This window comes from Mucilaginibacter sp. A5337, assembly GCF_059690695.1.
The window spans coordinates 449,614-680,299 of the sequence record NZ_JCAWEC010000005.1; the positions used below are offsets into that span (position 1 = coordinate 449,614).

The 230,686-nt window shown below is 42.1% G+C and carries 194 protein-coding genes, 1 tRNA gene and 1 other RNA gene (1 of these 196 cut by a window edge); 94 read left to right on the forward strand and 102 right to left on the reverse strand.

Annotation, left to right across the window (positions count from 1 at the left end):
- On the forward strand, window positions 1-780 hold the 3' portion of the coding sequence (gene accC, locus AC59JO_RS19085) for an acetyl-CoA carboxylase biotin carboxylase subunit (protein WP_497307214.1). The gene continues 705 nt to the left of window position 1, outside the view; only the last 780 of its 1,485 coding nucleotides appear in the window; its start codon lies off the left edge, out of view; it ends in the stop codon at window positions 778-780.
- Here the strand turns inward: accC and AC59JO_RS19090 are convergent.
- A complete protein-coding gene (locus tag AC59JO_RS19090) occupies window positions 777-1,238 on the reverse strand; it encodes an NUDIX hydrolase (RefSeq protein WP_497307215.1) in 462 nt (153 codons plus the stop codon). The genes accC and AC59JO_RS19090 overlap by 4 nt on opposite strands.
- A gap of 89 nt (window positions 1,239-1,327) precedes the next feature.
- On the opposite strand from AC59JO_RS19090, the gene AC59JO_RS19095 reads away from it, so the two are divergent.
- Both AC59JO_RS19095 and AC59JO_RS19100 read left to right on the forward strand, forming a co-directional pair.
- Window positions 1,328-1,825: an SRPBCC family protein gene (locus tag AC59JO_RS19095; RefSeq protein ID WP_497307217.1), complete on the forward strand. Its 498-nt coding sequence runs from the start codon at window positions 1,328-1,330 to the stop codon at window positions 1,823-1,825.
- 85 nt (window positions 1,826-1,910) lie between these two features.
- Window positions 1,911-2,495, forward strand: a complete 585-nt coding sequence (locus tag AC59JO_RS19100) for a riboflavin synthase (protein WP_413667485.1) — start codon at window positions 1,911-1,913, stop codon at window positions 2,493-2,495.
- Here the strand turns inward: AC59JO_RS19100 and AC59JO_RS19105 are convergent.
- Window positions 2,492-3,634, reverse strand: a complete 1,143-nt coding sequence (locus tag AC59JO_RS19105; RefSeq protein ID WP_497307219.1) for a tetratricopeptide repeat protein — start codon at window positions 3,632-3,634, stop codon at window positions 2,492-2,494. The two genes, AC59JO_RS19100 and AC59JO_RS19105, sit on opposite strands and share 4 nt — an antisense overlap.
- Before the next feature lie 110 nt (window positions 3,635-3,744).
- Between AC59JO_RS19105 and AC59JO_RS19110 the strand changes: the two genes are divergently transcribed.
- Entirely contained in the window at window positions 3,745-4,032 is a 288-nt protein-coding gene (locus AC59JO_RS19110; protein WP_497307221.1) for a hypothetical protein, read from the forward strand.
- A 60-nt stretch (window positions 4,033-4,092) separates the two neighbouring features.
- Here AC59JO_RS19110 and AC59JO_RS19115 read toward each other — a convergent pair whose 3' ends face one another.
- From AC59JO_RS19115 to hscA, 3 genes are read right to left on the reverse strand one after another with little or no spacing between them, the layout of a single operon-like run.
- Window positions 4,093-4,224: a hypothetical protein gene (locus AC59JO_RS19115; RefSeq protein ID WP_497307223.1), complete on the reverse strand. Its 132-nt coding sequence runs from the start codon at window positions 4,222-4,224 to the stop codon at window positions 4,093-4,095.
- A 29-nt stretch (window positions 4,225-4,253) separates the two neighbouring features.
- The gene (locus tag AC59JO_RS19120) at window positions 4,254-5,246 is read right to left on the reverse strand and encodes a hypothetical protein (RefSeq protein ID WP_497307225.1); all 993 of its coding nucleotides are present in this window, start codon (window positions 5,244-5,246) and stop codon (window positions 4,254-4,256) included.
- A 37-nt stretch (window positions 5,247-5,283) separates the two neighbouring features.
- Window positions 5,284-7,140, reverse strand: coding sequence for a Fe-S protein assembly chaperone HscA (gene hscA, locus AC59JO_RS19125; RefSeq protein ID WP_497307227.1), 1,857 nt, complete (start codon window positions 7,138-7,140; stop codon window positions 5,284-5,286).
- Window positions 7,141-7,291: 151 nt separating this feature from the next.
- Here hscA and AC59JO_RS19130 point away from each other — a divergent pair, with 151 nt between their 5' ends.
- The 5 genes from AC59JO_RS19130 (at window position 7,292) to AC59JO_RS19150 (ending at window position 11,973) form a co-directional block, all read left to right on the forward strand.
- Window positions 7,292-8,242, forward strand: coding sequence for an aldo/keto reductase (locus AC59JO_RS19130; protein ID WP_497307229.1), 951 nt, complete (start codon window positions 7,292-7,294; stop codon window positions 8,240-8,242).
- Between the two features lie 266 nt (window positions 8,243-8,508).
- Window positions 8,509-10,266 (forward strand): ATP-binding protein, encoded by a 1,758-nt coding sequence (locus AC59JO_RS19135; protein ID WP_413667491.1) that lies wholly within the window; start codon window positions 8,509-8,511, stop codon window positions 10,264-10,266.
- A 92-nt stretch (window positions 10,267-10,358) separates the two neighbouring features.
- Window positions 10,359-11,243 (forward strand): helix-turn-helix domain-containing protein, encoded by an 885-nt coding sequence (locus AC59JO_RS19140; RefSeq protein WP_497307231.1) that lies wholly within the window; start codon window positions 10,359-10,361, stop codon window positions 11,241-11,243.
- A 4-nt stretch (window positions 11,244-11,247) separates the two neighbouring features.
- Window positions 11,248-11,655 carry a DUF983 domain-containing protein gene (locus AC59JO_RS19145; protein WP_413667493.1) on the forward strand — a complete coding sequence of 136 codons (408 nt, stop codon included), beginning with the start codon at window positions 11,248-11,250 and terminating at the stop codon, window positions 11,653-11,655.
- A gap of 165 nt (window positions 11,656-11,820) precedes the next feature.
- Entirely contained in the window at window positions 11,821-11,973 is a 153-nt protein-coding gene (locus AC59JO_RS19150) for a hypothetical protein (RefSeq protein ID WP_158603985.1), read from the forward strand.
- 79 nt (window positions 11,974-12,052) lie between these two features.
- Here AC59JO_RS19150 and AC59JO_RS19155 read toward each other — a convergent pair whose 3' ends face one another.
- A complete protein-coding gene (locus AC59JO_RS19155) occupies window positions 12,053-12,361 on the reverse strand; it encodes a hypothetical protein (RefSeq protein WP_413667494.1) in 309 nt (102 codons plus the stop codon).
- Between the two features lie 386 nt (window positions 12,362-12,747).
- On the opposite strand from AC59JO_RS19155, the gene AC59JO_RS19160 reads away from it, so the two are divergent.
- The 7 genes from AC59JO_RS19160 to AC59JO_RS19190 all read left to right on the forward strand — a co-directional run bounded on the left by AC59JO_RS19160 (window position 12,748) and on the right by AC59JO_RS19190 (window position 18,424).
- On the forward strand, window positions 12,748-13,818 hold the full coding sequence (locus AC59JO_RS19160; RefSeq protein WP_497307234.1) for an NHL repeat-containing protein: 1,071 nt from the start codon (window positions 12,748-12,750) through the stop codon (window positions 13,816-13,818).
- A gap of 73 nt (window positions 13,819-13,891) precedes the next feature.
- A complete protein-coding gene (locus tag AC59JO_RS19165; RefSeq protein WP_091211607.1) occupies window positions 13,892-14,536 on the forward strand; it encodes an HAD family hydrolase in 645 nt (214 codons plus the stop codon).
- 155 nt (window positions 14,537-14,691) lie between these two features.
- A complete protein-coding gene (locus AC59JO_RS19170) occupies window positions 14,692-15,666 on the forward strand; it encodes an ABC transporter substrate-binding protein (RefSeq protein ID WP_497307236.1) in 975 nt (324 codons plus the stop codon).
- A complete protein-coding gene (locus AC59JO_RS19175; protein ID WP_413667497.1) occupies window positions 15,667-16,536 on the forward strand; it encodes an ABC transporter permease in 870 nt (289 codons plus the stop codon). It abuts the gene before it with no gap.
- Window positions 16,533-17,282, forward strand: a complete 750-nt coding sequence (locus AC59JO_RS19180; RefSeq protein ID WP_497307238.1) for an ABC transporter ATP-binding protein — start codon at window positions 16,533-16,535, stop codon at window positions 17,280-17,282. The genes AC59JO_RS19175 and AC59JO_RS19180 overlap by 4 nt, the downstream gene beginning before the upstream one ends.
- 33 nt (window positions 17,283-17,315) lie before the next feature.
- On the forward strand, window positions 17,316-17,561 hold the full coding sequence (locus tag AC59JO_RS19185; protein ID WP_413667499.1) for a hypothetical protein: 246 nt from the start codon (window positions 17,316-17,318) through the stop codon (window positions 17,559-17,561).
- Between the two features lie 341 nt (window positions 17,562-17,902).
- Window positions 17,903-18,424, forward strand: coding sequence for a tetratricopeptide repeat protein (locus AC59JO_RS19190; RefSeq protein ID WP_497307240.1), 522 nt, complete (start codon window positions 17,903-17,905; stop codon window positions 18,422-18,424).
- Window positions 18,425-18,598: 174 nt separating this feature from the next.
- Here the strand turns inward: AC59JO_RS19190 and AC59JO_RS19195 are convergent, their stop codons facing one another.
- From AC59JO_RS19195 to AC59JO_RS19215, 5 genes are all read right to left on the reverse strand, one after another.
- Entirely contained in the window at window positions 18,599-19,495 is an 897-nt protein-coding gene (locus AC59JO_RS19195) for a Fic family protein (protein ID WP_413667501.1), read from the reverse strand.
- A gap of 145 nt (window positions 19,496-19,640) precedes the next feature.
- Window positions 19,641-20,531 (reverse strand): citrulline utilization hydrolase CtlX, encoded by an 891-nt coding sequence (gene ctlX / locus AC59JO_RS19200; RefSeq protein ID WP_413667502.1) that lies wholly within the window; start codon window positions 20,529-20,531, stop codon window positions 19,641-19,643.
- A gap of 125 nt (window positions 20,532-20,656) precedes the next feature.
- Complete coding sequence (locus AC59JO_RS19205; protein ID WP_413667503.1) at window positions 20,657-22,102, reverse strand: arginine deiminase family protein; 1,446 nt, start codon at window positions 22,100-22,102, stop codon at window positions 20,657-20,659.
- A 136-nt stretch (window positions 22,103-22,238) separates the two neighbouring features.
- A complete protein-coding gene (locus tag AC59JO_RS19210; protein WP_413667504.1) occupies window positions 22,239-22,553 on the reverse strand; it encodes a hypothetical protein in 315 nt (104 codons plus the stop codon).
- A 66-nt stretch (window positions 22,554-22,619) separates the two neighbouring features.
- Window positions 22,620-23,393: a helix-turn-helix domain-containing protein gene (locus tag AC59JO_RS19215; protein WP_497307243.1), complete on the reverse strand. Its 774-nt coding sequence runs from the start codon at window positions 23,391-23,393 to the stop codon at window positions 22,620-22,622.
- A 162-nt stretch (window positions 23,394-23,555) separates the two neighbouring features.
- On the opposite strand from AC59JO_RS19215, the gene AC59JO_RS19220 reads away from it, so the two are divergent.
- The 6 genes from AC59JO_RS19220 (at window position 23,556) to AC59JO_RS19245 (ending at window position 36,392) form a co-directional block, all read left to right on the forward strand.
- On the forward strand, window positions 23,556-25,700 hold the full coding sequence (locus AC59JO_RS19220) for a DUF5703 domain-containing protein (RefSeq protein WP_497307245.1): 2,145 nt from the start codon (window positions 23,556-23,558) through the stop codon (window positions 25,698-25,700).
- 3 nt (window positions 25,701-25,703) lie between these two features.
- Complete coding sequence (locus tag AC59JO_RS19225) at window positions 25,704-27,098, forward strand: GDSL-type esterase/lipase family protein (RefSeq protein ID WP_497307247.1); 1,395 nt, start codon at window positions 25,704-25,706, stop codon at window positions 27,096-27,098.
- A 215-nt stretch (window positions 27,099-27,313) separates the two neighbouring features.
- Window positions 27,314-29,878 carry a Kelch repeat-containing protein gene (locus AC59JO_RS19230; protein ID WP_413667508.1) on the forward strand — a complete coding sequence of 855 codons (2,565 nt, stop codon included), beginning with the start codon at window positions 27,314-27,316 and terminating at the stop codon, window positions 29,876-29,878.
- A gap of 371 nt (window positions 29,879-30,249) precedes the next feature.
- Window positions 30,250-32,508: a GH92 family glycosyl hydrolase gene (locus AC59JO_RS19235; RefSeq protein ID WP_413667509.1), complete on the forward strand. Its 2,259-nt coding sequence runs from the start codon at window positions 30,250-30,252 to the stop codon at window positions 32,506-32,508.
- Window positions 32,509-32,681: 173 nt separating this feature from the next.
- Window positions 32,682-33,941, forward strand: coding sequence for a glycoside hydrolase family 99 protein (locus AC59JO_RS19240; protein WP_497307250.1), 1,260 nt, complete (start codon window positions 32,682-32,684; stop codon window positions 33,939-33,941).
- A gap of 189 nt (window positions 33,942-34,130) precedes the next feature.
- Window positions 34,131-36,392, forward strand: coding sequence for a glycoside hydrolase family 3 N-terminal domain-containing protein (locus AC59JO_RS19245; RefSeq protein WP_497307252.1), 2,262 nt, complete (start codon window positions 34,131-34,133; stop codon window positions 36,390-36,392).
- A 358-nt stretch (window positions 36,393-36,750) separates the two neighbouring features.
- On the opposite strand, the gene AC59JO_RS19250 is transcribed toward AC59JO_RS19245, so the two are convergent.
- On the reverse strand, window positions 36,751-37,467 hold the full coding sequence (locus AC59JO_RS19250; protein ID WP_497307254.1) for a ZIP family metal transporter: 717 nt from the start codon (window positions 37,465-37,467) through the stop codon (window positions 36,751-36,753).
- Window positions 37,467-38,030: a phosphatase PAP2 family protein gene (locus tag AC59JO_RS19255; protein WP_497307256.1), complete on the reverse strand. Its 564-nt coding sequence runs from the start codon at window positions 38,028-38,030 to the stop codon at window positions 37,467-37,469. Before AC59JO_RS19255 ends, AC59JO_RS19250 begins: the two co-directional genes overlap by 1 nt.
- A 264-nt stretch (window positions 38,031-38,294) precedes the next feature.
- Here AC59JO_RS19255 and glmM point away from each other — a divergent pair, with 264 nt between their 5' ends.
- A complete protein-coding gene (gene glmM / locus AC59JO_RS19260) occupies window positions 38,295-39,686 on the forward strand; it encodes a phosphoglucosamine mutase (RefSeq protein WP_497307258.1) in 1,392 nt (463 codons plus the stop codon).
- A gap of 123 nt (window positions 39,687-39,809) precedes the next feature.
- Complete coding sequence (locus tag AC59JO_RS19265; protein WP_413667515.1) at window positions 39,810-40,946, forward strand: cysteine desulfurase family protein; 1,137 nt, start codon at window positions 39,810-39,812, stop codon at window positions 40,944-40,946.
- Window positions 40,947-41,057: 111 nt separating this feature from the next.
- Here AC59JO_RS19265 and rpoN read toward each other — a convergent pair whose 3' ends face one another.
- The gene (gene rpoN, locus AC59JO_RS19270) at window positions 41,058-42,533 is read right to left on the reverse strand and encodes an RNA polymerase factor sigma-54 (protein WP_413667516.1); all 1,476 of its coding nucleotides are present in this window, start codon (window positions 42,531-42,533) and stop codon (window positions 41,058-41,060) included.
- Between the two features lie 176 nt (window positions 42,534-42,709).
- Between rpoN and mscL the strand changes: the two genes are divergently transcribed.
- Window positions 42,710-43,114, forward strand: coding sequence for a large-conductance mechanosensitive channel protein MscL (gene mscL / locus AC59JO_RS19275; protein ID WP_413667517.1), 405 nt, complete (start codon window positions 42,710-42,712; stop codon window positions 43,112-43,114).
- A 77-nt stretch (window positions 43,115-43,191) separates the two neighbouring features.
- Here the strand turns inward: mscL and AC59JO_RS19280 are convergent, their stop codons facing one another.
- Window positions 43,192-44,070, reverse strand: a complete 879-nt coding sequence (locus AC59JO_RS19280; RefSeq protein ID WP_497307261.1) for a ChaN family lipoprotein — start codon at window positions 44,068-44,070, stop codon at window positions 43,192-43,194.
- Window positions 44,071-44,439: 369 nt separating this feature from the next.
- Between AC59JO_RS19280 and AC59JO_RS19285 the strand changes: the two genes are divergently transcribed.
- From AC59JO_RS19285 to tsaB, 5 genes are all read left to right on the forward strand, one after another.
- Window positions 44,440-45,012 (forward strand): ankyrin repeat domain-containing protein, encoded by a 573-nt coding sequence (locus AC59JO_RS19285; protein WP_497307263.1) that lies wholly within the window; start codon window positions 44,440-44,442, stop codon window positions 45,010-45,012.
- A gap of 407 nt (window positions 45,013-45,419) precedes the next feature.
- Window positions 45,420-45,578 carry a 50S ribosomal protein L34 gene (gene rpmH / locus AC59JO_RS19290; protein WP_083878950.1) on the forward strand — a complete coding sequence of 53 codons (159 nt, stop codon included), beginning with the start codon at window positions 45,420-45,422 and terminating at the stop codon, window positions 45,576-45,578.
- 77 nt (window positions 45,579-45,655) lie between these two features.
- On the forward strand, window positions 45,656-46,063 hold the full coding sequence (locus AC59JO_RS19295) for a ribonuclease P protein component (RefSeq protein WP_413667520.1): 408 nt from the start codon (window positions 45,656-45,658) through the stop codon (window positions 46,061-46,063).
- Between the two features lie 12 nt (window positions 46,064-46,075).
- The gene (yidD, locus tag AC59JO_RS19300) at window positions 46,076-46,318 is read left to right on the forward strand and encodes a membrane protein insertion efficiency factor YidD (RefSeq protein ID WP_091211634.1); all 243 of its coding nucleotides are present in this window, start codon (window positions 46,076-46,078) and stop codon (window positions 46,316-46,318) included.
- Window positions 46,319-46,327: 9 nt separating this feature from the next.
- Entirely contained in the window at window positions 46,328-47,020 is a 693-nt protein-coding gene (tsaB, locus tag AC59JO_RS19305) for a tRNA (adenosine(37)-N6)-threonylcarbamoyltransferase complex dimerization subunit type 1 TsaB (protein WP_413667521.1), read from the forward strand.
- On the opposite strand, the gene AC59JO_RS19310 is transcribed toward tsaB, so the two are convergent.
- Both AC59JO_RS19310 and AC59JO_RS19315 read right to left on the reverse strand, forming a co-directional pair.
- Entirely contained in the window at window positions 47,017-48,468 is a 1,452-nt protein-coding gene (locus AC59JO_RS19310) for a DUF5723 family protein (protein WP_413667522.1), read from the reverse strand. The genes tsaB and AC59JO_RS19310 overlap by 4 nt on opposite strands.
- Before the next feature lie 133 nt (window positions 48,469-48,601).
- Complete coding sequence (locus tag AC59JO_RS19315) at window positions 48,602-50,191, reverse strand: hypothetical protein (protein WP_413667523.1); 1,590 nt, start codon at window positions 50,189-50,191, stop codon at window positions 48,602-48,604.
- A gap of 86 nt (window positions 50,192-50,277) precedes the next feature.
- On the opposite strand from AC59JO_RS19315, the gene AC59JO_RS19320 reads away from it, so the two are divergent.
- Both AC59JO_RS19320 and priA read left to right on the forward strand, forming a co-directional pair.
- On the forward strand, window positions 50,278-50,667 hold the full coding sequence (locus AC59JO_RS19320; RefSeq protein WP_497307266.1) for a DUF423 domain-containing protein: 390 nt from the start codon (window positions 50,278-50,280) through the stop codon (window positions 50,665-50,667).
- A gap of 6 nt (window positions 50,668-50,673) precedes the next feature.
- A complete protein-coding gene (gene priA / locus AC59JO_RS19325; protein ID WP_497307268.1) occupies window positions 50,674-53,163 on the forward strand; it encodes a replication restart helicase PriA in 2,490 nt (829 codons plus the stop codon).
- A 141-nt stretch (window positions 53,164-53,304) separates the two neighbouring features.
- Here the strand turns inward: priA and AC59JO_RS19330 are convergent, their stop codons facing one another.
- From AC59JO_RS19330 to argB, 4 genes are all read right to left on the reverse strand, one after another.
- Entirely contained in the window at window positions 53,305-56,115 is a 2,811-nt protein-coding gene (locus tag AC59JO_RS19330) for a S9 family peptidase (protein WP_497307270.1), read from the reverse strand.
- Between the two features lie 147 nt (window positions 56,116-56,262).
- Window positions 56,263-57,639 (reverse strand): aspartate kinase, encoded by a 1,377-nt coding sequence (locus AC59JO_RS19335; RefSeq protein ID WP_497307272.1) that lies wholly within the window; start codon window positions 57,637-57,639, stop codon window positions 56,263-56,265.
- A 196-nt stretch (window positions 57,640-57,835) separates the two neighbouring features.
- Window positions 57,836-58,654, reverse strand: a complete 819-nt coding sequence (gene proC / locus AC59JO_RS19340; RefSeq protein WP_413667528.1) for a pyrroline-5-carboxylate reductase — start codon at window positions 58,652-58,654, stop codon at window positions 57,836-57,838.
- Entirely contained in the window at window positions 58,651-59,496 is an 846-nt protein-coding gene (argB, locus tag AC59JO_RS19345) for an acetylglutamate kinase (RefSeq protein WP_413667529.1), read from the reverse strand. Before argB ends, proC begins: the two co-directional genes overlap by 4 nt.
- Before the next feature lie 204 nt (window positions 59,497-59,700).
- On the opposite strand from argB, the gene AC59JO_RS19350 reads away from it, so the two are divergent.
- Together AC59JO_RS19350 and AC59JO_RS19355 are read left to right on the forward strand one after the other, a co-directional pair.
- The gene (locus AC59JO_RS19350; RefSeq protein WP_413667530.1) at window positions 59,701-60,999 is read left to right on the forward strand and encodes an NAD(P)/FAD-dependent oxidoreductase; all 1,299 of its coding nucleotides are present in this window, start codon (window positions 59,701-59,703) and stop codon (window positions 60,997-60,999) included.
- Window positions 61,000-61,041: 42 nt separating this feature from the next.
- The gene (locus AC59JO_RS19355; RefSeq protein ID WP_413667531.1) at window positions 61,042-62,289 is read left to right on the forward strand and encodes a cation:proton antiporter; all 1,248 of its coding nucleotides are present in this window, start codon (window positions 61,042-61,044) and stop codon (window positions 62,287-62,289) included.
- 141 nt (window positions 62,290-62,430) lie between these two features.
- Here AC59JO_RS19355 and AC59JO_RS19360 read toward each other — a convergent pair whose 3' ends face one another.
- The 11 genes from AC59JO_RS19360 to AC59JO_RS19410 all read right to left on the reverse strand — a co-directional run bounded on the left by AC59JO_RS19360 (window position 62,431) and on the right by AC59JO_RS19410 (window position 71,680).
- Window positions 62,431-63,042 (reverse strand): FMN-binding negative transcriptional regulator, encoded by a 612-nt coding sequence (locus tag AC59JO_RS19360; protein WP_497307275.1) that lies wholly within the window; start codon window positions 63,040-63,042, stop codon window positions 62,431-62,433.
- A gap of 81 nt (window positions 63,043-63,123) precedes the next feature.
- Window positions 63,124-64,071 (reverse strand): N-acetylornithine carbamoyltransferase, encoded by a 948-nt coding sequence (locus tag AC59JO_RS19365; RefSeq protein WP_497307277.1) that lies wholly within the window; start codon window positions 64,069-64,071, stop codon window positions 63,124-63,126.
- Between the two features lie 83 nt (window positions 64,072-64,154).
- Window positions 64,155-65,282: an aspartate aminotransferase family protein gene (locus AC59JO_RS19370; RefSeq protein WP_497307279.1), complete on the reverse strand. Its 1,128-nt coding sequence runs from the start codon at window positions 65,280-65,282 to the stop codon at window positions 64,155-64,157.
- A gap of 66 nt (window positions 65,283-65,348) precedes the next feature.
- A complete protein-coding gene (argC, locus tag AC59JO_RS19375; RefSeq protein WP_497307558.1) occupies window positions 65,349-66,278 on the reverse strand; it encodes an N-acetyl-gamma-glutamyl-phosphate reductase in 930 nt (309 codons plus the stop codon).
- A gap of 138 nt (window positions 66,279-66,416) precedes the next feature.
- On the reverse strand, window positions 66,417-66,842 hold the full coding sequence (locus AC59JO_RS19380) for a cupin domain-containing protein (protein ID WP_497307282.1): 426 nt from the start codon (window positions 66,840-66,842) through the stop codon (window positions 66,417-66,419).
- The gene (argG, locus tag AC59JO_RS19385) at window positions 66,832-68,055 is read right to left on the reverse strand and encodes an argininosuccinate synthase (RefSeq protein ID WP_413667536.1); all 1,224 of its coding nucleotides are present in this window, start codon (window positions 68,053-68,055) and stop codon (window positions 66,832-66,834) included. The genes AC59JO_RS19380 and argG overlap by 11 nt, the downstream gene beginning before the upstream one ends.
- Before the next feature lie 94 nt (window positions 68,056-68,149).
- Window positions 68,150-68,797 (reverse strand): GNAT family N-acetyltransferase, encoded by a 648-nt coding sequence (locus AC59JO_RS19390; RefSeq protein WP_413667537.1) that lies wholly within the window; start codon window positions 68,795-68,797, stop codon window positions 68,150-68,152.
- 434 nt (window positions 68,798-69,231) lie between these two features.
- The gene (locus AC59JO_RS19395) at window positions 69,232-70,188 is read right to left on the reverse strand and encodes a YpdA family putative bacillithiol disulfide reductase (RefSeq protein WP_497307285.1); all 957 of its coding nucleotides are present in this window, start codon (window positions 70,186-70,188) and stop codon (window positions 69,232-69,234) included.
- An 86-nt stretch (window positions 70,189-70,274) separates the two neighbouring features.
- An RNA gene (gene ffs, locus AC59JO_RS19400) (signal recognition particle sRNA small type) lies at window positions 70,275-70,373 on the reverse strand.
- Between the two features lie 44 nt (window positions 70,374-70,417).
- Complete coding sequence (locus tag AC59JO_RS19405; RefSeq protein ID WP_497307287.1) at window positions 70,418-71,047, reverse strand: 2'-5' RNA ligase family protein; 630 nt, start codon at window positions 71,045-71,047, stop codon at window positions 70,418-70,420.
- 12 nt (window positions 71,048-71,059) lie between these two features.
- Window positions 71,060-71,680 carry a 2'-5' RNA ligase family protein gene (locus AC59JO_RS19410; protein ID WP_497307289.1) on the reverse strand — a complete coding sequence of 207 codons (621 nt, stop codon included), beginning with the start codon at window positions 71,678-71,680 and terminating at the stop codon, window positions 71,060-71,062.
- Window positions 71,681-71,756: 76 nt separating this feature from the next.
- Here AC59JO_RS19410 and dinB point away from each other — a divergent pair, with 76 nt between their 5' ends.
- The 8 genes from dinB to AC59JO_RS19450 all read left to right on the forward strand — a co-directional run bounded on the left by dinB (window position 71,757) and on the right by AC59JO_RS19450 (window position 82,387).
- A complete protein-coding gene (gene dinB / locus AC59JO_RS19415) occupies window positions 71,757-72,941 on the forward strand; it encodes a DNA polymerase IV (RefSeq protein WP_413667543.1) in 1,185 nt (394 codons plus the stop codon).
- Window positions 72,942-73,435: 494 nt separating this feature from the next.
- A complete protein-coding gene (locus AC59JO_RS19420; protein ID WP_497307291.1) occupies window positions 73,436-74,650 on the forward strand; it encodes an acyltransferase family protein in 1,215 nt (404 codons plus the stop codon).
- 18 nt (window positions 74,651-74,668) lie between these two features.
- Window positions 74,669-75,712 carry a sensor histidine kinase gene (locus tag AC59JO_RS19425; protein WP_497307293.1) on the forward strand — a complete coding sequence of 348 codons (1,044 nt, stop codon included), beginning with the start codon at window positions 74,669-74,671 and terminating at the stop codon, window positions 75,710-75,712.
- A gap of 3 nt (window positions 75,713-75,715) precedes the next feature.
- Entirely contained in the window at window positions 75,716-76,414 is a 699-nt protein-coding gene (locus AC59JO_RS19430) for a LytR/AlgR family response regulator transcription factor (protein WP_497307295.1), read from the forward strand.
- Between the two features lie 104 nt (window positions 76,415-76,518).
- Complete coding sequence (locus AC59JO_RS19435; RefSeq protein WP_497307297.1) at window positions 76,519-79,125, forward strand: BamA/TamA family outer membrane protein; 2,607 nt, start codon at window positions 76,519-76,521, stop codon at window positions 79,123-79,125.
- Between the two features lie 287 nt (window positions 79,126-79,412).
- Window positions 79,413-80,063, forward strand: coding sequence for a ribulose-phosphate 3-epimerase (rpe, locus tag AC59JO_RS19440; RefSeq protein WP_497307299.1), 651 nt, complete (start codon window positions 79,413-79,415; stop codon window positions 80,061-80,063).
- A 203-nt stretch (window positions 80,064-80,266) separates the two neighbouring features.
- Window positions 80,267-81,334: a 3-phosphoserine/phosphohydroxythreonine transaminase gene (gene serC, locus AC59JO_RS19445; protein ID WP_497307301.1), complete on the forward strand. Its 1,068-nt coding sequence runs from the start codon at window positions 80,267-80,269 to the stop codon at window positions 81,332-81,334.
- 99 nt (window positions 81,335-81,433) lie between these two features.
- Window positions 81,434-82,387: a D-2-hydroxyacid dehydrogenase gene (locus tag AC59JO_RS19450; RefSeq protein ID WP_208864729.1), complete on the forward strand. Its 954-nt coding sequence runs from the start codon at window positions 81,434-81,436 to the stop codon at window positions 82,385-82,387.
- Window positions 82,388-82,591: 204 nt separating this feature from the next.
- Here the strand turns inward: AC59JO_RS19450 and AC59JO_RS19455 are convergent, their stop codons facing one another.
- From AC59JO_RS19455 to AC59JO_RS19470, 4 genes are all read right to left on the reverse strand, one after another.
- Window positions 82,592-83,992 carry an MBL fold metallo-hydrolase gene (locus AC59JO_RS19455; RefSeq protein WP_413667550.1) on the reverse strand — a complete coding sequence of 467 codons (1,401 nt, stop codon included), beginning with the start codon at window positions 83,990-83,992 and terminating at the stop codon, window positions 82,592-82,594.
- 164 nt (window positions 83,993-84,156) lie between these two features.
- On the reverse strand, window positions 84,157-85,989 hold the full coding sequence (locus AC59JO_RS19460; protein WP_497307304.1) for an ABC transporter ATP-binding protein: 1,833 nt from the start codon (window positions 85,987-85,989) through the stop codon (window positions 84,157-84,159).
- A 30-nt stretch (window positions 85,990-86,019) separates the two neighbouring features.
- Window positions 86,020-86,547, reverse strand: coding sequence for a hypothetical protein (locus tag AC59JO_RS19465; protein WP_413667552.1), 528 nt, complete (start codon window positions 86,545-86,547; stop codon window positions 86,020-86,022).
- A gap of 12 nt (window positions 86,548-86,559) precedes the next feature.
- Window positions 86,560-87,336, reverse strand: a complete 777-nt coding sequence (locus AC59JO_RS19470) for an SAM hydrolase/SAM-dependent halogenase family protein (protein ID WP_091211666.1) — start codon at window positions 87,334-87,336, stop codon at window positions 86,560-86,562.
- A 101-nt stretch (window positions 87,337-87,437) separates the two neighbouring features.
- Between AC59JO_RS19470 and AC59JO_RS19475 the strand changes: the two genes are divergently transcribed.
- The 4 genes from AC59JO_RS19475 to AC59JO_RS19490 all read left to right on the forward strand — a co-directional run bounded on the left by AC59JO_RS19475 (window position 87,438) and on the right by AC59JO_RS19490 (window position 90,804).
- Window positions 87,438-88,403: a PhoH family protein gene (locus AC59JO_RS19475; RefSeq protein ID WP_413667553.1), complete on the forward strand. Its 966-nt coding sequence runs from the start codon at window positions 87,438-87,440 to the stop codon at window positions 88,401-88,403.
- Between the two features lie 91 nt (window positions 88,404-88,494).
- Window positions 88,495-89,439, forward strand: coding sequence for a phosphoribosylaminoimidazolesuccinocarboxamide synthase (locus AC59JO_RS19480; protein WP_413667554.1), 945 nt, complete (start codon window positions 88,495-88,497; stop codon window positions 89,437-89,439).
- Between the two features lie 50 nt (window positions 89,440-89,489).
- Window positions 89,490-89,867, forward strand: coding sequence for an STAS domain-containing protein (locus AC59JO_RS19485; protein ID WP_091211669.1), 378 nt, complete (start codon window positions 89,490-89,492; stop codon window positions 89,865-89,867).
- 22 nt (window positions 89,868-89,889) lie between these two features.
- A complete protein-coding gene (locus tag AC59JO_RS19490; protein WP_413667555.1) occupies window positions 89,890-90,804 on the forward strand; it encodes a ribonuclease Z in 915 nt (304 codons plus the stop codon).
- A gap of 101 nt (window positions 90,805-90,905) precedes the next feature.
- On the opposite strand, the gene AC59JO_RS19495 is transcribed toward AC59JO_RS19490, so the two are convergent.
- Both AC59JO_RS19495 and AC59JO_RS19500 read right to left on the reverse strand, forming a co-directional pair.
- Window positions 90,906-91,850, reverse strand: a complete 945-nt coding sequence (locus AC59JO_RS19495; protein WP_091211671.1) for an MlaD family protein — start codon at window positions 91,848-91,850, stop codon at window positions 90,906-90,908.
- A 112-nt stretch (window positions 91,851-91,962) separates the two neighbouring features.
- Window positions 91,963-92,895: an N-acetylmuramoyl-L-alanine amidase family protein gene (locus AC59JO_RS19500; protein WP_413667556.1), complete on the reverse strand. Its 933-nt coding sequence runs from the start codon at window positions 92,893-92,895 to the stop codon at window positions 91,963-91,965.
- Between the two features lie 52 nt (window positions 92,896-92,947).
- On the opposite strand from AC59JO_RS19500, the gene AC59JO_RS19505 reads away from it, so the two are divergent.
- From AC59JO_RS19505 to AC59JO_RS19520, 4 genes are all read left to right on the forward strand, one after another.
- Window positions 92,948-95,686: a putative LPS assembly protein LptD gene (locus AC59JO_RS19505; RefSeq protein ID WP_497307308.1), complete on the forward strand. Its 2,739-nt coding sequence runs from the start codon at window positions 92,948-92,950 to the stop codon at window positions 95,684-95,686.
- 7 nt (window positions 95,687-95,693) lie between these two features.
- Window positions 95,694-96,941 (forward strand): competence/damage-inducible protein A, encoded by a 1,248-nt coding sequence (locus tag AC59JO_RS19510; RefSeq protein WP_497307310.1) that lies wholly within the window; start codon window positions 95,694-95,696, stop codon window positions 96,939-96,941.
- Window positions 96,942-96,984: 43 nt separating this feature from the next.
- Window positions 96,985-98,553 carry a dihydrolipoamide acetyltransferase family protein gene (locus AC59JO_RS19515; protein WP_497307312.1) on the forward strand — a complete coding sequence of 523 codons (1,569 nt, stop codon included), beginning with the start codon at window positions 96,985-96,987 and terminating at the stop codon, window positions 98,551-98,553.
- A gap of 182 nt (window positions 98,554-98,735) precedes the next feature.
- On the forward strand, window positions 98,736-99,395 hold the full coding sequence (locus tag AC59JO_RS19520; protein WP_413667560.1) for a protein-L-isoaspartate(D-aspartate) O-methyltransferase: 660 nt from the start codon (window positions 98,736-98,738) through the stop codon (window positions 99,393-99,395).
- A gap of 137 nt (window positions 99,396-99,532) precedes the next feature.
- On the opposite strand, the gene smpB is transcribed toward AC59JO_RS19520, so the two are convergent.
- The 3 genes from smpB to AC59JO_RS19535 are packed head-to-tail and all read right to left on the reverse strand — an operon-like array spanning window position 99,533 to window position 102,560.
- Entirely contained in the window at window positions 99,533-99,985 is a 453-nt protein-coding gene (gene smpB / locus AC59JO_RS19525; protein ID WP_090527145.1) for an SsrA-binding protein SmpB, read from the reverse strand.
- Between the two features lie 26 nt (window positions 99,986-100,011).
- Complete coding sequence (locus AC59JO_RS19530; protein WP_497307315.1) at window positions 100,012-101,913, reverse strand: Nramp family divalent metal transporter; 1,902 nt, start codon at window positions 101,911-101,913, stop codon at window positions 100,012-100,014.
- Window positions 101,910-102,560 (reverse strand): metal-dependent transcriptional regulator, encoded by a 651-nt coding sequence (locus AC59JO_RS19535; protein ID WP_497307317.1) that lies wholly within the window; start codon window positions 102,558-102,560, stop codon window positions 101,910-101,912. Before AC59JO_RS19535 ends, AC59JO_RS19530 begins: the two co-directional genes overlap by 4 nt.
- 130 nt (window positions 102,561-102,690) lie before the next feature.
- Between AC59JO_RS19535 and AC59JO_RS19540 the strand changes: the two genes are divergently transcribed.
- On the forward strand, window positions 102,691-103,161 hold the full coding sequence (locus AC59JO_RS19540; protein ID WP_022832833.1) for an Lrp/AsnC family transcriptional regulator: 471 nt from the start codon (window positions 102,691-102,693) through the stop codon (window positions 103,159-103,161).
- A gap of 113 nt (window positions 103,162-103,274) precedes the next feature.
- On the opposite strand, the gene ung is transcribed toward AC59JO_RS19540, so the two are convergent.
- Window positions 103,275-103,952 (reverse strand): uracil-DNA glycosylase, encoded by a 678-nt coding sequence (ung, locus tag AC59JO_RS19545; RefSeq protein ID WP_497307319.1) that lies wholly within the window; start codon window positions 103,950-103,952, stop codon window positions 103,275-103,277.
- 72 nt (window positions 103,953-104,024) lie between these two features.
- Between ung and AC59JO_RS19550 the strand changes: the two genes are divergently transcribed.
- Window positions 104,025-104,573, forward strand: a complete 549-nt coding sequence (locus tag AC59JO_RS19550) for a DUF2892 domain-containing protein (protein WP_413667564.1) — start codon at window positions 104,025-104,027, stop codon at window positions 104,571-104,573.
- A 61-nt stretch (window positions 104,574-104,634) separates the two neighbouring features.
- Here AC59JO_RS19550 and AC59JO_RS19555 read toward each other — a convergent pair whose 3' ends face one another.
- From AC59JO_RS19555 to lysS, 4 genes are all read right to left on the reverse strand, one after another.
- The gene (locus AC59JO_RS19555) at window positions 104,635-104,853 is read right to left on the reverse strand and encodes a hypothetical protein (protein ID WP_090527160.1); all 219 of its coding nucleotides are present in this window, start codon (window positions 104,851-104,853) and stop codon (window positions 104,635-104,637) included.
- Window positions 104,854-104,968: 115 nt separating this feature from the next.
- Entirely contained in the window at window positions 104,969-105,493 is a 525-nt protein-coding gene (locus tag AC59JO_RS19560) for a hypothetical protein (protein WP_413667565.1), read from the reverse strand.
- Between the two features lie 2 nt (window positions 105,494-105,495).
- Window positions 105,496-106,431: a hypothetical protein gene (locus AC59JO_RS19565; protein ID WP_413667566.1), complete on the reverse strand. Its 936-nt coding sequence runs from the start codon at window positions 106,429-106,431 to the stop codon at window positions 105,496-105,498.
- 115 nt (window positions 106,432-106,546) lie between these two features.
- Complete coding sequence (gene lysS, locus AC59JO_RS19570; RefSeq protein ID WP_413667567.1) at window positions 106,547-108,268, reverse strand: lysine--tRNA ligase; 1,722 nt, start codon at window positions 108,266-108,268, stop codon at window positions 106,547-106,549.
- A gap of 205 nt (window positions 108,269-108,473) precedes the next feature.
- Between lysS and AC59JO_RS19575 the strand changes: the two genes are divergently transcribed.
- Window positions 108,474-109,367, forward strand: coding sequence for an SMP-30/gluconolactonase/LRE family protein (locus AC59JO_RS19575; RefSeq protein ID WP_497307323.1), 894 nt, complete (start codon window positions 108,474-108,476; stop codon window positions 109,365-109,367).
- 299 nt (window positions 109,368-109,666) lie between these two features.
- Here AC59JO_RS19575 and AC59JO_RS19580 read toward each other — a convergent pair whose 3' ends face one another.
- The 10 genes from AC59JO_RS19580 to AC59JO_RS19625 all read right to left on the reverse strand — a co-directional run bounded on the left by AC59JO_RS19580 (window position 109,667) and on the right by AC59JO_RS19625 (window position 127,522).
- Window positions 109,667-111,112, reverse strand: a complete 1,446-nt coding sequence (locus AC59JO_RS19580; protein ID WP_497307325.1) for a DNA/RNA non-specific endonuclease — start codon at window positions 111,110-111,112, stop codon at window positions 109,667-109,669.
- A 132-nt stretch (window positions 111,113-111,244) separates the two neighbouring features.
- Entirely contained in the window at window positions 111,245-112,393 is a 1,149-nt protein-coding gene (locus AC59JO_RS19585; RefSeq protein WP_413667570.1) for a hypothetical protein, read from the reverse strand.
- Window positions 112,394-112,414: 21 nt separating this feature from the next.
- Window positions 112,415-115,363: a TonB-dependent receptor domain-containing protein gene (locus tag AC59JO_RS19590; RefSeq protein ID WP_413667571.1), complete on the reverse strand. Its 2,949-nt coding sequence runs from the start codon at window positions 115,361-115,363 to the stop codon at window positions 112,415-112,417.
- A 159-nt stretch (window positions 115,364-115,522) separates the two neighbouring features.
- Window positions 115,523-116,713, reverse strand: coding sequence for a FecR family protein (locus tag AC59JO_RS19595; protein ID WP_497307327.1), 1,191 nt, complete (start codon window positions 116,711-116,713; stop codon window positions 115,523-115,525).
- A 365-nt stretch (window positions 116,714-117,078) separates the two neighbouring features.
- The gene (locus AC59JO_RS19600) at window positions 117,079-117,672 is read right to left on the reverse strand and encodes an RNA polymerase sigma-70 factor (protein WP_497307329.1); all 594 of its coding nucleotides are present in this window, start codon (window positions 117,670-117,672) and stop codon (window positions 117,079-117,081) included.
- Between the two features lie 272 nt (window positions 117,673-117,944).
- The gene (locus AC59JO_RS19605; protein ID WP_497307331.1) at window positions 117,945-120,803 is read right to left on the reverse strand and encodes a M16 family metallopeptidase; all 2,859 of its coding nucleotides are present in this window, start codon (window positions 120,801-120,803) and stop codon (window positions 117,945-117,947) included.
- A 359-nt stretch (window positions 120,804-121,162) separates the two neighbouring features.
- Window positions 121,163-122,608 (reverse strand): TolC family protein, encoded by a 1,446-nt coding sequence (locus AC59JO_RS19610; protein WP_497307333.1) that lies wholly within the window; start codon window positions 122,606-122,608, stop codon window positions 121,163-121,165.
- Window positions 122,609-122,620: 12 nt separating this feature from the next.
- A complete protein-coding gene (locus tag AC59JO_RS19615) occupies window positions 122,621-125,785 on the reverse strand; it encodes an efflux RND transporter permease subunit (RefSeq protein WP_497307335.1) in 3,165 nt (1,054 codons plus the stop codon).
- Between the two features lie 75 nt (window positions 125,786-125,860).
- On the reverse strand, window positions 125,861-127,003 hold the full coding sequence (locus tag AC59JO_RS19620; RefSeq protein ID WP_413667577.1) for an efflux RND transporter periplasmic adaptor subunit: 1,143 nt from the start codon (window positions 127,001-127,003) through the stop codon (window positions 125,861-125,863).
- A 117-nt stretch (window positions 127,004-127,120) separates the two neighbouring features.
- Window positions 127,121-127,522 (reverse strand): hypothetical protein, encoded by a 402-nt coding sequence (locus AC59JO_RS19625; protein ID WP_413667578.1) that lies wholly within the window; start codon window positions 127,520-127,522, stop codon window positions 127,121-127,123.
- Window positions 127,523-127,770: 248 nt separating this feature from the next.
- On the opposite strand from AC59JO_RS19625, the gene AC59JO_RS19630 reads away from it, so the two are divergent.
- The 10 genes from AC59JO_RS19630 (at window position 127,771) to AC59JO_RS19675 (ending at window position 141,540) form a co-directional block, all read left to right on the forward strand.
- Window positions 127,771-129,384 carry a Na+/H+ antiporter gene (locus AC59JO_RS19630; protein WP_497307338.1) on the forward strand — a complete coding sequence of 538 codons (1,614 nt, stop codon included), beginning with the start codon at window positions 127,771-127,773 and terminating at the stop codon, window positions 129,382-129,384.
- An 81-nt stretch (window positions 129,385-129,465) separates the two neighbouring features.
- Complete coding sequence (locus AC59JO_RS19635) at window positions 129,466-130,632, forward strand: peroxiredoxin family protein (protein ID WP_497307340.1); 1,167 nt, start codon at window positions 129,466-129,468, stop codon at window positions 130,630-130,632.
- 115 nt (window positions 130,633-130,747) lie between these two features.
- Window positions 130,748-132,091, forward strand: a complete 1,344-nt coding sequence (locus tag AC59JO_RS19640; RefSeq protein ID WP_497307342.1) for a deoxyguanosinetriphosphate triphosphohydrolase — start codon at window positions 130,748-130,750, stop codon at window positions 132,089-132,091.
- Between the two features lie 127 nt (window positions 132,092-132,218).
- Window positions 132,219-133,121, forward strand: coding sequence for a helix-turn-helix domain-containing protein (locus AC59JO_RS19645; RefSeq protein WP_413667583.1), 903 nt, complete (start codon window positions 132,219-132,221; stop codon window positions 133,119-133,121).
- 455 nt (window positions 133,122-133,576) lie between these two features.
- Complete coding sequence (locus AC59JO_RS19650; RefSeq protein WP_413667584.1) at window positions 133,577-134,164, forward strand: TetR/AcrR family transcriptional regulator; 588 nt, start codon at window positions 133,577-133,579, stop codon at window positions 134,162-134,164.
- A 101-nt stretch (window positions 134,165-134,265) separates the two neighbouring features.
- Window positions 134,266-135,438 carry an efflux RND transporter periplasmic adaptor subunit gene (locus AC59JO_RS19655; protein WP_497307345.1) on the forward strand — a complete coding sequence of 391 codons (1,173 nt, stop codon included), beginning with the start codon at window positions 134,266-134,268 and terminating at the stop codon, window positions 135,436-135,438.
- Window positions 135,439-135,486: 48 nt separating this feature from the next.
- The gene (locus tag AC59JO_RS19660) at window positions 135,487-138,642 is read left to right on the forward strand and encodes an efflux RND transporter permease subunit (protein ID WP_497307347.1); all 3,156 of its coding nucleotides are present in this window, start codon (window positions 135,487-135,489) and stop codon (window positions 138,640-138,642) included.
- 36 nt (window positions 138,643-138,678) lie between these two features.
- Window positions 138,679-140,088 carry an efflux transporter outer membrane subunit gene (locus AC59JO_RS19665; RefSeq protein WP_413667587.1) on the forward strand — a complete coding sequence of 470 codons (1,410 nt, stop codon included), beginning with the start codon at window positions 138,679-138,681 and terminating at the stop codon, window positions 140,086-140,088.
- Between the two features lie 251 nt (window positions 140,089-140,339).
- Window positions 140,340-140,939, forward strand: a complete 600-nt coding sequence (locus tag AC59JO_RS19670; RefSeq protein WP_413667588.1) for a TetR/AcrR family transcriptional regulator — start codon at window positions 140,340-140,342, stop codon at window positions 140,937-140,939.
- Window positions 140,940-140,943: 4 nt separating this feature from the next.
- Window positions 140,944-141,540: a TetR/AcrR family transcriptional regulator gene (locus AC59JO_RS19675; protein WP_497307350.1), complete on the forward strand. Its 597-nt coding sequence runs from the start codon at window positions 140,944-140,946 to the stop codon at window positions 141,538-141,540.
- On the opposite strand, the gene rpiA is transcribed toward AC59JO_RS19675, so the two are convergent.
- The 5 genes from rpiA to AC59JO_RS19700 all read right to left on the reverse strand — a co-directional run bounded on the left by rpiA (window position 141,537) and on the right by AC59JO_RS19700 (window position 150,210).
- Window positions 141,537-142,232 (reverse strand): ribose 5-phosphate isomerase A, encoded by a 696-nt coding sequence (gene rpiA / locus AC59JO_RS19680; protein WP_413667590.1) that lies wholly within the window; start codon window positions 142,230-142,232, stop codon window positions 141,537-141,539. The genes AC59JO_RS19675 and rpiA overlap by 4 nt on opposite strands.
- 225 nt (window positions 142,233-142,457) lie before the next feature.
- Window positions 142,458-145,679 carry an error-prone DNA polymerase gene (locus AC59JO_RS19685; protein WP_497307352.1) on the reverse strand — a complete coding sequence of 1,074 codons (3,222 nt, stop codon included), beginning with the start codon at window positions 145,677-145,679 and terminating at the stop codon, window positions 142,458-142,460.
- A gap of 6 nt (window positions 145,680-145,685) precedes the next feature.
- Window positions 145,686-147,191, reverse strand: a complete 1,506-nt coding sequence (locus AC59JO_RS19690; protein ID WP_497307354.1) for a Y-family DNA polymerase — start codon at window positions 147,189-147,191, stop codon at window positions 145,686-145,688.
- A gap of 12 nt (window positions 147,192-147,203) precedes the next feature.
- Complete coding sequence (locus tag AC59JO_RS19695; protein WP_413667593.1) at window positions 147,204-147,938, reverse strand: ImuA family protein; 735 nt, start codon at window positions 147,936-147,938, stop codon at window positions 147,204-147,206.
- A gap of 523 nt (window positions 147,939-148,461) precedes the next feature.
- Window positions 148,462-150,210 (reverse strand): tetratricopeptide repeat protein, encoded by a 1,749-nt coding sequence (locus AC59JO_RS19700; protein ID WP_497307357.1) that lies wholly within the window; start codon window positions 150,208-150,210, stop codon window positions 148,462-148,464.
- 97 nt (window positions 150,211-150,307) lie between these two features.
- On the opposite strand from AC59JO_RS19700, the gene AC59JO_RS19705 reads away from it, so the two are divergent.
- The gene (locus AC59JO_RS19705) at window positions 150,308-150,799 is read left to right on the forward strand and encodes a cupin domain-containing protein (protein ID WP_413667595.1); all 492 of its coding nucleotides are present in this window, start codon (window positions 150,308-150,310) and stop codon (window positions 150,797-150,799) included.
- A gap of 37 nt (window positions 150,800-150,836) precedes the next feature.
- Here AC59JO_RS19705 and AC59JO_RS19710 read toward each other — a convergent pair whose 3' ends face one another.
- Together AC59JO_RS19710 and AC59JO_RS19715 are read right to left on the reverse strand one after the other, a co-directional pair.
- Window positions 150,837-152,960, reverse strand: a complete 2,124-nt coding sequence (locus tag AC59JO_RS19710; RefSeq protein ID WP_497307360.1) for a tetratricopeptide repeat-containing sensor histidine kinase — start codon at window positions 152,958-152,960, stop codon at window positions 150,837-150,839.
- A gap of 354 nt (window positions 152,961-153,314) precedes the next feature.
- On the reverse strand, window positions 153,315-155,681 hold the full coding sequence (locus AC59JO_RS19715; protein ID WP_497307362.1) for a PAS domain S-box protein: 2,367 nt from the start codon (window positions 155,679-155,681) through the stop codon (window positions 153,315-153,317).
- A 216-nt stretch (window positions 155,682-155,897) separates the two neighbouring features.
- Between AC59JO_RS19715 and AC59JO_RS19720 the strand changes: the two genes are divergently transcribed.
- A complete protein-coding gene (locus AC59JO_RS19720) occupies window positions 155,898-158,216 on the forward strand; it encodes a PAS domain-containing protein (protein WP_497307364.1) in 2,319 nt (772 codons plus the stop codon).
- Between the two features lie 90 nt (window positions 158,217-158,306).
- On the opposite strand, the gene AC59JO_RS19725 is transcribed toward AC59JO_RS19720, so the two are convergent.
- Window positions 158,307-160,688, reverse strand: a complete 2,382-nt coding sequence (locus AC59JO_RS19725) for an ABC transporter permease (protein WP_497307366.1) — start codon at window positions 160,686-160,688, stop codon at window positions 158,307-158,309.
- A 661-nt stretch (window positions 160,689-161,349) separates the two neighbouring features.
- On the opposite strand from AC59JO_RS19725, the gene AC59JO_RS19730 reads away from it, so the two are divergent.
- From AC59JO_RS19730 to AC59JO_RS19745, 4 genes are all read left to right on the forward strand, one after another.
- Window positions 161,350-163,365: a tetratricopeptide repeat-containing sensor histidine kinase gene (locus AC59JO_RS19730; RefSeq protein WP_497307368.1), complete on the forward strand. Its 2,016-nt coding sequence runs from the start codon at window positions 161,350-161,352 to the stop codon at window positions 163,363-163,365.
- A gap of 137 nt (window positions 163,366-163,502) precedes the next feature.
- A complete protein-coding gene (locus AC59JO_RS19735; RefSeq protein WP_497307370.1) occupies window positions 163,503-163,886 on the forward strand; it encodes a TraR/DksA family transcriptional regulator in 384 nt (127 codons plus the stop codon).
- On the forward strand, window positions 163,883-164,110 hold the full coding sequence (locus tag AC59JO_RS19740; RefSeq protein WP_413667602.1) for a hypothetical protein: 228 nt from the start codon (window positions 163,883-163,885) through the stop codon (window positions 164,108-164,110). Before AC59JO_RS19735 ends, AC59JO_RS19740 begins: the two co-directional genes overlap by 4 nt.
- Window positions 164,107-164,838, forward strand: a complete 732-nt coding sequence (locus AC59JO_RS19745) for a DUF72 domain-containing protein (protein ID WP_497307372.1) — start codon at window positions 164,107-164,109, stop codon at window positions 164,836-164,838. Before AC59JO_RS19740 ends, AC59JO_RS19745 begins: the two co-directional genes overlap by 4 nt.
- A 21-nt stretch (window positions 164,839-164,859) precedes the next feature.
- On the opposite strand, the gene AC59JO_RS19750 is transcribed toward AC59JO_RS19745, so the two are convergent.
- Entirely contained in the window at window positions 164,860-165,630 is a 771-nt protein-coding gene (locus tag AC59JO_RS19750; protein WP_497307374.1) for a DNA-formamidopyrimidine glycosylase family protein, read from the reverse strand.
- A 46-nt stretch (window positions 165,631-165,676) separates the two neighbouring features.
- A complete protein-coding gene (locus tag AC59JO_RS19755; protein ID WP_413667605.1) occupies window positions 165,677-166,732 on the reverse strand; it encodes a winged helix DNA-binding domain-containing protein in 1,056 nt (351 codons plus the stop codon).
- Window positions 166,733-166,837: 105 nt separating this feature from the next.
- On the opposite strand from AC59JO_RS19755, the gene AC59JO_RS19760 reads away from it, so the two are divergent.
- Both AC59JO_RS19760 and AC59JO_RS19765 read left to right on the forward strand, forming a co-directional pair.
- The gene (locus AC59JO_RS19760) at window positions 166,838-167,158 is read left to right on the forward strand and encodes a hypothetical protein (protein ID WP_413667606.1); all 321 of its coding nucleotides are present in this window, start codon (window positions 166,838-166,840) and stop codon (window positions 167,156-167,158) included.
- 18 nt (window positions 167,159-167,176) lie between these two features.
- The gene (locus tag AC59JO_RS19765) at window positions 167,177-167,323 is read left to right on the forward strand and encodes a hypothetical protein (RefSeq protein ID WP_413667607.1); all 147 of its coding nucleotides are present in this window, start codon (window positions 167,177-167,179) and stop codon (window positions 167,321-167,323) included.
- Between the two features lie 61 nt (window positions 167,324-167,384).
- On the opposite strand, the gene AC59JO_RS19770 is transcribed toward AC59JO_RS19765, so the two are convergent.
- Window positions 167,385-169,013: a gliding motility protein RemB gene (locus AC59JO_RS19770; protein ID WP_497307377.1), complete on the reverse strand. Its 1,629-nt coding sequence runs from the start codon at window positions 169,011-169,013 to the stop codon at window positions 167,385-167,387.
- Window positions 169,014-169,257: 244 nt separating this feature from the next.
- Between AC59JO_RS19770 and AC59JO_RS19775 the strand changes: the two genes are divergently transcribed.
- The 7 genes from AC59JO_RS19775 (at window position 169,258) to AC59JO_RS19805 (ending at window position 185,561) form a co-directional block, all read left to right on the forward strand.
- Window positions 169,258-172,281 (forward strand): DUF2723 domain-containing protein, encoded by a 3,024-nt coding sequence (locus AC59JO_RS19775; RefSeq protein WP_497307379.1) that lies wholly within the window; start codon window positions 169,258-169,260, stop codon window positions 172,279-172,281.
- A 183-nt stretch (window positions 172,282-172,464) separates the two neighbouring features.
- The gene (locus tag AC59JO_RS19780; protein ID WP_497307381.1) at window positions 172,465-175,026 is read left to right on the forward strand and encodes a DUF3857 domain-containing protein; all 2,562 of its coding nucleotides are present in this window, start codon (window positions 172,465-172,467) and stop codon (window positions 175,024-175,026) included.
- A gap of 284 nt (window positions 175,027-175,310) precedes the next feature.
- Window positions 175,311-176,558, forward strand: a complete 1,248-nt coding sequence (locus tag AC59JO_RS19785) for a Pycsar system effector family protein (RefSeq protein ID WP_497307383.1) — start codon at window positions 175,311-175,313, stop codon at window positions 176,556-176,558.
- A 36-nt stretch (window positions 176,559-176,594) separates the two neighbouring features.
- On the forward strand, window positions 176,595-178,640 hold the full coding sequence (ppk1, locus tag AC59JO_RS19790) for a polyphosphate kinase 1 (RefSeq protein WP_497307385.1): 2,046 nt from the start codon (window positions 176,595-176,597) through the stop codon (window positions 178,638-178,640).
- Window positions 178,627-179,523 carry an SdiA-regulated domain-containing protein gene (locus tag AC59JO_RS19795; protein WP_497307387.1) on the forward strand — a complete coding sequence of 299 codons (897 nt, stop codon included), beginning with the start codon at window positions 178,627-178,629 and terminating at the stop codon, window positions 179,521-179,523. Before ppk1 ends, AC59JO_RS19795 begins: the two co-directional genes overlap by 14 nt.
- Window positions 179,524-179,572: 49 nt before the next feature.
- On the forward strand, window positions 179,573-183,178 hold the full coding sequence (locus AC59JO_RS19800; RefSeq protein ID WP_497307389.1) for a BamA/TamA family outer membrane protein: 3,606 nt from the start codon (window positions 179,573-179,575) through the stop codon (window positions 183,176-183,178).
- A gap of 25 nt (window positions 183,179-183,203) precedes the next feature.
- Window positions 183,204-185,561, forward strand: coding sequence for a GAF domain-containing protein (locus tag AC59JO_RS19805; protein WP_497307391.1), 2,358 nt, complete (start codon window positions 183,204-183,206; stop codon window positions 185,559-185,561).
- 84 nt (window positions 185,562-185,645) lie between these two features.
- Here AC59JO_RS19805 and AC59JO_RS19810 read toward each other — a convergent pair whose 3' ends face one another.
- Genes AC59JO_RS19810 through AC59JO_RS19825 form a run of 4 tightly spaced genes read right to left on the reverse strand, consistent with a single transcriptional unit; the run spans window position 185,646 to window position 187,848 of the window.
- Window positions 185,646-186,179 (reverse strand): GNAT family N-acetyltransferase, encoded by a 534-nt coding sequence (locus AC59JO_RS19810; RefSeq protein ID WP_497307393.1) that lies wholly within the window; start codon window positions 186,177-186,179, stop codon window positions 185,646-185,648.
- Between the two features lie 25 nt (window positions 186,180-186,204).
- Window positions 186,205-186,795 carry a hypothetical protein gene (locus AC59JO_RS19815; protein ID WP_413667617.1) on the reverse strand — a complete coding sequence of 197 codons (591 nt, stop codon included), beginning with the start codon at window positions 186,793-186,795 and terminating at the stop codon, window positions 186,205-186,207.
- Window positions 186,782-187,279: an RNA polymerase sigma factor gene (locus AC59JO_RS19820; RefSeq protein WP_090525007.1), complete on the reverse strand. Its 498-nt coding sequence runs from the start codon at window positions 187,277-187,279 to the stop codon at window positions 186,782-186,784. The genes AC59JO_RS19815 and AC59JO_RS19820 overlap by 14 nt, the downstream gene beginning before the upstream one ends.
- Window positions 187,280-187,320: 41 nt before the next feature.
- Window positions 187,321-187,848, reverse strand: coding sequence for a hypothetical protein (locus AC59JO_RS19825; protein ID WP_497307396.1), 528 nt, complete (start codon window positions 187,846-187,848; stop codon window positions 187,321-187,323).
- Between the two features lie 272 nt (window positions 187,849-188,120).
- Here AC59JO_RS19825 and AC59JO_RS19830 point away from each other — a divergent pair, with 272 nt between their 5' ends.
- The 5 genes from AC59JO_RS19830 to rpmA all read left to right on the forward strand — a co-directional run bounded on the left by AC59JO_RS19830 (window position 188,121) and on the right by rpmA (window position 191,363).
- On the forward strand, window positions 188,121-189,494 hold the full coding sequence (locus AC59JO_RS19830) for a dicarboxylate/amino acid:cation symporter (RefSeq protein WP_413667618.1): 1,374 nt from the start codon (window positions 188,121-188,123) through the stop codon (window positions 189,492-189,494).
- 82 nt (window positions 189,495-189,576) lie between these two features.
- On the forward strand, window positions 189,577-189,942 hold the full coding sequence (locus tag AC59JO_RS19835; protein WP_413667619.1) for a four helix bundle protein: 366 nt from the start codon (window positions 189,577-189,579) through the stop codon (window positions 189,940-189,942).
- 61 nt (window positions 189,943-190,003) lie between these two features.
- On the forward strand, window positions 190,004-190,510 hold the full coding sequence (locus AC59JO_RS19840) for a hypothetical protein (protein WP_497307398.1): 507 nt from the start codon (window positions 190,004-190,006) through the stop codon (window positions 190,508-190,510).
- 75 nt (window positions 190,511-190,585) lie between these two features.
- Window positions 190,586-190,894, forward strand: coding sequence for a 50S ribosomal protein L21 (gene rplU, locus AC59JO_RS19845; protein WP_090467954.1), 309 nt, complete (start codon window positions 190,586-190,588; stop codon window positions 190,892-190,894).
- Window positions 190,895-190,943: 49 nt separating this feature from the next.
- Window positions 190,944-191,363, forward strand: a complete 420-nt coding sequence (gene rpmA / locus AC59JO_RS19850) for a 50S ribosomal protein L27 (RefSeq protein WP_413667621.1) — start codon at window positions 190,944-190,946, stop codon at window positions 191,361-191,363.
- A 66-nt stretch (window positions 191,364-191,429) separates the two neighbouring features.
- Here the strand turns inward: rpmA and AC59JO_RS19855 are convergent, their stop codons facing one another.
- The 10 genes from AC59JO_RS19855 to pbpC form a co-directional block, all read right to left on the reverse strand.
- The gene (locus AC59JO_RS19855; RefSeq protein WP_497307401.1) at window positions 191,430-191,843 is read right to left on the reverse strand and encodes an energy transducer TonB; all 414 of its coding nucleotides are present in this window, start codon (window positions 191,841-191,843) and stop codon (window positions 191,430-191,432) included.
- Window positions 191,844-192,043: 200 nt separating this feature from the next.
- A complete protein-coding gene (locus tag AC59JO_RS19860; protein WP_497307403.1) occupies window positions 192,044-192,436 on the reverse strand; it encodes an energy transducer TonB in 393 nt (130 codons plus the stop codon).
- A 58-nt stretch (window positions 192,437-192,494) separates the two neighbouring features.
- Complete coding sequence (locus AC59JO_RS19865; protein ID WP_497307405.1) at window positions 192,495-194,087, reverse strand: M1 family metallopeptidase; 1,593 nt, start codon at window positions 194,085-194,087, stop codon at window positions 192,495-192,497.
- Between the two features lie 6 nt (window positions 194,088-194,093).
- Window positions 194,094-194,489: an energy transducer TonB gene (locus tag AC59JO_RS19870; protein WP_413667625.1), complete on the reverse strand. Its 396-nt coding sequence runs from the start codon at window positions 194,487-194,489 to the stop codon at window positions 194,094-194,096.
- 33 nt (window positions 194,490-194,522) lie between these two features.
- Window positions 194,523-194,912 (reverse strand): energy transducer TonB, encoded by a 390-nt coding sequence (locus AC59JO_RS19875; RefSeq protein WP_413667626.1) that lies wholly within the window; start codon window positions 194,910-194,912, stop codon window positions 194,523-194,525.
- A gap of 13 nt (window positions 194,913-194,925) precedes the next feature.
- Window positions 194,926-195,900 carry a polyprenyl synthetase family protein gene (locus AC59JO_RS19880; RefSeq protein ID WP_497307408.1) on the reverse strand — a complete coding sequence of 325 codons (975 nt, stop codon included), beginning with the start codon at window positions 195,898-195,900 and terminating at the stop codon, window positions 194,926-194,928.
- Window positions 195,901-196,001: 101 nt separating this feature from the next.
- Window positions 196,002-198,140: a ribonuclease R gene (gene rnr / locus AC59JO_RS19885; protein ID WP_413667628.1), complete on the reverse strand. Its 2,139-nt coding sequence runs from the start codon at window positions 198,138-198,140 to the stop codon at window positions 196,002-196,004.
- Between the two features lie 76 nt (window positions 198,141-198,216).
- The gene (locus AC59JO_RS19890) at window positions 198,217-199,914 is read right to left on the reverse strand and encodes an ABC transporter ATP-binding protein (protein ID WP_497307410.1); all 1,698 of its coding nucleotides are present in this window, start codon (window positions 199,912-199,914) and stop codon (window positions 198,217-198,219) included.
- Entirely contained in the window at window positions 199,914-200,621 is a 708-nt protein-coding gene (locus AC59JO_RS19895) for a 3'-5' exonuclease (protein ID WP_497307412.1), read from the reverse strand. The genes AC59JO_RS19890 and AC59JO_RS19895 overlap by 1 nt, the downstream gene beginning before the upstream one ends.
- 98 nt (window positions 200,622-200,719) lie before the next feature.
- Window positions 200,720-203,008, reverse strand: a complete 2,289-nt coding sequence (gene pbpC, locus AC59JO_RS19900; protein WP_497307414.1) for a penicillin-binding protein 1C — start codon at window positions 203,006-203,008, stop codon at window positions 200,720-200,722.
- Window positions 203,009-203,192: 184 nt separating this feature from the next.
- On the opposite strand from pbpC, the gene AC59JO_RS19905 reads away from it, so the two are divergent.
- The gene (locus AC59JO_RS19905; RefSeq protein ID WP_497307416.1) at window positions 203,193-203,918 is read left to right on the forward strand and encodes a glycosyltransferase family 2 protein; all 726 of its coding nucleotides are present in this window, start codon (window positions 203,193-203,195) and stop codon (window positions 203,916-203,918) included.
- On the opposite strand, the gene AC59JO_RS19910 is transcribed toward AC59JO_RS19905, so the two are convergent.
- The 3 genes from AC59JO_RS19910 to AC59JO_RS19920 form a co-directional block, all read right to left on the reverse strand.
- Window positions 203,910-204,656 carry a 4'-phosphopantetheinyl transferase family protein gene (locus tag AC59JO_RS19910; RefSeq protein ID WP_497307418.1) on the reverse strand — a complete coding sequence of 249 codons (747 nt, stop codon included), beginning with the start codon at window positions 204,654-204,656 and terminating at the stop codon, window positions 203,910-203,912. The two genes, AC59JO_RS19905 and AC59JO_RS19910, sit on opposite strands and share 9 nt — an antisense overlap.
- A gap of 194 nt (window positions 204,657-204,850) precedes the next feature.
- Window positions 204,851-206,026, reverse strand: coding sequence for a glycosyltransferase family 2 protein (locus AC59JO_RS19915; protein ID WP_497307420.1), 1,176 nt, complete (start codon window positions 206,024-206,026; stop codon window positions 204,851-204,853).
- Window positions 206,023-206,946 carry a glycosyltransferase family 2 protein gene (locus tag AC59JO_RS19920; RefSeq protein WP_497307421.1) on the reverse strand — a complete coding sequence of 308 codons (924 nt, stop codon included), beginning with the start codon at window positions 206,944-206,946 and terminating at the stop codon, window positions 206,023-206,025. Before AC59JO_RS19920 ends, AC59JO_RS19915 begins: the two co-directional genes overlap by 4 nt.
- Before the next feature lie 78 nt (window positions 206,947-207,024).
- On the opposite strand from AC59JO_RS19920, the gene AC59JO_RS19925 reads away from it, so the two are divergent.
- The 4 genes from AC59JO_RS19925 to AC59JO_RS19940 are packed head-to-tail and all read left to right on the forward strand — an operon-like array spanning window position 207,025 to window position 209,578.
- Window positions 207,025-207,525 (forward strand): hypothetical protein, encoded by a 501-nt coding sequence (locus AC59JO_RS19925; RefSeq protein ID WP_497307423.1) that lies wholly within the window; start codon window positions 207,025-207,027, stop codon window positions 207,523-207,525.
- Between the two features lie 11 nt (window positions 207,526-207,536).
- Window positions 207,537-208,676, forward strand: coding sequence for a PP2C family protein-serine/threonine phosphatase (locus tag AC59JO_RS19930; RefSeq protein ID WP_497307425.1), 1,140 nt, complete (start codon window positions 207,537-207,539; stop codon window positions 208,674-208,676).
- On the forward strand, window positions 208,677-209,012 hold the full coding sequence (locus AC59JO_RS19935) for an STAS domain-containing protein (RefSeq protein WP_497307427.1): 336 nt from the start codon (window positions 208,677-208,679) through the stop codon (window positions 209,010-209,012).
- A gap of 14 nt (window positions 209,013-209,026) precedes the next feature.
- Window positions 209,027-209,578 carry a hypothetical protein gene (locus AC59JO_RS19940; RefSeq protein WP_497307429.1) on the forward strand — a complete coding sequence of 184 codons (552 nt, stop codon included), beginning with the start codon at window positions 209,027-209,029 and terminating at the stop codon, window positions 209,576-209,578.
- A gap of 3 nt (window positions 209,579-209,581) precedes the next feature.
- On the opposite strand, the gene AC59JO_RS19945 is transcribed toward AC59JO_RS19940, so the two are convergent.
- From AC59JO_RS19945 to AC59JO_RS20025, 17 genes are all read right to left on the reverse strand, one after another.
- Window positions 209,582-210,190, reverse strand: coding sequence for an acyltransferase family protein (locus AC59JO_RS19945; RefSeq protein ID WP_497307431.1), 609 nt, complete (start codon window positions 210,188-210,190; stop codon window positions 209,582-209,584).
- Entirely contained in the window at window positions 210,187-210,723 is a 537-nt protein-coding gene (locus tag AC59JO_RS19950) for an acyltransferase family protein (protein WP_497307433.1), read from the reverse strand. The genes AC59JO_RS19945 and AC59JO_RS19950 overlap by 4 nt, the downstream gene beginning before the upstream one ends.
- A 78-nt stretch (window positions 210,724-210,801) precedes the next feature.
- Entirely contained in the window at window positions 210,802-213,453 is a 2,652-nt protein-coding gene (locus AC59JO_RS19955) for a non-ribosomal peptide synthetase (RefSeq protein ID WP_497307434.1), read from the reverse strand.
- 58 nt (window positions 213,454-213,511) lie between these two features.
- Window positions 213,512-214,729, reverse strand: coding sequence for a glycosyltransferase family 2 protein (locus tag AC59JO_RS19960; protein WP_497307436.1), 1,218 nt, complete (start codon window positions 214,727-214,729; stop codon window positions 213,512-213,514).
- 64 nt (window positions 214,730-214,793) lie between these two features.
- Window positions 214,794-216,011: a glycosyltransferase gene (locus AC59JO_RS19965; protein ID WP_497307438.1), complete on the reverse strand. Its 1,218-nt coding sequence runs from the start codon at window positions 216,009-216,011 to the stop codon at window positions 214,794-214,796.
- Between the two features lie 13 nt (window positions 216,012-216,024).
- A complete protein-coding gene (locus AC59JO_RS19970; RefSeq protein ID WP_413667644.1) occupies window positions 216,025-217,368 on the reverse strand; it encodes an oligosaccharide flippase family protein in 1,344 nt (447 codons plus the stop codon).
- A gap of 10 nt (window positions 217,369-217,378) precedes the next feature.
- Window positions 217,379-217,993: an acyltransferase gene (locus AC59JO_RS19975; RefSeq protein ID WP_413667645.1), complete on the reverse strand. Its 615-nt coding sequence runs from the start codon at window positions 217,991-217,993 to the stop codon at window positions 217,379-217,381.
- A 12-nt stretch (window positions 217,994-218,005) separates the two neighbouring features.
- Complete coding sequence (locus tag AC59JO_RS19980) at window positions 218,006-219,508, reverse strand: O-antigen ligase family protein (RefSeq protein ID WP_497307441.1); 1,503 nt, start codon at window positions 219,506-219,508, stop codon at window positions 218,006-218,008.
- A 28-nt stretch (window positions 219,509-219,536) separates the two neighbouring features.
- Window positions 219,537-219,674 carry a hypothetical protein gene (locus AC59JO_RS19985; protein ID WP_167667979.1) on the reverse strand — a complete coding sequence of 46 codons (138 nt, stop codon included), beginning with the start codon at window positions 219,672-219,674 and terminating at the stop codon, window positions 219,537-219,539.
- A 45-nt stretch (window positions 219,675-219,719) separates the two neighbouring features.
- Window positions 219,720-221,885, reverse strand: a complete 2,166-nt coding sequence (locus tag AC59JO_RS19990) for an exopolysaccharide transport family protein (RefSeq protein ID WP_497307443.1) — start codon at window positions 221,883-221,885, stop codon at window positions 219,720-219,722.
- Window positions 221,886-221,888: 3 nt separating this feature from the next.
- A complete protein-coding gene (locus tag AC59JO_RS19995; protein WP_413667648.1) occupies window positions 221,889-222,572 on the reverse strand; it encodes a TolC family protein in 684 nt (227 codons plus the stop codon).
- A 4-nt stretch (window positions 222,573-222,576) separates the two neighbouring features.
- Window positions 222,577-223,665 (reverse strand): sugar transferase, encoded by a 1,089-nt coding sequence (locus AC59JO_RS20000; protein ID WP_497307445.1) that lies wholly within the window; start codon window positions 223,663-223,665, stop codon window positions 222,577-222,579.
- Complete coding sequence (locus tag AC59JO_RS20005) at window positions 223,646-224,032, reverse strand: response regulator (RefSeq protein WP_413667650.1); 387 nt, start codon at window positions 224,030-224,032, stop codon at window positions 223,646-223,648. Before AC59JO_RS20005 ends, AC59JO_RS20000 begins: the two co-directional genes overlap by 20 nt.
- Before the next feature lie 438 nt (window positions 224,033-224,470).
- Window positions 224,471-224,854, reverse strand: coding sequence for a VOC family protein (locus AC59JO_RS20010; RefSeq protein WP_413667651.1), 384 nt, complete (start codon window positions 224,852-224,854; stop codon window positions 224,471-224,473).
- Window positions 224,855-224,915: 61 nt separating this feature from the next.
- Window positions 224,916-225,137, reverse strand: a complete 222-nt coding sequence (locus AC59JO_RS20015) for a hypothetical protein (RefSeq protein WP_413667652.1) — start codon at window positions 225,135-225,137, stop codon at window positions 224,916-224,918.
- An 88-nt stretch (window positions 225,138-225,225) separates the two neighbouring features.
- On the reverse strand, window positions 225,226-225,666 hold the full coding sequence (locus AC59JO_RS20020) for a VOC family protein (protein ID WP_413667653.1): 441 nt from the start codon (window positions 225,664-225,666) through the stop codon (window positions 225,226-225,228).
- Window positions 225,667-225,830: 164 nt separating this feature from the next.
- A complete protein-coding gene (locus AC59JO_RS20025; protein WP_413667654.1) occupies window positions 225,831-226,577 on the reverse strand; it encodes an NUDIX hydrolase in 747 nt (248 codons plus the stop codon).
- A 145-nt stretch (window positions 226,578-226,722) separates the two neighbouring features.
- On the opposite strand from AC59JO_RS20025, the gene AC59JO_RS20030 reads away from it, so the two are divergent.
- From AC59JO_RS20030 to AC59JO_RS20055, 6 genes are all read left to right on the forward strand, one after another.
- On the forward strand, window positions 226,723-228,354 hold the full coding sequence (locus tag AC59JO_RS20030; RefSeq protein ID WP_497307449.1) for a carboxylesterase/lipase family protein: 1,632 nt from the start codon (window positions 226,723-226,725) through the stop codon (window positions 228,352-228,354).
- 83 nt (window positions 228,355-228,437) lie between these two features.
- Complete coding sequence (locus AC59JO_RS20035) at window positions 228,438-228,824, forward strand: hypothetical protein (protein WP_497307451.1); 387 nt, start codon at window positions 228,438-228,440, stop codon at window positions 228,822-228,824.
- Between the two features lie 101 nt (window positions 228,825-228,925).
- Window positions 228,926-229,114: a hypothetical protein gene (locus AC59JO_RS20040; RefSeq protein ID WP_497307453.1), complete on the forward strand. Its 189-nt coding sequence runs from the start codon at window positions 228,926-228,928 to the stop codon at window positions 229,112-229,114.
- Between the two features lie 68 nt (window positions 229,115-229,182).
- Window positions 229,183-229,707: a Fe-S protein assembly co-chaperone HscB gene (gene hscB / locus AC59JO_RS20045; protein WP_497307455.1), complete on the forward strand. Its 525-nt coding sequence runs from the start codon at window positions 229,183-229,185 to the stop codon at window positions 229,705-229,707.
- Window positions 229,708-229,726: 19 nt separating this feature from the next.
- Window positions 229,727-229,806, forward strand: a tRNA-Leu gene (locus tag AC59JO_RS20050).
- Between the two features lie 249 nt (window positions 229,807-230,055).
- Window positions 230,056-230,193, forward strand: coding sequence for a hypothetical protein (locus AC59JO_RS20055; protein WP_497307457.1), 138 nt, complete (start codon window positions 230,056-230,058; stop codon window positions 230,191-230,193).
- Between the two features lie 47 nt (window positions 230,194-230,240).
- Here the strand turns inward: AC59JO_RS20055 and AC59JO_RS20060 are convergent, their stop codons facing one another.
- Entirely contained in the window at window positions 230,241-230,591 is a 351-nt protein-coding gene (locus AC59JO_RS20060; protein ID WP_497307459.1) for a TIGR03067 domain-containing protein, read from the reverse strand.
- Window positions 230,592-230,686 lie beyond the last annotated feature (95 nt).

Below are 230,686 nucleotides of genomic sequence, written 5' to 3' on the forward strand. Positions count from 1 at the left end.
AAAGTAATTGAAGAGGCGCCGTCATCAATATTAACGCCCGAAATAAGAGAAAAGATGGGGCGTTGTGCGGTTGATGTGGCCCGCTCTGTTAACTATACCGGTGCCGGTACGGTTGAGTTTATCATGGATGAGGCGCTGAATTTTTATTTCCTGGAGATGAACACGCGGTTGCAGGTTGAACACCCGGTAACTGAAATGATAACCGGTATTGACCTGGTGAAAGAGCAAATTAAAATAGCGAGAGGCGAGGCTATCAGCTTTAAGCAGGAGGATTTAGCGATTCGCGGTCACGCGGTCGAACTTCGTGTTTATGCCGAAGACCCTGCTAATAATTTTTTGCCGGATATCGGCACGCTGCAAACATACATCACACCCAAGGGCCCCGGTGTGAGGGTCGACGATGGCTTTGAGCAAGGTATGGAAATTCCAATTTATTACGACCCGATGATAGCCAAACTCATAACTTATGCCGATACACGTGCCGAAGCCATTGACCGCATGATAAGGGCTATTGACGAATATCAAATCACCGGTATTACAACTACGCTTGGTTTCGGGCGTTTTGTGATGGAACATGAGGCCTTTACTTCGGGCAATTTTGATACGCACTTTGTAAAAAAATATTTTGCCCCCGAAGAACTGCAGGAAAGCCACGAGGATGAGGCAATAATAGCTGCAATGGTAATGGAACAGCTCTTGAGCAAAAAGAAGGTTTCCATTGCCGTACAGTCGGAGATTGTTGAAGCCAGCAACTGGATTAAAAACAGGAAGCAGGTTTAATAATTATTCATCGCAGCCAGTTCGTCTATAAAAGTTACCTGCGCCGGGTTAATCTTTCTTTTTGCTGTCGCGATATCAAACCATTCGCCGCGGTCAATTTCATCAAAAGTTTGTTTTTTGCCTGAACGCGGCGGCCATTCCATTTCAAATGTATTGCTTTTGATGGCTTTCGGATCGATATTGCCCTCTACTGCCCAGGCCAATACTGTTTTACCTCCTTTTTGTTTGACAGATCTCAATGCTGTAAAACTCCCTGTTATTTCATGTCCGGTTTCTTCCTGAAACTCACGTTTGGCTGCTGCGAGCGGGTCTTCATCCGCTTCGTATTCACCTTTGGGTACCGACCAAGAGGCATCGTCTTTGTTTTTAAAGAAAGGGCCGCCCGGATGTACAAGAAATAACTGTAAACCCTGAGATGTCTTACGGTATAATAAGATCCCGGCACTTTGCTTTGGCATGTTTAAGATTTAAAGGCAAGTTAATGAAAGCCTTAATTATAATTGTTATTTTTGGTTACAAACACCCAAAACCGATATACAATTTTATTATGGCAGACGACAGATGGAGCAAATTTAAAGTAACAGCTGATGTTGACACAGATGTGCGCAGTATGTATGAAGCCTGGGCTACTCCCGAAGGCCTGGAAACCTGGTTTTTGCGTAAGGCCGATTTCTTTGCCATAGCCGGCCGTCAGCGCGAACAGCAGGAATTTATTAAGAAGGAGGATACTTATACCTGGTATTGGCATGGATATGACGATACTACGGTTGAGAACGGGCAGGTATTAGAGGCCAACGGAAGTGATTTTGTTAAGTTTACATTTACCGGCGGCAGTATTGTAGGTGTTTCCATAACCTGCAAATTAGGTGTTGTTATTGTTGAACTGGTACAGGAAAATATCCCTGAAGAAGCCGATCCTGAAAAAAACCTTTATGTACAATGCCAGCTTGGCTGGACATTTTATCTGGCTAACCTGAAATCAATATTGGAAGGTGGCAAAGATCTCCGCAATAAGCGTAAGGATCTGTTCTCAAGTTTCAAATAATTTCATTTACTGCTGACAAACCGTAGTATAAAATGTTATAGCTTTGGTGCCAATCAAAGTAGCCCTTTAACGGGCCAGGAGGCATATGTTTACAGGAATTATAGAAACTTTAGGTAAGATCACCGATCTGCAACAGGAAAAAGGCAACCTCAATATCACTGTTGAATCAGCTATATCGCATGAGCTTAAGATTGACCAATCGGTAGCGCACAATGGCGTTTGCCTTACCGTAGTAGCTTTGGCTGATGGTTTGCATGTAGTGACCGCTATTGAAGAAACCCTGAATAAAACCAATTTATCCCAGCTCAAAGTTGGCGACCCGGTAAACCTGGAGCGTTGTATGCAAATGAATGCCCGGCTTGACGGCCATATTGTGCAGGGGCATGTTGACCAGGTCGCCATTTGTACCGCTTTTAAAGAACTCGACGGTAGCTGGGAGTATACCTTTGAATATGACGCCTCAAGCGGTAATGTAACGGTAGAAAAAGGATCGATCTGCGTAAATGGTATCAGTCTTACTGTAGTTAATTCGCACGCCAACAGCTTTTCTGTAGCTATTATCCCGTATACATTTGAGCATACCAACCTGCACAATGTGCAAGTTGGCAGCCTGGTTAACCTTGAGTTCGATATCATAGGCAAATACGTTGCCCGCTTAATGCAACGCTAAATCCCTAACGACTTAATGCGTTCTTTAGAGTAGGCGATATAAGTTTTTTGTGAATCCTTTGGTTTGCTCGCCAGGTATTTTTTATAGTACTTAATAGCTATTGACTTATTCTTCAGTTCGGTATCATACAGCGTGGCCAGCGCGTAATAAGTGATAGCATCGGGCTTATATAGCAAGCTTTTCTGATATGCTTCAACAGCACTTTTAAGCTGGTGCAGGCGGTCGTACGAATCACCTTTTTCGCTGTAATAGGAGCTTACCCCAGTAGATACGGCCTCCTCAATGGCCTTATTTAAATATACAATAGCTTTAGCATTATTATGTAAAGCTTTGTAGCTCATTGCTGTATAGTAATATGAAGCTTCGGTGCCTGTATTACCATCCTCCAATATTTTGAAGGTTTTGATACAATCCGCATACTGGGTGGTCATGTAATAGGAGGTAGCGAGCATAGATACGATACTGCCGGCCTGTTCACCTGCATCAATTAGTTTTTTGGTAATGGCAACGGCTACCGGGTATCTTTTTAAAGCATACGAAGCCTGGGCTTTCCCCTTCAGCAAAAGCAGGTTTGCTGTATCGGCAACTAAAGCTTTATCAATTATATTTTCGGCATTACCATATAGTTTAAGGTTTATATAAAAAGACGACAGATCATATGCAACATCCGGGTTAAGCGGATTGATTTTGTTGGCTTTTTGCAGGTACACGATACTTCCCTCTATATCGCCTATATTTTGTGATAGGTCTGCCAATTGTTTATATACGTCAAAGTTAGTAGTGTCCTTCAGCAGGATCTTCTTTACATACTGAATCGCTTTTTTGTTATTGCCACGCCTTTTAATGATCTCGCTCATATTGTATAGGTTGGTGAGGCTGGTGGTATCAGTATCGTAAATCCGTTGATAGTAGTTTTCGGCATCAGGCAGGCGTGAGGCCATTTTTGATGTATAGGCCAGTTTCGCCAATACCTTAAGATCCGTAATAGGTTCAGGATATGTTTTTTGGAGATAATCGGCTGCATCGGCAAAACGCTGATTTTGATAATAATCAAGCAAGAGCGAATCATTAGCGGGCTGTTGAGCGTGTAATTGTAATACTGATAAGATAAGGAATAGGCTTATAAATAGATTTTTCATAACTAAATATTAGTTAAACTAAGTTATTAGTTATAGGTAGCAATTCCAAATCTGAAACAATTTTTTATTAAGGTGGTTAGATTTATAATTAATCATTAAAACCACCTATTATGGATAAGTTAAAGAAGTTTGGACTGATGGAAAAAATTGTCCATGAACTGGAAGACCTGAAGAATAGCCAACAGGCTATCATTGCTAAGTTAACTAAAATTGAAGTTGATAATATTGAGCTTGGAGACAAACGTCTTGAAAAAGATCTGCCCGATATGCACCAGCGTGTATCAGAAAACCTGGATACCATTACAGCCATCCTCGAAGATTTTGCTAATCAAACTGCAAACTACAGCAATAGTAATAATATAGCAGCACTGAAAGAACAGGAAGCACTAGGGAAATAAAAAAGAAAACTCCCCAGGAACCGGGGAGTTTTCTTTTTTAAGTTATTTTCAAAATTTAAATCAACGATTTTCTTTTCTCAGCTGAAATAGATTTTCGACGTCTTCGTGTTTAATGAAATCTGCCATCGCAATCTCTTGGTCGGCAGTGGTTAATTGCTCATCATAATCTATTTCCTCCATTTCATCTTTCATAATACTAATATAGTGAATGAAAGATTTCTTTACTGGTACTGAATATAAATAGGAGCAGGCTTCAGGCTTAACACTTCTTTGGGTGTAAGCATCCGGTGCGGCTCATTCTTAATGTCGTTTTTATAAAATAATTTAAAGCCGGTAAACTGAACAGGCTCTTCGGAAATGAAATATTTGTAAGTGCCTTTTTTAAGCTCCGGGCCGCCCCAGCCGTCCATGTCCATTACTACCTGAACTTCAAGCCTTAGTTTAATGTCTTTATAATTGGTCACCATGCGTTTGGTAAAGCGATGAACCACGAATATTTTAGGCGGCAGGTCGTTCTTTTTCACCAGCTTGGCTAAATAACCTGTTACGTAGTTAATATCATCGGCATCAAAAGTGCCTATGCGCTTGCCGGGTACACTGCCTTCTTTCATAGAAAATTCCGGGTCGATGCCTAAATGAACGTTTGGCATCTTCATGTATTTCTCCAGCAAAGGCAATTCCGTTTGTACCGTGCTGAAACCGACCTGTATGTCTAAAAATACAAGGGCATTAATACTCTTTGCCCAGTTGATCACGGTATCTATCTGGCTAAAGGGCATGCGCAGGTTATGTAAACCATTACGCCCTGCATCTGCCTGGGCGGTTACGCAGATGTAATGCAGGGCCGGCACTACATTGGTAGCCGTATCGGCTTTCTCCCAGTTTTTTACTTCTTCCTTTAATTTATTAAGCATGGTTTTGCGTGGGTATTGACCAAGCACGCCCATGTTTTTAGAATAAAGATTGCCGTAAAACGCTACAATGCGGTTAAATGGTAAGATAGCACCGGGCAGGGGATACTCCTTGGTTTTTACCGGCCAGCGTCCGCTTTTATCGCCGTTGGCCAGTTTTTTCATCAATGAATCGTACGTTAAAGTATCCAGCATTGACGATTTTGCAGACGTATCACGGAGGTGTTTACGGGTTGAAGCACAGGCCGTATTAGTTACGGCAATATAAATAAACAGGGCTAAAGCAGAAATTGTCCTTTTCAAATTTTAAGATTTTTGACTTGATCAGCAATATCTGTGCCTATTCTATACTCTTGCCCTTCATAGCTGTACTTATAGCCTGATCCATCAAGCGTTCCGCAAAAGGCCTTGTAAACTCGTTAACCTCATCAATCGTTTTTAAAATCAGGTCTTTATCACCGCTTGTCAGAGCCTCTTTCAGTTTCTGAACAAGTTTGGTAGTATCAGCAATTTCTGTAACGGAAACATAGTCGGCATTCTTTTGCAGAAAGCGTTCAACAGTATAAACCATTTGCTCGCCTTCTGTACGTGCCTCAATAAGCATACGCTGGCTCACATCATCTTTTGCGTGGGTGATGCTATCCATCAGCATTTGCTCCACCTGCTCGTCGGTAATGCCGTAAGTTGGTTTTACTTCAACCTCCTGCTTTACGCCCGAACGTAGCTCGATGGCCTGTATAGTAAGGATGCCATCGGCATTCAATAAAAAGTTAATATCAACCTTAGGGAAACCGGCAGGCATAGAAGGGATGCCTTTCAAATCAAACTCGGCCAGTTTACGGTTTTCTTTGATCAGGTCGCGCTCTCCCTGGTAAACAGCAATTTTCATGTTTACCTGCCCATCTATTGAGGTGGTATACTGTCTGCCGCCTTTAGTTGGTACTTTAGAATTTCGGGGGATGATCACGTCCATCAGGCCGCCCATAGTTTCAATCCCTAAGGATAGGGGGGTAACATCCAGCAATAAAATATCTTTACGGTTACCGGCCAAAATATCGGCCTGTATAGCAGCACCTAAGGCAACTACTTCATCTGGGTTTACATCATCATGCACCGGGCGACCGAAAAACTCGGCAACCATACGCTTAACTAATGCCGTGCGGGTTGAACCGCCAACCATAACTACTTCATCAATCTGATCGATGGTTAGTTTGGCATCATTAAGGGCATTCTGGCAGCTGGCGATGGTTTGTTGCACTTTAGGCAATATCAGTTCTTCAAAAGTTGTACGATCAAGCGTACACCAGATCTCGCCAATTTTATCGTTAACCAGGCTTTGATGGGCAAAGGCTTTCTTGGCTTCTTCGGCTTTTAGGCGCAGTTGTTGCGCCAGTTCGGTATTGGCAAATACTTCGGCTTTGTTAAGCTGGTTTTTCTCAATCCAGTAATCAACAATAATGCGGTCAAAATCGTCGCCACCTAAAAAGGTATCGCCATTGGTTGACAGCACTTCGAAAATGCCATTCTGGATCTGCAGTATGGATACATCAAAAGTACCACCACCAAGGTCATAAACAGCAATGGTTTTTGTTTCTTCAGGGTTTAAGCCTATACCATACGCCAAGCTTGCAGCGGTAGGTTCGTTTACTATCCGCAAAACATCAAGTCCGGCAAGTTTACCTGCGTCGCGGGTGGCCTGGCGTTGCGAATCGTTGAAATAAGCAGGTACTGTAATTACCGCACGGTTAACCGGGGTTTTAAGGGCATGTTCGGCGCGGGCCTTAAGCTCTTTCAATATCTGGGCCGATAGCTCGATGGGCGTATAAAATTTATCGCCTACTTTGATCTTAACCAGGCTTTCAGTATCGTCGTCAATTACTTTATAGCTAAAAAAGTCTTTGTAGTTTTCAATATCGTGATAACTGCGACCCAGCAAGCGCTTAACCGAAAATATGGTATTTTGCGGATCAGTTATCAGAAATTCTTTTGCCTCGTTTCCAACCAGTACATCTCCGGTATTGCCAAAATGCACCACAGATGGAACAAGTACACCTTTACCTGCATCATTTATTACCTGCGGATTTTTATCAGGGTTGATAAATGCTACCAGTGAATTGGTGGTGCCAAGATCAATACCTACAATGATTTCTTCTTTTTGTAATGAGCCTGTTGCCAGGTTGATAGAAACTTTAGCCATTATATTAAATTAACAAAGGGCAAATGTACTTAGTTTTAAGTGATGCATTGTCGTTTTTAATTCAGTTTTGTTATAAATAAGCACCAGGTTATTTCATTTTACTGACAAACAAATGCGGCATAGTTCATCTTTTTATAAAAAATAATATCATATGGAAAAGCGTGAATTAGGTAAATCCGAACTATATACTGGGCCATTGGTTTTTGGCGGTAACGTTTTTGGCTGGACAGTTAAAGGCAATGATACCGCCGTTTTACTGGATGCGTTTTTTGACGCCGGTTTTAACACAATTGATACTGCCGATGTATACACCCGCTGGGTTGAAGGCAATAAGGGAGGAGAATCGGAAACGGAGATAGGCAAATGGTTAAAACAAAGCGGTAAGCGTGATCAGGTCATTATTGCTACAAAAGTGGGTTCGGAATTAGATTCGGAAAGAAAGGGCCTGAAAAAGGATTATATTGTCAAAGCTGCTGAAGACTCGTTGAAAAGGCTGCAGACAGATTATATCGACCTGTATCAGACCCATTATGATGACCCTTCAACGCCGGTTGAAGAAACCTTACGTGCTTATGATCAGTTAGTGCAGGAAGGTAAAGTTCGTGCTATCGGCACATCCAATATGTCGGTTGAGCGATTGCACGAGTCTTTAAAAGTAAGTGTTGAAAAGGGGCTCATCGCGTACCAAACTTTACAGCCCGAGTATAATCTGTTTGACAGGGAAAAATATGAAACCACCTATGAGCCTTTTTTGAAGGAGAAAAATATAGGTGTAATTAGCTATTTTTCATTAGCCAGCGGCTTTTTAAGCGGTAAATACCGTTCGGAAAGCGACCTGCAGGGGCGCAGCCGGGCACGTTCGGTTAAAAAATATCTTAATGAGCGCGGTTTTAAAATATTGACAGCACTTGATGAGGTTGCTGCTCAATACAACGTAAGCCAGTCGGCAATTGCGTTGGCCTGGTTAATTGCGCGGCCAAGTGTAACGGCGCCTATCGTTAGCGCCACCAATCTTGATCAGCTTAAAGAGTTTGTCACAGCTGCCAATTTGAAGTTGAGCGGGGAAGTTATCGAAACCCTGAATACTGCCAGCGCTTACTAAATATTCTTTTATAATTTAACGGCACGCTTTTCTGTTGAAGGGCGTGCCGTTTGTTTTTAGCAGCCTGATAGGCAAGCTAAAAGCTGGTTTTTGATTGCTTAATAATTACATCAATTTTTTAATTTAATTATTAAATAACAATGTCCTGTTTTTTGATTTTTTAAACACTAAAGTTTTAAAGATTTCATGAAAAATACTTTATTTACTAAACCGAACTCTCCGTTTTGGAGTATAAAGGGTTCTCTCTAATTAATTTTTTATTTTAAATGGAAAAGCTGAAGCGGATTATTGGCTATGGCGAGCCTGATTTGTCGCTGGAGAATAAGCTGTTTAATGTGCTCACATTATTCATTTGCGTTAGCAGCATTTTTTCGCTGATCTGTAATTTGTTCCTGGGTTTAAGTTACAAATTGGAACTTGTTCAGCTTTTCGTGATCCTGATGTCGGGGTGGGCTTTTTACCGGAGCCGTTTTGTAAAATATAAGGAGGATGTTGCAGTGATTTACATCTGTATTGGCTTAGCTGCAATTATCCCGGGCTGGTTTTACAACGGCGGTATTGGCGGCTCAACAACGCTTTCGGGCGTTTTCTTTATAGTGCTTATAACCCTGCTGGTAAAAAAACGATACCATTATATTTTTATCGGTGCCCTGATAGCTATCTTTTTAGGCTGTTATTACGCTGAAAAGCGTTTTCCGTATCTGGTGCAACCCTACAGCAGCCTTAACTCAAAAGAATCAGATCTGCTAACATCCGCAATATCAAACGTTTTAATTGTTGGACTATTGGTGGGCTTCATTAAAAAAAGCCATGAAACAGATAAGCGCGATCTGATCCGTAAGAGTGAAGAGCTGCAAGCCTCGCAAATCGAACTTTCTGCTTCGCGCGATCAGGCAGAAGCGGCTACATTTGCCAAGTCGAATTTCCTGGCTAACATGAGCCATGAAATCCGTACTCCGCTTAATGGTATCATCGGGACGGCCCAATTGCTATCCCGCACCAATTTGCAGCCTGAACAGCAGGAATTGCTTCAAACCTTACAATCAAGTAGTAATTTGCTGATCAACATCATCAGCGATATTCTTGATATCTCAAAGATCGAAGCTGATAAGCTGATCCTGCACCCGGTTTCAACACATTTGCGCAATTGCATAAAAACAGTTATTGAAATTACCGAACCTGCCATTACCACACATCATAAGCCCTTAAGCTTAACGTATCATGTTGATGATAATGTAGTCGACCACGTAATAGCAGATCAGGGCAGGCTTCAGCAAATCCTGGTTAACTTGATAGGAAATGCCATTAAGTTTACAGATGAGGGTTCGGTAAGGCTGCGGGTCAGTGCCACTGAAATCAACAACAATATACAGGAAATAACTTTCAGCGTAAAAGACGATGGTATTGGAATAAGCGAAGAAGCCTTAGCCCAATTATTTAAACCATTTACCCAGGTAAATACCACCGCGTTGCGTAAGTATGGCGGTACAGGACTGGGTTTATCCATCTGTAAAAAGCTTGTTGAAATGATGCACGGCAGGATCTGGGCGGAGAGTAAAGAGGCCCAGGGCTCATTGTTTAGCTTTACTTTACCCTTACAGGTTACTCATAGTACTACTGAGCAGGAGATACAAGCAGGTGAAAAGGAAGCGTTTCAATACCGCCCTTTACGTATCTTATTAGCAGAGGATAATAAAATGAACCAGCTGATAGCCAGTAAGATATTTAAAAAGGTTGGCTATAATATTGATATAGCCGAAAATGGGCTGGCAGCCGTAAACATGGTTGAGCAGTGTAATTACGACCTGATATTTATGGACATTCAAATGCCCGAAATGGATGGCTTGCAGGCTACACGTCATATATTGAAAAAGCATGGAGAAGGGGCCCCTCCAATTATTGCCATGACAGCCAATGTGCTTAGCGAAAATGAGCGCGAATGTGCCCAGGCCGGTATGAAGGATTTTGTAAGCAAACCTTTTACTTTTGAGCGCGTGGAAGATATTATCCAGAAATGGACGTGATTTGTGAGCGAAAAGCAATAATCGTTGATTAGTACCATACAAAATAAAAATAGTACCATTAAGGGCAAAGCTATTGTGTGTAGTTTTGTGTCATGTTACAAAGCATTCCAACAATTGATATTTGCACGCTGGCTGATGATATAAAGCAGGACGAGATCCTGATCAGCAGGTTTGCCGCGTATCTGGATGCTCATAAAAACCTTTTCTTCCCGCACCGTCATTCTTTTTATCACCTGGTATTGTTTACTGATGGCAGAGGATCACATACCATTGACTTTGAGAGCTTTGATGTAAGGCAGGGGCAGATCTACTTTATGATTCCCGGGCAGGTGCATTCATGGGCTTTTGAGGGTTTTACTGATGGTTATATCATCAATTTCTCAAGCTCGTTTATCCAGTCGTTTTTATTACGCTCAGGCTATTTTGATAATTTTAACTTTTTGAACGGCAACCCAAAGGATGAAGTGATTGACTTGCCTGCCGATCAGTTACCCGAAATTATTGCCCTTTTTGAAAAGATTGTATCTGAAGTTGAAAAGCCTGCAGTTTTGGGCAGCGATATGGTACGGGTGCTTTTGCTTCAGCTTTTCATTCTGGTAAATCGTTGTCAGGGAAAAGGCGATGGCTTTGGGAAACAAGGCTACAACCAAACACTGATCCGTAATTTTCAGAAGCTGATTGAACAGCATTATATCGATGTAAAGCTCCCTAAGGACTATGCCGAGCTCCTTTATATCACTCCCAATCATTTAAATGCGGTGTGTAAGGATGTACTTGGGCTGTCGGCAGGCGAGGTGATCCGTAACAGGACATTGCTTGAAGCCAAAAGGTTATTGACCAATCCCAGGCTCAACATAAGCGAAATTGCTTTTAATCTTAATTTTAGCGACAACTCATATTTTACCAAATTCTTTAAAAAAATAGAGGGTATTACTCCCGAAGAGTTCAGGAAAAAATCCTTAAACAATAAATCATAACGTTATGGAAACCCCTAAATATAAATTATCAGCATGGTCTGCCTTTGTAAATGCTAAATGTCCACGTTGCAGGCGCGGTGACCTGTTTATTACCGGCATGTATGAATTTAAAGGCCAGGAAATGCATAAAACCTGTTCGCACTGCGGCCTGGTATATGAGCGGGAGCCAGGTTACTTTTATGTAGCCATGTTTGCCAGTTATGCGCTTAATGTTGCCGAAATGGTTACGCTGGCAGTTGCCATCAGCGTTTTAACAGGCAGCACTAATCCCTGGCTATATGTAACCATTATTTTAGCGGTAGCAGTTGCATTGGCCCCTTTTAATTACAGGTATTCGAGGGTGATGCTTTTACACTGGCTTACACCAGGCTTGCATTATCATCCTGAGATGAGCGAAGATAAAACGAAATAATTTAACTGACTGAAATACATAGCGATGCCCTTGATTGAAAAATTAAGGGCATTTTCATTTAAACCAAAAATTGTTGCCACAGTCATAATAATAACTAGCTTGATTTATATAAAATAAATAACTATTTGAAATTAAGCTTTTTATAATTACTTAAAATCTATTATCATGAAAGCAAAACTTCAATCACTAAAGGCCGATCTATATAATGTATTTGTAGCTGGTAATGCCGATGACAGGCAATTAGCAAAAGCATATTTCCTGTTAGCTATCCCGTTGTTCGCTATATTTTTCGGGTTGGGCTCGTTTCCAAAATTCTGATCATAAAAAAACAGTCGGTACATTTCTGTAACGACTGTTTACAACTGTTCCTAACTAATTAACTAACTATTAAACTAAATTATCTTTCAATTTGGTTTAGGCCAAGGTGATTTGCTGCGATAAGTAAATTATTAAATGAGGGTATTTTATATCCTGTTTGATGGCTACCGTTAATATATTTGCTTAAAACATCATCGTAATGATGATCAGGGATTACCAGCCTGGTGTTTATTCCTGAATTTAACAACGAATCTTTATCTAAATAAATGCCGCTGCGTTGCGGAGGCATGTCAAGCTTTTTTTCGGGTGTTGAGGCAAACATGTTAGCACATGCTACTAAAATGAGGGATGCCGCAACCAGTACAAGAAAATGGTAGAATAATTTCATAAGCAAGGTATAAGTTTTTTAAAATGATTCTGCGTTTTACAGGATCAGATTATACTCCAAAAGTAACCAACGCTCTATAAAAAGTAATCAGGGATTTCACCGTTTTGCGTACGTAGTTTTACGCAATTTTTAATAGATCTGAGTGAATAGTTAAATGTAGAAAAAAAATTTGATATAACGTTGATATTTCTTTAAAAAAAAATAAAACCTTTTACCGGATAGTAATTAAAAGCTCTTTAAGCTATAAATTAAAATGTATTGCGATTTAAGGCAATGTTTGTTCCATTGTGTTTTAGTTGGATTAGGCTTTAATTTTAATTAAATTAGCGCACCTCCTGCACTGATCAGCTATAAAACCAATTAAAATTTTGTTTTAAAATTACATTATGAAGAAAAATGAATTAACCATTTTTAAAGCTGTTGTGCCATGCCTGATGCTTTTAATTGTTGTTTCCGCATGTTCAAAAAAGAGTAATGATACTACGCAAACACTAACCGTCGTCGTAAGCACATTTGCAGGCAGCATAAATCCGGGCAAAGCTGATGGTACCGGGAGTGCTGCGTCGTTTAACCACCCGGCTGGTATGATTACAGATGCAGCAGGCAATATTTATTTGGCCGACGCGGGCAATAATTTGATCCGTAAAATAACATCGGCGGGGGTGGTTACTACTTTTGCCGGGAGCGGTGAACAGGGCGATACAGATGGGACAGGCACCGATGCCAGTTTTAATAACCCTCAGGATGTAACACTGGATGGGAATGGCAACTTATATGTTGCGGAAAGTACAGGTAAGGTAATCAGGAAGATAACTTCGGCAGGTATTGTTACTACCCTGGCAGGGGGCGGAGCAAGCGGGGCCGATGGTACAGGTACGGCAGCAGGCTTTACATCACCAACCGGAATAGCGGTGGATGGAAACGGGAATTTATTCGTTGCCGATGTTTATAAAATCCGCAAAATAACATCGGCTGGTGTCGTGACTACGTTTGCTGGGTCGGGTGTTAGTGGTTCTGCAAACGGAACAGGTACCGCTGCAAGTTTTTCGCAGATTAAAGGTATTGTAATTGATTTGTCGGGTAATCTTTATGTAACAGATTCGGGCAATAACATGATCAGAAAGATCACTTCCGATGGCGTTGTTTCCACACTGGCCGGCAGCGGTGCCGAAGGTTCGATAAATGGTACCGGAAACGCTGCTACCTTTACAGCACCTATTGGTTTAACGGCCGATAATCAGGGTGTTATCTACGAGGGAGATTCGGCCCATTTCATAAGGGCTGTTGATGCATTCGGTAATGTTTCGACAATTGCAGGTACAGGTTTTTCAGGACTGGCAGATGGAGAGGGCTCTAAAGCAAGTTTCTCAGTTCCTTACGGACTGGCTGTCGGCGTGGGGAAAGTTTATGTTGCCGATACCTTCAATAATATGATAAGGGTAATTACAGCTCAATAACCTGCTCCTCTTTTTTAAATTAACATCAATGTGATAGCCGGCAGGGGTAAAAAACACTACTTTTGCCGGCACTATGAATAATTCGCTTAAAAACAAATACGACAGCATAATTTTTGACCTTGACGGTACCCTTTGGGATAGCACAGCTACTGTTGCCCTGGCGTGGCAGGCGGCTATCAGTAAGGTAGAATATATTAAAGAGGAAATGACGCAGGAACGTGTACGTTCTATTACAGGAATGACCTATGATGCCATTTTTGATAAATTATTCCCCGAACTTAATGCAGAGCAACGTAAAGAGGTACAAGCCCTTTGCGCTGTTAGCGAGTTGGAAATCCTGTACACCAAAGGAGGGGAACTTTATCCTCAGTTGGAAGACACCCTTAAATATCTTGCCGCAAATTACAAACTTTATATAGTGAGCAATTGCCAGAATGGTTATATCGAACTGTTTTTGGATCTGAACCAATTGCATGGTCATTTCCTTGGTCACCAGTGTTTTGGAACGAAAGGAAACCCTAAGGCCGATAATATTAAAGACGTGGTTAATGATCATCAATTGAAAGCGCCGGTTTATGTGGGTGATACCATGGGCGATTATAGCGCCGCAAAACAAGCCGGTGTACCTTTCATTTTTGCAAACTATGGTTTTGGCGTAGTACCCGATGGGATGGTAGCAACTATCAGTAATTTTGCCGAACTTAAAGAACTGGTTTAAGCAACAGGTTTGTTGGGTTTATTTAACGGGAGCAGTCAACCTGTTACCCTAAATTGTGGTGTAACTTATCGCAATGTTATAATCCTATTGTAAAACAATTTTCAGCTTTTGCCATTGTACTTTCAGCTTTACAGCTAAAAAATTAATTTAGTAAAATGAAGTTCATCAAATATCTGCCGGTAGCCTTAGTTTTTATTTTTTTTGCATCCTGTAAACCAAAAACCAAATCAATGCAGGTGCCTGTAGTTGGTTTTGTTGATGCTTTTGAAGATGCCACCATATCTCAGGCCCGCAAAGGTTTTACTGATGCTTTGGCCAAGAACGGCTTTAGCGAAGAAAAGAAAACCGTTCAGATCGAATATAGTAATGCGCAGGGTGATATCCCAACGCTTACGCAGATAGTTAACCACTTTGTTACCGATAGTGTTAATCTGCTGGCAACCTGCACTACGTTATCAACGGTGACAGCACTTCAAAAAACAAAAAACATTCCGGTTTTTGCCATGGTATCGCCAACTGCCGAACGTATGAAGGTTGTTGATGCAGGCGGCAAAGCTCCGGCCAACCTTTTTGGCACGGTAGAAGATCTTAATTATATCGATACTTCATTCAGCATTATTCCCAAGCTGCTTAAACCTAAAGGTTCAAAGCTGGTTATCGGAATGATCTATAACCAGTCGGAACCGCAGTCGGCAGATGCCCTGAACCGTATTAAAACACTGGCTGCTGACTTAAATGTTGATATTGTAGCGCTTCCGTTAAATACATCTGCCGATGCACAGCTGGTTACGCAATCGCTGCTTAATAAAAATATCGATGCGTTTTTTGCCAACCCGGATAATACCGTTTTTGCATCTTTCGAAACTATCCTGAAAAATTGTAATCAAAAAAATATCCCAATTTTTACCAGCGAAGCAGGTTTGGTACAGCGTGGTGCTGTAGCTGCTTTTGGCGCCGATATTTACCAATGGGGCTACCAGGTCGGCGAACAGGCAGCCCAATATCTTAAAACGCATAAAACTGATGGTTTACAGCCCGAAATGGTGAAGATCAGAAAGAGGGTATATAATCCGGCAGCGGCTAAAAAATATAACATTACCATTCCGCCAAATTTTGAGCCTGTAAAATAAATGGATTTTTACCTTACCGCTTTATTGCAGGGCCTTTGCTTTTCGGCCATAGCGCTGGGGATTTATATATCCATGAAAATCTTTAACATTCCGGACATCACAACCGATGGCAGCTATACGTTGGGCGGTGTGGTTACGGCAGTGTTACTGACCAATCATCAGCCCACTTATGTTATTTTGCCCGCGGTGATTTCAGCGGGGGCTACAGCAGGTGCGCTTACAGGTATTATTCATACTAAATTGAAAATCAATGCGCTGCTTGCCGGAATCCTGGTCATGACGGCGCTATATTCGGTTAACCTTACTATTTTAGGCAGGTCGAATTTGCCGCTTATCAATTTGCCTTCGCTGTTTACTATTGCAAATGTAGTGAGTGACCCCAATCAAAATACATTCTGGATCCTTGCCATTTTCGTTGTTGTGGTCACTTTTATGATAGGTTATCTGCTGAAAACTGATTTTGGTATAGCTATGCGTGCTACAGGGAATAGCGAATCCATGATCCGTTCATTGGGTGTAAATACCGACAGAATGAAGATCATCGGTTTGGCTTTGGCTAATGCACTTACGGCTTTGAGTGGGTATCTGGTAGCGCAATTTCAGGGCTTTGCGGATATTAGCATGGGGATTGGTATTGTGATAGTAGGCTTGGGCTCGGTAATTATAGCCGAAACATTAATCAATTGGCTTAAACTCACATCAGTATGGTTAAGCCTGATATTGGTGTTGACCGGGGCTGTGATATTCCAGTTGGTACTTGCATTTACGCTGTCAGTAGGTGTTGACCCTAAATTACTTAAAATAGTTACAGCAGGTTTTGTACTGGTTATTGTAAGTCTGCCGCGTTTATCTTTATTAAAATCATCATGATAACGATAACCGACGTACATAAAATATTTAATAGAGGTAAAGCTAACCAGGTAAACGCGGTTAATGGCATTTCGCTGGAAATCAAAAGCGGTGAGTTTTTGGTGATTGTGGGCTCAAACGGCTCCGGTAAAACTACCATGTTAAATTTAATTGCCGGCAGTGTGTTGCCCGATAAGGGAACGATAAGTATTGATAACACCGACGTTACCAAACTGCCCGATTATAAGCGCAGCCAGTGGATTGCGAGGGTATTCCAAAATCCACTAAGCGGCACTGCACCTGATTTGAGCATTTTAGATAATTTTCGCCTGGCATCGCTCCGCACCAAAACAAAAGGTTTATCGGTAGGGGTAAATGATGCTTTTAAGAAACAGGTTCAGGAAAAAGTAGCTATGCTTGGGATGGGGTTACAAGATAAGATAGATCAGCCTATGGGAACCTTATCAGGTGGGCAACGACAGGCGCTTACCCTGCTAATGAGCGTTATGGACAACTGTAAGGTTTTATTGCTGGATGAGCCTACGGCCGCGCTTGATCCCCGCTCTGCCGATGTAGTAATGCGGACAGCTGATACACTGATCCGTGATTTTAACCTGACGGCTGTATTCATTACGCATAATTTAAAGGACGCATTTAATTACGGCACGCGAATAATACAAATGGGTGAGGGGGGGATTATTAATGATTTATCGGGTACGGAGAAAGCTTCTTTAAAACAAAACGATTTATTCGACTGGTTTGCCTAAAAATTGGCAGAGTAATTGTATAGGCATCTGTCTATGAAAAACAATAATTTTGAATCCATATTCGATGCTTACCAGTTGGTGAGCGGTGCGAAAATAAAAGGCAAAAAACACGACGAGGTATTTGAACTTGGGGCATATGATGCGCTTAAACGCGGCTATGTACTTTACCCGCTTGAACACGGTGTTAAGTTTGATGATTTCAGCGTCATGATATCCGAAAAAGAATTAAAAAACAACTTCCTGATAGAGGCAGTTAAACAAAATGCAATAGCAGCTTAATTAGGGCTGTTATTGCATTTACTGTTTTTGTAAGTCATGCAAAGGCAATAAGCCTCATACACAGTGCTGTTAGCGAGGTGTAGTGTTTTTCATTTCTTGCTTTTCTCATCCAATAATTGTAAGTTTGCACATATAAAGTACAAACCGATGTTGTTTAATAAATCATTCTGCTCAATAGTAATGTGGCCCATGGTGCCGCAGCAGAAGGGTTTTGCATCGATAATTCTCTTCTCAACTCCGGTATAGCGGTTTCGAAGTACCCAAACCGATCCTACATTTACCACATTAGTTTAACATTAGGCATTACTTAAATGTAAGCTTAACTGAATTTGAAATTTTATATGGACAATTATTATTCAATAGAAGAAAAGTACCTCCAGGCTGTTGATGAACTGTCGTTCGGTGAAACACCTAAGGGCTTAAATATATTAAACCAGATCATTACAGATGAGCCTTTTTTTGCAAGGGCGCATTACCAGTTGGGAATGATCCATTATTACAAGATCCAGGATTACCAAACTGCGGGCTATCATTTTAAAACCTGTATGGAGCTGGAGCCATCGTTTCCTGATAATTACACGCATTATCTCGATTTGGTGGTGTTCCTGGGAATGGAGAAATCGGTTTCAACTATTTCGGCCCAGGCTTTAACGACTCCTGGCGTAAATAAAGCCCGCATTTTTGATTTGCTGGGTTTGTTTTGCGAAAAGCAAAAAGACTGGAATAAAGCTTTAGGTTACTATCAGGAAGCTTTTATGGAAGTGACCGAAAAAGATGAGCGTAAAGACATTGAGGACAGCCTCAAACGCGTACGCTTAAAAATGAAACAGAAGCAGGCTTACACCTATTTCATTACCGAATAACCTTGATAACTGTTATCGGATACTTAAAGAATAGGCCCCTGATGAAGGGGCTTATTCTTTAGTAAAAAAATCCTAATTAATAACGTATGTTTAAAGATATGTTATTAATGTAAGTTGCTGTTATACAATCAGCATACAATTTTTGTGAAAAGTGTGCAGAGAGAAACACTGTCCTTAATTTATCCACTCTATTTCAAAATACCGAAGTAAAGCCTTATAATTATCCTGAGCTGTAAGGCAGGTATCTAACAGATACTCTTTTATGTGATTCCATTCCTGCAATCCTCTATAATAAAAAAGCTTTAAGTCTTCATCTATAATAAATGGTACAATATTATTAGCAAGACATTCTTTAAACATGATCAATCGTCCCACACGTCCGTTGCCGTCCTGAAAAGGATGAATAATTTCAAACTGATAGTGGAAGTTAATGATATCCTGAAGGTTTTTCTTTTCGATACTGTGATAGTCAGAGAGTATTTCTTTCATTTTTGCCGGAACGCCCTTTGGATGGCACGTTTCGTTACCCCCAACCTCGTTTGGGAGTTTTTTGTATTCACCCACATTAAACCAATCTTTTCTGCTGTCGGAAGTTCCCGATTTTAGCAAAAAATGCAATTCCTTTATAAACGCTTCCGTTAGCTTGGCCATGGCTTTATCGATGATCAGATCGATGCAACGAAAGTGATTGCTTGTCTCAATAATATCATCTACGTTAACACTTTCTTTAGTGGCTCCAATAGTATTAGTTTCAAAAATATATCTGGTTTGGTCCAGAGTTAGTTTGCTTCCTTCAATGCGGTTCGAATTATAAGTTAGGTCAATCTGTGTACGGTGGTATATACCACCTTTAAGTTTCATGTCCTTTTGCTCTTTCAGATTATTTAGCAAAATATTATCACTAAATCTTTTCTTGCTTTCTTTTTTCGGCAATGCTGCATCTTCCGGAATATTCCAGGTTTTACCGGTTAGAAAAGCTCCTTTAATTTTCCCTGTAGCACAGTAATTTCGTATAGTCCTTTCCGGAACATTCCATTTTTTTGCAAATTCGTTTACAGAAGTATAGCTCATGATTTGATATTATTGCCGTTACCGGCAAATATATGGCAAATAAAGCTTTATTTTTGTGGTTTTTTGCCGATAACGCGGTAGCTATTGAGGCATTTCTTCGCATCGCTTTGTTAGCTTTACCGTCAAATATTCGGTAGTCGGTTAACTATTTAGCTGGCAAATGCACTTCGGCCATCATGCATCTTGCGCTGCCACCACCATTGGTTTCAATGGTATTGATATCTGCATAAACTAACTTTCCATATTGCTGCAAAGCCGAACGCTGAATGTCGTTTAAAGCGTTATAAGCATTTTGCGACATCACGATCATCGTTTCGCCCGCTTTATTTTTCACCTCGAGCATATTGCCCGCAAACTGGTTCATCTGCTCAAAAGTGATCTCAATAATTTCTTTGTGCGATGATTTTAATGACGCTGTAACCGTTATTTTTTCGTGCGGATTGGGAATACTATCCAAACAGATCACCGCGAACCCGCTGCCAACACACATCAGCACATTGGTATGATAAATGGCCTTGCCTTTTTCATCAACAGCATCAAAGCTGACAGGTTGGTAACCAGATTGCTCACAAAAATAATTAAGCACTTCTTTATCGGTGCGGGGTGAGAGGCAGGCGTACGCTATTTTATTATCCCTGTCAAGCACCATGCTGCCGGTACCTTCCAAAAAACGGCGCTCATGTTCAAAGCGGCTCAGATCAATTACATGAGCAACTTTGAATTTATCCTCCAAATCGGTTATAATATCTTCCCTGCGCTCAAGCCGGCGGTTTTCTGCCTGCATAGGGTACAGGAAAACACCGCCATCGTTATGGAATGATACCCAATTGTTCGGGAATATAGAATCGGGCGTGTAGGGCTGTGGGGTATCATCCACAACGGTGACATCTACATCATTATGGCGCAAAATGTTAACCATGCTATTAAACTCGCTCAATGCTTTTTCCTGTACGCCATTTTTTTCAGCATCGGGGTTCTGGAAAGCATTGCTTGCAGCGGTTTCTTCGTTAAACCCGAAATTAACCGGGCGGATCATTAGTATATGTGATGTTGATTGACTCATTTCCTATTTGTCATTATTTCATTAGGTCATTGAGTCATTTTCAATTGCAATAAATCACGCTCAGCAATGACTTAATGACCAAATGACTCAATTACAACTTAAATTACACCATCCCTTAATACCGGCATGCTCATGCAATGGAAACCACCGCGGGCACGGGAAAGCTCGGCCGAAGGCATTAATATTAATGTATCGGTCATGCTTTGCGGATCAAGTTCATTATTCTCAAATTTTTGAAGCAGCTCGGCTACCCTGATCACGTTAAAGCCGCCTTCTTTAAACGCTTCAACAGTTTTATCGTTACGGTCGTACCCAACAACTACACCTTCTTTTAATGCCAGCAGATTGCAGGAGTCTGTCCACTGTTCGCGTGCATCAAATGGAAAGGTATTATTGCCCGAGTAAATGAACTTAGTTTTTGCGCCGCTTTTGAGGTCGTTTTCGCTGATATCAGTCAGCAGGTCTTCAATGCAACCAAACAACTTTGGCTTTTCATCTTTTTCAAATTGAACAATTTCCGGCCGTTCTTTCTGTTTTTTATCAGCAAACCATGATATCGGTTCCCGTTCCTCAATAGGCGCTTCGGCTTTAGCAAGTGAACGAAGCAGCACCCAGGTATCACGTTTAACCTGGGTAAAAACAGTGTCGATATGCATATAATCACGCTTGTTCGGGATTTTTACGATGGTTACCTTTTTTACCACGTTATGCTCAAAAAGCAGCCTGATGGCCTCATTAGCTCCGCTTACAGAAGTACGTTCGCTACAGCCGATCACTAAATGATCAGGGCTTACCATCATTACATCGCCGCCCTCTAAAGTAGTGCGGCCTTCAGCGTCTTCGCCGGGGCGTAAAAAATGCTGGGCAGTTTCCGGGATCTCTAAAATATTATCACGATAGGCCTCAAACAGCGGATGGTTGAAAAAGATGTACCGCATTAAAAGCGTTTCGCGGAAACGGGCCTTTTTTGCGGGTTTATTGAGCAGCATGTGGTTATTTACCGCTATGCCCAAATCCCTCGAAAAAATAAGATTCGGAATAGGGGCAAAGATCATCTCTTCAGTTGTTAACGAACCCGAAATAAAGATCTTGGCCAGTTCAACCGGATCGGTATCGGTAAGCTGCTGCTGTAAACGATAATTGCAACTTTCAACAGCGCATACAGAAGCTACCAATTTTTTACGGATATCCGGCTGCTGTAAAATATCAGCCAGCAGGGTTTGGATCTCGATAACTTTATCTGACGAATGGAAGCCTGCATTATCTGGCTTAAAAAATGAGCGGCGTGTGCCTTCATCATTAATTTGATGAAGCTTGCCTTTTATTTTGCCGGGATCAAGAAAATAGAGCAGCAGTTTTACATAATAGTCATATTCGTTCCTGCGCACCGTATCCAGGTGGATGATGTCTTCAAAAAGCCAGTCCTGCGCCTTTGAGGGCACAACCTTGCCCAAACCGCTATCCGGACTGTGAATAAGCAATGTGCGGAGTGTGCCAATTTCGGAGGTTACATCTATTTTAAAATCGGAGTTGGTTATTGTCATAAAGTACTATAATCGTAACACAAATCTATCAGAAATTAAATTACAAAACGGGCTTACCCGGCAAAATTTGGTTGGGTAAGCCTGTTTTCTTTTAACAGAAACTGAATACAAATGTATTGATTATATGCCGCCGTAATTAATCAGCGAGTTGCGTGTAGGTATTCCTTTCCATGCTGATGTTTAACCTTTGCAGCATCGCTTTCATATCAAAACCCTGCTGCTGATATAACTGCTGAACGGCCTCCTTGGCTTTTTGTAAAACGTCCTCATTTTGCCAAATGGCCATAGTAATGCAGATAAGGCTGCCTTGTTCATCATAACGTTCAAAAGCTCTGTCTTCAACAAAGCCGTCGAGTTTTTTTATAAAATCCCGGTTAATCTTCATCCGTTTTTTAAATTCCTGTTGGGCAATTGCCGGAACAATAAATTGGTCAATAAATATCTGTTTCATGATAATCCTTGTTTTTCTTCAAAAATCAAGACAATCAAAACTTAATACTTGTAAAAAATCATTGATTTACCATGCCCGTGGTATCTTGAAGAAATCGGCAGGGCTTAACCCTGTGAACAATTTAAATTCCTTATTAAAATGTGGCTGGTCAAAGTAACCGGCATTCAGGGCTACTTGTGTAAGGGAACCGTTTTGTGTCTTGTTATCAACTATCGATTTGATTTTAACAATACTCGCAAATTGTTTAGGAGAGGTACCAACAACCCGCCTGAAGCGTTTTTCGAATGCGTCCTGGCTAAGACAATGCGCATTGGCAAGTTCCCTGATCTTGATTTGCCCTTTAGATAACCGGATTTTTTGCAGGGCTGATATGATTAGCTGATCCTGTTTGTAAGTTTGAATATGTTGAACCAGAAATCGCTCAACGATAGCTACCCGTTGTTGATTTCCATCTACTTGCGCAAGCTGTTCCTCAAGTAAGGTTAATTTATCCGGAGCGATGAAATTATCGAGCGGCACACTCGCCTCAAATAATTCGTGAAGCGGTTGCTTAAAAAAGGCTGCTGCGCCGGCTGCTTTAAATAAGATAAGCATGTTACTTGTTGCAGAACCGTAGTTAATTAACCGGGGCGATTTCTTCAATCCGGTAATCAGCGAGGAGGGCAGTTGATTGGTGTTTAACCCGGTAATGTCACTGATATTTCCGCCATACCTGATTGCCATAACTAAAGAAGTGTCTGGCAAAATGCGGTTGATAACGTCGTCCGCCGTTTCAATAAACACGTATTGCTTTATAAATGGCTTCAATATTTCGCCCGGTGCAAAGCGTTCAATATGCATTTAACTAAGATACAAGAATTTGTTTGTCAGATGCTTTTCATAATCGATTGTAATAATTTTTTGCAGTTAATGCTTTTTTAATCTTTTATTAAGTTGCAGTAATTTATTTGCATCATCAATTAACCGATAAATGCAGGTGTACATCATCTGTTAAATAAACCTATGAATACAAAAAAAGTTGGGTTAACACTCACATCGCTGTTCCTTGCCTTTACTTCTACACTATGCTACGCACAATCTGCCGTTAACACGCAATTAGATCATTACAATGTTGAATGGGACACGCCCGGCCCAACGTCGGCACAGTCGATGCCCTTAGGTAACGGAGATATCGGCCTGAATGTATGGTTCGAAAAAAATGGTGATCTGGTTTTTTACATCAGCAAAACAGATGCCTGGGGTGGCGAGCTTGATGCCGAAAAGGACGACTGGATGAAGCAGGGTGGGGTACTAATGAAACTTGGAGCAGTAAGAGTATCGATAAATCCCGATTCTTTAAAAAACAACGCGCCGTTTAAACAGGTCTTAAAACTCCGCAATGGCGAAATCCAAGCACAGTTAGGCGAAGGAAAATCTTCAGTTCAATACAGGATTTGGGTTGATGCAAATCATCCGGTTATCAGGGTTGAGACTAAAAGTGCAACTGCTGCTACTGTTAATGTAAAGCTTGAAAACTGGCGCGCTGGTAAAACAGATACGGTGCTGAACGGACAAAAGAACTGGATAGCCTGGTATCACCATAATTCGCCAACTACCGATGCACATCTGGCGAACCTCACTTTTGGGGCGATAATTAAAGGGAAGGGGTTATCCAACCAGGATGACATTTCCCTAAAGTCGGGCAAAGTAACCTCTCAGGTAATTTCTATTTATCCATTAACCGCAATAGCCGGAAGCGGGCGCCAATGGCTTGGTAAACTGGAGCCCAAAGTAAATGCTATTGATCAGTTAAACCTTGAACAAACTCGCTTAGCTCATCAAAAATGGTGGCAGCAGTTCTGGAGCCGAAGTAATGTATTTGTAACCGGCGATGATCTGGCCGAAAAAATTACACAGGGATACATTCTGCAACGTTTTGTTACCGCTTGCGCAGGAAGGGGAGCTTATCCCATTAAATTTAATGGGTCTATTTTCGTGGTTGATAATCCGGCCAAAAATGCCAATGCCGATTACCGCGCCTGGGGCGGGCAATACTGGTTTCAAAATACCCGGCCAATGTACTGGCCGCGCCTTATGGCCGGCGATTTTGACATGATGCTACCGCTATTCAGGATGTATGCCAACATCCTGCCGGCCAATGCCAAACAGGTTGATGACTTTTATAAGCATGGTGGTGCTTATTTTGCCGAGACTGCGCCTTTTTGGGGCGGTTTAAACTATATGGGCCCCGAAGTGAAGGCCAATTACACCAATCACTATTTTACCCCTATACTGGAATTAAGCATGATGATGCTTGATTATTACGAATACACCTGCGATACCGGTTTTGCAAAAAAAATGCTGCTGCCGGTTGCTAAAGCCGGGTTACAGTTTTTTGATGAACACTTTAAGCGGGACAGCACCGGTAAACTCCTGCTTGATCCTGATAACTCGATAGAGATGTTCTGGAAAGTGCATAACCCCGCGCCAGATATTGCCGGGTTACATGCTGTACTAAGCCGGATGATCGAGTTGCCGTTAACTGTTGCAGATAAACAGACCAAACAGCAATGGCGAAAATTCTATAACGAACTGCCGCCATTGCCAACTGACAATCATGATGGCAAAACCGTTTTGCTGCCGTATACCGGTCCGCAAACCGCTAAATCATTCAATAGTGAAAATCCGGAGTTGTATGCTATTTATCCGTTTAGGCTTTATGGTTTAGGCAAGCACGGTTTGGATGTAGCTGTTAATACCTTCAACGCCCGTAAACAACGTTCTAAAGGCTGCTGGGTGCAGGACCCTATACAGGCTGCAATGATTGGCGATGCCGAAGTGGCTAAGGATTATACCAGTTTTGCCCTAACCCGAAAAGATCCGGGCCTGAAATTTCCTGCATTTTGGGATAAAGGTAATGATTATATGCCAGATGAAGATAACGGCGGTAACGGCGAAAATGGCCTGCAATTAATGCTGATGCAGGTAGAAGGTAAAAAGATCATGTTGTTGCCTGTCTGGCCCGCAGGTTGGAACGCCGATTTTAAATTGAATGCGCCTTACAAAACCACGGTTGAGGGTAAGGTAATCGACGGGAAGCTCACTAATCTTAAAGTTACGCCGGCCAGTCGCCTTGCTGATGTTATCGATATGACTAAAAAACGCTAAATCATGAAAAGGATACTGATTATACTGATAGCTTTTTGCCTGATCAACGGCGCGAATGCGATAACAAGGATAACCTGCATAGGCGCAAGTATTACCTATGGAGCTACCTTGCCCGATCCTGCTACGCAATCATATCCCGCACAACTGCAAAAGCTTTTGGGTAAAAACTACTCGGTAAGCAATTTCGGGGTAAGCAGCGCTACGCTTTTGCGCAAAGGTGATCTTTCTTATTGGAGCACCAAGGCCTATCAGCAGGCCCTGCAAAGCAAACCCGATTTGGTATTTATTGACCTGGGAGGTAACGATGCCAAACTCGTTAACCGGATACATCTCGATGAATATGAAAAAGATTATCATGACCTGGTCCGGTCATTTGCTCAATTACCTTCGCATCCGCGTATTGTGTTGTTATTGCCGATTCCATCTTTTCAGGCCGATACTAACCAGATCTATGACAAGGTGATTGTTAACAACATCATTCCCAAACTTAGAAACGTAGCCTATGATGAACATTTAGAGGTAATTGATATGCACTCTATGTTTATTAACCATGAAAGCTGGATGCCTGATAAGATTCACCCCAATTTGGAGGGTACTGCCATGACTTCCAAAAGGTTATATGATGCGGTTGTGCAGCCCCGCGATAGCAACTACGATGTTTTTAGCAGCATGAACCAACCGTTTAAAGAAAGCAATTTTTACGGCTACCCTTGCGCCGAATTTATATTAGATAACCGCGAGTGCAAAATTGTAAAGCCCAAATGGGCTGCTAAAGGCCATCCCTGGGTATGGCGTGCACGCTTTTGGGGACATGAACCGCAGACCGATATCGCGCTTTTGGAGCGTGGCTTCCACCTTGTTTATTGTGATGTGGCGGAGCTATTGGGTAATAACGAAGCAATAGGTTATTGGAATGATTTTTATAAAATGCTTACCAACGCAGGCTTGGGTAAAAAGGCTGTGCTTGAGGGCATGAGCAGGGGAGGTATTTACCTATACAATTGGGCGGCTGCCAATCCTGATAAGGTAGCCTGCACCTATGCCGATAATGCCTTGCTCGATTTGAAGTACTGGCCCGATTCGGCTGTTTTAAAAAAGGATTTCAATTTAACCTCTGCAAATCAGATTGGTTCATTGAAAGTAAGCCCTATCGATAAGGTACCACAAATTGTAAAGGGTAAGTTCCCGATGCTGCATCTTTCGGCAGATGATGATGAGGCTGTTGATCCTTCAAAAAATACGCTGTTATTTGAACAGAAGGTTAAGGCTCTTGGAGGTTCAATTACGGTGATTCATAAGCCGGGCTTTAAACATCATCCGCATAGCTTACCTAATCCGACACCAATAGTTGAGTTTATTTTGAAGGCAACGGGTTACGAAATTCCTGCCCCTAATTAATGTTAAATTGTATTGTACACCAAGTATAAGTTCACTAAATGATTGAAGCTTAAACAGCTTTGTACAGCGTAGGATTATAATGTTATAATCTTTGAAACTAAACTGTATTTATTGTAATTTTAGCCAATTGAGCCAATTAAAAGCGCTGAATTAGGGCCTAAATTATAAATACCGGGCGGTACGTGAGTTGTAATGCTTTGGGTGTACTTATCAACATGAGATTTTTTTTACCGGGAATAATTGTTATTGTTTTATTGAATTTTCTGTTCATGTCGCCCACCCATGCACAATCGTACGGGTTGGGGTTCTATAGTCATGAGGTGGTGCAGGATAAACGTACCGGGCTGGACCTTGCGCTGAAAAACCTCTCGCCTAAAGACAAATTTGAGGTTTCTTTTGACCTGTCTTTTTTACCTAACAGGGTTATTTATTTCGGTTATATTTTGCGGCTGATAGGTGATGATAATCAAAATGTCGACTTAGTTTATGATAACCAGGCTAATACCAGGCATTTTAAGATCATTATTGGCGAACGTCTTTCAAAAATATCTTTCAATATTGATGATAAACTGCTTTTTGAGCGCTGGAATAATTTAAAGATCCAGATAGATTATAAAAACGATAAGATCACTGTTGTGTCGGGTAATCAGTATTTAAGTGAAACAAGCATTCATTTAAAAGCAAGCTCAAACTATAAGTTGCTCTTTGGCGCTAATGCTTATAAACAGTTTCAAACCACTGATTTGCCTCCGTTTAAATTGCGTGATGTACGCGTATTGCAAAACACGGAGCAAATAGCTAACTGGCCGCTTAATGAATGGGAGGGCAGCGTAGCCAACGAAACAGAAAACAAAAACATTGGTTCGGTTAATAACCCGCTTTGGATTAAGGCACGTCACCGCAACTGGCAGCTGGAAAAAGAATTTACAGTTCCGGGAGATGCCAGTTTGGCCTTTGACGCCGCAAACGAGGAGGTGTTTGTCATCACGGCTGATTCGTTGGTTACCTATTCCATTAATAAAACACCTCAGTTAAAAAGCAAAGCATATGGCTCCGGTCGGCAAATGTTGGTGCCGGGTGATCAGGCACTGTATGCCAACAATAAACTCTATTACCTATATATGGATCAAACGGCCGTTGGTACGTTTGATTTTATTACGGGTAAATGGGACAGGGGCTACATTAACTTTGCAACTAATAACGGGCACCTCAATAAGTTTTTCAGCCAAACAGATACGGCTCTTTATACCATAGGTGGTTATGGGCAGTTGGTTTACAAGGATAGTGTTCGCCGTTTTAGCCTGAATACTAAACAATGGGAAAAGGTTAAATTTAAAGGGGATACTTTTACGCCTCGTTATTTAGCCGGGTTAGGGGCTAATGCAACCGGCGATACCGTTTATGTAATTGGCGGCTATGGCAGCGCGTCGGGACAGCAGATTGTGAACCCGCGTAACCTGTATGATATGGTGCGTTTTACGGTTAAAGATAAATCCTTCAAAAAGCTTTTTAATATTGATGTTAAGAACGAGGATTTTGTTTTTGCCAATTCCCTTGTCATCAACTCAAAAGATAAATCCTATTATGGTTTGATCTTCCCTCAGCATAAATTTAACTCCAATTTACAGCTTATAAAAGGATCATTGGATAAACCTGCCTACGAAATGGTGGGGGATACCATTCCATTTCAGTTTCATGATGTAAGTGCTTATGTTGATTTGTATTATCTGCCGCATAGCGCCAAATTTTTATCGGTAACGCTGTTTAAAGAAAATGACCGCACCAGGGTTAAGGTTTACTCGCTGCTTAGTCCGCCTGAGCCAATTGCTATCAATACCCTTTCAGAAAGTCATATGGGGTATTTATTATGGATAGCTGCCGGTTGTGTTGTTTTTGTGGGGATTGGGGTAGTTATTGTTAAACGCCGTAAACATGCTGCTTTGAAGCCATTGGCCAAACCTCAAAATGTTACTACTGAAATAGTATTACCTGCTGATGAGCCACAGGGATTAGAGGTAACCGAAGCGAAAGAGGAAAATGAAAGCCGGCTGCATGTCAATAAAAACGCAATATTTTTATTTGGCGATCTGCAGTTGTTTACGCCCGATGGTAACGAAATCACCAAATACTTTACGCCTTTATTAAAAGAGTTGTTTTTAGTGATCCTGATGTATTCGGTTAAGTTCGACCGTGGTGTAAGTTCTGAAAAACTGAATGAAATCCTCTGGTTTGATAAATCGGAGAAAAGCGCAAGGAATAACCGCTCGGTAAATATAGCCAAGCTGAAATCATTGCTTGATAAGATAGGGCATTGCCATCTATCAAAAGATACCGGCTATTGGAAAATTGAGATAGATTATAACGAGATTCAGGTTGATTATCACAATTACCTCAATATTGTATCCAATAAAAGCAAGCTCAATAAACAGAAAATAACCCAGCTTACGCACATCACTCAACGCGGCAATTTCCTGTCGAATATTGAGTATGAATGGCTCGATGCCTTCAAGTCGGAAGTATCTAATGAGATCACCGACTCATACATTCAGTTTGCTAATTCGATAAAGGTTACTGATGATCCTGAATTTTTGATCAAACTGGCCAACGATATTTTTTATTTTGACCCGGTAAATGAGGAAGCCATGATCCTGAAGTGCAAAGCACTGTCACATATCGGTAAGCACTCCCTGGCAAAAAACACGTTCGAGAATTTTAACAAGGAGTATAAAGCAATTTACGGCGAGGCTTTTGAGCGCGATTTTCATTCAATTCTTGAATAAATCTGTTACAATTGATATTTATTGGAGTAATTAATCAATTTTTAATGATTAATTAAGTTGTTCGGGCAATTTTGAGGCATGACCAGTTAATCAATTTTAATAAACACGAGGCACCTACGGAGCCCAAGTCCGGATTATTTTTGCTTTAAACACGAAACTCCTATGGAGTTCAAAAAAGTGGAAGCTCAACTCCGTAAGAGTTTTGTGTTTATAGATGATGCAGAGGGAATTTTAAGGCTCCGTAGGTGCCTCGTGTCGGCGATATCAAAGGTGATTTTTCTGGGAGTATTGCCAATTAATAAATCTGGCGCTTGTATTTTTACAGAGTCAGCATAAAACGTTAATCAGTATATCAATATAAATTAATAGCCATGTTAAGCCCACTTCCCAGGTTGTTTAAACCACTGATTTTATCCACGGTACTCGGTATTGGTAGTTTGTGTGTCAGTGTGACGGTATCTGCTCAAACAAAAGATGAAGGCAATCTTCAATACATCGATCCGCATATTGGTAATGTGGGAGCGCTGCTTGAGCCAACCCGCCCAACAACGCATTTACCTAACCAGATGATCAGGATGTTGCCTGTTCGTCATGATTACATTGATGATCAGATCTCAAGCTTTCCGCTCAATGTGGTATCGCACCGTTTGGGAGAGGTGTTTTCGGTTAAGCCGGATAATAACACAATTACCCCTGCTTCGTGGAGCGAAAGAATGACCTATGACCATGATCTGGAAGTTACCCGCCCGTGGTATTACTCAACCTTTCTGATTGATAAGGACATCACCGTAGAGTTCGCACCTGGTAAAAAGGTTGGAGATTATAAATTTACTTTTCCGGCTAAAAGTGCTGCTAAAAGCATTTTGTTTGGATTGTATAACGATGGCGCAGCTAATTTTACGTTTACCGGAGGGAATGAATTAACCGGTTTTGAAACCTATCATGACGATATCAAAGTTTATGTATACGGTAAGTTTAATGCTAAAGGTACCACTGGCATAGTAAAAGATAATGCCCTGCTTAAACAAAGCACTGCAGATGGGAAAGACCTTAAATCATACATTACATTTGATGCAGGTACTCCGGATGTCATTGAGTTTAAATACGCCATATCATACGTAAGCCCTCAACAGGCTAAGCAAAACTTTAGCGATGAATTTGGCAGTGCCGATTTTGAAACGCTCAAGCAGGCAGCCAAAGCAACATGGGCAAAAGTAGTAGGCCAAATTGAAACAGAAGGCGGCACTGTGGCACAACGCAGGTCATTTTATACTGCTTTGTATCGTTGCAATGAGCGCATGGTTGATATTAACGAGGACGGTCATTATTACAGCGGGTACGACAAAAAAGTACATGATAGCAACCGCTCGTTTTATGTGGATGACTGGGTTTGGGATACTTATTTGGCCCTGCACCCGCTTCGTACTATCCTGAACCCTAAGCTGGAATCGGATATGTTGAACTCGTATGTTAACCAGTATGAGCAAAGCGGCTGGATGCCAACCTTTCCTGTATTATTTGGTGATAACCCTTGTATGAATGGCTTTCACTCTACCGTAATGTTTCTGGATGATTACCGCAAAGGCATTCGCGGTTTTGATGTAGATAAGGCCTATGAAGGGATCCTCAAAAATGCCAATGAAGCCACTATGCTGCCCTGGGAAAATGGCCCTAAATGCGAATTGGATGATTTTTACCATACCAACGGATATTTTCCCGCCTTGAAAAAAGGAGAAAAGGAAACTGTAAGCCTGGTACATGGTTTTGAAAAACGCCAGGCAGTAGCGGTAACCCTTGGCGGCAGTTATGACGATTGGGCGGTTGGCCAATTAGCCGGTGAGTTGAAAAAAACAGCCGATGAGCAAACCTTCGCCAAACGCGCGCTTAATTATAAAAACCTGTGGAACAACGATAAACAAATGTTTATTCCTAAGGATAAGGACGGCAACTGGATAGACATCGACCCCAAGTTTGACGGCGGTTTAGGCGGTCGCGAGTTTTATGATGAAAATAACGGCTGGACTTATTTGTGGCAGGTGCAGCACGATATCTCCGGGCTGGCGAATCTGATGGGCGGGCAGGATAAATTCCAGGCCCGTTTGGATCAGCTGTTCCGTGAAAGCCTTGATAGGAGCAAATACCAGTTCTGGGCAAAATTCCCTGACGCTACGGGATTAGTTGGCCAGTATTCGATGGGTAATGAGCCAAGTTTCCATATCCCATACCTGTACAACTTTGCAGGCGCACCATGGAAAACACAAAAACGTGTAAGGTTCCTGCTTGATGTTTGGTATAAAGATAACATCTTCGGTATCCCCGGCGATGAAGATGGCGGTGGTATGTCGGCCTTTGTGGTGTTCTCGTCAATGGGTTTTTATCCTATTACACCAGGCAAGCCTGTTTATACCATTGGCAGTCCGGTGTTCAGCAAGGTGACCATCAACCTGCAAAACGGAAAGCAATTTAAACTGGTCGCTAACAATTGCTCGGTAGTAAACAAATATATCCAAAGCGCTAAGTTTAACGGTCAGGTGCTTAACAAGCCGCTCTTTACCCATGAGCAACTCATGGCCGGCGGTACGCTTGAACTGGAAATGGGACCTAAACCAAATAAAAACTGGGGCATCTGATCTATGAGTTGTTTGAAAGCGATATTGTAGAGACGCATCACATGCGTCTATCGTAAGCCTGTTCCCTTGTCCTAAAAGAGACGCATGTGATGCGTCTCTACTTAAAACAATATTAAAAAGCATTTTGACCAGCTTCTAAGCATAAAATCAACACATATTAAAATTTTATCCTGATGAAAAAACACGTTTTTAGCATCTTGCTGCTATTGCTGTGCGCTGTCGCTAACGCTCAGTTGAGGCATAGCAAGACATCGGCATTTAAAAGTTACAAAGGTTTGGTTATGGCCGGCTACCAGGGCTGGTTCAACGCACCCGGCGATGGCGGTAACCGCTGGTGGAATCATTATGTTTCGCATGGCAAGTTTGAGCCGGGTTATACCAATATCGACCTGTGGCCCGATGTGAGTGAATATCCTAAAACCTATAAATCGCCGTTTAAGCTGGCCGATGGCAGCGACGCTTATCTGTACAGTTCATATGATGCCTCGTCAACCGAAACACATTTTAAATGGATGCAGCAATATGGTGTCGACGGCGTTTTTGTGCAACGCTTTATTGGCGATGTGCAGCGCGGGCCAGGTAAGCATCATAATGATGTAGTTTTGGGGAATGCGCTCAAATATGCGCAGAAATATCATAGGGCTATTACCGTAATGTACGATCTGTCGGGCATGAATGCGGGAGGCGATTCGCTGGTGATCAAAGATTGGAAACATCTTATCGACAGTATGAAAGTAACCAACCGGGGCAATAACCAAACCTGGTTATATCACAATGGCAAGCCTTTAGTTGCTGTATGGGGGATAGGTTTCAATGATCATCGCCGTTATGGTTTGACTGAAGGCGAAAAGATCATTGATTTTTTAAAGAATGACCCGGTTTATGGCGGCTGCGCGATATTGCTTGGTGTGCCGACATACTGGCGCGACTTTGGCAATGATACCGAAAATGACCCGCACTTGCATGATTTGCTGCGTAAGGTTGATATTGTTCACCCATGGTTTGTAGGCCGCTTTAACGAAGAGGCTTATCCTGCTTTTCAGCACCGCATCGCTGAGGATATTGCATGGTGTAAGGAAAATAAGGTAGATTATGTACCTACCATATTTCCGGGCTTCAGTTGGCACAACATGAACCCTCGGGCCAAACAAAATCAGATCCCGCGCAACCGGGGCCGCTTTTATTGGAAACAGATCAACGGCGCCATCAACAGCGGTGCAGAAATGTTGTACGTTGCTATGTTTGATGAAGTTGACGAGGGCACAGCTATCCTCAAAGTATCAAAAAATCCACCGGTAGGCTTAAGCGCTTTCGTTACCTTTGAGGACGATATTCCAAATGATTATTACTTGTACCTAACCGGTTATGCCGCTAAAATGCTACGCAGGCAGGTACCCTTAACAGCCGATGTGCCACCGCCGGTAAAAAAATAGAATTTTAAGTTATTACATTAAATTTAATTGACATTAATGGCGGATAAGCCCGCCGTTAATGTTTTATTAATCACTTATTAGTTCCCCGCTTATAGTTTTAGCCTTCGATAAAGCGGGCTGTGGATTGATTTGTTTATATCGACAATCGATTGTACCCGAAGTAATAACCCAACCAATTATAAATTATTTATGAAGCAAAAGAACGCCTATGTATCGGTTCTTTTAGTAACGATTTTATGTTCATTTAATACCCCTAAGCCTACTGCTAAGCTTCCGTATAAAGACGCATCACTGCCGGTTGAAAAGCGCGTTGCCGATTTGCTCGGCCGGATGACCACTGCCGAAAAGATCCGTCAGCTGGATATGTACTGGGGGCACGAGGTTGCCAATATGCAGGGCCATGACGCAGTTTCCATGTCGGATAGTGCCAGGATCAATATTGGTACCGAAGGCATTGGCTCGGTGCATGACTTGTATCCGGCAACCGCAGACGTAAGCAACCAGATCCAACGCTATGCTGTTGAGAAAACACGTTTGGGTATCCCGGTACTTTTTATTGAAGAAGGACTGCACGGCTATGAGGGTTTGGGCAGTACCACCTTTCCGAGCCCGATGGCGTTGGCCGGTGCCTGGGATACGACCAATGTTCACAAGGCCGGTCGTATTATAGCAACTGAAATGCGTGCCCACGGTGTTGCCATGGTATTAGGCCCGGTACTTTGCCTCCCGCGCGACCCGCGCTGGGGCCGGGTCGAAGAAACCTACGGCGAAGACCCTTTTCTATCGGCAGCTAATGGTGTGGCCATGGTAAAAGGCTTGCAGGGTAGTAAGCTGAGCAATCATAATACCGTTTTATCCGAACCAAAACACTTTGCCGTCCATGGCATTCCTGAAGCTGGCAGTAATATGGCACCTGTTAATATGGGCGAAAGAGAAGCCCGGTCATCCTTTTTATATGTATTTGAAAAAGCAGTAAGGGAGGGCGGTGCGATGGGTATGATGGCAGCATACAGTGAAATTGATGGTATTCCCTGTGTAGATAATAAATGGTTGTTAAAAGATGTGCTGCGTGATGAATGGGGCTTTAAAGGTTTTGTTTTGTCCGACTTGGGCGCCATCAAAATGTCGCTCAATAACCACCAGATAGCAACCGATGCGGCGGACGCATTGGCTCAAACCTTTACCGCTGGTATGGATATGCAGTTTTATGATTTTCCGCATGTACCTTTCCATGAGGCTATGAACAAGGCGCTGGCGAGCAAGAAATTATACATGACAGATTTAAATCGTGCAGTATCAAATATATTACGAGTGAAATTTATGCTGGGTCTGTTTGATCATCCTTATATAGATGTTGATCTGCTAAAAAAAGTAAACCATACGGAGGAAAGCCGTGCCGTTGCCCTGAAACTAGCTCAGGAAGGGATCAGCTTGCTGAAAAATGATAATAACATATTGCCGCTCGGGCCTAATGTGCGTTCGGTGGCAGTTGTCGGACTGCTGGCCGAAAGCACATACCTGGGTGGTTACGCTAATAAGATGGGTAAAGGTGTAGCGATATTGGATGCATTGAAACAAAAGGCTGGTAATAACCTGGATATTAAATTTGAAACAGGTTATACCGCAGATACATCTACTATAAAACAAAACGAATACCTTGAAAAGGCTGTCAATACGGTTAGGCAATCGGATGTAGCGGTTGTTGTTTTAGGCGAGGATATCAACGAAGTAGGCGAGGGTAAAGACCGCGCCAATCTCGACCTGAACAAACAGCAAAGCCGCATGATTGAAGCCATATATAAAACCGGGAAGCCGACAGTAGTAGTGCTGTTTAACGGCAGACCGCTATGTATTAACTGGGTAGCCAAAAAGATCCCGGCCATTGTCGAATCGTGGTTTTTAGGCGAAACAGGAGGGTTAGCCATTGCCGATGTGTTATTAGGTAAAGTAAATCCATCGGGTAAATTACCTATGACATTCCCGCGGTCGGTGGGGCAGGTGCCTTTTTATTATGATCATAAGCCAACATCAAGGCACGTGTATGTTGATCAGGATACATCAGCGCTGTTCCCATTCGGGCATGGATTAAGTTATACTTCATTTGAATATTCAAACCTGAAAATTGCTCAGTCGCAAATTCCGCTTAATGGTTCCGCAAACGTTAGCGTTAACATTAAAAATACCGGTAAAGTTGAGGGGGAAGAAGTAGTGCAGCTTTATTTACGCGATGTAATAGCCAGTGTAACTACTCCTGTAAAATCACTCAAAGGTTTTAAACGAATTAGCCTTAAACCCGGAGAAAGCGGCACGGTTCAGTTTAAAATTGATAACAAAGAACTGATGCTCTGGAACCGCCAGATGAAGCGAGTTGTTGAGCCGGGAGAATTTAAGGTGATGGTTGGTAGCTCGTCTGAAGATATCAGGCTTAGGGGGAGTTTTTATGTGAAATAATTAGATGTGGAGATGTGCAAATTTCAGATGTGCAGATGTTTGGAGTGAACATACTTAAAATATCCCGGAGCATTCCAAACATGAATCCGGTGTTTAGTTGATGATTACCATAATATTTGGTAACCGGTGCGCCTGGGGTGAGATACAGGCGCACCTTTTTTATTATATATAAATAGGGATAACAAAAAGCCGGGGTAGTGCGATTCTCCTCTTGAGAGGGGCGGTAATGGTTTGGAAGGCATACCGATGAAACACACCCCAGCATTCGCTCGTATTCCACCTCTCAAGAGGGGATTTTAAAACGTCAATTATTTAGACTCTGTTTTGACGGTAACTCCCCCTTTAGGGGCTGGGGGGCCTAGAACTCCTTCAAAAATCCCAGCAATGCAATAGCAACACCGGCCAGCACCGCCATCATCTTACGCATATTAAAACGATGATCGGCGCTTGATTCAAAGAGAATGGTAGTTGAAATATGCAGGAAGATCCCGATAACTACACCCATAATTCTGTTAAAATAATGCTGCAGATTGCCGATGTTTCCGCTGCTTAATGCATCGCTGAAAAAATATCCGGCAGGAGCCATTATCGCAAAGATGGCAACAAAGAAAATAGTTTTGTTTTTGCCCTGTTTGTTGGTGAGCAAAACTGTAGCTAATGCAAAAGCGGCAGGAATATGATGCAGGGCAATGCCGTAAACTAATTGATCCTGGTTGCCCTGGGCAAGTGGCATGCCTTCTAAAAATGCATGCAGACAAAGACTTGCCATGATACCGATAGGGAAAACCGCCAAGTCATGCGGATGTTTGTGCATGTGACCATGTTCAATCCCGTCCGAAAATTGTTCAAGCACAATCTGAAAAAGGAAGCCTATCAAAATAAACATGCCTACATAGTTATCATTGCCATGATAAGCATCGGGAATTAGGTGTAAAACGGTAATACTAAATAGATAAGCGCCGCTAAATGATAGCACCAGCTTCAGCGTTTTGTGATTATCACCCTTAAATAAAAATACAGAAGTACCGCCAAAAAAGGCAGCAAAAAACAGCAGCAGAATTTTCCAGTATCCCATTAAAAGGCAGGTTGTAATTTTTTAAACAATAATGAAAGCAGCCATCCCACAAGAGCGCCATACAGAGCACCACACAATACATCTATAGGGAAGTGTACACCAACGTATACCTGGGCAAAGCAAATACTCCCTGCCCACAAAATGGCCCAAAGCCAGATCCATTTCCACTTACGGCCAAATACAAAACATAAAAATATCGCCATGGCAAAATGGTCGGAGGCATGGGTCGACGGAAAACTGTAGCCGCTACCACAGGGTACGCGACTGATGTCGGTAACTGATACTATCGGATCACGGCAGGGGCGGAGGCGTTGTACAGTATGTTTTATGAGAACGCCGCTGCTAAAATCAGCTACACCTGCTGATGCTGCCAGTAGTAAAATAATGATAGCGCCAATTTTTTTGTATCGCCATAAACAAAAAGCGATAATGAAAATATAAAGCGGGATCCAGAATTTGGGATTGCGCAACAAAGGCATTATCCAGTCGAAAAACGAATTGGACAGGTCGTGGTTGATGAAATAAAATAAATGCCGGTCGAGATTTAAAAGGTAGTCGGGCATTGTTTTTACTATAGGTGTTTGTTTACTTAATTTTCAAAGTTATTAAATCGGTTAAAAAAACCTTGCGAGTTTTAATACTTAGGTCATGTATTATCTCGTTAAGCATAAAATAATGCGTTGGAATGACAATTGAAACAGCGATATTCAGCGGCAATAAATGATAAACTAACCAAAAGCTTGTGTGCAAGCGTTTGCGCAATTACTTAAAACAATATCAATTGTATCTTATATTTTTTACTTTTACCACACCAAAAACATCGCATTTTGACTTTAATTAAATCTATTTCAGGTATACGCGGCACAATAGGTGGCGCTGTTGGCGACGGTTTAACCCCGCTTGATATTGTAAAATTTACTTCGGCCTACGGTTCATGGGCTGTAAAGAAATCAGGGATTAAAAAGATTGTAGTTGGCCGTGATGCCCGTTTATCGGGTGCCATGGTGAATAACCTGGTTATTGGTACACTACAGGGTTTGGGTATTGATGTTGTTGATCTTGGTTTATCAACCACACCAACTGTTGAGGTTGCCGTTACCGGCGAAAAGGCTGCCGGGGGTATTATCCTTACTGCAAGTCATAACCCCAAACAATGGAATGCCCTTAAGCTCCTGAACGCCAATGGCGAATTTATAAGTGATGCAGATGGCAAAGAGGTACTTGAAATTGCCGAGAACAGTGATTTTAAATATGCCGATGTAAATGATCTGGGTAAAGTTACCCACGATGATACCTGGCTGCAAAAACATGTTGACCTTGTATTGGCGTTACCGCTGGTTGATGTTGAAGCCATAAAAAAAGCCGACTTTAAAGTAGTAATAGATTGTGTAAACTCTACAGGCGGCATTTTTGTGCCTGCCTTGTTGAAAGCTTTAGGTGTTGAAACTGTTCACGAATTATATTGTGAACCAGATGGGAATTTTCCTCGCAACCCTGAGCCACTTCCCGAAAACCTGATAGCCTTATCAAAAGAGGTAGTGAGCAAACGTGCAGATTTAGGCATAGCCGTTGACCCTGATGTTGACCGCCTTTGCTTTGTTTGTGAAGATGGAAATATGTTTGGCGAAGAATATACGTTGGTTGCTGTGGCCGATTACGTGTTAAAAAACAATGTTGGCAATACCGTTTCTAATCTTTCATCAACCCGTGCACTGCGCGATGTTACTGAGAAGGCAGGCGGCGAGTACCATGCTGCTGCGGTAGGAGAGGTGAATGTTGTAAACCAGATGAAGGCGGTTAACGCTATTATCGGCGGTGAAGGTAATGGTGGGGTTATCTACCCTGAATCACATTACGGTCGTGATGCTTTAGTTGGTATAGCTTTGTTTTTAACCCACCTGGCTAAATATGGCAAGTCGGTTTCAAGTTTGCGTGCGTCATATCCGGGTTATTTTATTTCAAAAAACAAGATCACTTTAACGCCCGAAATGGATATAGACGCCCTTTTGAGCAAGGTGGAACAGAAATACAGCAAACAGCCTCATTCAACAATTGACGGCTTAAAAATAGAATTTGATAAAGAATGGGTACATTTGCGGAGGTCAAACACCGAGCCCATTATCAGGATCTACTCCGAAGGCAATTCTGAAACCGTGGCAAACGGTTTGGCCAATAAGATCATCGCTGATATTAAGGAGATCTTACAACTGAAAGGTTAATTTTTACTGGTATTAAAAAATAACAGGCAACCGGCGGTAAATACCGTTGGTTGCTTGCTTGTATAATAATACCGGGCATATGTTTTAAAGTTACTGATCCATTAATTTATAAATTTTAAAAGAATGCGCGTTTATTTTGATAATGCCGCCACTACACCGCTTGACCCTGATGTGATGAAGGAGATGTACAAGGTGATGGAAAACCAGTTTGGTAATCCGTCGTCAATACATGCCCATGGCAGGGAAGCACGTACTTTAATTGAGCGTTCGCGTAAAACCATTGCGGGTTTATTGCATACCTCGCCGGCCGAAATCTTTTTTACATCAAGCGGTACCGAGGCTGATAATACGGCCATCAGGTGTGGTATCATTGATCATAACATTACTCATGCCATCACCAGTCATACCGAGCATCACGCAGTGCTCCATACACTGGAAGCCATGGAGAAATCAGGTTTGATCAAACTGAGTTTTGTAAATATTGATAGTAAGGGCACAATTGATTACGATCACCTGGAGACATTATTGAAAGAAAATGAACGCAGTTTTGTTTCATTAATGCATGCCAACAACGAAATAGGTACGTTATCAGATATGGAACGCGTGGGCGATCTTTGTGAAACATACAACGCTATTTATCATTGTGATACTGTGCAAACCATGGGGCATTACCCGCATGATCTGAGCAAACTTAAAGCTCATTTCCTCGTTTGCGCTGCTCATAAGTTGCATGGCCCTAAAGGAGTTGGTTTCCTGCACATCAATCATAAAATAAAGATAAAGCCGTTTATTTATGGCGGAGCCCAGGAGCGCAATATGCGCGGAGGTACCGAAAATATTTACGGTATAGTTGGATTAGCTAAATCGCTTGAATTGGCTTACAGTGAAATGGGGCAGCACCAAAGTCATATCCAGGGCTTAAAATCTTATATGATGGAACAATTGACAGCCAATGTTCCCGGTGTAAGTTTTAACGGTGAAACCGATGCTGACAAAAGTTTATATACGGTATTGAACGTTTCGTTCCCTGAAATGGAAATGAGTGATATGCTGTTATTTAACCTTGATATCGCCGGCATTTCGGCTTCGGGTGGCAGCGCTTGCAGCTCGGGCAGTGATATTGGCTCGCATGTGTTGACTGCTATCGGCGCAAGCTCATCAAGGCCATCGGTACGTTTCTCATTTTCAAAGTACAACACTAAAGAAGAAGTTGATTTTGTAGTAGCCAAAGTTCGCGAACTTTGCGCTGTTAATGTATAAGCTTAAAAGCACTGCCATTAAAAAAAGCCTTAAGAATTGATTTCTTAAGGCTTTTTCCTTTTTTGCGAAAGTGACAAAGATTAACTAATCCCTAACCTCCAACCTGTACAACTACAATTCCTTCCTTAACCGTGCTACCGGGATATTCATTTGCTCGCGGTATTTGGCTACGGTACGGCGGGCTATGTTATAGCCGGCATCTTTAAGGATTTCGGTTAATTTTTCGTCGGCCAGCGGATGGCGTTTATCTTCTTTGCCGATATGCTCCTCCAGGATCTTTTTAACCTCTTTGTTGGATACTTCTTCGCCGCTTTCGGTTTGGATGGCCTCAGAGAAGAATGATTTTAACAGGAAGGTGCCAAACTCAGTTTGTACATATTTAGAGTTGGCTACGCGTGATACTGTTGAAATATCCATGCCGATACGATCGGCAATGTCTTTCAGGATCATCGGTTTCAGGTTTTTATCATCGCCTGTAAGGAAAAACTCATATTGGTATTGCATAATGGCATTCATGGTTTTAAGCAGCGTTTGCTGGCGCTGTTTAATAGCATCAATGAACCATTTGGCCGAATCGAGCTTTTGTTTCACAAACTGAACAGCTTCTTTTAATTTTTTATCTTTTTGCGAAGCCTTATCATAGTGTTGAAACATTTCCTGGTATGAACGGCTTACCCTAAGCTCAGGTGCGTTTTTAGAGTTTAGCGTAAGGATAAGAGTGCCATCATTGTTGGTGATATGAAAATCAGGGATCACCTGCATTTGCTTGGTGTTGATCTCGTTTGAGTCGCCGGGTTTGGGGTTAAGTTTCAGTATCTCATTAACCACAGCACGCAACTCAGTTGAGTTCATGTTTAGCGATTTTTCAAGCTTATCGTAATGTTTACGGGTAAACTCATCTAAATAGTGCTCAACAACCTGTATTGCTTTTTTGATGATAGGATCGTTCACATCTTTTTTACGAAGCTGGATCAACAGGCATTCCTGTAAGCTGCGTGCGCCTACGCCCGGCGGGTCAAAGCCTTGTATCACTTTCAACATATCCTCAACCTCATCGTCTTCGGCCAATACGTTTTGTGAAAATGCAAGATCATCGGTAAGCGACATGATAGGGCGGCGCAGATAGCCGTCATCGTCAAGACTACCTATGATCTGTTTGCCAATCATGAAATCTTTATCGCTCAGGGGCAACAGATCTAACTGGGCTTGCAGACTTTCAAAAAAAGAACTTTGTACAGCAATTGGAATTTCTTTCCGCTCATCCTCGTCATCGCCGTTTTGATCATAGCGCGAGCCATAATCATTAAGGTTATCTTCCTGCAGGTAGTCGTCTATATTAAATTCATCCATCTCGCCTTTTTCCTCGTCGTTGTTGAAGTTGTCGTCGTCGGGATCGCGGTCTGGATATTGTTCTTCGGGTTCGTTCAGGTTGGTAAGGCTCAGATCTTCAAGCGCCGGATTTTCTTCCAGTTCTTCTTTTATCCGGGTATCAAGGGAAACAGTAGGTACCTGCAGCAGTTTTATAAATTGTATTTGCTGCGGCGAAAGTTTTTGTAAAAGTTTTTGTTGAAGGTTCTGTTTAAGCATATTTAAGATGTAGCCAAAAATACATCAAATTAATATTAACTAAAAATTACTTGAGGCATCTGCCTTAAAGTTGTTAAATGTTTTAGGCATGTCAATTGTTTTGCTCGCAACAAAAAAACTATATAAATAAATTGTTTGTGTAATATTATTAACTTTAAGTAACCAAACTTTAATTTATGGCAATAGGAAAAGAGTTTAAAGAATTCGCAATGCGGGGCAACGTGGTTGACCTTGCTGTAGGTGTTATCATCGGTGCTGCCTTCGGTAAAATTGTTACATCGTTAGTAAATGATATCATTATGCCGCCAATAGGTATGTTAACCGGTGGCATTGATTTTAAAGATCTTAAATATGTACTTAAGCCCGCGGTTGATAAAACTCCGGAAACGGCTATCAATTATGGTTTGTTTATCAATAACATAATTGATTTTATCATTGTGGCGTTCTGTATCTTTTTAATTGTAAAAGGTATCAACTCGATGAAGAAAAAAGAAGAAGCTGCCCCGGCTGCTCCGCCCGAACCAACTAAGGAGGAAGTATTACTTACCGAAATCCGCGATTTACTGGCTAAGAAAGCTTAATAGTTCATGGATCATAGTTCATGGATCATAGTTTTTTCCTTAATAGCTATGATCTGTGAACTATCAACTATGATCTATCAAAAGGTTTTTGGCAGCTTTGGATCGGTTAAAATAACGTAGTCGGCCATGCCGGCGAATTTACTCCAGTTGGGATTGTCAAAACTATCATCTGCGTATGTGGCTATGTTAAGTACACGCAGTTTGGGTGCATATTTTTTGAGTTGTGCCACAGCACCAAGTTTCTCCTCGCTGTGAAATCCGCCATTTAGTTGTAGTACTTTAAAACTCGAGTGACTTTTCATGAATTTTGCTATCGACCACCCCATCGTAGCATCCCATAAATTTTGCGACTGATAGATCTGCATGCCAGGCATGGATGCGTGGCCTCCCATTATTTTAGCAAATTTATCATAATAGGCTCCTGTTGCGGTATCAATAGGTAGCGGTGCGAGATAGCTTTTGGCCTGAGCGTCAAGCTGCTTTAAAATATCAAGGCCACCGCGCGTAACCATATTGGTATAGCGGGTAGGTGCGTTGGCGGCTATTACAGGCAGATGGTTGCTTTTAGCCAGCTCAACCATTGGTTTGTAATCCTTGTAGTTGGGCCAGGTACGAGCATCTGTAATCAGGTTTTTTTCGCGGATAAGCCCAGCAAGGTATTCATTTAACACAAGCTGGCAGTCGGTTTGAAACATCTCCATTGACAGTGCGGTTTTTTGCGGATATTTTTCGGACAGTTTTTTTAATAAGCTCAGTTCAAGATAATGTGCTGTTGAATCATTATGCTCTTCGCCAAAGAAAAGAACATCTGCGTTAGCCATATCATTGACTATATCATCTTCCGAAATTATCTTTTGTGCCGATGTACTGTAAATTTTATAATGGCTTACAGGTAAGTCCTGGGCAATACCTGCAGTTGACAGGCCTGCTAATAATATGGAGAGGATTAATTTCATTTTTCGTAATAAAACGGGTGAATTTACGCGCTGATTTGTGCTTAGAGCTATTTTGTTTAATCTTTTTAAGGCTGTAGTGTCATTCAAATGTCAGCTAATATTCTTTAAAGATTTAGGTGGCTAAACTAATAATTAACTCACTTTTTAACTGTTTGTTTAGCGGTTTAAATACCGGTAATTTTTTCAGTTCATTTCGTTCATTTTTTCTGAAAATTATGATGTTATAAATTTAAATGCTAAGAAAACGGTCATTTTTTCAATGGTTTTTGTTCTTGCCCTGAAGTTATTCAGTTAAAATTACGGTAATGTTTTTTTTGTTAATTGCGAAGATTTATTAACCGGCTTATGCCACTAAACAATTGATTATTAATGAAAAAGAAACTTACCCTGTTGTTCCTGATGCTTTCATGTTCGCTGCCAATCTTCGCTCAAAACATTTTTACAGCAATCCAGGCCAATGATACCCCCGGGGTTAAATTTTTGCTGAGCAAGAGTGCTAATGTAAATGTGAAAGACGAAAATGGCGATAGCCCCCTGATCGTTGCAGTTAAAAACAACCAAAGCAGAATGGTGAACCTGGTATTACAGGCTGATGTTAAGGTAGATTATAAAGATAAAGAGGGCAATACCGCTTTAATGATTGCCGGCAAAAACGGCAATGCCGAAATTATTGATCAGTTGCTGCATTATTACCCTAATATCAATATCCGTAATAGCAATGGTGCTACTGCTTTAATGTTAGCCGTTAATGAAGGTAATGCCGGCATAGTAAAGAGCCTGCTTGAACATGGTGCAAGTGTTAAAATAAAGGATAAGCAAAATAAAACAGCTGCTGACTATGTTAAGGATGCCGGCAAAGATGAAATGCTATCATTACTGAATACTTACCCGGTTACTGCCAGTCTTAAAAATAGCGGCTCATACGCTATTCCGTTTCAATAATTATGCTTCGACGAGCTACCTATGATAAGTTGTAGAATCCAGACTTACGAAGTTTTTAAAACTTCGTAAGTCTTTTCGCTTGCCATTTTACACCCAGACTTTAACTCTACCCATGACAACTTAAAAAGGGTGTCATATTGAGCTTGTCGAAGTATAGCGGGTTGGGACTCTACGCACGAGTCATCGATAGGCCCAGACTGACAGGCAGTGTAGTTAGCCGGGATTTGTTTACCAGTTGAAAATATCGCAGATCAATTAGTTATTGTCAATAAAAAACTGCTAATTTGCTGTTATTGGGCATGTGTGCTCATGTTATAATAAATCAGAAAAATAGTATTTGAATTATTAAATAAAATAACTACATTTGCGCTCTTGTTTAAAAAAGACGAATAGAATAAAATATAGCCATGAAAAGAACGTTTCAGCCTTCTCAAAGAAAAAGAAGAAATAAACACGGTTTCCGTGAACGCATGTCAACTGCTAACGGTAGGAGAGTATTAGCAGCCAGAAGAGCTAAAGGCAGAAAAAGATTAACCGTTTCTGACGAAGGCAGGCACAAAGCATAATTGAGGTTGCCCTGCCCTTATTTATAAGGGTTTGGAACCGCTTATCTGCTTTATCCTTCGGTTCAAAAATGGCAACAATGTATACTTTTAAAAAAGAAGAACGGTTATGTAACAAGAGGCTTATCGATAAGCTTTTTCATAACGGTTCTTCTTTTTTATGTTATCCCTTCCGGGTATCCTGGCTTGTTAATCCCGAGCCTCAGCTTCACCCTGCACAAATTCTTTTTTCTGTACCCAAAAAGCGTTACAAGCACGCTGTCGACCGTAATTTAGCGAAAAGATTAATGCGGGAGGCTTACAGGTTGCATAAACAACAACATCTTTATGATATCCTGCAGCAAACAGATAAGAGGATAATTGTTTCGGTAGGATATGTTGGTAAGGAAGTCGAACCGTACCTTTTCATCGAAAAAAAGATGCTGAAGATGCTTACCCAGCTTGGTAACGAATTAGCGGCAGCTTCGGTACAGGTTCCGGCTAATTAACATGGCAGGGTTATGGATTTAATTGTCAGGTTTTTAAAAACGATAGTCGGGTGGATCTTCATTATCCTGATTAAGTTTTACCAGTATTTTATATCACCGCTTTCGGCTGCATCATGCCGGTACACACCTACCTGCTCGCAATACGGTGTTGAAGCTATCAAGAAGCATGGCGCTTTTAAAGGTGGTTGGTTAACCATAAAACGCATAGCAAGTTGTAATCCCTGGGGCGGTCATGGGCATGATCCCGTACCTTAAATTTGTAATATGAGTCTGATACTTCAAATAGAAACAGCAACAACATCTTGTTCGGTAGCCCTTGCCCGTGTTGGTGAGGTTTTGGATTTTAAGGAAATAAATGCCCGTAATATTCATGCCGAGGTTATTACAATTTACATAAACGAACTGCTGAATAATACAGGGATAAGTTATAATGATCTTGATGCTATTGCTGTAAGCAGTGGCCCCGGTTCTTATACCGGTTTGCGGATAGGCGTGTCTACCGCTAAAGGCTTATGTTTTGCTTTGGATAAACCCCTGATAGCTATTGAAACCCTTGAGGCTATGGCTGACGGCGTTATTAATAACCCCGGCTTTTTCGCTGATGACAAAACGTTGCTATGCCCAATGATTGATGCGCGCCGGATGGAGGTTTATACCGCCTTATTTGACGCATCGGGTAACAGGGTACGTGAAACCGCAGCTGATATTATTGATGAAAACAGCTTTGCTGATTATCTGTTGCATCACAAAATCATCTTTTTTGGCGATGGCGCCGAAAAGTGTAAAGACGTATTAAGCAATAATGCTAATGCGATGTTTTTAGATGATTTTGCCAATTCGGCAATTTACCTTACCGAAAGGGCTGCTCAAAAATTTGCCGATGGTAATTTTGAGGATGTAGCTTATTACGAACCTTATTATCTCAAAGATTTTATAGCCGGAAAAAAAACACTTTAATTATTGGTTTTAAAGATCCGGCCAAATAAACGGCCAAAGAAACCTTTTTCACCCATAGGGATGTAGCTTGAATTCATGGGGTGCTCAATTACCCGCCCAAATTTAAGTGAAAAACCCAGGAATACATCAGCTCCGGTATAGTTGCCCACGCGATTTATTTGATTAGTATTGCCCAAAGCTGCAAAGGCAAAACGGCCGCTGTTCAGTAACCGTTCGGAGCCGATAAAAAATTCGGCATTGGGTGATTTTACCATAATTTGCGCACCGAGATTAAAGAATTTATAATCATCATAGGTTGCCGATAAGGTAGCTACGAGGTTGTTTTTTTGTATAGAGTTAACCAATGCGCCTGTAAAACCGGTGTCAAACATTTCTTTTTGGGCTACAACAGTTGGAAAATACCTGAATGTTTTTTCATCATCAAGCCAATAGCTTTTAGATACGCTCAGCTCGGCTTTGGCATTGGTTTTTGTGCTAAAAGACGTAACCATGCCATTGCCTCTAACTAAAGCATAAACCGCATTGTAGATATTTTCTTCCCTGTGTTGGGAGGTGATATCGGCTATATTGGTTGTATTATCAAAATCAGTAATGGTTGAACGTTTATTCCAGTGAATAAAACCCAGGTCTTTTATATTGCCTTGTATAAGTATGCCATCTTCGGTTCGATAAGTAGCACCCATAGATATCGAAGCGCCCGGATTGCGAAGCGTTGGTAAAAAATCACGACCATCCAGGCGGCCGGGCACATAGCTTCTGTAATAACGCCCCTTCATATAAACGTCGGCATTGTCGTTGTTTGGGTCAACCGGATCCCTGTTAATTTGCAGGCTCGACTCGTCCACATCAATTTTATTATATTGAACACCTGAAAGGTAACTTAGCTTAAAACCTATTGCCAATTGTTTGTTAATCTGTTCGCGATAAGAATAACTTAACTGATCATACATCTGCAACTTGTAATGATTGTTAAATATATTATTGTAGTTGTTGTAGGCGAAATTTGAGGGGCCATCAAGAAAAGCTACTGATTCGTCAGTAGCGAGAGCTTTGCCTTCCACTCTTGTTTGGGCCGAAAAACCCATTTCCACATTCCCGTTCAGGCTTGTAAAAAACTTAAGCATTATTAAATAAGCATTGGCATTAACATTAAAATGGTTAAGCGCATTTTTGCCAATGTGCAGCGATGAAGTATTATAGTACGCAGGTTTTCCAAACGCGCGGCTTTTAAGCGGCCGCTGAATATCGCCGGTTAAAAAAAGATTGGCGTCAAAATTAGGTATCAAAAAGTTGAACGCTACTGCCCTGCTCGAATCCGGGATAAAGGACCTTTGTGACGGGTTTTCAAAAGAATCATACAGCGTGCCCGTATTGTATTGCGAAAATTGTTGAGCCGATACAGATAAAGAACAAAGGGTTAAAAAGAGAATAGTAAAGATCTTATTCATATTATAGCTCACACACCTCCACTCCGGATTATTAAAAAAAGCCAAAGTTGATGCCGGTAAAGTTTATTACAAATTTCTATTTGTATTGTTCTACGAAATCGGCCGGGTATTGTTGTGTAAACACACAACAAATTTATTTTTTTAGTGAGCTGGTGTCGGGAGCGTTCAGGCGCATGCAGAAATTGGTGTAAAAATTCTTATCAGAAGCAGTGAGCTGAAAAGCTGCGCTATAATAGTCTTTCCAACCGGGGCTGTTATTTTCAAAAGCGTCGTAAAAAGGTTTTTTTAAATCGCGCTTTAATACAGGCTGCATGTTTTTAAAGTTGATAAAGTACGCTACGTTACTTCTTTCGGCCAGTAAATTATCAAATTGTGTATACTGATCTGTTTTGCCGATGAATTTCCGGTTAAAGTAGGTATCGTTATAACTCTCCAGTTCGGATACTGATGTAGCAAGAATAAGATAGTTGTCGATAATCATAAAGTACGGCTTCCTGAAAACGCTGAAAGCATCACCCAATAAAAAGAAAGGCAGCTTTTCATAATTAAACTGGCCAACCTTATCGGTCACCATATTGCTGATATTCATCATCAGCGGAAACAGCCTTGAGCCATCCTTAACAGATATAATGGCGAATTTTTCAAAATAGCGCGTTGTAACTATCGCAAACTCGTTACCAAGCAGCTTTTCAAATTCCGGTTTTATAAACAGGCCCGCTTCTGATTTTACTTTGGCTAAAAGTTCGTTTTTTTCCTTGCTTACACCTGCTTTATCATGCCATTGCGAAAGATCGGCCTCGAATTTTTTAGGGTCCGAAACAGCAAAACTGATGCTATAGGCCGTAGTGGCCGGGAAAATGTCTTTCAAATGGTTCTCAACCGGTTGCTGGGTCGAATAGATGTTCAAATAGCTGGTAGCATTATTTTGCTTAGTTGTAAAGCCGTTAAACATCAACGCGTCGCTTTTATAATTCAGGTTTAATGCGGCGTAAGCCGGTAGCATCCGGAAACTCTTAAAAAGATCGGTAGTTTTATTAATGAACAACTGATCAAAAAGCGGGTTAAGCTGGTTATAGTTGATATAAAGGTTTGCCAGCGAATTGGCGTTTTGCTGCTCGGGCAGCGGTACAAAGCCATTTTGGCCTTTATCCTGTTGGTATATGGCGCTATGGTCGACCAAATCTTTTGAAAAGCTGCCCGAAAATATATTGTCGCCTGTTTTTATGATGTAGAAATGTTTGTTTAACGGTTTGACGAAAATATTATACCCCTGGCTTGCGGCTATCTGCATCGGTGCTATTTGTAAACTGTTTTTGGCCACGCCGGTTAAGTTATTAAACATGGCTGCCGAAAAGTTTTTTGATGCCGAGGTAGTTACAAGCAGGTCAACATCGTCGGTATGCGTTGGGTGAATAGAGATAAAAATGTTTTGACCGCTAAAAAACTGGCTGAGCTGCGGAGAAGCTATAAGCAACTTGCGTAATGTATCAAGCTCGCTTAATTTATCATGCCCGGCAAACGCACTGAGGAGTTTGTTACCTGCAAAAATCTCATAAAATCCTTTTTCGTTAGTAAACTCAAATACCGCAACGGCATTATCAGGAATAGCATGCATAACCTGCCCGGTACGCACTCCCGGCGGACTCAAATTTTTAAAATATAACACCGTTACAAGCACGGTAGCTATAATTAAAAATATAGTGGTTACTATCAGTCGTTTCATAGCAGGGGTGTGCAGCAAATATAGAATTTTACCCCACGGCGTTAAAGTAATACTTTCAATTGGTTAACTTAGCTTTTTATATCTGCATGAACAAACAAATAATTATTACTGCTTCGTTTTTAGGTATGCTGGCCGTTATAACCGGCGCTTTTGGCGCACATGGATTAAAAGCTGTGTTAACGCCTTCACAGCTTGAGGTTTGGCATACCGCTGTTCAATATAATTTTTACCATGTTTTTGCCTTGCTATTCCTGGCTGCCTTTGCAGGTAACAGGGACGGAGGGCTGATATCTGCCGCGCATTACCTTTTTACTTTTGGCATCATCCTTTTTTCAGGGTCGTTATACCTGCTTTCATGCCGTGATTTGCTTGGCTGGAACTGGCTTGTATTTATGGGGCCAATTACACCTGTTGGTGGTTTATTGTTCATACTGGGTTGGCTGATGCTGGCCTTAGCTGCTATCCGCAACAAATAATAATACATGTTAGAGTTTGCCGAAATTGAACATACCGACCGCGAAACACTTTTTGCCGAAGTGATTTTGCCCCTGGCTATTTCAAAAAACTATACTTACCGGATACCTTACGAGCAAAACAATGCTATTGCTATAGGCAAAAGAGTGGTGGTGCAGTTTGGCAAAAGCAAACTGTATACAGCTATTGTTAAGGAGATTGGCAAACTGGCGCCTGAAAAGTATGAGGCCAAATACATCATCGAAATATTGGATGACCGCCCAGTTGTGACCCCACAACAGCTTGAGTTTTGGCAGTGGCTGGCCGATTACTACATGTGCAATATAGGCGAGGTGATGAATGCTGCGCTACCATCGGCATTAAAGCTGGCAAGCGAAACCCGTATCGTGCTTAACCGTGAATACGAGATAGATAAAGCTACACTTCATGATAAGGAGTTTTTAATTGTTGAGGCCCTTGAAATTCAGCCAGAGCTTACTATTAGCGATATTACCAAGCTGTTGGGGCAAAAAACTGTAATGCCGATATTGAAGCTGATGTTTGAGAAAAATATCATCAATATATCCGAAGAAGTTAGTGAACGCTACAAGCCACGTAAGCGCACATTCATTACCCTTAACCCGGTTTACAATAATCAGGATAATCTACGGGAGCTATTCCCGATATTGGAAAAACGTGCGCCTAAACAGGCCGATGCTTTACTGGCTTATATCAAACTGTCCCGTCATTCAAAAAATATCACCAAAAACGAACTTATTGAAGAGAGCGGGGCGGGCGAATCAAGTATTAAATCGCTCATTGAAAAAGAAATCTTTTTTTCGGAAGATAGGAGCGTTAGCCGTTTGCATTTTGAAGGAGAAGAGGGCGAAGGAAATAACTTCGAGTTGAGCGAGCAGCAAACCGGGGTGCTTCAAAGCATTCGTGAGCAGTTTAAAGAGAAAGATGTGGCCCTGTTACATGGTGTAACCTCATCGGGCAAAACACAGTTGTATGTAAGGCTGATAGAAGAGATTGTACGCAATGGTAAACAGGTGCTTTACCTGCTGCCCGAAATTGCGCTCACAACGCATATCATCGAACGTCTCAGGGCATATTTTGGTGCTGACATTGGCGTTTATCATTCCCGCTTTAATGATAATGAGCGGGTAGAAGTTTGGCAAAAAGTTTTAAGCGGAGAGTACAAGATTGTGCTTGGTGCCCGTTCGTCGGTGTTTTTACCGTTTGCTGATCTGGGCCTGATCATTGTTGATGAAGAACATGAAACCTCTTACAAGCAATTTGACCCGGCGCCGCGCTATAATGCACGTGATGCAGCCATTTTTTTAGCCAACATGCACCAGGGTAAAGTGCTGCTGGGTTCGGCTACGCCCTCTTTTGAAAGCTACTACAATGCCCGCACACATAAATACGGTTTTGCCGAATTAACTGAACGCTTCGGAGGCGTTGAACTGCCTGATGTGCAGGTGGTAAGCATCGCGCATGAAACCAAACAGAAAACTATCCAGTCGCACTTTACCAGTGTGTTGATGGAGGGGATAAAACAGGCGCTTGAAAATAAAGAGCAGGTGATTTTGTTTCAAAACCGCCGTGGCTATGCACCTATCCTGATGTGTAAAGTTTGTGCTTACACGCCTAAATGTATCAATTGTGATGTAAGCCTAACCTATCATAAAAGCAGCGGCAAACTGCATTGCCATTACTGTGGCTATAAGGAAGACACACCATCCATTTGCCCGGCCTGTGGCTCAACCCATTTGGAATACAAAGGCTTCGGCACCGAAAAAATAGAGGACGAGCTGAGCGTTTTATTGCCCGAAGCCCGGATTGCCCGTATGGATTTGGATACCACACGGTCAAGAAACTCCCTACAGACTATCCTTAATGATCTGGAAGAAAAACGGATAGATATTTTGGTTGGCACCCAGATGGTAGCCAAAGGGCTCGACTTTTCTGATGTGACGCTCATTGGGATTATTAATGCGGATAGCTTGCTGAAATTCCCGGATTACAGGGCTAACGAACGCGGGTACCAACTCCTGTCGCAGGTGAGCGGCAGGGCAGGACGAAGGGGCAAACAGGGTAAAGTAGTAGTGCAAACCTATGATATTTACCACCGGGTATTAAAACAGGTAATTGACAACAATTACGCCGATCTTTATTTTACGGAGATGGAAGAGCGGAAAAGCTTTAAATACCCGCCATTCTATCGTATCATCAACCTTGATATCAAACATAAAAATCCGGATGTGCTTTATAACCAGGCCGAATATCTCGGCGCACGCCTCCGGGAGCATTTTGGCGAACGGGTGATAGGCCCGGAGCAGCCGCTCATCAGCAGGATCCGTAATTACTACATCAAAAGCATCATGCTTAAGTTTGAGAAGGATGGCATCTCCATCGTAAAAGCAAAATCTGTTTTACGGGATGTGATCACTCAATATTATACAACCAAGCTTAGCACCGGCAGTATTGTACAGCCCGATATTGATCCGTATTGAAGCGTTTAATCAGAAGCTTGTCGAAGCCATGTCATTGCGAGCGTAGCGCGGCAATCTCGTAGCCAATGCATATTCGATCTGCATAGCTACGAGATTGCTTCGTCGTTCTTCCTCGCAATGACATGTAGAGGAGAGATGTAATTACTTTTCCAATTCCAATCCCCAATCTTTTCCTTTATCTACTGCAGGCACACCTTTATCCATCCAAACAGGCATTGGGGCACCTTTTAAAAAGTGATCGAAAAATTGCTGCTCGCGGATAGTAATATCTTTCTTGTTTTGGCGTAGAACAAGGTTGTGGGCTTCGCCATTATATTGCAACAGCCAAACGGGCTTGCCTAAGCGGCGTAGTGCCGTAAACATTTCAATGCCCTGGTACCATGGCACGGCCCCGTCTGCATCGTTGCTCATGATCATAACTGGCGTTTTTACTTTAGGCAGCTGAAATAGGGGCGAATTTTCGATATATAGTTCCGGCTTTTCCCAAAGCGTTGCACCAATACGGCTTTGCGATTTTTCATATTGAAATTGCCTGTTCAAGCCAGATTCCCACCTGATACCGCCATAGGCCGAAGTCATATTGGCTACCGGTGCGCCAGCCCATGCCGCTGCGTACATATTAGTTTGGGTAATAAGATATGCCACCTGGTAGCCGCCCCAGCTTTGGCCCTGTATGCCGATATGCGCTGCGTCAACCCAAGCGTTTTTCTTTAGTGATTCAACGCCCGAATTAATAAACTCAACTGCCGAAGCTCCCGGATGCCCGGTTTGATAACTGATATCCGGCGCGAAAACCAGGTAACCATTACTTACGAAAAATGAAATAGGTAGTCGGGATGGTGTGGGGGCAGGGGGAATATAATTATAAAGCCCGTCGGATAGCTTTTCATAAAAATAAACCACCATTGGGTACTTCTTAGCCGGGTCAAAATCTTCGGGCTTATACAGGATTCCCTTTGATTGATAACCTTTAGGTGTTGTCCACCTTACCAGTTCGGCAGTACCCCAGTTGTATTCGCTTTGCTGTGCGTTAATGCTGCTTAGTTTGATTTCTTTCTTCAAATCAGAAGAAAGGTAGAGATCAGGCGACTGTTTATAGCTTGCTTTGGTATAAATATAAGCATCGACATTTTTAGCTTTCAATAGGTTATCATAGCGCATCGGGGCCATGACGATCTTTTCGGGTTGATCGTTTGCTTCAGGGAATTTTCGAAAATATCCCCATTGTTTGGTTTCCTCATTTTGGGTAAGAAGCCACATCGGTTTTTTTACCGGGATAAATTTCTGCTCCGGATCAGTTTGATCATACCTGATGATGAACTTGTTTTTACGACCGATGCCTTTAGTAAAATTGAACGCATCGCCCGTTTCGGGATCAAAACGCCATATATCGTACCTGTCGTAAATAAATACGGCTTTGTCGCCCGCAGTCCAGCCTGCTAAACCATATGGTGAGGCGTATCCCGGTACATCGTTTAGCTCATCGCCCATTTTAGTGCCTGCTGCCTTGCTCAGGTTTATTTTTTGCCCTGTAGCAATGGTATAACAATACCAGGCTTGGTCTTTCATATCAAACCAAAGCACATAATTGCCATGCGGTGAAATATAATAACGCCCTATGGAAGCGTTGACAAGCCTGTGGTTGCCGCTTTTGGTATCAATTAAAATAGCCTGTTGTTTGGTACTGCCTTCCCACTGTGCGGCTACGCGGGCACCAGTATCCGTAACCCCTAAAACATAGCGTGCATCCTTGTTTTCGGCAGTTAATATCTCGGGAATGGCCTTATTGCCTAACTGAACGGTTTTGGTATTTGATTCCTCGGGCTTAATGACCGCAAGGTAGCTTCGCTTTAACTCGGTTTGCAGGTTTTTAAGCTGTTGTGGCTGCAAATAATCGTCTTTGTAGTTCCAGATATCCAGTTTGGCAACCTCAAAATCAACCAGGGTAGTATCTGCGGGTTTCGGGATGGGGGCAGTGCCAAAGAAAAGGTTGTTGCCACTTTTGCTGAAGCTTACTTTGCCATCACCGCTTACTGCCCAGTTATTGGGAATTCCGGCCGTGCCTGCTGATGCAATAACATCCGCACTATCTTTTGTTGTATTATAGTAATAAAGTTTAAAAGGTTTTACTAATACTTTTTCCTGATTCTTTTCAGCGGTAAATGCAATCTGTCTGCCGGCATCATCAATGCTGATATTATGATAATTGCCCCGGCCGGTACTCAACCGTTTAACTGTGTTTTTCTCAACTTCAAATAAATACAAGCCGGATGTAACCTCTTTTTGCTTGGCTGGTGCCGTTACCGCAAATGCAACCCATTTTCCATTTTTACTTACCTGGTATTCGGTAACATATTTGAAAGTTCGTTGGGTGCCGGTGTTTAGTTTTCTAATAGTTAAATCGGCGCCATCGTGGGTAGGAGGGGCAACGGTTACTGCAATAGCTTTTTTTGACGTATCGCTGGTAACGGGCTTTTTAACAGTATCAGCAGCTGCCAGATAAGCAACAACCGGCGCGTTCTCTGCTATTTTAAAGGAACGTATGGCCGCAACTTTGGTTATCGATGATGATCCCAAAGTAATTATGCCTAAGGTGTCTTTTGGAAAATCGGATTGTTTTTTCTTTTTGATTTTAGCCTGCCTTGTTTCCTGGTAAAACGGCCGGATGAGGCATACGGCAAACTTTGAATCTCCGGTTATTTTTACCGTATCAGCGCGGGGTATTTTTACTAAGGTTGTGTTTTTGCTGGTTTTGATAACAAGCTCTGCATCTCCCTGTTGTGGTTTTATTACATAACCTATCCATTTACCATCATTGCTGATGCGTTGACCCGCTATGCTTTGCCATCCATCAAAAACAGAATGATCTAAGGGTTTTTTAGGGGATTTTTGAGCAGATACATGAACCCCAATAGCCAATAACAGGCAAGCTGATAGTAAAAGTTTACGCATACAGGAAAGATGTCAAAACCTAAATATGCTGAAAACTTACGGCTTAATGAAATAAGCTACGGGAAAGTTACATTGAGGCGAAAGGCGAAAGGTAAAAGGTTGTTTTATATTCCTATTTAACATAATGCCTTTCGCCTTTAACCTCGATTAGCACATCGCCTTGTTCAAAGCGCGGATAGCTTCATCGAAATCTTCACGGGCTATCAAAAACTGGATATTTACCATTCTTAAGGCAAAGCCGCCGCTTCTGATATTGATGCCTTTTTGAGCAAGAGCTGTTGCTGCTTTGGCCAATAAGCCCGGCTGGTCCATATTGGAACCAATCAAACAAACCATGGCTACTTTTTCGACAGTTACTTTTTCATAATTGTCTTCCAGTTCGCTGATCAGTTTTTTATTCAGGTCTTTTTCCCATATCACGATAGAAATGCTGTTAGCACTCGTGGCTTTAAAGCTGTAGCTGACACCAAACTTGTAAAACAGCTGCATGATGTGGAAATCGGTACCTACGTTACCCACCATTGATGGGTCGTAAATATCGATCATCACCACCTTCTCGGTACCGGTAATCACTTCAACGCGTTTTTTATCGCAAATGTACTCACGGGTGATCAGTGTCCCCGGGTGTTCTGGCTGGAACGTATTTTTGATCCTTAAGTCGATATCGTTTATTTCCAAAGGTTTTGATGCCTTGGGATGGATAGCTTCCATGCCTACATCGGCCAGCTGATCGGCAACATCATAATTGGTGTTACCTACCGGGAAACAGTTTTCAACACCAACCAGTTGTGGGTCGGCAGTACAAAGGTGGTACTCCTTGTGAATGATGGCCTCCTGTGGTTCAACAGCAACTGCAATTTTGCTGAAGGTAACTTCGGAGTATCCACGGTCAAACTCACGCATGATGCCTTCGGTACCTTTGGCGTAGCCGGTAACAATGGTGATGGTTTTTGTAAAATCAATATGTGCCAGATCTTTTTTAATGCGCTGGTCGATAGTTAATGCACGGTGGTCATGAAATCCGCTCAAATCAACTAAAGTAGCGTTAATACCCATGTTTTGCAGGATATTCGTAAAGTTAAAAGCCGAATGACTTTCGCCTATAGATGCCAGGATCTCGCGGGCAGCCTGTAAAATACCTTCCTTACCTACATAACCGGATGCAAGGATATTGGCCAGGTTTTCAAGGTAAGTTTGCGCATCCTTTATCCTGGTTTCAATGTACTTATCGGCTTCGGCAACATTAAGACCAAGGCTTTCATAAGTTTTATTGATCTGCTTTAAGCGGGTAATCAGTTGTTTTAAAGGTGTATGGAAATCCTTGTAGTTGGCAAGCTTATGATACACACCAGGCGCGCCGGTTTTTTTGTTTTCGAGCAGGAGATTGGTTACCCCCGAAAATGCTGATACTACAAATATGCGGTTGTAAAGTTGGTCACCGCTGCGTTCAAACAGGATGATGTTTTTGATCACATCACCCAAAGCGGTCATGGATGTACCGCCAATTTTTTCTACTGTTAACATTTTATACTGAAAAGATCAACAGCCAAATACCATAACTATACCAAAGTGCTGTAGCTATTTATAATTAATTGAATGTAAATAGCTTGTATCTGAACTGCTTTTTTTAAAATAACTCATTTTGATATACACTATCAAAACGATCGAAATATAATGATTAAAAAGCTTTGAGCCGTCTGCCTTAAGCTTTTTGCTTAAATTAACTGTCTTTTTTATACAAATCGCCCGCTTTTTCGGCAGATAAACGGATGCCCTTTATCATAGCCGAACTGAAACCGTGGTGCTCCATCTCGTTCAGGCCTGCAATAGTACAGCCGCTTGGCGAAGTTACCTTGTCAATTTCCTGTTCTGGGTGCGATGCCAGTTGTAATAGCAGGTCGGCCGCACCTTTAGCGGTTTGGGCTGCCATTTTCAATGCGTCGTGGGCATGGAAGCCAATTTCTGTGCCACCTTGTGAGGCAGCGCGGATCGATCTTAAAAAGAAAGCGATACCACAGGCACAAAGCGCGGTGGCCGAGGTCATCAATTCCTCATTGATTTGTATGGTTACACCAACTGTATCAAAAAGCGATTTGGCCAGGTTGATGTTTTTGTTGGTGCCGTTATCTGTAGCGATACATGTCATGGAATGACCAATAGCGATGGCAGTATTAGGCATAGCGCGAACTATCTGCACGTTTAGGTCGAGGTGCTGGCGAATATCGGCACAGCTAACGCCTGAGATAACGGAAATTAATAGTTGTTTATCCGGTTTTAACGATGGTTTAATTTCATCTAACAGTTTGTTAAGCTGTTGTGGCAGTACGGCCAGCACAATAATGTCGGCTTTACGCACGGCACGCAGGTTGTTATCAGATACATGATACCCTTGATCGGCAAATTGAGACAATGCGGCTACGTTGCGGCGTGTTAATGATATTTGCTGCGGCTTACAAATCCCCGATTTAACTAAACCTTTGGCTAATGACAGGCCTATATTACCAGAGCCTAATATTGAGATGTGCTGTTGAGAGTTCATGCGTTTTTCGTTAAACGTGTTCCAAATGGTTTGTTATCTTTCAATTGACCAAGATCATCTGATTTGCCAATAATCACAGCCTTTACTCCGCAAGCAATTGCGGTAAAAGCATTATCAAGTTTAGGTAGCATTCCGCTATGTATTATCCTTTCCACTTTCAGTTCTTCGTAATGCTGCGGGTCAATTTCCCTTATCAGCGATTCTTCGTCATTAATATCTTTTAACACACCTTTCTTCTCAAAACAGTATATCAGCGTGGTGTCATACAATCCAGATAAGGCTACAGCCAGGGCCGAAGCGATGGTATCAGCATTGGTATTTAGCAACTGCCCTTCACCATCGTGCGTAATGGCGCAAAAAACAGGGGTAAAGCCTGCTTCTAATAAGCGGCTTATATTTTCGGGGTTTATTGAATCTTTAACAATATCGCCCACAAAGCCGTAATCAATGGTTTTTACCGGTCGTTTAACCGCTTTAATAAAATTACCGTCGGCGCCGGTTAAGCCTATGGCGTTATTACCAAAGCGCTGCAATTGGGCTACAATATTTTTATTGATGAGGCCACCGTACACCATGGTAACCACCCGTAATGTTTCAATATCGGTGATGCGCCTGCCGTCAACCATTTTTGATTCGATGCCTAAATCTTCGGCCATTTGCGTGGCCACTTTCCCACCTCCGTGTACCAGGATCTTGAGGCCATCAAGCGCTTCAAAGTCCTTTAAAAAATGATATAGGTTTTCTGAGTTATCAATAACGTTTCCACCTATTTTGATTATATAAAGATCCTTATTTGAGGTTAATTTCCCCGTTTTGATATGATCTGTATCAATTTTGTCCATTCCAGCTGTCAATATAACTCTTTTAATGTCAAATTTCCACTTTTTTGAGCGGAAAACTGTTAAAATTACGAAAATATAGTGTGTTTTTTCAAAAATTGATTTAAAAATGAATAACTGAATTTGCAGTTTAAGTTTACAATTTGATTATGAAAGAATTAGTAATATTGGAAAACTTTAAGGGATCATCCTTGCTTATACCTATCTATGGAGCAAAAAAAGAATACCAGGCCGCGGGTGGCAATTATTGGGGGAGGATTTGGCGGCATCCAGTTAGCTAAGAAATTAAAAGATGCACCTGTTGATGTGCTGATGATCGATAAGCATAATTATCACACGTTTCAACCCTTATTGTACCAGGTTGCCGGGGGCTCCATAGCTGCCGATTCAATCGGTTTTCCTTTACGGCGTATCTTTACGCGGCAAAAGAATTTTCGCTTCGCACTTGCAGAGGTGAAGAAGATCAATGCCGAAAGCAATACACTTGATACCGATATCGGTACCATTTATTACGACTACCTCGCTATAGCTACAGGCTCAAATACGAACTTTTTTGGCAATAAAGAGATTGAACATTTTGCCATGCCGATGAAAAACATTCCGGAGGCATTAAACTTACGGAGCCTGATCCTGCAAAATCTGGAGATGTCGCTGGTGTCTAAAGACCCGGAAGAAAAGGCAGCATTAATGACTTTTGTTGTAGTGGGCGGTGGCCCTACCGGTGTGGAACTTTCCGGTGCTTTGGCCGAAATGCGCGAGCTGATATTAATGAAGGATTATCATGGCCTGCGTAAACATAGCATGAAGGTTTATCTTGTTGAAGGTAAGCCGGACTTACTTGCTGCTTTTTCGCCCAAAGCCCGTGCAAAGGCCAAAAAATTTCTGGAAGATATGAACGTGACTATTTATAATAGTGTGCACGTAGAAAGTTATAATGGCTATTTGCTTAAAATAGATAATGGGACAACTATCCTTACCCGTAACGTACTTTGGGCGGCGGGAGTGAAAGGAGAAGTGCCGGAAGGAATTGCTGTCGATAACATTGCGCGCGGCAACAGGATCCTGGTTGATGAGTTTAATAAAGTAAAGGGCTATAAAAATATTTATGCCATAGGCGATGTCGCGGCTATGATCACCGACGAATATCCAAACGGCCATCCCGGTGTAGCCCCTGTAGCTATTCAGCAAGGGCAAAACCTTGGCGAAAATGTTTACCGGATGTTTGATCGTAAACCGCTGGTACCATTCAAATACAGGGATAAGGGTTCCCTGGCCACCATCGGGCGTAATAAGGCAGTGGCTGATTTGGGGAAAATTCATTTCCAGGGATTTTTTGCCTGGTTGGTGTGGGGCTTTGTACATATCATGTCGCTGGCAGGATTTACTAATAAGGGCATCATATTTTTTAGCTGGGCTATCAACTACTTCACCAAAAACAGCGATAACCGACTAATAGTACGTTTTTTTAATCCGGAGACCCGGATGACTGATCCAGAATCGAGATAAAAACAAACAATAGTCCTTTTAAATCCTTACTTGTAAGTATTTATGGATCTGTTTGTTGTAATTGCTTTACTGGTTATTGTAAGCGCGGTTTTCTCATACCTTAACGCGCGCTATATTAAGTTGCCGGGTACCATTGGTATTGTACTGTTGGCAACAATAGCTTCTATAACGATACTTATCGTTGATAAAGTCGACTCATCAATAGCCGGTTATCTCGGCACTCTTGCTAAAAATATCAATTTTTCAAAAGCCGTATTGAATGTGCTGCTTGGCTTCCTGCTTTTTTCAAGTTCGTTTAATTTGGATGGCCGGAAACTGAAGAAAGAAATGCGCCCGGTATTTGTACTAAGCACGTTAGGTGTTATTATTTCAACCGCTGTTTTTGGACTTTGGCTATTTTATGTGGCCCCCGTCTTTCATATCCATATGCCGCTGATCTACTGCCTGTTGTTTGGCGCGTTGATTTCACCTACTGATCCGGTTGCAGTATCGGCTATTATCCGTAATTCCAAACTACCAGCCAATTTGGAAACTATTATTTCGGGCGAATCGCTGTTTAACGATGGGATAGGGCTTATCCTGTTTGTGATTATTTTAGAAATAGCCCGGGTAGGCGAAGAAAAAATTGAGTTGGCTAAAGTAACGATGCTTATCATCAAGGAGATTATCGGCGGAATAGTAGCCGGAGCAATTTTAGGCTACATAGCCCATCGGCTTATGCATTCGGTTAAAGATTTTCAGACTATTGTGCTGATCTCCCTGGCCCTGGTGATGGGATTATCGGTATTGGCAGTATTACTTAGTTTTTCACTTCCGCTGTCAGTAGTTATAGCCGGATTATTTGCAGGCGGGCAATCCATTAATCAGGATAATAAAGAAAAATCGCATGAGGCATTGGAGAAATTCTGGAAGCTGGTTGATGAGATTCTGAACACGATTTTATTTGTAATGATAGGCCTGCAACTGGTTAATTTGCCTTTCGTAAATAATTACTGGATTACAGGGAGTGTTTCTATCGTTACTGTTTTAATAGCTCGCTGGCTAAGTATTATGCTGCCGCTCACGTTTTTAAGGCATACGCTTAAGGTAAACTACAGCAATATCAATATCATGACCTGGGCGGGCTTGCGCGGGGGGATCTCAATAGCTCTGGCATTGTCGCTTCCCAATACGCCATACAGGCACCTGATCCTGTCGGGAAGTTATTTTATCGTGATATTTTCGGTGATTGTACAGGGGCTAACTTTAAACAGAATGATCAATAGTGCTTCCAAAAAGATAGAAGAATAAAACATTCTATAATTCTGCCGCGGGTTTAGCGCAGCGTAACCCGTGATTAGCCATGGTTGAAGTTTTTAACTTCAGTAGTTAAGTTGAAAACTTAACTGATATGCCCCACGGGTTACGCTGCGCTAAACCCGCGGTAGTTAATTATTTAAGGCGCGACATATATTTAGCAATCTCTGCCTCGGTAGTATCTTTGCTCTTATCCAGCGCTTCAATGATGTTTTCCCGTTCCACTTCAGTACGATTTTGACTAAGTTTCTGTTTGCCTTGCAGATCGTTAACCATGATCTCAAAGGCCACAATGCCTTTCATCATCCGTTGTTTATACTCATTAGGAAGATTATTCCATTGCGTTAGGTAATCAGCTTCATAATTGCTGATCATCTGCGCTAACAAATTAGCAGTTTGTTCACCTTCAGATAATATCGTGGCTTTGCCGTAAGCATGCACTGCAATGTAGTTCCAGGTGGGAACATTAGTTTCCTTTTCGTAATGTTTGGGCGATATATAAGCGTGGGGCTCAGTAAATATCACTAAAACCTCTTTTTCAATAATTTCAGTAGCCTGCGGATTTGCCTTAGCAAAATGTGATGACAATACAATTTTATCATCACGCTTACTTACCAAAAAGGGGAGGTGAGTAGCAAACGGAATATTATCAGTAGCCGTTACGATTGTAGCAAAGCTATAGCGCTGCATAAAAAAGCTGATAGCTTCCTGCTCATCCGTTAACTGGAAGTGTTTTGGCGTGTACATCTTGAGAAAAGATTTAAGAAGGGAAGAAACAAGAGTCAAGACAAAGGCTGTCTGACTCCTGTTTTATATAGAGTATTTTACTTACAAACTCTCCAGCATTTGTTTTAGCACAGCCTGGGCCGCCCAAACGCGGTTGCCAGCCTCATGTACAACGATTGAGCTTGGTCCGTCTAATATTTCATCAGAAAGTTCCAGATTACGGCGTACAGGCAAGCAATGCATTACTTTAGCATTATTGGTTTGCTCCAGCTTTTTATTGGTGAGCATCCACTCTTCGTGTTTGCCCAATATATTACCATAAGGCTCATAAGCTGACCAGTTTTTTACGTAGATGAAATCCGCACCGGCTAAAGCTTCGTCCTGGTTGTAAGTGATGTTTGCACCCTGGGTAAAATCGGTACAAAGCTCATAGCCTTTAGGCTGAACGATGGTAAAGTCAACATCGGCCTTGCACATCCATTCAGAAAATGAGTTTGGAACAGCCTGCGGCAAAGGTTTGATATGCGGGGCCCAGGTTAATACCACTTTAGGACGTGCTATTTTCTTTAGTTCTTCGATGGTGATTAAGTCGGCAAGGCTTTGCAGCGGGTGGCGGGTAGCTGATTCCAGGCTTACAACCGGAACTTTGCAAAACTCAACAAACTTATTGAAAATCATTTCGCTGTAATCTTCCTCACGGTTCCTCAAACCAGGGAACGAACGCACGCCGATGATATCAGCATATTGCCCCATAACACCTGCTGCCTCACGGATATGCTCAACGGTGGTACCGTCCATGATCACGCCGTCGCGGAGTTCAAGCGCCCAGCCTTCTTTGTCGATATTAAGCACCATCACATTCATGCCCAGATTGATAGCAGCTTTCTGTGTACTCATGCGTGTACGAAGACTTGGGTTTAAGAACACTAAGGCAAGCGTTTTATTTTTACCAAGTTGCTGGTGCGCAAAGGGATCCTGCTTAAGCGCCAATGCCTCTTTTACAAGTGCGTTAACATCAGCTACGTCATTAACAGAAGAGAATAGTTTCATGAACTTTACAATTATTGGGTGAGTTGTTCTGCTATTTATTTTTTAAGTCTCCCCCCCTCAGGGGGAGATTTAGAGGGGGCGTCTTATTGATTTAAAACATTTACAAAGGCTTCCAGGAACCTATCAGCATGGGCCTTAGTTAAATTTAAAGCTGGTAATAACCTGATCACATTTGGCTTAGCTTCACCAGTAAATATGTGGTGCTTGTTCAGCAATTCTTTACGGGCATGAGCCAATTCTTCAGGTAACTCAATACCGATCATCAAACCACGACCACGAACTTCTTTAACCTGCTCCAGCTTGTTAAGTTCTTTTATCAGGTAACCGCCAACTTCGGCAGCGTTTTGCAACAGGTTATCCTGCTCAATAGTTTCAAGTACAGCTAAACCTGCTGCACAAGCTAAGTGGTTACCACCAAAAGTGGTACCTAACATGCCGTAAGCAGGTTGTATTTTAGGTGATATAATGATGCCACCAACAGGGAAACCATTACCCATGCCCTTGGCCATGCTGTAAATATCAGCATCTACACCAGCAAAGTCGTGTGAAAAGAATTTACCTGTACGACCGTAACCGCACTGTACTGAATCGGCAATGAAAACGGCATTGTACTGGTCGCACAATGAGCGGATTTTTTGCAGGAAGCCCTCAGGTGCTACCTGGATACCACCAACACCCTGGATCCCTTCGATAATTACCGAAGATATTTCGTTGTTTTTAAATGCTTCTTCCAGCGCGGCTTCATCTGCCCATGGCAAAAAGATCACGTTATCGGTTTCATTGATTGGGGCAACGATCTTAGGGTTGTCGGTAACAGCAACCGCCAAAGAGGTACGGCCGTGGAATGACTTACTGAAAGCGATAACTTTCTTCTTTCCGTTATAAAAAGAAGCCAGTTTTAAAGCATTTTCATTGGCCTCGGCACCAGAGTTGCACAAGAATAACTGGTAATCTTCCTTGCCGGAAACCTTGCCTAACTTTTGAGCTAATTCTTTTTGAATAGGGATCTCGATAGAATTAGAATAAAAGCCCAGTTTATGCAGCTGGTCTTCGAGTCTTTTTACATAATGCGGATGGGTATGACCAATAGAGATCACTGCATGACCGCCGTACATATCTAAATACTCGGTATCCTGAGCATCGTAAACCAGGCTGCCCTGACCACGGTTGATATTTATATTATTTATAGGGTATACATCAAACAATTTCATTGTTGTAGAGATAAAATGGTAAACTTATTTAATAACAGAACTTTCGGGATTCGGCGAGCAGCTTAATTAAAAGCCGATCGCCTTAAGTCGTAAGCCTGCGCGCTCGTCCAGTCCGAACAATAAGTTCATGTTTTGTACTGCCTGGCCGGATGCGCCTTTAAGTAAGTTATCCATTATGCTGATAATGAATATTTTGTTATCGTGTTTTTTTACCTGGATAAAGCATTTGTTAGTATTAACAATCTGCTTTAAGTCGATATTACGGTTGGTTGCATGCGTAAACGGATGACCATAGTAATAGCTTTGGTAAAGTGCTAAAGCTTCTTCTTCGCTTAAATCACTTTCGGTATAAATTGACGCAATAATGCCGCGGGTAAAATCGCCGCGGTAAGGTATAAAATTGATAGCCTTATCAAAGCCGGCTTGCAACTGCCTTAACGACTGGCCAATTTCATTCAAATGCTGGTGATTAAAAGCTTTGTAAACCGAGAGGTTGTCATTACGCCAGGTAAAGTGCGAGGTAGGCGATAGGCTTTGACCTGCACCTGTAGAACCTGTTGTAGCAGTAATGTGTACTTCATTGTTTAGCAATCCTTTTGACGCCAACGGAAGCAGTCCTAATTGCAAACAGGTAGCAAAGCACCCCGGGTTAGCAATATTAGCAGCCGTTTTAATAGCTTCACGGTTTAATTCAGGTAAGCCATAAACAAAGTTTTTACCGTTTAAGGTTGAGTTTTGATTAAGCCTGAAATCCTGGCTCAAATCAATGATCTTAACCGAATCGGGAATAGCGTTTGCTTCCATGAATTTTTTGGCGTCGCCATGGCCAACACAAAGGAAAAGTACGTCAACATCGGTAGAAAGTTCGGCGGCAAATTTCAGATCGGTATCGCCAAACAAGTCGGTATGTACCTCGTAAACATAATTACCCGCGTTGCTATTGCTATGAGCAAAAGCTATCTCCACGTTAGGGTGGTTGATCAGGATCCGCAACATTTCGCCGCCGGTGTATCCTGCTCCGCCAACTATACCTGCACGTATCGCCCCCCAGCCCCCTGAAGGGGGAGCAAGGGTAGCGTCATTATTATCTTTAAATTCAGTCATAATTTTAACAATTATTCCCCCTTTAGGGGGTTAGGGGGCTAAATTTATCCGATCATTGTTTGTAGATGGATATGAATATAAAATAAACTCGAGATCGCTCCGGTCGTTATTGCTGATGAAATGCTTTTGCCCCGGATGTATCTCGATACCCTGTTCGGGCTTCAATACCGTAACCTCGCCGTCTATCGAAAAGGTAGCACGCCCTTTCAAAATAAAAAATACCTGTGTAGCTTTCTCGTGATAGTGCAATTGTTCGGCAGTATCAGGTGGCATTAACTCCTGCTTAACGGACAAAGCTTCAGTATCAATGAAAGTCCATCCGTGGCAGTCGTCACCCCAGTTATAATGCTTTAGGCATTCACCTTTTGAAAAAGCGATACCCCCTCCGCCCCCTAAAGGGGGAACCTGAATGTTGGATTTATTTATCGGATCGGCCATTTTATCTTTATTGAGCATTTGCTCCCCCTTCGGGGGGCTGGGGGGCGGCGTTAACCTTGTGATAGATCATTACCTGGTTACCAAATATTTTGGAGAACCCTTTAACGTCTTCGCCGCTCCATGCATTGTTCATTTCGCCGTAGCTGCCAAACTTGTTCGACATCAAATCATAAGGTGATTCAATACCAATTACATGGAAACGATATGGGTGTAACTGAACAAATACTTTACCGGTAACATTTTTCTGTGTATCGGTTAAGAAAGCTTCGATATTGCGCATGATCGGGTCATGGAACTGACCTTCATGCAGCCAGTTGCCGTAGAAAGATGATAACTGATCTTTCCATGAAAGCTGCCATTTGGTTAATACGTGTTTCTCTAATGTATGGTGAGCTTTAATAATAACCATAGGGGCAGCAGCTTCAAAGCCTACACGACCTTTAATACCGATGATAGTATCACCAACGTGAATATCGCGACCGATGCCATAAGGCTGTGCGATAGCTTGCAATGCCTGGATAGCTTTGGTTGGATGATCATATTTTTCATCACCGATGGCTACTAATTCGCCTTTTTCAAAAGTAAGCACAAGATCTTTTACTTCAGATTCTGTAACCTGTGTAGGCCATGCTTCTTCCGGTAGGCCAAGGTTTGAAGTTAAAGTTTCTTTACCACCAACTGATGTACCCCAGATACCTTTGTTAATAGAGTATTTGGCTTTTTCGAAGTTCATATCAACACCGTGTTTTTTCAGGTATTCGATCTCCTCTTCGCGGCTCAGTTTCAGATCACGGATAGGGGTGATGATCTTTACTTCCGGAACAAGGATATTGAAGATCATATCAAAACGCACCTGGTCGTTACCAGCACCGGTACTACCGTGGGCAACAAACTCTGCACCAATTTCTTTAGCGTAGTTAGCAATAGCAGTAGCCTGGCTTACGCGCTCGGCACTTACAGATAGCGGATAGGTGTTATTTTTTAATACGTTGCCGTAAATTAAAAAGCGTACACAGGTATTGTAAAAGTTTTCGGTTTCATCAACCACATGGTGTGATGTAACTCCCATTTTATAGGCACGTTCTTCAACGCCTTTTAACTCTTCCTCGCTAAAACCGCCGGTATTTACAATAACCGAATGAACCTCATAACCAAGATCCTGTGTTAAATAAATACAGCAAAATGAGGTATCTAAACCTCCGCTATAAGCTAATACTACTTTTTTTTTCATGTTTTGGTGAGCTTAAAGCTAAAGGCACAAGGCTTAAAGCTTTACTTATCAATTATGTTGATCTGTTTTGTTAATTATAAGTATTAAGCCAGGCTTAATGTTCGGTATGGCCGATGCGTTTTTTTATTGCGTTTTCGATGCGCTCCAAGAGCGTAGCTTTGTGCGTAATGCGCTGCATCTTTTCCTCATACTCTTTTTGTTTTTCGGCCGGATCAAAAAGCATGGCTGTACACATACAGTTTTTGCGGTTTTTGCTGGTTAAAATGTCAAAGTTTACACAGCTTTTGCAGCCTGCCCAAAAGTTTTCGTCCTGGGTAAGTTCAGAGTAGGTAACCGGTTCATAGCCAAGCTCCGAGTTTATTTTCATTACCGCTAAGCCGGTTGTTAACCCGAATATTTTGGCATCAGGGTATTTGGTGCGCGATAGTTGGAAAATGCGATGTTTAATAGCCTTTGCTAATCCCGCCTTACGGAATTGCGGATTAACAATAAGGCCCGAGTTGGCAACAAAGTCGCCATGGCTCCAGGTTTCAATATAGCAAAAACCGGCCCAGGTGCCGTCTTTATGCAGGGCTATAACAGCCTTGCCTTCCAGCATTTTATTAGCAACATATTCGGGCGAGCGTGTAGCTATACCGGTTCCGCGTGCCTTAGCCGATTCGGCCATCTCATCGCAAATCATAGTGGCATAATCTACATGCTGTGCAGTAGCAACCTGAATATCAAAATCTTGTATTGTCATTTAAATAGATAATTACCGTGAAATTAATTGGCCTTTTAAAGCCTTAAATAATTAGATGGTTTTTTTAAAAAGACGTTTAAAAAACTCTTTTTGTGTGGGCAGGAGGAAAATTAATTCAAACCCGTGGCATGTAGGTCCTTCGTCGGAGAGGGCAGTTTAAAAAAACAGTTGAACCCAAGGCAGCGGCAGCCGGAGCAAATGTTGCTCTTGTTGCGGGCTTATTTAAGCTTGGTTGATTCATTTTTGTATTGAATTACTGTGTTTTTAATTTGGCTGCAAATTAGGCTATAAATTTTTATTTATACAAGAAAAAAATGTGATTATTTGTGGGTTGGTGAATAGTTGATTAGGTTGATTGGGTGAATGGTTTTATTTTTATCTTAACCTTCTGGTCTGCAGGTGTAACTACTCACTCAATCAACCTAATCAACCATTCACTTTTTCTCAACAATATCATTGATAATCATATCAGCGTGTACCCTCGAGTTTTCGATGAACCAAAGGTGGGTATCAAGGCCACCGCAAACTACACCGGCAAGGTATAAGCCGGGCATGTTTGTTTCCATGGTTTCGGGGTTGTATTGGGGGATAAATTTATCTTCAGAAAGGATGATGCCAAGCTTTTTCAAAAACTCAAAATTGGGTTTGTAGCCCGTCATCGCCATTACAAAATCATTTGGGATGGTGATTAGCCCATCAGGAGTTTGGATATCCACTTCATTTTCACGAATAGCTTCGAGGTTTGAGTTGAAATAAGCTTTAATACTTCCTTCCTTAATGCGGTTAAGGATATCCGGCCGTACCCAATATTTAACCCTGTGGCTTACTTCGCTGCCGCGAATCACTAATGTTACCTCGGCACCTTTACGGTAGGTTTCCAGGGCCACATCAATAGCCGAATTGCTTGAACCAACTACCACCACTTTTTGCAGGGTATAATAATGCGGGTCTTGGTAATAGTGTTTTACTTTGGGCAGGTTTTCACCTGGGATGTTAAGGTTAACGGCTATATCATAAAAACCGGTTGAAAGGATCACTTTTTTAGCCTGGTAGGTTGCTTTTTTTGTGGTGATGATATAAAATCCATCTTCATACTTCACTTCAGTAACTTCTTCAAAAAGGTGAATGGGCAGGCTATTTGACAGTGCTACACGGCGATAATACTCCAAAGCATCATTGCGGGTAGGTTTGTTATGTACCGTAACAAATGGAACGCCGCCAATTTCCAATTTTTCGGATGTGGAGAAAAACGTCATGGTAGCAGGATAGTTGTACAATGAATTTACAAGTGTGCCTTTTTCGACAATTACAAAACTTAAACCGGCTTTTTGAGCTGCAAGTCCGCAAGTTAAACCTATCGGGCCACCACCAATAATGAATATATCGAGCATTTATATACAGTTATAAAATTAAAGAAATCATGAACCTGTGCAGGTCCGGGGCATGTTTGCCGGTGCGGCAAAAATAAGAAAATAAAAAAGGGTAAGCTACTTTTATCGCGCCGCTCAACTCTCTACCCTTGCTGCGTTCCCACCCTGGGGGAGTTCAAGAGGAGCTGGCCGTAAAAGACTTACCCCGGCGCAAATATAGAAAAAGGTAGCGTTTATGGTTAAGAAAATGTTAAAAAAGGCTTATCTGTTGATTTATAGATGGATAATTTTTAATTTGCCTTGCTATAGCCAGATTATCGTACTTCATTAACGTGTTTTCATCGCCCATAAATTCAAATTCACGGTAAGTTTTGGCGTGCTGGTCCAGATTCAGCAGCAGATTTTTCAAAATCGTAAGCCGGTTAACAACAAATTTTACTTTCATTTCCCTTTTTTGAAAGTGCGGCCAAAGCAGGTTAAATTGCTCAGGCGTTATAGCTCTTGCTACGGTAATATGGGGTATGGTGCTGCTATCGCCAACAATATCCTTCAGCAGTTTGAGCCAGTATTTATTTTGTTCGGTGAGTTTAAGCCTGGCAAAAATGGTTTTGTTATAGTCGTTGCTTTCATTAAAGCAATCAAACCCATCTATTTCAAAAACAATCGGGGGCAGTAAACTAAGTTTCCGGCTTAAAAATGAGAAACCCTGTACATCTACATCCAGTGGTTTGCGCGGATAATTATTTATCGTAATGTGCGACCTAGCATGCATACTGGGGTAATTGCCAATAACACGTTTTGCTTCGGTTTTTAATTTGCGGATCATGACATCAACATGATCCGGTACCGGGAGGATAAAGTGATAAAATGCGTAGTCCATGATTGTTAAATTTTAAATAAATAAATTGATTTGATCCGGATCGCCGGCTTTGAGTAGTTCCAGCTCATCGCGGGTATAACCCGGGCTGGCCATGTTTTTAAATTCAAAAACTTTAAACTTATCCCATTTGGCAGAGGCATCAAGTGTATCGCGTTTCAATATGGTAAGCTCCTTAATCCAAAAAGGCTCCACCAGTTTTTTATGCTTAAAATGCGGCCAAAGTGTGTCGAAATCTTTTTCCGGGATATCGCGCACAACGGTTATATGAGGGATGATATTCTTTTTGATCCGTAATTTCTTCTTTAAAGTATTAAACCACTCATCAGCAGCAGGTGTTGGGCGGATAGTTGCATAGATTGTCATCCTGTTATGCAAATGAGTGAAATGAGCAAAACCATCCATATGCAGCAACACGGGTGGCATGGTATTTAGGGCCTGCTCCATCAAATCGAGGTTTTTATCGGCCATAAAGGGCTTTTGCCTTTCAAGGTGTTGTACAGAGATATGAGCAGGCGAATCCATACTTTTAAAATTGCCAATAAGCTTCGCCGATGCCTTTTTGTAACGTGCAATCTCATGCTTCACCGTTTCGGGAGGTGATAACAACATCAGGTAATCTTCATATATACTCATTGGCTGTGTCATTTTTGTTATTTCAAATTTGCTAAAAAAATTAGCAAAATGCCAAATTAATTTTCATATTTGTTGTGTGGAAGCTAAACGCTATATCGTTCATATCGACCTCGATTCGTTTTTCGTTTCGGTGGAACGCAAGTTTCACCCGGAACTGATCGGTAAGCCGGTGATTATAGGTGGCTCGCCCGAAAGGGGAGTGGTGGCGTCATGCAGTTACGAGGCGAGGGCGTTTGGCGTACATTCGGCTATGCCTACAAAAAAAGCTTTGCAGCTTTGTCCGCATGCTATCCTTATCCGCGGTTCGCACGGGCGGTATGGGGAGGCCTCACGTGAGGTTACACAGATCATTCATGATACGGTGCCTTTGTACCAAAAAACGTCGGTTGATGAGTTTTATATTGATTATACCGGCATGGACCGCTTTTATGATTGCTATCACGAAGCAAGTAAGCTAAGGCAAAAGATCATTAAAGAAACAGGTTTGCCTATTTCATTTGGTATGGCATCCGGCAAAACGATAGCCAAAATGGCCACCAACCAGGCCAAGCCCAACGGACAAATGTTTGTAAAACATGGCGATGAACTGAAATTTCTCGCCCCGCTCAACATAGGCAAGATACCCGGCTTGGGCGAAAGCACCCGTAGTAAACTATATCAGTACGGGATCGAGAAAATAGGTGACCTGCAGCGTACCAATATCCGTTTCCTGGAAACTGTTTTTGGTAAATACGGGCACTCGCTTTGGGAGAAAGCTAACGGTATAGATCATAGCGAAATTGTTCCTCACTCCGACAGGAAATCCATCAGCACAGAGCATACTTTCCATACCAACGTATCTGATCCGCGCACGCTCGAAACTACGCTGGTGTCCATGACCGAAGAGCTATCGTCTAAATTGAGGCGGGAGAATAAACTTTCATCATGCCTGGCTATTAAAATACGTTATGGTAATTTTGAAACGCATACCCAACAGCAAAAAATAGCGCTTACGGCAGCAGAACACATCCTGATCCCCGGGGTGAAGAACCTGCTTAAAATAGCCTGGGACCAGCACCGGCCAATCAGGTTGATAGGCGTGCGGCTGAGCGATCTTTGTACAGGCAGCTACCAGATCAACCTTTTTGAGGATAATGAAGAACGCATCAAACTTTACCAGGCCATGGATCAGATCAACTTTAAGTTTGGCGATAAAACCGTCTGTAGAGCGGCAGGAATGGAGATTGGGACGAGGAATTTTAATCCGTTTATGCGGGGCTGACCGTTGATGGTTTTGATTGCGTTGATTTCGCTGATGCTTGTTTAGTTAGAGAAAGCGTGGGATTGTGCGATTCCCTCCCTTGGGAGAGTGTAGGGAGGGGGGCATCGCCAGGCTTATTCGCTTTAATAGTGTAAAAAACTCTCTGCCAATGCATATCCGCTCTGTGTAGCTACGAGATTGCTTCGTCGTTCCTCCTCGCAATGACATGATTTTTTTGAGCTTGTTGCCGGTATTAAGCCTGTGGTCGGTGTTTTCACCGCACCACATTTTTGAGTTTGTGAAGTCTTTGTACTGTTACCTAATTAATGATGCAGTGAAAACACCGATCATAAGCTGAATCTCCCCCGCAGGGGAGAGTTTTTCTTTAAGCCCTCCCTTCCGGGGAGGGTTGGGTGGGGCTGATTCAACCAATGGTCAAAGGTTTTTTACCGTTGGTCAAAGTAATTTTATGGGACGAAGAGCAGTGGCTTCTTTTGATAAAAAAAGAAGAAATCATGGAAACCACACAACGTCAAACTTACCTCGATTGGTTGAGGATCTTATCCATATTGGGAGTGTTATTTTTTCATTCGGCGATGCCTTTTGTTGCTGAGGATGGCTGGCATATCAAAAACCATGAAACCAGTAACCTGATGATGGAATCAAATCACTTTTTGCACCTTTTTCGCATGCCGCTGCTCTTTTTTATTTCAGGTACCGTGAGTTACTACATGATGCAGCGGCGCTCTACACTCAGTTTCATCGGCTTGCGTTTCCGCCGTCTTTTTATTCCGCTTTTGGTGGGCATGTTCATTATTGTGCCGCCGCAGATCTACATGGAGCGATTAGCCAATGGCTACAAAGGCTCATTCCAGGATTTTTATCCAAGTACGTTTAACTTTCAGCCTTATCCTAAAGGCAATTTCAGCTGGCATCACCTTTGGTTTATCGCTTACCTGTTTATTTACGACCTGATCTTCGCGCCCTTATTCGCCTGGATGATCTCGCCCAAAAGCAACGGCTTTAAACAAAAGCTTGCGGTTTTGGCAGAGGGGAAATGGGTTTATCTGTTGATGCTGCCCGGTATCCTCTGGTTTACCTTTACCAGTTGGGACCTGCCCGAAACCAACGATCTGATCCATGACGGCAGTTATTTTGTTTACTGGCTATTATTTTTGCTGGCGGGCTTTATCTGTATCCTTCAGCCTAAACTAATGGACAGCCTCGAACGAAATCGCCGTTTTGCCTTAACCATCGGTTTTTTAAGCCTGATGACATGGGAAGTAATGCGCTGGAACGGCATCGAACCATTGCATGCCCACTGGCCTTTTCAAAATATATCGTTTTCGTATGCCTTTACCGCTTTACGACCAATCATTGCCTGGGGATGGGTATTGGCGCTGGTAGGTTATGGCAAGCATTATTTTAATCGCAGTCACAAAGTGCTTGGTTATTTGAACCAGGCGGTATACCCGTTTTACATATTGCACCAAACTGTTATTGTTTTAATAGTTTATTATATTGTGCAAACGCAAAATGAAAGCATCCTTTCAAAATATATTTATACTGTGGGCATTACTTTCTTCGTAACCGTGCTTACGTATCATTTGTTAGTTAGGCCTTATGCGCTAACCCGGTTTTTATTTGGTATGAAGTCAAAAGAGAAAACCAGTGCCGTAACAAAGCCGGAGACATTGGAGATAAATCATGAACCTGTCCTTTCTGCCTGAAATTTGTAATTTGCTGATATGAAATTTTTTCGGAAATATATTTTCCCGGCAGTATATGGCCTGTTGGTATATTTTACCATCAGGCTGTTACATGATACTGACCTTGGCCAGCATTTTTGGAAAAGGGATTTTTACGTCAATGGTATTGAAATGGCCTGCTCGATACTGGTTGGCTATTTGGCCATCTATCTTTTTGAACGGCTTTTCAGGTACTATGACAAACATTGGGCAGCACAGCTATCCTATCGGGATGTGGCACGGGAACTGGCCATACTGGTAGGTGTAAACCTGGTGTTGGTAAACGTAGTATTTGTTCCGATGGATATGGCACTGCACGTAACTCAGGGGATAAGGGAGCTAATGCCCTGGGCAGATGTGGCCGATATTAATATGATCCCCACGTTGTATGCTATTATTTATTACGGTGTTGCACGCAGCAGCACCTGGTTGAAGGCCTATGTAAATAATAAGATGCAGTTGGAAAAATTAACCAATGATCAGTTGGAAACCGAACTGAAATTTCTAAAGGCGCAATATCACCCGCATTTTTTGTTTAATGCTTTGAATACCATCTACTTTCAAATGGATGATGATGTTCCCGGGGCTAAAAAAAGTACGGAGTTACTATCAAGTTTACTACGTTATCAGCTTTATGATCAGCATCAACAGGTGCCGGTAAAACAGGAGTTGGAGTATCTTGAAAACTATATCCGCTTGCAACAGATAAGGGCAAGCAGCAAAATGAAACTCAGTGTTAATCTTGACGGGAGCTTAGCTGATCAGCAGATCTATCCGTTGCTTTTGCTGCCCTTGGTAGAAAATGCCTTTAAATATATAGGCGGTGAATATAAAATTGCCATTGAAGGAAATGTAAAGGACAGTACCTTTATTTTTAAAGTTTATAACGATGTGCCGGCAAATATGAAAACACCTGATAGTTACAGTGGCATCGGTTTAGAAAACCTGAGCCGCAGGCTGCAATTGCTTTACCCGGATAAGCACAAATTAACCGCTGGTCGTGAAGAAAATCATTATACAGCAATACTTGAATTGAATATTTAAAAAATGGCATTAATTAGTTGCATTATTACCGACGATGAACCCTTCGCCCGTAAGGGCCTGGAAGGCTACGTAGCAAAAGCCGGTTTTTTTGACCTGAAAGCACAATGTGAAGACGCTATGGAACTTGGAGCTTTATTGGCACAACAACCTGTTGATCTGCTGTTTTTGGATATCCAGATGCCGTATTTAACCGGGGTTGAATTTATCCGATCATTACCTAATCCTCCAAAAGTGATCTTTACTACAGCTTTTAAAGAATATGCTACAGATGGTTTTGACCTGGATGTGCTCGATTACCTGCTTAAACCTATCCCGTTTGAGCGTTTTATGAAGGCGGCATTTAAAGCTAAAGACTATTTTGATTTAAGAAACAATGCAGGTACTGTTGATTACATTTTTGTTAAAAGCAATGGCAAGCTCGAGAAGATAGTTTTTGATGAGGTGCTATTTATCAAAGGCATGGAAAACTATGTTGAGATCTATACATCTAACCGTAAAATAATAACCCATAGTACTTTGCGGGCTTTCGCCGATAAGTTGCCTGCCCGTAAGTTCATGCAAACGCACAAGTCATATATTATCGCCAGCAATAAAATTACATCGATAGAAGGGAATATGCTAAATATTGGCACGTTTGAAGTCCCGATCAGCAGGCAGCTTAAAGATCAGGTAATGCATGCGCTGATTAATCAGTCCAGGTAGTTTGGAATGATGAATGATGCGGTAATTTGGTATGGTCTTGTGTTTTTTAGCGTGATTTCCCTGTGTATAATTAAAACTATTTTGTAATATGCATTATTCTACTGATGCATTACCTACAAAACCTCATGGGCGGCAAAAAACTGTTCAACGCTTTATCCTTTTTTTTAACGGCAGGCATATGCTTAGCCGGCAATATTTCATTTGCTCAAACCCGTGCCGATAGTATCAAGCTGGCCATCGAGCCATCGTATAATAATGTAAGCGGCACCCATCAATTTTTTCTGGGCGATAATTACCGTAAGCTTTGGGCTGCACCGGTTACGCTGCCTGTATTTCATCTTACCACAGAAAAAGGCGGCCTTAAAATATTGCAAAGGGGCGGGGGCAAGCAAACCAAATCATTGCGTCTGCAGGATCCTACAGGGCAGCAATGGGTATTACGTACTATTCAGAAATATCCCGAAAAAGGCCTGCCTGTTGATTTAAGGCCTACGGTGGCTAAAGATATTCTGCAAGACCAGGTTTCGGCCGCGCATCCGTTTTCGGCACTTACTGTGCCGCCTTTGGCCGAAGCACTTGGCGTACCGCATTCAAACCCCAAAATTGTTTATGTTCCTGATGATCCTGCTTTTAGTGAGTATCAAAAAGACTTTGCCAACCAGGTGTTTTTATTTGAAGAACGCGAGCCGCTTGATGCCGAAAAAACCGACAATACCGAAAAGGTACAGCGCAAACTACAGGATGATAATGATAATCGGGTTGATCAGAAGACTGTACTCCGTGCCCGCCTGCTTGATATGCTTTTAGGCGATTGGGACAGGCATGAAGACCAATGGCGCTGGGAAAAGATCGATGGCAAACATGAAACCGTTTATGAGCCCGTTCCTCGTGACCGTGACCAGGTCTATTACAAAACATCGGGTGTGCTGCCCTGGATAGTAGGGCACCAATGGCTTAAATCAAAATTTCAGGGTTACAGTGATGAGATCAGAGATATCAATGGCTGGAATTTTAACGCCCGTTATTTTGACCGGTATTTCCTGAACCAGTTGAGCGAAGATGATTGGAAAGAGCAGATAGCCTATGTGCAAAGCAAATTGACCGACGACCTGATCAAAAAAGCGGTGCATTTAATGCCCGATACCATTTACAAACTTTCGGGCCCGGAGATCATCAGCAAAATGATTGGGCGGCGTAATATCCTGAAGAAGCAGGCGCTTGAGTATTATAAATTTCTATCCATATACGTAGATGTTCCGGCAAGTGACAAAACAGACAAGTTCACTGTAGCACACGAAGCTAATGGCGATATTGCGCTTACCATAAATAAGATAAAGAAAGACGGTAGCGTAGATAAAGTAACCTACCAGCGTACATTTAAACCGGACGTTACCAAAGAGATAAGGATGTACGGTTTTGATGGCGACGACTTTTTTAACGTTACAGGTTCAACACCATCGCCTATAATTGTGCGGATGATAGGAGGGGAGGGCATGGACACCTTTGCTGTTGACAGTGGTTTAAATAATAGGGGCAGAACCTATATATACGACCGTTCGGATGAGAAAAATGTATTGCCTCCTTCATCGCTGGCTAAAAATCGTACATCGACAGACACCGCGGTAAATAGCTATGATAAAACCGCTTTTAAGTTTGACCGGTTTGAGCCTATTATTTTAGCTAATTACAGCAATGATATCGGTATTTTACTAATTGGTGGTTTTTCGTACGAACGGCATGGCTTCCGTAAGGAACCATATGCTTTCAGAGAAGAGTTTTTAACCAATTATTCACTGGAGCGTAAATCATTTTTGTTTACTTATACTGCCGACTGGAAAAAAGCCATCGGCGAAAATGACCTGAAGATCAACCTGCTTTCGCGCGGGCCAAGTAACCTGAGCAACTTTTTCGGGATTGGTAATAACACCGTTTTTGAAAATGAAGGCGACAGGAAGATCTCCTACTACCGTAGCCGCTATGACTATGTTACAGGCGATGTTTCCCTGCACCGCGATTTTGGGAAGTTGCATGTAAGCGCAGGTATTGCAGGCCAGTTTTATAACAGCAAGGCATCAAACAATACCGAAAGATTTTTGAATGGCTATAATGCTGCGTTCCCTAACGAGGAAGTATTTGGCACCAAAGTTTACGGAGGCTTAACGGCCAATGCAACGGTGGATACCCGGAATAAACTGATTATCCCTACGCAGGGTATTTTATGGACGACCACTGTAAGCGGCTTTAGCGGCGGCGGTTCAGGAAGTCATAACACCTACGGGCAGGTATTATCCGAATTTAGTTTTTATTTAAACCCCGATAGGGACTCGGTATTGGTAATCGCCAACCGCACAGGTTTAGGCACTACTGTAGGGAATGCTGCATATTTCCAGCAGATGAAACTTGGTGGGGCGCAAAACTTCCGGGGCTTTCATACCAACAGGTTTACCGGTAAAACAATCGCTTATAATAACCTCGAGTTACGATTAAAGGTCATGGATTTTACTTCATACCTGCTGCCCGGTTCATTTGGTTTGATAGGCTTTAACGACGTAGGCAGGGTATGGGTTCCCGGCGAATCATCAGACAGATGGCATGATGGTTACGGCGGGGGCTTATATATCATCCCTGCTCAATTAGTGCTGATAGAGGCTGTTATGGGTTTTTCAAAAGAAGGGTCATTACCTTATATATCTATCGGGTTTAGGTTTTAAAATAACTGCCGCGGGTTTAGCGTAGCGTAACCCGTGGTTGGCATGCTCAAAGCTTTCAGCTTGTGAGTCCAAAACGCGCGTTCAAGCGTCCACGCTTGAATTATTTCTTAGCATGAGCGTCCTCGCTCCCGGTTAAATGTTAAGCGTGGACGCTTAACATTGTATGGGTTCAAGCGGAGGACGCTTGAACCTGCAGCATTTGCTGGTGCCTGTCATTTTTTACATTCATATCATAAAATAATTCTCATTTCGCAGCCCCCGGGTTAGGGGGATTTATATATTTGCATATGAATCACCTCATAGCTCCATCTATCTTAGCAGCCGATTTTGCCAACCTGCAACGCGATATTGAAATGATCAATAACAGCGAAGCCGACTGGATACACGTTGATATTATGGATGGCATGTTTGTTCCAAATATCTCTTTTGGTTTCCCGGTTGTAAACGCTGCAAAAAAACACGCAACTAAACCGCTTGACGTACACCTGATGATTGTTGATCCGGATCGTTACCTTAAAGCTTTTAAGGATGCCGGCGCTGATAGCATCACTGTACACCAGGAAACTTGTCCGCATTTACATCGTACCATTCAGGCTATTAAGCAATTAGGTTGTAAGGCTGCAGTTGCCATTAACCCGGCTACCCCTGTATCTACGCTGGAGGATATTGTTGCCGATCTGGATATGGTTTTGATCATGTCGGTTAATCCTGGCTTTGGCGGACAGCATTTTATAGAAAATACCTATAAAAAGATCAAAGAACTCAGGACACTAAGTGCCGACAAAAATCCCGGTCTGTTAATTGAGATTGACGGTGGGGTGGATGCTAACAATATATCAAAACTGATAGAAGCCGGAGCAAATGTGTTTGTTGCGGGCACTTCAGTGTTCTCATCGGCCAACCAGGTGGCCGCAATTTCAAAACTCAAACATCCCTAAAAGTTATTATAATCGCAATAATCGCTACCAGCCCTATAGGGTTAGTTTAATTATTTGCAATCAAAGGCCCGTTTGTTGATTAATTGTATATTTTTTCAAAAAATGTAAATAATGTCTATATATTTTGTCAAATTAATTAACTTCGGCCCAACAAAATACAAACTTCCTAATAGTGTATTTAGAACCTACAATTCGTTAATATTATGAAACATAATTTTGGTGCCGGACCCGGCATTCTACCACACGAAGTTTTAAAGCAAGCTTCAGAAGCAGTTATTGATTTTAATGGTACTGGACTCTCTTTGCTTGAAATTTCGCACCGATCAAAAGAGTTTGAGGCCGTTTTAGACGAAGCTGTAAGCCTGGTAAAAGAATTGTTCAACGTTCCTGAAGGTTATTCGGTATTGTTTCTTCAAGGCGGCGCCAGCACCCAGTTTGCTTTGGCTCCTTACAACCTTTTACCAGAGGGCGGTAAAGCTGCTTATGTTGAAACCGGTGTTTGGGCTAACAAAGCTTTAAAAGAAGCCAAATATTTTGGCGAAGTACAAGTTGTTGCATCTTCAAAAGAAGCCAACTTCACTTACATCCCTAAGGATTTTGAAATCCCGGCTGATGCTTCTTATATCCACATTACTTCTAACAATACCATTTACGGTACGCAGTTACAGGAGTTTTTTAAATCGCCAATTCCGGTGGTTTGCGATATGTCGTCAGATATTTTCAGCCGCGTGGTTAACGTTGCGGATTTTGGTTTGATTTACGCTGGTGCTCAGAAAAACATGGGCCCTGCCGGCGTTACTTTAGTTATTGTTAAGGAGGATCTGTTGGGTAAAACCGGCCGTAAGATCCCTGCAATGTTTAACTACCAAACTCAAATTGAAGGTGGTTCAATGTACAATACCCCTCCTGTATTTGCTATCTACGTTTCAATGCTTACCCTTAAATGGTTAAAAGCAAAAGGCGGTGTGCCGGCAATTGAGCAGGAAAACATCACCAAAGCGCGTGTATTGTATGAAGAAATTGACCGCAACCCATTGTTTAAAGCAGTGGCTGCCGTTGAAGACCGTTCAAAAATGAACGTTTGCTTCGTAATGGAAAATCCTGAGTTGGAAAAACCATTCCTGAAACTTGCCGAAGAACGCGGTATAGTAGGTATCAAAGGCCACAGAAGTGTAGGTGGTTTCCGTGCTTCAATTTACAACGCATTGCCAATAAGCAGCATCTATGTGCTGATTGACGTAATGCAGGAATTTGCTGAAAAGAATAAATAATTTAAAAGTATCATTAGTTCACTGGTTCATTAGTTCATTAGTTTTTGATGAAGCAGACCAATGAACCATTGAACTAATGAACCATTGAACATAAAAGAGATGATCAAAATATTAGCTAACGACGGTATCGATCCGATAGGTAAAAAAATGCTGGAAGATGCCGGCTTTTTTGTTGATACTAACAATATCCCACAGGACGAGCTTCCTGAAAAATTGAAAAACTATGATGCTATTACTGTACGTAGTGCTACTAAAGTACGTAAAGCATTAATTGACGCTACTCCTAACCTGAAACTGATTGGTCGTGGTGGTGTTGGTGTTGATAATATTGATGTTGACTATGCCAAAGAAAAAGGCATTGGCGTATACAATACTCCTGCATCATCTTCATTGTCAGTTGCTGAGCTTGTATTTGCCAGCTTATTTGGCGCTGTGCGCTTTTTACCTGATAGCAACCGCAAAATGCCGGTTGATGGCGGTACTAAATTTAACGATCTAAAAAAAGCTTATGCTAAAGGCGTTGAGCTCCGCGGTAAAACTTTAGGTATCGTAGGCTTTGGCCGCATCGGCAGGGAAGTAGCTAAAATAGCTATCGGTGTTGGTATGGATGTTTTGGCTTATGACCTTTTTGATTTCAACCCTGAGTTGGATCTTGTTTTAGGTGGCGGTACTACTGTTAAAGTAGCTGTTAAAAAATCTACGCTCGATGAGATCATCACTACTGCTGATTTCATTACATTGCATACTCCGTTCATCGACAAAGCCCTTTTTGGTGCTGAAGAATTGGCTAAAACTAAAAAAGGTGTTGGCCTGGTAAATATTTCACGCGGCGGTTTAATCGACGAGCTTGCTTTGGTAGATGCCTTAAACAGCGGCCAGGTTTCATTTGCTGCTCTTGACGTATTTGACAATGAGCCAACTCCGCGCGCAGAGATCTTAACTCATCCAAAAATTTCCCTGACCCCACACATTGGTGCTGCCACTAATGAGGCTCAGGAAAGGATCGGCGTTGAGCTTGCGAGTTTGATCATTGAGCATTTTAAAAAAGCTTAACGCTAATTCACTCTAAATTAGAGCGAATTACACGAATAAAACCATAAAGCAAACGGCACGAATTGATAAAATTCGTGCCGTTTGCTTTATATGAAAAAACCATGTCATTGCGAGGCACGAAGCAATCGCATGCTATACAGGGCGGTCATGCTTCCGTGCGATTGCTTCGTGCCTCGCAATGACATGGTTTATATTGAATGATTTTTATATTATATAACTAACACCCTTCTCCGGCATCGTAACTCCATACCCTTCTTTTTCGAGGTCATTAGCTAATAGTTGCATACTTTCGCCCTCGCCGTGCACCAGGAATATATGTTTTAGTTTTCCTTTATCAATGGCTTTTACGGTATTCATGAGGTCGTCATGATCGCCGTGGGCACTTAGTACGTCGGTTTGTTTAATAGTAGCGTAAACGGCCAGTTCGCGGTCTTTAATGTGGACGATGGAATCTCCCCGCAATAAGCGATGTCCCAATGTGCCCTTGGCGCAGTAGCCGATGAATAGAATAGTTGCGTAGTAATTCTGAATATTGTAAAATAGATGGTCCTGGATGCGACCGCCTTCGAGCATCCCTGCAGATGAGATAATGATACAAGGCTCCCAATAATTAGAGATCTGCCTGCTATCCTTCAGTGTTTCTACATAAGTGAGGTTATCAAACTCAAATTCGTCTCCGCGTTTTTGATAAAACTCCTGGGCTTCCTGGTTAACATGATTATGATACTTCCTGAACACCTCTGTAGCTTGGGTAGCCATTGGGCTATCAACAAAAACTTTAACAGGCGGCAGTAGGCCGGTGCTAAAGATCTTGTTTAATGTATATACCAGTGATTGCGTTCGGCCAATACTAAATGCCGGGATAATCAAACGGCCTTGTTCTTTAATACAGGCTTTTTCGATAACCTCAATCAGGGTTTGCTCAACGGTTTTGTCTTTACTGTGGTAGCGCCCGCCATAGGTTGCTTCCGAAACCAGGAAATCAACAGGGGGCAATGGCTGCGGATCATTCAATACCGGGTAATTTTTTCTGCCGATATCGCCGGTAAAAGCAATTGATTTTTCTTCGCCTTTATCGTTTATTTTAAATACCGCAGCTGCTGCACCCAAAAGGTGGCCCACTGGTACAAAAGTTAGTTCAATATCGCCTGTAATGCGAAATGGTTTGTTAAAACCTATGGTAACAAAGCGTTCCATTGTATCCATAACATGCTTTTGCATGTATAAAGGCTGCGCATGAGTGTTAAACTTGCCTCTGCCGCGTTTGTGATGGCCGCCTCTACTTGCGGTTTTACGCATAAAGATATTTACAGAATCAAGCAAAAGTAGCTCTGTTAAATCTGCGGTAGGAGGGGTACAAAGTATCTGTCCTTCGAAACCTAAACGGATCAGGGTAGGCAGGTTACCCGAATGATCGATATGAGCGTGAGTAAGCACCACCACATCAATATCTTCCGGGCGAAAAGGAAAGTTTTCGTTAGATATAATACTGCGGTCTTTTTCGTAATCAAGCCCGCAGTCAATTAAAATTTTATATTGTCCAACCTCAAGCAAATGCATGCTCCCGGTTACCTGACGGGCCGCCCCGTGTATAGTTAGTTTCATTTTTATATTTGATACACAACCAAATGCCGGTATCGATAATGATATTACGCTGTAAGTAATCTTTAAATTGTGAATATAACAGTTTACACCCGCTTTATTGCGAGTGTAAACGGATTAATGCGTTATAAGTTTTTTATAAACCGATAAGTTTTAAGAAGTGTTTGCTAAGCCTGGCTACTTTCAAACTGTAATTGGCTGAGGTAGCGGTAAAGGCCCTGTTCATTACCAATAAGCTCCATGTGGCTGCCGCTTTCAACAATGTTGCCTTTTTCAAGCACCACTATTTTATCGGCTTCGCGAATGGTTGAAAGGCGGTGAGCTATAATGATAGAAGTCCTGTTTTTCATCAATTCTTCCAGTGCTTCCTGTACAAGGCGTTCCGACTCAGAATCTAACGATGATGTAGCTTCGTCAAGTATCAATATCGAAGGGTTTTTAAGCAGCGCCCTCGCAATGGCAATACGCTGGCGTTGACCGCCTGATAGTTTTACGCCCCGTTCGCCAACAACGGTTTCATAACCTTCGGGGAAAGATGATATAAACTGATGGGCATTAGCGCGTTTAGCGGCCTGTATAATATCTTCTTTTGAGGCGTTTAATCGGCCGTAGGCAATATTCTCCATAATAGTACCGCCAAACAGCAATACATCCTGCGGAACGATGGCTACCTGGTTACGGATATCGGTAAGGGAATAATTGTCTGCTGATTTGCCATCAAATAAAATGCTGCCACTTTGCGGATGATAAAACTGCAATATCAGTGATGCCATGGTAGATTTACCGGAACCGCTTGGCCCCACAATAGCGACACGCTGGCCGGCATCGGCATTAAATGAAATGCCTTTTAATACGGTTATTTCCTGCCGTGATGGATAAGCAAATACTACGTTATCAAAAGCAAGATCACCTTTAATTGGTTGTTTGATGCCGTTTTCGCTTTCAATAATCGAAATGTCTTCGCCCTGTTCATGAAGGATCTCCAGTACCCGTTCGCTGGCGCCAACTGCTTTTTGCAAATTGGCGTACAAATCGGGGAAGCTACCCATAGCGGCGCCTACAAATATCGAGTACATGATAAAAGTAGTGAGATCGCCAACATATATTTCATGATTGGCTACCAGTACGGAACCATACCAGATAACGCCTACAAAGGTACCGAACAAGCAAAATACGATGAAGGAAGCAAAGGTACCCCTGAATTTTGCACCGCGAACAGCAATGTTCACCACTTTGCGTAATATTTTGTCGTACCGGTTGGCTTCGTAAGCTTCGTTAACAAAGGCTTTTACATTGGCAATTCCTTGCAATGTTTCTTCAACTATGGTATTTGACTCGGCTAATTTGTCCTGAGCCTCGCGGGATAGCTTACGGATATACCTTCCGAAGAACACAGCAAATGCTACCAGGAATGGCAATATAGCTAACAGGGCAAGGGTAAGTTTTATTGATACGATAGCCAGCAGGGTAGTGCTGCCCACCATGATCACCAACTGGCGGATCATTTCGGCAAAAGTGGTGGTCAATGTATCCTGGATCTGGGAAAGATCGGCAGAAATACGGCTGTTCAGTTCACCAACGCGACGGTTGGCAAAGAAGTTCATGGGTAACGTAATGAGCTTGAAATAGGTATCGCGCCTGATATCAGCCAATGATTTTTCGGCTACCTGCACAAACCAAACCACCCTGAAGAACGAAACAAAAGCCTGGGCGAATAATATGATAAAACCCATTATGGCTATGGCATTTAAGCCATGCGGCAGATATTTGTATTTGTAAATTCCTTGCGCTGCATCAATTAATGCGCCTAAGATTGCTGGAAATGCCAAACCTACAAGGCTCGACAGGAAAAGGAATACCAATCCTGCTATAAATTTCCAACGGTAAGGTTTAAGGTAAGTGAGGAGTTTTGCTACGTTACGCAGGCTGCTCCGGTTTATTTTTGCTTTAGGTAATTCTGCTTCGGCCTTGCTGCCACTGTTCAGTCGTCCTCTTGCCATGTATGGGTTTGAATGTTATAAGCCGCGAATTTACGCTTTAACCCGGTTTTTTCGGAACATAAGCAATAAAATTGACGCGCTCATGAGAACTATTGCCGCAACGAAAATATTTTGTTTGGTATTGTAGTGGTCTTCTGTACTCCTTACCTGCTGTTTAAGCCTGGCATTTTGCTGTTGTAAGTGTGTTATTACCTGCATATAACCAGCTGCGGTGGTTTCGGCTTCTTTGCTGTGGCTTTGGATTTGCTTTTGTTGAAAATCGCGGTACTCCAGCAGAATTTTAAGCTCTTTAAAAATAGCATCATCAGTTTTGGCAATATCCATCAAAATACCTGCCGAACGGCGGATATCATCTTTAGTTTGAAATCCGAAAATACCCGTGTGCTGCCCAAGGCTTGTTTCATACTGCCCGAATTTTTGCTTACGGGCGGTAAGCATATTGTTTATTTTTTGCCGTTGAAGCTGATACGCCACCGAGTCGGGATTAACGGTACCCTGGGCAAATGCCCCAAGGGATGTTACTAAGCAGATTAAAAGAAGCGGGACAGTTTTTCTCATCTATAAAATTCCTTATTGAAATTCAATGATCACTTTATCATTCAGGTTTAACCCCAGCAAGCCGCTTGCGTTGCCTTTGTTGATGGCTATTTCCAAATGGTCGCTGATGCCGAACAGGCAAAGCTTTTCGCCAACGGGTACTTCATTGTAATGCCAGCTTAAATGGTTGATGGTTTCGTTACGTTTAAAGTTGAGCACAAAACGCCTGCCTTGCTGTACACTGTTAAAAAACTCTTTGGTGATATTAGTTATCACGTTCTGGAACGAATCAATATAGATCACCACGCCTTTTATCAGGTTTTTTTCGATAACAGGCTGTAAATTCATTTTGTTTTCGATCTCGTTCACCGGTAGTCCTATTTCATCCAGCTTACCGCCCTTGGCCAAATGGCAGGCCGTTTTAACAAAAATATCTGCCAACGGGAAATGCAGAAATTTTAGGTCCTGCATAATATTGATCTCAACAAGTTCTTCCGGAGCCTCATCAAACATCAATGAAAAAATGCCATTATCTGCTCCTACAAAATAATGCTTTTTGTAACGGACAGCAAGGTATTTGGTATGGTCATTATAAACAGTATCAATACCAATAAGGTGTACGGTATCGTCGGGGAAATAATGAAAGCTGTTTTTAAGTATAAAGGCAGCCTGCTGTACATTAAAGGCGGCAACATTGTGGGTTATATCAACAATATTTACTGTAGGCAACAATTTGTAGATACTGCCTTTTAACGCAGCCTGGTAAATATCTTTATCGCCTAAATCAGTAGTTAATGTTATAATTGCCATTAATTTTATAAATATTTATTGCTAATCTTGTAGTAGCATTTGAAGCTACAAATATTCAATTTTTAATTCATAAAAATCTGTAACTAAAAAATCAATTAGTATTGAACGAACTTAAGCTATCAATTGAAAACGTAAACCCTGCAGTACTGTGGGGCCCCAATAATGATCATTTTGAGATCATTAAGAAACAATACCCCAAGCTTAAAATAGTTGCGCGCGGCAGTGAAGTGAAGGTTTTGGGCGATGATAATGAACTGAATATTTTCCAGGAAAAATTTACCCACCTGATAAATCATGTTGAGAAATTCGAAAACCTCAACATAACCGACCTCGAGCGGATTCTTGGTTCAAGAAATAACAACAACACAACTACGGCCGAACCTGCTGCATCTGATAAATTTGCAAGCGGCGAAGTGATTGTATTTGGGCCTAACGGTATAATGGTTAGGGCGCGCACCACCAATCAGCGCCGTATGGTTGATAGTATCAACAAAAGCGATATTCTGTTTGCCATTGGGCCTGCCGGTACCGGTAAAACTTATACTGCGGTAGCTTTAGCTGTAAGGGCGTTAAAAAACAAAGAGATTAAACGCATCATATTAACCCGTCCGGCTGTTGAAGCAGGGGAGAACCTTGGTTTTTTACCGGGCGACCTTAAAGAAAAGATCGATCCGTACCTGAGGCCTTTATATGATGCGCTTGATGATATGATCCCGGCCGAAAAGCTGAAGGTTTACCTGGAGAACCGCACCATTGAGATTGCACCGCTGGCATTTATGCGTGGCCGTACCCTTGATAACTGCTTTGTTATTTTGGACGAAGCTCAGAACGCCACCGACATGCAGCTTAAGATGTTCCTGACCCGTATGGGACCATCAGCTAAATTTATTGTAACCGGCGACGTAACACAGATAGATTTACCTAAGAAACAACAATCAGGCTTACATACTGCTTTAAGGATCCTGACAGATATTAAAGGCATTGAAATAGTTTACCTGAGCGGTGAAGACGTAGTAAGGCACAAACTGGTTAAACGCATATTAGAAGCCTACGGGGATATACAGTAATTTAATTTTAGTTCATAGTTCATAGTTGATGGTTCATGGTAATAATGCAAATCGGCTATGAACTATGAGCTATCAACCATGAACTAAAAGAATGAACTCAATAAAAGAAACACATTTCAACTTTCCGGGACAAACGTCATTTTACAAAGGGAAGGTACGCGATGTTTATACGATAGAAAATAAATTCCTGGCCATGGTTGTTACCGACCGTATATCGGCCTTTGATGTTGTATTGCCTGAAGCTATTCCTTTTAAAGGACAGGTGCTTAACCAGATAGCGGCCCGCTTTTTGGAGGCAACGGCAGATATTGTTCCTAACTGGGTTATTTCAGTTCCGGACCCGAGTGTTACGATTGGCCGTATTTGTGAACCGTTTAAGGTAGAGATGGTGATCCGCGGTTACCTGGCCGGTCATGCTGCCCGCGAATACACTGCAGGCAGACGCCACGTATGCGGTGTAGCTTTGCCCGAAGGTTTAAAAGAGAATGACATACTACCGGAGCCTATCATTACGCCAACCACTAAAGCATCGGTAGGGCATGACGAAGATATTTCACGCGAAGAGATCCTGGCAAGAGGTATCGTATCTGAAGAGGATTATGTAAAACTTGAAGCTTATACCCAGGCACTATTTAAACGTGGTACCGAAATTGCTGCTAAACAAGGTTTGATACTGGTTGATACCAAATATGAATTTGGTAAGGTTGAGGGGCAGATCTACCTGATTGATGAAATTCATACGCCCGACTCATCAAGGTATTTTTATAAAGAAGGCTACGAAGAACGCCAGCAAAAAGGAGAGGCCCAAAAACAGCTTTCAAAAGAGTTTGTGCGTAAATGGCTTATCGAAAACGGTTTTCAGGGTAAAGACGGGCAGGTAGTACCTGTTATGACCGAAGAAATTGTTAACTCAATTTCCGAGCGTTATATCGAGCTTTACGAAAAAATTACCGGCGAACCATTTGTGAAACCTGCCGAAGGCAGTGTGTTAACCCGCGTTGAAACAGCAATTAATAACGCCTTGAGTGTTATGTAATTTTAAAATATCCATAAAATATTTATCTTAGCTTATTAAATTTAATAAGAATGAAATTTACTGTAGATAAACATGAGAAATATATATTATTGAAGCTTAATGAGTCAAAATTAAATTCAATAGTAACGCCTCAGTTAAAGTCTGAATTGATATTGATCAATACAGAGGGCCAGCGCAACATTATTCTCGACTTGTCGCAGGTGAAATATGCCGATTCATCGGGCTTAAGCAGTTTGTTGGTTGGTCACCGCTTGTGTAAAAATGCTGCAGGTTCCTTCATTCTGGCGGGTTTAAATGATGCGGTTGCCCGTTTGGTAACCATATCACAGCTGGATAATGTATTAACCATTGTTCCAACTGCCGAAGAAGGTGTCGATCATATTTTTATGGAAGAGATTGAAAAAGAGTTAAAAAAAGAAGTAAGATAAACCATTTGATTGTTTACCTGTTATGAAATTTGAGGTAACAATCCTTGGCAGCAGCTCTGCAACTCCCATCTTTAACAGAAATCCCACTTCACAGGTGCTCAATATCAATGAGCGCCTGTATTTAATAGACTGCGGCGAAGGCACGCAGCAGCAAATGCTCCGCTTTGATATCAAAGCCAGCCGCATTGATCATATTTTAATCAGTCATCTTCACGGCGATCATTATTTAGGCCTGGTTGGTTTACTGTCATCCATGCATCTCAACGGGCGTAAAAAGGCGCTTACATTGGCATGTCCCGCGCCTTTAAAAGAAATAATTGATCTGCAATTAAAATACTCAGATACCGAGCTGCAGTTTCCTATCGAATACATATTTACTAATGCTGAGCAACGCGAGATTGTGATCAGCAATAACGATGTTGTTGTTGAAACCATACCGCTTGATCATCGCATTGCCTGTACCGGCTTTTTGTTTAAAGAAAAGAAAAGACTCCGTAAACTGATCAAAGAGAAAATAGAAAACCTCAATATCTCTGTAGCCTATTATTCAATATTAAAAAAGGGGGGGGATTATACGGACGAAAAAGGCAACGTTTACAAAAATGAGGAACTGACCACCGATTCGGCCGAGCCTAAAACGTACGCGTATTGTTCAGATACGATGTATAATGAAAGCTATTTTGCTCAAATAGCTAATGCAACGCTACTTTACCATGAAGCTACATTTTTAAATGATATGCTTGACAGGGCTGTTATAACCCATCATACTACGGCATTACAGGCCGGAGAGATAGCCCTGAAAACAAACGCAAAAAAACTGCTGATCGGCCATTTTTCGGCCCGCTATAAAACCCTGAACGAGTTATTGGAAGAGGCTAAAACAATTTTCCCCTCAACTGAACTTGCAATTGAGGGGAAAACCTTTTTTATAGAGTAGGGAGCTGAATGCTTAAAGCCGAAGGCTGAAAGCTTCTAATTATCTAAAGTTTATTCATTAACTCCACGTATAGCTTTAGGCTTTATGCTTTCAGCTCTTTATTAATCTTTTTTACCGCCGAATACCGAGAAGCTCACATAGCGTTTTGGATGTGCTTTCAGATCAATAAACAGGTTGTTGAGGTTGTTTGATGCATCTGTAAGGTTTTTGTACATCTTATCATCATTAAGCAACAAGCCTAAAGAGCCCTGGCCTGCATTGATCTTAGCGATAGTAGCCTGTAAATCGGCCATTGCTTTGTTGGCGTTATCAAGCGTTTGCTTCAGGTTGGCAGCAGCAACATCGTTACTTACTTTTTCAAAATTGGCAGTCATGCCATTAAGGTGTGCTGTACTTGTTTTCAGGTTGCCCGATACAACTTCGGCATTGCCAAGTATGGCATCAATATGGCTGCTTTGTGAACCAACAAGTCTATCTATTTTCTTTGTAGTTCCTTCAAGGGTTTGCAAAGAGTTGGCAATGCTCATGAAGCTGCGGTCGATGTTTTTCTGAAAGTTAGGGTTCAGGATCTTGTTTACCGCAGTTAAAGATGAGTCAAGCTTGGTGATCAGCATTTCCGCCTTTTTTTGAATAGGCTGCAGGCTTTCGGCAAGGCTACCCTGGATATCAGCTTTAAGCGTATCCTTGTCTTCGGCAGGCACGTTGCTGTTGCCTAACTCAAAAACAATGGCTTTACTACCTAATAAATCGGTACTTTCCAGCTTGGCAAGCGTGTTTTTTGGTACAACTACATCTGGTTCAATTTTAAATTCAACCACGGTACGCCCGTCTGGTTGAAGCTGCATTTTAGAGATGCGGCCTATCTGGAAGCCGTTTACCAGTACAGGTTTTGAAACGGTTAACCCTTCAACACTGTTATAAATAGCGTAATATTTATTTGATCCTGAAAAAATATCATTACCGCGTAAATAACTGTAACCTAATATGAGTATAGTAATTGCAATGGCCGTGAGTGCACCAATTTTGGTTTCGTTAGAGATTTTCATTAAGTAGAGTTTATGCGTTAATTGTGTTTAAGGTTATAAACCTGAAATTGAGCTTATATGTTTTATAATGTACGTTTTATTTGAGCAGAAGGTAACAGTTTGGCTTTGATAATTATTGCGAAACCTGTTCCATCTCTTTTTTATAGCTTGTTAAAGCACGGATAATTGAAGCCACGATCTCATTTTGTCCCTCTTCCGAATTAAGGTATTTTTCGTCGTCGGGATTGTTGATGTAGCCTGTTTCAACCAATACCGATGGCATTGCGCTATGGCAAAGTACGTAAATACCCTGTTCCCTGATACCTTCGCTGCGCCTTCCGTCGGTATCGGTAAATTCACCGTTGATAAGGGTTGCAAGTTTAATACTTTGCTGCCTGAATTTTCTTTTGTATTCGTTTGTTAAAATAATTGTCATTGGGTCGTTCGGGTCCAATGCGCCGCCGTCAAGTTCTGATTCTTCGCCAACCTGATTTTTCTGGATAGCACTTTCCTCTTCACGGGTACGGTGTAAACCGTAAACCAAAATCAGTACACCTTTGCCCGATCTGTCCGGAACCCTAACCGTACGGTACACCGCTTTATGGCGTTTGGTGCCAACTTTTTCGCGAATGGTTCTGTCTGATAAAGAGTTACAGTGCAGTGAAATGAATAGCTGCCCCTTGTTTTCGTTGGCAATCTCGGCCCTGCGTTCAAAAGAAACATCATCTTCGGTGGTTCGGGTCATTACCGCCTTTACGCCGGTCAATTCTTTTTCTATAGCAGCCTGCAATTTAAAGCCAATAGCCAGCGTTACATTCCTTTCTGACGAATAAGAGCCCGATGCACCGTGCGAATAATGACCTGTAGAGGCCGACGGCTTGCCACCATGCCCGGGGTCGATGATAATGGTCTTGATCTTAAAGCCGCTGTTGTTTATAACAGTATCGCTTTGAATACGAAGTGTATTGGTTGAAATTGAGCTGTACGATTTAAATGGAAAAAATGAAAGGAGAACCAGCAATACCCACAAACTATAAATCAATCTTTTCAATGCCTTATTTTTCATTATTTTTGAACGCTGTTAACTATATCTGCAAAAATACTATTCATAATCAATTTTGAAATCCATAACCTTTTTTTTTCTGCTTGCAATTATATTAATAGTAAATGGGTTTGCTAACGCAGGTACTGTTTTAAATAACAGCTATGGCCGGAGGCCATTAACTGATACTATTATCAAACTTGATTCGCTTCGTGATAAGAAACTTCTTAAAGGTAAAAAATCGGGTTCAATTACACCACTTCGAAACGGTAAACCGGTAAATTCTTTACCTGCAAATGATACCACAAAAAAAAATAAAGGTGGATTGCAATCGGAAGTAAAAGCAACCGCCGAGGATTCAACACACTCAGACAGGGATCATCAGATTACTTATTTTTACGGCAAGGCCCGGGTAACTTATGAAGACTTTGAGCTTGATGCAGATTACATCAGGGTTGACGATAAAAACCACCTCATATTTGCAAGGGGAAGTATCGATCCGCGTACGCATCAGTATACCCGTCGGCCTATCATGAAACAAAAAACGGATAAGCCGGTAGCATCCGATTCGCTTATTTTTAATTATCAAACAAAAAAGGTAAAGATCTATAACCCGGCGTCCGAGCAGGAAGGTAACTTTATTTCGGGCGGCCAGGCAAAAAAGCTTAATGATGATGAGGTTGCCTACCGTAACGTAATTTTCAGCACCTGCGATTTGCCATACCCTGATACGCATTTCGGTATAGTAATAACACGCGGTATCGGCGAAAAGAAGCGTATCATATCCGGGCCCGCTTATCTTGAAATTGAAGGGGTGCCTTTACCATTAGGGATACCTTTCGGGTTTTTCCCCAAGCCCGATACCAGGACATCAGGTGTTATTTTACCAACTTTTGGTGAGGACAATACCCTTGGTTTTTATCTGAAAGGCCTTGGATATTATATAGGTATAAGTGATTATGTTGATTTAACCACAACGGGCTCTATCTATTCAAAAGGCTCATATGAATTAAGCAGTACTGCACGGTACCTCAAACGCTATAAATATACCGGTAACGTTACGCTAAGCTTTGGCTCGCATAACTATGGCCTGGAGGGTGATCCGGCAACTAAAGATGCCCACATCTACTGGTCGCATGTGCAGGATGCCAATGCCAATCCCGGCTCAACTTTCAGTGCTTCGGTTGATGCTGGTACTTCGGGCTTCTTCAAGAATACACCATCGGCAAGTAATTATAATGTTAACTCTATTGCTCAAAGTAGTTTACGTTCAAGTATAGCTTATGGCAAAACCTGGGCAGGTACACCTTTTAACTTAAGTATAGGTATTTCGCATAGCCAGGATATCGCCCGTAAAACAGTAAATATCGAATTACCTACCATCGCTTTCGGTATGTCGTCGATAAACCCCTTCGATTCAAAAAACAGGGTGGGTGAACAAAAATGGTATCAGAAAATTACTGTCAGTTACAATTTGGTGGGTACCAATAAGTTGAGCGATATCCCCGAAAGCCAATTGTTCAAGAGCGAAACTTTATCAAAGCGCTTGCAAAACGGGTTTCAGCACACAATTCCGGTTAGTTTAGGTTTAAACGTGTTAAAATACTTTCAATTCAATAACAGTTTTAACTATACCGAACGCTGGTATTTTCAAAGCATTAATGAACGGTTTGAGAGGGGGAGCATCGCCGGCTCAAACCAGTTGATCACTGATACCATACCTGGCTTTAAGCGTGCCGGAGAGTACAGTATAAGCACAGGTTTATCAACCAAATTATACGGTACCATAAACTTTAAGCATGGCAACCTGAAAGCCATCAGGCATGTGGCTACGCCTTCAATAAGTTTCAGCTACCGTCCTGATTTTAGTGATCCGAGCTTCGGTTATTATAAAACAGCTGTAAGTACGGCCACTGTACCTTATCCATATACTTATCAAAAATATTCTATTTTTCAGAACGGTGTTTACGGCGGCCCATCAGCAGGTAAACAGGCTGGTTTAAACTTTTCGGTAGATAACACGATAGAAGCAAAGGTAAAAGCCAAAAGCACGGATACATCCGGCACCGACAGAAAGATCACCATTTTGCAGGGCCTGTCGTTCTCAACCTTTTATAACTTTGCGGCAGATTCGATGAAACTGTCGGACATTTCCTTTTCGGGACATACCGCTATTTTTAATCAAAAACTAAGCATCAGCTTTTCGGGAGTATTTCATCCTTATGAAACTATAGTAAGTGATTCTATCGCCAATAATCAGATCGTAAAAACAGCCCGTTATGTGAACAGATACACCTGGCAGGATGGTAAATTCCCAACTTTAACAGGTTTAAACATCTCCATGGGGGGAAGTTTAAATTCAACTAAGGCAAAACCGGGCAATGCAGCTTTGAATACCATTGCCACCATGAACCCAACCCAAACTCAACGATTGGCCCTGGTAAACAGCGATCCAAATGCTTATGTGGACTTTAATGTTCCCTGGAATATCTCGCTTAACTACAGTTTTAGCTATCAAAACTATTTAAACACCAAAACAACCAGCAATACGCTGCAGATTTCAGGCGATGTGAACCTTACGCAGAAGTGGAAGATCCAGTATACTACAACTTATGATATTAAGGCAGCTAAATTTGCCAGTGCAACGTCGTTTTCGATATACCGCGATTTGCATTGCTGGGATCTGGCCTTTCAGTGGATTCCTTTTGGGGTATATAAAATGTATAACGTAACTTTAAAGGTGAAGGCGTCTATCCTGCAGGATTTGAAACTGAGCAAGAAAAGCGATTACAACCCACAATCATCTTTTTATTAATATAATAATGCTGGCAGAAATAATTACCATTGGCGACGAGATACTTATTGGACAAATTGTTGATACCAACTCGGCCTGGATGGCAACCGAACTTAATAAGATAGGTGTAAGGGTAAAACAGATTTCATCAATAAGCGATGATAAGGATCATATCCTGAAAGCATTGGCCGAGGCTGCTAACAGGGTCAATGTTATTTTTATTACAGGCGGCCTTGGCCCTACCAAAGATGATATTACCAAAAAAACATTAGCCGAATATTTTGGCGTAGAACTTGTTGAAAACCGAGAGGCCCTTGCCAATGTTGAACGAATTTTTGCCAAATATAACCGCCCGTTACTTGAAGTTAACAAGCAGCAGGCGCTTGTTCCGGCTAATTGCGAGGTTGTGCTTAATGAAAATGGAACTGCTCCGGGTATGTGGTTTAATCACAACGGCGTTATCTACGTGTCAATGCCGGGTGTGCCTTTTGAGATGATGTATATGATGGATGAGCAGGTGCTGCCTAAAATTAAGGCTACTTTGAAGCTCCCTTCAATTATACATAAAACACTGTTAACCGTTGGCGAGGGTGAATCATTTTTGGCTGAGCGGATTGCGGATATTGAAAATGCTTTGCCATCATATATTAAACTGGCCTACCTGCCCAAATTAGGCCAGGTACGTTTACGTTTAAGTGCTTTTGGTAATGATGAAGCTGCTTTGCAAAAAGAAGTTGATGCATTTGCTGCCAGATTGATTGAGCGCATAGGTTCGCCGTTTGTAATTGATCAGGATATCCCGCTTGAAAAGGCTATACTTGACAGGATGGAAGCAAGCGGCCTTACTTTATCAGTAGCCGAGAGCTGTACCGGTGGCTATCTGTCACATTTGTTTACCCAGCATCCAGGTTCATCGCACGTGTTTTTAGGTGGCGCTGTGTCTTATTCATATGAATTAAAGGAGAGCATTTTGGGCGTAAAGAACGAAACTTTATGGCAGCACGGAGCCGTTAGCGAAGAAACTGTAAAGGAAATGGTGGAAGGTGCACTGTTAAATTTTAAGTCGGATTTGGCTGTTGCTATTACAGGTGTAGCCGGTCCGGGTGGTGGAACGGAGGATAAACCCGTTGGTACTGTGTGGATTGCAGTTGCAGCAAAAGAGAAATCATTAATAAAAAAACATACATTTGGCAGTAAACGCCGGCAAAACATTGAACGAAGTGCTGTAATGGCGCTGTCAATGTTGAATACTTTGCTTACTGAAATTAAAAAGTAAAGATTTAAATACATAATTTTGGAGTTAAACTATATTCTACTGTATGGCCAGATACCAGCTGTTATTGCCAAAAATGGGGGAGAGTGTTGCTGAGGCAACCGTTATCAAATGGGTTAAAAATCCAGGTGATAAGGTAAATGCCGACGACGCGGTGATGGAAATCGCTACTGATAAAGTCGACTCTGATGTACCTTCGCCTGTAGCAGGTAAGTTAGTTGAACAACTGTATAAAGAAAATGATGTTGTACAGGTTGGTGCGGTTATAGCTATCATCGAAACTGATGAGCCTGAAACAGCATCGGTAATTGCCCAGCCAGAGGAAGCTGCGCTTCGACCTGCCGAAGAACTGAAAATAGCAGACTCAACTTATCACGAAACTGTTCCGTTTAAAGAAGTTGAAAAAACTCCTGAACCTGAACTGAACGAAATTCAACCAGAAGATTTATCCGGTATTCCCGGTATTGATCAGCTTGAGCAGAAGAGCTCACCTATTGTTCCTGCATTTAAATCTGAAGGGCGCTTTTATTCGCCGCTTGTAAGAAATATAGCTACGCAGGAAGGTATCAGCATTGATGAGCTTGATAGCATTCCTGGCACCGGTTCAGAAGGGCGCCTTACTAAAGATGACCTGCTAAATTATCTGCAGGCAAAAACCTCGTCGGTTGCTCAAAATGGACAGTCGTTTGAGCCGGTTAATGCTCAATACACCGAACCGGTAAAGGTTGCCGAGCCTGTTAAAAAAGCAGATCCGGTTCCTGTTGCGGAACAGGCAAAAGCCCCTGTGCAAAATCCTGATCCTATACCTCAACCGGTGGTTCCTGCTACGGCCGGGCCTGCAAAAGCCGAGGTGCCCAAAACGGCGCCTGTTGAGCAACAACCTGCTGTTGCCGCTTCGGTATCGGGTGCCGACGAGATCATAGAAATGGATAGGATGCGCCGCTTGATTGCCGACCATATGGTAATGAGCAAACAGACATCGCCTCATGTTACCTCATTTGTGGAGGCCGATGTTACCAATCTTGTATTGTGGCGTGAAAAAATAAAGAATAGCTTTGAAAAGCGCGAGGGTGAAAAAATAACCTTTACGCCTATATTTATTGAGGCTGTAGCGAAAGCTCTTAAGGATTTCCCGATGATCAATGTGTCGGTTAACGGTACTCAGATCATTAAAAAAGCCGCAATCAATATCAGCATGGCTACGGCTTTGCCAAATGGTAACCTGATTGTGCCTGTAATTAAAAAGGCAGATGAGCTTAACCTTGTTGGCTTAACAAAGGCAGTTAATGACCTGGCAAACCGCGCACGCAACGGCAAGTTGCTGCCCGATGATGTAAAAGAAGGTACGTTTACTATTACCAACGTTGGCTCGTTTGGTAACGTAATGGGCACGCCTATTATTAATCAACCTCAGGTGGCTATTTTAGCCGTAGGCGCTATCAAGAAAAAGCCGGCCGTAATTGAAACTAAAGAAGGCGATATGATCGCTATACGCCATATGATGTTCCTTTCACTGTCGTATGACCACCGTGTTGTAGATGGTGCTTTAGGTGGGTCTTTTGTAAGGCGTGTGGCCGATTATTTGGAGAAATGGGATAGCAGCAGAGAGATATAAATTCTTTATTACACAAAACAAGAAGCGCCGGGTAATTTGCCCGGCGTTTCCTGTTTTGGGAGAGCGCTGTTTGGAAATTAAATTTTAAATTTTTACTAATGAAGCATATAAATGGTTTCAAGCCTCAAATCACGTTTATAGCGGAAATTCTGTGAAAATTCGTATTAACTTTGCCTTTGAAAATGGCTTACAAGTATATTGATAATTACCGCGAACAGGGCGCCCGTAAAAGATTGGTTGATGTTTTAAGAAAAAAGGGAATTGGCGATGAACACGTTTTAGAAGCTATTGGCAAAGTGAAACGTCATTGTTTTTTTGATGAAACTTTCTGGAACCAGGCTTACAGGGATATTGCGTTCCCGATAGGCGAGGGTCAAACTATCTCGCAACCCTATACTGTGGCCTATCAAACCGAACTGCTGCATATCCGTAAGGGAGATAAAGTACTTGAAATAGGCACGGGTTCTGGCTATCAAACCTGTATCCTCCTTGAGCTTGGGGCCACTGTTTATACAATAGAACGTCAGGAAAAACTCTACCACCGCACCAAATATGTATTGCCTAATGAAATGGGGTATAATGCTCACTTTTTTCTTGGCGATGGCTCCATCGGCATATCCGAATACGCACCTTATGATAAAATTATTGTTACTGCCGGTGCACCAACTGTTCCGGAGGTACTGTTAAAGCAATTGAACATAGGCGGTATCCTGGTTATCCCGGTTGGGGATGAAGAAACCCAACAGATGGTTACAATTTTGAAGGTAAGCGAAAATGACTATGAGAAAATCGTGCTGGATACCTTTAGGTTTGTGCCGTTGGTAGGGGATAAGGCGTGGTAGCCCCCCAGCCCCCTAAAGGGGGAGCTTTTGGCGCATTAATCAAATATTTAACTAACAAAATAAGGCCCGGATTTCTAAACCCGGGCCTTATTACTAAGTATGCCAATCAAAAGCTCCCCCTTTAGGGGGCTGGGGGGCTATCTCTTCATCACCCTGTCTAGTTCAATTTTAGTATCGCGCTCTTTCATAGTTTCGCGTTTATCATATGTCTTTTTGCCTTGTGCAAGGCCAATTTCCAATTTGGCAAAGCCTCGTTCACTGATAAATAATGCCAGCGGAACTATGGTTAACCCTCGTTCTTCGCCGCGGGTTTGGAGCTTTTTGAGTTCTTTTTTGTTTAACAGTAAGATACGGTCGCGTTTAGCTTCATGGTTATAAAATGAGCCAAACGAGTACTCAGAAATATGCAGATTGCGTACATACAACTGGTTGTTGATGAAAGTGCAAAATGCGTCGTTAATGTTAGCTTTCCCTTGCCTTATCGATTTGATTTCGGTACCCAGCAGTTGTATGCCTGCCACATATTTGTCAAGTATATGGTATTCAAAGTAAGCTTTTTTATTTTTTATATAGATGTTATCCTGGCTCATAATTATCAAACCGCAAACTTACAAAATTAGTTTGATTGTGGCTTTACCACCAGTACAGGCACATTAACCATATGCCTCACGGAATTTACAGTAGTGCCAAATATAAGATCCTTCAATGCTTTGTGCCCGTGCGAGCCCATTACAATAAAATCAATATTTTGATCTTTCACAATTTCAGCAATGGCGCCGGCCGGATTGCCATACCCAATTTGCCCCTGCGCGTTATAACCGAGATTTTTTAGTGCGCACACATATTTATCCAGGTTGTCAAAATCAACCTGGGTTTCGTTATCCATTACCTCTCCTCCATAGTAACGGGCACCGGCAGTTTCAACAACGTGTATTAATGTATAACCAGCTTTTTTTCCTCCCTGCATAATGGCGTGACGCAGGCATTCTGTGTCATTTTTTGAAAAATCTATCGTTATACCGATATGATCATAAGTTATAGCATTGAGCTCAGTTATAGCATTGGCTATACCATGTGGTACGATAGCAGGCCGGTCGTAATGTTTAAACAACAACGGGCGTATAAACACATAGATCAGCAATATTGCTATCCCAATGACAATCGGAACCACTATAGCATAGATCCATACCGGTGATGATGTGCCGTTTACCCAATCGCCAATTTGTTCATATACCAGTTTGGCATTTAGGGCAACAATTAATAGTGCGCTTCCCCATGCCAACGCCCTTGTTTGGAAGTTGATAGCAAACTTGCCCATCCTTTTTCTGTCGGATGTGAAATGGATAAGCGGGATTACGGCAAAACCCAGTTGAAGGCTCAGTACAACCTGGCTTAAGATCAGGAGTTTTCCTAATCCTTCCTCTCCGTAATAAAGTATAGTGAATACAGCCGGTACAATAGCCAGCACCCGGGTTAAGAGTCGGCGTAACCAGGGTTCTATCCGCAGGTTGATGTGCCCCTCCATAATGATTTGGCCGGCAAGTGTGCCGGTAATGGTTGAGCTTTGGCCTGAGGCGATGAGCGCTATCGCAAATAATGTAGGAGCAATAGCTCCGAAAATATGTTCCAGTAGCTTAAATGCATCCTGAATTTCTGCAACCTCAAAATAACCATTCCTGAAAAAAGCGCTTGCAGCCAATATTAAAATAGCCGCATTTACAAAAAAGGCGAGGTTAAGGGCAATAACGGTATCAAATAGATTGAACTTAATAGCTGCCTTGAACCCTTCCTCTGTACGGGTTATTTGCCGGGTTTGTACCAGCGATGAATGCAGGTACAGGTTATGAGGCATCACCGTAGCACCAATAATGCCAATGGCTATATAAAGCATTTGCTGGCTTATTTTATCGCCTTTGAACAGATTGCCGGGAATAAAGCCCTTTGCAACTTCTATAACATCCGGTTTAACGATAAACATCTCTACCAGGAAAGACATGCCAACAACGAAGATCATCGAAATGATAAAGCCCTCAAGTTTGCGCATGCCCTTGTTCATGAGATAAAGCATCAGCACAGTATCGGTAATAGTAAGCGATACGCCCCAGATCAACGGCAGGTGAAACAGCAGTTTTAAACCGATGGCCATACCTATGATTTCGGCAAGATCGCAGGCTACTATCGCTATCTGTGCCAATATGTACAGCCAGAAGTTTACAAATCGTGGGTAGGCATTTTTAGAGGCCTGCGCAAGGTCGAGCCCGCGCACTATTCCTAATCGTGCTGCCAGCGATTGCAGGAGCAACGCTATCATGTTTGATACAAACAGTACCCAAATCAGCTTATAACCAAAAGCACTACCACCGGCAATATCTGTAGCCCAGTTTCCCGGATCCATATAGCCTACGCTTACCAGGTAAGCCGGGCCCAAAAAAGCCATCAGCTTGCGCCATCCGGTTTTGTTTTCGGTGGTTACAGATCCGTGTACATTACCTAAAGATTCGTTGTGTGTATTGTTCATAGGGCTATAAGCAGGTTATTGGCTACCTCGCGGCTGATATGCACTTCTTTATTGCCTGTTTGCACCACTACCGAATGGTCATATTCAATAATATCAGTGATTATGATTTTGCAGCCGATGGTAAGCTGTTTTTTATCTAGGTATTGTAAAAAGGATGAGCTATGATCACGTACGCCTGCAATAACGCCGCTTTGATTGACGGTTGCAGCCGAAACAGGTTTTAATTCGTGCGTGTCAAAACGGCCATTACAATCCGGTATCGGGTCGCCATGAGGGTCATGTTTGGGATAACCCATAAACTTGTCGAGGCGGTCAATCAGTTCTTCCGACGAAATATGTTCCATCTCTTCGGCAAGGTCATGTACCTGGTCCCATTTAAAGTTAAGTTTCTCCACTAAAAAATATTCCCACAGCCGGTGCTTACGGATAATGCCTATAGCTATCTTTTCGCCAGAAGGAGTGAGGTTCACGCCCTGATAGGGAGTGTAGTTGATAAGCGCCTTATCAGCAAGCTTTTTCAGCATGTCGGTAACCGAAGATGCCTTGGTATTTAGCGAGGATGCGATTTGATTTGTACTTGCATTTCCATCATTTACAGCAAGATGATAGATGGCTTTTAAGTAGTTTTCCTCGGCTAAAGTATTCATTTAAACAAATCTAATAAAAAATTTAGACTAATCTAAAAAAATAAACGTTAGGAAATATGTTTTTGTTGAAGTACTTTAAAGAAAAATTAAATTTTGCGAAGCGAGGAAAATACTATATTTGCATACAACTATGGCCGCCGAATTAGATAAAATAGACCTACAGATACTCAAGATTTTACAGGAAAACGGAAGGATAACCAATCTCCAGCTGTCTAACGAGATAGGGCTTTCACCAGCACCTACTCTTGAACGCGTGCGTAAACTTGAGAACGCCGAATACATAAAAAGCTACCATGCCCTGGTAGATGAGGAGAAGTTAGGATTAGGTATCAAAACCTTTATCCAGATCTCGCTTGATTTTCATCAGAAAAACACTATTCAAACTTTTTTGGATGAGATCAAGAATATTAAGGAGGTAACAGAATGTCATCACGTAACCGGTCAGTGCGATTTTTTACTAAAGGTGTACGTGCGTGATATTAAATCGTACGAGCAACTGATCATGGAAAAGATTAGCCGCATCACTGTGGTAAAAACATTCCAGACAATGATGATCATGTCGACCAGTAAAAAAGAGCCTATAGTGCCGCTGGAGTATTAGCCCCCCGGCCCCCTAAAGGGGGAGGTTAGGTACATATAATATAAACAAGAAAAGCTTTGCCAATGCAAAGCTTTTCTTGTTTATAAGACCTCCCCTTTTAGGGGGCCGGGGGGCTAATGTATTTGCCAGTCAATTTCTTTTTTGCCCTCTTTCTTCAATATCTCATTGGTTTTTGAAAAAGGCTTACTGCCAAAAAAACCGCGATCGGCTGAGAAAGGCGAGGGATGAGGGGAACGAATAATAAAATGTTTCTTTTCGTCTATCAAAACTGCTTTTGATTGGGCAAAAGCTCCCCAAAGTATAAATACAATGCCTTCTTTTTTATCAGAGATGGTTTTGATCACCTCATCAGTAAATTCTTCCCAACCTCTTTTTTGGTGCGAGCCTGCATTGCCAGCCCTAACGGTTAGTGTAGCATTCAATAACAACACACCTTGTTTAGCCCATTCTTCGAGGTTGCCATGCGCTGGGATTTTAAATCCCGGAATATCGTTTTGAAGCTCTTTATAGATATTCATGAGTGAGCGGGGGATGGCAATGCCTTTTTGCACTGAAAATGAAAGGCCATGAGCCTGGTGCGGCCCGTGGTAGGGGTCCTGCCCCAATATTACTACCTTTACATTATCAAAATGTGTGGTGTTAAAAGCATTGAAGATCTCGCCGTTTTTAGGATAAACAACTTGCCCCGATTGCTGCTCTTCCTTTAAAAATTGTTTAAGTTTTACCATGTAAGGTTTATCAAATTCATGTTTTAAAACCTCGAGCCACGATGGTGGTAATGCAATCGCCATAAATATTTAGATAGAAGTTGATTAAGCGTACAAATAAACAGATATTTGCGCTAATATTAGTATCACAAAATTATGTCAAATATTGTTCGGTTAGTTATTGCTTGTGTAGTGATGGGTACGGCGGTCGCGCTTTGTGCATTCGGCTTTTGGGGATGGGGTATTCCAGTTTTGTTAATAGGCGGTATTATACTGCTTAGCTTCTTCTTTAACGAAAACATGATCATTGCCCAGTATTTTTTACGCAAGGAAAATTCTGAAAAATCAGAAGAGTGGTTGTTAAAAATTACCGATTACGAAAAACAGCTGCATAAAAACCAGCATGGTTATTACAACTTGCTGATCGGCTTGATTGAATCGCGCAAAGCGCCAATGAAATCGGAGAAATACTTTAAGAAAGCTTTATCGCTGGGAATGAAGATGTCGCATAATGTTGCGTTGGCGAAGTTAAGCCTGGCCGGTATTTCAATGGCAAAACGTAACAAGCGCGAAGCCCAAATGTATTTGTCAGAAGCTTCAAAGGATGATAAGAACAAATTGCTTACCGAGCAGATCAAAATGATGAAAGGCCAGTTGGCACAGATGGATAAGCAGGTAGTAAGGGGTGGATATCGTCAGTTCTAAGAAAAAGAACAAATAGAAAAAAGGAATAAAAAATAAAAGGGACGCGAAAACCGCGTCCCTTTTATTTTTCTTCAATGGCGCTGAAATAATCAGGCGTAGCTGAATGGTTTTGATAAGGCTGAACGTAGCTGTCTGTGTATGATGAATATTCAGATTCTTCAGACGGGTTGGCCACTTCAACAAGTTTCAATAAACTCCTGATGAACGACAGGTTGAAATTGCTCCTGTTAAGTTTGATTAGGTATTCGTTTTCGGTGATCTCCAATATTGAGTTGGTCATGATATTTTGTAATATATGTTTATTACAATATTAGCTAACTCTTTTTAAATGAAAGTATTATTTTTTTTAAGCTTTTGTTAAGAAATTGTGATAGCCGGATTTTCGTTTGTTAGCATTATTTAAAAAGCAGCGAAGGTAAGCCAACGCCGATACCAATACCGTAGAAAAAATCGGCCCAGAAGAAACGCAGCACATTAAATAGATAAATCAGTCCGATAATTGGAAAAGATACGATGGCTAACACGTTTTTTTCTTTGGCTTTCACTTTTGCCTGGTCAAATAAGTTTTTGGCATCCTGGTTTGATGGTATTGCATGCATACCTATCGACACGCCAAGCCACATCAAAAAATACGATAACGGGTGATCGACATTGAAATAACTAATGGGGATATAAGCCGGGATGCAAATAAGCAGGCATAATAAGGTATTTATAAAAAACGGGCCCATGCTTATTAAAAAGGTTGTATAAAAATTGTTGGTGTTTTCATGAATCACATAACCTACCGGGTTGGCAAATCTGAAATAACAAACATCGAAAACAGCTACTTTGCGTAACCTGCAAAAAAACAGGTGTGCAAACTCATGTACAATAACGCCGGGAAAGGTAGCAATAGAGATAAGAATACCAGGAATGAACATATTTATTTGTTTAAAGCAGAGGTGTAACCATTAGGGAATTTTTTCAGAAACTCGTCACGACTGATGATTTGTTTGCTATCAATCCTATATAAGATCCGGCCTGTATAATCTTTTGATACAGCGCTGGTATCATCCATTTTTCTGGCCTTTTGAAGGTATTGCAGCGAAAGCTGTTTTAGCGAGTCCTGTCCATTTTGTGCGTATAAACAGGCATATGCCGAGGCTACTCCTGCCCATGATTGGGCTACTGTAGAATCAAGCCCTAAAATAGCTCTTGATGTTTTTAAAAACATGGGGTAATCTTTTTTGTCATAAGCAACGCCAATTTCGGAGTTGAGTACCCACTGGTTAATGTGAAAATCAGCGCCCAGGTCTGTGCATTTGTTAAATTCGGCTAAAGCAAAAGCTGATTTATCTTTTGACAAAAATTCAATACCACGGAAATAGGCGGCCATTTGTACAAGATCGCGGGTTTCGGGCACCTCCTCGGCCGCTTTGGTCATTAATTGTGCCGCATTTGAAACATCTGATTTTGAAAAAGCCATATTGGCTTTGTTTAAATTATTGTACGCCGCATAAAAGCGCCAGTTCCAGAATATGGAAAATACAACCAGCAATAGTACACCGCCAAAAAAGAGCTTAACCCACAGCGGGAAGATCTTTTTTTCGAGATCGACGCTGCAGCTGTCGCAAATAGGATAAACCGAAAGTTTGTTAAGCGGTGTTCCATAATCCGTTTTGCATAATGCGCATACCGCATCAGGATTTGCTATTTCTTCAGGAGTTTTGGCTTCTTGAGCCGGCACACTATTTTCATTGGTTTCCGGAAGTTCTCCTTCGCCCGAAAAATATGCGGTAAAATTAGAGGTTGGCCGCATTATGGCCTTCTGAGGGAAATGTTCTCTTTTAAAAGTGAGAACGCGCAGGTTTAATTTCATTAAAATGTGATATGATCAAGGTGGATTTACACAGTGATTTTTATTGCTGTGTAAATCCTATTTCAAATATATCACAAAATGCAGAATTAAAAAAAGAAGTTACTGTTATATATCACTATGCAAACCAAGCCATTACCTCTTCTTTGGTTGGCATAGTAATATCCAGTTTTAATTTTTTGCGCATTCCGCCAAGATCGTTAAATACTTTGTTGGGGTTAGCTGCTTTTAACTCTTCAACGGTATTGAAGCCCATTGCATTTAAAACCGGTATCCACTCGGTACGTACACCGATTTTTACAAAATCTTCGGCTGTTGCAACTTTAGCCTTTTTCTCGGGGCGCATTTGGGGGAAGAATAATACTTCCTGGATGGTGCTTTGATTAGTCATCAACATAACCAATCTATCGATACCAATACCTAAACCTGATGTTGGCGGCATACCATATTCAAGGGCGCGTAAAAAGTCGTCATCCATTGCCATGGCTTCATCATCACCACGACCGGCAAGGATCAACTGCTCTTCCAAACGCTCGCGTTGGTCAATTGGATCGTTAAGTTCAGAGTAAGCGTTTGCTATCTCTTTACCATTAACGAATAACTCGAAGCGCTCTACCAGCCCGTCTTTAGTACGGTGCTTTTTGGCAAGCGGAGTCATTTCGATAGGGTAGTCGGTAATATAAGTAGGCTGGATCAGGTGATGCTCAACTTTAGCGCTGAAGATCTCATCGATCAGCTTGCCTTTGCCCATACTTGGGTTGATTTCTATTTTCAATTCTGCGCAAACCTCGCGTAAACCAGCTTCATCCATGGCTGATACATCGATACCAGTATATTTCAGGATCGAATCATACATGGATAGCTTTTCGTACGGGCCTGCGAAGTTAATTTCATTGCTGCCAACCTGTACAACAGGAATGCCGTGAACCGCTCTTGCAACAGTCTCCAGACATTCTTCAACCATGGCCATCATCCATATGTAGTCTTTATAGGCTACATAAATTTCCATAGCGGTAAACTCCGGGTTGTGGGTACGGTCCATACCCTCGTTACGGAACATTTTACCAAATTCATAAACGCCGTCAAAGCCGGCTACGATAAGCCTTTTTAAGTAAAGCTCGTTGGCGATACGTAAAAATAGCGGCATATCAAGCGTGTTATGATGGGTAGCAAACGGACGGGCCGCTGCGCCACCATGTACAGGCTGTAGGATAGGGGTTTCAACCTCCATCCATCCCTGACCATTAAAGTAATTGCGCATAGCGCTGATCACTTTTGAGCGGTTGATGAAAATTTGTTTATAATCCGGGTTAACGGTTAAGTCAACATAACGCTGACGGTAACGCAATTCAGGGTCGGTAAAGCCATCGTGGATGGTTCCGTCGTCTTCACGTTTAACAACCGGCAGTGGCTTCAACGATTTTGAAAGTACAACCAATTCACGTACGTGAACCGAGATCTCGCCGGTTTGGGTAGTAAAAACGTAGCCTTTTACGCCAACGTAGTCACCAATGTCCAGCAGTTTTTTAAATACAGTGTTATATAAAGTTTTATCCTCACCAGGACAAATATCATCGCGTTTCAGGTAAATCTGCATGCGACCGGTTGAATCCTGTAATTCAGCAAACGATGCGCTGCCCATGATACGGCGGGTCATGATCCTGCCTGCAATTACAACATCCTGGTAGGCCTCGGGTTTATCCTTAAAATTATCGGCTATGTCCTGTGCCCAGGCGTTAACATTAAAAGCTTCGGCAGGGTAAGGGTTAATACCCAGTGCACGTAACTGTTGTAAGGATTCGCGGCGAATAATTTCCTGTTCGGATAATGCAATACTCATGTGATGTACGGTATTTTAATAAAGGTGCAAAAATAGCGTTTTTAATTAGTTCTTTTTAATGAGATTGTGAATAGTGCTAAATGATAGGTTATTCAACTCATCAACCATACAAATCCACTACTTGTATCAAATATTTTACCCCTGTAAAATAATCAGTCTCAAAAACATATTACTTTAGCAAAACCATTATAACATTCCGTAAACTATGAAAAAACTCCCTGCTCTTATTCTGTTTATATCGGCACTGTCAGTTAAGGTATTCGCCCAAACTGAAACCAATTTGTACGAACCCAATACCAAACCTCAGTTAGTGGCCAAACAATTTTCGTTTACCGAGGGACCTGCTGTTGATAAAAAAGGTAATGTGTTTTTTACCGATCAGCCTAATAACAAGATCTGGAAATACGATACTGATGGCAAGCTTTCTGTTTTCCTGGATAGCGCAGGCCGGTCAAACGGGATGTATTTTGACAAAAAAGGTAACCTGATTAGTTGTGCCGATGCTGACGACCAGCTTTGGTCTATCAGCCCTAAAGGTAAGGTGACTGTTTTACTGAAAGATTACCAGGGGCATAAATTTAACGGCCCTAATGATGTTTGGGTACGTCCAGATGGTGGCATTTACATCACCGATCCCTATTACCAGCGTGATTACTGGACCCGCAAACAACCGGACCTCGACGGACAAAAACTGTATTTCCTGGCCAAAGGCAAAGCACCGGCTATAATGGTTGATGATAAATTTGTACGCCCTAATGGCATCATAGGCACACCGGATGGCAAGACCCTGTATGTTGCCGATATCGGTGATAACAAAACCTACCGTTATGATATCAATAAAGATGGTACCCTATCTAACCGCACCCTGTTCATCGCTATGGGATGCGACGGGATGACAATCGACGAACATGGCAATATTTATATGTGCGGCAAAGGCGTTACTATAGTTAATCCCAAAGGCGAAAAGATAGGCCATATCGATATTGACGAACCATGGACTGCTAATATCTGTTTCGGTGGAAAGGATAAGAACATCCTGTTTATGACAGCCTCCAAAGCGGTTTACGTTTTAAAAATGAATGTAAAAGGAGTGGACTGATCTCACCCTAATATGGTATCAGTATTAGCAAATAAGCATAAACGGCAGGTGTTCAATTTTTAAAAGTGTGAACACTTGTTGTTTTTGTTTGAGTTTTATTGCTTGATAATCAGGTGTTTATAAATAATAAAAAAATGTATGATAAGCTGAATTGAACGGCTTGTTTCTGATAATCAGATAGTTGTAAAAATGAATTTAAAAAAGCTGAACACCCGTTTTTAAAAAGTTGAACACTTCAAAAATATCAACAAAAAGCCGAAGGTAGTACCTCCGGCTTCTCTTTTTCAAATTATTGGCTTTTAAGATCCTGAAGCGCCGGTATCTACCTTAACTTCAAGTGCTGTCCTAACTGAAGCAGGCAGGCTTGATAGCAGAGTATAGCCTGTTGCGGTTTCAATATCCTTGATGGTAGTAATGTACTTAGTCCAGTCAGAATTGATGGTGTTGATATTAGGCGTGTTTACCGCTATAACCCTTGTTGAAGCGGTAACCCTTGCTACGTCACCATCACCTTTTGGAATGATGAGGGCAACTTTCCAAACGTTGCTTGGTACGTTTACGTGACCGCTGTTAATTGTGCTGGCGGCACCGTTTGATCCGATACCCCCGGTGCCATAGCTGCCCATAATAATATAAACCTCGTTACCGGCAACTACCTGCTCGCGCAAATAATTTTCAAGGTTTGCCCAGGTTTGCTGATTGTTTTGAGGCGCCTGCGGTATCATGTTGGTCATGAGGAAAGTTGATGAGTTAGCATCAGTTGAGCTGGTACGGTCGGCCGAAGGGCAATTATGCCCCCTGTCGAACCCGCTGCCCGAGTAGCTGTTGCTCTCTACCTGGTACCATGTTGCCGGCAAGCCGCTCCAGCCTGCAAAATTATCAAGGCGACTGGTAGCATTGGTTGTATTGGTAGCATCAAGGTGCCAGCTAACCCAGTTTGGCTCGCCTTTGGTTGCGTTATATGACTCTACATAGTATTTCTGGTCTATCAGATAGTTATCCATTGAGGCCAGTGTAGAAAGCGCGTTTGATGGGTTGCCGAAAAGCAGGTTACTGTTATCGCCGCTTGTGGGGGGCGCATCAGCACCGGCAGTAACATCACGCGGAGTTGATGCACTTGAGCCTCCGGCTGTATCGCCGCTGCCGGTATCTGGTGTACCAATGGTTATACCCGGATCGCCGGTACCTTTAAAGGTAATATCATCAATATTGATGCGGGTTGTACCTGCTTTTTTAATCTCGAACCTGACTTTGCCTGTAACGCTAACTTTAAATGAGTCGGTTACCAGTGTTGTATTGGTTTCGGTAATATCTGCGCCTACCTGGGTGTAATTCGCTCCTCCGTCGGTCGACATCAGTAACTGCCATGTCGATGTGGCATCGGTACCATATTTGCCGTGTTTTATATACAAAGTTTTAAGGCCATTGATATCAAAATTCATGGTGATATCCCCGGTACGGATCCTTACCGATTTACTGCCATCTTTCAGGTCGGCGGCAAGATTACCTATTAGTGCATCGTTAAAATTCCAGCTGCCTGTACTCAGGCTTACATCTGCCGCTGCATAGGCAGTTTTACTTCCCTGTTCAAAATCCTCGGTAATGGTATAAGGAACTGGAGCAGGGGGCGTTGTTACCGTAGTATCGCCGTTTTTTGGTGGGGTAGGCGAGTTTTTGAGGTCTTTTGAACATCCGGCAAAGGTTAAGGTCAAACCCAGGCCGATTAGCAGGTTGTTGATTTTCATAATCGTTGTTTTTTATGACAGATAAATACAAAGCACAGCCAATGCGGTTACGCTGCGCTAATTTTAAAACCGGAAAGATTTAGGGGAAACAGAACACAGGAGCATGCAATTCACATGCTCCTGCGTGTAAGATTATTGCGCAATTACAAAGTCGTTGCCGTTGTAAGTGAACGTTTTAGAAGTATTGGAAGTTTTTCCGAAACTGTAAACCGTATAGGTCACAATATATTTCTGGCCCGGGTTAGCTGTGGCCTTATATTTTTCAACTAACACAGCGCTAAGGGCGGCGTTCAGATCAGCATCGCTCCAGAAAGTAGCGTCAGTAGCGGCACTAATGTTAAAATCAGGGTATTGCGCAACGTTAGCCCTTGCAGCAGCGGTGCCGGCTGTAGTTTGCGTACCGATATAGGTATAGTCATCTTTAACCAAAGTATAGCTGATAGCGCTGTTAAGCAGCCATTTGCTGTTATTCCTTTCAAACGATAACGTTTCGGCTGTTGAACCGGTAATCCAGTTGTTGCCATCAAACGCAAGTGCAATGACCCTTTGGCTTGTAACCTTGCTTGCACTGTAATAATTAAAGCTCACATATTTAACGTCGCCGGTTTTGGCAGTTGCCATAAGCGCTATATCAGCCTTTAATATCCCATTGATATAAGCTGTAAGGCTGGCATCATCGGCAGAGGTGAACTGGTTGTAGCTTGACCTGCCTACCGAAGCATATTGAGCCGGAGTAAGCATATAAATTTGCTGCCATGCGCCATTCAGGTACAGGTATGAAAATGTTTGTACCGTTGTAGTGCCCGAGTAATAGTTAAATGTTAATACCGCCAGTTGATTTGGCACCGGGTTTTGTGTTTTAGGGCCGTAAGGCAACCATGACAATATCTGCGCAGCACTAAAATCGGTATACTTGTTGCCTGGTAACAGTAAATAATCGGCATTGGTGAGGGTATAGGCAACATCTTTATAAACGCTATCTGCTAAGGTGATTTTTGGCGTACCTATAGCAAACGTTACGTCGGCTGTTGATTTGTCATCAACCCGCGGGTATTTTGCAGCTAAGATCTGCGGTACATATAGCTTGGCGTCGGCATCCGAAGCAAAGTTATTGCTTGTTGATGCGTAGATAGTTGCATCCAGTAATTTATAATCGGCAGGCAATAGTGTTAGCGTAAGTGCCGGGGTATGTTTAGGAGCCGAATCAGGGATTACAGGCTGTTTTTGACATGCCGTAAAAAACAAAGCTGTAAAGGCTAATAAATAAAATATCTTTTTCATTTTAATTACTTAAAAGTTTTATTAAAATTTAATTTTTAAACTGGTTACAAACGTTCTGCCTAAGCCGTAGTAAACCAATGTGCTGGCTGCATTGCCGGTTAGGTTAGCGTCATACGAGTCGGCTATATATTTGGTGTTAAGCAGGTTGTTTACGTTGCCAATTAATACAGCATTTAAACCTGCAATTTTAAACCTGAACACACCGTTAAGGTTCCAGATAGAGTAGTTCGGCAATTTGTATGGGTGCATATTCGGCTGCCCCGCATTTGCAAAGTTGAAGTCTGAATAGTAGTTGCCATAGTAAAAGTAATTACCGCCGATAGTCAGATCGGGCAATACATCTATATCAGCACCTAAAGCCGCTGTAGTTTGTGCAGCATCGCCCACTTTAATATCTTTCAGGTAAACTTTGTTAACTGTTTTTACAGCCTGCTGTTGCGAGTTATAAACGGTAGACGGGCCTGCATCATTGGTGTAATGCCAGTCGCCGTATGATAACATGCCGTTTAAAGTGATCTCTTTAATAGGCTTTAATTTCATTTCAAGTTCAAGGCCCTGGTGCAATTCGTCAACACCGGCAACGTTCACTGTATAAAGCTGGTTGGTAGCCTGATCAAAGTAAGCGGTAGCAAATGATTCGTCGTTATATTGAGTTCTGTAGGCGTTTAATTTAGCACTGAAGTGCGCCAGTTTAAGGCCATAACCCAGCTCATAGCTCAACAGTTTTTCAGATACTGAACTTGGGTTGATATTGTTGGTGAACTTTTGGAATATGTTGTCAAAGTAAGGCGGTTTGGTCATGTAACCTACGTTGGCAAACACGTTCATGGCATCATTGATGTTGTAGTTTGCACCGCCTTTAGCCTGGTAGTTAAAGAAGTTTACGTATTTGCTGGTTTGGTTCGGATCGCTGTTCAGGTAGTTATAATAGTCGGTACGTTTGTTGCCGGTACCGGTTCCTGTAACGGTTACAAAGGCCGAGAAATCATCTTTTGAATATTCGGCCTGAGCAAACGCGCCGCCCGATATTACGTTGTCTTTGTTATAATAACCAATTTTATCGCCAACAATAGCACGATGCTCAGGGTTGTTGATATCGCCCGAACGGCTGCCAAGGTTACTGGCCGAAGTAAACGGATCGTAAACATAATCGGCACCTAATAAATCGGTTACTGTTTTATAGTGAGTGCCTTTGTATGATCTTAAGTCGACACCAGCCGATAGGTTGATTGATTTGCTTAACTCGGTACGGTAGGTACTTCTTACGCCATACCAGGTATGGTCATTATGTGATGAGTAGAAGTAAGTGCTTGCAGAACCATCCGGATTAGCAAAGTTTGCTTTTTCGGCTGCCGTATAGTCATATGGCGAATAAAGGTTGCTTATCCTTGGCGCTTCGCCCTGGATGCCGCCACCACCACCTGTACCGTAAGTTGCGTAAAATACAGTTGATAAGCTTGAGCTGCCATTGATATTCCACTCATGGTTTAAAGAGAATAATGGCTTGCTGAAGTTGTTGTTATAAGGATTGATCTGTTTGCCATCCTTAACACCCAGCTCATAGTTCCAGCGGATGCCTTGAGGTGCGTTTTGCCAGTCGGAGATCAGCTCATCCGGCCTTTGGCCGTGCGTTTGGTTAGCACCCATTACCGAAAGCGATAATGTTTGGTTTGGTGTAAGCTGTTTTGATATGTTAAAGAAGTAGTTATAACCTAAAAAGTTTAAGCCATCGGCATTACCACGACCTTGAGTCCTGCTGCCCTGGAAGGTTGCTGCCCAGCCATTTTTATCCAGGCCGGTTGATAACAGAACGGCTGTTTTTTCATAGCCATCGCTACCGATGCCCTGCGAAATATAGCCACCTTTTTCGGTCTCGGTACCGCGGGTAGTGATGTTGATGGTACCACCAAAAGAAGGCACAATGATTTTTGACGCACCTAAGCCGCGTTGTAATTGTAATGAAGTAGTAACATCAGTAAGGCCCGAAAAATCCGACCAGTACAATGAACCATTCTCCATGTCATTAACAGGGATGCCGTTAATGGTTAAAGCAACGTTACCTTTTTTTGATCCGCTGTTGAAACCGCGGATGTTTATGCGCGAATCGCCATAGCCGCCATCACCCTGGGTGGCCATTACACCCGGTACAACGCTCAATAATTGCGGAATATCCTGGTTGCCCAGTTTTTCTTCAATAAAACGCTGATTTAAGGTTGTTACAGCAACAGGTGTTTTACGGTCAATAGCTACGTCGCCGGTTACTACAACTTCGTGCATTGAGCTTGCGCTTGATTTAAGCTCAATTTCACCAAGATTGTTAGTGCCCGAAAGCGTAATTTCTTTGGTGATATAACCGATGTATGAAATAACCAACACAGTGCCATCACCATTTTCAAGGTTTAATTTGAAAGTACCGTTCAGGCTGGTTGAGGTAGCTTTGCCGCCACCTTTAACACCAACTGAAGCGCCGATAAGTGGTTCTTTAGTAGTTGCGTCAATAACTTTACCGGTGTACAAGGAGGCTGGCGCGTTTGCTGAGTTTGCAGATGCCTGTGTGTTTTTTTCTTTTACTACAATAGTATGGCCTACAATAGCATAAGTAACAGGCTGGCCTTTAAACACCCTGTCAAGCACTTTTGTTAAGGCTTCGTTTTTTACATTTAACGATACCTTGTTGCTGCCTGCAAGCAGTTCGGTTTGCATAAAAATGTCGTAACCGCTTTGCTGCTCAATTTTGTTTAGTACTGTTTGGAGACTGCTGTTCTTTTCGGCTAAAGTGATGTTTTGGCTGAAACTTTTAGCGCTGAGATGCATGCAAACTGCAAATAACAGGACGGCGATAAGCTTAATCCGCATAATAAATTTTCTTTTTGTATCCGGGCTTATCCGGAAAAAACCTTTGGTGGCGTTTTTGAATTTATTTACCCGGCCATCGTTGTGTACAGGCACAGGAAATGTAGAAAAATCCATATTTTTGTTTTGGGTTGATTAGTTTAAAAAGTATTTAGTCGATATGATTTGGATTATGTTCGCCCGAAAATATAGCCGGAAGTGGTTGCAACACTTTCGGTTTTTTTATGGGCCAAATTTGGTAAACCGGCCTTGCCGTTTACTGCATATTGGATCTTGTTATGATTTTACTATAATCTTCCTCCCGTTAATTGTGAAGTTTAAGCCACTTGTTTTTAGAATTTCAAATATTTGTGATACAGGTACATTGCGCGATATACGCCCCATGTAATGTTTTTGTGCTGTTTTGCCCTGGTATTCCACATCTACATCATACCAGCGGGACAGCTGGCGCATAATGGTTTGCAGATCGGTATTGCTGAAAACAAATTTTCCGTTTTTCCAGTCCACTGCTTCGTCAACATTGGCATTCTCAGTGATATTGATGCTGTTTGATATATTGATGGCCTGTTCACCGGGTTTTATTTTAACCGACTGGCCGGCATTATTGGTAACCCGCACACTGCCCTCAAGCAGGGTGGTTTTAGTTGCACCTTCGTCGGTGTAGCTGTTTATGTTGAAATGTGTGCCCAAAACAGTAACTGTTTGGCTTGCGGTTTTTACATTGAATGGTTTTGAAGGGTCTTTGCTTACCTCAAAATAAGCTTCGCCGGTAAGCTCAACCCTGCGTTCGTTGCCGGTAAAGGCAGTTGGATATTTTATTGATGATGCCGCGTTTAACCAGACTTTTGTACCATCGGGCAAAACAATCTGGTATTGGCCGCCGCGTGGGGTAGCCAGCATATTCATAGCAATGGCTTCGGCAGGAGCGGGGGCTGTTAGGCTTTGGGCATTATCAGTAGCTTCATAAACTACCTTGCCGTTTTCATCTTCTTTAATTACTGCATGTTGCTGACTTGCAATTTGGCCGTGTTTGGCGCTGTCCAAAACTATAGTTGAGCCATCAGCAAGCGTAAGCACTGCTTTGTTTGTTCCCGGCGGGATATCCTTATACTGATTGACGAGATTTTGCGGCTGATCTGAAGGGCGGCGTTTGTTTAGAGTAATGGTTAATGCGGCCAGCAAAATAACAGCGGCTGCGTATCCTATCCATCGTAAGTTGCTGCTTTTACGTTTAAACCCTGTGCCTTTGGCGATATTTTGCCATGCTTTGGCTTTATTAGTTGCCGAAAAGGTTTCCAGTTCATTATTGAGCTGGTGTTCGTCGGTTAACTTTTTGAATAATTCCTGATTGCTGGCGTCAGCCTGGAGCCATTGGTCAAGCTGGAGTTTTTCCTGTTCGCTCAGTTCGTTTCGCATATATTTTGCGATCAGCTGGCCCAGGTCAAAGTATGGGTCGTAATTATTCATTTTTCCTTTTCGTACATAAAGACACCTTCATTTTGAAAGTGGATAAAGGCAGGTGCATATTTTTTAATTTTTTTTTGAGTGATGGAAAATTGCGTTTGAAATAAAGCGCAAATACGAGGCACCTACGGAACCGAAACGTTGTGCATTATGTCTACAAACACGTTACTCCTACGGAGTTTTGTATACATACTGTAAATACACAACAGTATTATCTCAAAGTCGATAAACTTTTTTAGGACGAGACACGTAGTTTTTCCAAACTCCGTAGGAGTAACGTGTTTGTAGACAAAATCAGAGATATATTTTGGCTCCGTAGGTGCCTCGTGTTAAAGAAGAGGGAGGTTAATATAGCAGCAGGAGGAAGATTACCGCTTAAAAAAGCTTAAACCAAGCGCTATAAAAGCAGTAAACATTTCGGGCGAAAGTTTTACTCGCATCAGTTCAAGGGCGCGTTGCTTTTGTTTTTTGACGGTATTTACAGACATATCCAGTTCATCGGCAATTTCCTGGTTCTTTTTACCATCAAAATAGCCCATTATAGATATGGTGCGGTGGCTTTCGGGTAGGGAATATAATGCGGCGTGAATTTCGGCTACAGCTTCGGCCGTGATGATGGCTTCAATTACCGGCGCTTCTTCCGGTTCTTTATTGCCTTGATACTGAATGTATGCTTCAACAACTTTACTGTGTCTGATGGTATTTAAGCTTGCGTTGCGGACCGTACTGTACAGAAAGTTTTTTATGGCGATCTTATCCTGCATTACACTTTCGCGCTGGTTCCAGTATTTAATGAAAGCGTCCTGCACAAGATCTTCGGCCTGGTCTTTATCTTTTATCAGTTGGAGCGAGAAGTATACCAGCCTGTCGTAATATTCTTTGAAGAGAACATCCAGATCAACATTTTCTGCTGAAGCGGTAGTGTTATTCTTTTGCCCAAAAATTCCCTTTACAATACTCATTTATCTTTCTGGCAGAAATAAAACCTGAACCCAACGAAACAGCACCTTTTGTGCCGATAAAAACTTAATTCAAAATTGAACTTTATGTGTTCAATTTAAGTTAAATCAATGTTAATAAATGGGTTTTGAATAGTAACTTTTCAGTTGCAGAATTGCATTGTGAATAGAATTTTCGGCCCCAAATATTTTGTTTAACATTTTGATTTTCAATGCAAAAAGCCTTTATGCTGTTGCCGGCATAAAGGCTCTTATTTACTTGCTGTTACGTTAACTTATTGCTTTGGCTTGCCATCAGCATCAAGTTCAACAATAGGATACCCCAATTTTTGCAAACCAGGATAAATCCTGGCCTTATCGCCAACAACCAGGATGATCATGTTTTCGGGGTTGAGGTATTTTGAAGCCAGGCTGTTAATTTCGGCAGGAGTGATGGTTGATAAGATCTTGTTTTGCTCATCAACAAAAGTAGGTTTAAGATCATACTCCTGGATGCGTGATAAAAACGCTGCTTTTTGCGCGTTGGTTTCATAACGACGGGCATCGCTTTGACCAATAGAGGTTTGCGTGAACTTTAATTCATCCGGCGTAATACCTGTTTTTTGGTAATTGGTGATCTCCTTCATGAACTCAACCACCGAGCTATCGGTTGCGGTTGCCAGCACCCCTGCCGACGCGGTAAAATCGCCGCCATATCTGCCTGAACTGAATGATGAGCGTGCACCATAAGTCCAGCCTTTTTTCTCTCTAAGGTTAAGGTTAATATGACTATTGAATGCGCCGCCCAAAATGTAGTTGGCGATATTCAGTTTGTAATAATCACCTGTAGGGTCGTAGTTAAGTTTGTCGAGATAACCAATACGGATTTCGGATTGTGCGGCGCCCGGGATGTCAACGAGGTACAAGGTTGTTTTATCAAACGTTTTGCCTTCAACCGGGGCAGGCACGGTTATCTTTTTATCTTTCCAGGTGTTTAAGAAAGCAAGCGCCTTTTTTGCAGATGTCTCGCTAACATCGCCCACCACAACAATTTTAGTTAATGACGGTGAAAAGATTTTATCGTAATAATCCTGAACGTCCTGTAAAGTTATAGCCGCAACAGTTTCTTCATTGCCGCCGGCAGCGTAAGTGCGCACATTATCGGTACCGTAAAGGATTTTGTTGTAAACTGTGCTGGCTACGCCTGCGGGTTGGGTTTTAGCTTGTTTAAAACCTTCCAACGTTTGTTTCTTGATCCTGTCAAGTGCATCCTGGGTGAATTTAGGATGATATAGCCTTTCTTCGAGCAGTGACATGGTTTTGCCCAGGTTTTTGGTGAGCGACGATACTTCGGCGCTAATCTGATCTAAACTGGCGTAGAAAGTGATGCTGCTGCCCAGTTTGTCCAGCTCGGAGTTAAAGTCCTCGGCAGTGTACTTCTGCGTTTCTTCATTCATCATGCGCCCCACAATGCCTGCCAAACCCGCCTTTGACGGATCATTGATGGCAAACAAGCCGCCACCTTTAATGGATATCGACATAGATACCGATGGGATCTCGTTATTTTGGGTACCGATGATATTGATACCATTTGGCGTATTTGCAGACCAAATAACTGGTACTTTAATAGCTGGATTAGGGCCTACACCAGGTTTTACAGCACGGTCGAAACTATCTTTAGGTTTATGATAAGTTAAACCATTGTAACCATAATCAGGTGCTTTGTAACCTGTTGTGTCAATAGTAAAGTTATCGGGTGCAACCGGCTGCAGGTTACCGCCTTTAGGCAGCACACTTAATATAACTGCAGGTTTGCCTTTAATGTATTGGTTATAAACGCGCATAACATCCTCTTTAGTAACCGCGCGGATGGCTGCCAGTTCACGGCCGATCTGGTTAGGGTTACCGGTAAAGGTTTGCGCCTGCGCCAGTTCGGATACTTTACCGCTTACGCTCGATAAGCTGTTGATATAATCGGCTTCGGCAGTGGCTTTAAAACGGGCCAGGTCATCATCGCTCACACCTTTTTTCTCAAACTCGGTCAACGATTCATCTACCAATTTTTTTGCCTCAGCTAAAGTTTGACCAGGGAATGGAATAACCCGCATGCTGATCTCGCCGGCTAGTTCGGTATTTGACGAACTCATGGTAGCCTGCGCCGCCTTGCGGGTTTTTACAAAGTTTTTATAAAATATAGAGTTACGGCCCTGGCCAATAATGGCTGATAAAGCATCAAGCGGCGACATATCCTTGTCGTAGATTTTAACGCCAGGATAGCTCACAGACAATAATGGGAATTTGGCGTAGTTATCAGTATAGGATACATACCTGTCGGCTTTTAATACCGGTGCCGGTAACGACATGTTTTTTACCATTGGGCCTCTTGGGATGCTGCCGAAATATTTGCTTACCCAGGCTAATGTTTGTTTAGCGTTAAGGTCTCCGCCAATGGTAAGCGTGGCGTTGTTAGGGCCATACCATCTCAGGAAAAAGTTTTTAAGATCGTTAACACCTACTTTGTTCAACTCCTCGATATAGCCGATGGTGAGCCATGAATAGGGGTGACCGTATGGGTAAAGTGTTTTAGAAGCATACTGACCAACTAAACCGTACGGACGGTTATCATAATTCTGCCCGCGTTCGTTTTTTACAGTTGCACGCTGAACCTCGAATTTTTGTTGTGTAACAGCATCAAGCAGGAAACCCATTCGGTCTGATTCCAGCCACAACATTTTTTCGAGTTGATTAGCGGGTACTGTTTCATAGTAATTGGTGCGGTCGCGGTTAGTTGATCCGTTTAGCGTACCGCCGGCTTCTGTGATGATCTTGAAATGGTCGCCATTGGCTACATGGTCCGATCCCTGGAACATCATGTGCTCAAAAAAATGTGCGAAGCCTGATTTGCCGATCTCCTCGCGCGCCGAACCTACGTGATAAGTAATGTCAACGTGAACAAGTGGGTCGGAGTGGTCTTCGGCCAAAATAACGGTTAAGCCGTTAGGTAATACATACTTTTCATAAGGGATCACCAGCTCAGTTCCCTTGCGGGTGACTTTTTCAATGAGCCTGGGTTGCGCGCCGGTTTGGGCAGCGGCGTTAAAAGCCAGTGCAGCAATTGATGGGGCAATCAATGCATGCTTTAAAAGTTTGATCATTTGTGTTAATTGTTTAAGTAATAAGTCAGTCAATTGATGCTTCCTTTGGCAAGCATCGAAAGCTACTATATTAAGCAATTTATACTACTGGTTAATATTGTTGCGGTGTAATTTGATTTGTGTAACGGATTTGTGACGGGTGTGAAGTGGAAGCCTAATTCCCTCCCTTGGGAGGGGTGCGGCAGGATGTACGGTGGCGGGAGGGGTTTATACGACTTGGCAACGATCCGGCATCTTGCTGAAACCCCCTCCCTACACCGGGAATCGCACATTCCCACGCTTTTAAAAGCTTCAGAAATCAACATAACAAAAATGGGTACCCGTTATAAGTACCCATTTTTGTTAAAGTCAAGTCTTTATTATCTCCAGCCGCCACCTACAGCCTGGTATAAGTTAACCGAGCTTAAAAATATATTACGTTTAATACCGGCCAGTTCAAGTTCGGCATCAAGTACGCTGCGTTGTGCTGTTATTATTTCAAGGTAATTAGCCCGCCCAACAAGGTACAGATCGTTGGCAACAGACAGGGCGTTATTTAGTGATTGTAACTCCTGCTGTTTAAACTCAAAAGCGCGGTTGAAATTCTCTATCCCGCTCAGGTTGTTTTTCACTTCCTGAAATCCTGACAGGATACTTTTTTGATAATTGTAAACCGCTATTTTCTGTTCGGCAATGGTCCGCTCATATTCGGCTTTGATAGCTTTGCGGTTAAAGATAGGGGCGGTGATACCTCCTAAAATACCATACGTAAACGAAGCAGGATCAAACAACAGGTTTGCCCTGAAACTATTATAGCCAACATATGGAGTTAAAGTTAAGGTAGGGAAAAAGTTAGCTCTTGCTGCTTTAATATCGGCGTTCATGGCGGTAAGTTCCAGCTCGGCGCTGCGGATATCAGGGCGGTTCAATAACATTTGAGATGGAACACCTGTACCTATAACTACCGGAAGTTTTGTTTTCATGATAGAGGTATCCCGTGTTACGGTGCCCGAATAGCTTCCGGTTAAAAAACGAAGCTGGTTTTCAGTCTCGGTAATCTGCTGACGTGTGGTATACTCCAAACCTTTGGTACGGGCTAACTGTGCTTCAAACTGCTGAACAGCCAACTCTGTAGCACGACCGCCAAGCTTTTGAATTTTCACGATCTCCAACGCATGCTCCTGAAGCTTGATGTTCTTTTTGATGATCCCCATTTCTGTATCGTAAGCAAGCAGTTGGTAGTACAGTCCTGCAATTTGAGCTGTAAGCGCGGTTGTTACCAGGCGATAACCGCTTTGACTGGCCAGGAAGCGGGCAAAGGCCGCCTTTTTCTGGTTATTCAGCTTACCCCAAAGGTCAACCTCCCACGAGCTTTGAAAACCCAGGAAATAGTTAGGCACCGGGTTGGGGATATGTTGATCGCTATTGATGTTATTTGAAAAATTGGTATCATAATTACCTACACCGTTTTGCGTGTAATCGCCATATTTTTCAACGCCGGCATTGGCAGCGAGATTAATGGTAGGCAAAAGCTTTGATGCATTGAACCTCAAGTTGGCACGTGCGGCCTCAACCCTTTGTAGGGCGCTTAACAAATCGGGATTCGCTTTTAGGGCTGTGTCGATAAGGTTAACGAGCCTTTGATCGGCAAAAAACTGACCGATAGGCAAACTGGCAACCGTTGCGGTATCGGTACTATTATTAAATGTTGACGGCAGATTGGCGGTCACTTCCTGGCCCGTGACCGGTTTATAGCTTTTACAGCCGGCCATGATCACCATCAAAAGTGCCGTATTAAGTATATAGAAATTTGCTTTTTTTAGCATTGCAGGTCTTAATTAATTGTTGACGATATCGAGCTCATGATGAGTTACTTCTGTGGTCGACTTGTTCTTTTTATTCCGTTCGGCTAAACCGGCGAAGATGACATATAAGCCAGGGATAAGGATCAAGCCGAAAATGGTGCCCATCAGCATCCCTCCGGCAGCGGCCGTACCGATAGAGCGGTTACCCATGGCACCCGCACCGCTGGCCACGCAAAGCGGGATCAAACCGGCTATGAACGCCAGGGAAGTCATCAATATCGGCCGCAAACGGGAAACCGCGCCTTCAATAGCTGCTTTTAAAACGGTAAGTCCTTCTTTTTGCCTTTGGATAGCAAACTCAACTATCAGGATGGCGTTTTTACCCAGCAAGCCAATTAGCATTACCAGGGCTACCTGGGCGTAGATGTTATTTTCGAGCCCGGTTATCTTCAAAAAGAAGAATGCGCCGAAAATACCGGTAGGTAATGATAGGATAACCGGAAGCGGCAGCAAAAAGCTCTCATACTGGGCAGCCAGTAACAGGTAAACGAATATTAAACAGATCACAAAAATATAAATAGCCTGGTTGCCTGACAGGATCTGCTCACGCGTCATACCCGACCATTCAAAGGCGTAACCTTTCGGTAGTTTTTCGGCAGCTATCCGTTCAATGGCTTTAATCGCGTCGCCGCTACTGAAACCTTTATCAGCATCACCGGTTACCATGGCCGATGTGTACATATTGTAACGGGTAAGCTGCTCTGGGCCAAATACTTTCTCCATTTTTATGAACGTAGAAAATGGCACCATTTCGCCTTTATCATTCTTAACCTGCAGGTTTAAAACATCTTCCGGTCGCGACCTGTATTCGGGCGAGGCTTGTACCATCACCTTATACATTTGCCCGAACCTTATAAAATTGGAAGCATAAAAACTACCCATCAGTGTTTGCAGGGTCGACATGGCCTTATCAACAGTAATACCCTTTTGCGCCGCCGTTTGTTGGTCAACAGAGATCATATACTGCGGAAAGTTAGGGTCGAAACTGGTAAATGCCCCCGCAATCTCTGGCGAAGCATTAAGCGCATCGACAAAGTTTTTGGTAACATCGGCAGCCTTTTGTAAATCACCCTGGCCACTTCGGTCAAGTACCCGGATCTCGAAACCGCTGGCATTACCAAAACCAGGAACAGTAGGTGGCGGGAAGAACTGGATAGAGGCGTCGCCGATATTCTTTGTTTTGGCAGTCAACTCGGCAATGATATCATCCAATGATTCACTGCGTTCGTCCCATGGCTTAAGGTTGATCATGGCCATACCGTATGAGGCACCGGCTATCTCATTCACCAAACTATAGCCCGAAAGGGTTGAAACTGATTCGATAGATTTCATCGATTTGGTTTTGGCTTCAATCTCTTTCAAAACCTGTTCGGTACGTTCAACCGTTGCGCCGGCAGGTGTGGTTACGTTTACGTAAAGCATACCCTGATCTTCCGTAGGGATAAAACCCGTTGGCAAAATAGCACTGGTACCCCAGGTTAGTATGAAGAAGCCTGCCAGTAGCATCAAGGTAATTCCCTTACGAGGCGACAGATAGGTCATGAAAGTGGAATACTTCCCTTGTAACCTATTGTATTTATCATTAAAGCCACCAAAAAAACGCTGCATCAGGCTTTTCTTTTTGGGTGCGTGATTGTGCTTGAGCATAATAGCACAAAGGGCAGGAGTAAGCGTTAATGCGTTTACACCCGATATCACAATGGAGATAGCCAGCGTAAGCGAAAACTGCCGGTAAAACACACCAACCGGTCCCGACATGAAGGCCACCGGAACAAACACAGCCGACATTACCAAGGTAATGGCCACAATTGCCCCGCTGATCTCGCGCATAGCGCTAATCGTGGCATCCATGGCGTTCATGTGGTTTTCGGTCATCTTTACGTGTACGGCTTCCACAACAACAATCGCGTTATCCACCACGATACCTATAGCTAACACTAATGCAAATAATGTAAGCAGGTTAATGGAGAAGCCCAGCGTCTGCATAAAAGCCAGTGAACCAATAAGGGCCACAGGTACTGCTAAAGCAGGGATCAACGTTGACCGGAAATCCTGTAAAAAAATAAATACTACAATGAAAACCAATATGAAAGCCTCAACCAGCGTACGTAATACTTCATGTATAGATGCATCCAGAAAGCGGGATACGTCATAGTTTACGTTAAAGGTCATCCCGGCCGGGAACGAGCTTTCTTTAAGCTCGGCCATGCGAGTTTTGATGTTATTGATAACGTCGCGGGCGTTTGAGCCGGGACGTTGTTTTATCATGACTGATGCCGAAGGCTTGCCATCAGTATTGGATACCATACTGTAGGTTAACGACCCAAATTCAACATCAGCAATTTCTTTCAATCTTAATACCGAGCCATCTTCTTCGGCGCGGATCACAATGTTTTCGTATTGCTTAGGTTCAAAAAATTTACCCGGATAGCGCAATACATACTGCAGCATCTGCGGGGTTTTATCCGAGCTTTGGCCGGTTTTACCCGGTGCAGCTTCAACGTTTTGCGCACGGATAGCATCTATTACCTCATCGGTTGATACCTTGTAGGCCATCATCCTGTCGGGCTTAAGCCATACACGCATGGAGTATTCTTTAGCGCCCATGATCTCGGCCCTGCCTACACCATCAATTCGCTTAAGTTCCTGTAAAACGTTGATATCCGTGAAGTTATAAATGAACTTTTCGTCCATGCTGGTGTCCTGGCTCATGATGTTCAGGTACATCAGCATACTGTTTACTTCTTTCTCTGTAGTAACTCCGGCTTTAATAACCTCTTCCGGCATTTCGTCAATAATGGTGGCTACCCGGTTTTGAACGTTCACCGCAGCCTGGTCGGGATCAATACCCACGTTAAAATAGATCTGGATTACTGTCAAACCGTCGTTACTACAAACGGTAGACATGTAGGTCATGCCCGGAACGCCGTTGATAGCGCGCTCTAGCGGAGTAGCCACGGCTTTGGCACACACCTCAGCATTGGCGCCGGTGTAATTAGCGGTAACAGTTACCGATGGTGGCACGATATCCGGGAATTGTGTAACGGGCAGTGTTATCAAAGCCAGCACACCCAGCATGGTAATTATCAATGAGATAACAAGCGACAGCACTGGCCGCTTTATAAAAGTTTCGAACATAGTTTGTTAGGGTAAGTGTACAATAAACCTGTGCCGCGCGTTTACGCGGCAGGAAATGGAAACATGGGCAATTGATTACTTCATTGCCAGTAATGAATCTTTTGCCATTTTCCGTGGTTTTATGATCATACCGTCGCGTACGTTCTGTGCTCCCTGAAACAAGATCCTGTCGCCAGCCTTCAAGCCGTCTTTTACAATGTAATAGGTAGAAAAACGGGTTTGCGGCAAAAATGCCTGCATGTGCAGTTTATTGTTCTTGTCAACTATGTATACGTAACTTTTGTCCTGGATATCAAATACCGATTGCTGTGGCACCATGATCACGCTATCAGCTTTAGTTGAGATGTAAAGTTTACCGGTAGCGCCATGCCTTAACAGCTTGTTCGGATTGGGAAACTTTGCCCTGAAGTTGATAGAGCCTGTTTTTTGCTCAATTTCGGCTTCTACAGTTTCTATTTCGCCCTGGTAGGGGAAGTCAAGCCCATCGGCTAACACCAGCTTAACCTTATCGCTTGTTTGGCCTGGTGCAGATTCTTTTTTGCGGATATATTGCAGGTATTCATTTTCGGGAAAACTGAAATAAGCATACATCGAGCTGATGTCCGAAAGGCTGGTAAGCAATGTGCCCTCATCAATTAAACTGCCCGATTTAAGCGGGATCCTGTCGATGATGCCATCAAACGGCGCACGGATGTAAGTATAGGCCAATTGGTCTTCGGCGCTTTGCACCATGGACCGGGCTTCTTCAATGGTTGCCTTGTCGGCATTCATTTTTGATTCGGCAACTTCAAGTTCTGATTTGGAAATTACTTTCTTGTCAACCAGTAGTTTAACCCGTGTTACTTCAAGTTCTGTTGCCTTGGCATCGGCCATGGCGTTACTTAGTGCTGCTTTAGCTTTTGATAGGTTTACTTTAAATTCCTGGTCGTTAAGTTTAAACAGCAGCTGGCCTTTTTTAACCTGCTTGCCTTCGTCAATAAATATTTTTTCGAGGAAGCCGCGAACACGTGAGCGGATCTCGATATTTTTTTGCGCCTGAATATCGGCAACATATGATTTTTGAAGAACTGTATCTCGTGTATTTAAGGTAAGCACAGGTAGCTGAAGGGTATCTGAAGCAGCAGTTTCGCTGCTGGTTTTAGCTTTTGAAGAGCAGCCCGTGACAAATATACCGGCAACTATGGCCAGTAAGGGCATATAAATAATTAACCTTTTCATTTTTTCCGAATGGGGGTAATAGGCAAAGCAGTGCATATCACGTACTGTTAGCCAATGTTAAATTTGATTGTTTAAAACAGGGGTTTGCCGCGAAAGGCATTTGAGACGGAAAAAGGATCAGAACGGACTGAGCCTGAAAAGGAAATTATAATATGCAGGCAAAAAGCCCTTAATGGATTTATTCTGATTGTGCTGTTTTGCTGTTGTTGATATAACATCGGCCAGTAAAAGCTGTTGGCCTGGTAATAATGCCGACGAGTAGTTTACCCTGCTGGGTAAAAAGCGGATAACGTTACGGGTATGGGCAGCTTCGTTGCCATCAGAATCAGGTGAATCATCCTGTACTTCCTGCTGCTGAATTTGGCCGATAATCCTTTGATGGGTTAGGGAAATTAAATCGGCAGACCGGCCTGATTTTTTGTAGTGCGTTAAAATTGATTCGGCGTTAGCAGGGGCTACAGCTAATGCAAGCTGGAAAAAAAATAATGCAAAGAATATTTTTTTTATCGTCGACGCCATGATTGCGAAATTACCAAAATTTTTGAAGCTATCGAAATGACTTTGTATTTTTTTTGATATAAAATGACTTTATTTTTATTTTTTATTGCTGTTTTTTAGGATTTTATCTTTTTGAGTCTCAATTTTTTATTCAAAAATTACCTCAATGTTATCAGAACAGTAAAAACTATTATTTGTTCGGATTTTCTTAATGTGCTTAATACAAGCACCGGTAAACTTTACTCGCCGAATAATTGTATTTTAGCTACATGCTGCATCATGTTATTCTTCAATGTACCTGCCTGTTAGCCGTTATCCTTTTTGTGGTAATGCTGGCGCAAAAAATCAAAATAGCTTATCCTATATTACTGGTTTTAGTTGGCCTGCCGCTTGGCTTCGTTCCTTTTTTAAAAGGCATCGAAATCCAACCCGACCTGATCTTCGTGATCTTTCTGCCTCCTCTACTATATGAATCGGCCTGGAATACTTCCTGGAAAGACTTCTGGAAATGGCGCCGGGTGATCTACAGCTTCGCGTTTTTGATCGTTATTTTAACTTCCTGCCTAATAGCCTTTGTATCCAATAGCCTTATAGCGGGTTTTACCTTGCCGCTGGGTTTCCTGCTTGGAGGGATCATTTCGCCGCCCGACGCCGTATCGGCCAGCAGTATTCTTAAAAACATCAAAGTACCCAAGCGGTTTATTGCTATTGTTGAGGGTGAAAGCCTCATGAACGATGCATCGAGTTTAGTGATATTCAGATTTGCCCTTGCAGCGGTGATTACCGGTAAATTTGCTTTTGGGCAGGCCGCTTTAAGTTTTGTATTGGTTATTGTGATGGGCGTTGTTATTGGTTTGGCTGTGGCGCTGATATTTTATACCATACACCGATGGCTGCCAACTACGGCCAACATTGACATTATCCTTACGTTTATTACACCATATGCCATGTATATGGCGGCGGAAGAATTTCACTTTTCGGGAGTATTGGCTGTAGTAAGCGGGGGATTGTTCCTTTCATCACAAAGGCATGTGATACTAAGCTATCGTAGCAGGTTGCAGGGTATAAATGTTTGGGAAACAGTAGCTTTTGTTTTAAATGGTTTTGTGTTTATACTGATAGGGTTAGAATTTCCGGTAGTTATAAAAGCCCTCGGTCCTGACGGACTTAAACCGGCAATAAACTATAGTTTGATTATAACAGGTGTATTGATAGTGGCCCGTTTGGCCAGCACCTATGGAGCTACAATATTTACCATATTTATCAGCCGTTACATCACCACAGCCGACCCAAGTCCGGGCTGGAAAGGACCATTGTTATTAGGCTGGGCGGGCATGCGAGGGGTAGTTTCGTTAGCAGCAGCCTTAAGTATTCCGGAGCTTTTACCCTCGGGGGCAGCTTTCCCTCAGCGGAACCTTATCTTGTTTATCACATTTGTAGTGATCATGTTTACCCTGGTTGTACAGGGGCTTACTTTGCCAATATTGGTAAAGCTTGTAAATATGCCTGATCGTGATTACATAGGTTCGCCGGAGCAGCAAAAGCAACTGGTAAGGAAGAAATTATCAAAGTTAGCTCTGCAAATACTTGAAGATAAATATGCAGATCATCTGACCGGGAATGATATGGTTAAGGCATTTAAACTGAGGCTGAGCGCAGATATGGAACTGTTGAAAGATTGGGAGCAGGAAAATAGCGAACAGCGTGCTGATTCTTTTTACCATGATTACCGCATGATCTTAAATGACGTGATGAATCAGCAGCGCACCCTGCTGTTAACCCTTAACAAAAAGGAAAACATCAGCGATGATATCGTAAAGCAACAACTGGACCTGCTTGATCTGGAAGAGGAGAAGTTTCGGCAGCATTTTGAGGTGGTGTAAACTGAAAAATAAAGGATTTAAACGTTAAGAGAATAAGCTGTATTGGTTTGCGTTATAACGATAACTTAAAACCTATTACAAATGATGCCCACAAACATTAGGAAATTTATTAAAGCATCCGTCTTAATCATTCTTGCTTTATACAGTGGAAATTTATGTGCACAAGTTGCCCTGGTTCAAAAAACTATTGATAATTTAAAGAGCCATAGAAATTTCAGCTACCAATCTACCAGCAGAGTCAAGGAATTTTTCACGAGCGATACCGTAACAAACCAAACCGAAAATATTATATTAAATGCACCTGAAGATAAAACTTTAGGCTACCTGTATAAAACAACAACTCTGTACAAAGCCGATAATTTAACATTGACAAGTTTATACAACGGGAAAAATTTAATAACAATAAACCCGACAGACAGCTCTTATCGCATAGATGAACTACAGCCTGTCATTGTGCATAACGTTCTTACTGATTTAAATTGGATTAAGGATTTTATAATGAGAAAGCCATCTAAATTAACAACGAGCGCAGATACAGCTATAAACAAAATAGTTTGTTCGCACCTGATTGTTAATACTCGTGATACCGTTGTCAATAAAGAGCACTTGTATACCTATATCCATTTATTTATCGGGAAAACATCAGAGATACCGATTAGCATTAAACGGTACTCAAGAAGTGCCGGCATTGGGAATGGAGTTACAAATTTTTACGCAGGAGACTTTTTTTTTGATTACAAGTTTGATCAGGATGAGGTTAGCGCAAATGATTTGGTTATTCCGAATGGGTTTCATAAAAAAAAGGAAGAGGTAGAAGTTCCATTACTCGCGCCAGGAACAATAGCTCCTGATTGGGTTTTAGATGCTACAGATGGCAGCAAGAAATCATTAAGCCAGTTAAAGGGTAAGGTTATATTGCTCGATTATTTTTTCATTGGCTGTTCTGGTTGTATGTATTCTCTTAAACCACTTAATAGCATTCACGAAAAGTATAAAAATCAAAACGTGGCGATAGTTAGTTTAACCGAACGTGACAGTAAAAAGGCTGTTGTTGAATTTCAAAAAAATTACAATATCAAATACCCTATCTACATAAATGGACGTGATGCCGTTAAATCATATCATGTAACCGGTTTTCCTACTTTGTATTTTATTGATAAGGAAGGGAAGATAGCCAATATAATTGTTGGGTATAGTGACGACTTTGAGAAGAACGCGACTTCATTGATTGATAAATTATTGAAGTAAGTAACCTAAAACCAGCCTGAATGGCGATGATATGATTTTCTTTAACCAAATCATTAACCTGTATTTCTTTCCGGTATAATGGCTACTTTTGCCGCCCTATACACATCATACTATAATGAACTGGGATCAACTATTATCGGCTAAACGCTGGGGTTACGAGGATAAATATATTGCAAACCATATCGATGCACGATCGGAATTTCAGAAAGATTACGACCGGATAATTTTTTCGTCGCCATTCAGGAGGTTGCAGAATAAAACCCAGGTTTTCCCTTTGCCGGGGAGCGTTTTTGTACACAATCGCCTAACGCACAGTTTAGAGGTAGCCAGTGTGGGGCGCTCATTGGGCCGTATGCATTTTAACAGGATGCTTAAGGAAAATTCCGATGTAGAAAAAAAGTATCCGCTTATCAGTGAGATCGGTAATATGATAGCGGCAGCTTGTTTGGCTCATGACCTGGGTAACCCTGCTTTCGGCCACTCAGGTGAATCGGCTATATCGCATTATTTTGCAGAAGGAGCCGGTAAAGATTATAAAGATACTGTTAGCCCTCAGCAATGGGAAGATCTGACTCATTTTGAAGGTAATGCTAACGCTTTAAGATTATTAACGCATCCGTTTGCCGGTAAAGGCCGGGGGAGTTTGGCATTAACCTATTCAACCATAGCTTCAATTGCAAAATATCCATGTTCATCTGTAGCGGGGCATAGAAAGGGTATAATCCATCGAAAGAAATATGGATTCTTTACTTCTGAACAACAGGATTTTGAAAAGATAGCCCAAGATTTGGGTTTGATCAGGGTAGAGGATAATGAACTTGTTTACAAAAGGCACCCATTGGTATACCTTGTTGAGGCCGCGGATGACATTTGCTACAACGTTGTTGATCTGGAAGATGCTCATCGCCTTAAAATACTCTCCTATGAAGAAGTGAAAGCATTGCTGATGCCATTATGTACTATTCCCAGGATGGAAGAGCGATTGGAAGAGTTTGATGATACAGATGCTAAAGTGGGCTATTTGAGGGCAATAGCAATAAATACCCTGGTAAATCAATGTTCAAACCTGTTTTATGACAAGCAGGATGAGATCATGAATGGCGATTTTAATTCGGCGTTGATGAATGCGATCGAAGAACCGTTGCGATCTGCCATGAAGGCGATTGAAAAGGTATCTGTAAAAAAGATCTACAACTATAGCTCAGTAGTGCAGAAGGAAGTTGCGGGTTACAAGGTGATGGGCGGTTTATTGGAAGAGTTTGTTCCGGCTTATTTAAAAAACAATTCAAAATACCACGAGAAACTGATCGAACTGATCCCCAAACAATTTTTAACCAAGGCGGAAGACGATTATTCAAAGATCCAGACCATCCTTGATTTTGTTTCGGGAATGACCGACCTGTATGCTGTTGAATTGTTCAGAAAAATTAAAGGGATTTCGTTTCCTTCGATGAGCTGATACACACGAATTCCTTAGCGGGGCATTTATATTGAATCGAAATACACGGATTAGCCATCTGGTAGAATTCGCGTAATTCGATTTTATTCGTAATAATTAGTGCAAATAATAGTTATTATTGCTTACTATGCCGAAAGAGATCCTGCCTGTACAGATGCATACCATGGAGCAAATGCTTGCCCCGCTTGGTATTACCAATCAGTATAAAGGTCTGCATATTATGTCGTTTAATCCGGGGGATATTGAGGTGCCTATTTTGCATCCCTTCCGGTCAGATCATTTTTTTTTAATGCTTGTTCATGAAGGTGAGGCATCAATCAATGCGAACCTTTTGGAGTACAATTTAAAAAAGAATAACATCCTGATGGTAGCCCCCAATACTGTTCGTCAGTTTTTGAATGTTTCACCGGATTGCAGGCTTACCTCGATCATATTTACCTCAGCTTATCTATCTGGTACCAGTATCCACACGAAAAATGTAGAAGCCTTTGATTTTTTATCATCGCAGGTAAATCCTCTACTGGTTATTGATGAGGAGTCGGCCGATACGCTTATATCGATTATGAAAATCCTTGAAAGTAAAATGGATAATCGTAATGATCTGGCATTCCAGGGTGAAGTTGTGTTAAGCATATTTACGGCTTTTATTTATGAGATTGGTGCGCTATATCAAAAGCAACAAAAAATAGCCGAAGTAAAAGGTACACGAAAGGAAGAGCTGACTTTTCGGTTCCTAAAAATCCTTCCGCAGCATTTTAAGGAAGAAAGAAGCGTGCAGGCTTATGCTGCTATGCTCAATATCACCCCTAAATACCTTTCACAAGCCGTAAAAGAAATTACCGGCAAAACCGCAGGCGAGTTTATCGACGAGATCGTGATCCTGGAAGCTAAAGTTGCCCTTAACGATCCGGCGTTAACCATAGCCCAGATTGCTGCCTATCTTAATTTCGCCGATCAGTTCTTTTTCAGCAAGTTCTTCAAAAAACAATGCGGTATCAGTCCCAGTAAATATCGCCAAATACCTCAATAATAAACGATTATTATTTCGAATGAGCCCTTGGGGGGATCGCGCACCGGTGGTGAGGAGAAATCTTCTACAAGCGTCGCTGCAGTTATGAATGGCGGATAAGATTTCTCCTCGCGCCCGGCTTTTCCCTGCGCTGGCTCGTTCGAAATGACATTTTTTGTTATATGAAAACTTGTCGGCACATCGTAGCTCTCCGGAGGAGTTCTCTCCGCTCAATCTCAAAGATCCATTAAATAATAGATGCTGTTGTGATTTTCATCGCAAATTAAAAGTGTCGTTGCAACCCTGCAATCAAAATTACCATTCTATTACAATGTTTTCGGCAAAAACGACTTTTTGACATATCGCACCATCCTTCAAACATTCTGCAAAAACGATAATTGAGCCAATTTTGCCCTGTCATCAATCATTGATGCCATCGGGCATAATAGAGTGCCTGATTAAATGCCGTTTGTTTTATGCCAATAAGGGATACAGGTGCCGAGCAATTAATTAAGGACACCGCTAAACATATTTTTTTTGCCGAAGGCCGGCTCCATGCTAATACCCAGGATATTGCCGATGCGGCTGGGGTAAGCCGCACTTTATTAAACTACTATTTCCGCACCAAGGATGTCTTAATTGAACAGGTGTTTAGAGAAGCTATGCTTGCTTTAACTACCCGTCTTGACGCTGTCATGGCGTCTGATCAGCCATTTAAAAAGAAAATAGAGAGCTTTATTGATCTGTTTTTAACCGAGTCAAATGCCTATCCCTACCAGGAAACCTTCCTGATCACCGAGATCAATTCAAACACCTGTAAATACGCTTACGAGATTAAGCCGCATCATATCAGTATGTTCCTTGAACAAATTGAGGCCGAAATGGCGGCAGGCAATATTGAAAAGATGAACCCTATGCATTTTGTGCTGAACCTGTTCTCGCTGATGTCATACCCGCTTATCATGAGCCCGATCTATAAGAAGTCGTTTAACCTGAGTGATGAAAGTTACACCCGCCTCATTGTTGAACGAAAGAAGATGATCTGTAAAATGATTTTCCGCTAAAAAATTTACCCTGTGATTAACGCAAATGTTAAACAAAATAATCAATACGTACCACAATGCCTTTTATTTCAATTCATTCCAATAGCTACAAGTTTATATTTATGAAAAATACAGTTCAACTGCTAACCGGCTTTAGTGCCGCCTTAATTTTATTATCGTCATGCGGCGGTGGTCAAAACCAGGGTGCTGCAATGGCCGCAGGCGGCCCGCAACCGCCCCAGGCTTACCCGGTTTTTAAAATCAGTTTACATGATGCTACACTGAACAGCGAATACCCCGCCACTTTGCAGGGGCAACAAAATATCGATATCCGTCCGAAAGTTGACGGTTACATAGATAAGATCTATATAGACGAGGGCAGCGTGGTAAAAAAAGGCCAGTTGCTGTTCAAACTCAGCGCGCCGCAATATGCCCAGGACGTTAATACGGCCACAGCTGCCATCAGCAGTGCCGAAGCTGATGTAAGCGCGGCTGAGCTGCAGGTTAATAAAACCAAACCGCTGGTTGAAAAAGACATCATCAGCCACTATGAGCTTGAATCGGCCGAGTATACTTTAAAGGCCCGTAAAGCAGCCCTTGCCCAGGCAAAAGCCAGTTTAGCCAATGCCAAAACCAATTTAGGCTATACCATAATAACCAGCCCGGTTGATGGCGTGGTAGGGGCCATCCCTTATAAATTAGGGAGCCTTATCACCGGCTCAACGGCGCAGCCTTTAACAACGGTATCAAATATCGGTAAGGTATATGCTTACTTCGCGCTGAACGAAAAGCAGCTGCTTGATTTTTCAAGAACTGTGAAGGGGAAAACCATGAACGAAAAACTGGCGAATACGCCGCCTGTTTCACTGGTATTGCCCGATGGAAGTACTTATACAGAAAAAGGTAAGGTTGAAACCATCAGCGGTTTAATTAACACCGAAACCGGGTCGGCAAGTTACAGGGCAACATTTCCTAACCCTATTGGTCTGATCCGCAGCGGCGGAAGCGCCACGATACAAATCCCCCAAACAATTAAAGATGCCGTGCTGATTCCTCAAAAAGCCGCCTACGAATTGCAGGGAAAACATTTTGTTTATGTAGTTGACGGCAAAGGGGCAGTTAAGAATACCGAGGTAAGCGTGATGGATCTTACTGCAGGCCAGTATTATGTAGTTACTGATGGTCTTAAAGCCGGCGATACCATTGTTACGGATGGTGCAGGCAGTTTAAAAGACGGTATGGTTATCAAGCCCGAGGCACAGGACAATGCCGCAGTATACAAGGATCTAAAATAATTTAACAGCACCTGCCTGGGCTTTTTGCCCGGCATCAACATAAATAATATGTTACGTACATTCATTGAAAGACCAGTACTATCTACCGTAATATCGGTAATTATAGTAATACTGGGTATCCTGGGCCTTACCACTTTGCCCATATCCGAATACCCCGATATAGCGCCGCCTACGGTGCAGGTATCAGCATCATACCAGGGCGCCAACGCCGAAGTGGTAATGAAAAGTGTTATCGTACCGCTCGAAGAACAGATAAACGGCGTGGAGAAAATGACCTACATGACCTCGACAGCAAGTAATGATGGCAGCGCGGTTATCACGGTATATTTCAAACAAGGCACGGATCCCGACCTTGCTGCGGTAAACGTGCAAAACAGGGTATCAAAAGCTACCAGCCTACTTCCTGCCGAGGTTACCAAGGCGGGTGTTACCACCAGCAAGCGCCAGAGCAGCATGGTGATGGTATTTTCCCTGTCGAGCGATAATAAAAGCTACGACGAGAAATTTCTGCAAAACTATGCCAACATCAACCTGCTGCCACAGATCAAGCGTATCAACGGTGTAGGTGATGCCTCATCATTTGGCATACAGGATTACTCCATGCGTATTTGGTTAAAGCCCGATGTAATGGCTACTTATGGCCTTGTACCGGATGATGTGAACAATGCCCTTGCCGAGCAAAATATTGAAGCAGCGCCGGGTAAAGTGGGAGAGAACGATAACCAATCGTTTCAATATGTATTAAAATATAAAGGCAGGCTCACCAGCGTGCCCGAGTTTGAAAACATCGTGATCCGCTCATCAACGAAAGGGCAGCTATTGCGTCTGAAGGATATTGCACGGGTAGAGCTTGGCGCGCAAAGTTATGCCAATGCCACTACCATGAATGGCAAACCGGGTATAGCCATAGCCATTTATCAAACAGCGGGTTCAAATGCGCATGAGTTAATTAAAAACTGCGAGCAAACCATTGAAGCGGCTTCAAAAACTTTCCCTACCGGTATTAGCTATACTTCTCTTTTTAGCGTTAATGACTTTTTGGATGCCTCTATAGAAAAAGTTGTACATACGTTGATAGAAGCCTTCGTGCTGGTGTTCATTGTGGTATTTGTATTCCTTCAGGATTTCCGCTCTACACTGATCCCGGCAATTGCGGTGCCTGTGGCCATTGTGGGTACTTTCTTCTTTCTGCAATTGTTTGGCTTTACCATTAACCTGCTTACGCTGTTTGCCATGGTGCTGGCTATTGGTATTGTGGTGGATGACGCCATTGTGGTGGTTGAGGCCGTGCACGCCAAGCTTGATCATGGGGCTAAGTCGGCAAAAGCCGCCACTATTAGTGCCATGAATGATATCAGCGGCGCTATTGTATCCATTACTTTGGTGATGGCGGCTGTATTTATCCCGGTTTCGTTTATTACAGGCTCAACCGGTGTGTTTTATAAACAGTTTGGTTTAACGCTTGCTATCGCGATATTAATCTCGGCAGTAAACGCTTTAACATTGAGCCCGGCATTATGCGCACTGTTGTTAAAACCGCATCCCGAAGGTGAGCACCATAAAACCGGTCTTTTGCAGCGGTTTTATACAGCTTTCAATACCAGCTTTGATACGCTTACCCGTAAGTATAAAAAATCGGTTGGCTTTCTTGCTGCAAAAAAATGGCTCGCTATTGCGGGGATCGCCGTTTTTGGTTTGATTTTCTGGTTCCTGCTTAAAACAACACCATCTGGTTTTGTACCTAACGAAGATCAGGGCTTTATCATTGGGGATGTATCATTGCCACCAGCTGCATCATTAGAGCGTACTACCCAGGTTATCGACCAGGTATCAGGTATGGTAAGATCACTACCGGAGGTAGAGTCGACTATCAGGGTTGCTGGCCAGGGCATCTTGAGTGGTGCGGGCGGTTCATACGGCCTGATCATGATCAAGCTGAAACCATGGGATAAACGTACAGCCAAAGGAACGGATGTGAATACTGTTATCGGTAAACTTTTTGGTATGACAGCCGGAGTTAAAGGGGCTACTGTTCTGTTTTTTGCTCCGCCAACTTTACAGGGCTTTGGTAACAGCAGTGGTTTCGAGTTCCAGGTACAGGATAAAACCGGCGGCGATATTGTGAAATTTGCCGAAATAAACGGCAAGTTCCTTGGTGCATTAAATCAACGCCCCGAAATCCAATATGCATCTACATTCTTCAATACCAACTTCCCCCAGTATTTGGTTGATGTTAACGTAGCCAAATGTAAAGATGCGGGCATAACCGTAAACTCGGTATTAAGCACGTTGCAGGGATATTTTGGTGGTGTTTATGCTTCTAACTTTAATGAGTTTGGCAAGCAATACCGTGTAATGATCCAGGCCGATGCCGCTTACAGGGGCACCACCGGCAGCCTCAACAATATGTATGTGCGCAATGCCAATAATACCATGGCGCCTATATCAGAGTTTGTTACGCTGAAAAGGGTTTACGGTCCGGAGTCGATCAACCGCTTTAACCTGTTCACCTCAATCTCAGTAACAGGTGCGCCGAAACCAGGTTTCAGTACGGGCGATGCCATTAAAGCAATACAGGAAGTTGGGGCTAAAACACTGCCTGCCGGTTATGGTTTCGAGTTTTCAGGGCTTACCCGTGAGGAGATTGCAAGTGGCAGCCAAACCATTTTCATTTTTATGTTGTGTTTGGTGTTTGTGTACTTTTTGCTGAGTGCGCAGTACGAGAGCTATATCCTGCCGTTTGCAGTATTGCTTTCACTGCCTATAGGTTTGGCCGGCGCGTTTATCTTTGCCAAAATCTTCGGCATTCAAAACAATATTTATTTGCAGATCACGCTCATCATGCTCATTGGCCTGTTAGCCAAAAATGCCATCCTGATAGTGGAGTTTGCCGTAGCCCGCAGGCGCAGCGGAGAAAGTATTGTACAGGCTGCTATTGATGGTTCGGTTGCCCGTTTGAGGCCTATTTTGATGACATCCTTTGCGTTTATACTCGGGTTAGTGCCATTGATGCTTGCGTCAGGTGTTGGTGCCGAGGGTAACCGGTCGATAGGTACAGGCGCTGTAGGGGGGATGGTTGTTGGTACCGTATTCGGTGTGTTTGTGATCCCGGTGCTGTTCATCATTTTCCAATCGCTTCAGGAACGCATAAGCGGCAAACCTACTCCGGAAGAAATAGAAATTGAAACCGAAACGGTAGCCTGATAACAGAGTTTTTAAGAAATAATAAAGAAGCATACAATGATCTATTCATATAAACGGCAGATACTGGCTACGTTGGCAGCAACGGCAGTATTTGCCTCATGTGTAACAAAAAAATATCAGCAGCCGGTAGTAAATACCGATAAGCTTTACCGTGATACCACCATCAGCGATACTACGTCAATGGCTAATATGCCGGTGAACCAGCTGTTTTCAGATACCGTACTGGTAAATCTGATCCAGGAAGGCCTGCGTGAAAACCTCGATTTGAAAACTGCTGTGCAGCGTATTAACGAGGCTCAGGCAACATTTAACCAAAGCAAGGCAGCTTATCTGCCAAGCCTGGAGGGAAGCGCATCAGCTACAAGGGCAAAAACATCGGCGGCAAGTTTAAACTTTCCGCCGGAGTTTGCCAGCTCGTTCAATCTTAAAACAACCACCTACCAGGCAGCCCTCAACACCAGTTGGGAGGCCGATATCTGGGGCAAATTGAGCAGCGCAAAAAGGGCGGCCTTAGCGTCGCTGCTGCAAAGTGATGCGGCGAAAAGGGCAGTACAAACCCAGCTGATAGCCGATATTGCAAACGCTTACTATAATTTGCTGGCGCTTGATCAGCAATTGGCTATCACCCAACAAACGCTCACCATACGGGTAAAAGATGTAGAAACTGTAAAAGCCCTGAAGGAAGGTGCGGTTGTAAACGGCGCGGCTGTTGTACAAAGCGAGGCTAACCGTTATGCTGCCGAGGTTACTATTCCCGATCTTAAACAAAGTATCCGCGAAGCGGAGAACGCGTTAAGTATTTTACTGGCAAGGGCTCCGGGTACCATCAAGCGCACAAGCCTCAATGAGCAGAAACCCATTGCAGATCTGAAGACCGGTATTCCTTCACAACTGCTGAAAAACCGCCCTGACGTACAGGAGGCAGAGTTTGCTTTCAGGAGCGCGTTTGAAAATACCAACCTCGCACGTACCTATTTTTATCCGCAGCTTACCATAACCGGGCAGGCGGGTTTATCAACCCTGCAGTTGAAAAACTTTTTTGATCATTCCATCTTTTACAATTTTGTTGGTGGTATTACCCAGCCTATTTTTAATAAAGGCCAAAACAGGGCACGTTTAAGAACTGCGCAGGCTCAGCAACAGGAGGCATATTATGCTTACCAAAAATCATTGCTTACAGCAGGGCAGGAAGTAACCAACGCACTGTTCTCTTATCAAAATGCAATCGAAAAGCAGGGCTCAAGAGCTAAACAGTTACAGGCACTTGAAAAGTCGGTTGATTATACCAAAGAGTTGCTTCGCTACAGTTCGGCAACTAACTATACTGATGTTTTAACTTCCGAACAAAGCCTGCTTGCGGCGCAATTAAGTGGCGTTAACGACCACTTGCAGGAGTTGCAGGCAATAGTTAACCTTTACCGCGCCCTGGGCGGCGGCTGGAAATAAACAGGTTTTTAATTCCCCTGTTAATCATGAAGCCCGGTTTGCTATTGAGCAGCCGGGCTTCTTTTATTACTGGTGGTGATTTTGACATATTTTGAAGTTGTTTAAACATTTATTATCTATGCCAACTAATTGATATTTAAAAAACCAGTTACAATACCATTGTCTATAAATTATGTTAATAAATAATGTATCTAATTATTTATTAATGAGTAAATTAAAGTAAAATATGCTTGTAGCTACGAGGTTAAACCATGGGAAGTAAAGAACGGATATTGCGGCAAAAGGACGATACTCGCCGAAAAATACTGGATGCAGCATTGGATATGATTAAATGCGAGGGATGTGATGCGTTAAGTATGCGAAAACTTGCCGACCATATTGAATATACAGCTCCCGCTATTTACGAGTATTTTGAAAGTAAAGAGGCCTTATATACCGAGCTTGCCCGCAAGGGACACCTGAAACTTACGGCTTTAGTGAAACAGGCAAAAGAAGGGCATACCAAAGCGGCAGAACAAATGGAAGCCATGTGGTTAGCCTACTGGGATTTTGCCGTTACTTATAAGGAGCTTTACCAACTGATGTTTGCTGTAGGTACCGGCTGCAGCCCGGTAGAAAACCGGATAGCCGAAGCATTGGTTTTTCCTGAACTGGTTTCGGAAGTGATACGGGCGCTGTATGCACCCCGGGAGGTAAGTGATGAGGAAGTTCAAAAAAAATACTACACCTATTGGGCGGTAATTCATGGGCTGATAGCCATTAACATGATCCAGCTTACCCGGGATGAAAAAATGAACCAGGAAATCCTGATTGGCGCCATCAGGGGGATCAACGCTTTGATAACAGGATAAAGCTATGGTTGATAAGGAGCGGATCTTAAGCGGGTGTGAACAGCTTTTTCTGGAAGCGGGCATAAAAAGTATCACCATGGATGATATTGCCCGGCATTTGGGCATCTCCAAAAAAACAATTTATCAGCATTTCAGGGATAAAAATGAACTTGTTACCACGCTGGTAAAACAGCGGCTTGCCGATGATGAGGCCATGCTTTGTGCTATTATTAGTGATACTGGAAATGTGATGGATGAGATGGTTGAGTTAACCCGGTGTACAGGAGAAATCTTTTCGAGGGTAAACCCTGCTGTATTGTTCGATTTGCAAAAGTATCATCACGAAGGCTGGGGATTGTATCTGCAATTTAAAACTGGCTTCCTGGTAAATATTATCGAAAAACTTTTAAAAAAGGGTATTGATCAGGGCTACATCCGCCCCGAAATTGATGCAAGGATCATAGCCATGATGCGGGTTAACCAAATTGAACTTGGTTTTAACGCTTCTGTATACCCTCATGCTGAGTTTAATTTATGGGATGTGCAGCTACAGCTTTTAAACCATTTTAACTATGGCGTTTGTACCATAAAAGGTATAACGGTTTTAAATAACGCCGATTAAACCTTTTGTTGAGGTAAAATAGTCCTGATCCCGTTTTCTCCTGCTATAATCGCTTTGGTTGCTATTTGATAGAATAAAGAGTGTTCAACAACACCCGGTATCATTTTTACAAGTGTATTTAATTTAGCAGGTTCAGGTAATTCAGTAAACAGTACATCCACCAGCATATTGCCATTATCTGATATCAGCGCGCCATCTTTTTGATTGCTCATACGTTGTGTAAGCGTAGCAGCAGGGAAAAGTGCACTTAGCTTTGACAGTACAATTTGTAAAGCCTGCGGCAGGATTTCGATAACAAGCGGATAAGTTGCATTAAGCAGAGGCGAAAATTTTCCTTCATCACCCAGTAAAATAAATTCCTGTGCCATTGAAGCCAGTATTTTTTCGGTAGTATGGATGCCGCCGCCGCTTTTCAGTGCATTGAGCTCGCTGTCAAACTGATCGCAGCCATCAAAGTAGATATCAAGTTTATGAAGCAACGCCGGCGACTGGATCCGTAACCCGTGCTTGTTTAATAGTTGTGTTGTTTTAAATGATGATGATGTAAATGTTAACGAAGCTGCAAGCTCAGGGTTTTGAGCTAACATATTAACCAAATGAGCTATGGTGCTTCCGGCTCCCAAACCGATAGTTTGGTTGGGGCTTATTAAGGTTAAAGCGGCTTTTGCTGCTTCCAGTTTGTAATCAATCATGGCGCTAAGATACAGCACCAGCCGCTAATAACCCCGGTCAAATTATTTCTTTTAGTCGTCTATGCCCTCCCATAAGTGCTGGGTATGATGGGCTGATATTGCCTGTGTTTTAATGTTATATTAATCGTTATTTTATTCTTCTGTTATGTTTAAAGATTGCTGCAATTGCTTAGTTCATCTTATACTAATGCAGACGAATGAGCAGCAAAAACATTTTAAAAAATCTCATTTAAAATTTCGTCCCTTGTGAAATACCTCTTTTTGTTTGCTTTGCTGAACCTGCCCTTTGTTTGAACCTGCCGGATAAGGGGCCGTTGTTTCATCGCTTCGGGATAATGTCATTACCGGCTGGTCATCATTACCAACGGTTGTCAATGTGCTTAACAGCTTTGATAAATTAAAACAGCGCCGTATAATAACGTGGATCACCTTGCCTTCAATTTGTAAAACGCCCTCAACCATGAGTAAACGGGACTGAACAATATCCTTACGGTATTTATCAAAGATCTTTTCCCAGGCTACCAGATTGGCAAAGCCTGTTTCATCCTCAATGGTGATAAATAAAATACCCTTGGCAGTACCGGGCCTTTGGCGCACAGTCACCAAACCGGCAACTTTTATCTTATCTCCATTTTTAAGGTTAGGTAACCCGGCAGTTGGGGTTACCTGTAGCATATTAAGCTGTTGCCGTAAAAAACTAACAGGATGTGCTTTGACGGATAAACCGGTAGCGGCATAATCCTGTACCACATGCTCGGCATCTGTCATAAACGGCAAACTGATCTGGGTTTCTTTAGTACTTTCTGATGGTTGTCCGGTAAACAAGCCTATTGGTTTATCACTAAGGGCCGGTACTTCCCACAGTGCCGCGCGACGATCGAGGTTTAAGGATCTGAAGGCATCGGCATCGGTCAGCTTTTCGATCTGGGTTTGCGGCACGCCCGAATCACTTAAATGACTGATACTGGTATATCCCAAACCCCGACCGGCTACGAGGGCTTGCATATCATTTTCGTTAAGACCTTTAACCTGTCTGAAACCTAGGCGTAATGCCCGGTAATCGCCATCCTGCTCTTCAAGTGTATTATCCCAAAACGAGTGGTTAATATCTACAGGTCGTACTACTACCCCATGCCTTTCGGCATCTATCACAATTTGTGCCGGTTGATAAAAGCCCATCGGCTGGCTGTTTAGTAAAGTAGCTGCAAATACATCAGGGTAATGGTATTTAAGCCATGAGGAGATGTAAACCAAATGCGCGAAGGATGCCGCATGACTTTCGGGGAAGCCATAGCTCCCAAAACCTTCCAGCTGTTTAAAAATGCGATGGGCAAAATCTTCTTCGTAACCTCTCCTTGTCATACCATCAACCAGTTTTTGGCGGAACTGGCTTACCAAACCTTTAGCTTTGAAAGTGGCCATGCTCCGGCGCAATTGATCCGCCTCGGCAGCAGTAAACTCTGCTGCTACCATAGCTATTTCCATAGCCTGCTCCTGGAATAACGGCACTCCTTTGGTACGGCCAAGTATTCTCTCTAATTCTTTTTTTGGATAGCTTTCTTCTTCCAACCCGTCGCGGCGCCTCAGATAGGGGTGAACCATGTCGCCCTGGATAGGGCCCGGGCGTACAATGGCAACCTCGATCACCAGGTCATAAAACTCCCTTGGTTTGAGCCTTGGCAGCATCGACATCTGTGCCCTGCTTTCTATCTGGAAAACCCCTAATGTGTCAGCATCGCAAATCATATCGTAAACCTTCGGGTCTTCGCGCGGCACGTTCTTTAAATCGTATGAAATACCATAATGTTGTTTGATGAGATCAAAACTTTTGCGGATACAGGTAAGCATCCCGAGGCCCAATACATCAACCTTAAGGATACCGAGGGCTTCCAGGTCATCTTTGTTCCATTCCAGTTGGGTACGCTCTTCCATGCGGGCATTCATTACCGGGCATATATCTGATAGTTTACCCTGGGTAATAACAAAGCCACCCGTATGTTGTCCCAATTGGCGCGGGAAGCCCATCAACTGTTCGGTAAGTACCAATACTTTATGCAAGGCCTTATCATCAGGGTTAAGCCCCTGATCAATGATCCGTTGCCGGTCAAATGCTTCTTCCGAAAAATCCCAGATAGCACCCGACAGGCGGTTAATGGTATCTACGGATAAGCCCATGGCCTTACCAACATCACGGATAGCGCCTTTATGCCGTTCCTGCGTAACGGTAGCTACAATGGCAGATCGGTCGCGGCCGTATTCGCTGTAGATCCACTGGATGATCTCTTCCCGGCGTTCATGCTCAAAATCCACATCAATATCAGGCCATTCATCCCGCGCGTCAGACATAAAACGGGAAAAAAGTAATTGCGTTTCGGTAGGATCCACAGCGGTAATAGCTAAGCAATAACATACTGTAGAGTTAGCTGCCGAACCGCGCCCCTGGTAAAGTATACCTAATTCTGCCGCTTTGCGGGTATATCTGTAAACCCGTAAAAAATAGGGGGCCAACCGTTTCCGCTCAATAAAGGCGAGCTCAAACTCTATCTGGCTTTTGATGCTATCGGGCACATTATTATTGTACCGTTGCCGGGCACCCTGCCAGGTAAATTTGGTTAGCCGCTGTTGAGGGGTAAGGCCATCGGTATTGGGTTCTTCGGGCTCAATGTATTTAAGGGTATCTAACGAAAACTGGCAGGCTTCGGCTATTTCGGCAGTACGGGTTATGGCATCTGGATACTGGCGAAACAAACGTTCCATTTCATCCGGGCTTTTCAAATACCGTTCGGCATTGGCGTTGAGTTTAAAACCGGCATTATGAATGGTGCATTTTTCACGCACGCAGGTAACAACATCCTGCAGTTGCCTGCGGGCTGCTTCATGGTAATGTACATCATTGGTAGCCACAATAGGTACGCCCGATTGTGCAAGCCTGTGAAGCCGTTTGGCGTCATCAATATTATAAGCACGGGATGCAGCCAGATAAAGTTCATGTCCGAAAGCTTCCTGGTACTCTTTTAAATCTGCCTTGAAGGTATCATCAAAATCAAAACGGCTGTTAAGTGATTCGGGGGGGACAGCTATAAACTTGATGCCTTTAGCGTATTCATACACATCCTGTTTATACAAGTGGCACTGGCCCTTTTCGGCCCGGAGGTTTCCCCGGGTAAGCAGCCCTGAAAGGCGCGACCATGCATCCATATCTGTTGGGTAAGCCAACAGGCTTGCACCATCGAGCAGATCAAGGCGGCAAGCCGGGATAATTTTAATATTGACATCATCCGGCCGGGCGGCTAAGTGTGCACGCACAACTCCGGCCACGCTGTTGCGGTCGGTAATGGCAATTTTGGTATGGCCCAGTGCCGCCGCCTGCATTACCAGTTCTTCGGGGTGCGATCCTCCCCGTAAAAAACTAAAATTGGTGGTTGTCTGTAATTCCGAATAGCTCATAACCTGTTATGCAAAAAATCCGTGAATAAACCATTGCCCCGACTGGCTGCCCGCATAATGCCCTGACCGGAATAGCCAGTACCGCCTGCCATCCTGATCTTCAACCTGGTAGTAATCGCGATGCTCACCCTCGTCAAGCCACCACTCACGTTCTATACGTTCTGGTCCGTCAGATCTTTTAATGTGGTGCGTTTCGTTTTTGTAGATGAACAGCATTGGCGGATAATCGGGAATAGGCGAGGTTACCTCTATCGGTTGCGGACGAGGGAGTAAAATAGATGGACGTGGCCTGTCTTTTCGCCAGGTGGTCTGAGGTTTTTCATTAATGGAGATGGCAGGTTTGATGCTGCGTTCGGGCCAGTAACGTTCCTGGGGCAGATAACGGTGAATACTGCCTGCACCAATTTTATTGGCCAGCCTGTCCAGCAACTCTGCCAGATCCGTATCATCAAGGCCGCAGCTTTCTGATTGCCAGAGTACTTCCTGTTCGGGTTCTGTATCATCAACTTTTGGAGCTTCGAGGGTGAAAAGTTCAATACCCAATGCAGGTTCCAGTGTGGGGATTTTAAGTTCAAAGAGCTTAAACAAATGACCAATATGATGCGATGCGCGATTGGTGCCGATATCAACGCCAATCACCTGCCCATCTACCCGGTAACATTTTAAAATAGCTGTCCGCAAACCTTTACCTTCACCTTGTAAACGGATGCAAAGTTTTTCGAGCAGGGTTTTAATGGCAATTTCAATTCCGGTAGCTGTGCGGATAGGCTCCAGACAGGGTAGCCTTTCAGCGTAAGGTTCAACAGGATGTAATAGTTGCAAAGGCTCGTCTATGTTGCCCAAAGCCTGGTCAAGCCTTAACAATAATTCCGGCCCAAAACGTCGGCGCAATACCGAGCGTCCCATATGTATGAAAGTTTTAATAGTATAAAATCCAAGCTTTTGCAGTCGTTCAATAACCAGTGGTTCAAGGCGCAGGGCAACAGGGGGTAATTGGATTAATGCATCGGCTTGTTCACCGGGAGGGATAATTGGTTTTACTTTACCAAAGCGGGCTATGGCCCATGCTGCTCCGGGGGTATCGGCCATGGCGCCACGAACATCGTAGCCTTTGCTTCTCAGGCGGGTAACAATTTCTTTTAAATATTCCTTTTCGCCACCCCACAAATGGGCACAGCCTGAAATATCAAGCAGCAACCCATCTGGCAAGTCGGCAGCTATCAGTGGCGAATAACGGATACACCATTCGCCCAAAGCTTTGAGCAGTTTATCGGCCTGGCCGGGTATATGATCAATAACCTGGAGATCGACTATAATGGCTTTTGCATCGGCAGCCGTCATACCGGCAGCTACACCCTGTGCCTCGGCCAGGGCGTTGGCTGCTGTAATTATAACACGGCCACGAACAGGCGAAGCAAAAACAAAAGGCACTGTTTTAAGCTCAGGCCGCCGAAGGGTGAGCCAGTCTGTCAGTAAATGACGAAACCATAAAGAAACAAAGCGCCTGTTCATCATCATACCTCACTATCCGGCTATCCTTTCGTGTAAATTTATTTGTACAGCTTTTTCTTCCTCTACCGGTATAAAATTGCCGTCGATCCATTCCAGCTTCCAACTGCCAGGGTTGCCATTACGCACCCGCAGCAGGTCAATCTGCCAGCGGGGAAAGCCAATGCCGGGTAATCCATCATGGGGTTGGCTTGGCAGGGGTGTTATTTGCCATCGGGCCACACAGGTTGTTGTACCGGGCTTGCGCGGATCATTGCGCAACAAAAATCCCGTTACCTTACTGTTTTCAACTGCCAGTTGTAAACGCCGCGATTGTGCAAAGCTGATTTCCCTGACTTCGGCTATTACAGCGGCGAGGCCTTCACATTTTAAGGCTTCTTCCATTGCCCAAAGCAGGTCTTTTTCGTGTTGTACATCAATGAATATTATCCGGTGAGGCTCTACATCGTAACTTGCTAATGCCGCCGGAAATAATTGCCTGTGCATGCTCACCCATAAGCACACGCCCCCCTGTTTCATGAGCCGGGTAAGCAACCCTGCTATCAGTCCCCCGGTAGCTGCAGCATGCTCGGGGGTAGGGCATATCATTTCATGTATTGTACCGGTAGGGAAAACACCGTTAGGAAAAGCCGATTCAAGCGGGCCTAAACCAATACCCTTGGCTTTACATGCCAAAGGCGGCGTAAAGCCCTGCCAAAGCAAAATATCCTTTTGCAAACGGCTGATGATATCTTTTTGAACTCCTGGCATTACCTATCATTTTTAACTATAAACCATATTCAAAATTACTACTGTTGAAATGGAATGACAAATATAATGCTAAAAATATTAGTATTTGTTAATTGCTGAATAAATTTATAATTAATTGATTTTTAATTGAATGGTGGTGTGTTGGGCTTGGTTGATACGTGCATTGTTAGCTAAAACGCTATAGCCGTCAACTTAAGGATAAAAAGTGGGGAGGATGTGCGTTCGCCTCTTGAAGCTATCGTGTGGACACATCTTTTTAATCTTATCATTAATAGAAAAAAATGTCATTTCGACGAGCCGAGGGTGGGGGTTGTGCGCCAGAGGAGAGGAGAAATCTTCTACGCCCTGCTTTTACAGGTATAGTTGAAGAGCCTGATGTAGAAGATTTCTCTTTCGCTCCATCACTCAGTCCGCCGCCGCTCTATCGAAATGACATTTTCTTAAAGATGCGTTCATACGATAGTCTCAAGAGTGGATTTTAAAACCTTTTATTCGTTTAATTGCTTCAGTTAACGGCTTTTGTTTAAAATACGGGCTTATCAATTTCCACATCTTTTATTTTCCAGGCGGTTTTTAATTGTTGTTTTACTTTATTCAATGCTGTGACATTGCTTGTGTTTTGGTAGGCCTGCTCAAGGCCGGTTAATGCCCATCCATTATTCGGATTAATTACCAGGTCTTTATTTAATACAGCTATAGCTTCGCTGTACCTGCCTGCTTTTAACAGGGCATTGCCCAGGTATTGCCTTGCGGGCAGGGGCCAGTCGCGGGGTTCATTATAGATCAGGTGATCTTCGGCGGTAACGGCTTTTTGTAAGATACTAATGGCTTCGGTATGTTTTTTTTCGGCGGCGGCAATACTGCCCTGTAATATAAGATGTGCAACTCCTGCAGATTCATAGGCACTGCTGAAGTTATCAATTGGTGCCTTTAAAGATGGGTCCTGCATTTTAGTTTCCAGCAATTTGAGCTCATGCCTGGCATTGGTTGCATTGCCCTTGCCGCACCATGCCATCCCTTTTGAAAAATGCAGCAATGCCGATGCATAAACAAGCGAATCAACAGGTTTTGTATCTAAAATATCCGCCCATTTACCAAACCGCACTGCTGTTAACACCGGCTGCATATAAATGTACTGGAAAAAGTTACCATCAGCCCCTTTTGCGGCTAAGTAATAGGGGGGCAGTGCTGCTTTTGCATCATCGGCAGCAGCGAGGGCTGTTTGATAATTGCCGGCCATTTGTGCACAGTTTACTTTTAAATGGATGTTATGGATTTTATATAATATATCCCCGTTTACTACAGGGTTGTACTGTTTTAGGTAAGTATTATAACCTGCAACAGCTGCCGTATTATTGGTAATGCCCTGCTCATAATTGCCGGTACGGATATAAATATGCGAAGGCATATGTGTTATGTGCGATACCAGGGGCATTAGGGTATCCAGTATATGAGCGCTCTTTAAAGCCATTTGTGGGGTTGCGGAAGCTTCCATGGTGTGGATATAAAAATGATTAGCTCCCGGGTGTTTCGGGCAAATGGTTATGGCCTGTTCTAACAGGGAGCGGATTTGGGGTGTCCATGGTTTGGGTTTAAAATCATGAGTATACAGGTCCCATGGATGAAGTAATAATAACGCATCGGCATAAAGGGTTAACACTTCGGCATTTTTAGGGTACTTTGAGTATACCGTTTGCATAGCGCCGGCATAATTGGTTCTTAGCTGTTTTACTGTAAGGGAACTGTCCTTACTATAGCGATGCAGCATAGCGGCGATAAGTTCTTTTTCGAGCGGGGTGCAATTGGTGCTCAGCTTTTTACTTTTTTCTGATGCTTCATAGGCATCGGCTGGCGGGGCATAGCCGTTGGGATAGTTAATAGTGGGGCCCATAGCCAATGACTTTCCGTACCAGGCCATTGCACAGTCGGGATCAAAACGGGTGGCTTTGATAAAGGAAGCTATTGCTTCGATAGAATGAAAGCCATAATACATGCTTATGCCCTGGTTAAAATAAAACTGTGCACTATCTGATGAGGTGGTAATTTTCCATTGGTAATTCCCCCAGCCCTTCAATGCCGGAATATCCGGAATGCTATCTGTTCCGTTATATACAAAACCGCATATTACAGCCTTTTTAACGGTGCCTTTATACAATATTACCGTCGACGTTGTAGTGTTTTTTTGATAACGGAAATAATAAAAGGACTGCGCGGTAAAAAAAACAACCATCAATCCCAAAAAGCTTTTGATTAAAAGAAGTTGATTTTTCATTGTAATACATTGATTAGGTATATGCAATTTAAGCTTTTTACCAAACTAATGCACTCAATATTAGTTAGATTAGTACTCACTTTAACAGGCTTTTAAAATGGCACATAATATAATAACCGTAAACGAAAACGAAGGGCAAACGCTTGCCGTAGTTGGCGATATATACCGCATCATTATTTCGGGTAAACAAACAGGTGGGGCTTATGCCGTTATTGATATGCTGGTACCGCCGGGGGGAGGGCCGGGGCCTCATGCCCATGCAGATATCCAGGAGTCGTTTTATGTAATTGAGGGCGAAATTCAATTTAAAACTGAAGGGGGAATATATAAAGCTGAAAAGGGTTCGTTTGTAAATATCCCAAAAGGCGGCGAAGTACATTGTTTCAGGAATATAAGCAATACCACTGCTCATATGTTATGTACTGTTATCCCGGCAGGTTTGGATGAGTTTTTTGAGGCGATAGGGACACCGGTTGCCCCGGGTAGCTTCTTGCCTCCACCTGTTTTAACTGAAGAAGCTTTGTCAAAGCTGAAATCTGTCGCCGAAAAATACGGCCAAAAGCTCTATCCCCCCGATTACTTAGGATAAAGTATTTTTGATGAATGATGGGTTAAATTGAGCAGGGTTAATCAAAGAAATAATCCTTTTCCTCATAAATTTCAACGCGGCTTTGTTCAATAGGAAAGGTTATCATTAGGGTAACACCAAGGGCATTTTCAACTGCAAATTTCCCCTTTAACTGTTTTCCAAGGGCTTTCATCATTTCCATACCCAAAGAATTAGCTTCATTAAGATCAAAGCCGGGAGGAAGGCCCCGTCCATCATCAGATACTTTTAAAACAGCATAGTCATTGTTCCATGTAAACAGGCTTACCACAATTTCGCCGCCGTTATGATCAAAAGCATATTTTATGGCGTTTGTGATAGCCTCATTTAATATTAAACCAATGGGTACCGCCAAGGCAGGATCAAGGCTTAACGGATTTAATACCTGCCTTATTTTTATATGCCTGAAACTTGTATCAAATGAATCGCTCAGGTAATCAATTAATTCGCCGATATAAGCAGGCATGGATACCAGGGCAGAGGTTGTGCTGCTGTAAAGTTTCTGGTGCAAAAGCGCGATAGCGTTTACGCGGTGCTGGCTACCGCGAATTGCTTCAAGTGCAACATCATTTTGTAAATAAGCCGACTGTGTATTCAAAATGCTCATTACAATTTGCAGGTTGTTTTTTACGCGGTGATGTACTTCTTTCAATAACCATTCTTTTTGCAGCAGCAAATCTTCCAGCAAAACATTTTTGGAACTGATCACCTCGTTGTTTCTTTGCTTATGTACATTTTGCCTGAATAGTAAGCCGGCAATAACCAGTAATAAAAATATAGCACCGATAGTGAGGTTTTTAACAAGGTTGGCCTGTTGTAAATTAGCTTGCTCAAGCCTGCTCTTTTGGTTTAAAAGTGAAATTTGTGCTTCTTTTTGCCTGGTTTCAAATTCAATTTGCAGTTGCTCTATTTGTTTACTTTTGGTTGCATTAAATATCGAATCTTTAATGGTATTGGCTGATGTAAGGTGATGAATAGCCGACTGATACTGCCGCCGGCTGGTATCCAGGCCAAACCAAAGGGTTTCATTGGTGCCAAGGTCATTGTCGTTACCAATTTTCTTCAATAAAGTTTGGTTTAGTTTGAGATATTTTAATGCCTCAGCATATCCGGCCGTGGCGGTATAATACTTAATGATCAGTTCGTAATAGCTGCTTCGCGCATACAGGTTTAGGTTAGGATTATTGGTTCGTTGTATCAGTTCATCGCAATAGCGTTTGGCAATATTATACTGTTTTAAAGCCAGGTAAATTTTAAGATAGGTTTGACTTACCTCATCACCTCCTTCATACAGTTTACCGGTCGGATAGGCGAATTTTTGAGTTACCTGTGTTAAAAAAGCTTTGGCTTTTTGTGGCTGATTCATCCGCAGGTAAACATCAACTATATTGCCCGCGAGCAGGTATATGGTTGCATTGTCTTTTTCAGATTTTGCAATTTCCAAAGCACGCGAAAAGTAATTGATGGCCTTTGGATTATCGCCAAGCTTCATGAAATCATAGCCCAGGTTATTATTGATCTGACATATCAGCCGCACATTGTCGGCATTGCTTGCGGTAGCAATTTGCAGGGCCCTTAATTGATAATTGATAGCAGTTTTATAGTCGCCCTGGGTATAATAAAGCCTTCCTAATAATGCATAAAGGCCTTGTGTTTCTGTGTAATGTGCCTGACCATAATATTTTAATGCCTTTTTTGCCTCATCAAAAGCTAATGTATAGTTATTCATCATTTGATGCAGGTCGGCCAATAGCCGGTAGCACCGTGCAAGTTCAACGAGGTAGTTTGTACGTTCAAATGCGTTTACCGCCTGGTTTAAACAATGGATCCGGGAAACCATTGTTTGTTGTAGAAAATCCTGGCTGTAATATTCAGATAGTTCAAAATAAGCCTTACCAAGTAAGGGCCAGTTATGTGCCTGTTTAATATCCTGTATGGTTTGCTCAAGTAATGTGCGCCCGCTTTTTAACTCACCTTTTGATTTGTAAAATGCCGAACGGATCAAAGCAATGCGAAAGTTAATTTCGGCCTGCGGAGTGCTGCGGTTAAGCCTTTCGGCCTGGTTGATAAAGTAAGAAGCACTATCCAGTTGTTCGGCGGAAGGATGACGCAAATGGCTGAAAAACTCTGCAAGTTGCAGCATGGAGTTGATTGGGTTTGCATCAGGACGTGAAGCACTCTTTTGCAAAAGCAAAGAATCAACATGGCGCCTGGTAATTTCCTGGGCGTTTACTGAAATAACGAAAAGCAAACACAAGGGAAGCAGTGTGCATTTTCGTATCATATCAGCTCGTTTCATCTTCGGTTGAGAGCAGGTATGCATCAATCTTTTTTTAAATTTAAGTATATTCAGGTGCATCTGCTAATTTACCGCGATGTTAATTGTTGCAAGTTGTTAATAGCCAGTTGTTTTGGCTGAGTGTTTTATAGCAGGATCCAGGAAGCCTGCAATAAATTTGATATATGCTGCTGTATAAGCAGTTAAACGGGCATCGATTTAAACCACCGGTAAACTGAAGTAAAAAACAGATCCTGTACCACTTTCGCTTTCTGCCCAGATCCGGCCTTCATGCCTGCGAATGATCTCGGCACTTAAATAAAGGCCAATGCCAAAACCCGAGATATGGCGTGTGTTATTGCTCTCAACCCGGTAATAACGGTCAAAGATCCGGGGTAGGTCCTGGGCATTTACCCCCATGCCCTCATCTTTTACACTAACCTGTACAAAACCATCAACCAATGCACATTTTACTTCAATTTCCCGGCGTTTGGGTGAATATTTAACAGCATTGCTAATCAGGTTTGAGATCACCGATCCGATCTTTTCCTTGTCGGCATTAACCTGTACATGATCGCAGATGTTAATTTGAATAATATGGCTGGAAACAGTAAGTTCGTATTCTTCAACAACTTCCCTGATCAGCAAATCAAGATCAAATAATTCTTTATCAATGGCTATCTTCCCCGATTCCAGGCGCGAGATATTCAGGAAACCGTTAATCATACTGCTCATTCTTCTTGCCTGTATCTCTGCTTTTTCCATAGCGCCCGCCAAAAAATTATCAGGATTGTTTTTCAACTTTAGGTTCGCTACCTGGATTAGTGCCATCAGCGAGGTTAATGGCGTTTTAAGTTCGTGGCTTACCATGCCTATAAAATCATTTTTTCGCAGCTCGTCCTGTTTTTGTTCGGAGATATCCCTGGCTATCTTAGAAACCCCCGTGATGTTTCCCCGGCTGTCACGTATAGGAGAAATGGTGAGGGATACATCAAGGATCCGGCCGTCGCTTGCCAACCTCTTGGTTTCAAAATGTTCCATGCGTTCGCCGTTTTTTAAGCGTGCGATGATCTGTGGTTCTTCATCCTGTCTATCTGGAGGATGCAGTTTAAGAATAGACTGGCCTATCATTTCAGACGCCGGGTAACCAAAAATCCTTTCGGCCGATTTGTTCCAACTGGTGATTATACCATCCAACGATTTACCGATGATGGCATCATCTGAAGATTCGACGATGGCAGCCAGTTTGGCACTGTGTTCTTCTGCCTTTTTCTGGTCGGATATATCCAAAGCAATCACCAGTCCGGCATAAATTATTCCCCGCTCATCTGTTAACGGCACGTAATCAACCTGTAAATCATCGCCGCCGGCGCTTTTAAGTTCAGTCCTGATCTGCTCGCCGTTCAGCATCCGGTCGTAGTATTCCCTGGTTGCTTCATATCGCCCGGGAGAGGCAACATCGCTGAGGTGTAGGCCTGCATAGTTCTCAGCATGGTAACCTAATTTTTCCATGAGGTCGCCTTCCATGGTTATCAGGTTATGATTCTTGTCTATAACCAGGACTAGCGAACGGGGGATATTTACAGCAATAGAGCGGAACAAACGCTCTTGTTTCTGTATTTCCTCCCTGCTTCTTTGCAGTTCCTCATTGCTTGCCAGCATTTCTTCGTTTGATGCTGCCAGTTCTTCGTTAATTGCTGTAAGTTCCTCATTGAGGGCCTGTGTTTCTTCTTCACTCTCCGCCAAAGATTTGGTACGGGCCGCTACAAGTTCCTCCAGCGATCCGTTCATCAGTGACAGCGCCTTTTGAGTTTCAAAAAGTTCTTCGTTAATTGAGGTGAGCTCCTCATTGGCTGTGGTGATCTCTTCGTTGGCGGCAGTAAGTTCTTCATTAAAAGCGGCAGTTTCCTGCTCTTTGAGTTTTAGTTCCCGCTGCAGGCTGTCTTTTATATGCATATCACGCATTACATTGAAATAGGATAGTAATGCGATCATGATGGCAAGTGAAAGAGCTGTTAATATAGCTGCCGGAGCAATATGTATATAACGATCTAAAATTACCGCGCGCTCGTTCAATAGTTTACGTTCGGTATTTTCTGCACGGTCAACAGCAAGGCGCAATGCATCCATGGCAGATTTTCCTTCTTCCAGATCCACGGTGGAAATAGCCTGCTGTTTTTGTTTTTTTAAAACCAGATCTTTTAAGATCGCCATTCGCCTGGTTAGTATCGTACGGATCCCGGCCAGGTTATCCTGCTGCCGGGGATTATCGGCGGTTAAGGTGCTTACCTCAGTAATAAGGCTTTGAGCTTTAAGGTAAGCGCCGTTATATGGGTCCAGGAAGGAAGACTTGCCCGTAAGCAGAAAGCCCCGCTGGCCCGTTTCTGCATCTTTCATCAATGAAATTGACTGCTCAAGCTTTTGAATTACCAGGGTGCTATGGCCTACAGCTTTGTTGCTGTTCAACAAATTATTGATGGTACTATAGGAAACAATTCCGACGACCAGCAGGATCAATATCGAAAACCCATAGCCAAGCTGTAAATTGCGTGTAAAGTTTAGTCGCATAACGATACCGGGTATCACTGGTGTAAGTAGATGCAATAAAGTTATGCTTTTACGAAAAAATCTACATACATAATTGGATATAGCGGCTAATAAGTGTTTATGGTAACATAGATGTTACAATAATTGATAGGTTTAAAAATTACTTAATAGTTTAATTTAACGTTATAGCTTAATTTCGTTAAGAGGTAACTTACAAGCTAAAAAAGACGTTTAAGAGTTTGATTGGATTTTACTATGAGGAAAAAAGGGGCGTTCGGTATAGCCTTTGCATATTTGCTGATCAGCCTGCTATGGATCATGTTCAGCGACCGGCTGTTATTTTATTTTAAAACAATACTTAGCCCCGATCAATATTTGTGGCTGAGTTTGGGAAAAGGATGTCTGTTTGTAGCGGTTACAGCAATTGCTCTTTATGCTTTGATAAGGTCGGAAGACCGGAAACTGAAGCAAAGCGAAAAGCAGTATCGAAGCATGTATGAGTCCAACCCGAACCCAATGTGGATTTATGAACCCGGAACACTTCGGTTTATTTCAGTAAATGATGCTGCCATCGCGGTGTATGGTTATAGCGCAGAAGAGTTCAAACAACGGACAATTCTGGATATCAGGCCGGCAGAAGATCACCAAAACGTGATTGCTTCGATAGAACAACTGGAAAGTAAGCTTAACGATAGCGGTACCTGGCGTCATATTAAAAAGAATGGGCAGGTAATTTATGTAAATATTACCTCGCATAAGATCAGGTTTAACAAAAAACCTCATATCATGGTCATGGTACGTGATATGACCGATAGGGTAGAATTTGAGCAGGTACTTGAAAAAGTAAACCGGGAGCTTTTGCGGGAAAAGCATAAGCTTAGTGAAACCCAGCTACTGTCGCGGGTTGCCGGGTGGGAATTTTATCCCCAAAATAACAAGTTGATATGGTCGGACGAGGTTTATCGCATTGCCGGGCTTAACCGGGATGACAATCGGGAAGCTTTTGATATTTATGTACAGCACATTTTTCCGGAAGACCGGCCGATGATGATCAATGCATTGCAGGAGCTGATCATTAATGGTAAGCAACTTGATGTAACGCATCGCATTACTGCCCTGGATGGCACAACCCGCTACATTCGTCAGTTAGCCCGCATAGAAAGCAGCCCGGGGCAAGAGTTAAAAGTAACAGGTTCCCTGCAGGATATCACAGAACTTAAACAGCTTGAATTGGAGCGTAACCGGTATCTGTATAGTTTTGAGCATACTTTGAACAGCATCACCGATTGCTTTTTTGAGCTCGATAGCCAAATGAATATTATACGGATAAATGACACTTTTCGGGAACTTATTAAAACTGAAAAAAGCCACATTATAGGTACAAGTATTTTTGAGTTATTCCCTAAAAGTGAAAATAAGTTTTATCCGGTTTACCAGAAAGCACTTGAAGAAAGGGTAATTGTAAGGCATGAAGACTATTCCGTTATCCTGCAACGTTGGCTAAGGATGGCGGCTTATCCCACGGATGAAGGCGTTGCTGTATATTTTTCGGACATTACCGAAGACAGGCTTAAGGATGAGCGCCTGAAAGAAGCGGTTGAACGTTATGAACTGGTTGCCCAGGCAACAAGGGATGTTGTTTATGATCTCGATATTGTCGAAAATAAACTGATCTACAACACCAGCCTCACTCATTTGGTACAGATTCCGCATGAGGAGATCAGCTATGAACTGGAATGGTGGCGCTCATTAATTCATCCGGATGATATAGAAGAAGTAGTGACCAGCCAGGAGCGGATCAGCCGTGCCGGCCTTACAAACTGGGAATGCGAATACCGGCTTAATTGTGGCAAAGGTGAGTATAAATATGTGATGGACCAGGGTTATTTTGTGTATAACAACCAAAAGCAACCCATACGGCTAATTGGTGCGGTGCGTGATATAGATGCCCTTAAGCGCAGTACGCAGGAAAATAAACGCCTGGCAGGTATCATTAAACAGGTAGATAATATGGTGCTTATTACCGACGATTTGCGGAGGTTGCAATGGGTGAACAATGCTTTTGTGGAGCAAACTGGTTACCTGTTAGATGAGGTAAGAAATAAGACGCCTGCTGATTTTTTAGGTGGCTCAAACCATCCGGAGTTCGAAACTATCATCCGCAGGCAGGAAGCCAGGGAGGCGTTTGGTATAGATACGATCATTTATACCAAAAAGGGAACGCCGGTTTGGGTTTCGGCGCAGCTAACACCGGCGTATAATGAAGATAATGCCTTTCAAGGTTACATTATCGTGTGCCAGGATATAACTTACCGAAAAGAAAAGGAAGAGGAGATCAACAGGCAAAACCGGCTGCTCCGCGAAGTAGCCTGGATGAGCTCGCATGAGATCAGGCGTCCTGTGGCAACAATGCTTGGGTTGGTAAACCTGCTGGATATGACCGAAGACGAAAACGAACAAAGAGAGATCTTTTCAAAGCTCCGCGAATGCGCCCGCGAAATGGACAGCATGGTACACGAGATCCATAATCGCATCGAAACCGAAAAAGCCCTGCAAATTGAGCGCGATTTATAAATGGGTACAATAAAACATTTGTCAAATCCAAATCGATAACGGTTTTTAGGTGTTACCAGGATATTTATTGTTGCCTGAAAAGGGTTGCTGTTATTCACTTTTCAGGCTCTTTACGGGGCTCGTTAACGCTGCTTTTATTGTTTGGATACTTACCGTAAGCAGTGTAATGATAAGCGCCGTAAAACCGGTTACGATAAATACCCATACCGATATGCCTGCCCGGTAATCAAAATGCTGAAGCCAGTTGTGCATCAGGTAAAATGCCAAAGGTGTAGCCAACAGCAGCGATATCATAACCAAGCTGATAAAATCGGCAGATAACAGCCGCCAAAGGTTGAAAACTGTTGCCCCCAGCACCTTGCGTACACCAATTTCCTTTACCCGTTGTTCGGCCATAAAGGATGCCATGCCAAACAGCCCAAGGCAGCTGATAAAGATAGCCAGTCCGGCAAAGAAAGCGGCCAGTTTGCCTATGCGTTGCTCGTTGCCAAATTTCTGGGCATAAGCACTGTCGACAAAGGTGTATTGGAAAGGCTGCCCGGGGTTAAAGCGTTTAAATACCTCCTGGATACTTGCTATAGCTGTACCCGCACTCATATTCGGGTTAATACGTAATAGTACTGTGCCGGCAGCGTCTTTATTAAAAAAGTAAACGCATGGTTTCACCTGTCCGTATGGTGAATCAACAATAATGTCTTTAATTACGCCGATAATTTTGAATGTTGCCCCATAAAAGGTGATATTATTTCTTAATGGATCTTTCATGCCCATGAATTTCATGGCAGATTCATTGATGACCACTGCCGATGAATCAGTCAGAAAATCTTTAGAAAACTCCCTTCCTGCTTTGAACTGCCAGCCCGCGGTTTTTCCATAGCCTGCTGATACACCATTCTGCTGAAAGTCAACGCTTAAGTTTGGATCCTTGTCTTTCCACTCAATGGCGCTGGTACTGCCTGCGGTTTGGGTTGGGTTCACATCTCCCTCGGCTGCAGATACCACCATTCCGGTTTTATACAGTTCATTTTTTACCGCTTCAAAGCTTTTGTGGATTTGATCTGTCCCCGGATTAACAGACAGAAGTCCGTCGCGGGTGTAACCCACCGGTCGGTCTTTTGCAAATTGTATCTGCCTGAAGACTACTATGGTGCCTATGATAAGCGTAATAGATACTGTAAATTGTAACACCACCAATACTTTGCGCGGAAGTGCAGCGAGTTTTCCAACTCTGAAAGCTCCCTTAAGTACTCTTACAGGTTGGAAAGAGGATAAGTAAAAAGCAGGGTAGCTGCCTGCCACTATGCCTGTAAACAATGTAAAGCCTATCCCCATAAACCAAAAAATAGGACTGCCCCAAAGTATAGTCATTTGTTTGCCTGCCACCTCATTAAAAAAAGGTAAGCTCAACTGCACAAAAAGTAATGCGAATACAAAAGCAAGGGCCACGCATACTACCGACTCGCTAAAGAACTGATAGATCAACTGGCTCCTGGCCGAGCCAATGGCCTTGCGGATCCCTACTTCGCGGGCACGCTTTTCTGACCGGGCGGTACTCAGGTTCATGAAGTTGATACAGGCCAACAGCAACACAAACACACCAATAATACCAAACATCCATACATATTGAATACGGCCACCCGTATTTTTGCCATCTTTAAACTCATCGTAGAGATGCCATTTGTTCATGGGCTGAAGAAAAAGCGCCGGTTTCTTTTTTGCCAGAACAGCGTTTACATTGCGCAACTTTGCATCTTTTATTTTTAATGATATGGCAGCCATATCCGCGCCTTCAGCGGTTTGAACATACAGGGTACAGAAGTTTGGACGCCAGGGCTCACGCATCGATCTGATATCGTTAGCGGTAAATCCCATTTCCCAGGGTGCAATAAAGCTGAGACCGGCAAAAGTGGCGTTGGAGGGCATATCTTCAAACACTCCCGCCACCTTTGCATTGTAATGATTATCAATTATTAAAGTTTTATTGATGGGGTCATTGTCGCCAAAATAAGCTTTGGCAGTTGATGCCGAAATAAGGATAGATGAAGGGTCGGTAAGTGCGTTGCGGTTGCCTTTTAGCATTTGTAATGTAAACATTTCGGGACCATTAGGCTCCATAAACACACCGGTACGGTTAAGTTTTTTAGTATCAAGCGCCAGCATATGGTCGCCATAACCGGCGCTGTTCACCACTTGCTTAAAGAGGCTTCCATAGTTTTTACGTAATTCTGCAGCCAGGGGCAGTGGTACAGCCTGCCATGTTTGTACCTCGCCATTATTGGTAACATTTTGGATGACCTGGGCAATAGTGTTGCGGTTTTGATGATTGGTATCAAAAGATAGTTCATCCCAGATCCAAAGGCCAATTAGCATGGCTACAGCCATACCAACTGATAGCCCGGCAATGTTAATAACAGAATGCACCTTGTTTTTAATAAGGTTACGCCATGCAATTATTAAATAATTTTTGATCATAAAATTGGTTGTTTAATTGCCCTCCTCAGAATAAACAGACAGACCTGCTTTAAGAACAAAGCATTAAATGTATGCCAAAATGTTAATTTATTGACATTCAAATTGTTAGTTTATTATCTGCTTTGCAATTGTTCGGATTCGGACGATGTGTGTGCGGTTATGATCAATGGTTTAAATTAGCCGGATATGATTGAGTGAATGAAAATTGATTAACCGGAATAGTAGTTGCATTTATAAGCGGGTAAAAGAATGTTTTTATATTATATGTGTTCCTTATTTGTGTATTTTGTTAATTAAATATAATATTATTGATGTAATAGTTTAGTAGTATTGGATATTATTCAAGAGCTGATTTTCTGAAAATAATTGAACCAATTGATCTGTCGGATCGTAAAAAAGGTTGAAGTATTATTGAATATATTATTTAATAAGTTTTTTATTTGTTAAACATGAGGCGGCATTTTTTTTACTTTTTATCGCCGGCGGCTTTAACGTTGCCGGATCATAGCAACTTGTTGTTTATTTTATCATCGATACACCATCAACAGATATTTGTGCGGGTGGAAGCTATTAAACCTGGCACGTATGACCGGTAACTTACTTTGGGGTATTGACGGCTGCAAAGCAGAACAGGTGTAAGGCTTTAGGGAATAAAGATCTCATGAAAAAAACAGAAGAATACTTCAGAATAAGGGGCTGTGCAATCCTTCTCCAATTTCGTTTATATACGAAATGTATAATTATATATGGCATCCTGGGGTGTGCTGTAAATATAGTACCGGGTACACTGCCATGCCAGGCCCAGCCTGATCTTATAAATACGCAGCTTAAAAAGCTTGATAAAGCAAAACACGACACAGATAAAGTAAAGATTTATTACTCCATTTCAAGGCTGTTTTGGAGCAGGAATGCGGATAGTGCACTGCTTATGGCGCAGAAATCCCTTGACCTTGCAAAAACGACCCATTATGAAAAAGGTATTGCCCTTGGGTATTTGGCAAAAGGTGTTGCCCTCGGATATAAAGGTGACTGGCCCGGAGCCCTTGACTGTCATTTGCAATGCCTTCGCATAAGTGAAAAGCTGGGTATGGAGGGATTGTCAGGAAACGAATATAACAATATTGCAGGCTTATACACCTCAATGGAAGATTATCCAAAGGCACTCTATTACAATCAGCAGGCATACAAGATAGCTATGAAGCAAAATGATCCTGCGCATGAAGGCACGTTTAGCCCATTGGTAAACATTGGTGAAATTTTTAAGAAAAAGGGGCTGCCAGATTCGGCCATAGCCTACAATTTAAAGGCATTAGCTATAGCAAAAAAGGTCAAAAACCCTATTTATTTAGCTGCTGCAATGTATAACATTGCCGAAAATTCCATTACAAGGAAAGATTACCGGGTTGCCGAGGACTATTTAAATAAAGCGCTTGATATTGCACAAAAGGCGGGCGACGATGAAGATGTCGCTTACTGCCATACCGGGCTGGCACTTACTGCTTACCATACCGGCAAATACAGTTCCAGTTTGCAATATGCGCAAAAAGGTCTTAATGAAAGCATGAAATCGGGTATCGTCGAACTTATTCAAACTGCTTATAATGTGCTTTACTTAACCCATCAAAAAATGGGTAATTATGAACAGGCATTGTATTACCGTAATCTCGAAGTTGCCCTAAACGATAGTCTGAAAACCGAACAAAGGTTGAATACGATCAAAAAAATGCAATCTGTTTATGAGCTCGAGAAAAAGCAGCAGGAAATTGATTTATTAAATAAAAATAAAATTATAGGTCAGAAAGAACTGGAAAAGGTGAGACTAAAGCGGGATATTTTTACTGCCGGTACCATACTGTTTTTGTTAATTGCCTTTGTATTGTTCAGAAATTATACACAGAAAAAGAAGCTCAGCGAGCAGTTGGCTTTGAAAAATGAAAATATATCAGAGCAAAACCTTCACCTGGAAGAACTTGTACATGTAAAAGACCGCCTGTTTTCCATTATCGGGCACGATTTGAGAGGGCCAATTCATACCATCAGCCATATGATGGAGATCATAAAAGAAAAAAGCCTGTCGGAAGAGGAAAATGATTATTGGATTGAGAAGATAGATGAGACGCTGGTAATAACCTCCAATTTGGTTGAAAACCTGCTGTATTGGGCAAAAAGTCAGTTGGACGGCATACAGCCTAACCCGGCCTGCTTTGATCTGCGAAAATTGATTGATCAAAATGTTATGCTACTGAAGCAGCGGGCCGCCGAAAAGAAAGTGACAATAACAGGTATGGAGATAAACGAGCCTACGACGGTATATGGCGACGAAACCATGATTGATATTGTTATCCGGAACTTAATGGAAAATGCGGTGAAATTTTCGAAGGCTGGCGATCATGTTACTGTGACGGCCGAAAGAAACGGGGATTTTGCCGTGTTGAAAATACAGGACAATGGGAAAGGAATTCCTGAAGAAGCGCAATCAAAAATATTTAACAAATATACCTCATATACCACCTTTGGTACAGCCAGTGAAAAGGGAAGCGGGCTTGGCCTTTTATTATGCAAAGAGCTTGTGGAAAGGAACAACGGCACAATATGGTTTGAAAGTACTGTCGGTATCGGAAGTTCGTTCTATTTTACGGTGCCATCAGTAAAAAATGAAGAACTGGTTGCTGTTTAAAATTGTGAGGGCTTAACTGTGTAAAACGGGATGCCAACTCGTAAATCCGGTGATTTAATTTAGAGCAGGTTTTCAGTATATTGCGTTTCGTATTATATTTATGCCAACTATTTATAAAAATATTTGTTAAGCCAATCATGCAACAAGAAACTACCAAAACCCGGTACAATGATACCGAACTAAACGAATTCAGAATATTGATCAAAGAAAAGATTGGCATGGCACGTGAAGAGCTTCAGGAATTGGTTGGATCGCTGAGCGCCTCAAATTCAAACGGAGACGACGCCGCAATAGCCGGTAAGACACTGGAAGATGGATCTGCCACTTTTGAAAAGGAACAAACCAATCAGTTGGCGGCACGTCAGAAAAAGTTTATAGAACAGCTTGAAGCTGCCTTGATGCGCATCGAAAACAGAACTTATGGTATTTGCCGGTCTACAGGTAAACTGATTCCAAAAGAACGCCTCTTTGCGGTTCCGCATACCACACAAAGCATGGAAGCGAAACTTAAGCAGGCATGAGTTCGGCATTTGTGAAAGAAGGGGAGGCCCGGCACCTTAAAGATGTTGCGCCGAACATCGGCGCACTCCTCTTTTTTCTACGTGTAGAAAATAATGGTACCGTTATCCGTGATGAAAAAATCTATTTCAGCCAAAAGCATGGCCGCGACGTTTACGAAATGAGCGACGGCCTGGCTTACGCGCTGGATGATGAAAATCACTGGTATATCATTCTTGATATATGAAGGCAGAGCTTTTTGGAGGTACCAGTGGTTTGCAAATTGATAGGCCCAAACGGGATTTTTTGCTTGAATATAGTCATTTATCCCGGTTGGGTTACTATGCCCTGCATGAAAACAGTATAGAAGTTAATAGCTCGTTTTATAAAATACCACAGGCCAAAACGATAGCCCGCTGGGCAACAGAAGTAACTGAAGGATTTCGTTTCACTTTTAAATTGTGGAAAGGTATTACACATCAAAAAGGCTTAGTCTTCAACCAGGAAGATATCATTAGTTTCATGCAGGCTATCCATTTGCCGGAAACACAAAGGGGCTGCCTGCTCGTTCAGTTTCCACCGAGTTTGCAGGTTTTGGCCCGTCATCAATTAAAGGAATTGCTCGAACTTCTGAAACCTTACGAATGGTCCATCGGGATTGAATTTCGCCATCCGTCCTGGTACAGGGATGATGTATTTGAGCTTTTAAACTCCTGCCAGGCAGCAATGGTATTGCAGGATATGCCCAAATCGGCCACTCCTTTGGAACTTACTTCCGATGAATTGGTTTATTTGCGTTTTCATGGCCCTTCGGGCAATTACAAAGGCAGTTACAATGAAAGTTTTCTTGCCGAATATGCATCTTATATTAATGAATGGCAACAGGAAGGCAAAACAGTTTATTTGTATTTCAATAATACCGCGGGCGCCGCGTTAGAGAACCTTCGGTCGCTAAAACGCCTGTTAACTCAATAATTGTAAATATTTACAGAGATCTTACTCAAACAACTCCTGCTCTTCAGTATAATAGGTCTTTCTTGAGGAATCATTAACAATAATTACCGCACCTGTTGGGCTATGCTTTTTCTTTGAATTGTGGATGTTCATGAAATCTCTTACTTCGCCATTAATGATATCAGGGTTTGATTTCAGGATGCTTTGTTCTGCATCTTTCAGCACCCCTTTTATTGCTATAACCAGTTCTTTCAATTTGGCCTCCGGTATTTTATTACTTACAGAAAAGGGCGAAATGCGGGCATGCCACAAGATCTCATCGGCATAAGCATTACCAATGCCTCTTATGATCTTTTGATCAAGTAAAACTGTTTTGATATTTGTCTTTGTTTTCGCAAGCCGCTTTTTTAAATATTCAACATCAACATCAAGTGCATCGGGTACGTCCTTTTTGTCGGGATTAAGGGTTGGTGTAGCTATCCCCTGAAAATCGGTAAGTACCAGACCACTATCATCGTCAAAGTGTAGCTCGATAATGCTGTATTTATTTTCGTTTTTCGCGTGGAACAAAAATAATTTGCCATGCAGCATCAAGTGTAAGCCAAGCACATCACCCTTACTAAACTTAATATGAAGTTCTTTGCCTTCGCGGTAAACTTTTTCAAGTTTTTGTCCGCTTAAAATTTCGTCAAGTTCGGCTGTTGTAACGTTTAGTTTTTTTGCGTTTGGGACTTCTATCTTTTTAATGGTTTTACCTGCAAGTGTTTTTTGCAGGTTATGACTAAAAGCTTGCAGATCGGGTAGTTCGGGCATGATATATCGTTTTTATTAGGTAACTAAATGATGTGTTTAATGTTTGTTATGCCAAACCGTTAAATCTCTTAAAACGCTGTATCGCCGTTTCAATGGCCTGGGTTTGTGTTTTGTTAAGTTTGTCAAATGGTTTGAGTTCGATATCAATACTTTTTTTGCCAATGTTTCGGCCCCAGTTGCCAACCACCTGGTTGTTGACTATGATAGTCGGAAAAAAGGTAATAGCCCCCATCTTATTACGAAAGCCGGTGGGGACCATAGCATCCCGTTTTTTATAGGCTATAATCAACTCGTCATAAACAGGCAGAAGGTAAGCCCCGGATTTTTTTGCTGTATTTAAATCCACATCGGCCCCCATCCAATACATAACTCCCCCAACAGTGATATTACTTAACTGTGCTTTGTTTATTTCGATCCCGGTTTTGGCATCTGCAACGGTAAGGCCGCTCCAATGTACAAAATCATTTACTGTGGCAGGGCCATGACTTTTAAAATAACGTAAAACCAGCCTGGCAACAGCCTCATCACGATCTATGATTGGTGTTGCAGGTACCCTTTCGTCAAGTAATGCGTAGGTGAACTGTTTGCCCTGCCTCGCTCCGCTGCAAATTAATTGTTCCAGTTCGGCCTTCATCAATAATATGGTAAGCCTCAGATCGTCGGTAGCTATATTTGCCTGGTGCAGGGCCGAAACAATTTCGGCACGGGTTAGTTGTTTGCCACCCTGCATGGCTTTTGTAAATACATCAAAGCTTTTATTAAAAATGGCATCAGTAACTTCCTGCTTTTTATACATGGCGGCATTGCCTGCATTAATTCTGGGCGCGGTGAGGCTAAGCATCCACCGGATATCCTGAGGTAAAACAAAATGCCAGGTTGGCCTTAGTACGTGGGTTCGTAATATAGTTCCGCTTGTCATAGCCTTTTCCACCATTTTATCGGCAGGCGATAGCATCCGCAAACCAATTGCCCATTTTGCATGAGTGTATTCCTGCGCCTGTATGGCGCACATATATCCAACCACTTCTTCAGGTTTTTTAAATTTGCTGTGATTAAGATGCTGGTTGTATACCCGCAGGCTGGCAATATCACGCTCGGTCATGTTTTATGGTTTTAAATGCTGTTCAAAATAAATATATGGTTATGACAACGGTTTGTCAGCAAGGTAGAATAAAAAACTTGTGTAATTTGTGCTTTTATTCTATAAATGAAAAAGCTGTTTATTTTGAGTTGCATTACGGCTGTTGTAATTGTTTGTGTTGTTGCGCGGGTAACAAAGTATAATCAGTTTCACGATGCCGAAATTAACGGTAAGTTGGAATCTGTTTATCGCTACAGAGACTATGTTATGATTTCCGTTAATGGCGAAGAATTTCGTATAATTCCTGTCTCATTAAGTACAACTGCCAACTTCGATGAGGTTGCTAAGGTTGGTGATACTATATCAAAAAGAGCTGGTAGTGACAAGTTTGATTTGATACACGAAGAAGATGAAGTGTTTTTGTATACGGTTAGAAAATACTGGTGAATTAAATTTTGATACCTGATGTTGAACAGGATAGACCCTAATTATTTTACAGGCGGCTTGGTTGTTGGCATTGCCATCGGTTTGGCTTTACATAGCCTCGCAGTAGGTATAGCAATAGGTGTAGCTGTAGGCCTATCTGTAGGCTCAAGAAGGAAGAAAGGCTAAGAAAGGCTCTTCAGGTTTGGAGCCTTACGAAGCTTTTAAACTTCGCAAGGCTTGATAATGATTAAAAATCGTGGTATAAATTTCTAAACGAACTTCTTAAACCAAAAGTAATCAAAGTGTTTTTTGAATCTTTCAGATCATTTTTTTCCTGGCGGAACAATGCGCCAAGCTCCAGGCGTAAATTGTATTTGGGGTTCAGGATATAGGCAACTGTACCTTCACCGTAATATAACTGAGTGCTTAAACCCTGACCAACAGTGGTAGTGATGTTTGTCGAAGGGATAAATGGTTTGGTAATTATTTTACCATTATTGTCGGTCTTGCTGGCATCTAAGCCATATTTGGCATAATTAAGCTGTCCCTGAAAATCAAATCTGCCAACCGAGTAATTCAGGATACCCAGTAACTCCCTGAAATTGGCTCCATAAGGATGGGCCAGCGGATCGCCGTAGAATGAATAACTGCTTATTGGCTGCTGGTTGCTGTAGGTGTAAGGCTTAACTGTATTATATTCAAATAAATAGTTTAACCTTTTAACCTTGAAAATATCTGCACCGCGGATACCCAGTTGCCAGCCATTGGTGTTATCGGTACTATTACCCGAAAAGAAATCGCTTCCTTTAAACCTGTCGAACATGATCTGTCCGTAAAGTGCAGCTTTATCAAATATTTTGTATTTGGCGTTGAACCCTAAAAATACATTGTCTTTTTGAGATCCGCCTGGCCCCAAAGAACTTGCGAATAAAATGGGGTTTACGAAATTGGCATCAAAGCCCGATCTGCTGCCCTGGTTATCGGCCTCGGGGGTAATGAGCGCATTAAACATTCCAAATGATGCGCGTTTGGTTATATTCCAGTCAATGTAGTGAAACAAAGCCCATTTGCGGCGGTTGCCTCCAAAATAATCAAATTTCTGCGCGGTGGAGGCAAGATCTTCAATATATGCCCAGGCTACCATGTAGCGTACAGGTCCAAGATCAGCCGTAAGTCTTAACAATGGCATATTAGCAGCAAAATCAGACAACAGTACCGAACGGTAACCATCGCCAATAAACATTTTATCCTCACCTAAAGTAATATTAAGCTTTTTTGTCAGAGAATAAGAGAGTATGGCAGTTACATATGACCAATCCTGTGAGTTTCTTGCCTGACCGTTATATTTTCTGGCATATGCCTGGCCCGGGATAAAGCCATTAGCATTTACATAGTCGTTATAGTACGAAACAAACTTAGCCGAGTTTTCAAAACCACTGGTATAAAACGAAAATTTATCACCAACCGTACCGCCAATTTGGTAGCCGCGCACGTTTAAGTTGGTTGATCTACTGTTGTTAAAGTCCCTTCCAGCCTGAACATCGGTAATATAATCGGCGTAAAAAGTATATTCTTTAGCTTTTACATCAAAAAGATGCTCATTAAACAATTTACGCCCTCCCCATGTTTTACGATCTTTAACACCAACATTCATCACCGAATCATAGGTGTGCAGGATAGTACTGTCAATTAAAAAAGGCCGTAGCGAGGTATGCACCGAGTTTTTTACAGAATAAATATCCGAATTGAATTTTTGATACAACTGGTATGAATTGGGTAAATAAACTGATTGAGCCTTTGTTAACTGCGATGTAAGTAAGGCAATTACAGCTATAATAAATGTTTTTCGAAAGCTTAGGGAGTAGAGTTTTTGCATTACAACAAAATAAGTATTAATTGTTCTAAGTTAAAAATTTCATTCATAAATAAGGGTATATACATAAACAGGCGGCTGGTTGTTTGTGTTATGTATAAATTATGCCGTAAATAAAATTTCGTTAATCACGGTATTTCAAAAAGTTAATTAATGTTAAATTTTGTCATGCCCGGGTGTTTTTTTTAAATAAGTTATAAAAATCATGATATTTGCCGCGCTATTAAATCAATTGATATATTATTAAATGCAGTACAAAAAAATCAATAACCTGTTAGGTTGGCTTTGTTTCATTATAGCCTCAATAACCTATATTTTAACATTAGAACCATCTGTAAGTTTTTGGGATTGCGGCGAATTTATTTCGTGCGCCTATCGTTTGCAGGTAGCCCACCAACCCGGCTACCCGGTTTTTGCTATGATTGGCAAGGTTTTGTCGCTGCTGTCATTTGGTGATAATACCAAAGTGCCGTTCTTTACCAATATGGGTTCGGCATTGGCCAGTGGTGCAACCATTATGTTTTTATTTTGGACAATCACTGCTTTTGCCAAAAAGGTGATGGTTGAAAAACGCGACGAAGCTATTGACGGCTATCAATTGTATGTGATTATGGGTGCCGGCCTTGTAGGTGCGCTTGCTTTTACTTATACTGATACCTTTTGGTTTTCTGCTGTTGAAACCATTGTATTTGCCTTATCTTCATTATGTACTGCCATTGTATTTTGGGCAATCCTTAAATGGGACGAACACGCAGATGAGCCTGGTGCCGATAAATGGATTGTTTTTATAGCTTATGTTATAGGTTTATCAATAGGCATCCACCTGTTAAACCTGTTAACTATCCCGGCAATTGCAATGGTTTATTACTTCCGCCGTACTAAAAATATTACGCTTGGCAATAGCATCCTCACCTTTTTGGCCGGCGTAGTGATCCTTGGTTTGGTACAATACGGCATCAGGGGATATACTATTAAGTTTGCGGCCTATTTTGACCTTTTCTTTGTTAATTCATTAGGAATGGGCTTTGGCAGCGGAGCTTTCTTTTTCATTTTACTGATAGTTTTTGCCCTGGTACTGGGTATCCTTTACAGTATCCGCAAAAAGAAGCCGGTATTAAACCTTGCCTTACTTTGCGTTGCATTTATCTATTTTGGATACGGCTCGTTTGCTTACATTCCTATCCGCGCAACTGCTAACACTAATTTAAACAACTCACATCCTGATAACGCTTTTACGCTTTACGGTTATCTTAACCGGATCCAGTACGGTGAAGTACCTTTGCTAACCGGCCCTATGTATGATTCGCAGGTTACCGATCAAAAACAGGGTAGTATCATTTACCGTAAAGGTAAAACCCAATATGAAAATGCCGGTCGTAAAACCGATTATGTTTATGATCACACTACTGCATTGCCGCGTATGTACAGCACTGATCCTAATGATGTGCAGTTTTACAAACAATGGCTACGTATCCCTGAAGGGCAGGCGCCAACCATGGGCGACAACCTGAAATGGATGTTTAGCTGGCAAATGTACCAGATGTACTGGCGCTACTTTTTTTGGAACTTTGTTGGCCGTTATAACGATGCCGACGGACAAACGAGCACCGAAGGTATCGACGGTAACTGGACAACCGGTTTGTTTGATGGTGGCAAACATCTGCCAAAATCGGTAACTGCCGCTACTACTTATACTCCGTTATATGCCTTGCCATTAATAATTGGTTTAATAGGTTTGTTTTTCCATGTAAACCGCCGCAGCAAAGATGCCTTGATTGTAGGCTTGCTATTTTTCTTCACCGGTTTGGCAATCGTATTATATGTAAACCAGGCATCGGTACAGCCGCGTGAGCGTGATTACTCGTATGTGGGCTCATTTTATGCCTTTGCCATATGGATAGGGTTTGGCGTTATTGCCATTGCCGAATTCGGCCGTAAATACATCGACGCTAAATTGGCGGCTATCGGTTCAACCGTTATTGGTTTGCTGGTTTGCCCTGTGCTTTTAGCCGCCAAAGAATGGAAAGATCATGACCGCTCAACCAAAATGACGCCGCATGATATGGCTTACAACTACCTTATTTCATGCCCGCCAAACGCCATTTTGTTTACTTATGGTGATAACGATACCTACTCGTTATGGTATGATCAGGAGGTTGAAGGCATTCGTCCGGATGTGCGCATTGTAAACCTGAGCCTATTCACCGGCGACTGGTATATCCGTCAGATGCAGAAAAAAATGAACAGCTCCGAGCCGTTACCTATTACCATGCCTTTTGATAAATATAAGGAAGGGGTGAGGGATGTTATTTACTTTAACGATCAGAAACTACCCGGCTACCAGGATATTAAAGAGGTTTTTGACTTCATTACATCTGATGACAAAGCTACCCAGGTGCAATATCAAAGCGGCGATTATGGTAATTACCTGCCAACCAAAAACCTGAAAGTTACCGTTAATCCCGATGAGGTTATTGCCAACGGTGTTGTAAAAGCCGATCAGAAAGATAAGCTGGCAACTGCCATGGAGTGGAAATATACTTCAAACTATGTAACCAAAGAAAACCTGGCCATGTTTGATATTTTGGCGCACAATCACTGGAAACGCCCAATTTGCTTTACTACTACTATTGGTAACGAAAACCTGATAGGTTTACAGCCTTACCTGTACAAAGAAGGTTTTACCTATCACCTGATACCGTTTAAACCAGATACTGCCTTGCATGATCAGTTGAGCAAAACCAATACCGATGTGATGTATGATAACGTAATGAACAAGTTTAAATTTGGTAACTTCAAAAAAGCCAAATACCTTGATCATGAGTCAACTTCGATGTTTTACCCGGTAATGGTAACTACTTTCCTTGATCTGGCTCAAAACCTTGTTCAGGAAGGTAAAAACGATAAGGCGTTAAAGGTTGTTCAAAAATACGAAGCCGAGCTTCCCGATCTTTATCCGTATGTAGATGTTGCCGGTCGCAAATTGTATTTAACCCAACTGGCTTATCAACTTCATGACGTGGTATTGGGTAATAAACTTGCCACCAATATTGATGATTACCTTACCGATCAGTTGGATTATAATGCCTACCTGCTTAGCCAGGATGTGAATAGCATCAATGGCCGTGATGTGCAGATTGGTATGCAGGTGTTAAATGGCCTGGTGCAGTTTACTAAAGACAATCACCAGACAGCGCTTGCTACCAAATTTGAAAATCAATTAAAAGGTTACGAAACAAAATTCCGCGCTGTATTAGGCGGAGGACAATAATCCTTGATTATATTCTATTCGCAAAGCCATCCCGGTTTCGGGGTGGCTTTGTTGGTTTAAGAGGATATCTCGCTTCAAATGCATTATTATTCTATATATACCAACATGTTAAATATTAAAATAGTTACATCAAATTAACCCGGTTTTCTTTATTTTCAAAGCCGGTATACAAAAGCTTTTAAAATGCGTTTTACGTTTTCCCTTTGTTTGGTGATGTTGTTTTGGTGCAGCGGGGCTGCTTTTGGCGATACACCGTCGGTGCATATTTCCGCAAAGCCGAATTGGCTTAGCGCCATAAAGCCCTATAATCAGAAACCTTCGTCACGTACCGTCGAGCGGGGCTTTTATTACGAGCTTATTGAAGAACAAGTGCAGGTTGAAAAACAAGCCGATTATAATCATATTATCAGGGATATAGTTTCTGAAACCGGCATCCAAAATGCGTCGCAGATCTCCGTTAGCTTCGATCCGGCTTATGAGCGGCTCGACTTTCATGATATCACCGTTTGGCGCGATGGTAAACCTTTAAACCGTTTAAAAGCTTCGGCTTTTAAGGTACTGGCCGATGAGCAGGATTTATCGAATTTTATTTACCAGGGAAGCTTCTCTGCTTTGTGTATTCTTGATGATATCCGCAAAGGCGACCGGATTGAATATTCATACACCATCACAGGCCGTAATCCTATATTGAACGGTAAATTTTGCTCAAATATGTATGTTCAATGGTATACACCAATAGCACATCATTATACAGCTATAATCGCATCATCTCAGCGTAAGCTGAACTTTAAAACTTTTAATACGGTACCCAAACCTGTCATCAGCGAAGCAAATGGCTTAAAACGCTACGAGTATGAAGGCTTCCAGGTGCCGCCCGCGCATGATGATGACAGCCAGCCCTCGTGGTATAATGAACGCGGCTTTATACAGGTAAGTGAGTTTGCAAGCTGGGCCGAAGTTGTTAATTGGGCCTTAAGTATTAATCCGCCTGCATTAAATATTAAAGGAGAGCTTGGTGAGCGGATTACGAAACTGAAAAAGGATGCCGGTAATAATAAGGAAAAATATTTCAGAGACGCTGTTCGCACGGTGCAGCAGGAAGTGCGTTACATGGGCATTGAAATAGGTGAATACTCCCACCGGGCCAATAATCCCGAAAAAGTATTTAAACAACGTTATGGCGATTGCAAGGATAAGTCGTTGTTGCTGGTGTCGATGCTGAAAGCGGGAGGGATTGACGCCTCGATGGTTTTGGTAAATGCCGATATGAACGAACATGTTGAGCAATACATACCTACGGCTTACGCCTTTAACCATGCCGTGGTAACTGCCAATGTGAACGGAAAACAGGTTTGGGTTGATGCCACTATGGATAACCAGGGTGGTGAGGGTACTGATATTTATTTTCCGCGCTATGGTAAAGGATTGGTATTGAAAGAAGGCGGCAACGCGCTCACTTCCATTCCGCCATCAAAAGGCGGCAAAGTTATTGGAGAGGATGTTTACACCGTAAAGGATGGGAAATCACCGGTGCTGTTCACCGTAAAAACCACCTACACCGGTGATGAGGCCGATTATATGCGGGGCAAACTGGAATCATCGGGTATGGCCGAAACAGAAAAGAGCTACCTCGACTATTACGCAAAGATCTATAATAAAATAGAGGCTAAGGATTCGATTACCGTAAGGGATGATTTGAAAGCCAATAGACTTACTACCATAGAAACTTATAAAATAGGTGATTTCTTTAAAAAAGATTCTACCAGCGACAAACTTACCGCCAATCTGTTTGCCAATTTTATTTACAACCAGTTTCCCTCAATAACCGGTCGTATTAAAACGCCGGTTTCTCTTACCTACCCTTACGATGCCAGTTATGCTATTAAGGTGGTTTTGCCCGGCGGGTGGAATATTAATGAAGATCATGATTCCATTAAGCGGGACTATTATCGCTATGAGTCGGATTTTACTGCTGCGGGCGATACCTTATCGCTTAACTATAAATTATCGTTTTTGAGTGACTATGTACCGGTAAACAAGCTCGATGAGTTTAAAGCCGATATAAAAAAGCTTAACGGTACCAGTTTGGGTTACAGTTTTTCTTATACGCCGCAAGGTGCGGTAAGCACGTCAACCACAAATAGCACATTAATTTTGGTTGTGTTATTGTTAACGGTTGGGCTTGTTGTACTGGGCGTGTGGCTTTATCAAAGAGAAACGCCGGGCATTGTGTTTGCTTACGGATCAACCTTTGTGCCGATAGGAGGATGGCTCATCTTAATTGCGTTGGGCTTAGCTGCTACTGCTTTGGTAACCGGTTCAAACATGGTTACAGGCGATTATTTTAGCCTCCACACCTGGAATGTATACCAGGGCAATCAGCATGAGTTTAATTTTAGGTCGCTGGTCGTTATAGAGGCAATTGGCAATATTACATTAATGGTTTATGCCCTTTTTTGCCTGGTGTTGCTGTTAAACAAGCGCGACATACTGCCTGTTTGTATCACCGGTTATTTTGCTTTTGGTTTCGTTTTCTTTCTGACGGATTATATTTTGGCTGCCAACATCAGTAGTAAGCTTGCAGAAACAGCGCTCAGCCCGCTTTTACGATCAATAGTTACGGCAGCCATATGGATCCCTTACTTCAAAAAATCGTCGCGTGTGCAGGAAACTTTTATTGTGCCACATCCGCCCTATAACTATAGTTACGAGGGCCCCGGAGTTGCAGAAGAACCGGCGTCGTAAATTATTGGCTGGTTAGGGGCTCTTATAATCGGGTTTTAGCTTTTAATCGACAGAAATTTTCGGCATTTAACGAAATATCGCCATGTGATTTGGGTGGTTGAAATTCAAAGCGTTGAAAATCAGAGGCATGGTTGTGTGGTATGCGGTTTGTGAATGCAAGGGCAACCATTTTCTTGCCTTTTGCATAAACAATGTCCGATAAATTGATGTTTCTCCCCGGTGCATGGCTGCAAATAGAAATTTTTAAAATAAATTTGATTTACTTTTAACAACAAAACACTACGATGAAATTTCAACCGCTGTTAGAACAGGTAAAACAGTACGCTATATCCTATTTTGACGTACATCATGATCCCGATTTAATTTATCATAATCTGAGGCATACTAAAGATGTTGTTGCAGCGGCTACTCAAATTGCTAACCACTATCAGTTAAGTGACGAAGATTTTTTTGTAGTGATCTCTGCGTCCTGGTTTCATGATACCGGGTATTTCACTGATAAAAAGGACCACGAATCAAAAAGCGTAGCGCTGGCTACACATTTTCTTAAACAGCATAAAGTTGATCAAACAGTTATTGACAAAGTGTCTGGGTGTATTTTGGCAACCAAAATGCCGCAAAGCCCTGCCGATTTACTGCAGCAGATCATTTGCGATGCAGATTTGTTTCATTTAGGTACCGATGACTTTCGCGATAAAAATAAGTTGTTGCGCAAGGAGATGGAAGCCATCAAGAAACATGATATTGATAAGGACGAATGGCGTAGCTACAACATTGAGTTTTTGCAGGGACACGAATATTATACCGATTACTGCCGGCTGCTGCTTAATGATCAAAAACATAAGAACCTGCAAAAGCTAATTGAAAAACAGGCTGATGTTGAAGTTAAGGAAACACCTGAAATGCTTACGGCTGATGAAGGTACAGCCTCTGTCATTACGTATGAAAAAGAGAAGGAAAAAGATAAAGATCATGATGACGACCATGGTGGCAAAAAGCATAAGAACGACAGACCCGACCGTGGTATAGAAACCATGTTCAGGATCAGCTCCAGCAACCATCAGCGTTTAAGCGATATGGCCGATAATAAAGCCCACATCATGATCACGGTTAATTCCATCATCCTTTCGGCTATTATCAGTTTAGTACTGCGTAAGCTTGATGAGCATTCAAATTTGCTGATCCCAACTTTCATGCTCCTGTCTGTTAGTTTGGCTACCATGATCTTCTCCATACTTTCAACCCGTCCGTCAATTCCACCTGGCTTGTTTACACCCGAGGATATCAATAAAAAAACAGTTAACCTGTTGTTTTTCGGTAACTTCTACCGCATGTCATACCAGGACTACAGCGATGGTATGGAAAAAATGATGGAAGACCGCGAATTTCTGTATGGCAGCTTAATCCGCGATAACTATTCGCAGGGGGTTGTGCTGGGCAAAAAATACAGGCTGCTCAGGGCATCGTACAATATATTCATGTTCGGCCTTATCGTATCGGTGGTAGCATTCATTATATCTTCATTACTGTAGGCGGTCGGGATACTGCCAAAAACAAAATCTACACCTATGGAATACTCATTTTTCGACAGGGACCTGAGCTGGTTACTTTTCAATGAACGCATATTGATGGAGGCCGAAAGCGAAGAGCTCCCTGTAATGGAAAGGGTAAATTTTCTTGCTATATTCTCATCCAATCTCGACGAATTTTATCGTGTGCGGATGCCGGTAGTAATGGCATTGCACAAGCTTAACCTGCATAATAAAACCGATGAAAGTGAGGATGTGCTATATAAAGCCCAGCAGTTGGTAGAAGCCCAGCAAAACCGCTTTGGGAAAGTTTTTAGAGGCAGGCTTATTCCGTTGTTGAAAGAAAATAATGTAAACCTGCTGTTCAATGAACCTATCCCGGCTTCTATAGGTGATAGGGTGAGCGATTATTTTTACAGCCAGGTACTTGCTTTTTTGCAACCCATTGACATCGTGGGCGGTAAAAAACAGTTCTTCCCCGAAAATAACAGGTTATACTTTTTGGTAAACCTTGGTTTGGAGAAGGAAAAAGAGCGGTCAGTGATCCTCAATATTCCGTCCAACCAGTTACCCCGATTTTTTAGCGTTAATGAAGATGGTAAACAATACATCATTTTTCTTGACGATATTATACGCTATAATCTTAACAAGATCTTCAAAACGGAAGAAATAAAAGGCTGTTACAGTTTTAAAATAACCCGCGATGCCGAACTTGAGTTAAGTGATGATTACGATGGAGATGTTCAGGAGCAGATTGAAAAACAATTGCAAAAGCGCGATCAGGGCTTGGCAACACGTTTTTTGCACCAGCCAGGTATTCCGTTGCGCATATTGCATTTGATTGAAGATAAACTGGGGGTACAGGGATCAAGTATTGTGGAAGGTGGTTTTTACCACAATCTTAAAGATTTAATGGGTTTGCCGATAGGTATCTCATCTTTAAAATACGCCAAATGGCCACCGCTGGTAAACCGGCAAATCAGTGCAGACGAATCTATATTTGATTATATAGATAAAGGCGATTGTATTTTTCATGCACCTTACCAGTCATACAACGCTATTCTCCGTTTTTTTAATGAAGCGGCTATCGATGAAAATGTTGAGGAGATTTCTGTTACGCTTTACCGCGTAGCCAGCGATTCGAGGATTGTAAATGCGCTGATCAGTGCTGCTCAAAGCGGTAAAAAGGTGCGTGTGTTGGTTGAGCTCAAGGCCCGTTTTGATGAAGCCAATAACATCAAATGGGCTAAAAAACTAAAAGCTGCCGGTGCCAATATCATTTACAGCGATAAGGCCATAAAGGTGCACGCCAAGGTTGGCCTGGTAAAGCGTCTTGTAGATGGCCGGGTAAAATATGCCGGACTTTTGGCTACGGGTAATTTTAATGAAAGTACGGCTGCCTTTTATACCGATCACATCATGATGACGGCCAATCCGCAGTTGCTGCGCGAAATGGACCTGCTGTTCATCTATCTTGGTAAAAAAGCAAAATCAGCCGAAGGCTATGATATTGATTTTAAACACCTGTTAGTTGCGCAATTTAACCTGCAATCAAAATTTATTGAGCTCATTGACAGGGAAATTGAGCAGGCGCGTAAAGGTAACCCGGCAGGAATTACCATAAAACTCAATAACCTGGAGGAGCGGATACTGATTGGCAAACTGTATGAAGCATCACAGGCAGGGGTGAAAATCAGGATGATTGTGCGCAGTATTTGTTGTTTAATACCGGGAATACCCGGCATGAGCGAAAATATCACCATAAGACGTATAGTTGACCGTTACCTGGAACATGGGCGTATTTTCATATTCCACAACAGCGGCAACCAGGAGGTTTTTATGGGCTCTGCTGATTGGATGAACCGTAATATTTACCGCCGTATCGAGGTTTGTTTCCCTGTTTACGACGAGGGTATCAGGAAGGAAGTGATAGATATGCTTGATATCCAGCTGGCAGATAACGTGCAGGCTGTAAATTTAAATGAACAATTGCAAAACATAAGGGTTGATAAAACTGAGCCGCAGGTACAATCGCAGCAGGCCATTTATCAACTTTTACAGCAAAAAAAATATGACAGGGGTTAAAAAACAGGGTGCTAAACAGGTACTGGCTCTTTATGCAGCCGGTATGCTTGCCGTGGCAGTTGTTTTTTTAATCATCTCTTGTAAAAATAAAGAAAAGGCAATTCCTGTTAGTCCGCCGGGATATGACCTTAATAACCCTGTTAAATACAAAATGCCCGAAGATCTTACCGAAATCTCCGGCTTTGCATTTCACAATGGTAAAAATGATTCGGTTTATGCCGAGCAGGACGAGGAAGGGTTTTTGTTTAGCCTGAAACTGGGCGATAAAAAAGCTAACTATACCAAATTTGGCAAAAGTGGTGATTATGAAGATGTAGCCATATGCCGGGAACAGGTGATCATGCTTAAAAGCGATGGTACATTATTCACTTTTCCTTTTAGCCAGGTTAGGACCAAAGAAGTAACCAAGGTACAAAAAACTAAAGGCCAGCTACCCGAAGGAGAATTTGAAGCCATGTGTGCCGATGAAAAGACCGGTCTGGTTTACGTTCTGTGCAAGCATTGCGTCGATGAAAAAACATCCAAAAGTAGTAGCGGCTATATCCTGAAACTACAACCCAATGGCTCGTTGAAACAAACCGGCAGTTTTGTAATCGATGTTAAAGAAATTGAGCGCCTCGTCGATAAAAAGCGTGTGCCGTTCCGCCCTTCGGCAATGGCAAAAAATGTATTTACCAATGAGTGGTATATCCTTTCGTCGGTAAATAAAATGCTGGTAGTTACTGATGTTAACTGGAAGGTGAAAAACGTTTACCCTTTAAGTGTTACTATATTTGGGCAACCCGAAGGTATGGCATTTGATAACCAGCGCAACCTGTATATCTCTAATGAGGGAGACCAGTTGAGCGCCGGTAACATATTGAAATTCAGCTTTAAGAAGTAGCGTTTATAATATCGCTAAACGTAATACAACATACATCTAACCGAACCTCATGATTAAAAAACTACCCTTGTTATTTGTTTTATTATTAGGCATGCTCAAGGCAAATGCCCAGGATTCGATAAAGTATAGGACGATCCTGATCGGTGACGCCGGAGAAATGGACATGCAGCAAAGCGCTGTTTTAAAGCATGCAGCTGCGAATGTGCTCAAAAATAAAACTTCGGTATTTTATCTGGGAGATAATATTTATCCGCGCGGTATGGGTTTACCCGGCAGTCCGGAAGAAGCCCAAACTAAAAAAATCCTGCAATCACAATACCAGCCTATGCGGGCTGCCGGCGCACCTGTATATTTTATACCCGGTAATCATGACTGGGATAAGATGGGGCCTCTCGGCTTGACTAAAATAAAACGGCAATGGGAGTTTTTAGATCAGCAGGGCGATAAACTGCTTAAAATGGTACCTGAAAATGGTTGCCCCGATCCTGTTGAGATTAATTTGACGAATGATCTAACCGTAATAGCTTTTGACAGCGAATGGTGGTTATATCCTTTCAATAAAAGTAACCCAGGTGCCGAGTGCGATTGTAAAAACAAAGATGACATTGCAGATAAGATCAAGCTGATTTTTGAGCGAAACAAAGATAAAGTGATCATACTGGCATCGCACCACCCGTTCCAGAGTTATGGTACACATGGCGGGTATTTTTCGCTCAAGGATCATATTTTTCCGTTTACGGTGGTTAACAAAGATCTTTGGGTACCGCTGCCGATTATCGGGTCGTTTTACCCGTTTCTGCGCTCCACATTTTCAAACCCCGAAGATTTGGGACATCCGCTATATAAAGAGATGATCAGAAAAGTGGATGCGGTTTTTAGCAGTTTCCCAAACCTTATTCACGTGGCAGGGCATGAGCATGGTCTGCAGTTTATCAAAAGTAAACAGATACAGGTGGTTAGCGGAGCGGGAGCTAAGCAAACCTATGCCATCAAAGGCAAATATTCGCTTTTTGCCGATGCTACGCAGGGCTACGTTATTGCCGATCTGTTGATAGATAAACGGATGCGTTTTACTTATTATATTGATAGTGAGCAAGGTGTTAAGCAGGTGTTTACCTATACACAACCATATACATCAGTAAAAAATGTTCCTGATACGCTCCATACACCTATCAAGACGGATAGCATCATGGTTAGGGTTCATCCTAAATATGATAGCGTAAGCAACTTTCACCGCCGTTGGTTTGGCGAAAACTACCGTAAGGAGTGGGCTGCCGAAACTAAGCTGCCGGTGATCAGGCTATCAGAAATTCATGGCGGTTTAAAAGCCGAAAGTATTGGTGGTGGTTTCCAAACCCACTCACTCCGTTTAATTGATAAGGATGGGAAGGAGTGGGTGTTACGCAGCGTAGAGAAGCAGCCGGAAAAGATCCTGCCCGATGAATTCCAGGAAACCTTTGCTAAAGATTGGGTTAACGATGCCATGAGCGCGCAGCATCCATTCTCCGCACTGATTGTGCCTCCGCTGGCTACAGCCGCCCGTGTGCCGCATGCCAATCCGATAATCGGTGTGGTTTCGCCCGATCCTGTTTTAGGCCAGTATGCCCACATTTTTGCCAATAAGGTTTGTTTGCTTGAAGAGCGTGAACCGGGTGGCAAATCTGACAATACGGTAAAAATGATAGGCAAAATGCTGGAGGACAATGATAACACGGTGGATGGCGAAGAGTTTTTACGCGCCCGCCTGCTCGATTTACTAATTGGTGATTGGGACAGGCATGGCGATCAGTGGCGCTGGCGCGATGAGGATAAAGGGAAAGGTAAATTTTATACTGCCGTCCCGCGCGATCGCGACCAGGTATTTTACACCAACCAGGGAATATTGCCAACCATAGCAGCGCAGCCATGGATTGCGCCGAACCTGCAGGGTTTTAGCGGTGAAATTTACAGTGTAAAATATTCCTTATGGAAAACCATGTTTATGCAACGGTGGCCATCTGTACAATACAGTCATGAGCAATGGACAAAAATCGTGAATGATTTTGTTGCTGCCGAAACGGATGAGGTGTTGGAAGCCGGTTTAAGGCGCCTGCCCGAATCATCATATAAACTAAGGCATGATGTATTACTGAAACAACTAAAAGAACGTCGTGCCAATATTCCGGCCGAAATGGAGTATTACTATAAGTTCATCAATAAAATAGTTGATATACATACTTCCAATAAAAATGAGCTGGTAACGGTAAAGGATGAACCTAATGGCAGCCTGAATGTGGTGATTAATAAAATAAATAAAAATGGTGAGGTTAAGGATACCCTTATGAACCAGAATTATCACCCGGATATTACCAAAGAGCTTCGCATTTATGTTGGCGGTGGAGATGACAAAGTGGTGCTTGATAACGCTACTTCGCCAATAAAACTGCGGTTTATTGATAGCACCGGTATCAAAACATACAATATTGTAAAATCGCTTAACACGGTACAATTGTATGACCGGGGCAAAAAGTTGAGCATAACCGGCGACGAATCAAGTGTTAACAAACATATCAGTAAGGATAGTGCCAATACCTCGTTTCTGCGGGTTAACCTTATGAATGTAATAGCGCCCCTGGCCAATATCTCTTATAACCCGGATGAAGGTGTACTGCTTGGTGCCGGTTTTAAATACACCCACCAGGAAGGCTTTCAGAAATTACCTTATAATGATGTGCAAACGGTATTTGCCAGTCACTCGTTCAGTACAAAGGCTTTCAAATTTAGTTACAACGGTGAGTGGATCCATGCTTTTGGTAAAGCTGATTATTTAATGAATGTTCAGTTTGATTATCCGGATAACATCAACTTTTTTGGCAGAGGAAACGAAACATCATTTATTAAGATTGGCGACTATCGCAAATATCATCGTACCCGGTTCACTAATCTTACATTTAGTCCGGCTTTCAGGTGGCGTAACGAATCGGGTACTTCTGTAACGGTAGGCCCTGCGTTTCAGTACTATAAATTAGATGTTGATGACAATATCGGCCGATTTATTACATATCCGTTACTGACAAATGCGCCCGACAGTTATACCTTTGATAAAACAAAAATGCATGCCGGTGTAGTTGTTAATTTTATCAACGATAAACGGAATGATAAGGTGCTCCCGGCCTGGGGAAGCTTTGTAAATATTAAACTTCAGGAGTTTAATGGCTTAAATAACAGCTCCACAAGTTTTGCTCAATTAATACCCCAGGTTGCTTTATATAAAAGCCTGAATGCCAAAAGCACTATTGTTTTGGCCGATAGGATAGGTGGCGGTATTACCATTGGCAAAACAGCCTTTTATCAATCGTTGTTTTTAGGGGGGCAGGATAATTTATTAGGTTACAGGCTTTATAGGTTTGCCGGTCAGCACAGTTTTTATAATAACCTGGAGCTGAGGATAAAATTGAGCGATTTTGCAAGTTATATAGTTCCCGGCCAGATAGGTGTTATCGGATTTTATGATATAGGCCGGGTTTGGGAAAACGGGCAAAGCTCAGATAAATGGCACAACGGCACCGGAGCTGGTTTTTATGTTGCACCGGCAAGGCTGGCAGTTATTAAAATAATTGCCGCTTACTCTGAAGAAGGATGGTACCCTTATCTTTCAACCAGTTTCAGATTTTAATAAAGGGTAAAATTGTAATTGAAAAATGCACACAGAGGTACTCAATATAAGCAAAAACGAATGTACTATTTGCCAGGTTGAAACATGCCTGACATTTAACCCGTTCGTTGCGCATTTAAAAGAACGGATTGCTACCGAAAAAACGCTCAAGAGCGAGTTTTACCGCTATGTTTTAGAGCGTTTTGAGCATGACATATGTATTGACCTGGATATGCGGCCAACCGATGCCGAAAAATACCGGGAAATGCTGGAGCTTATTTACTCCATACTTACACCGCCGATAGCCAACGAAAAGGAATTTCACTGGGCACTGAGCACACCGGTACCTGATAAGATCTTTTTCAGTACCGAGGCTTTTTATGAATTTCACTCAAGCCACCATTCAAATTTGTATGCGCTTAATGTATCCAAGAACGAAATGTTCAGCGACAGGCAAAAACGGTTTATTTACAACCTGATCCTTGAGCGGATGTATGGCTTTTCATCAGCAATGAAAAATGAATTGCTGTTTTCATATCAAGATCCCGAAACAGGTCTTTCGCGATATTTTAATATCCAAACTGATGCCCGTTTTGTAGAGATTGAATTGAATGGCGAATTGCCCGAACTTAGTTTTGATACTATTGAGCCCTATTTACATTCGCACACGAGCCTTGAGTTAATTGAAAAGGTTATACCGCTTAATATTTTTAAGTTTAAAGGGTTTTGTATAATTACATTAACCGATGTAACGTTAACCCACGCGCTAGATAGTATCCGAACAGAGTTGGTAAATCATTCGGCAAATGAAGAGGAGCAGTATGCGCATATCATCAGTTCACTTAAATCTCTTGCCGAAAGTCCGGGTATTGAGTTTGGGCTGATGCCTTTTTTAACTATCAATAACGAGCCTATATTTGATAACGACGAATGCTCCAGGAGTATCCTGCTTAAGGCTGCCAAAGATTTTAACCTTGCCGAGGAAACTTTTGACGCTGTTGTTGAAGACTATAACCAAAACCCCAGGCCTATCTTTTTCAATTCCATAACCGACGATAAGATAGGTAAATTCCCCTTTTTACAGGTTTTGAAACAGGCGGGTATTAAATCGTACGGTATTTTTCCGGTGTATTATAATAAGAAAAATGTGGGTATAATGGAAGTATATTCTTATAAAGAAATTGTTTTTTATGAGAAATTGCTTTCAAAATTACAGGCCACCATTCCGCTGATAGCACAGCTGCTTCAAAACAGTATTGATCAGTTTGAGGCACGTATTGCCGGGGTTATCAAACATAAATTTACATCGTTACAGCCATCGGTTCAATGGAAATTTAATGAGGTAGCCTGGAATTATCTTAAGGAAAAAAGAAAGAAGAAAAAGAGTCCCGAAATTGAAACGGTGTCATTCAGCCATGTTTACCCATTGTTTGGTGCTGTTGATATCCGCAACTCCACAGTTGAGCGCAACAGTGCCCTGCAGGAAGATTTGAAAAGCCTGCTCACCATACTGATTGAAACCCTGCAGGTTTTAAATCAAGATATTCATTTAAGCCTTACCGGTAAGCTGATATCTAAGTGTGAAGAATGGCTTGAACGCATCAGCGGTTACATTACTACCAACGATGAGTTGATGTTAGATACCTTCCTGCATAATGAGGTTAATCCGTTTTTGGAACATTTCAGAAATAATTATCCTGCCGAAAGGGAGATCATTGGCAGGTATTTCGACGCAATGAACGAAGAAACCGGTGCTTCATTTGAGAACAGGCGGAAGTTGGAAACCTCGATGCAACTCATTAACACGTCTATCAATCAATACCTGGAACAGGCCCAGACAGAAGTACAGGAATCATTCCCCTGTTATTTTGAAAAGTTCCGTACAGATGGCGTGGAATATGACATTTACATTGGGCAATCAATAGCACCTCAGCGTGTTTTTGATACGTTGTACCTTAAAAATATCCGTTTATGGCAGTTAAGGTCGATGGCTGAGATAGCCCGGATGACCAACGATCTCGGTGATCAGCTTTCGCGACCTTTGCAAACCACGCATTTGATATTCATCCACTCAAACGCTATAGATATTAGTTTTCGAAATGATGAAAGGCGTTTTGACGTTGAGGGGGCTTACAATATCCGTTATGAGGTGATCAAAAAACGTATCGACAAGGTTTTGATAGCAGGGACCTTTGAGCGCCTTACCCAGCCTGGCAAAATAGCTATGGTATATTTTAACCCTACTGAAGCGGCCGAATACGACGAATATATCAGGTACCTGCAACTACAGGGCTACCTGCTTGATGACCTTGAATATCTTGAACTGGAAGAATTGCAGGGGGTTACCGGCTTAAAAGCGTTAAGGGTTGGGGTTAACTACCAGTTGCCTTTATTGAACCAATAATGCATAAAGCTTAAGGCTGAAAGCTCAAAGCGAAAAGAAACAATACGTGCAAAAACTTTAAGCCTTGAGCTTTGCGCTTTTAGCTTAACGTAATAAGATTGTTTTCCGCATTAATAAATCAGTTTGCTTGTCGCTGCCTAAAACAAACTCGTGGCTGCTGAATAATTCAAAGCCATGCTTTTTATAAAAGGCCAGTGCTTTTTTGTTATGTTCCCAAACGCCAAGCCAAACGTATTGAAGGTTTTTAGTGGTTGCTTCTTTTAAGGTGAAATCAATAAACTGGTGGCCTATCTTTTTGCCATGATGCTCTGCCAAAACATAAATACGTTCTATTTCAACAGCCTCAGGGTCCTGAAGCTCGGTTTGGGCCGCACCATAATTTAACTTGAGATAGCCGGCTATTTCATCGTCAAGCATAGCGAAGAAAAAATGGGAGTTTGGGTTACTGAGCTCTGATTGTATTTTCTGCGGGGTAAAGGCCACGGCTGCATATGCTTCCATGTCCTCCGGCTTATTTAAATGCGCGAAGAAATGGAAAAATGTTTTTTTGCTTAACGCCAATAATACATCGGCATCGGCCAAAGTTACTTTTTGAATAGTTACTGTTTCTGTAGCCATGAAGCAAAACTAAAAAACTAATGCTTCAATCAAATTGTTCTTTCAGCCTTACCAGCCTGTCAATCATGAGGTTTAATTTTTCTTCCTCGTTCTTAAACATCCGGGGTTTAAGGTAAAATGTGGTGAACAAAAACCAAATGCCGATTGATGTGTAGGTAACTATTTTAAAGGTAAGCGATGAATGTTCAAGTACTTCGATAAAATACATGGCTAAACCCGCGCTTAGCAATAGTATATAGGTATAATAAAACCAGCCAATAACCTTGCTGCGGTTTTTTTGATATGCCTTAAGACTGTCAAGATACTCAGCAGGATTAAGGGTGGCGTCGCGCTTGCTCAAAATGTGGTAATGGCGTACCATTAATGAAAGGTACATGAGCATGGTTACCAGCACAATCAAAATCCCGATGGTGGTAACTGCAGATTTGAATGCCAGGAAAAAAGTGACGACGAAAGCGAAAGCTACGGTTACAACCATGGCCACAATGCTCCAGTATAACTTTTGGGTTATACTCCTTATTCCCTTCTTTACCTGCTTCAGCACCTCTTCCACCGAAAGCTGATCTGGTTTTGGCTGTCCCTGCCAAACCGACATCAAATGATCAAAGTCTTTCATACTGGTTATATAACTCCGTTAATTTTTGTTTTATACGATAAATTTTCACCCTCAAATTCCCTTCTGATATGCCCGAAATTTCGGCAATTTCGGGGTACGGCACCTCATCAAGCACCATGGTTATAATAATCCTTTCTGATTCTTCCAGTTTTGAAATACACTTGTATAGTAAGGCTACCTGCTCGTTTTTGTCAGATAGTTCTTCGCGCTTTGTTTCGGCTAATTGTGGAGTTAGTTCGTCTTTGGCCTGGCGTTTTTCCGAGCGCAAATAGGTTAAACAGGTATTTACAGCAATGCGGTAAATCCAGGTTGATATCATGGCCTGGTTACGGAATTTCTCTAAATTTTGCCAAACCTTTAAAAAGGTTTCCTGTAACAGGTCGTTGGCGGCATCGTCATCGCCGGTATAACCATAGCACAGATGGAATATCTTTTTAGAATTAGCTTCATATATCTGCTTGAATGCTGCTTCTTTGTTGGCCACTTCAGTTAATTTTATATTTAGACGATGTTAAGCTTTGTATGTTACAACAAATGATCATTCTTTTTAAACCAGCCCAGCTTGCTCTCGGCATCGCTTATTAATTTATTGTAACTGTCCTGGTAATCAAATTGTAAGTCTTCATGGAGTTTATTGATCAACCCACGGATCTTTTCAACCTGCCTTGTTAATATCAGCCTTAAAGGTTTATATGATGTACGCCTGTCGGCATATTCGATATAGTTTTCGCAAAAATTGATCAATAATTCAATCTCGGCACCTTTTGAGGCCATGAATTTAGTGTACTTACTTAATAGTCTCAGTATTTTACGCATGCCCTTTGCAGCGTTGTAGCTCAAAGACGATAGCTGACTGAACATGAACCCGGCTTCGGCCTTTACCTTTTCAACAAAGGCGGCTTCATCATGGGCCTCAAAAAGCAGGTAGGCAAGGAGTTCTTTGTTTTCCTTTTTGTAGCGCGCCAAACGGAGCATCAATTCGGCCAGCTGCTCGTTAGGCAAGTGCTGAATCTCTTTTTTTATATGCTGTAATCCGTAAGTTGTGGTACTCATGTTGTAAATAAGCGGGCAAATTACTAATTGTTTAAATATTTTTTCACGAATGACCTTTGCAGTTCAAGAAAATTAAAACTAATTACACGAATGCGGACGGGGAACCATTCGTGTAACTCGTTTTAATTCGAATAATTAGTGAGGGAATTAAAACACGACTGCTTTGGTGCAATAATTTTGTTTCTTCATTTAACTTAATCATAAAATAGAATATTCCTATGCCTGTTTAAACAGCGCGTAAATTTTGTAGTTTTGCAGGCTTATTAAATTAAATGAAAAAAAGCAGACTGACGCTCTTCATTTTTATCGCACTGGTATTGGGTGTGATAGCCGGTTATATTTATAACACTTATGTTTTTGCCGATCTCAATAAACAGCTTAGCACTGCCGGTGCAACTATTAAAAGCATCGACAAAAGTATAGAAGCATTATCCGATACTACCGCATCGGCTTATAAAGATCTTAAACTGCAAAGAATAGCCCAGGTAAAACTACAAAGCCAGGCTACAGATGCACGGGAAGATAAACTTGAGCTTTATAATATCCTGAGCAAAATTTTTCTTAACCTTATTAAAATGATTGTAGCCCCGCTGGTGTTTACCACGTTGGTAGTAGGCGTAGCCAAGGTGGGGGACATTAAGGCCGTTGGCCGGATTGGCGGTAAAACTATGCTTTGGTTCATCAGCGCAACACTGGTGTCCTTATTATTAGGAATGCTGCTGGTTAACCTGTTTGAGCCAGGCAAAACCATGCACCTGCCGCTTCCTGATAGTCATTTAAGTACGGGCATCAAAAAAACGGCATTGTCATTGACTGAGTTTGTTGGTCACGTTTTTCCCAAAAGCTTTATAGAGGCGATGGCCAATAACGAGATCCTGCAGATCGTGGTGTTCTCTTTGTTTTTTGGCGTAGCTACCGCTGCTATAGGCGAGCAGGGCAAAATTGTGATCAAAGCGATGGACGCCTTTGCCCACGTGATCATGAAGATTACCGGCTATGTTATGAAAATGGCCCCTTTGGCTGTATTTGGCGCCATAACTGCTGTAGTAGCTAAACAAGGGATAGGTGTACTTTCAACCTATGGCATTTTTATCAGTGAGTTTTATTTTTCGCTGATCGTACTTTGGTCGGTAATTATATTGGCCGGGTATATTGTATTAAGAAAACCGGTGTTCAGGCTACTTAACAGTATTAAAGATGCCATGTTGATAGCTTTCAGTACATCAACAAGTGAAGCAGCATATCCTAAAGTACTGGAAGAACTGGAGAAATTTGGCTGCAGTAATAAAATAGTGAGCTTTGTGTTGCCATTGGGTTATTCATTTAATTTGGATGGTTCCATGATGTACATGACTTTTGCATCATTGTTCCTTGCGCAATCATATGATATTCATCTTTCATTCGGGCACCAGTTATCGATGTTATTGGTGCTGATGCTTACCAGTAAAGGTGTGGCGGGTGTGCCAAGGGCTTCGCTGGTGGTAATTGCAGGTACGTTGGCTATGTTCAATATTCCGGAAGCAGGTTTGTTTTTGTTGATTGGTATTGATCCGTTGTTAGACATGGGGCGTTCGGCTACCAATGTGCTTGGTAATGCCATGGCAACGGCGGTAGTAAGCAAGTGGGAAGGGGAAGGAATTAATTAGTGAATTAGTGATTTAATGAGTTAGTGATTTATTAATTTCCCCTATCACATTTTAATCACCTTATCAATAATTAGTTAAGTATATGAAAGATACAAATAAAACAGATTTTGCTGAGCAATTTAGAAATCGTACTAAGAAATTCGTAGTAGACAATATTAAATTTTTCAAAACTCTACCTAAAACAGAGGAAGCTAAAATTATCGGAAGACAATTATTAAGATCTTCGTCATCGGTAGGGGCTAACTATCGCGCCGCTTGCAGGGCTCGATCCCAAGCCGAATTTCATTCAAAACTTTCAACAGTTGTAGAGGAAGCAGATGAATCAGCATTTTGGATGGAAGTATTAATTGAGGCCGAAGTTGTAAAACAATCAGACCTGGCAGTTTTATTGGATGAAGCCATTCAGATATTAAAAATCACTTCAGCATCAAGAAAAACTGTATCATGAAATTTAACGGTGATTTTAATTCACTAACTCACTAATTCAATAATTCACTAATTAGTTATATATGTCTCCCCGTTTAAAAAAAGTATTCCTGATCATGACTGTTGTGGTGCCGTTTATACTGTACTGCGTTTATTATTATGGTATGATGATCAAGAATGCACCTTACCGTTTCGTTGATTTCGAATCGATCAGCTTTCAATATGGTTATAAGGATAGCCTTGTTAATAAATATGATTCGCATACCGGCATGTTTCAGTACCTCGACAAACGAGATTCGCTGGTGAAAGAGCATTTGCGTTTAACCAAAGATGATCTGCTATACTTGCACCGCAAGGCCGCCGACCTCGGTTTTTGGGATTTTCCGTCGAAAGAAATTGGTGATACATCGGCCGCGGCTTCAAAAAAAGCTGTTAGATATATCATTGAGTTTAAATACAAGAAAAAAACCAAGCGCGTGATTTTCGATACAGATTATTTTGGTAACCCTAAACTGATTGATGCCAATCAGCGGTTGATAGACGAGATAAAGAAGAAACTTACTGATGTTGAAGATCGCGGTAAAAAATAAAATATTGGGATGTTGTTTATTAAATAATCAATCCCTATATTTGCACCTCGAAATTTAAAACAATATTTAACAAACATGTACGCAATAGTAAGTATAGCAGGACAGCAATTTAAAGTTGCCAAAGACCAGCAGATCTTTGTACACAGGTTACAAGGCGATGAAGGCGCTAGTATTGAATTTGACAGTGTATTGTTAGCAGAAAACGAAGGTAAATTCAAATTAGGTTCTGATTTGAAAGGTGCTAAAGTATCGGCTAAGATCGTGTCACATTTAAAAGGTGATAAAGTAATCATCTTCAAAAAGAAAAGAAGAAAAGGTTACAAAAAGAAAAACGGTCACCGTCAGCAATTTACCAAAATCGAGATCACCGGTATTACATTATAATTAAAGGTTGAACCGGAGTTGTTCTGCAATTCCATAAAAGATATAAAAAATGGCACATAAGAAAGGGGCCGGTAGCTCAAGAAACGGTCGTGAGTCACATAGCAAACGCTTAGGTATCAAAATTTTCGGTGGTCAGCCAGCAATCGCAGGTAACATCATCGTACGTCAGCGTGGTACAAAACACAACCCAGGCTTAAACGTTGGTCTTGGTAAAGATCATACTTTATTTGCACTGGCCGAAGGTATCGTAGTTTTCAAAAAGAAAGCTGATAACCGTTCATACGTTTCAGTAGTTCCGTTTGAGGCTGAAGCTGAAGAAGTAGCTGCACCTGCACCAAAAGCTAAAAAAGAAGCTAAAGCTGTTGAAGCTCCTGCTGCTGAAGAAGCTCCAAAAGCAAAGAAAGCTGCTGCACCAAAAGCTAAAAAAGAAGAAGCTGCTGATGCTGCTGAAGAAACTGTAGCTGAGTAATCAGTTAACAAATATTAGGATATAAAAAATCCCGGTCAGTTTTGATCGGGATTTTTTGTTTTGTGCTTATTCGTCAGAAGCGAAATTAATACTAATAGGTATACTGTATACTACTCTAACCGGTTTGCCATGAATAAGCCCTGGCTTCCATTTAGGCGATCTGCGGATGTATTCGATGTAAGCCTTATCCATTGCGCTATTCCTACCACGAATTGCTTTAACATGGGTCAAACTTCCGTCCTTTTCTACAATCATTTGTATGATAACCCGGCCCTGGGTATTTTCAGTTGTATCTAAGGCGGGCATTTTCATCTTTGAAAGATAAGCACCCAATTTTTCCAATCCTCCGGGAAATTCAGGTATCTCGTCAACTTTCGTATAAACAGTTGTATCAGGTTTGATTCTCGCTTTTGTTGTTTTGCTTTGGGCAAAAACAACAAAAGGAAGCATAATCAAACCAAATACAGACAGGTACTTCATAGATTATTCAATGATCAATTTCTTTACATAATAAGTATCTGGGTTGATAATTGGCATGTTTTTGCTTGTTATTGATATGTTCTTCAGCGCAAGTCTTGAGCGGAGAAATGTGTGGTGGCAGACTTGTGCTTTATTGGAAGGTACAAATATTCATTCCCGTAATCGCCGTACAACACTTGCGCCAAATATGATATTTGAAATTATCGCTCTTTTATCTCTTTTACAGCAACCGGCATATCGTTACCCTTTCCAAATGATACTGGTACAGAGTACAGACAACGTACGGTTTGGCCATTTTGCTGAGCTGGTTTCCGTTTAGGGCTTCTTTTTACTATGTCGACGGCAAGCGAATCAGTTTCAGCAGTTAATTCTTTGGTTACATGGGTATTGGTTACACTGCCATTCCTTTCTATAACGAAGGTAATAATAACTAATCCCGAAGGCTGGTCTTTAAGCGGGGCCTTTTTTATAATATTCGATATATACTCTTTAAGTTTTTTAGTACCACCAGGAAATTCCGGAAGTTGTTCAACCTCAGTATAAACAGAGGTGTCTATCTTCGCTGTTTGCGCTTTAACGGTGGATAATAACATTACAAATAGAAATGTGATAAGTAGGACATGTTTCATCTTGAGATAGTAGAACTTTATTTTATTCAATGATCAGTTTCTTCAAATAATAGGTATCCGGATCAATAACCGGCATTGTCTTGCTGATTATGGTGATGCCTTTTTTATCAAGTATATAACGTTTGGTCACGCCATCTGCCGTAATATCAATTGGCAATGGCATATCGATGTTTAACAACTGAACCTGGTATTTATCGCCTCGCTGGGCTTTTATGTGTACTTCCAGTTTGTTGATGGAATAGATATACAGATCGAATAACGGCTTCAAATCCCGGCCCGCTGCCTTGCTGAAATACTGCATCACATCATCAGTACTTGCCAAATTGCTGTAAGTATAACGCGGATCGGTAACGAAACCTTTAAGGGCAGGGAAGAAGGTGCTATCGCCCATAATATACCTGAGTGTGTGCATAAAGAATGCGCCCTTACCGTAGATATCGCCATTATAGGCCGATTCTTCATCGATGTCTTTCCCGATAACAAGCGGGATTTTATTGCCGAATGAGAGTGCTGAATTTTGGAAGAATTTGATATAAGCTTTCTCGTCTTCAAATTCCCTTACATACAGTGCGTCGCCATAGGTACAAATGCCTTCGTGGATCCAGTAATCGGCCCAATCTTTAGCAGTTACTTTATTACCCCACCATTCGTGACCAAACTCATGGTGCATCAGGCCGTCATAATCTTCACCGCCGACTTTGGTATATTTAAATTTGGCGCCATAAGCATTCATTGTTTGATGCTCCATGCCCAGGTGAGGGGTTTCAACAATGCCTATCTTTTCTTTTGCCCAGGGATATTCGCCAAAGTATTTCTCCTGTTCTTTGATAGTTTTTACAAAAATATCCAGGTGATGTTCGGCTTTGGCGGCATGTTCCTTTAATACATAAAACTGGATAGGAACCTGGTGCCCGTCAACGGTTGCGTACGGACGGGTCACAACTGTATAATCACCGGCATTAAACAAGATGCTGTAATTATTGATGGTATATTTGGTTTGCCAATGGAATGTTGCTGTTTCCTTTTGTTTAGTTACGCCTTTTAACAATCCTGGCCCGGCTACTACAAGGTTTTTGGGAACGGTGATGAACATATCCACCCCCTCATTAGGTTCGTCGGACGGGTGATCCTTACAAGGGAAATACAATTTGCCACCTGTACCTTCGGCGGTGATTGCCATCCACTGGTGCCCGGTTGAATCGCGGGTCCAAATAAAACCATCATCCCACGGTGGGCGACGGGCAACATGCGGTTTACCTCCGTAGATTACTTTTACACTTGCTTTACCAGCAGGCAGTTCTCTGGTTGTATTAATGGTAATAAGGTTGTTCTTATATTCAAATGGTTCCTGTTTGCCATTTACCAAAACTTTGCTGATGTGTAATGAATCCAACAGATCAAAAAGTAAAACTTTGGTCGGCTGGGCCATGATCACATCAATGGTGGTAAAGCCATCAATGGTTTTTTGCTCCGGATTAACAGCAAGCGAAATGGTATAATGGCGCACGTCCATTATGGCTTGCTCGGGTTTCAGTTTTCCGCCAGAGGTCAGGGTTTGGGCGTGAATATATCCCGCAAGAAAGAGAAACGTAGAAATTAATAGGACTTTTTTCATAGAATATTAATGGCTATGTTTAAAGTTAATGGGTAAAACATATTGAACTCTTACAGGCTGACCTCCCCGCGTACCTGGTTTCCAAGGGGAAGACATTTTTATAAGTCGTAGCGCTTCAGCATCCGTAGCTTCAGATAAACTTTTGGCAATTTTTATATCGCTAAGGCTTCCATCTTTTTCTACTACAAATAGAACATATACCCTGCCTTCGATTGTTTCTCCTTTAGGATATTTAAAATTTTCATCAATGAACATAGCAAGCTTTCGAAGCCCTCCCGGAAATACAGGAACCTGTTCAACCGATGTAAATACAGGTTCTTTCGTCTTTGTTGTATCAGTTGTTTGAGCTTTGGCGGCAGAGATTCCCAGCATGAAAATTGCCGTAAGTAAAATTTTCTTCATCTAATTTTTCTTAAGTGAAATTTACACTAACGGTCAATTAACTTTTGTACTATCTAAAACCTGCACTGCCTGCATGGTGAAAAATTGTATTGGTACGGTGTATTTTGATTTGATAAAATGACCATCGCGCATAGCCGGTATCCATCTTTCAGAAAGCTTAATTACCCGTAACGCCTCTTTGTTAAATGGATCACTCATGCCTTTAACCACTTTTACGTCGGTTAAACGGCCATCGCTTTCAACAAAAAAGCTTATGGTAACAATGCCTTCCCCTCCGCTAACATTTTCAGGCCATTTTAAGTTTTTGTTCAAAAAACCATGAAAAGCTTTATCGCCACCACGAAAATGCGGCGGGGTAAGTTTTTGAGCTTTAACGCTTATTGAACAAATAAGGATGATAAGGATGGGTAGAAATTTCTTCATCCTTAAATATAAATCAATTCTCCCTCACCAGCAAGCCATCCGCAAAATCGTGAAGGTACTGCTTATGGCCTTCAGGTAAATTAATGGCGTCAAGGGCAGCAAATGCTTTGTCAGCATAAGTTTGCATGGCTTCTTCTGCGTGTTGCCTGATATTAAGCTCATTGTATATACCAGTTATTACTTTAACCTTTTCAACACTATCAAATTCGGTAGCGTTTAGCCAATTACTTAATGTTTGTGCTTGATTGTCCTTAGCCAGTTCAAGCGCACGGATCAATAAAAAGGTTTTTTTATTAGAAATGATATCGCCGCCAACCTGTTTGCCAAACTTTTCAGGATCGCCGTACACGTCCAGTATATCATCCTGTAACTGGAAGGCTATGCCCAGGTTTACGCCAAAGGCATCAATCAGATCGGCATCGGTTAAAGCTGCGCCGCCAATAATAGATCCTATTTTTAAAGTGCCGCCCAGCAATACTGCTGTTTTAAGGCGGATCATGTTGATATACTCTTCAATACTTACGTCGTTGCGCTGCTCAAAGCTCATGTCAATCTGCTGGCCTTCGCACACACCGGTTGCAGTATCGTTAAAAACATCAAGTACCTTGCGCAAAATGTTGTCATCAACCTTCATCATCATGCGGTTGGCTTCAACCATCATGGCATCACCCGAAAGGATAGCCACATTGGTGTTCCATTTTTCATGAACGGTTGCTTTGCCACGGCGTAGCGGAGCTTTATCCATAATGTCATCATGCATCAGCGTGAAGTTATGGAATACCTCTATAGCCAGTGCAGGCTCAATAGCTTTATCAACGTCGCCGCCAAAAAGATCGCAGGCCAGCAGGAGCAGGGCTGGGCGCATTCGTTTGCCGCCAATAGATAAAATATAGCTTATCGGTTCGTACAAATCGGCCGGATAAGCCGGGTAGCTTAATTTACCTACTGCATCATTTATTAGTAACTGTAACTCTGTAAGTTGTTTCATTTATTTAGGGGAACCTTGATTTGCCTGATTTTAGAATTTCCTGATGCGATTAGCAAGTTTTTTTGATCAAGTAATCTTAAAATCAAGTAAATCATGGTTCATTATTCTTGTACCAATATAAAATCTATCTGTTTTTTGGTTAGGTCAACCTGTTTTACTTTGATCTTTACTTCATCGCCCAACTGGTAAATTTTCTTTTTACGCTGACCGATGATGGCATAATTTTTCTCGTCCAAAGTATAAAAATCATCCGAAATATCACGCAGGCGAATCATGCCTTCACATTTGTTTTCAATGATCTCTACATACATACCCCATTCGGTAACACCCGATATGATGCCCATAAAGGTGTTGCCAACCTGGTCGCGAAGATACTCAGCTTGTTTATATTTTACTGAAGAACGTTCTGCATCTGCCGCTTTTTTCTCCATTAATGAGCTGTGCGAGCAAAGTTTTTCATAAAACTCGGCATTGGCCGATTGACCGCCGTTCAAATAATGGAACAATAACCTGTGTACCATCACATCCGGATAACGACGAATTGGCGAGGTAAAATGTGTGTAATGGTCAAAAGCCAAACCGTAATGACTGCTGCTTTTCGTAGTATAAATAGCCTTGGCCATTGAGCGGATGGCGAGGTGTGTTAACACGTTCTGTTCTTTCTTGCCTTCCACATCCTCCATCAGGTAATTGAGCGATTTGGCCGTTTCCTTGTCAGATTTGGTATTGATCTTATAACCAAACCTTGCCGCAAACTGGGCAAAATTGGCCAGTGCATCGGGCTTAGGTGAATCGTGTACACGGTATACAAAAGTGTATCTGTGTTTGCCCTTGCCCATTTTACTTACATACTCGGCTACTTTACGGTTAGCCAGCAACATAAAATCTTCAATGAGTTTGTGGGCATCCTTACGCTCTTTCACATAAACGCCCGTTGGTTTGCCGGTTTCATCCAGCTTGAATTTAACCTCGGTGGTTTCAAAGCTGATAGCCCCGTTTTTAAATTTACGGTCGCGCAGCCTATAAGCCAGTGCGTTTAGCTTAAATATTTCTTCTTTAAAATCACCCTCACCGGTTTCTATTATTTCCTGCACTTCTTCGTAGGTAAAGCGCCTGTCCGAATAGATGATTGTTTTGCCATACCATTCGGTAATGATATTGGCATTTTCATCCATTTCAAAAACGGCCGAAAAGCAAAGTTTTTCTTCTTTAGGGCGAAGGGAGCAAAGGCCATTTGATAGCCTTTCAGGCAACATCGGGATTACCCTGTCAACCAGGTAAACCGACGTTGCCCGGTCCAAAGCTTCTTTATCCAAAGCCGAATCGGGGATGATGTAATGCGATACATCGGCAATGTGAACACCTACTTCGTAATTGCCATTGTCCAGCACACGGTAGGATAAGGCATCGTCAAAGTCTTTGGCATCAAATGGGTCGATGGTAAAGGTTGTGATATTCCGGAAATCGCGGCGTTTAGCAATTTCTTCAGAAGTTATTACGTCTGAGATTTCTTCGGCATCATGCTCTACCTCGGCCGGAAATGCCAGCGGAAAGCCATACTCGGCCAGGATGGCGTTCATCTCCGTGTCGTTTTCACCCTGTGCCCCTAAAATATGTTTGATACGGCCTATAGGGTTTTTAGCCTCGGTTGGCCAGTCGGTAATTTCAGCTACAGCTTTAATGCCATTTTTAGCCCCGTTCAATTCGGAGATAGGGATAAAAATATCATGCATCATCTTGCGGTCGTCGGGGATGAAAAAGGCATAGCGCTCAGAGAGTTTAACGATACCGGTAAACTCCATCTTGGCGCGCTGGAGGATTTCGATAACCTCACCCTCTTTATGTTTGCCCTTGCTTTTGGCATATACATACACCTTAACACGGTCGCCATTAAGGGCAGTGCGGAGTTTACGCGGAGCGATGAATATGTCGCTCTCAAATTCGTCATCAGTAACGATAAAAGCCGAACCATCGTTGGTAAGATCAACTATGCCTTCGATAAAGGTCTTAAGTTCGAGCAGTTGGAATTTGCCCGGAGAAATTTCTTTTAGAACAGATTTTTTTACCTCGTCTTTTAAGATCTCATAGATGATCTCGCGCGATTCGGGATCACGCACGTTTAATTTAGCAGAAACCTGTTTATAGTTGAGTGGCGTATTGCCGTTTTGTTCAAATATATCAAGTACCATTTGGGCAAGTACCTGGTGTATAGAAGAGTTGTTTTTCTTGTGTTTAGACATAGAATAGAATTTGCATCAAAGATACTGAATTTTGGGGTGTACAGCTTGTTGTATTGCCCCCTATATGATAGGTTAATCAACCCGGTATCGAAGCTATCAGCCTTTTAGTATATTCTTCTTTAGGGCGGTAATAAATATCGTCAGGATAACCTGTTTCCACTATTTCGCCCTTGTTCATCACCATCATCCTGTCGGAGATATGCTTGATTACGGCCAGATCATGCGAAATAAAGATATAGGTAAGTTTTAATTCCTCCTGCAACTCACGGATCAGGTTCAAAACCTGGGCCTGTACCGATACATCAAGTGCCGAAACCGATTCATCGCAAATGATAAATTTAGGCTGAAGCGCTAAAGCTCTCGCTATCACAATCCGCTGGCGCTGCCCGCCCGAAAACTCGTGAGGATAACGGTTAAAATGTGCCGGCTGAAGATTAACCCGCTCAAGCAGCTCAATTACTTTACGCTTTCGGGTTGCGTCATTGCTGTAAAACTGATGCACCTGCAAGGGTTCCATAAGTGATTGCCCAACAGTAAGCTTGGGGTTTAATGACGAATAAGGGTCCTGAAAAATGATCTGGATATCCTTCCTGATCTGTCGCAATTCGTCCTTTTTAAGCCCGCGAAGATCGGTACCCTCAAAAGAAACCCTGCCCGATGTAGGTTCAATCAACCTTAGGATACTTCGCCCTAAAGTGGTTTTGCCACAGCCCGATTCGCCGACGAGGCCTAAGGTTTCGCCCGGGTACACATCAAAGCTTACATTGTTCACTGCTTTTACAACATGGTCTTTCCGCTTAATGAGGCCTGTATCTGTGGGGAACCATGTATTTAACTTCTCTGCTTTTAACAGCGGCTGCTGTTCATATAGTTTTCGTTTTCTTCGAGCAATTTCAACATCCGGATAATGATATAATTCCCTGATGCTTTCGATGGTTAATGCCGGTTTATCTTCATTCAGAAAATCGGCTACAACAGGTAGCTTTTTTAAATGCTGTTGCGGCGAAGGGCGGCATGCCAGTAAGCCTTTGGTATATGGGTGTTTAGGGTTTGCAAACAGAGCATTTACCGTAGCTTCCTCCACAATTTCGCCTTTGTACATTACCAAAACCCGGTCGGCTATTTCTTTGATCACCCCTAAATCATGAGATATAAAGATCAGGCTCATGTGCCGTTCGGCTTTGAGCTTATGCAATAATTCAATAATTGTTTTCTGTACGGTAACGTCGAGCGCTGTGGTTGGCTCATCGGCAATCAAAATCTCCGGGTTACAGGCCAAAGCCATAGCAATCATTACCCTTTGTTTTTGCCCGCCTGATATTTGATGGGGATAACTATCAAATATCGCCTCAGGGCGGGGCAATTGGACTTCTTTGAACAGATCGATGGTTTTTTCTTTGGCTTCGACTTTGCTTAACCCCAAATGCAGCCTGATGGCCTCTGTAAGCTGAAAGCCGCAGGTAAGTACTGGGTTAAGCGATGTCATCGGTTCCTGGAAGATCATGGCCACCTGGTTGCCGCGTATATGCTGCATTTCATCTTCTGATAATTTACACAGGCACACGCCGTTTAAAAGCACCGAGCCTTCAATTACAGCCTGATCTTCGTTCAGCAAGCGCATCAGCGCAAGCGAAGTGACAGATTTACCCGACCCTGATTCGCCTACAATGCCAATGGTTTCGCCTTTATCAAGGGTAAAGGAAATTCCTTTTACAGCAGCAAACTGGCTTTTGCCACCCTTAAAACTAACTGACAGGTCGGTTACTTGAAGCATCAGCCTACTATGGTTATAAATTCATCCGGTATCAGTTCCTCGCCCCTGTAGCGCCTTAATAATTGTGCTGTGGCAACCACATCCTTTTGGCAGTAAGCACAAATTCGCTCTAATTGATTTTCCTGCCAATAAACCCTACCAACGTCACTGCCGTCAATATCGTCTTTAGGGGTAGGGATATTAAAAATAGTGCTGAGCAAGTTTAAAGAGGTATAGTGTTTATAATCACCAAACTTCCACAGCTCCATGGTATCCAAATGGGAAATTTCCCAAGGCTTTTTACCTGCTATTTGTAATTGTTGCGGAAAAGGCATACCGTTTACCAATAACCTTCGGCAGATATAGGGAAAGTCAAATTCTTTACCGTTATGAGCACATAAAATAAGGTTAGCAGGCTGACTGAAAAGTAGGGTGCAAAATTTGGTAAGCAATTCCTTTTCATCATGTGATGCAAAAGATTTTACCCGCAAGCCTATATTCTTGCCGGCAGTAAAAATCCCGGCCGAGATGCAAACTATTTTACCAAACTCGGCCCAGATGCCGGCACGCTCATAATGGGTGTCGGCAGGTTCGTCCTTGCGCTGGTGCCGGGTTTTAAGGTCCCATAAAACCTGCAAATTTTCGGGCAGTTGTTCGTGACTGCTGTATTGGGGTACAGTTTCAATATCAATTACCAGTATATTATGCAGATCGTATTGTTCAAGCATCCCGTTAAAAATTACGGAAGCAAGATAATGATAATGTTATTAGATAATAACGATAGGGATTTAGTTTACAGAAAAATTAAGAAGGCCAAAACTGAGTTTTATTTCTTCAATATTTCAAACCCTATGCTGATGGTATTGCCATTGCCATCAACCAAAGTAAGGATATGTTTACCCGGAGGCGGATTTAAGGCCATTTGATGAAAGTCTTTGGTTTCGCCAACGTATTGATCATCCAAATGCCAAAATATTTTCATCCCCGGCTGGCGGTGGGCAGCGTTGCAGATCATACGGCCACGCGTACCGTCAGCCTCGAGGGGGACATATATTTTAGCGTCATTTTTTGGATAGATAACTTCCATGGTGTTTCCGTTTTCGGCCTGGGCACAATCCGGGCGGAATGGTGGAAGCACATGATATTGGTAGTTCCTGGCTTTGTAATAGTATTCCATAGATGGCGGCAGCACAAACCAGCTTTTATTGAGGATATTATCCGGTGGTTCGCAATTACCGTTTACCTGCCATTTGGCATCGGCAGATAGATGAACCAACTGATGGTAGGGACAAACCGGGGCTTTTAACCCACTTTTGGGTACAAATTGTTCTTCGATGTCCTGGCAGTATTGTCCTGCACGATAACCGCTTTGTCTGCATACATTTATTTTTACCATTTCGCCCATGGGCATCTCAAACCAGTCGCGCGATACCGGTAGAAGTCTGAAAATCTCGAACAGGGCAGGGGCGGCGGTATTAATACCAGTTAATCCCGGTCTGCCTTCACCATCGGTATTGCCAACCCAAACACCAACTACATATTTGGGTGTAACGCCAATGGCCCAGCCATCCCTAAAGCCAAAGCTTGTCCCGGTTTTCCAGGCAACACGTTGGCTTGAGCTAAACTGTTGCCAAAGCATTTCCTCGCCGGGGCGCATTACTTCTTCCATAGCCTGGAAAGTATAATAAATGGAAGCTGCGTCCAATAATCCTGATTTTTGAAGTTCCGGTTTAGAAATTTCTTTTTTTTCATAAACGGGATTATGAAAATCGGCAGCATCATACTTGCCGTTGTGTTTGTTGTAATGATTGAGCACCCGGGCCATATCTGCATAAGCGCCGCTTAATTCCCAAAGCGTGTTTTCACCTCCACCCAATATTAATGAGAGTCCGTAATGATCAGCAGGCTTGGTTAATGTGGTGATGCCGGCTTTATGCAAAAAATCATAAAAACGCTCGTATTTATATTGCTGCAGCATTTTAACTGCCGGTACATTTAGCGAACGGGATAAGGCCCGTGATGCAGGTACGGCACCATCGTAACCCAGGTCAAAATTTTCGGGATGGTAACCAGCTATCATGGTAGGCACATCGGGCATAAGGCTGCTGGGTAATATCAGGCCATCGTGTAGCATGGCTGCATAAAGCAGCGGTTTTAATGTACTTCCGGGACTTCGGGGGGCGTCAATCACATCAACGTCGCTTTCCATCTGCGGATCTTCACGATGGGCTATATTGCCCGCGTAAGCGAGTGTAGCCCCGGTTTCAACATCAAGTACAATGGCGGCTATGTTGTTGATATCATTCGCTTTTAATAAACTATGGTGCTGCTCCAGGATATCATTTACCTGCTGTTGAAGCGATGATTTGATACTGCTTGTAATGCGCGTATCTCCATCGGGATTTGCCTGGTGGTCTGCTTTAAAGCGTTGTAGCAGGTGCGGGGCGAGCTGGGGCAAAGGCATTGGTCTATCGGGTACTGGTTCCAACCGGGCAAGGGCCGCAGTGGTACTGTCGATAATACCCGCTTTATGGAGCTTATCCAATAACGAATTTCGTTTGCGGAGCAGAATAGCCCTGTTCCGGCCGGGGTGAACTAATGAAGGAGAGTTGGGCAACACAGCCATAGCTGCCATTTCGCCCCAGGAAAGTTTATCAGGACTGCGGCCAAAATACCGCCATGATGCTGCGTCCAATCCAATAACATTGGTGCCAAAGGGGGCATTACTGCTGTATAAAGCTAAAATCTCGCTTTTGCTATATGTTATTTCAAGGCGCATGGCCATGAAAATTTCCTTTAGCTTGTTCCAGATGTTACGTTTATGTTTGGTTGCCAGCCTGATCACCTGCATGGTGATTGTGCTGCCACCGCTGCTAACTTTTTTTGAGCGGAGGTTTTGTTTGATGGCCCTGCTAAAGGCAACAATATCAAAGCCTGGATGGTGTTCAAAACGTTTATCCTCAAAAGTAATGATGCATTGCTTGAATTTTTCGGGCACATTGCCATTGTAAGGGAAGCGCCATTGCCCGTCATTGGCGATGGATGCACCAAGTAATTGACCCTGATCATCGTCAATTACGTACGAAGTTGGACTATTAAATAAGGGTTTGGGCAAACAAAACCAAAATATGAGGGTTAAAACAAGCAAAAAGAAAAGGGAGACTATTACTTTAGGCCTTTTTAAATAACTTTTAGCTCGTTTTAGCACAAATTGCATTACTAAATATAAAAATATTAAGCCAGTTCAGGTTTATACAACTATAATTGTGGCAAAAATCTACCAGGCAATAATACAATAAATGACGATACAAAAATTATCAATTATTATCCCGGCTTATAACGAAGGTAATACCATACATTTAATTTTAGATAAAATTAAAGAGGTAAACCTTATCAATGATATTGAAAAAGAAGTGATCATTGTGAATGATTGCTCAAAGGATGATACAGAAGCTGCCATTTATAAATACAAGCTTGGTAACCCTGATGTTAATATACAATACTTTAAACACGAAGTAAACAAGGGTAAAGGTGCTGCTTTGCATACGGGGATCTCAAAAGCTACCGGCGATTATTTGATAATCCAGGATGCCGACCTTGAGTATGACCCTGCCGAATATAATGACTTATTAAAACCTGTTGTAGCTGGCTTTGCTGATGTTGTTTATGGTTCGCGATTTATGGGGAGCAACCCTCACCGCATCCTGTTTTTTTGGCATACCATTGGTAACAGGTGGTTAACCTTTGCCTCAAACTGGTTTTCCAATCTAAACCTTACAGATATGGAAACATGCTACAAGTTATTTAACACTAAGCTTATTCAATCCATTAAACTTACCGAAAAGCGTTTTGGATTTGAGCCCGAGGTTACCCAGAAAATTGCACGTGTGCCCCGCATCAGGATTTATGAGGTAGGTATTTCGTATTACGGTCGTACTTATGAAGAAGGCAAAAAGATAGGATGGAAGGATGGAGTAAGGGCTATTTACTGTATCCTTAAATTCGGTTTATTTAAATCAAAGTAGACCGGTGTCGTAAAACCGGATTGCAGCCTGATCTTCACTTTCATAAGCCAGTGTAGCCAAGTTGTTATCGTCAAGTTTGAAAGTTACCAGCTTAACTACTTTAGATGAATTGATGATCTTATTGTTTATCTGGTGATTACCATCTAAAGAAGGAATGTCTTTAAGTCGCTCGTCCAGTCCCTGGCTCGTAAGTTTGGTAATGGCTTCTTTACGGGTCCAAAGGAGAATGAATTTTTCTTCCGGGTTACTTTGGTTAATGAAACTGATTTCATCTTCACTAAAATTATCGGCAAGGATTTCTTTATAGGCGAATGAACGATCAATTTTTTCTGTATCGATACCCACTCCAGTTTTTGATACGGCTATGGTTACCCATTCATCTGAGTGAGATACATTATAGTTGACAGTAGCCCCGGTAGTTTTTACAAAAGGTTTTTTGTTTGCCCCAATCTCAAAACGGATATTTTCAGGTTGTTGGCCGAGATATCTGCCTAAGATGATCCGCAGGGCACAGCGGCTCACCACAAAACGCTGCCTGTCTTTTTCCTGATAGTAGCGTTCCGCTCTTATTATTTCATCAGGCAGTAATAGTTTTATAAACTGTTCGATAAACGGGAGGTGCCCGACAATTTTAATTCTCCAAACATCAACATGAGCATCTGTGGTAAGGTTGAGACTAACGTCCTGCTGCCATTCAACATTGTCAAGATAACGGATTTCAACCTTTACTACTTCCATAACTTATTTTTTAGCCGCTTCATCGAGGCAATTTTGCAAGATTTTTGCAAAGATCTTATCGTTGGGAGCCTTAAATATCGAGTTATGCTCGCCGGGCATAGGGTGTACGTTAACTCCTTGTAATGCATAAGAGTTTAATTCAATCAAAATATTAAACTATAAAATAATTATCCTGTTGGCTAATAATCAATGTTTTACTGCTTCCGTTGCACCTTTTCCCAAACAGCACTTTGCTTCGTGCTGAAATAACGGATGATACCGGCCAACACTGCATAGTTCATAACACAAAAATAATAAGGGATAAAAAGAACTTTGATACGCAGTTGCCGCTTTTCCATTAACAGGCCAAGCAAGGCCAGTAAATAAAACAATACCTGTGCCAATAGTAGTCCCTGCATAGCTGTTTCCCCGGGTTTAAGCGCAAGGGCGATGTTGAGGATAAATGATAGGATAAGGAGGAAGGGGGTAATTGTCCATCTTAAAACCCGGTGACTGATATATTGAAATGATAAAATGGGGTAGCGGAATGGGTTAAATAATTTTTTAAGCCTTAAAATAGACTGGATGCCACCGGCGGCTATCCTAACCTTCCGTTTTAATTCTTCCGAAACATTTTCGGATGCAGTTTCGGTAGCATACGCTTCAGGTTCATAAATAATGCGGTATCCTTTGGCTGCTATCAGCATCGAAATCATGAAATCATCAAGTATGGTATCCGGCTCAACGGGCTGGTACAATGAACGGCGTACGCTAAACAGCTCACCTGCTGCACCAACAACCGAATACAGTTCAGAGTCCCATTTTTTCAAAGCCGATTCATATTTCCAGTAAAAACCTTCACCGGCGGCGCTGGCATCGGCATTTTCATCAATATGCACACGTTTTTCGCCGGCAATTGCACCTACTGTCGCATCGCTGTAATGTCTGCAAATTTTTATCAGCGCATCTTTATTCAAAAATGTATTGGCGTCTGTAAATACAACCGCATCGGTATCAACATATTCCATAGCACGGTGTACGGCAGCTATTTTGCCTGCCCGTTCGGGTCTGTGCAATAATTGTATTTGTGGGTAGCGGGCAATAATATCAGGGGTTTTGTCTGATGATCCGTCTGTAACAAAAAGTAATTTCAGTTTTCCTTCGGGATAATTAAGCTGAAGACTGTTGCTGATCTTTTGTTCAATAAAATATTCCTCATTATAAGCGGCAATTATCAAAGTGCAGGAAGGCAGTTCATCCATATTTTCTGAAGGAAGTGGCTTTTGGCCTTTAAACGCCCTTTTGATCCTGATGATCAGGTACAGAAAAATACCGTATCCGGCAAAAGTGTAAAAAACAATGAAGAGGCTTATGGCTAAAATTATTTTCATGCTATGGTGTTAATGGGATATCCTAAATTGCTGCTGTTTTTTGAGTGTGTAAAATTCCACCATACTGCTTTAAGAAGCATCGGTATAAAATCATATTGTTTTTCTTTGATGTAATTGACCAGGTTTCGGGGCACTACAAGCAGCAAAAAATAAAAATAAAAGAAGATCTTTTTGAAAAACGGAGCATTTCTGCGGATAAACAGGATCCTGTTCCGGTTCATAAAATATTCCTTAAGCTTGCTTTTTTTGCCTACCGATACAGATTCCTTATGATAAATGAGTGCATCGGTGCAAACCCAGGCGTTAAAACCTGCCCTGATAATGTGTTCGCACCAGTCAACCTCCTCATAATATAGAAAGAAGTTTTCGCACATCATACCTGCTTTTTCAATGGCTTCTTTTCTGATCATCATGGCAGCTCCATGGCAATATGCAGTAGGCGCAGTGATATGATCAAACTGCCCTTCATCTTTTTGCTTTAAACCTATAACACTATTGCGACAGGTATAATAGTTCATTGGGGTGTAACCCGCATATTGGATCAGGTTTTTATCGCTAAAATATTTGATTTTGGGCGATAGCATGCCTACTGCCGGGTTACCGTCCATAACTTCAACCAACTTTTCAACAAGGCCTGAGGTAAACTCAGTATCATTATTTACCATGAAAATATAATCGCCGGTTGCAACTGTGAGCCCGAGGTTATTACCACCCGCAAAACCGAGGTTAATATCCGAGCGGATAAATATTATTTCGGGATATTTTATTGTCCAGGCAGGTACAGGATCCGCTTTACTTGCATTATCAACAACAATTATTTCGATATTACTATAAGTACTTGTATTTTTAATCGATAATAACATTTCTTCGGTTACCGAAGGCTGGTTGAAATTTACGGTTACAACAGAAACTTTTTTCATTTAAAAGGGGTTATTATCAATATGGCTTTTTACGGCTAATATGAGTAAAAGTTAACCAATTATATCAACTATATTCCTTTGAAAAATAACCTGCCCAATAATGATGAGTCATTGCTTAATATAAAAGCTGATGAACTTATATTGCTGCTAAAAAAGGAGAATATTGATAAAGAACATATTAAGGCAATACAGCAAAAAATAAATAGCGCTGTCGACAATAACTCAAGCTCACAAAAATTTGATGCCTTTAGCGGATTAAACCAGGAACAAAGCCGCCTGGACATGATAACAAATCTTGAACTTTTACTTACCCAACACCCGGTTGATAGCCGGGGATCAAAGGAGTTCCTGCTGCGCGAAAAATTAAAGCGCGTAGTATTAATAGCAATTGCAGTTACCATGATCATACTTGGTTTGGCGATGATCATCATGCCGGCGCCGCCGTATTTTGAAATGTTTACCATTTTTTATTTTTCAAAGGATGACGGCATAACTTTAATGGATGTAATATCAGTATTAATAGTATTAACAGGTGTATATTTGTTTATAAATGCCCTACTCCGGAAAGTTAATTCCTGAAAGTACAAACCATGCCGAAACGTTCGAAAATACTCCTGGTTGATGATAGCCCTCTTGTTTTGCTGGTTATTGGTCAGGCGTTGGAGAAAGAGGGCTTTGAAAGCCGAAAGGCAACTTCTGCGGAGGAGGCTATGGCATTGCTTGAAAATGAGATCCCTGATCTTATTTTGTCTGATTATCAGATGCCCGACATCGACGGTTTTGCTTTCAGACAAAGCTTAATGAATATTCCCGAGTATAAGAATATCCCCTTTATGTTTTTAACTTCGGTCACCGACCATGCCCATATGATAACGGGAATGAGTATGGATGCCATTGATTACATTGACAAGGATACGCCCATTACTTTTGTTATTTCAAAGATTAACAATTATTTGAACAGCATCCGCGAGCGGCATGAGCATACCATAAAAGAGCTAAGCAGCGCAGCAATGGCCTTAAATTTGTATTCTGTTCCGCAGGAAACGCCCCGAATTGATGGGTTTGAAATAGATTTCTGGCACAAATCCTTCGAAAATTACCCGGGTGGGGATTTTATTGATGCCATAACGATCAATAACAGATATACCTTTATTATCATGGGCGACGTTATGGGGAAAAAATGGGGCGCCTGGTTCTTTTCTTTTGGGTATTTGAGTTATATAAGGGCAGCTGTCAGATTATGTGTTTCGGAAGGGGATGTGTCCACCAAAAGTATTATGCAAAAAATCAATTTGGTTATTTATCATGACCCGGTTGTGAGTGAAGTTTTATCGACGCTTTCACTCATTATGATTGATTCGGAACATGAAACGTTGAGTTATACCGGTGCCGGCGATTTACCGCTTTTATATTTTAGTTACGCCAAACAAAGGATTAACAGGATTGGCTCATCAGGACTATTACTCGGGGTTAGCAAAGAGGGCGGTTTTGATGAACATTTGATAAGTATGCAACCTGGCGATCAATTAATACTGGTAACAGACGGCTTAATTGATAAAGAAACGCCGGTTGGAAAAAAGACGGATTTGGATAGTTTTATCAACGAAATTGCAAAATATCTTGGTAAATTTAATTCATTCGAAAGTCTGAAACATGATGGCTTTTTGAACCAGAAAGCGAATGAACAAATTGACGATTGCAGTTTAATATTTATTCAAAAAAATAGCTAAATGATATTACAAACACATTTGCTTAATAATTCATTAATTGCGGATATACAGCTTAAAGAAGCAAATTTGGCAAATTCTGAGCAATTTAAAGCAGAACTGGTTAGCCTGATCAATAACGGGAATAAGTTTGTTATTGTAAATTTTGAGCGGGTTACTTATGTAGACAGTTCTTTTTTAGGTGCATTGGTATCGGCGCTTAAACTGGCTCTGAATAATGGAGCCGATATTGCCATAGTTGGATTAAATAATGATATCAGGTCATTATTTCAATTGGTACGGCTTGATAAAGTGTTCAGGATCTACACAAATACACAGGAGGCTTTAACCGGGGCATAAACGAATTTATTACCGTGAAAAAGTTTGTTTTTAACAATGAAACCGAAGGTATTTATCCTTTAACCATTCAGATCATCAGCTATATACAAAACATCGCAAAAGATATACTCGATGACTATGCCGGTTTTAGGATCAAAACCATCCTGATTGAGCTGCTTACCAATTCGCTCAAACATATGGGGAATGATGTTACCCGGATTGGGGTCGATCTGAAAAACAACAAGCTATATATCAGTAAACAGGATAAAGGAAAGCCGCTGCAAATTAATACCAGGCAAGCATCACTAACCTGGCCGTTAACGCACAGTAAGCTTATTCAAAATGAAATAGCTATTTATGGCGATGATTTTGGCACATTAAAGGGCCGGGTGAAAAACAGCAACAAGCTTGAGTTTTTTACCGAAGATTTTGATGTGCGGTATGTTAACAAGGATACCATTATGGGCTTAAATGAGCATTACGGCCTGATGATCATAGCACGTGCCAGCGATACATTTAATTACAAACATAAACCTGATACTGGCGTAAATACTTTTACTTCGGTAATTGAACTTAAACAGCAGTAAATATCACTGCGTAATTTTCTGAAAACGTTTCTTAATGGTTAAGAAAGGTTTTTCATATCCAAAATAGGATAGTGAAGCCAGTCCTACAGCGCACGCTACTGTAACCGCATAAATGATGATATTTTGGGCTACCATATTCATGGTTGGAATGTATTTGTGTACGAGATAGAGCGTTAAAAATAGCGGGTATTTATGTAACAGGTAAATGCCGTATGAAATTTGACCGATATAATCAAGCGTTTTGCCTTTTATAGTATAAATACTGGTTTCGGCCTGGCTAAGGGTTACAATAAGCAGCGAAGAAATTATAGCCAGCGGAACATCGCCGTGTGGGATATCGTGAATAAGGTATAAATAAACATACCCCACAAAAATTATTGATAGTATAACCTGTATATAGGACTTAAACATCTCGTCAAACAGCCCTTGTAATTTAAACTTAAATGTGGGGTGTTTGGTGTTATGAAATATAACAGCTACAACGGCTCCAATCATCATATTATCAAACCTGGCGTAGTAAAAAAACTGACTGAAAAGTTTCCATATTTCATTGCTATGATTGAGGTTGTTTATAGTTAACTGTAAAGCCCATATCGAAACAATAAAAATCAAAAATGCATAAAGGATATTTTTGTTTTTTTTATCCTGAAAAAATGAGGGTGGAATATGTAAAACTGCTCTTCGGTACCAATTGACCAGATTGGATTGAAAATTTCCGGCAGCATCTGGAGGCAAAAAGCCAGGTTGGGCATAAAAAATATCGACAGCCAAAGCCCTGTTGTTGAACCCTGGGCGGGATAGATAAAAAAGCCTATAATTACCAGCAGAAAGTACAACGGCCAGATCCTGAGCATACGCCGGATATAAAACGCCTTGAAATTAACAATCGAAAAGTTGCGTTTTTCCTCAAGCAGTAAATAAGTGATCAAAAAACCACTTAACGCAAAGAAAATAGTAACCCCTGTTTTACCCAAATTAAATATCGTTATATAGGGAATCCTGGCTACGTGAAAATCAACTTTATGCAGTTCGATATGGGATATAACTACCATAAGCGCAGCAAGAGCCCTTACCCCATTTAGGTTGGAGAAATAAACCCTTGCTTTGCCGGTTGATTTTATATCTTCTTTGGTAGTAATCTCCATATTTTACACAGCCGGTTAAGTTTAACATAACTGAAAAGTTTAACACGGCTGGTATTGTTTACGGGTAAATACAGGTACTTAGTTGTTTGCTACCCTGTCCAAGCATTTCTGCAGTACTTCGGCAAACTCCTTGTCATTTGGCGGAGCAAATATGGTATTATGCTCACCAGGAATCTCATGTACATTTACGCCTTTCAGAGCAAATGGCTTCCAGCCTAAAAACTCAAAATCCTCCATATAAAAAGTCCGTTTTTTGGCCCTGAACAAATCGAGCGTTATGTTTAACGGCTTTAGCACATAGTTGCGCAATGCTTTTTCACTTGCCTCGTCAATCTCATTATCATAGGCAAAAAAGCCTTCCCGCTTTTGGTTAGGTTTAAATATTTTCCAGTAAAGTTTTATCATCTGACGTTTAAGCATTAGCCCTTTGTATTCGATGGTACGTTTAGGGTCTTCGGCTAATAACACAAAACTGTGGGCAAGTTGCTTGGCTCGTAAGGCAGTCTTATCAACTATCTTTTTAGCCGCGCTGTCATTTATATCCGAACGGTCGGCATAAGTATCAAACATGGCCACCATTTTTACCTCTTTGCCGGCAGCAATGAGTTGGTTTGCCATTTCATAAGCAATAATACCACCTAATGAATAGCCTGCCAATGCGTAAGGGCCATCCGGATTTCTGGCTACGATCTCGGCTATATAATTAGCCGCAATTTCTTCCATTACATCCAATGGTTCATCTATACCATTCAGTCCACGTGCCTGTAAACCGTAAACCGGTTGCTCTGCATCCATATTCATGGCAAGGGCATTAAACAACAATACGTTTAAACCGGCTCCGTGCACAATATACAATGGCATTTTACTGCCATTAGGCTTAATAGGCACAAGAGATTCCCAACTGATCACTTCGTTGCCCTCAAGCCTTGCTGCCAGTTTTTCGATAGTGGCGTGCTCAAACAAAGTAGCAAGCGGCAAACGTTTTCCGGTTTCCTGCTCAATAGCAGCCATGATTTTTACAGCAACTAATGAACGACCGCCCAGTTCAAAAAAGTTATCAAGGATACTGATCTGCTCGATCCCCATATTCTGCTGCCATATTTTGGCCACCAGCTTTTCATTATCGGTACGTGGGGCAACAAATTCACCCTCGCGATAGATAATGTTGTAATCTGGCTTAGGTAGTGCTTTGCGATCTATTTTTCCATTAGGGGTAATAGGTATTGCGTCCATCACTACAAAATCATCAGGGACCATATATTCAGGCAATACAGCCAGCAGCCCTTTTTGCCATGCATCAAACTGGTTCTTAAGATCGATCCCTTCTTTTGGCTCGGGTGAAATTACATAAGCAACCAGGCGAGGCATCCCTGGTGTATCTTCACGGGCAATAACTACCGCCTGTTTAATATTATCCTGCTTTAACAGGTTTTGTTCAATTTCTTCCAGTTCTATACGGTAACCGCGTACCTTAACCTGGTGATCAATACGACCAAGACAAAGAATTTCACCATCCTGCCTGATCTTGCCCAAATCGCCTGTGCGGTACATGCGGGCACCCTCAACCGTTGAGAAAATATCTTTAACAAAACGCTCTGCAGATAGCTCTGCACGGTTAAGGTACCCAACGGCAACACCATCACCGCCTATATAAATTTCACCAATTGAACCATCGGTAAGATTATTAAGCGCTTCATCTAAAATATAGATCTGGGTATTGGCAACAGGTTTACCAATGGTAATATCTTCGTCACTGGTGATCTGTTTTATGGTTGAGTAAATGGTGGTTTCGGTTGGGCCATACAGGTTCCAGATCTCCTCACATTTCGGCAAGAGCTGTGTAACAAGGTCTTTCGGGAAAGCCTCACCGCCACAATATACTTTTAAAGGTAATTTGCTATCCCAACCCGATACCAGCATCATACGCCAGGTGAAAGGAGTGGCCTGCATTACTGTTACATCTTCTGCTTTTACCAGATCAACCAACGCGCGACCGTCTTTTGCCGTAGCTGAATCTGCTAACAAAAGTTCGGCGCCGGTTATTAATGGTAAATAGAGGTCTAACCCGGCAATGTCAAACGATATGGTAGTTACCGCCAATACTTTATCGGCGGTGGTCATGCCCGGTACCTTTTGGCAGCTTAATAAAAAGTTGATAAGGTTAAAGTGGCGGATCTGTACGCCTTTAGGTTTCCCTGTTGAACCTGATGTATACAGGATATAAGCAAGATCTTCTCCGCTTACACCGGTTTCTGGCTCTGTAGCCGGATATGAAGGGAATTTCTCTAATGCGGCCTCAATTAAAACCTCAATTGAGTTTGCAGCAAAATGATTATGATATTTTTCGGAGGTAATCAGAATTTTGGCTGACGAATCTTCAAGCATAAATTCGATACGATCCTTCGGATATTCCGGATCAAGTGGTACGTAGGCTGCTCCGGCTTTCATAACAGCTAATAACGATATTACCATTTCGGGCGAACGGTCAAGTGCAACACCGGCAACATCACCTCGTTTAAGCCCCTGGTCAATCAGGTAACCGGCCAGTTTGTTGGCCGCTTCGTTGAGCGCTTTATAGGTTAAAGTGCGCTCATGAAATTTTAGCGCAATTTTATCCGGGTACTGATGAGCTGCAGCTGCAGTTAAATGGATAAGTGCCTTTTCTTTGGGATAATCTACAGCGGTATTGTTTAACATGCTTATAACGTCGGTATTCAGAGGGGCGTCCATAATTTATTTTATATGCTATATAAATTCCTGATTCAATTAATTATCAACGTTGTTTCCGTTATTTAACTGCAGTAGCCTGGTCATTTACGGGTTCTGCGGGAGCGTGATCGTGCGGCGTATGAATAAACTTTTTGTTTGCTCCTTTCAGTTTGAACAACAGCAGGAACATGGTGAAAAATATAAGTGGCAGTTTAAGCATAGCTTCTAAAAGTTTTCCGTTGTAGAACGATGTCGGTATGGCAACTATGATACCAAGGTAACAAGCCACAGTTGCACCAAGCCATAAATGCCAGTGCGGGCCAATACCCGGAGTGAAAAAAGAGATCAGCAACATCAGCGGCATCAGGCCAAGCATCAGCACGCGCGGCAGGATAGCCATCTGGTAAATCTCATTTACATAATCAAAATTGCCTCGAAAAAACTGGGCAGGTGCTGTAGCTCCGTACTTTTTAAGCAAGTTAAACTGCGCCGAAAGCCAGCGTTTACGCTGCTTTTCAAATACAGCCGGGTTACTTACTTTTTCATCATATATGTATGCTTTTTCGGCATAAGCAACGTGTATCTTGTCGCGGGTAAGCAGTAGTCCCATTTCTTTATCAAAGCCACCTACAGCGTCAATACGCGACATTACATTCACAAAAAGCTTATATTCCAAAGCCATTCCTGAACCAATGATGGCTGCCGAAAATTTAAATAACTGTTGTGACTTTCTGAAAATGTGATTGTTAACCTCTTCGCTCACAGCATCAAGTATGGCTACCTGCGTATTTGAATTTTTTGCTACGCGATGGCCTTGTACCACAAGGTGGCCTGCCCGCAGATAATTATTGATCTGGTGCAGATAATCAGGTGCGGCTATATTATCAATATCAAAAACAACGGCGGCATCATAGCCGGCAGCTGTGTTTTCAATAGCTTTATTTAACGCTTTTGATTTGGTACTGGTTTCAAAAACTACTTCAACCACCTGCAAAGGCATCTGCTTTAATTTAACAATGGTTTCAGGTTTCATGGAGTCGGCAATAACACAAACCGTGAATAAATCTTTAGGGTAATCGATAGTTAGCGCTGCTGCTGCCGAGTTTAAAATAATTTCATCTTCCTTGTAAGCGCAGATGTAAACTATGAACTTACTGAGGGCATTTGCTACCGGAGGCTGCTTAATGGGAATTAATTTCCCCACTACAGAGAACACAAACAGGTATAAACTGTATACACCAAGGTATATAAACAGCAAAATGGCGATAACAGATGCAATGAATTTGATGATTTCCATGTGTTTTTGATGATAAACCCCGTTTTATAATTAATTATAAGTAACAGATGTGTTTCTCTAAAAATTAACCTTTCTGCTTATTATTCAAATTTGTTGCCAGCAGGCGCTTGATCTCTATTATACGGTGCTCCCATGTATTTTGTGCTGCTACTTTTAATCTTTTTTGCTGTAAAAAAGGGGTGTCATTTAAAGCCAGGTTAAGGGCGGCGGTAAATTCATCTGCATTTTTGCAGATGTAAACCGTGTCGCCGGTAAATTCTTCCAGATCTTCGTTAAAATCGGTGATCACAACCGGCCGGCCGGAGCCCAGGTATTCAAACAATTTAAGTGGAAAAATTGAGCTGCTAACATCATCCTTTTTAAAGGGGATGATGGCAACATCAAAGCCTTTGAGTACGGCAGGTAACAGCTCATATGGTACTGCACCCTTTTTGAAAATATTAGGAGCGTTAAAAACGGTGTTGTTTTCGTAATCAATAGCAACGGGGCCCACAAAAACAAAGTTTTTATCGGAGTTTTGCTTCAGTAATTGTGTTATCAAATCATAATCGATACGGCGTTCAATATTGCCAAAATAGCCAATGACAGGCTTTTTGACATCGGCCAGAATCCCAGCCACCGGCAAAGCCGGGTCAAGCGCTTTTTGGCTGTGACTGATATTGGCTGCGTTAGGCACAAAGTGCGAGTTAGGATTAAGCTTCCCTTTTATATTACTCAACTCCTTGCTGGTACTGATCACCATGTCCATATCTTTTACCAAAATATCTTCGGATATGAGGCCGTGGCGGGTTTGGTATTCCTCAATCAAAGGGTCAACACAATGATAAACCTTGAGCAGCGGTTTTAACTTCAATAACCGGTGCATGGTTGGGTAATAAAACGCATACGAGTTGATGAAGATGTAATCCTTTATCCCGAGGTTTTTAATCACCTTATTGAGCCGGTTTGCTACAATCCTTTCGTTTATTTTCAGGGCTTGGCGGTATATAGCACCTTCTGGCAACGAATTGATTGAGGGTACAGGAGGAGTAATGATGATCTTTAAATTAGGGATCTCTGTTTGTATAAAACTATCCTTCGGCGAAAAAAAGTGCGGCTTGCGGGTATTATAACCAGGGGTATTTTTAAACTGGATATAATCTTTCCAGGTATAAGGCCTGTCAACATAATAGACGTAGTTATCCTTAGCCAGATGTTTGGCTATGGTATAGTTAGTTGATTCCAGGCGGCTATCAAACTGCATTTGCGATAATATAACGATATGCCGGTTCTTTAGCTCCATATGATATAGCTTGTTATTCGGTTAATTGTTTTCCTTTGATTTTGCTCAGCACAAGTCCTATCAACTCTTTTAGTTCGATGTAACCTAAAACAAAGATGTCGGATATTTTAAATTGCAGGTTTTTCTTTAATGCCCAATAACCAAATATTGCCCCGGTAAAAAATGTGAAGATAGATGCAATAGCAACTGCGTAAAGACTGTGGAACACAAGGATACCCGTAAAATCGCCGATTACGTTAACTGTCAACATCAGGAATACCTTGATCATGTTAAGATGGGGCTTATTTATGATATCAAGCGTGATCCCAAAAAACCTGTCGATAGGTAGCAGCATCACGTAGCACATGAAAATCCTGAAGATATTCCCCGCATCGGAGTGTTGGTATTTAGCACCGAATAGCAAACCGATGATAAGATCGGCAGCGACAAAACAAAACACAGCAATAGGGGTGAGCGCTATAGTAAGCATTCCTGCATACTTTTTCATAATATAGCTTACATATTTTTGGTCGCCCCGTTGTATAGCTGCCGACATAACAGGTAAGGCAGTGGAGATAAAAGCTCTTAATGGGATTTCAAAAATTTCCATCAGCCTTTGCGGAATATAGTAAACAGCCAGCAGATCAGGGCTAAACATAGGTTTTACAATCAGTGTGTCAGAACTTCTGAGCAAGTATGAACTTATTGACGTACCTACACTGTATTTGCCAAAATGAGCCATTTGTTTTATAGTATCCCTGCTTTTATTTGCTATGTTTTTTACTTTGGCCCAGCCAATAATAATACAAATAAGGCTGCTTAACAGGCTTGCTGCAAAGTAAGAGTAGATAGTTGTTTCAAAGTTTGATTTTCCTGCTATTGCTACACAAACCACAAGTACGAGGAAGCCCCCCTGGTTCATTAACTGGAGAATGAACATCTTATCAAAACGTTCTTCAGCCTGCAATATCCAAAGGCTTACGGCCGATGGAAGCGTGCAAAAATAAATGAGACTGAACCATTTAAGCGTAATGGCTATATCGGCCCCCGGGTTTCTGTAGATAAGATAGATCAGCAGGTTTACAATGGCAAATACCGAAGTAATGATAAAGCCCAGGTACCAGGTTGATCCCGATATATTTTTCTTCCTTTCGGGTGTTGATCCTGCATAGAATTTAATGAGGGATGTTTGAAGGAAGCCGGTGCGGAAGGTGTCGGCCAGTGTAAACACGATGAGGAAGAATACGTAGTTGCCAAAGTCGGGTTTACTTAACCGGCGGGCCAGCAATGATAGTATCACCATCCCCAAAACCGGCAAAACCGCATTGGTCGCCAATGAAAGCGTGTGTTTGTTTATTAGTTTTTTAAATAAACTCATGTATTTTGTTTTACGCTTTCTCCCAGGTTTGTGTTGTGAAATTGTACTGTTTTATTACTTTGGCCGGATTGCCAACGGCTACCGAATAAGGCGGAATATCCCGTGTTACCACGCTGCCAGCTCCGATAACCGAATGCTTGCCTATAGTTACACCGGCGGTTACCACGCAGTTAGCGCCTATCCATACATTATCGTCAATAGTGATTTGTTTAGTGGTAACTTTTTGATGGCGTGGCGGGATACTTACATCCTGGTAACCGTGATTAAGACCGGAGATAACAACGTGCTGGGCCGTCATACTGAAATTACCTATTTTAACCGGGCCGATTACAACAGTGCTGATACCAATGCCAGATCCTTCTCCAATAAAAACGTCGCCAACACCATTATTAATCACAGCAAAATCCTCTACGATGCTTTTTGCGCCAAGTGAAAACTTATTGAATGGGAAAAGGTCCATCCGGGCGTTGTTCCTCACTACGCTTCCTTTACCACGTTCGTGAAAAAAGCGGTTAAGGATAAGCCTTACCCATAGCCTTGGCCTCGATTGGCCCGGTGGGATCAGCATCCAGTGGACTAATTTTTTTAATTTCGGATTTGATTTTATGGATGATACAAATGACATCTGCTTAGTTAATTAGTATTGCACCTGTACTGTTCTTTTTTTTAATTGCTCCTGTTCCTGATCGTCAATTCGTTTGCATACTACAAGAATGGATATGGCCAGGTAAAACAGGATGTTTGATGGGTATTGAACGAGTGCCTGTTGTGGAAAGTTACCTATGTTGAACGCAAAAAGGATCAGTAACATTGCCAGGCAGTAGTTTTTGAGTTCGGGGTTTTTGATACTGAAATAAAAGTTGATCCCGGTTTTAAGTACAACAAAAAACAGCGTACAAAAAAGAAGCAGGCCAACCCAGCCCATCTCGACAGATACGCGTACGTAGCCGCTATCGGGAGGGAATTTAGCCAGCATAGAGTTTGGCGAAAACTTTCGGCCCCAAACCCCTACAGAACCTAAACCTCCGCCAATAGGGTGGGAGAGGATAAACGGTTTTATTTTTTTCTGATTTTCGGCACGAACGTTATAAGAGGGGTCATCGGAGGGATTGAACGCCGTTTGGAAGCGCTTAATTAATGGGTTTGACGTTGGCATCACTATTAAAACACCAAGCATTGCACCTGCTATAAGCGTAAAGGTTAAAACCCGTCTGTTAAAATTTAAAACCGCCAGCATTGAAAGCGCTCCCGGCACTAATACATAAGCGGCCCTTGTACCGGAGTAGAGCATCACATACAAGAAAAAGCCGGCGATACAACCAAGGATTACCTTGCGCTTAAGCGGAAGATTCCCCATAATAAGCACAATGCAAAGCAGCGCACCAATAACCATGTTGTATGAAAACGTAACGGGGTCCGAAAAGATACCAAACTTACGCATGTGTCCGTTAATAAATAATAAACTTACGCGAGTTGGGTCAGCATACAGATACCTGTGTTCAAATGGGAAAAAGCCAATGTTTTCTTGTTGGAAGGCAGAGATTCCGGCCAGTATATCGAGGAAGATCCAGAGCTTTAACAACTTTTTAATAAACTTTATCGTGCGGATTTGGAAAACAAAAACATAGTACATGAGCATAATAAAGCCTATTGTACGCACAGTATATATCCAGGCCAGTCTTGATTCGGCGGATGGATTTACAAACTCAAGCATATTGTACGCCAGCCACACTAATATCATGTAACTGATTGGGTTTTTAAAATAAGTCCAGTTTCGTTCGGTACGTTGTTTAATAAAAAAACCGAGGATGAGCAGGTACGTTGTTACGTCCATCAAGGTACCAATGGGTACCTGATCGGGTAAAAATTCCGAAACGTAACCGATAAAAAATGCCGCAATGATCAATGCACAGATCCCGAATTCGGGATAAACAGTAATGGCAAATACTATTGGCAATCCTATAGTTAACGCTAACACAGCACCCACGCCTATAAATTCAAGTTTATAGGTCAAAAAGCTTATGGCAAGTGAAGTAATCAGCAGGAAAAACAAGGCAAAAGGATGCGAAAACTTTTGGATTAAAAGGTTTTTCCAAAAGTTTCGCTTAATGTCATTATTGCCTGTTTGTTCATTTCGCATAAGGTAGAATAGAAATGCTTTTTTAAATCTACAGGAACAGGATCTTTACCGCCCATACAAACACACCGATAAATGCAAATACTATAGCCGCCTTACGTGTTTTTTTTTGCAGGGGACTTAAATCTTCAAACGGATCCTTTTCCGGTTTTGGAGGGTCTATTCTCATTTTAAGTAGTATTATTATTTAAGGGGGCTTCGCGGCGCCGGTTAATTAAGAACTTTTTTCTTTTTTCTGATTGTAATCAGTTTTATTGAGTACCCAACCCGCAAACCTGTTTTCCAATCCTTTTAAATAGGCAATGTATTGCTTTTGAGCGTTGATTATCTTTTTATTAGCCTCAAATACCGCTATCGTTTTATTAGCAAACAATAACCACTCTTTTGATTTATTAAGTGCAGTAAGCGGAGCAGTATCAATGATCACAACATCATATTTGGAACGTAAATCATCAAATCTGCTTTTTACAAATTCTTCGCTGCCAACTTCAAGCAGGGTTACGTCTCCACCACGGTTACCTAAAACAGTGGTGTTTGAACTGCTGAGCTCTTGTTGTCCCAACGGGTTGTTTTTAAAATAATCTTCCAGGTAAGTTTGTGGCTTGGCCGTATTGCTGATGGTGGCGTTATTAAAGTTACCGTCAATTAGCAGCACCCTCTTGTTGATCATAGAATAGGAGTAAGCCAAGCTTATTGCAAGAAGGGTTTTACCCTCAGACGGTTCAACGCTTGTTATGGCTAACACTTTTTCGCCCTTTAATTCCTGGTCAATTTCAAATCTTATGGAGCGCAACAGCTCCTTAAAGGTCTTCATTTTCTCGCGGTGTTCCACGTCCCAGAGCTTGCGCAAGTCGAGGTTTTCACCGCTGATCTTATTTAAATAGCCCAATAACGGTAGTTGCGTTTTATTAACCAGTTCGGTAGGGGTTTTAATAGTATCATCAATGTAAAACAACACAAACAGCCAAAAAACGCAGGCAAATAGGCTGCCTATACCACTCAGAATAATAAGCAGCATTTTTTTAGATGGCTGGGCTACATCAGGCTGGGCCATTTCAACCTGGATGAGTTTTATCGAAACGCTTGAGCGCAGGTTGGTTTCATTGTATTTGTTTAATACATCAAGATATTCTTTACCTGCAATGTCAATATCAAAGTCGTAAGTTTTTACTTTGGCATCAAACGGAACTAATCGTGAAAACTTAGCATTTAGATTTGCTAACTCATTTTCTATTGATTTGACACTATACTTGGCCAAATCGCGCGAAACCTCAAGCGTAAGTTTTTGTTTGATCTGGTCGTCTTTAGCTATGAGCGGATTGGTAATGTATTTATCAGATGTTAAGTTAATCTGATTTGCAAGCTGTTGCTGTAACGAGTCAATCGATTCTTTATACTTGTTATTAAATCCGCTTCTTACATACTGATCTTCAAGCGTATGCAGCTGCTCCTGGGTAGAAATAATAGCCTGGTTATATTTGTTGGTTATAGCTTCAACATACTTCCGGTCATCGGGTGTGAACTTTTGGTTGATAGCATCAATAGCACCCTGGTTCGCTATCATATCTTTATCGGCCTGCAACTTTTTATCGTTGTAAACCATAATTTGGCCAAAAATAGCTTTTGACTGCTCATCAAGGTTCAATACGCCATTTTCAATTTTATATTGCTGCAATTTGCCGGTTTGATCGCTAAGCGCTTTACGTTTAGTGTCGAGCAGGTTAGATAAAAATGTTACCGCGTTTGATTCGTTTTGTTTTACACTTTGGGTGTAATAGTCAATAAACTGTTTACACAAGGTGTTTACTACAAAGGCAGAAAGCTGAGGGTTTTCTGAATCAAAGCTCACAGATATAAAATCACTGTCTTCGTTACGCATAACCACCAGGTCTTTCATGATGTTACGCTCATCGTATCTCATTGATCTGAGCAGTCCTACAACAGAGTTTTCTGTTTTATCATAAACGGATAACGGCTCGAGGGTAGCAAATTTCTTTTTTAAAATGCCTAACACGTTGTCCTTTTCATACGAGTGCAGTTCAAGTAATTCTTTACTTGGTTTACGAAAAGGATAAGGATCCGTGAGGTCATGGATCATGAGCGAATAAGAAACCTGGTCAATAAGTTTCTTTAGCTTCATGATGGCTATCAGGTTGCTGAATTCGCGATAAACCTGCTGCTCCTGTACATTGGCCGTAGCATCTTTATCAAGAAGGTGCCTCGATGCGTCAATAATACCGGTAGCAATTTCAGCATGCGACTGATAATTATCGGGCAGATTTTTTACCAGGAAAAACGATGCAATAACCGCTACAAGCGGTATTATAATCAGTGTAGTTCTGTATTTCTTTAGTAGCGTGAAAAAATTGCCTATCTCCATCGTTTACTTAACGTCTTCTAATTTAGTACCCAATAATTCTTCAAGATTGGTCTTGGCTGTAAATGTCGCTAATTCGGCTTGTACTTTAAAAGAGTTTTGGTTGTATAAACTGTTAAGTTGTTCGTTATAAATCTGAAAAGTTGTTTCACCTTTTTGGAATGCATATTTTAACTGCTTAACCGCACTTTCGGCATCTATTACAGCATTGGCCCGCAACCTTAAATCGGCTTGTGCTGCAAGATAAGCAAAGTAATAACGCTTAACCTGTGCCTCAAGGGTTAACATATATGCTGCCTGCTGGTATTCAGCCGCTTTATAAGTTTCTTTTGCCTGGCGGATAACCCCTGGTCTTGAAAACATTTGGCCTATATTTAATGATATGGCTATCTGGTAGCCTTTAAATATCGTTGGCTGCGAAATATTGATTGATGTTTGCGGGCTATAAATGTAAGATGCCGTTACGCCTTCAAGCCATGAAAATACGGTTGAATTATAAAGCCCTTTGGCCGCATTTACCTGGCTTTGGCGTGCTTTAACTTCAGGATAATTCTTTTTGGCAGTCGCTATCAGTTTTTCAAGATACGGATAGTTAACGTCGTTTATAAATGAACTTTGCTGCGCTTGTACGCGGCTGGAAAAAAAAAGAACGATTATAGAAAGATACGTGAGCTTTAGTTTCACCGACATAGAGTTATACTTTTTCTTTTTGGAATAGGGCAGGTACGGTACCTACAATAATTTTTAAATCTAACCAAATAGAGTATTTCTGAGCATAAAAATTATCTAATTTTTTCCTTTCACGTTCAGACATGTCTTCTTTACCGCGTTTGCTGATCTGCCATAAACCGGTTAGGCCTGCAGGACCAAGGAAACGCATCGACCATTCATTTGAGGTAAGCATCTCAGCCTCATACAACGGCAAAGGCCTGTTGCCAACTACCGACATATCGCCACGCAGGATATTGAACAATTGAGGCAGTTCGTCTAAACTTGAGTTGCGCAGGAAGTTGCCCAGTTTGGTAATACGCGGATCGTTCTTGATTTTAACAAATGCTACTTTATTATCGCCGCCTTCTGCTGCATACTGGTTGTTTTCGGCAGATAATTTTGCAAGCAACTGGTCAGCATCGGTACGCATCGACCGGAATTTATAAAAATCAAATACCTTATAACCCGTACCAACGCGTTTGCTTTTGTAAAATACCGGACCTTTTGAATCCAGCTTAATCAAAATGGCGACTACAAGCATAACCGGTGATAAAACCAGCATCATACCACCCGAAATTACAAGGTCGATGAGGCGTTTACCTGCAGGCATTTTATAGGCAGTATCAACAACCTTTGACAATTCAAGTAATTTGGGTTTTATCAGTTTAAAACGTACCAAAAAGTTGAGCCGCTCACGCAGATCGCTTATAGAAAAGGGCTCTCCGTAAAAATCGTGTACTTTCAGTTTAATGGCTTGTTGCTTTAAGGCTTTATCATTTCTTGATGAAAGCAATACGATAATCAAACCGTTTAACAGGAAGCTGCTCTTAACTTCTTCAACCAATTTGATCCATTTCCCTTCTGTATCAACTTCAACCAAAATAATATCAGGGACAGACAAAATAGATTGCTCACCCAGATAATCATTAAGCTGATCAATGGTATTGTTGTACGCAATTTTGAAGCCTTCGTTTAAGCCATTCGAGATTTTTTCCTTGAACTCGCTGCCGGCATAAGCTATCCTGATGTTAGAACCTGAGCTTTCGTTCCAATCAGATGTTTGATGATTCATAAACTTGTAAAACTTGGTTAATGGCTGTTTTTAATGCGGTTGGATTAAATGGCTTGTGTATGTGAGCATCAACCTTAAAAGGCATGGCACTTACCTGGGTGTCAAGATCATGGGCGGCGGAAAGTAATATTACCGGAATGTCGCGGTAAAAACCGCTGATCTTAACGTTTTTTATAAATGATTGCCCGTCGAAATAAGGCATCTGAAGATCGGATATGATCAGCTCGGGCATATTGCCATCCTCAAGCCAGCTAAAAGCTTCTATACCGTTATTTTTTACTACGATATCATATTCTTTTGAAAGGATAAAGTTGAGCAGTTTTAATATGCTCAGGTCATCATCAACTATAAGTAGCGTTCTTTTCATGCTTAATTTAATTGGGGTTATTTAATAAGTGAGAAGCAATTATATTGTTAATCGGTATGTTGATTTAATTATTGTTTGTTGTAAATTTTTGATATATCGCAAAATATAAACTTAATAAATATTATTAATGAAAAAGTAAATGAATTTATGAGTTATTTTAACTAAAAGCTAAGTATAAAATAAATAGCTTCACAATTGCCGCTTTTGTTTTTCATTTAATTATATGCAAAAAACATTCCTGAAATAAAAAAAGCCACAATCAAAGGTTCGATGGGCTTTTATACGGGTAATACACGAAATAAGTTGTAAAAAAACTGAGAAATTAACGGAAAGTTAATAATTAGCCGAGGAATTTATTCCCACGGCAGGTAGCCGTTATTCCCCAAAACGGGATTTATTTATTCCCCCTTATTTGACCCCGGCTACAGGTGCACAAGGTTACTTTTCTATTATGGATAAAAAATTCCCCGCGGGGTCCTTAAACCAGGCTATCTTAGGTCCGCCGCTCAGGAATACTCCCTTTTCGTTTGTCTTAAAATTTTCCTGATCGTAAATTTCAAACTTAACTCCGCGGGCGCTGAGCTCGTCTACAGTTTTTTCTACATCATCAACCGGGAAATTCAAAATAGTAAAGGTTGCAGGCACATGATTGGGCTTGGTGTATATCAATATGGGAGTGCTGCCTGTTATATTAAGGTTAAGTAAGCCCTGCATATCAGGCAAATCACTTACGCTTAAACCAAGTACATCAGCATAAAACGCTCTGGCTTTGGCTGTATCATCTACCGAAAATCCGCTAAATGCTTTGCTGTCTTTTAACATAATAATTATTTATATTAATGTATTACCTTGCCTTTAAATGATTTGTTTGCAGAAAATAAGATTAGTCGGTCAAAACCTCGGCCCTGCAGCCCAAATCATTTAAAAAGCTGATCAGCGATTTTGCACATAAAGTGCCGCTGTCACATTGTACCCGCAGGATATTGTCACAATCATCCAAATCAAAATTGGCTTTATGATTTCCAAATGCTTTGTGAATGGCATCCAAAAGCATGCTGGCCTGGCGGCGTTTATTTACATTGGTTTTAAAAACTTCTACCATCATAAGTTTTTGATTAGCTGTACTTTTAATGGAGATCAGGAATATGGTATCAGGGATGCCCTTATTATCGGCATCCCTGATTGTTTTTTAATTATTGCGGACGGTTGGGATTGTAGGAGATCATCCAGCTGATGCCAAATTTATCTTTAATCCAACCAAAGTAGTCGCCCCAAAACTCTTCACGCATCGGGCCACCACTTTGCTGTCCGGCTGATAAACCGGCATGAAACCTATCAGCCTCTTCCTTTGATTCGCAACTGATAGTAAGCGAAAAGTTAGTGCCCATGGTTACCAAGCCCATACCGCCTTCTTCAACTCCCAAAGCGTCGGTACCCATAAGCATATTGCCCGGGCCAAGTGGCAGTGCAATGTGCATAAGCTTGTTCTGGTCTTTTTCGGCAAGTTTTGATGCTTCCGGACCATCTTTAAAACGCATTACTACGGCAAATTCGCCCCCAAAAACCGATTTGTAAAAGTTAAATGCTTCTTCGGTATTACCGTTAAAGTTTAAATAAGGATTTACGACTAACATGATGTCTGATTGTTTTTGATTTATAATTGAGTGATTTTATAAAGTAAAGATAAGGTTTGTAGCCCCTATACAGGAGGGTGGTATTAAGACATGTTAAGGGGTTAATTGCGACATTATAATTTGCCTCAAAGCACACAACGAGGTCCGGAAAACATAGTCTTCCGTTAATTACCTGCCTGTACTTTACCTGAGATAAACTTATACAGGTACGGTGCTTTATGTGCACCGCCTGTCCATTTTTTGGCTATCCGTTCTAAAATGCCAAGCCCCAGCATTTTACGTTGAAAAGCCGCGCGGATAAGTTTTTTGTTCAAAATAGTTTCGTAAAGCGACTGGAGATCGCCCATAGTAAATTCATCGGTCATTAGGTTAAAGCCTATAAGCTTTTGATCAAGATTGTTTTGGAGGGTTTCTAAGGCCTTATCGATAATTTGATTGTGGTCCTGCATCAAAACTGGTAATTCGTCGAGGCTGTACCAATCGCAGCTATCTGATATTTCATCTGGTGCAGGCACAGCTTTGGTGAAATCAACAAGGGCATAATAACCAATTGAAACAAAACGTTTCAGGAGCCAATGGTTATGAGGAGGTTCATACCCCCGGGCTTTCATTATGGCTTTAAGTGGTGCAGGGTCATAACGGCTGTAGTTACCAAATACATAAAACTGTTCCAGATAGATATTGCTCAATGCCGTGCGGCTTTCCAAAACCCGGCGGGCTGCCTGATTTACATCTTCGTTATCATGAATAAAACCGCCGGGCAGGGCGTATAATGATGAGTTTTTATAGGATAGCAGCAATACCTTTAACTGGTTATCGTGAAACCCGAAAATAACGGTGTCGATAGCCAAACCGGGCAAAAAACCTTCGCCACTGATATTACTTTGCTGTTGCTCAAACTCTTTATTCATGCAGTCCTAAAAAAATGATTGCACAAGTAACAAAAAAATTTGAAATGTGAACTTAAATATTTTATTATTGTATCATTATGTTACAATAAGGTCTGCTATCCTTATTCGCTCGTTTATACATTCGCTACAAACCAAATAACCAATAATGAAGAAACCAATTTTAGTAATGCTGTTGCTTGCGCAGGTAGCCTCTGTAAGGGTAATGGCGCAGCTATCTGCAAACAAAACAACCGTTGAGACCGGTGTGCTTGAGGGCACGCGTGAAGCATCAAACGTTTTAAGCTTTAAAGGTATTCCTTTTGCCCAGCCACCTGTTGGCGATTTGCGCTGGAAAGAGCCCCAACCCGCCAAAAACTGGGAGGGTACTTTAAAGGCCGATCATTTTGGCCATAACCCTATGCAAAAGCCAATTTTTGGCGATATGGGGTTCAGGTCATCAGGCATGAGCGAAGACTGTTTGTACCTTAATGTATGGACACCGGCAAAATCATCAAAAGAAAAACTGCCGGTGCTGGTTTATTTTTATGGTGGCGGCTTGATGGCCGGTGATGGGTCGGAGTCGCGTTATGATGGTGAGAGCATGGCTAAAAAAGGCATTGTTGCTTTAACCGTAAATTATAGACTTGGTGTGTTTGGCTTCTTTTCGCATCCGGAATTAACAAAGGAATCTCCTAATCATTCATCTGGCAATTATGGATACCTTGATCAGCACCTGGCTTTGCTTTGGGTACAAAAAAATATAGCTGCGTTTGGTGGCGATCCTAAACGGGTTACCATAGCAGGCGAATCTGCAGGATCCATTTCTGTGTCGGTACAAATGGCTTCACCCTTATCAAAAAATCTGATAGCGGGCGCTATCGGCGAAAGCGGAGCAGGTATTAAACCAACACTTTTCCCTATTCCGCTGGCTGATGCGGAACAAAACGGTGTTAAGTTTGCCGCTAATGAAAAAGCAAATACCCTGGCTGATTTACGGGCTATACCCGCCGAACAGCTATTGAATGATGCCTTTAAACCCGGTACGCCGCCAATGTCGGCCACCATTGATAATTACTTGTTACCGAAATCGCTGCCCGAAATATTTATGGCAGGCGAGCAGGCTAAAGTGCCATTGCTGGTAGGGTGGAACTCGGCCGAAGTGCCTTTTCAGTTTATGATGCGCGGAGATGCCCCAACGCTTGAAAATTACACCAAAACGCTAAAGCAACTATATGGTGACAGGGCCGAAGAAGCTTTGAAGCTATATCCGGCTGCAAATGACGGGGAAGTAATTAAAGTAGCCACCGATTTATCAAGCGATCGCTTTATTGTATACAGTACATGGAAATGGGCCGATCTGCAGGTGCAAACAGGAGGGAAGCCGGTTTATCGTTACTTGTTTTCACGCGTTCGCCCCGCGATGGTTGCCTCAATGGGCAACGCTACTCCAGGACTTGCAGGTGGGGTAGTTAAAGGTGATGCAGCCAAACCTGCCCCTAAAATGCCACCGCCGGTAGGAGCAGCACATGCTTCAGAAATTGAGTATGCTATGGGTAACCTGGCCGGAAATAAAACCTATGCCTGGACCCCTGATGACTTCAAGGTATCCGAAACTATGGAAAACTACTTTGCCAACTTTATAAAAAAGGCAAACCCTAATGGCGCAGGCTTGCCTAAATGGTCGGCAATTACAGATAACAATAATGTTAAATTCATGAATATAGATGTTAAAAGTGAAGAAAAGCCGGAAGTTAACCGCGCGCGTTATTTGTTTTTAGATAAAGATTACATGAAATAAGATTTTTTTTCAGATGTATGGGCTGGCTCCTGTGATTTTTCGCAGGGGCCTTTTTTGTAAAGTAATCTCACTATATTTATTCAATGAAATTGATCCCGGTGAAAAGCGTATTGTCTAAATGGCTACTAACAGCTATTATACTGCTTGGCTTTTTTACGTTTTCGGGGCCTGCTATTCAAACGTCAAACAGGTTTGATAAGCCGCACACAACATTAGTTGCCGGTTATACCAATAGGATCTCCAAATCAATTTTATACAGTGCTACTTTAAAGGGAGTCAACCGAAATACCATTTCGGCTTTAATTTCCGGAACGTGTAGCCTGCTTGCTTTAAGTTTTTTGCATAGCCTTCAAACTCATACTGTGGTTAAGCAAACATCATGGTTGTTCATACCAAATAACCAGATCAAATATCACTCTTTTATTAAGGTTTTCGGTTCAGATTCCGCCGATGATAGCTATCCTTTGTAGGATAATCTTTCCTTTTTGATTACCAAAAGGTAATTACCCCATTTTAATTATTCGGGTGGCGGCCCCTATAAGGGCTGTGCCCATCATTTTTATGATGTAAGATGAAAAAAATTAAAAGGCTCATGAGGCTTTGCGGGCTTATCATGTTTATGATATTGGCTGTTGCGGGCATAGGAATATTGGGAGTGGCTCCCACTTTAACTAAAGATAGAAAACTATTTGCTGATAAGCATCCTGCGACAGAAATGGCAAAGAAAAGTGAAGCCGACCAGGAAAAGCCCTACGAATAGCAGATAACTTACTCAAGCATGAAGTTCATAGCGGTATGAATAGCCCGTTAATAGTTATCTTTGCCGCTATGAACTATTTTGAATTTTATGGCATCCCTGAGTCTTTTAAAGTTAACCAGGCTTTGCTGAAGAAAAAGTTTTACGAGCTGAGCAAGCTTTATCATCCCGATTTTTATGCCAACGAGGATGAGACGAAACAACAGGAGATTTTAGAACTGTCGACCATAAACAACAAGGCTTATCTGGCACTTGGCGACCCCGCTAAGCGTTTAGAATACATTTTAAAACTGCATGACCTGGTATCTGAAGGCGCCAAACCACAATTACCTGCAGATTTTTTAATGGAAATGATGTATATTAATGAACGCCTGATGGAAGTGGAAGACGCCAACGAATTAGCAACCATAACTTCAGAAACACTTGCTATTGAGGGGGATATGAATGAAGAGCTGGCGAAGCTGACCAAAGACTACGAAGAATTGGACGACATTGCTAAAGAAAGCCGCCGGATAGAAATTGCAAATATTTACTATAAACAAAAATATTTGTTGCGAATTAAGGAGAGTTTATCTACATTTGCAGCCCGCTTGTAAGGGAACACACTTACAAAATGCCCAGATGGCGGAATTGGTAGACGCGCTGGTCTCAAACACCTGTGGGAAACCGTGCCGGTTCGACTCCGGCTCTGGGTACTATTTTAGGCAAGTTGTCAACTTTGTTGACAACTTTTTTTATTGACGAGTTTTGGTGATATTGGCCATCGATTGGATGGATATTTTGACATGCCCCAGTAATGCTATTCCGTATCCTGCAAACCGTTAGGCTGCGTTTATGATTAGTGACGTTACCTTTGCAAAATACCCCTGTATAGGCAATTCAACTCGCACCTGGCAAATTAAACGTTGCTAATCCAGCCGTCAACAACGAGATCAGAACCCGTCATGAAAGAGCTTTCATCAGATGCTATCGCTCTAATTCATTCAAATCGGACATGTGTTTTAAACGCCGGTTCGATTGATGAACAATTAGGGATTGCTAAAAGTGATCCAATTCGCTCAAAAACGCATTTGTTCCAGTAGTTTGTTCGAATTCCGCGCAGTCAAAAGAAGAAAAGGTAAATTTCAACTTAGGACCGCTTATACTTTGAAAGGAAAAACTGCGCCTTTCCATTCGTTGTAAATTCTCGGGGATAGGCATCGCCTGCAAGATTGTAACAGATAGTTAGATGGTTATCTTCTATTTTATAAATTGCTGAATAATGCCTGCCTCTATTTGCACCATCTGTTCCATAAATGTCAAGATTTTGCCCGTTCGCTTTGATTATTCCTTCATCGACCTTAGCGCCAATCACAGAATAAGTATTTTCCTTTAGACTCAATTGTTGTCCCTCAAATTTACTCAACGGAATTTCTTTTCCTTCAAATTCCTGGTAAATTGCAAGCCAGGTACCATTCAGAGTTGTTAGAGCTTTTGCCATACTAAAAAAAAGTTATACGCTTTAGATTATAAAAATCTTACATATAGAAGTAGCTTGCATCGCGGTGTTGCCCTAATTGAATTTCTGTAGCTATT

What these genes read in the sequence shown, in the direction of transcription:
- AC59JO_RS19090 (WP_497307215.1), bottom strand. Translation starts at nt 1,238, where the DNA reads ATGCCAAAGCAAAGTGCCGGGATCTTATTATACCGTAAGACATCTCAG.
- AC59JO_RS19095 (WP_497307217.1), top strand. Translation starts at nt 1,328, where the DNA reads ATGGCAGACGACAGATGGAGCAAATTTAAAGTAACAGCTGATGTTGAC.
- AC59JO_RS19100 (WP_413667485.1), top strand. Translation starts at nt 1,911, where the DNA reads ATGTTTACAGGAATTATAGAAACTTTAGGTAAGATCACCGATCTGCAA.
- AC59JO_RS19105 (WP_497307219.1), bottom strand. Translation starts at nt 3,634, where the DNA reads ATGAAAAATCTATTTATAAGCCTATTCCTTATCTTATCAGTATTACAA.
- AC59JO_RS19110 (WP_497307221.1), top strand. Translation starts at nt 3,745, where the DNA reads ATGGATAAGTTAAAGAAGTTTGGACTGATGGAAAAAATTGTCCATGAA.
- AC59JO_RS19115 (WP_497307223.1), bottom strand. Translation starts at nt 4,224, where the DNA reads ATGAAAGATGAAATGGAGGAAATAGATTATGATGAGCAATTAACCACT.
- hscA (WP_497307227.1), bottom strand. Translation starts at nt 7,140, where the DNA reads ATGGCTAAAGTTTCTATCAACCTGGCAACAGGCTCATTACAAAAAGAA.
- AC59JO_RS19130 (WP_497307229.1), top strand. Translation starts at nt 7,292, where the DNA reads ATGGAAAAGCGTGAATTAGGTAAATCCGAACTATATACTGGGCCATTG.
- AC59JO_RS19135 (WP_413667491.1), top strand. Translation starts at nt 8,509, where the DNA reads ATGGAAAAGCTGAAGCGGATTATTGGCTATGGCGAGCCTGATTTGTCG.
- AC59JO_RS19140 (WP_497307231.1), top strand. Translation starts at nt 10,359, where the DNA reads ATGTTACAAAGCATTCCAACAATTGATATTTGCACGCTGGCTGATGAT.
- AC59JO_RS19145 (WP_413667493.1), top strand. Translation starts at nt 11,248, where the DNA reads ATGGAAACCCCTAAATATAAATTATCAGCATGGTCTGCCTTTGTAAAT.
- AC59JO_RS19150 (WP_158603985.1), top strand. Translation starts at nt 11,821, where the DNA reads ATGAAAGCAAAACTTCAATCACTAAAGGCCGATCTATATAATGTATTT.
- AC59JO_RS19155 (WP_413667494.1), bottom strand. Translation starts at nt 12,361, where the DNA reads ATGAAATTATTCTACCATTTTCTTGTACTGGTTGCGGCATCCCTCATT.
- AC59JO_RS19160 (WP_497307234.1), top strand. Translation starts at nt 12,748, where the DNA reads ATGAAGAAAAATGAATTAACCATTTTTAAAGCTGTTGTGCCATGCCTG.
- AC59JO_RS19165 (WP_091211607.1), top strand. Translation starts at nt 13,892, where the DNA reads ATGAATAATTCGCTTAAAAACAAATACGACAGCATAATTTTTGACCTT.
- AC59JO_RS19170 (WP_497307236.1), top strand. Translation starts at nt 14,692, where the DNA reads ATGAAGTTCATCAAATATCTGCCGGTAGCCTTAGTTTTTATTTTTTTT.
- AC59JO_RS19175 (WP_413667497.1), top strand. Translation starts at nt 15,667, where the DNA reads ATGGATTTTTACCTTACCGCTTTATTGCAGGGCCTTTGCTTTTCGGCC.
- AC59JO_RS19180 (WP_497307238.1), top strand. Translation starts at nt 16,533, where the DNA reads ATGATAACGATAACCGACGTACATAAAATATTTAATAGAGGTAAAGCT.
- AC59JO_RS19185 (WP_413667499.1), top strand. Translation starts at nt 17,316, where the DNA reads ATGAAAAACAATAATTTTGAATCCATATTCGATGCTTACCAGTTGGTG.
- AC59JO_RS19190 (WP_497307240.1), top strand. Translation starts at nt 17,903, where the DNA reads ATGGACAATTATTATTCAATAGAAGAAAAGTACCTCCAGGCTGTTGAT.
- AC59JO_RS19195 (WP_413667501.1), bottom strand. Translation starts at nt 19,495, where the DNA reads ATGAGCTATACTTCTGTAAACGAATTTGCAAAAAAATGGAATGTTCCG.
- ctlX (WP_413667502.1), bottom strand. Translation starts at nt 20,531, where the DNA reads ATGATCCGCCCGGTTAATTTCGGGTTTAACGAAGAAACCGCTGCAAGC.
- AC59JO_RS19205 (WP_413667503.1), bottom strand. Translation starts at nt 22,102, where the DNA reads ATGACAATAACCAACTCCGATTTTAAAATAGATGTAACCTCCGAAATT.
- AC59JO_RS19210 (WP_413667504.1), bottom strand. Translation starts at nt 22,553, where the DNA reads ATGAAACAGATATTTATTGACCAATTTATTGTTCCGGCAATTGCCCAA.
- AC59JO_RS19215 (WP_497307243.1), bottom strand. Translation starts at nt 23,393, where the DNA reads ATGCATATTGAACGCTTTGCACCGGGCGAAATATTGAAGCCATTTATA.
- AC59JO_RS19220 (WP_497307245.1), top strand. Translation starts at nt 23,556, where the DNA reads ATGAATACAAAAAAAGTTGGGTTAACACTCACATCGCTGTTCCTTGCC.
- AC59JO_RS19225 (WP_497307247.1), top strand. Translation starts at nt 25,704, where the DNA reads ATGAAAAGGATACTGATTATACTGATAGCTTTTTGCCTGATCAACGGC.
- AC59JO_RS19230 (WP_413667508.1), top strand. Translation starts at nt 27,314, where the DNA reads ATGAGATTTTTTTTACCGGGAATAATTGTTATTGTTTTATTGAATTTT.
- AC59JO_RS19235 (WP_413667509.1), top strand. Translation starts at nt 30,250, where the DNA reads ATGTTAAGCCCACTTCCCAGGTTGTTTAAACCACTGATTTTATCCACG.
- AC59JO_RS19240 (WP_497307250.1), top strand. Translation starts at nt 32,682, where the DNA reads ATGAAAAAACACGTTTTTAGCATCTTGCTGCTATTGCTGTGCGCTGTC.
- AC59JO_RS19245 (WP_497307252.1), top strand. Translation starts at nt 34,131, where the DNA reads ATGAAGCAAAAGAACGCCTATGTATCGGTTCTTTTAGTAACGATTTTA.
- AC59JO_RS19250 (WP_497307254.1), bottom strand. Translation starts at nt 37,467, where the DNA reads ATGGGATACTGGAAAATTCTGCTGCTGTTTTTTGCTGCCTTTTTTGGC.
- AC59JO_RS19255 (WP_497307256.1), bottom strand. Translation starts at nt 38,030, where the DNA reads ATGCCCGACTACCTTTTAAATCTCGACCGGCATTTATTTTATTTCATC.
- AC59JO_RS19265 (WP_413667515.1), top strand. Translation starts at nt 39,810, where the DNA reads ATGCGCGTTTATTTTGATAATGCCGCCACTACACCGCTTGACCCTGAT.
- rpoN (WP_413667516.1), bottom strand. Translation starts at nt 42,533, where the DNA reads ATGCTTAAACAGAACCTTCAACAAAAACTTTTACAAAAACTTTCGCCG.
- mscL (WP_413667517.1), top strand. Translation starts at nt 42,710, where the DNA reads ATGGCAATAGGAAAAGAGTTTAAAGAATTCGCAATGCGGGGCAACGTG.
- AC59JO_RS19280 (WP_497307261.1), bottom strand. Translation starts at nt 44,070, where the DNA reads ATGAAATTAATCCTCTCCATATTATTAGCAGGCCTGTCAACTGCAGGT.
- AC59JO_RS19285 (WP_497307263.1), top strand. Translation starts at nt 44,440, where the DNA reads ATGAAAAAGAAACTTACCCTGTTGTTCCTGATGCTTTCATGTTCGCTG.
- rpmH (WP_083878950.1), top strand. Translation starts at nt 45,420, where the DNA reads ATGAAAAGAACGTTTCAGCCTTCTCAAAGAAAAAGAAGAAATAAACAC.
- AC59JO_RS19295 (WP_413667520.1), top strand. Translation starts at nt 45,656, where the DNA reads ATGTATACTTTTAAAAAAGAAGAACGGTTATGTAACAAGAGGCTTATC.
- yidD (WP_091211634.1), top strand. Translation starts at nt 46,076, where the DNA reads ATGGATTTAATTGTCAGGTTTTTAAAAACGATAGTCGGGTGGATCTTC.
- tsaB (WP_413667521.1), top strand. Translation starts at nt 46,328, where the DNA reads ATGAGTCTGATACTTCAAATAGAAACAGCAACAACATCTTGTTCGGTA.
- AC59JO_RS19310 (WP_413667522.1), bottom strand. Translation starts at nt 48,468, where the DNA reads ATGAATAAGATCTTTACTATTCTCTTTTTAACCCTTTGTTCTTTATCT.
- AC59JO_RS19315 (WP_413667523.1), bottom strand. Translation starts at nt 50,191, where the DNA reads ATGAAACGACTGATAGTAACCACTATATTTTTAATTATAGCTACCGTG.
- AC59JO_RS19320 (WP_497307266.1), top strand. Translation starts at nt 50,278, where the DNA reads ATGAACAAACAAATAATTATTACTGCTTCGTTTTTAGGTATGCTGGCC.
- priA (WP_497307268.1), top strand. Translation starts at nt 50,674, where the DNA reads ATGTTAGAGTTTGCCGAAATTGAACATACCGACCGCGAAACACTTTTT.
- AC59JO_RS19330 (WP_497307270.1), bottom strand. Translation starts at nt 56,115, where the DNA reads ATGCGTAAACTTTTACTATCAGCTTGCCTGTTATTGGCTATTGGGGTT.
- AC59JO_RS19335 (WP_497307272.1), bottom strand. Translation starts at nt 57,639, where the DNA reads ATGTTAACAGTAGAAAAAATTGGCGGTACATCCATGACCGCTTTGGGT.
- proC (WP_413667528.1), bottom strand. Translation starts at nt 58,654, where the DNA reads ATGAACTCTCAACAGCACATCTCAATATTAGGCTCTGGTAATATAGGC.
- argB (WP_413667529.1), bottom strand. Translation starts at nt 59,496, where the DNA reads ATGGACAAAATTGATACAGATCATATCAAAACGGGGAAATTAACCTCA.
- AC59JO_RS19350 (WP_413667530.1), top strand. Translation starts at nt 59,701, where the DNA reads ATGGAGCAAAAAAAGAATACCAGGCCGCGGGTGGCAATTATTGGGGGA.
- AC59JO_RS19355 (WP_413667531.1), top strand. Translation starts at nt 61,042, where the DNA reads ATGGATCTGTTTGTTGTAATTGCTTTACTGGTTATTGTAAGCGCGGTT.
- AC59JO_RS19360 (WP_497307275.1), bottom strand. Translation starts at nt 63,042, where the DNA reads ATGTACACGCCAAAACACTTCCAGTTAACGGATGAGCAGGAAGCTATC.
- AC59JO_RS19365 (WP_497307277.1), bottom strand. Translation starts at nt 64,071, where the DNA reads ATGAAACTATTCTCTTCTGTTAATGACGTAGCTGATGTTAACGCACTT.
- AC59JO_RS19370 (WP_497307279.1), bottom strand. Translation starts at nt 65,282, where the DNA reads ATGAAATTGTTTGATGTATACCCTATAAATAATATAAATATCAACCGT.
- argC (WP_497307558.1), bottom strand. Translation starts at nt 66,278, where the DNA reads ATGTTGCGGATCCTGATCAACCACCCTAACGTGGAGATAGCTTTTGCT.
- AC59JO_RS19380 (WP_497307282.1), bottom strand. Translation starts at nt 66,842, where the DNA reads ATGCTCAATAAAGATAAAATGGCCGATCCGATAAATAAATCCAACATT.
- argG (WP_413667536.1), bottom strand. Translation starts at nt 68,055, where the DNA reads ATGAAAAAAAAAGTAGTATTAGCTTATAGCGGAGGTTTAGATACCTCA.
- AC59JO_RS19390 (WP_413667537.1), bottom strand. Translation starts at nt 68,797, where the DNA reads ATGACAATACAAGATTTTGATATTCAGGTTGCTACTGCACAGCATGTA.
- AC59JO_RS19395 (WP_497307285.1), bottom strand. Translation starts at nt 70,188, where the DNA reads ATGCTCGATATATTCATTATTGGTGGTGGCCCGATAGGTTTAACTTGC.
- AC59JO_RS19405 (WP_497307287.1), bottom strand. Translation starts at nt 71,047, where the DNA reads ATGGACTACGCATTTTATCACTTTATCCTCCCGGTACCGGATCATGTT.
- AC59JO_RS19410 (WP_497307289.1), bottom strand. Translation starts at nt 71,680, where the DNA reads ATGAGTATATATGAAGATTACCTGATGTTGTTATCACCTCCCGAAACG.
- AC59JO_RS19420 (WP_497307291.1), top strand. Translation starts at nt 73,436, where the DNA reads ATGGAAACCACACAACGTCAAACTTACCTCGATTGGTTGAGGATCTTA.
- AC59JO_RS19425 (WP_497307293.1), top strand. Translation starts at nt 74,669, where the DNA reads ATGAAATTTTTTCGGAAATATATTTTCCCGGCAGTATATGGCCTGTTG.
- AC59JO_RS19430 (WP_497307295.1), top strand. Translation starts at nt 75,716, where the DNA reads ATGGCATTAATTAGTTGCATTATTACCGACGATGAACCCTTCGCCCGT.
- AC59JO_RS19435 (WP_497307297.1), top strand. Translation starts at nt 76,519, where the DNA reads ATGCATTACCTACAAAACCTCATGGGCGGCAAAAAACTGTTCAACGCT.
- rpe (WP_497307299.1), top strand. Translation starts at nt 79,413, where the DNA reads ATGAATCACCTCATAGCTCCATCTATCTTAGCAGCCGATTTTGCCAAC.
- serC (WP_497307301.1), top strand. Translation starts at nt 80,267, where the DNA reads ATGAAACATAATTTTGGTGCCGGACCCGGCATTCTACCACACGAAGTT.
- AC59JO_RS19450 (WP_208864729.1), top strand. Translation starts at nt 81,434, where the DNA reads ATGATCAAAATATTAGCTAACGACGGTATCGATCCGATAGGTAAAAAA.
- AC59JO_RS19455 (WP_413667550.1), bottom strand. Translation starts at nt 83,992, where the DNA reads ATGAAACTAACTATACACGGGGCGGCCCGTCAGGTAACCGGGAGCATG.
- AC59JO_RS19460 (WP_497307304.1), bottom strand. Translation starts at nt 85,989, where the DNA reads ATGGCAAGAGGACGACTGAACAGTGGCAGCAAGGCCGAAGCAGAATTA.
- AC59JO_RS19465 (WP_413667552.1), bottom strand. Translation starts at nt 86,547, where the DNA reads ATGAGAAAAACTGTCCCGCTTCTTTTAATCTGCTTAGTAACATCCCTT.
- AC59JO_RS19470 (WP_091211666.1), bottom strand. Translation starts at nt 87,336, where the DNA reads ATGGCAATTATAACATTAACTACTGATTTAGGCGATAAAGATATTTAC.
- AC59JO_RS19480 (WP_413667554.1), top strand. Translation starts at nt 88,495, where the DNA reads ATGAACTCAATAAAAGAAACACATTTCAACTTTCCGGGACAAACGTCA.
- AC59JO_RS19485 (WP_091211669.1), top strand. Translation starts at nt 89,490, where the DNA reads ATGAAATTTACTGTAGATAAACATGAGAAATATATATTATTGAAGCTT.
- AC59JO_RS19490 (WP_413667555.1), top strand. Translation starts at nt 89,890, where the DNA reads ATGAAATTTGAGGTAACAATCCTTGGCAGCAGCTCTGCAACTCCCATC.
- AC59JO_RS19495 (WP_091211671.1), bottom strand. Translation starts at nt 91,850, where the DNA reads ATGAAAATCTCTAACGAAACCAAAATTGGTGCACTCACGGCCATTGCA.
- AC59JO_RS19500 (WP_413667556.1), bottom strand. Translation starts at nt 92,895, where the DNA reads ATGAAAAATAAGGCATTGAAAAGATTGATTTATAGTTTGTGGGTATTG.
- AC59JO_RS19510 (WP_497307310.1), top strand. Translation starts at nt 95,694, where the DNA reads ATGCTGGCAGAAATAATTACCATTGGCGACGAGATACTTATTGGACAA.
- AC59JO_RS19515 (WP_497307312.1), top strand. Translation starts at nt 96,985, where the DNA reads ATGGCCAGATACCAGCTGTTATTGCCAAAAATGGGGGAGAGTGTTGCT.
- AC59JO_RS19520 (WP_413667560.1), top strand. Translation starts at nt 98,736, where the DNA reads ATGGCTTACAAGTATATTGATAATTACCGCGAACAGGGCGCCCGTAAA.
- smpB (WP_090527145.1), bottom strand. Translation starts at nt 99,985, where the DNA reads ATGAGCCAGGATAACATCTATATAAAAAATAAAAAAGCTTACTTTGAA.
- AC59JO_RS19530 (WP_497307315.1), bottom strand. Translation starts at nt 101,913, where the DNA reads ATGAACAATACACACAACGAATCTTTAGGTAATGTACACGGATCTGTA.
- AC59JO_RS19535 (WP_497307317.1), bottom strand. Translation starts at nt 102,560, where the DNA reads ATGAATACTTTAGCCGAGGAAAACTACTTAAAAGCCATCTATCATCTT.
- AC59JO_RS19540 (WP_022832833.1), top strand. Translation starts at nt 102,691, where the DNA reads ATGGCCGCCGAATTAGATAAAATAGACCTACAGATACTCAAGATTTTA.
- ung (WP_497307319.1), bottom strand. Translation starts at nt 103,952, where the DNA reads ATGGCGATTGCATTACCACCATCGTGGCTCGAGGTTTTAAAACATGAA.
- AC59JO_RS19550 (WP_413667564.1), top strand. Translation starts at nt 104,025, where the DNA reads ATGTCAAATATTGTTCGGTTAGTTATTGCTTGTGTAGTGATGGGTACG.
- AC59JO_RS19555 (WP_090527160.1), bottom strand. Translation starts at nt 104,853, where the DNA reads ATGACCAACTCAATATTGGAGATCACCGAAAACGAATACCTAATCAAA.
- AC59JO_RS19560 (WP_413667565.1), bottom strand. Translation starts at nt 105,493, where the DNA reads ATGTTCATTCCTGGTATTCTTATCTCTATTGCTACCTTTCCCGGCGTT.
- AC59JO_RS19565 (WP_413667566.1), bottom strand. Translation starts at nt 106,431, where the DNA reads ATGAAATTAAACCTGCGCGTTCTCACTTTTAAAAGAGAACATTTCCCT.
- lysS (WP_413667567.1), bottom strand. Translation starts at nt 108,268, where the DNA reads ATGAGTATTGCATTATCCGAACAGGAAATTATTCGCCGCGAATCCTTA.
- AC59JO_RS19575 (WP_497307323.1), top strand. Translation starts at nt 108,474, where the DNA reads ATGAAAAAACTCCCTGCTCTTATTCTGTTTATATCGGCACTGTCAGTT.
- AC59JO_RS19580 (WP_497307325.1), bottom strand. Translation starts at nt 111,112, where the DNA reads ATGAAAATCAACAACCTGCTAATCGGCCTGGGTTTGACCTTAACCTTT.
- AC59JO_RS19585 (WP_413667570.1), bottom strand. Translation starts at nt 112,393, where the DNA reads ATGAAAAAGATATTTTATTTATTAGCCTTTACAGCTTTGTTTTTTACG.
- AC59JO_RS19590 (WP_413667571.1), bottom strand. Translation starts at nt 115,363, where the DNA reads ATGGATTTTTCTACATTTCCTGTGCCTGTACACAACGATGGCCGGGTA.
- AC59JO_RS19595 (WP_497307327.1), bottom strand. Translation starts at nt 116,713, where the DNA reads ATGAATAATTACGACCCATACTTTGACCTGGGCCAGCTGATCGCAAAA.
- AC59JO_RS19600 (WP_497307329.1), bottom strand. Translation starts at nt 117,672, where the DNA reads ATGAGTATTGTAAAGGGAATTTTTGGGCAAAAGAATAACACTACCGCT.
- AC59JO_RS19605 (WP_497307331.1), bottom strand. Translation starts at nt 120,803, where the DNA reads ATGATCAAACTTTTAAAGCATGCATTGATTGCCCCATCAATTGCTGCA.
- AC59JO_RS19610 (WP_497307333.1), bottom strand. Translation starts at nt 122,608, where the DNA reads ATGCTAAAAAAAGCAAATTTCTATATACTTAATACGGCACTTTTGATG.
- AC59JO_RS19615 (WP_497307335.1), bottom strand. Translation starts at nt 125,785, where the DNA reads ATGTTCGAAACTTTTATAAAGCGGCCAGTGCTGTCGCTTGTTATCTCA.
- AC59JO_RS19620 (WP_413667577.1), bottom strand. Translation starts at nt 127,003, where the DNA reads ATGAAAAGGTTAATTATTTATATGCCCTTACTGGCCATAGTTGCCGGT.
- AC59JO_RS19625 (WP_413667578.1), bottom strand. Translation starts at nt 127,522, where the DNA reads ATGGCGTCGACGATAAAAAAAATATTCTTTGCATTATTTTTTTTCCAG.
- AC59JO_RS19630 (WP_497307338.1), top strand. Translation starts at nt 127,771, where the DNA reads ATGCTGCATCATGTTATTCTTCAATGTACCTGCCTGTTAGCCGTTATC.
- AC59JO_RS19635 (WP_497307340.1), top strand. Translation starts at nt 129,466, where the DNA reads ATGATGCCCACAAACATTAGGAAATTTATTAAAGCATCCGTCTTAATC.
- AC59JO_RS19640 (WP_497307342.1), top strand. Translation starts at nt 130,748, where the DNA reads ATGAACTGGGATCAACTATTATCGGCTAAACGCTGGGGTTACGAGGAT.
- AC59JO_RS19645 (WP_413667583.1), top strand. Translation starts at nt 132,219, where the DNA reads ATGCCGAAAGAGATCCTGCCTGTACAGATGCATACCATGGAGCAAATG.
- AC59JO_RS19650 (WP_413667584.1), top strand. Translation starts at nt 133,577, where the DNA reads ATGCCAATAAGGGATACAGGTGCCGAGCAATTAATTAAGGACACCGCT.
- AC59JO_RS19655 (WP_497307345.1), top strand. Translation starts at nt 134,266, where the DNA reads ATGAAAAATACAGTTCAACTGCTAACCGGCTTTAGTGCCGCCTTAATT.
- AC59JO_RS19660 (WP_497307347.1), top strand. Translation starts at nt 135,487, where the DNA reads ATGTTACGTACATTCATTGAAAGACCAGTACTATCTACCGTAATATCG.
- AC59JO_RS19665 (WP_413667587.1), top strand. Translation starts at nt 138,679, where the DNA reads ATGATCTATTCATATAAACGGCAGATACTGGCTACGTTGGCAGCAACG.
- AC59JO_RS19670 (WP_413667588.1), top strand. Translation starts at nt 140,340, where the DNA reads ATGGGAAGTAAAGAACGGATATTGCGGCAAAAGGACGATACTCGCCGA.
- AC59JO_RS19675 (WP_497307350.1), top strand. Translation starts at nt 140,944, where the DNA reads ATGGTTGATAAGGAGCGGATCTTAAGCGGGTGTGAACAGCTTTTTCTG.
- rpiA (WP_413667590.1), bottom strand. Translation starts at nt 142,232, where the DNA reads ATGATTGATTACAAACTGGAAGCAGCAAAAGCCGCTTTAACCTTAATA.
- AC59JO_RS19685 (WP_497307352.1), bottom strand. Translation starts at nt 145,679, where the DNA reads ATGAGCTATTCGGAATTACAGACAACCACCAATTTTAGTTTTTTACGG.
- AC59JO_RS19690 (WP_497307354.1), bottom strand. Translation starts at nt 147,191, where the DNA reads ATGAACAGGCGCTTTGTTTCTTTATGGTTTCGTCATTTACTGACAGAC.
- AC59JO_RS19695 (WP_413667593.1), bottom strand. Translation starts at nt 147,938, where the DNA reads ATGCCAGGAGTTCAAAAAGATATCATCAGCCGTTTGCAAAAGGATATT.
- AC59JO_RS19700 (WP_497307357.1), bottom strand. Translation starts at nt 150,210, where the DNA reads ATGAAAAATCAACTTCTTTTAATCAAAAGCTTTTTGGGATTGATGGTT.
- AC59JO_RS19705 (WP_413667595.1), top strand. Translation starts at nt 150,308, where the DNA reads ATGGCACATAATATAATAACCGTAAACGAAAACGAAGGGCAAACGCTT.
- AC59JO_RS19710 (WP_497307360.1), bottom strand. Translation starts at nt 152,960, where the DNA reads ATGCTGCAACTTGCAGAGTTTTTCAGCCATTTGCGTCATCCTTCCGCC.
- AC59JO_RS19720 (WP_497307364.1), top strand. Translation starts at nt 155,898, where the DNA reads ATGAGGAAAAAAGGGGCGTTCGGTATAGCCTTTGCATATTTGCTGATC.
- AC59JO_RS19725 (WP_497307366.1), bottom strand. Translation starts at nt 160,688, where the DNA reads ATGATCAAAAATTATTTAATAATTGCATGGCGTAACCTTATTAAAAAC.
- AC59JO_RS19730 (WP_497307368.1), top strand. Translation starts at nt 161,350, where the DNA reads ATGAAAAAAACAGAAGAATACTTCAGAATAAGGGGCTGTGCAATCCTT.
- AC59JO_RS19735 (WP_497307370.1), top strand. Translation starts at nt 163,503, where the DNA reads ATGCAACAAGAAACTACCAAAACCCGGTACAATGATACCGAACTAAAC.
- AC59JO_RS19740 (WP_413667602.1), top strand. Translation starts at nt 163,883, where the DNA reads ATGAGTTCGGCATTTGTGAAAGAAGGGGAGGCCCGGCACCTTAAAGAT.
- AC59JO_RS19745 (WP_497307372.1), top strand. Translation starts at nt 164,107, where the DNA reads ATGAAGGCAGAGCTTTTTGGAGGTACCAGTGGTTTGCAAATTGATAGG.
- AC59JO_RS19750 (WP_497307374.1), bottom strand. Translation starts at nt 165,630, where the DNA reads ATGCCCGAACTACCCGATCTGCAAGCTTTTAGTCATAACCTGCAAAAA.
- AC59JO_RS19755 (WP_413667605.1), bottom strand. Translation starts at nt 166,732, where the DNA reads ATGACCGAGCGTGATATTGCCAGCCTGCGGGTATACAACCAGCATCTT.
- AC59JO_RS19760 (WP_413667606.1), top strand. Translation starts at nt 166,838, where the DNA reads ATGAAAAAGCTGTTTATTTTGAGTTGCATTACGGCTGTTGTAATTGTT.
- AC59JO_RS19765 (WP_413667607.1), top strand. Translation starts at nt 167,177, where the DNA reads ATGTTGAACAGGATAGACCCTAATTATTTTACAGGCGGCTTGGTTGTT.
- AC59JO_RS19770 (WP_497307377.1), bottom strand. Translation starts at nt 169,013, where the DNA reads ATGCAAAAACTCTACTCCCTAAGCTTTCGAAAAACATTTATTATAGCT.
- AC59JO_RS19775 (WP_497307379.1), top strand. Translation starts at nt 169,258, where the DNA reads ATGCAGTACAAAAAAATCAATAACCTGTTAGGTTGGCTTTGTTTCATT.
- AC59JO_RS19780 (WP_497307381.1), top strand. Translation starts at nt 172,465, where the DNA reads ATGCGTTTTACGTTTTCCCTTTGTTTGGTGATGTTGTTTTGGTGCAGC.
- AC59JO_RS19785 (WP_497307383.1), top strand. Translation starts at nt 175,311, where the DNA reads ATGAAATTTCAACCGCTGTTAGAACAGGTAAAACAGTACGCTATATCC.
- ppk1 (WP_497307385.1), top strand. Translation starts at nt 176,595, where the DNA reads ATGGAATACTCATTTTTCGACAGGGACCTGAGCTGGTTACTTTTCAAT.
- AC59JO_RS19795 (WP_497307387.1), top strand. Translation starts at nt 178,627, where the DNA reads ATGACAGGGGTTAAAAAACAGGGTGCTAAACAGGTACTGGCTCTTTAT.
- AC59JO_RS19800 (WP_497307389.1), top strand. Translation starts at nt 179,573, where the DNA reads ATGATTAAAAAACTACCCTTGTTATTTGTTTTATTATTAGGCATGCTC.
- AC59JO_RS19805 (WP_497307391.1), top strand. Translation starts at nt 183,204, where the DNA reads ATGCACACAGAGGTACTCAATATAAGCAAAAACGAATGTACTATTTGC.
- AC59JO_RS19810 (WP_497307393.1), bottom strand. Translation starts at nt 186,179, where the DNA reads ATGGCTACAGAAACAGTAACTATTCAAAAAGTAACTTTGGCCGATGCC.
- AC59JO_RS19815 (WP_413667617.1), bottom strand. Translation starts at nt 186,795, where the DNA reads ATGAAAGACTTTGATCATTTGATGTCGGTTTGGCAGGGACAGCCAAAA.
- AC59JO_RS19825 (WP_497307396.1), bottom strand. Translation starts at nt 187,848, where the DNA reads ATGAGTACCACAACTTACGGATTACAGCATATAAAAAAAGAGATTCAG.
- AC59JO_RS19830 (WP_413667618.1), top strand. Translation starts at nt 188,121, where the DNA reads ATGAAAAAAAGCAGACTGACGCTCTTCATTTTTATCGCACTGGTATTG.
- AC59JO_RS19835 (WP_413667619.1), top strand. Translation starts at nt 189,577, where the DNA reads ATGAAAGATACAAATAAAACAGATTTTGCTGAGCAATTTAGAAATCGT.
- AC59JO_RS19840 (WP_497307398.1), top strand. Translation starts at nt 190,004, where the DNA reads ATGTCTCCCCGTTTAAAAAAAGTATTCCTGATCATGACTGTTGTGGTG.
- rplU (WP_090467954.1), top strand. Translation starts at nt 190,586, where the DNA reads ATGTACGCAATAGTAAGTATAGCAGGACAGCAATTTAAAGTTGCCAAA.
- rpmA (WP_413667621.1), top strand. Translation starts at nt 190,944, where the DNA reads ATGGCACATAAGAAAGGGGCCGGTAGCTCAAGAAACGGTCGTGAGTCA.
- AC59JO_RS19855 (WP_497307401.1), bottom strand. Translation starts at nt 191,843, where the DNA reads ATGAAGTACCTGTCTGTATTTGGTTTGATTATGCTTCCTTTTGTTGTT.
- AC59JO_RS19860 (WP_497307403.1), bottom strand. Translation starts at nt 192,436, where the DNA reads ATGTTATTATCCACCGTTAAAGCGCAAACAGCGAAGATAGACACCTCT.
- AC59JO_RS19865 (WP_497307405.1), bottom strand. Translation starts at nt 194,087, where the DNA reads ATGAAAAAAGTCCTATTAATTTCTACGTTTCTCTTTCTTGCGGGATAT.
- AC59JO_RS19870 (WP_413667625.1), bottom strand. Translation starts at nt 194,489, where the DNA reads ATGAAGAAAATTTTACTTACGGCAATTTTCATGCTGGGAATCTCTGCC.
- AC59JO_RS19875 (WP_413667626.1), bottom strand. Translation starts at nt 194,912, where the DNA reads ATGAAGAAATTTCTACCCATCCTTATCATCCTTATTTGTTCAATAAGC.
- AC59JO_RS19880 (WP_497307408.1), bottom strand. Translation starts at nt 195,900, where the DNA reads ATGAAACAACTTACAGAGTTACAGTTACTAATAAATGATGCAGTAGGT.
- rnr (WP_413667628.1), bottom strand. Translation starts at nt 198,140, where the DNA reads ATGTCTAAACACAAGAAAAACAACTCTTCTATACACCAGGTACTTGCC.
- AC59JO_RS19890 (WP_497307410.1), bottom strand. Translation starts at nt 199,914, where the DNA reads ATGCTTCAAGTAACCGACCTGTCAGTTAGTTTTAAGGGTGGCAAAAGC.
- AC59JO_RS19895 (WP_497307412.1), bottom strand. Translation starts at nt 200,621, where the DNA reads ATGCTTGAACAATACGATCTGCATAATATACTGGTAATTGATATTGAA.
- AC59JO_RS19905 (WP_497307416.1), top strand. Translation starts at nt 203,193, where the DNA reads ATGACGATACAAAAATTATCAATTATTATCCCGGCTTATAACGAAGGT.
- AC59JO_RS19910 (WP_497307418.1), bottom strand. Translation starts at nt 204,656, where the DNA reads ATGGAAGTAGTAAAGGTTGAAATCCGTTATCTTGACAATGTTGAATGG.
- AC59JO_RS19915 (WP_497307420.1), bottom strand. Translation starts at nt 206,026, where the DNA reads ATGAAAATAATTTTAGCCATAAGCCTCTTCATTGTTTTTTACACTTTT.
- AC59JO_RS19920 (WP_497307421.1), bottom strand. Translation starts at nt 206,946, where the DNA reads ATGAAAAAAGTTTCTGTTGTAACCGTAAATTTCAACCAGCCTTCGGTA.
- AC59JO_RS19930 (WP_497307425.1), top strand. Translation starts at nt 207,537, where the DNA reads ATGCCGAAACGTTCGAAAATACTCCTGGTTGATGATAGCCCTCTTGTT.
- AC59JO_RS19935 (WP_497307427.1), top strand. Translation starts at nt 208,677, where the DNA reads ATGATATTACAAACACATTTGCTTAATAATTCATTAATTGCGGATATA.
- AC59JO_RS19950 (WP_497307433.1), bottom strand. Translation starts at nt 210,723, where the DNA reads ATGGAGATTACTACCAAAGAAGATATAAAATCAACCGGCAAAGCAAGG.
- AC59JO_RS19955 (WP_497307434.1), bottom strand. Translation starts at nt 213,453, where the DNA reads ATGGACGCCCCTCTGAATACCGACGTTATAAGCATGTTAAACAATACC.
- AC59JO_RS19960 (WP_497307436.1), bottom strand. Translation starts at nt 214,729, where the DNA reads ATGGAAATCATCAAATTCATTGCATCTGTTATCGCCATTTTGCTGTTT.
- AC59JO_RS19965 (WP_497307438.1), bottom strand. Translation starts at nt 216,011, where the DNA reads ATGGAGCTAAAGAACCGGCATATCGTTATATTATCGCAAATGCAGTTT.
- AC59JO_RS19970 (WP_413667644.1), bottom strand. Translation starts at nt 217,368, where the DNA reads ATGAGTTTATTTAAAAAACTAATAAACAAACACACGCTTTCATTGGCG.
- AC59JO_RS19975 (WP_413667645.1), bottom strand. Translation starts at nt 217,993, where the DNA reads ATGTCATTTGTATCATCCATAAAATCAAATCCGAAATTAAAAAAATTA.
- AC59JO_RS19980 (WP_497307441.1), bottom strand. Translation starts at nt 219,508, where the DNA reads ATGCGAAATGAACAAACAGGCAATAATGACATTAAGCGAAACTTTTGG.
- AC59JO_RS19985 (WP_167667979.1), bottom strand. Translation starts at nt 219,674, where the DNA reads ATGAGAATAGACCCTCCAAAACCGGAAAAGGATCCGTTTGAAGATTTA.
- AC59JO_RS19990 (WP_497307443.1), bottom strand. Translation starts at nt 221,885, where the DNA reads ATGGAGATAGGCAATTTTTTCACGCTACTAAAGAAATACAGAACTACA.
- AC59JO_RS19995 (WP_413667648.1), bottom strand. Translation starts at nt 222,572, where the DNA reads ATGTCGGTGAAACTAAAGCTCACGTATCTTTCTATAATCGTTCTTTTT.
- AC59JO_RS20000 (WP_497307445.1), bottom strand. Translation starts at nt 223,665, where the DNA reads ATGAATCATCAAACATCTGATTGGAACGAAAGCTCAGGTTCTAACATC.
- AC59JO_RS20005 (WP_413667650.1), bottom strand. Translation starts at nt 224,032, where the DNA reads ATGAAAAGAACGCTACTTATAGTTGATGATGACCTGAGCATATTAAAA.
- AC59JO_RS20010 (WP_413667651.1), bottom strand. Translation starts at nt 224,854, where the DNA reads ATGTTAAAAGACAGCAAAGCATTTAGCGGATTTTCGGTAGATGATACA.
- AC59JO_RS20015 (WP_413667652.1), bottom strand. Translation starts at nt 225,137, where the DNA reads ATGATGGTAGAAGTTTTTAAAACCAATGTAAATAAACGCCGCCAGGCC.
- AC59JO_RS20020 (WP_413667653.1), bottom strand. Translation starts at nt 225,666, where the DNA reads ATGTTAGTCGTAAATCCTTATTTAAACTTTAACGGTAATACCGAAGAA.
- AC59JO_RS20025 (WP_413667654.1), bottom strand. Translation starts at nt 226,577, where the DNA reads ATGAATAAAGAGTTTGAGCAACAGCAAAGTAATATCAGTGGCGAAGGT.
- AC59JO_RS20030 (WP_497307449.1), top strand. Translation starts at nt 226,723, where the DNA reads ATGAAGAAACCAATTTTAGTAATGCTGTTGCTTGCGCAGGTAGCCTCT.
- AC59JO_RS20035 (WP_497307451.1), top strand. Translation starts at nt 228,438, where the DNA reads ATGAAATTGATCCCGGTGAAAAGCGTATTGTCTAAATGGCTACTAACA.
- AC59JO_RS20040 (WP_497307453.1), top strand. Translation starts at nt 228,926, where the DNA reads ATGAAAAAAATTAAAAGGCTCATGAGGCTTTGCGGGCTTATCATGTTT.
- hscB (WP_497307455.1), top strand. Translation starts at nt 229,183, where the DNA reads ATGAACTATTTTGAATTTTATGGCATCCCTGAGTCTTTTAAAGTTAAC.
- AC59JO_RS20055 (WP_497307457.1), top strand. Translation starts at nt 230,056, where the DNA reads ATGAAAGAGCTTTCATCAGATGCTATCGCTCTAATTCATTCAAATCGG.
- AC59JO_RS20060 (WP_497307459.1), bottom strand. Translation starts at nt 230,591, where the DNA reads ATGGCAAAAGCTCTAACAACTCTGAATGGTACCTGGCTTGCAATTTAC.